224 protein-coding genes and 3 tRNA genes (2 of these 227 cut by a window edge) are annotated in these 227,426 nt (G+C 64.6%); 128 read left to right on the top strand and 99 right to left on the bottom strand.

Going from position 1 to position 227,426, the window contains the following annotated elements; genetic code table 11:
* The 4 genes in view from M0209_RS08085 to M0209_RS08070 are tightly spaced (at most 10 nt apart) and all read left to right on the top strand, a layout consistent with a single transcriptional unit that may run on beyond the window.
* Positions 1 to 164, top strand: the 3' portion of a protein-coding gene (locus tag M0209_RS08085) for a hypothetical protein (protein WP_258887775.1). 247 nt of this gene lie to the left of the window's left edge; only the last 164 of its 411 coding nucleotides appear in the window; its start codon lies off the left edge, out of view; it ends in the stop codon at positions 162 to 164.
* 10 nt (positions 165 to 174) lie between these two features.
* Positions 175 to 423 carry an HPr-rel-A system PqqD family peptide chaperone gene (locus tag M0209_RS08080; RefSeq protein ID WP_258887774.1) on the top strand — a complete coding sequence of 83 codons (249 nt, stop codon included), beginning with the start codon at positions 175 to 177 and terminating at the stop codon, positions 421 to 423.
* Positions 420 to 1,277 carry an HprK-related kinase A gene (locus M0209_RS08075; RefSeq protein WP_258887773.1) on the top strand — a complete coding sequence of 286 codons (858 nt, stop codon included), beginning with the start codon at positions 420 to 422 and terminating at the stop codon, positions 1,275 to 1,277. Before M0209_RS08080 ends, M0209_RS08075 begins: the two co-directional genes overlap by 4 nt.
* Complete coding sequence (locus M0209_RS08070) at positions 1,274 to 2,278, top strand: nucleotidyltransferase family protein (RefSeq protein ID WP_258887772.1); 1,005 nt, start codon at positions 1,274 to 1,276, stop codon at positions 2,276 to 2,278. The genes M0209_RS08075 and M0209_RS08070 overlap by 4 nt, the downstream gene beginning before the upstream one ends.
* Here M0209_RS08070 and M0209_RS08065 read toward each other — a convergent pair.
* A complete protein-coding gene (locus M0209_RS08065; protein ID WP_258887771.1) occupies positions 2,256 to 2,933 on the bottom strand; it encodes an HAD-IA family hydrolase in 678 nt (225 codons plus the stop codon). The two genes, M0209_RS08070 and M0209_RS08065, sit on opposite strands and share 23 nt — an antisense overlap.
* Before the next feature lie 80 nt (positions 2,934 to 3,013).
* Between M0209_RS08065 and glmU the strand changes: the two genes are divergently transcribed.
* Genes glmU through M0209_RS08030 form a run of 7 tightly spaced genes read left to right on the top strand, consistent with a single transcriptional unit; the run spans position 3,014 to position 9,902 of the window.
* The gene (glmU, locus tag M0209_RS08060) at positions 3,014 to 4,357 is read left to right on the top strand and encodes a bifunctional UDP-N-acetylglucosamine diphosphorylase/glucosamine-1-phosphate N-acetyltransferase GlmU (protein ID WP_258887770.1); all 1,344 of its coding nucleotides are present in this window, start codon (positions 3,014 to 3,016) and stop codon (positions 4,355 to 4,357) included.
* Positions 4,358 to 4,387: 30 nt separating this feature from the next.
* Positions 4,388 to 4,654: a ribbon-helix-helix domain-containing protein gene (locus tag M0209_RS08055; RefSeq protein WP_258887769.1), complete on the top strand. Its 267-nt coding sequence runs from the start codon at positions 4,388 to 4,390 to the stop codon at positions 4,652 to 4,654.
* Positions 4,651 to 5,019 carry a type II toxin-antitoxin system VapC family toxin gene (locus M0209_RS08050; RefSeq protein ID WP_258887768.1) on the top strand — a complete coding sequence of 123 codons (369 nt, stop codon included), beginning with the start codon at positions 4,651 to 4,653 and terminating at the stop codon, positions 5,017 to 5,019. Before M0209_RS08055 ends, M0209_RS08050 begins: the two co-directional genes overlap by 4 nt.
* Positions 5,020 to 5,037: 18 nt before the next feature.
* A complete protein-coding gene (gene glmS, locus M0209_RS08045) occupies positions 5,038 to 6,861 on the top strand; it encodes a glutamine--fructose-6-phosphate transaminase (isomerizing) (protein WP_258887767.1) in 1,824 nt (607 codons plus the stop codon).
* Positions 6,861 to 7,232: a tRNA-binding protein gene (locus M0209_RS08040; RefSeq protein ID WP_258887766.1), complete on the top strand. Its 372-nt coding sequence runs from the start codon at positions 6,861 to 6,863 to the stop codon at positions 7,230 to 7,232. The genes glmS and M0209_RS08040 overlap by 1 nt, the downstream gene beginning before the upstream one ends.
* A 57-nt stretch (positions 7,233 to 7,289) precedes the next feature.
* Entirely contained in the window at positions 7,290 to 8,885 is a 1,596-nt protein-coding gene (locus tag M0209_RS08035) for an MFS transporter (RefSeq protein WP_258887765.1), read from the top strand.
* 12 nt (positions 8,886 to 8,897) lie between these two features.
* On the top strand, positions 8,898 to 9,902 hold the full coding sequence (locus tag M0209_RS08030) for an alanine racemase (RefSeq protein WP_258887764.1): 1,005 nt from the start codon (positions 8,898 to 8,900) through the stop codon (positions 9,900 to 9,902).
* Positions 9,903 to 9,958: 56 nt separating this feature from the next.
* On the opposite strand, the gene M0209_RS08025 is transcribed toward M0209_RS08030, so the two are convergent.
* Together M0209_RS08025 and M0209_RS08020 are read right to left on the bottom strand one after the other, a co-directional pair.
* Complete coding sequence (locus M0209_RS08025; RefSeq protein ID WP_258887763.1) at positions 9,959 to 13,171, bottom strand: TonB-dependent receptor domain-containing protein; 3,213 nt, start codon at positions 13,169 to 13,171, stop codon at positions 9,959 to 9,961.
* A gap of 154 nt (positions 13,172 to 13,325) precedes the next feature.
* Positions 13,326 to 14,501 (bottom strand): acetyl-CoA C-acetyltransferase, encoded by a 1,176-nt coding sequence (locus M0209_RS08020; RefSeq protein WP_258887762.1) that lies wholly within the window; start codon positions 14,499 to 14,501, stop codon positions 13,326 to 13,328.
* Between the two features lie 141 nt (positions 14,502 to 14,642).
* Between M0209_RS08020 and phaR the strand changes: the two genes are divergently transcribed.
* A complete protein-coding gene (phaR, locus tag M0209_RS08015) occupies positions 14,643 to 15,188 on the top strand; it encodes a polyhydroxyalkanoate synthesis repressor PhaR (RefSeq protein WP_258887761.1) in 546 nt (181 codons plus the stop codon).
* Between the two features lie 11 nt (positions 15,189 to 15,199).
* On the opposite strand, the gene M0209_RS08010 is transcribed toward phaR, so the two are convergent.
* Together M0209_RS08010 and M0209_RS08005 are read right to left on the bottom strand one after the other, a co-directional pair.
* Entirely contained in the window at positions 15,200 to 16,030 is an 831-nt protein-coding gene (locus M0209_RS08010) for a class I SAM-dependent methyltransferase (protein WP_258887760.1), read from the bottom strand.
* A 76-nt stretch (positions 16,031 to 16,106) separates the two neighbouring features.
* Complete coding sequence (locus M0209_RS08005; RefSeq protein WP_258887759.1) at positions 16,107 to 17,642, bottom strand: CpaF family protein; 1,536 nt, start codon at positions 17,640 to 17,642, stop codon at positions 16,107 to 16,109.
* A 169-nt stretch (positions 17,643 to 17,811) separates the two neighbouring features.
* Between M0209_RS08005 and M0209_RS08000 the strand changes: the two genes are divergently transcribed.
* The gene (locus M0209_RS08000) at positions 17,812 to 18,255 is read left to right on the top strand and encodes a hemerythrin domain-containing protein (RefSeq protein ID WP_258887758.1); all 444 of its coding nucleotides are present in this window, start codon (positions 17,812 to 17,814) and stop codon (positions 18,253 to 18,255) included.
* On the opposite strand, the gene M0209_RS07995 is transcribed toward M0209_RS08000, so the two are convergent.
* From M0209_RS07995 to M0209_RS07970, 6 genes are read right to left on the bottom strand one after another with little or no spacing between them, the layout of a single operon-like run.
* Positions 18,252 to 18,512 carry an ATP synthase F1 subunit epsilon gene (locus tag M0209_RS07995; RefSeq protein WP_258887757.1) on the bottom strand — a complete coding sequence of 87 codons (261 nt, stop codon included), beginning with the start codon at positions 18,510 to 18,512 and terminating at the stop codon, positions 18,252 to 18,254. The genes M0209_RS08000 and M0209_RS07995 overlap by 4 nt on opposite strands.
* Positions 18,513 to 20,039, bottom strand: a complete 1,527-nt coding sequence (gene atpD, locus M0209_RS07990) for a F0F1 ATP synthase subunit beta (RefSeq protein WP_258887756.1) — start codon at positions 20,037 to 20,039, stop codon at positions 18,513 to 18,515. It lies immediately after the preceding gene.
* Positions 20,040 to 20,067: 28 nt separating this feature from the next.
* The gene (locus M0209_RS07985; protein ID WP_258887755.1) at positions 20,068 to 20,358 is read right to left on the bottom strand and encodes a hypothetical protein; all 291 of its coding nucleotides are present in this window, start codon (positions 20,356 to 20,358) and stop codon (positions 20,068 to 20,070) included.
* Positions 20,358 to 21,239 (bottom strand): F0F1 ATP synthase subunit gamma, encoded by an 882-nt coding sequence (locus M0209_RS07980; RefSeq protein WP_258887754.1) that lies wholly within the window; start codon positions 21,237 to 21,239, stop codon positions 20,358 to 20,360. The genes M0209_RS07985 and M0209_RS07980 overlap by 1 nt, the downstream gene beginning before the upstream one ends.
* Positions 21,240 to 21,243: 4 nt before the next feature.
* Entirely contained in the window at positions 21,244 to 22,773 is a 1,530-nt protein-coding gene (atpA, locus tag M0209_RS07975; RefSeq protein WP_258887753.1) for a F0F1 ATP synthase subunit alpha, read from the bottom strand.
* Positions 22,774 to 22,782: 9 nt separating this feature from the next.
* Positions 22,783 to 23,337 carry a F0F1 ATP synthase subunit delta gene (locus M0209_RS07970; protein WP_258887752.1) on the bottom strand — a complete coding sequence of 185 codons (555 nt, stop codon included), beginning with the start codon at positions 23,335 to 23,337 and terminating at the stop codon, positions 22,783 to 22,785.
* Between the two features lie 170 nt (positions 23,338 to 23,507).
* On the opposite strand from M0209_RS07970, the gene M0209_RS07965 reads away from it, so the two are divergent.
* Entirely contained in the window at positions 23,508 to 24,227 is a 720-nt protein-coding gene (locus tag M0209_RS07965; protein ID WP_258887751.1) for a dienelactone hydrolase family protein, read from the top strand.
* Positions 24,228 to 24,231: 4 nt separating this feature from the next.
* Positions 24,232 to 24,957, top strand: coding sequence for a type 1 glutamine amidotransferase domain-containing protein (locus tag M0209_RS07960; protein ID WP_258887750.1), 726 nt, complete (start codon positions 24,232 to 24,234; stop codon positions 24,955 to 24,957).
* Here the strand turns inward: M0209_RS07960 and M0209_RS07955 are convergent.
* Entirely contained in the window at positions 24,954 to 25,508 is a 555-nt protein-coding gene (locus M0209_RS07955; protein ID WP_258887749.1) for a cytochrome b, read from the bottom strand. The genes M0209_RS07960 and M0209_RS07955 overlap by 4 nt on opposite strands.
* Before the next feature lie 98 nt (positions 25,509 to 25,606).
* On the opposite strand from M0209_RS07955, the gene ada reads away from it, so the two are divergent.
* Positions 25,607 to 26,647: a bifunctional DNA-binding transcriptional regulator/O6-methylguanine-DNA methyltransferase Ada gene (ada, locus tag M0209_RS07950; RefSeq protein WP_258887748.1), complete on the top strand. Its 1,041-nt coding sequence runs from the start codon at positions 25,607 to 25,609 to the stop codon at positions 26,645 to 26,647.
* A 511-nt stretch (positions 26,648 to 27,158) separates the two neighbouring features.
* On the opposite strand, the gene M0209_RS07945 is transcribed toward ada, so the two are convergent.
* The 3 genes from M0209_RS07945 to M0209_RS07935 form a co-directional block, all read right to left on the bottom strand.
* Positions 27,159 to 29,558: a hypothetical protein gene (locus tag M0209_RS07945; protein ID WP_258887747.1), complete on the bottom strand. Its 2,400-nt coding sequence runs from the start codon at positions 29,556 to 29,558 to the stop codon at positions 27,159 to 27,161.
* 192 nt (positions 29,559 to 29,750) lie between these two features.
* On the bottom strand, positions 29,751 to 31,286 hold the full coding sequence (locus M0209_RS07940) for a S1C family serine protease (protein ID WP_258887746.1): 1,536 nt from the start codon (positions 31,284 to 31,286) through the stop codon (positions 29,751 to 29,753).
* A 148-nt stretch (positions 31,287 to 31,434) separates the two neighbouring features.
* A complete protein-coding gene (locus tag M0209_RS07935; RefSeq protein WP_258887745.1) occupies positions 31,435 to 33,732 on the bottom strand; it encodes a primosomal protein N' in 2,298 nt (765 codons plus the stop codon).
* Between the two features lie 50 nt (positions 33,733 to 33,782).
* Between M0209_RS07935 and M0209_RS07930 the strand changes: the two genes are divergently transcribed.
* Entirely contained in the window at positions 33,783 to 34,466 is a 684-nt protein-coding gene (locus M0209_RS07930; RefSeq protein WP_258887744.1) for a DUF4197 domain-containing protein, read from the top strand.
* A 7-nt stretch (positions 34,467 to 34,473) separates the two neighbouring features.
* On the opposite strand, the gene M0209_RS07925 is transcribed toward M0209_RS07930, so the two are convergent.
* Positions 34,474 to 34,803, bottom strand: coding sequence for a hypothetical protein (locus M0209_RS07925; RefSeq protein ID WP_258887743.1), 330 nt, complete (start codon positions 34,801 to 34,803; stop codon positions 34,474 to 34,476).
* 93 nt (positions 34,804 to 34,896) lie between these two features.
* On the opposite strand from M0209_RS07925, the gene fsa reads away from it, so the two are divergent.
* The 3 genes from fsa to M0209_RS07910 are packed head-to-tail and all read left to right on the top strand — an operon-like array spanning position 34,897 to position 37,054.
* Positions 34,897 to 35,550: a fructose-6-phosphate aldolase gene (gene fsa, locus M0209_RS07920; RefSeq protein ID WP_258887742.1), complete on the top strand. Its 654-nt coding sequence runs from the start codon at positions 34,897 to 34,899 to the stop codon at positions 35,548 to 35,550.
* Positions 35,543 to 36,604 carry a tyrosine recombinase XerC gene (locus tag M0209_RS07915; RefSeq protein ID WP_258887741.1) on the top strand — a complete coding sequence of 354 codons (1,062 nt, stop codon included), beginning with the start codon at positions 35,543 to 35,545 and terminating at the stop codon, positions 36,602 to 36,604. The genes fsa and M0209_RS07915 overlap by 8 nt, the downstream gene beginning before the upstream one ends.
* Positions 36,605 to 36,622: 18 nt before the next feature.
* Entirely contained in the window at positions 36,623 to 37,054 is a 432-nt protein-coding gene (locus M0209_RS07910; RefSeq protein WP_258887740.1) for a surface-adhesin E family protein, read from the top strand.
* Between the two features lie 2 nt (positions 37,055 to 37,056).
* Here M0209_RS07910 and gshB read toward each other — a convergent pair whose 3' ends face one another.
* The 3 genes from gshB to rsmI form a co-directional block, all read right to left on the bottom strand.
* Positions 37,057 to 38,010: a glutathione synthase gene (gene gshB, locus M0209_RS07905; RefSeq protein ID WP_258887739.1), complete on the bottom strand. Its 954-nt coding sequence runs from the start codon at positions 38,008 to 38,010 to the stop codon at positions 37,057 to 37,059.
* 186 nt (positions 38,011 to 38,196) lie between these two features.
* Entirely contained in the window at positions 38,197 to 38,547 is a 351-nt protein-coding gene (locus M0209_RS07900; RefSeq protein ID WP_258887738.1) for a YraN family protein, read from the bottom strand.
* Positions 38,544 to 39,377: a 16S rRNA (cytidine(1402)-2'-O)-methyltransferase gene (gene rsmI, locus M0209_RS07895; RefSeq protein WP_258887737.1), complete on the bottom strand. Its 834-nt coding sequence runs from the start codon at positions 39,375 to 39,377 to the stop codon at positions 38,544 to 38,546. Before rsmI ends, M0209_RS07900 begins: the two co-directional genes overlap by 4 nt.
* A gap of 15 nt (positions 39,378 to 39,392) precedes the next feature.
* On the opposite strand from rsmI, the gene M0209_RS07890 reads away from it, so the two are divergent.
* Entirely contained in the window at positions 39,393 to 40,568 is a 1,176-nt protein-coding gene (locus M0209_RS07890; protein WP_258887736.1) for a penicillin-binding protein activator, read from the top strand.
* A 135-nt stretch (positions 40,569 to 40,703) separates the two neighbouring features.
* Here the strand turns inward: M0209_RS07890 and hemW are convergent, their stop codons facing one another.
* Positions 40,704 to 41,879, bottom strand: a complete 1,176-nt coding sequence (gene hemW / locus M0209_RS07885) for a radical SAM family heme chaperone HemW (protein WP_258887735.1) — start codon at positions 41,877 to 41,879, stop codon at positions 40,704 to 40,706.
* Between hemW and M0209_RS07880 the strand changes: the two genes are divergently transcribed.
* Positions 41,878 to 42,462, top strand: coding sequence for a CAP domain-containing protein (locus M0209_RS07880; RefSeq protein WP_258887734.1), 585 nt, complete (start codon positions 41,878 to 41,880; stop codon positions 42,460 to 42,462). The genes hemW and M0209_RS07880 overlap by 2 nt on opposite strands.
* A gap of 89 nt (positions 42,463 to 42,551) precedes the next feature.
* Positions 42,552 to 42,977, top strand: a complete 426-nt coding sequence (locus tag M0209_RS07875; protein WP_258887733.1) for a hypothetical protein — start codon at positions 42,552 to 42,554, stop codon at positions 42,975 to 42,977.
* Between the two features lie 4 nt (positions 42,978 to 42,981).
* Here M0209_RS07875 and rdgB read toward each other — a convergent pair whose 3' ends face one another.
* Together rdgB and rph are read right to left on the bottom strand one after the other, a co-directional pair.
* Positions 42,982 to 43,602 carry an RdgB/HAM1 family non-canonical purine NTP pyrophosphatase gene (gene rdgB, locus M0209_RS07870; RefSeq protein ID WP_258887732.1) on the bottom strand — a complete coding sequence of 207 codons (621 nt, stop codon included), beginning with the start codon at positions 43,600 to 43,602 and terminating at the stop codon, positions 42,982 to 42,984.
* Positions 43,603 to 43,764: 162 nt separating this feature from the next.
* Complete coding sequence (gene rph / locus M0209_RS07865) at positions 43,765 to 44,481, bottom strand: ribonuclease PH (protein ID WP_258887731.1); 717 nt, start codon at positions 44,479 to 44,481, stop codon at positions 43,765 to 43,767.
* Between the two features lie 80 nt (positions 44,482 to 44,561).
* Between rph and M0209_RS07860 the strand changes: the two genes are divergently transcribed.
* From M0209_RS07860 to M0209_RS07845, 4 genes are read left to right on the top strand one after another with little or no spacing between them, the layout of a single operon-like run.
* On the top strand, positions 44,562 to 44,750 hold the full coding sequence (locus tag M0209_RS07860; RefSeq protein WP_258887730.1) for a hypothetical protein: 189 nt from the start codon (positions 44,562 to 44,564) through the stop codon (positions 44,748 to 44,750).
* Between the two features lie 19 nt (positions 44,751 to 44,769).
* Complete coding sequence (hrcA, locus tag M0209_RS07855; protein WP_258887729.1) at positions 44,770 to 45,816, top strand: heat-inducible transcriptional repressor HrcA; 1,047 nt, start codon at positions 44,770 to 44,772, stop codon at positions 45,814 to 45,816.
* Positions 45,817 to 45,821: 5 nt separating this feature from the next.
* Positions 45,822 to 46,367 carry a nucleotide exchange factor GrpE gene (grpE, locus tag M0209_RS07850; protein ID WP_258887728.1) on the top strand — a complete coding sequence of 182 codons (546 nt, stop codon included), beginning with the start codon at positions 45,822 to 45,824 and terminating at the stop codon, positions 46,365 to 46,367.
* A 45-nt stretch (positions 46,368 to 46,412) separates the two neighbouring features.
* Positions 46,413 to 47,144: a hypothetical protein gene (locus tag M0209_RS07845; RefSeq protein WP_258887727.1), complete on the top strand. Its 732-nt coding sequence runs from the start codon at positions 46,413 to 46,415 to the stop codon at positions 47,142 to 47,144.
* Between the two features lie 42 nt (positions 47,145 to 47,186).
* On the opposite strand, the gene M0209_RS07840 is transcribed toward M0209_RS07845, so the two are convergent.
* Positions 47,187 to 47,639 (bottom strand): PH domain-containing protein, encoded by a 453-nt coding sequence (locus M0209_RS07840; RefSeq protein ID WP_258887726.1) that lies wholly within the window; start codon positions 47,637 to 47,639, stop codon positions 47,187 to 47,189.
* Positions 47,640 to 47,813: 174 nt separating this feature from the next.
* Here M0209_RS07840 and M0209_RS07835 point away from each other — a divergent pair, with 174 nt between their 5' ends.
* A complete protein-coding gene (locus tag M0209_RS07835) occupies positions 47,814 to 49,049 on the top strand; it encodes a DUF2853 family protein (RefSeq protein WP_258887725.1) in 1,236 nt (411 codons plus the stop codon).
* Between the two features lie 85 nt (positions 49,050 to 49,134).
* Here the strand turns inward: M0209_RS07835 and M0209_RS07830 are convergent, their stop codons facing one another.
* Positions 49,135 to 49,593, bottom strand: a complete 459-nt coding sequence (locus M0209_RS07830) for a vgr related protein (protein ID WP_258887724.1) — start codon at positions 49,591 to 49,593, stop codon at positions 49,135 to 49,137.
* Between the two features lie 3 nt (positions 49,594 to 49,596).
* Positions 49,597 to 50,037, bottom strand: coding sequence for a copper chaperone PCu(A)C (locus M0209_RS07825; protein ID WP_258887723.1), 441 nt, complete (start codon positions 50,035 to 50,037; stop codon positions 49,597 to 49,599).
* Between the two features lie 146 nt (positions 50,038 to 50,183).
* On the opposite strand from M0209_RS07825, the gene dnaK reads away from it, so the two are divergent.
* From dnaK to M0209_RS07805, 4 genes are all read left to right on the top strand, one after another.
* Complete coding sequence (gene dnaK / locus M0209_RS07820) at positions 50,184 to 52,100, top strand: molecular chaperone DnaK (protein ID WP_258887722.1); 1,917 nt, start codon at positions 50,184 to 50,186, stop codon at positions 52,098 to 52,100.
* A gap of 74 nt (positions 52,101 to 52,174) precedes the next feature.
* Positions 52,175 to 53,296, top strand: a complete 1,122-nt coding sequence (gene dnaJ / locus M0209_RS07815) for a molecular chaperone DnaJ (RefSeq protein WP_258887721.1) — start codon at positions 52,175 to 52,177, stop codon at positions 53,294 to 53,296.
* A 347-nt stretch (positions 53,297 to 53,643) separates the two neighbouring features.
* On the top strand, positions 53,644 to 54,690 hold the full coding sequence (locus tag M0209_RS07810; protein WP_258887720.1) for a hypothetical protein: 1,047 nt from the start codon (positions 53,644 to 53,646) through the stop codon (positions 54,688 to 54,690).
* Positions 54,691 to 54,773: 83 nt separating this feature from the next.
* Entirely contained in the window at positions 54,774 to 55,646 is an 873-nt protein-coding gene (locus M0209_RS07805) for a tail fiber protein (protein WP_258887719.1), read from the top strand.
* Here M0209_RS07805 and purB read toward each other — a convergent pair.
* Positions 55,643 to 56,959, bottom strand: a complete 1,317-nt coding sequence (gene purB, locus M0209_RS07800; RefSeq protein ID WP_258887718.1) for an adenylosuccinate lyase — start codon at positions 56,957 to 56,959, stop codon at positions 55,643 to 55,645. The two genes, M0209_RS07805 and purB, sit on opposite strands and share 4 nt — an antisense overlap.
* Positions 56,960 to 57,093: 134 nt before the next feature.
* On the opposite strand from purB, the gene M0209_RS07795 reads away from it, so the two are divergent.
* On the top strand, positions 57,094 to 57,522 hold the full coding sequence (locus M0209_RS07795) for an EF-hand domain-containing protein (RefSeq protein ID WP_258887717.1): 429 nt from the start codon (positions 57,094 to 57,096) through the stop codon (positions 57,520 to 57,522).
* 53 nt (positions 57,523 to 57,575) lie between these two features.
* On the opposite strand, the gene radC is transcribed toward M0209_RS07795, so the two are convergent.
* Positions 57,576 to 58,265, bottom strand: a complete 690-nt coding sequence (gene radC, locus M0209_RS07790) for a RadC family protein (RefSeq protein WP_258887716.1) — start codon at positions 58,263 to 58,265, stop codon at positions 57,576 to 57,578.
* Between the two features lie 92 nt (positions 58,266 to 58,357).
* On the opposite strand from radC, the gene M0209_RS07785 reads away from it, so the two are divergent.
* The 11 genes from M0209_RS07785 (at position 58,358) to M0209_RS07735 (ending at position 68,094) form a co-directional block, all read left to right on the top strand.
* The gene (locus M0209_RS07785; protein ID WP_258887715.1) at positions 58,358 to 61,405 is read left to right on the top strand and encodes a YdbH domain-containing protein; all 3,048 of its coding nucleotides are present in this window, start codon (positions 58,358 to 58,360) and stop codon (positions 61,403 to 61,405) included.
* A 47-nt stretch (positions 61,406 to 61,452) separates the two neighbouring features.
* Positions 61,453 to 61,650 (top strand): YnbE family lipoprotein, encoded by a 198-nt coding sequence (locus M0209_RS07780; RefSeq protein ID WP_258887714.1) that lies wholly within the window; start codon positions 61,453 to 61,455, stop codon positions 61,648 to 61,650.
* Positions 61,647 to 62,018 carry a YdbL family protein gene (locus tag M0209_RS07775; RefSeq protein ID WP_258887713.1) on the top strand — a complete coding sequence of 124 codons (372 nt, stop codon included), beginning with the start codon at positions 61,647 to 61,649 and terminating at the stop codon, positions 62,016 to 62,018. Before M0209_RS07780 ends, M0209_RS07775 begins: the two co-directional genes overlap by 4 nt.
* A gap of 133 nt (positions 62,019 to 62,151) precedes the next feature.
* Positions 62,152 to 62,472 carry an AtpZ/AtpI family protein gene (locus M0209_RS07770; RefSeq protein WP_258887712.1) on the top strand — a complete coding sequence of 107 codons (321 nt, stop codon included), beginning with the start codon at positions 62,152 to 62,154 and terminating at the stop codon, positions 62,470 to 62,472.
* A 35-nt stretch (positions 62,473 to 62,507) separates the two neighbouring features.
* The gene (locus M0209_RS07765) at positions 62,508 to 63,293 is read left to right on the top strand and encodes a F0F1 ATP synthase subunit A (RefSeq protein WP_258887711.1); all 786 of its coding nucleotides are present in this window, start codon (positions 62,508 to 62,510) and stop codon (positions 63,291 to 63,293) included.
* 31 nt (positions 63,294 to 63,324) lie between these two features.
* On the top strand, positions 63,325 to 63,552 hold the full coding sequence (locus M0209_RS07760; RefSeq protein WP_258887710.1) for a F0F1 ATP synthase subunit C: 228 nt from the start codon (positions 63,325 to 63,327) through the stop codon (positions 63,550 to 63,552).
* 11 nt (positions 63,553 to 63,563) lie between these two features.
* Positions 63,564 to 64,058, top strand: a complete 495-nt coding sequence (locus M0209_RS07755; protein ID WP_258887709.1) for an ATPase — start codon at positions 63,564 to 63,566, stop codon at positions 64,056 to 64,058.
* Positions 64,051 to 64,596 (top strand): F0F1 ATP synthase subunit B, encoded by a 546-nt coding sequence (locus M0209_RS07750; RefSeq protein WP_258887708.1) that lies wholly within the window; start codon positions 64,051 to 64,053, stop codon positions 64,594 to 64,596. Before M0209_RS07755 ends, M0209_RS07750 begins: the two co-directional genes overlap by 8 nt.
* A 33-nt stretch (positions 64,597 to 64,629) precedes the next feature.
* Positions 64,630 to 64,941, top strand: coding sequence for a hypothetical protein (locus M0209_RS07745; protein ID WP_258887707.1), 312 nt, complete (start codon positions 64,630 to 64,632; stop codon positions 64,939 to 64,941).
* Between the two features lie 46 nt (positions 64,942 to 64,987).
* A complete protein-coding gene (gene uvrC, locus M0209_RS07740) occupies positions 64,988 to 66,919 on the top strand; it encodes an excinuclease ABC subunit UvrC (protein ID WP_258887706.1) in 1,932 nt (643 codons plus the stop codon).
* Positions 66,916 to 68,094, top strand: a complete 1,179-nt coding sequence (locus M0209_RS07735; protein ID WP_258887705.1) for an NAD(P)/FAD-dependent oxidoreductase — start codon at positions 66,916 to 66,918, stop codon at positions 68,092 to 68,094. Before uvrC ends, M0209_RS07735 begins: the two co-directional genes overlap by 4 nt.
* Here M0209_RS07735 and M0209_RS07730 read toward each other — a convergent pair.
* From M0209_RS07730 to M0209_RS07720, 3 genes are read right to left on the bottom strand one after another with little or no spacing between them, the layout of a single operon-like run.
* Positions 68,091 to 68,930 carry a cupin-like domain-containing protein gene (locus M0209_RS07730; RefSeq protein ID WP_258887704.1) on the bottom strand — a complete coding sequence of 280 codons (840 nt, stop codon included), beginning with the start codon at positions 68,928 to 68,930 and terminating at the stop codon, positions 68,091 to 68,093. The two genes, M0209_RS07735 and M0209_RS07730, sit on opposite strands and share 4 nt — an antisense overlap.
* Positions 68,927 to 70,072: a GNAT family N-acetyltransferase gene (locus M0209_RS07725; RefSeq protein ID WP_258887703.1), complete on the bottom strand. Its 1,146-nt coding sequence runs from the start codon at positions 70,070 to 70,072 to the stop codon at positions 68,927 to 68,929. Before M0209_RS07725 ends, M0209_RS07730 begins: the two co-directional genes overlap by 4 nt.
* A complete protein-coding gene (locus tag M0209_RS07720; protein ID WP_258887702.1) occupies positions 70,069 to 71,085 on the bottom strand; it encodes a WalW protein in 1,017 nt (338 codons plus the stop codon). The genes M0209_RS07725 and M0209_RS07720 overlap by 4 nt, the downstream gene beginning before the upstream one ends.
* A 76-nt stretch (positions 71,086 to 71,161) precedes the next feature.
* Here M0209_RS07720 and M0209_RS07715 point away from each other — a divergent pair, with 76 nt between their 5' ends.
* The 4 genes from M0209_RS07715 to M0209_RS07700 are packed head-to-tail and all read left to right on the top strand — an operon-like array spanning position 71,162 to position 74,124.
* Positions 71,162 to 71,752: a DNA repair protein RecO gene (locus tag M0209_RS07715; protein ID WP_258887701.1), complete on the top strand. Its 591-nt coding sequence runs from the start codon at positions 71,162 to 71,164 to the stop codon at positions 71,750 to 71,752.
* 16 nt (positions 71,753 to 71,768) lie between these two features.
* On the top strand, positions 71,769 to 72,977 hold the full coding sequence (locus tag M0209_RS07710; RefSeq protein WP_258887700.1) for a PLP-dependent aspartate aminotransferase family protein: 1,209 nt from the start codon (positions 71,769 to 71,771) through the stop codon (positions 72,975 to 72,977).
* On the top strand, positions 72,974 to 73,375 hold the full coding sequence (apaG, locus tag M0209_RS07705; protein WP_258887699.1) for a Co2+/Mg2+ efflux protein ApaG: 402 nt from the start codon (positions 72,974 to 72,976) through the stop codon (positions 73,373 to 73,375). Before M0209_RS07710 ends, apaG begins: the two co-directional genes overlap by 4 nt.
* 5 nt (positions 73,376 to 73,380) lie before the next feature.
* Positions 73,381 to 74,124: a LysR family transcriptional regulator gene (locus tag M0209_RS07700; protein ID WP_258887698.1), complete on the top strand. Its 744-nt coding sequence runs from the start codon at positions 73,381 to 73,383 to the stop codon at positions 74,122 to 74,124.
* On the opposite strand, the gene M0209_RS07695 is transcribed toward M0209_RS07700, so the two are convergent.
* Together M0209_RS07695 and M0209_RS07690 are read right to left on the bottom strand one after the other, a co-directional pair.
* Entirely contained in the window at positions 74,121 to 75,275 is a 1,155-nt protein-coding gene (locus tag M0209_RS07695) for a hypothetical protein (RefSeq protein WP_258887697.1), read from the bottom strand. The two genes, M0209_RS07700 and M0209_RS07695, sit on opposite strands and share 4 nt — an antisense overlap.
* Before the next feature lie 85 nt (positions 75,276 to 75,360).
* Complete coding sequence (locus M0209_RS07690) at positions 75,361 to 76,623, bottom strand: class A beta-lactamase-related serine hydrolase (RefSeq protein ID WP_258887696.1); 1,263 nt, start codon at positions 76,621 to 76,623, stop codon at positions 75,361 to 75,363.
* Positions 76,624 to 76,706: 83 nt separating this feature from the next.
* Between M0209_RS07690 and M0209_RS07685 the strand changes: the two genes are divergently transcribed.
* Together M0209_RS07685 and M0209_RS07680 are read left to right on the top strand one after the other, a co-directional pair.
* Entirely contained in the window at positions 76,707 to 77,540 is an 834-nt protein-coding gene (locus tag M0209_RS07685) for a TIGR00266 family protein (RefSeq protein WP_258887695.1), read from the top strand.
* 36 nt (positions 77,541 to 77,576) lie between these two features.
* Positions 77,577 to 78,224, top strand: a complete 648-nt coding sequence (locus M0209_RS07680) for a hypothetical protein (protein WP_258887694.1) — start codon at positions 77,577 to 77,579, stop codon at positions 78,222 to 78,224.
* Between the two features lie 11 nt (positions 78,225 to 78,235).
* Here M0209_RS07680 and M0209_RS07675 read toward each other — a convergent pair whose 3' ends face one another.
* Genes M0209_RS07675 through parE form a run of 3 tightly spaced genes read right to left on the bottom strand, consistent with a single transcriptional unit; the run spans position 78,236 to position 80,912 of the window.
* Positions 78,236 to 78,619 (bottom strand): PIN domain-containing protein, encoded by a 384-nt coding sequence (locus tag M0209_RS07675; protein WP_258887693.1) that lies wholly within the window; start codon positions 78,617 to 78,619, stop codon positions 78,236 to 78,238.
* A gap of 4 nt (positions 78,620 to 78,623) precedes the next feature.
* Positions 78,624 to 78,893: an AbrB/MazE/SpoVT family DNA-binding domain-containing protein gene (locus M0209_RS07670; protein ID WP_258887692.1), complete on the bottom strand. Its 270-nt coding sequence runs from the start codon at positions 78,891 to 78,893 to the stop codon at positions 78,624 to 78,626.
* 36 nt (positions 78,894 to 78,929) lie between these two features.
* Positions 78,930 to 80,912 carry a DNA topoisomerase IV subunit B gene (gene parE / locus M0209_RS07665; protein ID WP_258887691.1) on the bottom strand — a complete coding sequence of 661 codons (1,983 nt, stop codon included), beginning with the start codon at positions 80,910 to 80,912 and terminating at the stop codon, positions 78,930 to 78,932.
* A 173-nt stretch (positions 80,913 to 81,085) separates the two neighbouring features.
* Between parE and M0209_RS07660 the strand changes: the two genes are divergently transcribed.
* A complete protein-coding gene (locus tag M0209_RS07660; RefSeq protein ID WP_258887690.1) occupies positions 81,086 to 81,925 on the top strand; it encodes an outer membrane protein in 840 nt (279 codons plus the stop codon).
* A 90-nt stretch (positions 81,926 to 82,015) separates the two neighbouring features.
* Positions 82,016 to 83,731 (top strand): cyclic nucleotide-binding domain-containing thioredoxin-disulfide reductase, encoded by a 1,716-nt coding sequence (locus tag M0209_RS07655; RefSeq protein ID WP_258887689.1) that lies wholly within the window; start codon positions 82,016 to 82,018, stop codon positions 83,729 to 83,731.
* A gap of 140 nt (positions 83,732 to 83,871) precedes the next feature.
* On the opposite strand, the gene M0209_RS07650 is transcribed toward M0209_RS07655, so the two are convergent.
* The gene (locus tag M0209_RS07650) at positions 83,872 to 85,230 is read right to left on the bottom strand and encodes a HAMP domain-containing sensor histidine kinase (RefSeq protein ID WP_258887688.1); all 1,359 of its coding nucleotides are present in this window, start codon (positions 85,228 to 85,230) and stop codon (positions 83,872 to 83,874) included.
* Positions 85,227 to 85,892 carry a response regulator transcription factor gene (locus tag M0209_RS07645; protein WP_258887687.1) on the bottom strand — a complete coding sequence of 222 codons (666 nt, stop codon included), beginning with the start codon at positions 85,890 to 85,892 and terminating at the stop codon, positions 85,227 to 85,229. Before M0209_RS07645 ends, M0209_RS07650 begins: the two co-directional genes overlap by 4 nt.
* A gap of 126 nt (positions 85,893 to 86,018) precedes the next feature.
* On the opposite strand from M0209_RS07645, the gene M0209_RS07640 reads away from it, so the two are divergent.
* Positions 86,019 to 86,579 carry a hypothetical protein gene (locus M0209_RS07640; protein WP_258887686.1) on the top strand — a complete coding sequence of 187 codons (561 nt, stop codon included), beginning with the start codon at positions 86,019 to 86,021 and terminating at the stop codon, positions 86,577 to 86,579.
* 66 nt (positions 86,580 to 86,645) lie between these two features.
* Here M0209_RS07640 and M0209_RS07635 read toward each other — a convergent pair whose 3' ends face one another.
* Complete coding sequence (locus M0209_RS07635; protein ID WP_258887685.1) at positions 86,646 to 87,311, bottom strand: GcrA family cell cycle regulator; 666 nt, start codon at positions 87,309 to 87,311, stop codon at positions 86,646 to 86,648.
* A 65-nt stretch (positions 87,312 to 87,376) separates the two neighbouring features.
* Here M0209_RS07635 and M0209_RS07630 point away from each other — a divergent pair, with 65 nt between their 5' ends.
* The 9 genes from M0209_RS07630 (at position 87,377) to queE (ending at position 97,486) form a co-directional block, all read left to right on the top strand.
* Positions 87,377 to 88,228: an ABC transporter permease gene (locus M0209_RS07630; protein ID WP_258887684.1), complete on the top strand. Its 852-nt coding sequence runs from the start codon at positions 87,377 to 87,379 to the stop codon at positions 88,226 to 88,228.
* 42 nt (positions 88,229 to 88,270) lie between these two features.
* The gene (locus tag M0209_RS07625) at positions 88,271 to 89,320 is read left to right on the top strand and encodes an efflux RND transporter periplasmic adaptor subunit (RefSeq protein WP_258887683.1); all 1,050 of its coding nucleotides are present in this window, start codon (positions 88,271 to 88,273) and stop codon (positions 89,318 to 89,320) included.
* Positions 89,317 to 92,391: an efflux RND transporter permease subunit gene (locus M0209_RS07620; RefSeq protein ID WP_258887682.1), complete on the top strand. Its 3,075-nt coding sequence runs from the start codon at positions 89,317 to 89,319 to the stop codon at positions 92,389 to 92,391. Before M0209_RS07625 ends, M0209_RS07620 begins: the two co-directional genes overlap by 4 nt.
* A 65-nt stretch (positions 92,392 to 92,456) precedes the next feature.
* Complete coding sequence (locus M0209_RS07615; protein WP_258887681.1) at positions 92,457 to 93,650, top strand: aspartate aminotransferase family protein; 1,194 nt, start codon at positions 92,457 to 92,459, stop codon at positions 93,648 to 93,650.
* Entirely contained in the window at positions 93,650 to 94,567 is a 918-nt protein-coding gene (gene argF / locus M0209_RS07610) for an ornithine carbamoyltransferase (RefSeq protein ID WP_258887680.1), read from the top strand. The genes M0209_RS07615 and argF overlap by 1 nt, the downstream gene beginning before the upstream one ends.
* Positions 94,568 to 94,598: 31 nt before the next feature.
* Positions 94,599 to 95,504, top strand: a complete 906-nt coding sequence (locus M0209_RS07605) for an Hsp33 family molecular chaperone HslO (protein WP_258887679.1) — start codon at positions 94,599 to 94,601, stop codon at positions 95,502 to 95,504.
* A gap of 105 nt (positions 95,505 to 95,609) precedes the next feature.
* Positions 95,610 to 96,017 carry a DUF3617 domain-containing protein gene (locus M0209_RS07600; RefSeq protein ID WP_408988191.1) on the top strand — a complete coding sequence of 136 codons (408 nt, stop codon included), beginning with the start codon at positions 95,610 to 95,612 and terminating at the stop codon, positions 96,015 to 96,017.
* 150 nt (positions 96,018 to 96,167) lie between these two features.
* Complete coding sequence (gene queC, locus M0209_RS07595) at positions 96,168 to 96,857, top strand: 7-cyano-7-deazaguanine synthase QueC (protein WP_258887678.1); 690 nt, start codon at positions 96,168 to 96,170, stop codon at positions 96,855 to 96,857.
* Positions 96,854 to 97,486 carry a 7-carboxy-7-deazaguanine synthase gene (queE, locus tag M0209_RS07590; protein WP_258887677.1) on the top strand — a complete coding sequence of 211 codons (633 nt, stop codon included), beginning with the start codon at positions 96,854 to 96,856 and terminating at the stop codon, positions 97,484 to 97,486. Before queC ends, queE begins: the two co-directional genes overlap by 4 nt.
* On the opposite strand, the gene M0209_RS07585 is transcribed toward queE, so the two are convergent.
* The 3 genes from M0209_RS07585 to lipB all read right to left on the bottom strand — a co-directional run bounded on the left by M0209_RS07585 (position 97,483) and on the right by lipB (position 99,338).
* Complete coding sequence (locus tag M0209_RS07585) at positions 97,483 to 98,136, bottom strand: hypothetical protein (protein ID WP_258887676.1); 654 nt, start codon at positions 98,134 to 98,136, stop codon at positions 97,483 to 97,485. The two genes, queE and M0209_RS07585, sit on opposite strands and share 4 nt — an antisense overlap.
* 184 nt (positions 98,137 to 98,320) lie before the next feature.
* Positions 98,321 to 98,542: a circumsporozoite protein gene (locus M0209_RS07580; RefSeq protein WP_258887675.1), complete on the bottom strand. Its 222-nt coding sequence runs from the start codon at positions 98,540 to 98,542 to the stop codon at positions 98,321 to 98,323.
* A 127-nt stretch (positions 98,543 to 98,669) separates the two neighbouring features.
* Positions 98,670 to 99,338 (bottom strand): lipoyl(octanoyl) transferase LipB, encoded by a 669-nt coding sequence (gene lipB / locus M0209_RS07575; protein WP_408988190.1) that lies wholly within the window; start codon positions 99,336 to 99,338, stop codon positions 98,670 to 98,672.
* A gap of 59 nt (positions 99,339 to 99,397) precedes the next feature.
* Here lipB and M0209_RS07570 point away from each other — a divergent pair, with 59 nt between their 5' ends.
* Positions 99,398 to 100,156: a hypothetical protein gene (locus M0209_RS07570; protein ID WP_258887674.1), complete on the top strand. Its 759-nt coding sequence runs from the start codon at positions 99,398 to 99,400 to the stop codon at positions 100,154 to 100,156.
* On the opposite strand, the gene M0209_RS07565 is transcribed toward M0209_RS07570, so the two are convergent.
* From M0209_RS07565 to M0209_RS07555, 3 genes are read right to left on the bottom strand one after another with little or no spacing between them, the layout of a single operon-like run.
* Entirely contained in the window at positions 100,149 to 100,733 is a 585-nt protein-coding gene (locus tag M0209_RS07565) for a GNAT family N-acetyltransferase (RefSeq protein WP_258887673.1), read from the bottom strand. The genes M0209_RS07570 and M0209_RS07565 overlap by 8 nt on opposite strands.
* 1 nt (position 100,734) lies before the next feature.
* Positions 100,735 to 101,577 (bottom strand): oxygen-dependent coproporphyrinogen oxidase, encoded by an 843-nt coding sequence (hemF, locus tag M0209_RS07560; protein ID WP_258887672.1) that lies wholly within the window; start codon positions 101,575 to 101,577, stop codon positions 100,735 to 100,737.
* Positions 101,574 to 102,023 (bottom strand): tRNA (cytidine(34)-2'-O)-methyltransferase, encoded by a 450-nt coding sequence (locus M0209_RS07555; protein WP_258887671.1) that lies wholly within the window; start codon positions 102,021 to 102,023, stop codon positions 101,574 to 101,576. The genes hemF and M0209_RS07555 overlap by 4 nt, the downstream gene beginning before the upstream one ends.
* Before the next feature lie 148 nt (positions 102,024 to 102,171).
* On the opposite strand from M0209_RS07555, the gene petA reads away from it, so the two are divergent.
* From petA to M0209_RS07530, 5 genes are read left to right on the top strand one after another with little or no spacing between them, the layout of a single operon-like run.
* The gene (gene petA / locus M0209_RS07550; protein WP_258887670.1) at positions 102,172 to 102,750 is read left to right on the top strand and encodes a ubiquinol-cytochrome c reductase iron-sulfur subunit; all 579 of its coding nucleotides are present in this window, start codon (positions 102,172 to 102,174) and stop codon (positions 102,748 to 102,750) included.
* Positions 102,747 to 104,048, top strand: coding sequence for a cytochrome b N-terminal domain-containing protein (locus M0209_RS07545; protein ID WP_258887669.1), 1,302 nt, complete (start codon positions 102,747 to 102,749; stop codon positions 104,046 to 104,048). The genes petA and M0209_RS07545 overlap by 4 nt, the downstream gene beginning before the upstream one ends.
* 9 nt (positions 104,049 to 104,057) lie before the next feature.
* Positions 104,058 to 104,912: a cytochrome c1 gene (locus tag M0209_RS07540; RefSeq protein ID WP_408988189.1), complete on the top strand. Its 855-nt coding sequence runs from the start codon at positions 104,058 to 104,060 to the stop codon at positions 104,910 to 104,912.
* Positions 104,909 to 105,445 (top strand): adenine phosphoribosyltransferase, encoded by a 537-nt coding sequence (locus M0209_RS07535; RefSeq protein ID WP_258887668.1) that lies wholly within the window; start codon positions 104,909 to 104,911, stop codon positions 105,443 to 105,445. Before M0209_RS07540 ends, M0209_RS07535 begins: the two co-directional genes overlap by 4 nt.
* 38 nt (positions 105,446 to 105,483) lie before the next feature.
* Positions 105,484 to 105,720 carry a hypothetical protein gene (locus M0209_RS07530; RefSeq protein WP_258887667.1) on the top strand — a complete coding sequence of 79 codons (237 nt, stop codon included), beginning with the start codon at positions 105,484 to 105,486 and terminating at the stop codon, positions 105,718 to 105,720.
* Here M0209_RS07530 and M0209_RS07525 read toward each other — a convergent pair.
* From M0209_RS07525 to M0209_RS07515, 3 genes are read right to left on the bottom strand one after another with little or no spacing between them, the layout of a single operon-like run.
* The gene (locus tag M0209_RS07525; RefSeq protein WP_258887666.1) at positions 105,717 to 106,163 is read right to left on the bottom strand and encodes a MaoC family dehydratase; all 447 of its coding nucleotides are present in this window, start codon (positions 106,161 to 106,163) and stop codon (positions 105,717 to 105,719) included. The genes M0209_RS07530 and M0209_RS07525 overlap by 4 nt on opposite strands.
* Entirely contained in the window at positions 106,163 to 107,263 is a 1,101-nt protein-coding gene (gene ychF, locus M0209_RS07520; protein WP_258887665.1) for a redox-regulated ATPase YchF, read from the bottom strand. The genes M0209_RS07525 and ychF overlap by 1 nt, the downstream gene beginning before the upstream one ends.
* Positions 107,264 to 107,294: 31 nt before the next feature.
* Positions 107,295 to 107,804: an AAA family ATPase gene (locus M0209_RS07515; RefSeq protein WP_258887664.1), complete on the bottom strand. Its 510-nt coding sequence runs from the start codon at positions 107,802 to 107,804 to the stop codon at positions 107,295 to 107,297.
* On the opposite strand from M0209_RS07515, the gene M0209_RS07510 reads away from it, so the two are divergent.
* Together M0209_RS07510 and M0209_RS07505 are read left to right on the top strand one after the other, a co-directional pair.
* Complete coding sequence (locus M0209_RS07510) at positions 107,803 to 108,009, top strand: hypothetical protein (RefSeq protein WP_258887663.1); 207 nt, start codon at positions 107,803 to 107,805, stop codon at positions 108,007 to 108,009. The genes M0209_RS07515 and M0209_RS07510 overlap by 2 nt on opposite strands.
* 228 nt (positions 108,010 to 108,237) lie before the next feature.
* Positions 108,238 to 108,483, top strand: coding sequence for a transcriptional regulator (locus M0209_RS07505; protein ID WP_258887662.1), 246 nt, complete (start codon positions 108,238 to 108,240; stop codon positions 108,481 to 108,483).
* On the opposite strand, the gene pth is transcribed toward M0209_RS07505, so the two are convergent.
* The 8 genes from pth to M0209_RS07465 form a co-directional block, all read right to left on the bottom strand.
* The gene (gene pth, locus M0209_RS07500) at positions 108,480 to 109,046 is read right to left on the bottom strand and encodes an aminoacyl-tRNA hydrolase (protein ID WP_258887661.1); all 567 of its coding nucleotides are present in this window, start codon (positions 109,044 to 109,046) and stop codon (positions 108,480 to 108,482) included. The genes M0209_RS07505 and pth overlap by 4 nt on opposite strands.
* 284 nt (positions 109,047 to 109,330) lie before the next feature.
* Positions 109,331 to 109,951, bottom strand: a complete 621-nt coding sequence (locus M0209_RS07495; RefSeq protein WP_258887660.1) for a 50S ribosomal protein L25/general stress protein Ctc — start codon at positions 109,949 to 109,951, stop codon at positions 109,331 to 109,333.
* Positions 109,952 to 110,130: 179 nt separating this feature from the next.
* On the bottom strand, positions 110,131 to 111,018 hold the full coding sequence (locus M0209_RS07490; RefSeq protein ID WP_258887659.1) for a TraB/GumN family protein: 888 nt from the start codon (positions 111,016 to 111,018) through the stop codon (positions 110,131 to 110,133).
* A 24-nt stretch (positions 111,019 to 111,042) separates the two neighbouring features.
* Positions 111,043 to 111,927, bottom strand: coding sequence for a TraB/GumN family protein (locus tag M0209_RS07485; RefSeq protein ID WP_258887658.1), 885 nt, complete (start codon positions 111,925 to 111,927; stop codon positions 111,043 to 111,045).
* Positions 111,928 to 111,947: 20 nt separating this feature from the next.
* Positions 111,948 to 112,595: a hypothetical protein gene (locus tag M0209_RS07480; protein ID WP_258887657.1), complete on the bottom strand. Its 648-nt coding sequence runs from the start codon at positions 112,593 to 112,595 to the stop codon at positions 111,948 to 111,950.
* Positions 112,592 to 112,792, bottom strand: a complete 201-nt coding sequence (locus M0209_RS07475; protein WP_258889591.1) for a helix-turn-helix transcriptional regulator — start codon at positions 112,790 to 112,792, stop codon at positions 112,592 to 112,594. The genes M0209_RS07480 and M0209_RS07475 overlap by 4 nt, the downstream gene beginning before the upstream one ends.
* Complete coding sequence (locus M0209_RS07470; protein ID WP_258887656.1) at positions 112,789 to 113,259, bottom strand: hypothetical protein; 471 nt, start codon at positions 113,257 to 113,259, stop codon at positions 112,789 to 112,791. The genes M0209_RS07475 and M0209_RS07470 overlap by 4 nt, the downstream gene beginning before the upstream one ends.
* 91 nt (positions 113,260 to 113,350) lie before the next feature.
* Entirely contained in the window at positions 113,351 to 113,680 is a 330-nt protein-coding gene (locus tag M0209_RS07465; protein WP_258887655.1) for a UrcA family protein, read from the bottom strand.
* 222 nt (positions 113,681 to 113,902) lie between these two features.
* On the opposite strand from M0209_RS07465, the gene M0209_RS07460 reads away from it, so the two are divergent.
* The 6 genes from M0209_RS07460 (at position 113,903) to M0209_RS07435 (ending at position 125,677) form a co-directional block, all read left to right on the top strand.
* Entirely contained in the window at positions 113,903 to 114,769 is an 867-nt protein-coding gene (locus M0209_RS07460) for a glycine--tRNA ligase subunit alpha (protein ID WP_258887654.1), read from the top strand.
* Between the two features lie 178 nt (positions 114,770 to 114,947).
* Complete coding sequence (gene glyS, locus M0209_RS07455) at positions 114,948 to 117,383, top strand: glycine--tRNA ligase subunit beta (RefSeq protein WP_258887653.1); 2,436 nt, start codon at positions 114,948 to 114,950, stop codon at positions 117,381 to 117,383.
* The gene (ppdK, locus tag M0209_RS07450) at positions 117,384 to 120,035 is read left to right on the top strand and encodes a pyruvate, phosphate dikinase (RefSeq protein WP_258887652.1); all 2,652 of its coding nucleotides are present in this window, start codon (positions 117,384 to 117,386) and stop codon (positions 120,033 to 120,035) included.
* A gap of 46 nt (positions 120,036 to 120,081) precedes the next feature.
* A complete protein-coding gene (dnaE, locus tag M0209_RS07445; protein WP_258887651.1) occupies positions 120,082 to 123,549 on the top strand; it encodes a DNA polymerase III subunit alpha in 3,468 nt (1,155 codons plus the stop codon).
* A gap of 14 nt (positions 123,550 to 123,563) precedes the next feature.
* A complete protein-coding gene (locus M0209_RS07440) occupies positions 123,564 to 125,174 on the top strand; it encodes a long-chain fatty acid--CoA ligase (protein ID WP_258887650.1) in 1,611 nt (536 codons plus the stop codon).
* A 200-nt stretch (positions 125,175 to 125,374) separates the two neighbouring features.
* Positions 125,375 to 125,677 carry a hypothetical protein gene (locus M0209_RS07435; protein ID WP_258887649.1) on the top strand — a complete coding sequence of 101 codons (303 nt, stop codon included), beginning with the start codon at positions 125,375 to 125,377 and terminating at the stop codon, positions 125,675 to 125,677.
* Positions 125,678 to 125,686: 9 nt separating this feature from the next.
* Here M0209_RS07435 and M0209_RS07430 read toward each other — a convergent pair whose 3' ends face one another.
* Positions 125,687 to 126,760 (bottom strand): PA0069 family radical SAM protein, encoded by a 1,074-nt coding sequence (locus tag M0209_RS07430; RefSeq protein ID WP_258887648.1) that lies wholly within the window; start codon positions 126,758 to 126,760, stop codon positions 125,687 to 125,689.
* 131 nt (positions 126,761 to 126,891) lie between these two features.
* Between M0209_RS07430 and M0209_RS07425 the strand changes: the two genes are divergently transcribed.
* The gene (locus M0209_RS07425) at positions 126,892 to 127,404 is read left to right on the top strand and encodes an AHH domain-containing protein (protein WP_258887647.1); all 513 of its coding nucleotides are present in this window, start codon (positions 126,892 to 126,894) and stop codon (positions 127,402 to 127,404) included.
* A gap of 14 nt (positions 127,405 to 127,418) precedes the next feature.
* On the opposite strand, the gene M0209_RS07420 is transcribed toward M0209_RS07425, so the two are convergent.
* The 7 genes from M0209_RS07420 to M0209_RS07390 all read right to left on the bottom strand — a co-directional run bounded on the left by M0209_RS07420 (position 127,419) and on the right by M0209_RS07390 (position 134,196).
* Complete coding sequence (locus tag M0209_RS07420) at positions 127,419 to 128,156, bottom strand: phosphoadenylyl-sulfate reductase (protein WP_258887646.1); 738 nt, start codon at positions 128,154 to 128,156, stop codon at positions 127,419 to 127,421.
* Positions 128,149 to 128,577, bottom strand: a complete 429-nt coding sequence (locus M0209_RS07415; RefSeq protein ID WP_258887645.1) for a DUF934 domain-containing protein — start codon at positions 128,575 to 128,577, stop codon at positions 128,149 to 128,151. Before M0209_RS07415 ends, M0209_RS07420 begins: the two co-directional genes overlap by 8 nt.
* Positions 128,570 to 130,198: a nitrite/sulfite reductase gene (locus M0209_RS07410; RefSeq protein WP_258887644.1), complete on the bottom strand. Its 1,629-nt coding sequence runs from the start codon at positions 130,196 to 130,198 to the stop codon at positions 128,570 to 128,572. Before M0209_RS07410 ends, M0209_RS07415 begins: the two co-directional genes overlap by 8 nt.
* Positions 130,199 to 130,495, bottom strand: a complete 297-nt coding sequence (locus tag M0209_RS07405) for a DUF2849 domain-containing protein (RefSeq protein ID WP_258887643.1) — start codon at positions 130,493 to 130,495, stop codon at positions 130,199 to 130,201. It abuts the gene before it with no gap.
* On the bottom strand, positions 130,492 to 131,280 hold the full coding sequence (gene cobA / locus M0209_RS07400; RefSeq protein ID WP_258887642.1) for a uroporphyrinogen-III C-methyltransferase: 789 nt from the start codon (positions 131,278 to 131,280) through the stop codon (positions 130,492 to 130,494). Before cobA ends, M0209_RS07405 begins: the two co-directional genes overlap by 4 nt.
* A 74-nt stretch (positions 131,281 to 131,354) precedes the next feature.
* Positions 131,355 to 132,767, bottom strand: a complete 1,413-nt coding sequence (gene astD, locus M0209_RS07395; RefSeq protein ID WP_258887641.1) for a succinylglutamate-semialdehyde dehydrogenase — start codon at positions 132,765 to 132,767, stop codon at positions 131,355 to 131,357.
* A 13-nt stretch (positions 132,768 to 132,780) separates the two neighbouring features.
* Entirely contained in the window at positions 132,781 to 134,196 is a 1,416-nt protein-coding gene (locus M0209_RS07390; RefSeq protein ID WP_258887640.1) for a protein adenylyltransferase SelO family protein, read from the bottom strand.
* Between the two features lie 37 nt (positions 134,197 to 134,233).
* Here M0209_RS07390 and M0209_RS07385 point away from each other — a divergent pair, with 37 nt between their 5' ends.
* From M0209_RS07385 to M0209_RS07375, 3 genes are read left to right on the top strand one after another with little or no spacing between them, the layout of a single operon-like run.
* Positions 134,234 to 135,100: an alpha/beta fold hydrolase gene (locus M0209_RS07385; protein WP_408988188.1), complete on the top strand. Its 867-nt coding sequence runs from the start codon at positions 134,234 to 134,236 to the stop codon at positions 135,098 to 135,100.
* Positions 135,100 to 136,236: a glycosyltransferase family 4 protein gene (locus tag M0209_RS07380; protein ID WP_258887638.1), complete on the top strand. Its 1,137-nt coding sequence runs from the start codon at positions 135,100 to 135,102 to the stop codon at positions 136,234 to 136,236. The genes M0209_RS07385 and M0209_RS07380 overlap by 1 nt, the downstream gene beginning before the upstream one ends.
* A gap of 32 nt (positions 136,237 to 136,268) precedes the next feature.
* Positions 136,269 to 137,672: a nitronate monooxygenase family protein gene (locus M0209_RS07375; protein WP_258887637.1), complete on the top strand. Its 1,404-nt coding sequence runs from the start codon at positions 136,269 to 136,271 to the stop codon at positions 137,670 to 137,672.
* On the opposite strand, the gene M0209_RS07370 is transcribed toward M0209_RS07375, so the two are convergent.
* Positions 137,656 to 138,870, bottom strand: coding sequence for an ammonium transporter (locus M0209_RS07370; RefSeq protein ID WP_258887636.1), 1,215 nt, complete (start codon positions 138,868 to 138,870; stop codon positions 137,656 to 137,658). The two genes, M0209_RS07375 and M0209_RS07370, sit on opposite strands and share 17 nt — an antisense overlap.
* Before the next feature lie 136 nt (positions 138,871 to 139,006).
* Between M0209_RS07370 and M0209_RS07365 the strand changes: the two genes are divergently transcribed.
* Positions 139,007 to 139,498 (top strand): SH3 domain-containing protein, encoded by a 492-nt coding sequence (locus M0209_RS07365; RefSeq protein ID WP_258887635.1) that lies wholly within the window; start codon positions 139,007 to 139,009, stop codon positions 139,496 to 139,498.
* A gap of 10 nt (positions 139,499 to 139,508) precedes the next feature.
* On the top strand, positions 139,509 to 140,243 hold the full coding sequence (locus M0209_RS07360) for an A24 family peptidase (RefSeq protein WP_258887634.1): 735 nt from the start codon (positions 139,509 to 139,511) through the stop codon (positions 140,241 to 140,243).
* Here M0209_RS07360 and eda read toward each other — a convergent pair.
* Genes eda through zwf form a run of 4 tightly spaced genes read right to left on the bottom strand, consistent with a single transcriptional unit; the run spans position 140,233 to position 145,116 of the window.
* Entirely contained in the window at positions 140,233 to 140,844 is a 612-nt protein-coding gene (gene eda, locus M0209_RS07355) for a bifunctional 4-hydroxy-2-oxoglutarate aldolase/2-dehydro-3-deoxy-phosphogluconate aldolase (protein ID WP_258887633.1), read from the bottom strand. The two genes, M0209_RS07360 and eda, sit on opposite strands and share 11 nt — an antisense overlap.
* Positions 140,841 to 141,812 (bottom strand): glucokinase, encoded by a 972-nt coding sequence (gene glk / locus M0209_RS07350; protein ID WP_258887632.1) that lies wholly within the window; start codon positions 141,810 to 141,812, stop codon positions 140,841 to 140,843. Before glk ends, eda begins: the two co-directional genes overlap by 4 nt.
* A complete protein-coding gene (edd, locus tag M0209_RS07345; RefSeq protein ID WP_258887631.1) occupies positions 141,809 to 143,614 on the bottom strand; it encodes a phosphogluconate dehydratase in 1,806 nt (601 codons plus the stop codon). The genes glk and edd overlap by 4 nt, the downstream gene beginning before the upstream one ends.
* Entirely contained in the window at positions 143,614 to 145,116 is a 1,503-nt protein-coding gene (gene zwf, locus M0209_RS07340; RefSeq protein ID WP_258887630.1) for a glucose-6-phosphate dehydrogenase, read from the bottom strand. The genes edd and zwf overlap by 1 nt, the downstream gene beginning before the upstream one ends.
* A gap of 105 nt (positions 145,117 to 145,221) precedes the next feature.
* On the opposite strand from zwf, the gene M0209_RS07335 reads away from it, so the two are divergent.
* The 8 genes from M0209_RS07335 to M0209_RS07300 all read left to right on the top strand — a co-directional run bounded on the left by M0209_RS07335 (position 145,222) and on the right by M0209_RS07300 (position 156,042).
* A complete protein-coding gene (locus M0209_RS07335; RefSeq protein ID WP_258889590.1) occupies positions 145,222 to 146,673 on the top strand; it encodes a coniferyl aldehyde dehydrogenase in 1,452 nt (483 codons plus the stop codon).
* A 201-nt stretch (positions 146,674 to 146,874) separates the two neighbouring features.
* Positions 146,875 to 149,130, top strand: coding sequence for an EAL domain-containing protein (locus tag M0209_RS07330; protein WP_258887629.1), 2,256 nt, complete (start codon positions 146,875 to 146,877; stop codon positions 149,128 to 149,130).
* Between the two features lie 219 nt (positions 149,131 to 149,349).
* A complete protein-coding gene (locus M0209_RS07325) occupies positions 149,350 to 150,111 on the top strand; it encodes an alpha/beta fold hydrolase (RefSeq protein WP_258887628.1) in 762 nt (253 codons plus the stop codon).
* 56 nt (positions 150,112 to 150,167) lie between these two features.
* Positions 150,168 to 151,985 carry a M2 family metallopeptidase gene (locus M0209_RS07320; RefSeq protein WP_258887627.1) on the top strand — a complete coding sequence of 606 codons (1,818 nt, stop codon included), beginning with the start codon at positions 150,168 to 150,170 and terminating at the stop codon, positions 151,983 to 151,985.
* A 321-nt stretch (positions 151,986 to 152,306) separates the two neighbouring features.
* Entirely contained in the window at positions 152,307 to 152,882 is a 576-nt protein-coding gene (locus M0209_RS07315; RefSeq protein ID WP_258887626.1) for a 2OG-Fe(II) oxygenase, read from the top strand.
* Between the two features lie 142 nt (positions 152,883 to 153,024).
* Positions 153,025 to 155,421, top strand: coding sequence for an endopeptidase La (lon, locus tag M0209_RS07310; RefSeq protein ID WP_258887625.1), 2,397 nt, complete (start codon positions 153,025 to 153,027; stop codon positions 155,419 to 155,421).
* Between the two features lie 151 nt (positions 155,422 to 155,572).
* Positions 155,573 to 155,851 (top strand): HU family DNA-binding protein, encoded by a 279-nt coding sequence (locus M0209_RS07305; protein ID WP_258887624.1) that lies wholly within the window; start codon positions 155,573 to 155,575, stop codon positions 155,849 to 155,851.
* Positions 155,852 to 155,967: 116 nt separating this feature from the next.
* A tRNA-Val gene (locus M0209_RS07300) sits at positions 155,968 to 156,042 on the top strand.
* Between the two features lie 222 nt (positions 156,043 to 156,264).
* Here M0209_RS07300 and M0209_RS07295 read toward each other — a convergent pair.
* From M0209_RS07295 to M0209_RS07270, 6 genes are all read right to left on the bottom strand, one after another.
* Complete coding sequence (locus M0209_RS07295; protein WP_258887623.1) at positions 156,265 to 157,635, bottom strand: DUF1501 domain-containing protein; 1,371 nt, start codon at positions 157,633 to 157,635, stop codon at positions 156,265 to 156,267.
* A gap of 13 nt (positions 157,636 to 157,648) precedes the next feature.
* Positions 157,649 to 159,382 carry a DUF1800 family protein gene (locus M0209_RS07290; protein WP_258887622.1) on the bottom strand — a complete coding sequence of 578 codons (1,734 nt, stop codon included), beginning with the start codon at positions 159,380 to 159,382 and terminating at the stop codon, positions 157,649 to 157,651.
* A gap of 141 nt (positions 159,383 to 159,523) precedes the next feature.
* Positions 159,524 to 159,793 (bottom strand): hypothetical protein, encoded by a 270-nt coding sequence (locus tag M0209_RS07285; RefSeq protein ID WP_258887621.1) that lies wholly within the window; start codon positions 159,791 to 159,793, stop codon positions 159,524 to 159,526.
* Positions 159,794 to 159,804: 11 nt separating this feature from the next.
* Complete coding sequence (locus tag M0209_RS07280) at positions 159,805 to 160,869, bottom strand: LLM class flavin-dependent oxidoreductase (protein WP_258887620.1); 1,065 nt, start codon at positions 160,867 to 160,869, stop codon at positions 159,805 to 159,807.
* Positions 160,866 to 161,780, bottom strand: a complete 915-nt coding sequence (locus M0209_RS07275; protein ID WP_258887619.1) for an aldo/keto reductase family oxidoreductase — start codon at positions 161,778 to 161,780, stop codon at positions 160,866 to 160,868. The genes M0209_RS07280 and M0209_RS07275 overlap by 4 nt, the downstream gene beginning before the upstream one ends.
* Positions 161,781 to 161,839: 59 nt before the next feature.
* Positions 161,840 to 162,844 carry a LacI family DNA-binding transcriptional regulator gene (locus M0209_RS07270; protein ID WP_258887618.1) on the bottom strand — a complete coding sequence of 335 codons (1,005 nt, stop codon included), beginning with the start codon at positions 162,842 to 162,844 and terminating at the stop codon, positions 161,840 to 161,842.
* A gap of 142 nt (positions 162,845 to 162,986) precedes the next feature.
* On the opposite strand from M0209_RS07270, the gene M0209_RS07265 reads away from it, so the two are divergent.
* The 20 genes from M0209_RS07265 to M0209_RS07170 all read left to right on the top strand — a co-directional run bounded on the left by M0209_RS07265 (position 162,987) and on the right by M0209_RS07170 (position 185,640).
* The gene (locus M0209_RS07265) at positions 162,987 to 164,057 is read left to right on the top strand and encodes a Gfo/Idh/MocA family protein (RefSeq protein ID WP_258889589.1); all 1,071 of its coding nucleotides are present in this window, start codon (positions 162,987 to 162,989) and stop codon (positions 164,055 to 164,057) included.
* Between the two features lie 52 nt (positions 164,058 to 164,109).
* Positions 164,110 to 166,497: a TonB-dependent receptor gene (locus tag M0209_RS07260; RefSeq protein ID WP_258887617.1), complete on the top strand. Its 2,388-nt coding sequence runs from the start codon at positions 164,110 to 164,112 to the stop codon at positions 166,495 to 166,497.
* A 3-nt stretch (positions 166,498 to 166,500) separates the two neighbouring features.
* Positions 166,501 to 167,784 (top strand): MFS transporter, encoded by a 1,284-nt coding sequence (locus tag M0209_RS07255; RefSeq protein WP_258887616.1) that lies wholly within the window; start codon positions 166,501 to 166,503, stop codon positions 167,782 to 167,784.
* A gap of 7 nt (positions 167,785 to 167,791) precedes the next feature.
* Complete coding sequence (locus M0209_RS07250) at positions 167,792 to 168,841, top strand: YeiH family protein (RefSeq protein WP_258887615.1); 1,050 nt, start codon at positions 167,792 to 167,794, stop codon at positions 168,839 to 168,841.
* Positions 168,842 to 169,154: 313 nt separating this feature from the next.
* Positions 169,155 to 170,756: a hypothetical protein gene (locus tag M0209_RS07245; protein WP_258887614.1), complete on the top strand. Its 1,602-nt coding sequence runs from the start codon at positions 169,155 to 169,157 to the stop codon at positions 170,754 to 170,756.
* Between the two features lie 79 nt (positions 170,757 to 170,835).
* Positions 170,836 to 173,523, top strand: coding sequence for a TonB-dependent receptor domain-containing protein (locus tag M0209_RS07240; protein ID WP_258887613.1), 2,688 nt, complete (start codon positions 170,836 to 170,838; stop codon positions 173,521 to 173,523).
* Positions 173,524 to 173,615: 92 nt separating this feature from the next.
* Entirely contained in the window at positions 173,616 to 174,443 is an 828-nt protein-coding gene (locus M0209_RS07235) for a type II secretion system protein N (protein WP_258887612.1), read from the top strand.
* Entirely contained in the window at positions 174,440 to 176,599 is a 2,160-nt protein-coding gene (gene gspD / locus M0209_RS07230) for a type II secretion system secretin GspD (protein ID WP_258887611.1), read from the top strand. Before M0209_RS07235 ends, gspD begins: the two co-directional genes overlap by 4 nt.
* Positions 176,596 to 178,080: a GspE/PulE family protein gene (locus M0209_RS07225; protein WP_258887610.1), complete on the top strand. Its 1,485-nt coding sequence runs from the start codon at positions 176,596 to 176,598 to the stop codon at positions 178,078 to 178,080. The genes gspD and M0209_RS07225 overlap by 4 nt, the downstream gene beginning before the upstream one ends.
* A 6-nt stretch (positions 178,081 to 178,086) precedes the next feature.
* Entirely contained in the window at positions 178,087 to 179,319 is a 1,233-nt protein-coding gene (gene gspF, locus M0209_RS07220; protein ID WP_258887609.1) for a type II secretion system inner membrane protein GspF, read from the top strand.
* Positions 179,319 to 179,762: a type II secretion system major pseudopilin GspG gene (gspG, locus tag M0209_RS07215; RefSeq protein ID WP_258887608.1), complete on the top strand. Its 444-nt coding sequence runs from the start codon at positions 179,319 to 179,321 to the stop codon at positions 179,760 to 179,762. The genes gspF and gspG overlap by 1 nt, the downstream gene beginning before the upstream one ends.
* Positions 179,737 to 180,207 carry a GspH/FimT family pseudopilin gene (locus tag M0209_RS07210; protein WP_258887607.1) on the top strand — a complete coding sequence of 157 codons (471 nt, stop codon included), beginning with the start codon at positions 179,737 to 179,739 and terminating at the stop codon, positions 180,205 to 180,207. The genes gspG and M0209_RS07210 overlap by 26 nt, the downstream gene beginning before the upstream one ends.
* The gene (gene gspI / locus M0209_RS07205; protein ID WP_258887606.1) at positions 180,197 to 180,556 is read left to right on the top strand and encodes a type II secretion system minor pseudopilin GspI; all 360 of its coding nucleotides are present in this window, start codon (positions 180,197 to 180,199) and stop codon (positions 180,554 to 180,556) included. Before M0209_RS07210 ends, gspI begins: the two co-directional genes overlap by 11 nt.
* The gene (gene gspJ, locus M0209_RS07200) at positions 180,553 to 181,152 is read left to right on the top strand and encodes a type II secretion system minor pseudopilin GspJ (protein WP_258887605.1); all 600 of its coding nucleotides are present in this window, start codon (positions 180,553 to 180,555) and stop codon (positions 181,150 to 181,152) included. The genes gspI and gspJ overlap by 4 nt, the downstream gene beginning before the upstream one ends.
* Positions 181,149 to 182,129, top strand: a complete 981-nt coding sequence (gene gspK, locus M0209_RS07195) for a type II secretion system minor pseudopilin GspK (RefSeq protein ID WP_258887604.1) — start codon at positions 181,149 to 181,151, stop codon at positions 182,127 to 182,129. The genes gspJ and gspK overlap by 4 nt, the downstream gene beginning before the upstream one ends.
* Entirely contained in the window at positions 182,126 to 183,205 is a 1,080-nt protein-coding gene (gene gspL / locus M0209_RS07190) for a type II secretion system protein GspL (RefSeq protein ID WP_258887603.1), read from the top strand. Before gspK ends, gspL begins: the two co-directional genes overlap by 4 nt.
* Complete coding sequence (locus M0209_RS07185) at positions 183,202 to 183,681, top strand: type II secretion system protein M (protein WP_258887602.1); 480 nt, start codon at positions 183,202 to 183,204, stop codon at positions 183,679 to 183,681. Before gspL ends, M0209_RS07185 begins: the two co-directional genes overlap by 4 nt.
* The gene (gene gspN, locus M0209_RS07180; RefSeq protein ID WP_258887601.1) at positions 183,678 to 184,373 is read left to right on the top strand and encodes a type II secretion system protein N; all 696 of its coding nucleotides are present in this window, start codon (positions 183,678 to 183,680) and stop codon (positions 184,371 to 184,373) included. Before M0209_RS07185 ends, gspN begins: the two co-directional genes overlap by 4 nt.
* 80 nt (positions 184,374 to 184,453) lie before the next feature.
* Positions 184,454 to 184,530, top strand: a tRNA-His gene (locus M0209_RS07175).
* A gap of 75 nt (positions 184,531 to 184,605) precedes the next feature.
* Positions 184,606 to 185,640: a Glu/Leu/Phe/Val dehydrogenase dimerization domain-containing protein gene (locus M0209_RS07170; protein ID WP_258887600.1), complete on the top strand. Its 1,035-nt coding sequence runs from the start codon at positions 184,606 to 184,608 to the stop codon at positions 185,638 to 185,640.
* A 133-nt stretch (positions 185,641 to 185,773) separates the two neighbouring features.
* Here M0209_RS07170 and M0209_RS07165 read toward each other — a convergent pair.
* The 7 genes from M0209_RS07165 to M0209_RS07135 all read right to left on the bottom strand — a co-directional run bounded on the left by M0209_RS07165 (position 185,774) and on the right by M0209_RS07135 (position 192,475).
* Positions 185,774 to 185,849 (bottom strand) — tRNA-Lys (locus M0209_RS07165).
* Positions 185,850 to 185,925: 76 nt separating this feature from the next.
* Positions 185,926 to 186,876 carry an acetyl-CoA carboxylase carboxyltransferase subunit alpha gene (locus M0209_RS07160; protein ID WP_258887599.1) on the bottom strand — a complete coding sequence of 317 codons (951 nt, stop codon included), beginning with the start codon at positions 186,874 to 186,876 and terminating at the stop codon, positions 185,926 to 185,928.
* 40 nt (positions 186,877 to 186,916) lie between these two features.
* Positions 186,917 to 188,035, bottom strand: a complete 1,119-nt coding sequence (gene rodA, locus M0209_RS07155) for a rod shape-determining protein RodA (RefSeq protein ID WP_258887598.1) — start codon at positions 188,033 to 188,035, stop codon at positions 186,917 to 186,919.
* Positions 188,032 to 190,005 carry a penicillin-binding protein 2 gene (gene mrdA, locus M0209_RS07150; protein ID WP_258887597.1) on the bottom strand — a complete coding sequence of 658 codons (1,974 nt, stop codon included), beginning with the start codon at positions 190,003 to 190,005 and terminating at the stop codon, positions 188,032 to 188,034. Before mrdA ends, rodA begins: the two co-directional genes overlap by 4 nt.
* 10 nt (positions 190,006 to 190,015) lie before the next feature.
* Positions 190,016 to 190,534 carry a rod shape-determining protein MreD gene (gene mreD / locus M0209_RS07145; protein WP_258887596.1) on the bottom strand — a complete coding sequence of 173 codons (519 nt, stop codon included), beginning with the start codon at positions 190,532 to 190,534 and terminating at the stop codon, positions 190,016 to 190,018.
* A gap of 2 nt (positions 190,535 to 190,536) precedes the next feature.
* Positions 190,537 to 191,415, bottom strand: coding sequence for a rod shape-determining protein MreC (gene mreC, locus M0209_RS07140; RefSeq protein ID WP_258887595.1), 879 nt, complete (start codon positions 191,413 to 191,415; stop codon positions 190,537 to 190,539).
* Positions 191,416 to 191,425: 10 nt separating this feature from the next.
* Positions 191,426 to 192,475, bottom strand: a complete 1,050-nt coding sequence (locus tag M0209_RS07135; RefSeq protein WP_258887594.1) for a rod shape-determining protein — start codon at positions 192,473 to 192,475, stop codon at positions 191,426 to 191,428.
* A 106-nt stretch (positions 192,476 to 192,581) separates the two neighbouring features.
* On the opposite strand from M0209_RS07135, the gene mutL reads away from it, so the two are divergent.
* From mutL to M0209_RS07115, 4 genes are read left to right on the top strand one after another with little or no spacing between them, the layout of a single operon-like run.
* Complete coding sequence (gene mutL / locus M0209_RS07130; RefSeq protein WP_258887593.1) at positions 192,582 to 194,348, top strand: DNA mismatch repair endonuclease MutL; 1,767 nt, start codon at positions 192,582 to 192,584, stop codon at positions 194,346 to 194,348.
* Positions 194,348 to 194,812, top strand: a complete 465-nt coding sequence (locus M0209_RS07125) for a hypothetical protein (RefSeq protein ID WP_258887592.1) — start codon at positions 194,348 to 194,350, stop codon at positions 194,810 to 194,812. Before mutL ends, M0209_RS07125 begins: the two co-directional genes overlap by 1 nt.
* 38 nt (positions 194,813 to 194,850) lie before the next feature.
* A complete protein-coding gene (locus M0209_RS07120) occupies positions 194,851 to 195,051 on the top strand; it encodes a type II toxin-antitoxin system VapB family antitoxin (protein ID WP_258887591.1) in 201 nt (66 codons plus the stop codon).
* A complete protein-coding gene (locus tag M0209_RS07115) occupies positions 195,048 to 195,413 on the top strand; it encodes a type II toxin-antitoxin system VapC family toxin (RefSeq protein WP_258887590.1) in 366 nt (121 codons plus the stop codon). Before M0209_RS07120 ends, M0209_RS07115 begins: the two co-directional genes overlap by 4 nt.
* Here the strand turns inward: M0209_RS07115 and leuA are convergent.
* From leuA to miaA, 6 genes are all read right to left on the bottom strand, one after another.
* Complete coding sequence (gene leuA / locus M0209_RS07110; RefSeq protein ID WP_258887589.1) at positions 195,410 to 197,062, bottom strand: 2-isopropylmalate synthase; 1,653 nt, start codon at positions 197,060 to 197,062, stop codon at positions 195,410 to 195,412. The two genes, M0209_RS07115 and leuA, sit on opposite strands and share 4 nt — an antisense overlap.
* 173 nt (positions 197,063 to 197,235) lie before the next feature.
* Positions 197,236 to 198,255: a ketol-acid reductoisomerase gene (ilvC, locus tag M0209_RS07105; RefSeq protein WP_258887588.1), complete on the bottom strand. Its 1,020-nt coding sequence runs from the start codon at positions 198,253 to 198,255 to the stop codon at positions 197,236 to 197,238.
* Between the two features lie 43 nt (positions 198,256 to 198,298).
* Positions 198,299 to 198,745, bottom strand: coding sequence for a hypothetical protein (locus M0209_RS07100; protein ID WP_258887587.1), 447 nt, complete (start codon positions 198,743 to 198,745; stop codon positions 198,299 to 198,301).
* A gap of 32 nt (positions 198,746 to 198,777) precedes the next feature.
* Positions 198,778 to 199,293 (bottom strand): acetolactate synthase small subunit, encoded by a 516-nt coding sequence (gene ilvN / locus M0209_RS07095; RefSeq protein WP_258887586.1) that lies wholly within the window; start codon positions 199,291 to 199,293, stop codon positions 198,778 to 198,780.
* A gap of 187 nt (positions 199,294 to 199,480) precedes the next feature.
* Positions 199,481 to 201,229, bottom strand: coding sequence for an acetolactate synthase 3 large subunit (locus tag M0209_RS07090; protein ID WP_258887585.1), 1,749 nt, complete (start codon positions 201,227 to 201,229; stop codon positions 199,481 to 199,483).
* A gap of 46 nt (positions 201,230 to 201,275) precedes the next feature.
* Entirely contained in the window at positions 201,276 to 202,214 is a 939-nt protein-coding gene (gene miaA / locus M0209_RS07085; protein ID WP_258887584.1) for a tRNA (adenosine(37)-N6)-dimethylallyltransferase MiaA, read from the bottom strand.
* On the opposite strand from miaA, the gene serB reads away from it, so the two are divergent.
* Together serB and M0209_RS07075 are read left to right on the top strand one after the other, a co-directional pair.
* The gene (gene serB / locus M0209_RS07080) at positions 202,180 to 203,106 is read left to right on the top strand and encodes a phosphoserine phosphatase SerB (RefSeq protein WP_408988187.1); all 927 of its coding nucleotides are present in this window, start codon (positions 202,180 to 202,182) and stop codon (positions 203,104 to 203,106) included. The two genes, miaA and serB, sit on opposite strands and share 35 nt — an antisense overlap.
* A 25-nt stretch (positions 203,107 to 203,131) precedes the next feature.
* A complete protein-coding gene (locus tag M0209_RS07075; RefSeq protein ID WP_258887582.1) occupies positions 203,132 to 203,653 on the top strand; it encodes a DUF1993 family protein in 522 nt (173 codons plus the stop codon).
* Here the strand turns inward: M0209_RS07075 and M0209_RS07070 are convergent.
* Together M0209_RS07070 and M0209_RS07065 are read right to left on the bottom strand one after the other, a co-directional pair.
* Positions 203,643 to 204,101, bottom strand: coding sequence for a GreA/GreB family elongation factor (locus M0209_RS07070; protein WP_258887581.1), 459 nt, complete (start codon positions 204,099 to 204,101; stop codon positions 203,643 to 203,645). The two genes, M0209_RS07075 and M0209_RS07070, sit on opposite strands and share 11 nt — an antisense overlap.
* Before the next feature lie 4 nt (positions 204,102 to 204,105).
* The gene (locus tag M0209_RS07065) at positions 204,106 to 205,206 is read right to left on the bottom strand and encodes an SPOR domain-containing protein (protein WP_258887580.1); all 1,101 of its coding nucleotides are present in this window, start codon (positions 205,204 to 205,206) and stop codon (positions 204,106 to 204,108) included.
* A gap of 129 nt (positions 205,207 to 205,335) precedes the next feature.
* Here M0209_RS07065 and M0209_RS07060 point away from each other — a divergent pair, with 129 nt between their 5' ends.
* The 3 genes from M0209_RS07060 to M0209_RS07050 are packed head-to-tail and all read left to right on the top strand — an operon-like array spanning position 205,336 to position 208,006.
* Positions 205,336 to 206,058 carry a ParA family protein gene (locus M0209_RS07060; RefSeq protein WP_258887579.1) on the top strand — a complete coding sequence of 241 codons (723 nt, stop codon included), beginning with the start codon at positions 205,336 to 205,338 and terminating at the stop codon, positions 206,056 to 206,058.
* An 11-nt stretch (positions 206,059 to 206,069) separates the two neighbouring features.
* The gene (locus M0209_RS07055; RefSeq protein WP_258887578.1) at positions 206,070 to 206,597 is read left to right on the top strand and encodes a hypothetical protein; all 528 of its coding nucleotides are present in this window, start codon (positions 206,070 to 206,072) and stop codon (positions 206,595 to 206,597) included.
* A gap of 20 nt (positions 206,598 to 206,617) precedes the next feature.
* The gene (locus tag M0209_RS07050; protein ID WP_258887577.1) at positions 206,618 to 208,006 is read left to right on the top strand and encodes an SPOR domain-containing protein; all 1,389 of its coding nucleotides are present in this window, start codon (positions 206,618 to 206,620) and stop codon (positions 208,004 to 208,006) included.
* Positions 208,007 to 208,009: 3 nt separating this feature from the next.
* On the opposite strand, the gene M0209_RS07045 is transcribed toward M0209_RS07050, so the two are convergent.
* The 6 genes from M0209_RS07045 to M0209_RS07020 all read right to left on the bottom strand — a co-directional run bounded on the left by M0209_RS07045 (position 208,010) and on the right by M0209_RS07020 (position 213,657).
* Positions 208,010 to 209,215, bottom strand: coding sequence for a dihydroorotase (locus M0209_RS07045; RefSeq protein ID WP_408988229.1), 1,206 nt, complete (start codon positions 209,213 to 209,215; stop codon positions 208,010 to 208,012).
* A complete protein-coding gene (locus M0209_RS07040; protein ID WP_258889588.1) occupies positions 209,209 to 210,153 on the bottom strand; it encodes an aspartate carbamoyltransferase catalytic subunit in 945 nt (314 codons plus the stop codon). Before M0209_RS07040 ends, M0209_RS07045 begins: the two co-directional genes overlap by 7 nt.
* Before the next feature lie 42 nt (positions 210,154 to 210,195).
* Positions 210,196 to 210,492 (bottom strand): DUF1294 domain-containing protein, encoded by a 297-nt coding sequence (locus M0209_RS07035; protein WP_258887575.1) that lies wholly within the window; start codon positions 210,490 to 210,492, stop codon positions 210,196 to 210,198.
* Positions 210,493 to 210,521: 29 nt separating this feature from the next.
* Positions 210,522 to 211,046 carry a molybdenum cofactor biosynthesis protein B gene (moaB, locus tag M0209_RS07030; RefSeq protein ID WP_258887574.1) on the bottom strand — a complete coding sequence of 175 codons (525 nt, stop codon included), beginning with the start codon at positions 211,044 to 211,046 and terminating at the stop codon, positions 210,522 to 210,524.
* A gap of 128 nt (positions 211,047 to 211,174) precedes the next feature.
* A complete protein-coding gene (locus M0209_RS07025) occupies positions 211,175 to 212,887 on the bottom strand; it encodes a lytic transglycosylase domain-containing protein (protein ID WP_258887573.1) in 1,713 nt (570 codons plus the stop codon).
* The gene (locus M0209_RS07020) at positions 212,884 to 213,657 is read right to left on the bottom strand and encodes a uracil-DNA glycosylase family protein (RefSeq protein WP_258887572.1); all 774 of its coding nucleotides are present in this window, start codon (positions 213,655 to 213,657) and stop codon (positions 212,884 to 212,886) included. Before M0209_RS07020 ends, M0209_RS07025 begins: the two co-directional genes overlap by 4 nt.
* 106 nt (positions 213,658 to 213,763) lie before the next feature.
* Between M0209_RS07020 and M0209_RS07015 the strand changes: the two genes are divergently transcribed.
* Genes M0209_RS07015 through M0209_RS06980 form a run of 8 tightly spaced genes read left to right on the top strand, consistent with a single transcriptional unit; the run spans position 213,764 to position 223,030 of the window.
* Positions 213,764 to 215,416 carry an electron transfer flavoprotein-ubiquinone oxidoreductase gene (locus tag M0209_RS07015; protein WP_258887571.1) on the top strand — a complete coding sequence of 551 codons (1,653 nt, stop codon included), beginning with the start codon at positions 213,764 to 213,766 and terminating at the stop codon, positions 215,414 to 215,416.
* Between the two features lie 10 nt (positions 215,417 to 215,426).
* Positions 215,427 to 216,998 carry a tetratricopeptide repeat protein gene (locus tag M0209_RS07010; protein ID WP_258887570.1) on the top strand — a complete coding sequence of 524 codons (1,572 nt, stop codon included), beginning with the start codon at positions 215,427 to 215,429 and terminating at the stop codon, positions 216,996 to 216,998.
* Positions 216,995 to 217,780: a 4-(cytidine 5'-diphospho)-2-C-methyl-D-erythritol kinase gene (locus tag M0209_RS07005; protein WP_258887569.1), complete on the top strand. Its 786-nt coding sequence runs from the start codon at positions 216,995 to 216,997 to the stop codon at positions 217,778 to 217,780. The genes M0209_RS07010 and M0209_RS07005 overlap by 4 nt, the downstream gene beginning before the upstream one ends.
* Positions 217,777 to 218,469 (top strand): N-formylglutamate amidohydrolase, encoded by a 693-nt coding sequence (locus M0209_RS07000; protein ID WP_258887568.1) that lies wholly within the window; start codon positions 217,777 to 217,779, stop codon positions 218,467 to 218,469. Before M0209_RS07005 ends, M0209_RS07000 begins: the two co-directional genes overlap by 4 nt.
* Positions 218,466 to 220,187: a dihydroxy-acid dehydratase gene (gene ilvD, locus M0209_RS06995; protein WP_258887567.1), complete on the top strand. Its 1,722-nt coding sequence runs from the start codon at positions 218,466 to 218,468 to the stop codon at positions 220,185 to 220,187. Before M0209_RS07000 ends, ilvD begins: the two co-directional genes overlap by 4 nt.
* Positions 220,174 to 220,509, top strand: a complete 336-nt coding sequence (locus tag M0209_RS06990; RefSeq protein ID WP_258887566.1) for a hypothetical protein — start codon at positions 220,174 to 220,176, stop codon at positions 220,507 to 220,509. Before ilvD ends, M0209_RS06990 begins: the two co-directional genes overlap by 14 nt.
* Positions 220,506 to 221,861, top strand: coding sequence for an NAD(P)H-hydrate epimerase (locus tag M0209_RS06985; RefSeq protein ID WP_258887565.1), 1,356 nt, complete (start codon positions 220,506 to 220,508; stop codon positions 221,859 to 221,861). The genes M0209_RS06990 and M0209_RS06985 overlap by 4 nt, the downstream gene beginning before the upstream one ends.
* Complete coding sequence (locus tag M0209_RS06980; protein WP_258887564.1) at positions 221,858 to 223,030, top strand: class I SAM-dependent RNA methyltransferase; 1,173 nt, start codon at positions 221,858 to 221,860, stop codon at positions 223,028 to 223,030. Before M0209_RS06985 ends, M0209_RS06980 begins: the two co-directional genes overlap by 4 nt.
* Here M0209_RS06980 and M0209_RS06975 read toward each other — a convergent pair whose 3' ends face one another.
* The 4 genes from M0209_RS06975 to M0209_RS06960 all read right to left on the bottom strand — a co-directional run bounded on the left by M0209_RS06975 (position 223,031) and on the right by M0209_RS06960 (position 226,326).
* On the bottom strand, positions 223,031 to 223,468 hold the full coding sequence (locus tag M0209_RS06975) for an MAPEG family protein (protein ID WP_258887563.1): 438 nt from the start codon (positions 223,466 to 223,468) through the stop codon (positions 223,031 to 223,033). It abuts the gene before it with no gap.
* Between the two features lie 11 nt (positions 223,469 to 223,479).
* The gene (locus tag M0209_RS06970) at positions 223,480 to 223,917 is read right to left on the bottom strand and encodes an MAPEG family protein (protein WP_258887562.1); all 438 of its coding nucleotides are present in this window, start codon (positions 223,915 to 223,917) and stop codon (positions 223,480 to 223,482) included.
* 60 nt (positions 223,918 to 223,977) lie between these two features.
* Positions 223,978 to 225,030 (bottom strand): 1,9-bis(guanidino)-5-aza-nonane synthase, encoded by a 1,053-nt coding sequence (locus M0209_RS06965; RefSeq protein WP_258887561.1) that lies wholly within the window; start codon positions 225,028 to 225,030, stop codon positions 223,978 to 223,980.
* 111 nt (positions 225,031 to 225,141) lie between these two features.
* Entirely contained in the window at positions 225,142 to 226,326 is a 1,185-nt protein-coding gene (locus tag M0209_RS06960) for a type III PLP-dependent enzyme (protein WP_258887560.1), read from the bottom strand.
* A gap of 158 nt (positions 226,327 to 226,484) precedes the next feature.
* Between M0209_RS06960 and M0209_RS06955 the strand changes: the two genes are divergently transcribed.
* A protein-coding gene (locus M0209_RS06955; protein WP_258887559.1) for a threonine/serine dehydratase crosses the window boundary here: on the top strand, positions 226,485 to 227,426 show its 5' portion. Its footprint extends 18 nt past the window's final position; the window shows 942 of its 960 coding nt (coding positions 1–942); it begins with the start codon at positions 226,485 to 226,487; the stop codon falls past the right edge of the window.

Here is a 227,426-nt window from a genome sequence, read left to right as displayed (position 1 = left end):
CGCCGACGCCGCTGAAGGGCGAGGACGTGAAGGCGGCGCTGGGCGGGCGTTCCTTCCCCGGCACCGATCCGGCGAAGAGCCAGGCGTGGACGAACTACATCCGCCGCCTCCAGCGCGGGCAGAGCGGGTTCACCTGTTACGCTTCGCTCCAGATGCCGCGCTGAGCCGATTGCTGTGAAATTCCGCGCGCCCCCTGACGGCGTGCTCAGACTTGTCCGCCTCGACGCGATGACCGCGATTTTCGACCGGCGTTCGGGCGCGACGCATCTGGTGGCGGAAGCGGTACCGACGATCCTTGCGGCGCTCGCGAAGGGGGAGGCAGATGTCGCTGCTCTCGCGCACCGGCTCGGTACGGACGAACGGCTAGCGCTGTCCGCGAGGCTTAACGAACTCGCGACAACGGGTCTGGTCGAACGCGTATGAACTACCGCTTCGACGTGCAGGTCGGCCCTGTCGCCTTCCGCATCGGCTCGGCGTGGCGCGCGCCGATAGCGGCGCTCGAAACTCTATACCGCGACTTTCCGAAACCGCCGGGCGTCCCCGATTTTACCGTCCGCCTCGAACCGTCAAAGCCGTGGCGGCGCTGGTTGCGGCCTTCCGTCGCGATTGCAGGGGACTTCACGCTGCCTGAAGCTTTGCCGCTCCCGCTGCGGCTCGGCCTTCTCGCTGCCGAAATGGGCATGAACCTGCAACTGGCACTCGGCGAGCGCCGCTTCCTGCTGCTCCATGCCGCCAGCGTAGAGCGCGACGGCCGTGCGCTGATCTTGACCGGCGAAAGCGGCGCGGGGAAATCTACGCTGGCGACGTTGTTGGGCAGCGAGGGCTGGCGCTTCATGGGCGATGAGTTCGCGCTGATCGAACCGGCAACCGGCATGGCTCACCCGTTCCCACGCCCCTCCAGCTTGAAGAACGAGAGCATCGACGCCGCGCTGGCAACGCTCGATCCCGCGCGCTTCGGCCTCACGCTAACCGACACGCCCAAGGGTCGCATCCGCCATGTCATCCCGCCCGCCGATGCGCTGGCGGCCATGCACGTCCCCGCAGCGCCCGCGCTCGTCCTGTTTCCGCGTTTTGGCCTGCCCGAGGCCGCGCGATCTGTGCCGCCGAGCGAGGCGTTCGTGCGGCTGACGCAGGCCTCGACCAACTATGTCGCTCTGGGTGAGCGCGGGTTCGGTGCGCTGACCGACCTTGTCGAAGGGGTGCCCTCGGTCGCGCTCGATTACCCCGACATGCGCACCGCGCGCCGGATGATCGACGATTTGTGGGGTGCGCTATGAGTGCCGCAGGCGTCGCCGCGCTGCTGTCCCATCCGTCGCGCGCGGCCGGTCTCGACACCGAAACCTGGACCGGCATCCTCTGCGCCGCGCGCGCCGAACTCCTGCTGGCGAGCCTCGCACACCGGCTCGACGGTCTCGACTTGCCCGACGCCGTGCAGTCCATCCTCGACAGCGCCCGTACCGATGTCGAGGCCGGGCGGACCGAGGCGCTGTGGGAAGCCGAAATGGCGCGCCGCGCGCTTGGCGATCTGGGTGTGCCAGTCGTGCTGCTCAAGGGGACGGCATTCGTAGCGGCTGGCCTCGATGCGGGGCAGGGGCGCAATATCGGCGATCTCGACATCCTCGTGCCGCGCGACCGGCTGGGCGAGGTCGAGGCGGCGCTGATCGCGGCGGGGTGGGAATGGGTGAAGCCCGACCCCTATGACGACGATTATTATCGCCTCTGGATGCACGAACTACCCCCGCTGATCCACCGCGACCGCGACCGGATGATCGATGTCCACCACACGATCCTCCCGCCGACCGCGCGGCCCACCCCCGATGCGGCAGCGCTGATCGCGGCGAGCGTTCCGCTCGAAAATGGTCTGCGCGTGCTGTGTCCGGAGGACATGATCGTCCACGCCGCCGCACACCTGCTGGCCGATGGCGATCTGGCAGGCGGCTTGCGGAACCTGTGGGATATCGACCGGCTGCTGCGTGATTTCGACGAAGAGGGTTTCGCGGGTCGCCTTCGTGATCGCGCCGCGATCCACCGCCTGTCGCGCGAGGTCGCTCGCGCCTTGCGGCTCTCGAAAGCGCTGTTCGCCACGCCGGTCGCGCCAACGGGCAACCGGAAGGGCAACGACCATATGTTCCGCGCCCGCCTTCTCGCCCGCGACGGATGGGGCCGCCCGACGCGTCCGCTGCTTCGGCTGATGTTCTACATCCGCTCGCACTGGCTGCGAATGCCGCCGCTGCTGCTGGCACGGCATTTGTGGACTAAGTGGCGGAAAACGTCTTGAGCACCGGCACCAGTTCCGCATAGCTGTCGATTACCGCGTCCGCACCCAATTCGCCGACCGGCCGGTCGAGAAATCCGAACGACACCGCAACGCTCGGCACGCCTGCGTTGCGCGCCGCCAGCGTGTCATAGGTCGAATCGCCGACGAACGCCGCGCGTCCGCCGCCGAGTCGCGCAATCATTTCCAATATCGGATCGGCGGCGGGCTTGGCACGTCCCGGCCCTAGCGTGTCGCCACCGATCAAGGTCGCGAAACGGTCGATCAGGCCGAGTTCAGCCAACAGCTTCCGCGCGAAACTCTCGAACTTGTTGGTGACGACTGCCAGTCTCACGCCCAGCGCCTCAAGCTCGTCCAGCGCCGCGACCATGCCCGGGAAGGGTCGCGAGTGCACCGCAATATTCGCCCCGTAGAATTCGAGCATCAGCTTGTAGAGCCGCCGCGCTTCGTCCGCTTCGCACCCGCCGGTCGCATCGAGCCCGCGTTGCAGCATCGCCTTCGCCCCGCCGCCGATCATGGCCCTGACCGTTTCCGGTGCGAGTGCTTTTCGTCCCGCGAGAGCCAGCGTGTGATTCACCGCCGCTGTCAGATCGCCCGAAGTGTCAACGAGCGTGCCGTCAAGGTCGAATCCGACGATATCGAAAGGAAATGCTGCCATGGCCGCGCCCATCGGCGAAGACGCTGGCAGTGGCAAGCGGGCGGGTCTAAACGCGCGAACGGACAGGACGGAGACGGGATTTGCGGCAGGTAGCAGTAGTGGTGCTGGCGGCGGGGCAGGGCACGCGGATGAAATCGGACCTGCACAAGGTGCTTCACCCGATCGCGGGACGGCCGATGCTGCTGCATTTGCTCGCGAGCGCCGCCGAACTCGCGCCCGCGCGCACCGTTGTCGTCGCGGGCGCGCGGCGCGAACAGATCGAGGCGGTCGTCGACCCGATGGGGATCGACGTCGCGGTGCAGGAACCGCAGCAGGGGACCGGCCATGCGGTGCAGCAGTCCCAGGGCGCACTTGCCGGCTTCGATGGCGACGTGCTGATTCTTTATGGCGACGTGCCGCTGGTCCGCGCCGAGACAATGCGCGCCATGCTCGACCGGCTGCGCGCCGACGATGCGCCCGCTGTGGTCGTGCTGGGCTTCGAACCGCGCGACACGTTGCGCTACGGCCGGGTGGTTGCGCAGGGCGGGCTGATCGAAAAGATGGTCGAGCACAAGGACGCGACCGAAGCCGAGCGCGCAGTGCGCCTGTGCAATTCGGGCCTGATGGCGGTGCGCGCCGCCGATCTGTTCGCATTGCTCGCGCGCGTGGGCAACGCCAATGCGGCGAGCGAATATTACCTTGTCGACATCGTCAACATCGCCAACGCCGATGGCCGGAAATGTGCGGTGATCACTTGTGCCGAGGGCGAAGTCGCCGGCATCAACAGTCGCGCCGAACTGGCCGGGGTCGAGGCCGACTGGCAGGCCGCCCGCCGCGCCGAAGTTATGGCCGACGGCGCGACCCTGATCGCTCCTGAGACGGTCTGGTTCGCTTGGGACACGAGGGTCGGCCGCGATGTCCTTCTCGAACCGAACATCTTTTTCGGCCCTGGTGTCACGTTGGCCGATCACGCGACGATCCGGGCAAGCAGCCACCTTGAAGGCGCAACTGTAGGCGAGGGTGCCGAAGTCGGTCCCTTCGCTCGCCTGCGCCCCGGTGCGGTACTCGGGGAAAAATCGAAGGTCGGAAATTTCGTCGAGGTCAAGAAAACTACGATAGGGGCAGGTGCGAAGGCGAACCACCTGACCTATCTCGGCGATGCTGAAGTCGGCGCGGGCGCAAATGTCGGCGCGGGAACGATCACCTGCAACTACGACGGGTTCTTCAAATATAAGACCGAGATCGGTGCGGGCGCCTTCGTCGGTTCGAACAGCGCACTTGTCGCGCCCGTGACCATCGGCCCCGGCGCCATCGTCGCGGCGGGCAGCGTCATCACCGCCGATGTCGCCCCCGACGCGCTCGCCGTCGCGCGCGGCAAACAGGAGTCCAAGTCGGGCTGGGCCAAGGGGTTCCGCACGATGATGGCGGGGCGGAAGAAGAGTTGACATGATATCGCGATATGATATCGATATATCATGCGCTTCCTTGCCGATATTCCCGACGATGACCTGAAGTGGCTCGACGGCCTTGCGCGCGAACAGGGCAAGTCGCGCGCCGCCATCGTGCGCGATGCCGTGTCCGCCTTTCGCCATCGCGAGGACAAGGCGGGTATCGAGAAATATTTCGGCTTGTGGGAACGGCACGGCTCCAAAGTGGATGGCCTCGCTTATGAGCGGGCGTTGCGCGACGAATGGCCCGACGTTGGCGAAATGCCCGATGCAGCCGGGCGCGACATCGCGTGAGCGAGCGCTTCTTCGATACCAACATCGTCATCGACATGCTGCACAACCGGCCCATAGCCTGGTCGGAGTATCGCAGCGCGTCGCGCGCCTGGATCAGCCGTATCACCTGGATCGAAACCATGTCGGGTGTTGCCGACGAGGCCGCTGCCGAGACCGAGGAATTTCTGCGCTTCTTTTCGATGAGCGAGATCGACGAGGAGATCGCACGCAGGGCGGCCGCGATCCGCAACCAGCGCAAGTCGCTTAAATCTCCCGACGCGATCATCCTCGCGTCGGCGCAGGTGCGCGGACGCATCCTCGTGACACGCAACACCAAGGATTTTCCGGCGAACATGCCGGGTATCCGTGTCCCCTACCAACTCTAAGCGAAAGCCTGATCGACCATGTGCGGCATTATCGGAATTGTGGGCAAGGACAGCGTCGCCGACCGGCTCGTCGACGGGCTCAAGCGGATGGAATATCGCGGCTATGACTCGGCGGGCATCTGCACCGTCATCGACGGCCGGCTGGTCCGCCGCCGCGCCGAGGGCAAGCTGGCGAACCTCGCGCGCGTCCTTGCCGCCGATCCTGCGCCGGGCAATACCGGCATCGCGCACACCCGCTGGGCGACGCACGGCGTGCCCAACACGACCAACGCCCATCCGCACGCCACCGGCGAGGTCGCGCTTGTTCACAACGGCATCATCGAGAATTTCAAGTCTCTGCGCGAAGAGCTCGAAGCGCGCGGCCGCACCTTCGAAAGCCAGACCGATACCGAAGTCGTCGCACACCTCGTCAGCGAACAGGTCGAGGCGGGGAAATCGCCGCAGGACGCGGTCAGAGCGGTGCTCCCGCGACTGCGCGGGGCTTTCGCGCTTGCCATCGCTTTTCGCCAGCATCCCGACATGCTCATCGGTGCGCGGCTCGGCTCGCCGCTCGTGGTCGGCTACGGCGAGGGCGAGACCTACCTCGGCTCGGATGCACTGGCGCTCGCGCCGCTGACTCAACGCATCGCCTATCTGGAGGAGGGCGACTGGGTCGTCATCACACGTGGCGGCGCAGAGATATTCGACTGCGACAACAATCCCGTCACCCGCGAGATCACCTTGTCGGGCGTGTCGGCGGCACTGATGGAAAAGGGCAATTACCGCCACTTCATGCTCAAGGAGATTTACGAACAACCCACGGTCGTCGCGCAGACCTTGCGCTCCTATCTGCGCCCGCTTGAGGAGCAGGTCGGGTTGCCGCAAATGGATTTCGACCTCGCCAGCATTGAACGCGTGGTCATCGTCGCCTGCGGTACCGCCTCCTATGTCGGCATGATCGGCAAATACTGGATCGAACAGCTCGCGCGCATTCCCGTCGAGGTCGATGTGGCGTCGGAATATCGTTACCGTGACCCAGTCCTGCTGCCGAACATGCTCGGCGTCGTCGTGTCGCAGTCGGGCGAGACGGCGGACACGCTTGCGGCGCTGCGCCATATGAAGAGCGGCGGCCTGACCACGGCGGGCATTATTAATGTCCCGACGTCGAGCATGGCGCGCGAAGTCGATCTGCTGATGCCGACCCACGCCGGCCCCGAAATCGGCGTCGCCTCGACCAAGGCGTTCACCTGCCAGCTCGCAGTCATGGCGGCGCTCGCGGTCAATCTCGCCCGCGCCAAGGGCAAGCTGCCTGCCGCCGAGGAGCGCGAGATCGTCGAACATCTCACCGAAGTGCCTGCCGCGATCAACGCCGCGCTGGCGCACGATGCCGAGATCGAAGCCATGGCGCACACCATCGCGGGCGCGCGCGACGTGCTGTACCTCGGGCGCGGGCAGGACTATCCGCTCGCGCTGGAGGGCGCTCTGAAGCTCAAGGAAATCAGCTATATCCACGCCGAAGGCTATGCGTCGGGCGAAATGAAGCACGGCCCCATCGCGCTGATCGACGAGAATGTCCCGCTGATCGTCATCGCGCCTAGCGGACCGTTGTTCGAAAAGACCGTCAGCAACATGCACGAAGCCATGGCGCGCGGGGCAAAGGTCGTGCTGATCTCCGACGCCGAAGGAATCGCCGAGGCCGGGGGCGACGCGATGGCGACCATAGAAATGCCCAAGGTCCATCCGCTGATCGCGGCGCTTGTGTACGCCGTGCCGGTGCAGTTGCTGGCCTACCATGTCGCCGTCGCGAAAGGGACGGACGTCGACCAGCCGCGCAACCTGGCGAAGTCGGTGACGGTGGAATAGTGCACCTGATCCCCGATCCTGCCGCACCGCCCGCCGACCCCATCGCTTTCGACGATTTCCTCCGCGTCGATATCCGCGTCGGGACGATCGTCGCGGCAGAGGCCTTCCCCGAGGCGCGCAAGGCCGCGTTCAAGCTGACCATCGACTTCGGCCCCGCCATCGGCACCCGTCGGTCGAGCGCGCAGATCACCGAGCATTACGACCTCGATACTCTGGTCGGGCGGCAGGTCGCGGCGGTGGTCAATTTCCCGCCGCGCCAGATCGGCAAATTCATGTCGGAAGTGCTGACCCTCGGCTTTCCCGACACCGACGGGCATGTCGTGCTGTTCGCGCCGGATATGATCGTCCCCAATGGATCGCGCCTGTTCTGACAGCGCCCTTGCGGCGACCAGCCTTCGCACCCTAGTGTCGCGGGCAGGGGGAGTTGCATGACCGATACTGCCGTTACCGCACCCGATACGCTCGATCCGAAACGCGACCGGCTCGTTATCGTCGCCTCGTCGCTGGGCACGGTGTTCGAATGGTATGATTTCTTCGTGTACGGCATCCTTGCGCCGCTGCTCGGAAGCCTGTTTTTTCCTTCGACGAACGCAACCGCAGCAACGCTGGCCAGCCTTGCCGTCTTTGGTGCGGGCTTCGGCGTGCGACCGGTCGGTGCCCTTGTCTTTGGCTATTTCGGCGACCTGATCGGGCGCAAATATACGTTTCTGGTCACGATCACCCTGATGGGCGGCGCGACGGCTGCCATTGGTTTCCTGCCGACCTATGCGACCGCCGGGATCTGGGCGTCGGTGATGCTCGTGGGACTGCGCTTGCTGCAGGGCTTGGCACTGGGCGGCGAATATGGCGGCGCGGCAATCTATGTCGCGGAACACGCGCCCGCCAAGAAGCGAGGGCAATACACCAGCTGGATCCAGGTTTCGGTCGTCGGCGGCTTCCTGCTCAGCCTGATCGTCGTGCTGACCTGCCGTCACAACCTCAGCAAAGAGGCCTTCGAGACGTGGGGCTGGCGCATTCCCTTTCTTGCCTCGCTCGTGATGCTCGCGATCTCGCTCTACATCCGGATGAAGCTCAGCGAGAGTCCGGTATTCAAGGCGATGAAGGAAGCCGGCACCACGTCGCGCAACCCGATCATGGATTCGATCCGCGCGCCCGGCAATCTCGGGCGGGTGCTGGTCGCGCTGTTCGGCGTCGCGGCAGGGCTGACGGTGGTGTACTACACATCGCAGTTCGCGACGCTGGCGTTTTTGCGGGACACGACGCGCCTCGCCGAAGAGGATGCGCTGCTTTATATGGCGATCGGAGCTTGTCTCGCGGCGCCGCTTTATGTGCTGTTCGGCGCGCTTAGCGACCGCATTGGGCGCAAGAAAATCCTGCTGACCGGCTACGCCCTGTCGGCGCTGTTCGTCTTCCCGATTTTCCACATGATGGCCGATGCCGCCAATCCGGCACTCGCCCGCGCCAATGCGGCCTCCCCGGTGCGACTCGAACTGCCCGAATGCGACTTCAGCATCTTTGCCGCAAAACAGGAAACGCCCTGTGCGAAGGCGCTCGGCTATCTCGCCAAGCGCGGGATCGGGTATAGCAAGGTTGCGCCCTATGCCCCGGGCGAGGTGGCCTTCACTGTGGGCGAGCGCCGCATCGCAGGCTTCGATGAAAAGGCCTATACGGCGGCGCTGGTCGCGGCAGGCTATCCCGACAAGGCCGACCCCAAGGAAAAGCAACCTTGGAAAATCATCCTCGCCATTGCGTTGATGGTCGGGCTGTCGGCCATGACCTACGGCCAGGTCGCGGCGATCCTGGTCGAGATGTTCCCTGCCCGCATTCGTTACACGTCGATGTCGGTGCCCTATCACATCGGGTCGGGCTATTTCGGTGGCTTCCTGCCGTTTATTTCGCAGCTGATCGTCATCAAGAGCGGCGATCCCTATGCGGGGCTATGGTACACCGTCGTGGTCGTGGTGATGGCGTTTTTCGTGAGCCTGTTCTTCCTGAAGGAGCGGTCGGGCCAGCCGCTCGATTAGTCCGAAAACGCCATGCCTGCCCCCCTGCGCCTGCGCCTCGACGGCAATGCCCTGACCTCGAACTGGCGCTGGCTGGCGGGGAGAAGCGGCGGTGCGGCGTGCGGTGCGGCGGTCAAGGCCGACGGCTATGGCCTGGGTGCCCGTCAGGTCGTGGCGCACTTGGCGGCGGCGGGGTGCCGCGATTTTTTCGTGGCGACCTGGGCCGAGGCAGTGGCACTTGGGCCGCTACCCGACGGGCGCGCGCTGTCGGTGCTCCACGGCGTCCGGGCAGAGGATATGGGTGTCGCCGTGGCCTCGACCGCGCGGCCGGTGCTCAACACGGCCGAACAAGTGGCGCGCTGGCGGCCGACCGGGCGACCCTGCGACGTGATGATCGATACCGGCATGAACCGGCTCGGCCTGTCGTCCGCCGACGATCTGGCGGGGCTGGAGATCGACACGTTGATGAGCCATCTCGCCTGCGCCGATGAGGACAGCCCGATGAATGCGGCGCAGCGCGCGGCGTTCGCGGCACTCGACGTGCCTGCCAAGCGTCGCAGCCTCGCCAATTCGGCCGGAATTTGCTTAGGTGGCGAATATGCCTTCGACCTGACGCGTCCGGGCCTTGCGCTGTATGGCGGCCTCCCGCGGGCCGATGCGACGGGGCACATCGCCCAAGTGGTTTTCCCCGAAGCCCAGATCGTTCAGCGCCGCTGCGTTCCCGCGGGGCAGGGCGTCGGTTACGGTGCGACCTTCGTCGCTGCCCGCGACACCGACGTCGCCATTCTCAATATCGGCTATGCCGACGGCTATCTCCGCAGCTTCTCTTCGCGCGGTTCGGCAGGACAGAGGCGCTTTCCCGTACTCGGCCGCGTGTCGATGGACCTGACCGCCATCGACGTGACGGGCGCGGACATCGGGGAGGGCGACTGGGTCGTGCTGGATTACGACCTGCCGACCGCAAGTGCCGCATCCGGGCTGTCGCAATACGAGCTGCTCACCGGGCTGGCGTCCCGCTTCGAACGCATCTGGTCCTGACAAAAAAAGGGCCGCTTCGAGAAGGAAGCGGCCCTGATTCTTCGTCAGTCGGTTGACTACAGGTCGGCGCGGAACGCGGCGTAGAAGTAGCGACCGGTCGCATCGAAGATGCCGCTGCCGGCACCGGTACCGAGCAGCCCGAGCGGCGGTTTGCGGTCGAAGAGATTGTCGATGCCAACCGATAGCCGGAACTTCTTCGTCACGTCGAGGCTGAAGCGCACGTCTGCATACACCTGCGACGGGTAGTAGACCTCGGCAGTCTGGTCGGCATTCTGCGGTTGCAGCAGGACGATACTTCCGGCCGTGCAGGCACCCCGCAGGCCCTGGCCTGCGGTGACCCCTGCAGCAGCGTTCGTCGCTGTCGGACAGAGCCCGTAATAGGGATTCTGCGCCTCGTAGGTACCGATGGTTTGCGGCCCGATGTAGCGAACGGCCAGTCGCCCTTCGACCGGTCCGTGCTTGTACGACGTGCTGGCCGAGAACTCGAACTGAGGATCGCCAAGCTCGCTCAACTGGCGGTCCGGGATCAACGGATTGGTCGGATCGACGAAGTTGTCGATCGCTAGCTTCCATCCCGCGATCACGCGATAGGCGAAGCGATCACCGTTTTCAAATTTCTTGCTGTAGGCAAGATCGATGTCGATGCCCTTGGCCACCTGCCGCGCGAAATTGACCGGCCCCGACAGCACGGCACGCGGCCCGAAATTGCCGCCAGCGACACGATTGACCAGCGGGCAATACTGGTTGTTGAGCGTCGGAGAGTCATAGCACAGGTTGATGATCGTGTTGGCGCCCAGCGTCGCGATCAGGTTGCTGACCTTGATGTTGTAATAATCGACTGTGATCGACAGACCCGGCACGAACCGTGGTTCGAGGACGGCACCTAGCGTGTAGCTGTCCGACTTTTCAGCGGTCAGAAACGGGTTTCCGCCCTGAGAGAAGCTGAGTGTTGCCGCCCGCGCAGCCGTATTTACGAATCCAACAGGAATACCTGCCGCCGCGCAGTTGGCAGCACGCGTCGCCGAACCCGAGTTGATGAACAGAACATCGCAAGGGTCGGAAATCGATGCAAAGTTCTGGCCCACCGGCGCGAACAAGTTTGCTTGCGTGGGGGTTCGCACCGAACGGGCATAAGCGGCGCGGAACTTCAGGTCGGCGATCGGCGAATAGACCACAGATGCGTTATAAGCGTGTGTGCCGCCGGCATTCGTATTGTATTCCGAATAGCGGTAGGCGCCATTGAACTCGAGCAGCTGGAAGCCGGGCGTATCGCGGAGGATCGGGACGCGGACCTCGCCGTAAATGTCCTTCACAGTGAGCTTGGGATAGTTCACCCCTTGGAGCGCTGTAAGGAATGTCAGACCGAGACTCGTGTTGTCGTCGACGGCACGGCTCGCCCGCTCCTCGCGATACTCCCCGCCGATGGCGAAACCGATTGGACCGCCGGGTAGTTCGAACAGCTGTGACAAGTCGCCGCCGAGGTTGGCCGATATGACGAGCTCCGATGCCGTGTCACGGAACTGGCTGTTGACGTTCACATAGTTGCGAACTGCTTCCAGATTGGTCGACGCACCCGACCCGAAAGGATTGTACGGTACGCAGGCCGGGTCGGTAACCGTGACCGCATTGATGCGGCAAACGATCTGGCCCGCTGCATTGCGTGTGGCGTCGATGGCGTTCAGGAAACCGGCGTTGCTGCCATCGGGTTTGAACAGCAGCAGGTTATTGGTGGAGGTCGTGTTGCTGATCAGCTGGCCGTAGTTGACCGCGATTTCATAGCGCCAGTCGTCGTTGAACCGACCCTCGATCCCTGCAACAATGCGGAATGTGTCGCGGGTGTTGAACTCGCCGCGCGACCCGAGATCGACATTGTTGCGACCGGTCAGATTGAAAGTCGCTGCGTTGGTTGCGCCAAAGGCAACTCCGGTCGGGCAGCGTCCGATCGTGACCAGCTGGTTGAAGGCCTGCTGCGTCAGATAGGGGTTGTCGCAGCGCAGGTTGGCACCGCCGCCGAAGAAGCCAGGGATCGAACCTTGGAAGAAGCTCGGCGAAGTCTCCGAGATGACCTTCAGCCGATTGTACTTGGCCTCGACGAAGGGTTGGAACGCATCCGACACCTCAAAGCGAGCCAGCACGTTTACGGTAAATCGTTCGAGTTCAGGAAAAAGATCGCCGTAGTTCGACAGCGTCGAGCCAAGGCCTCCAACGGTGTTTGAAGTTGCATTCCCCGTTTCTACCCGAAGATCGCGAATCACCGGGTTCACGATCAACGTACCATCGGGCTGAAAAACGTACATCTGGGCGAGGGGCAGTGCTGTGGTAGCACCAACAGCGCAACGCGTTGAATTTGTTAGCAGCGTCGAATTGCATACGCCCGTGATCAAGCCGCCATCCGAGATGTTGCCGTTGCGGACACCGGTCAGATAGACTTGATCGGGAATGCCGTCGCCCGACTGGGGTTCACCTGCGGTCGGCTCGTTGGTGTTGAACTGATTACGGCCCGAAAATGCGCCGGTCAGATAATCGCGCCCAACAAACTTGATCGGATTTTGCTTCGAATATTCGGCTGAAACCGCAATATTGCCGCGTCCGTCGGCGAAATTGCGCCCGAACGTGCCGGCAACGAAATAGGAGCCGCGATCACCGCGCTGGGAAACGCCGCTCTGTCCCGAAATGCGGAAACCGTCAAAGTTGCGCTTAAGTACGAAGTTGACGACGCCGGCGATGGCGTCCGACCCGTAAATGGCGGAGTTGCCGCCGGTGACGACATCGACGCGCTCGAGCAGTTCGCCCGGGATGGTGTTGACATCGACGATATAGCTGCCCGGTGCGACGGTGACATGGCGGCGACCGTTCACAAGGACGAGCGTACGCGCGACGCCGAGGCCGCGAAGGTCAAGCTCGTTGAGACCGGCGGTGCCGATGAAGCGCGTCGAGTTCGACTGGCTGAAGGTCGAACGCAGCGACGGCAGGTCGTTGAGCGCGTCGCCGACATTGAGGTCGCCGCTCGACAGGATATCCTCCGCGCTCACGCTCGTTACCGGAACGGGCGACGAGAGCGTGGGGCGCGCAATGCGCGAACCGGTGACGACGATCGTGCTGCTGGTCGACTCCGAGCCATCGGCGTTGGTTGTCGGGCAATTTGCGAGCTGCGGATTGTCTTTGCACTGCTCGGCGGTCGGCGCCGTACCCTGTGCGAGGGCAAATCCGGGCAGCGCCAAAGCCGCGCCAGCGAGCGCGGTCGCGCTCAGGAAACGTACTACGTTCATATGACAAACCCCTGTCATGTATCTTTGTGCGCGGGATTCGCGCCATATGTACTTGAAAGGGGGAATCGGCGGGCGGCACAAGGCCGCCCGTTCATCTGCCGTTAAAAAACGCGGGCGGTGTCACCCAATTGCCACATAGGGAAACCGCACACCGTCAGCCGCGCTCGACCGCCAGTGCAATGCCCATGCCGCCGCCGATGCACAGCGTCGCCAGACCCTTTTTGGCATCGCGCCGGCCCATTTCGTGGAGCAGGGTGGTCAGCACCCGTGCGCCGCTTGCACCGATCGGGTGGCCGATCGCGATCGCCCCGCCGTTGACGTTGACCTTGTCGGGATCCCAGCCGAGTTCCTTGCCGACGGCCAGCGCCTGTGCCGCGAATGCCTCGTTCGCTTCGATCAGATCGAGGTCGGCGACAGTCCAGCCAGCCTTGGCGAGCGCAGCGCGGGTGGCGGGGACCGGGCCGATACCCATGATCGAGGGATCGACCCCCGACGTCGCCCAGCCCGCGACTCGTGCCAGCACCGGCGCGCCGCGACGCGCGGCTTCGTCGGCCGACATCAGCACCAGCACCGCGGCGCCGTCGTTGAGGCCGCTCGCGTTCGCCGCAGTCACCGTGCCGTCCTTCTTGAACGCGGGGCGAAGCCCGGCAAGCGACTCTGCCGTAACGCCGTCGCGGATGAACTCGTCGGTATCGACGACCGTATCGCCCTTGCGTCCCTTGACAGTAACAGGTGCGATTTCCGCCGCGAATACGCCGTTCGCACGTGCAGCAGAAGCAAGGTTCTGCGAACGCGCCGCGAAGGCATCCTGCATCTCGCGGGTGATCTGGTGCTGCTCGGCCAGATTTTCGGCAGTGATGCCCATGTGATAGCCGTTGAATACATCGGTCAGGCCGTCCTTGATCATCGTATCGATCAGCTCGAGACTGCCCATCTTGGTGCCCGGGCGCAGCGTCTGAGCGTGGGTGCTGAGCGACATGCTTTCCTGTCCGCCCGCCAAAACGATGGACGCATCGCCGGCCTTGATTGCCTGCGTCGCGAGGGCAACGGCCCGCAGACCCGAACCGCACACCTGGTTGATCCCGAATGCCGGAATTTCCTTGGGAATCCCTGCAGCCATCGATGCCTGACGCGCCGGGTTCTGGCCTTGCGCGGCCGTTAGCACTTGCCCGAGAATGACGTCGGAGACTTCCCCCGGGGCAACGCCGGCGCTTTCCAGCGCGGCGAGAATGGCTACCCGACCGAGCTCGTGAGCGGGTACGTTCGCAAAACTGCCCATAAAACTCCCGACCGGCGTGCGGCGTGCGGCAGTTATGACAACCTCAGTCATGCGAAAATCCCCTACGTAACGCGTTTGTCTTGCCTCCATATGGCAGAGAGTAGGCAATGTCACCGCCCGTTAGCGGCCCTTGTTGCTGTGCAGCATGATATGGTGATACAGAACGACTTTCCGTATCGGGACATACCTACAATGGCCAAAGCAGCACCTGAGGGCGAAGGCGGCGAACGCCCCGCCGTTATCGTCAAGAAATACGCGAACCGCCGTCTCTATAACACAGAGACATCGAGCTATATTACGCTCGAACACCTCGCCCAGCTGACCCGTGAAGGGCGCGATTTCAAGGTGCTGGATGCCAAGACCGACGAGGATATCACCCACAGCGTCCTGACCCAGATCATCATGGACGAGGAGAGCCGCGGCGAGACGTTGCTGCCGCCGACCTTCCTGCGCCAGCTGATCTCGATGTACGGCGACTCGATGCAGTCGATGGTCCCGCAATATCTCGAAGCGTCGATGGACGCGTTCCGGTTGAACCAGTCGAAGTTCAACGACGCGATGAAAACCGCATTTTCGGGCGGTCCGTTCGCGGAGATGGCCAAGCGTAACATGGCGATGTTCGAAGCGGCCGCCAGCGCGTTCGTGCCGGGGACGAAAGCCGAAAACGCGACCGAGATTAGCTCGCTGAAGGCACAGATTGCCGAGCTTCAGGCGAAGGTCGACAAGCTCGCCGACTAATGCACGTCTGTTCAGCGGCGCGGCTTGACGAACTTTAACGTCATGCGGTCGCTTTCACCGATGGCGGCGTATTTGGCGCGGTCGGTGTCGCCTTCGGCAAAACGCGGGGGCAGGGTCCACACACCTTTGGGATAATCATGGGTGTCGCGCGAGTTGGCGTTGACTTCGCTCGACCCGGCGAACTGAAATCCTGCGCTCTGGGCGAGCATCCTGATCGTCGACACCTTCATATAGCCGCTCGACCGTTCGCGGGCGGTGTCCATGTTTTCGGGCAGACGGTGATCCTCGATGCCGAGCACCCCGCCGGGTTTCAGCATCGCGTAGATTTCGCGAAAGGCGGCCTCGCTGTAATCTACGTCCTTATTGTACGCCCCCATCCGCCAGTTGTGGACGTTGCGGAACGTCATCACGACGTCGGCGCTGCCGGGGGCGACGCCTGTGCCGCCCAGCACAGACGGGAAATTTGCCCGTGCAACCTTGCCATAGGTCGCGGCATTTGCGTCCAGCTTCTTGGCGATGCTGTCGCTACCGCTTCCCGGCGGTGACACTACCGTCAGCTGCCCGTTGTCGCGCAGATAGGGCGCGAGGATTTCAGTGTACCAGCCGCCGCCCGGCCAGATTTCGACCACGTTGTCGGTCGGCTTCACGCCAAAAAACGCCAGAGTTTCGGCGGGCTTGCGGTATTTGTCGCGTGCGACGTTTGTCGCGGTGCGCGTCGGCGCGGCAACAGCGGCGGCGAGCGCCGTCCGCATCGACGGCGTGGTTTTGGCGGTTACCGCAACAGTCGTCGCGACGCTCCCTGCCCCGATCATCAATACAGCTGCAATCAGGGAAGGGCGCATCGTCGGGCTCCGCATACGAGGTCAATACACCTCTGAATGGGGCTGCGCCGCTATGTGTGCAAGGGGAGTCTGGCGGTTACAGGCAGGATTCGAGATACGGCTGGTCGAAGCCGTATTGCTTGGCCTTTTCAAGCGTATAGGGGCGCAAACCCATGGCGCGATACTCGCCGATGATCTTGCCGTCGGCGCTCTCGTCGAGATATTCGAACTTGAACAGCTGCTGCGTCACGATCACCGGCCCTTCCATCCCGACAATCTCGGTGATGTCGGTGACCCGGCGTGAGCCATCGCGCAGGCGCTTGACCTGCACGACCAGGTCGACCGAGTCGGCGATCTGGCGCGAAATGGCTTCCTTGGGCATCTTGATGTCGCCCATCATCACCATGTTCTCCATGCGCGCGATGGCCTCGCGCGGGGAGTTGCTGTGGAGCGTGCACATCGACCCGTCATGGCCGGTATTCATCGCCGCGAGCAGGTCGAAACATTCCTGACCGCGAATTTCGCCGAGGATGATGCGGTCGGGGCGCATACGCAGTGCGTTCTTGACGAGGTCGCGGATCGAGATTTCGCCCTGTCCCTCCAAGTTCGCCGGGCGCGTTTCGAGCGGCAGCCAGTGCGGCTGTTGCAGACGAAGTTCGGCGGCGTCCTCGATGGTCAGCACGCGCTCGCCCGGGTCGATCATTTTCGACAAGGCGTTGAGCATCGTCGTCTTACCTGAACCGGTACCGCCCGAGATGACGATGTTGAATCGACATGCGCCCGCGATTTTCAGCGCGGTCGCCATCTTTTCCGACATCGATCCGCCCTTGGCCATCATGTCGAGCGTGATCGGCTTGGCGGAGAATTTGCGGATCGAGATCGCGGTACCGCGCAAGCTGAGCGGCGGCACGATCACGTTGACGCGACTGCCGTCCTTCAAACGGGCGTCGGCGAGCGGGCTGGTCTGATCGACACGGCGACCGACCGAGTTGCAGATCCGCTGCGCGATCTGGAACAGATGTTCTTCGTCGCGGAACTGGATCGGCGCGATCGTAAGCTTGCCCTTTTGCTCGATGTAGGTCTGGTCGGGGCCGTTGACCATGATGTCGGTAATCGTCGGGTCGCTGAGCAATTCCTCGAGCGGCCCGAGGCCGAGCAGTTCGTCGACCAGCACTTTTTCGAGCGCGAACTGCTCGCGCCGGTTGAGCGTGAATTTCAGCTCGGCCAGCACTTCGCCGATGATCGGGCGAAACTCCTCGGCCAGCTCGTCCTTGTTCAGCGTGGCCGCTGCTTCGGGGTCGATGCGTTCGAGCAGGCGCGGCAGCACCTGTTCCTTGATCTTGTGAACGCTCGCCTCGAAGCCTTCGGCCTTGGGGGCTGCTTCCATTTCCGCCGACTGGCGGTCGTTGAGGCGCGACATTGCATCGGCCGACGAGTTGGGACGCCCTTGCGACGGTTCGGGTTCGGCACCGGGCAGCGGTACGGTTTCGAACGGGGGAAACTGGCTGCCGCCTTCGACGGGGCCGTTGACCGGCGTCGGGCCGCCCGGACCCTGCATCGGGCGTGCGACGCCGAAGGCGGGCCGGGGTGCACCCGTGCCGCTGATACCGCCTCGCTTGCCAAATGCACTCATCAGTCCGCCCCACAACAAAGGGATGCCACGTCAAAACTCTGTGGCCAGAGACGGTGAATAGGACGTAAACTTTGACGAAACGCTAATGCGTCGGTCGATTTCGCAGCACGCGCAACGGAACCCGATTTCGAACGTTCATTTCCGCGAACGCCCCCGAAGGAGATGGACCGTGGAAATTACCAAAGCGTTGAAAGAAGATCATAAAGAGCTGAAATCGATGCTCGACACGATCAATTCTAGCGAGGACGCCGTCGAAATTCGTACGACGTTCGAGGCATTTGCCGAGTTGCTCGGCAAGCATTCGAAGGCGGAAGAAAAAGTCGTCTATGATGCCCTGATCGGCACGGGTGACGATGAGACCGAGGTCGACGCGCACGAAGGCTACACCGAGCATATGCTCGCCGACACGCTACTCAAGAAGCTGAAAGCTGGTACCGATCCGTTGTCAGCGGAATGGCGCGCCGAAGCGCAGGTGATGCAGGAAATCCTCGAGCATCATATCAAGGAAGAGGAAGACACGATCTTCGACGATGTAAAAGACAATTTCGAAAGCAACGAGCGCGAAGAAATGGGCGCGGCATTCGAAAAGCTGAAGGAAGCGGTCGCGGTTTAGGCTACGACCGACGCGCGTTCGGCGAGGAGGGTCACGCCCTTCTCGCCGATTTCGGCAAAGCCGCCCTCGACCGCGATCCGCTGCGGCGTCGCGCCTGCGCTTGCATAAACGCGGACTTCGCCGTCGCGGATTGTCGTCATCACCGGCGCATGGCCCGCAAATACGCCCATATCGCCTTCGCTGCCGGGCAGCTCGACCAGATAGGCCGAAGTGCTCAGCACCGCGCGCTCGGGCGTGACGAGTTCGAAGGTCAGCACTTAGGCGTCCTCGGCCAGCTTCTGCGCCTTGGCAACGGCTTCTTCGATGCCGCCGACCATGTAGAACGCGGCTTCGGGCAGGTGATCGTACTCGCCGTCGACGACCGCCTTGAACGACTTCACCGTGTCCTCGACCTGCACGAACTTGCCGCTGATGCCAGTGAACACCTCGGCGACGTGGAACGGCTGCGACAGGAACTTCTGGATTTTGCGCGCGCGGCTGACGATCAGCTTATCTTCCTCGCTCAGCTCGTCCATGCCCAGAATGGCGATGATGTCCTGCAGCGACTTGTACTTCTGCAGCGTTTCCTGAACGCGGCGGGCGGTGTCGTAGTGCACCTGACCGACGACGGCGGGCGTGAGAACGCGGCTGGTCGAATCGAGCGGATCGACGGCGGGATAAATGCCGAGTTCCGAAATCGCGCGGTTGAGCGTGGTCGTCGCGTCCAAGTGGGCGAACGACGTGGCAGGCGCCGGATCGGTGAGATCGTCGGCAGGCACGTAGATCGCCTGCACCGAAGTGATCGAGCCCTTGTTGGTCGAGGTGATGCGTTCCTGCAGCGCACCCATGTCGGTCGACAGGGTCGGCTGATAGCCCACCGCCGACGGAATACGGCCGAGCAGTGCCGACACTTCCGAACCCGCCTGCGTGAAGCGGAAGATGTTGTCGACGAAGAACAGCACGTCCTGCCCCTCGGTGTCGCGGAAATATTCGGCGATGGTCAGGCCCGACAGCGCGACACGGGCACGCGCGCCCGGGGGCTCGTTCATCTGGCCGAACACCAGCGCGACCTTCGACCCTTCCGGCGTCGGATTGCCGTCGGCATCCTTGGCGATGACGCCCGCGTCGAGGAATTCGTGATAGAGATCGTTGCCTTCGCGCGTGCGCTCGCCGACGCCGGCGAACACCGACACGCCGCCGTGGCCCTTGGCGATGTTGTTGATCAGTTCCTGGATGAGCACGGTCTTGCCGACGCCCGCGCCGCCGAACAGGCCGATCTTGCCGCCGCGCGCATAGGGCGCGAGCAGATCGATGACCTTGATGCCGGTGACGAGGATCGCGCTCTCGGTCGACTGGTCGACGAACTCGGGGGCCTTGGCGTGGATCGGGGCGGTCTGCGTGGCACCGATGGGGCCGCGCTCGTCGATCGGCTCGCCGATGACGTTCATGATGCGCCCGAGCGTCATCGGGCCGACCGGCATGCGGATCTGCGAACCGGTGTCGGTGACGCGCTGGCCGCGGGTCAGACCCTCGGTCGCATCCATCGCGATCGTGCGAACCGTGTTCTCGCCGAGATGCTGCGCGACTTCGAGGATGATGCGGTTGCCGTTGTTGAAGGTCTCGAGCGCCGACAGAATTGCGGGCAGCTGGTCCTCGAAGGTCACATCGACGACCGCGCCGATAACCTGGCTGATTGCGCCGACGTTGTTCGACGTCTGGACGGGGGCGGATGCCGTTGCTGCAGCCTTGGGTGCGGCAGCCTTTTTGGCGGCGGGCTTCTTGGTGGTGGGGGCTGCGGTAGCCATGATCTCGGTCCTTATCGTCAGAAGTCGTTTATTCGTAGTCGGTTCGACACTTGCCGTTGGCCATATAGACCTCAACGGTCGAGCCAGATGTGCCGCCAGATTTACCTAAAGCGCAAATCGCTTTGCGTGTTTTCAACGGCCGCTTATTTGCTTCGATCACGATGCAATGATCGAACTTCTCTACCGGCAATTGCGCTATTGGCGCGGGCGCTGGTCCCTCTGCAGCTTTGACGCATTTGCTCTGCGCCTCGGCAACGGCTTTCGACATACCGGTCGATCCTGCCGCGAGCGCCGTTGCAAAGAAAAGCGCGAAAGACATCAAAGCGCCTCCGCCCCGGCGATGATCTCGATCAGTTCGGTCGTGATCGCGGCCTGACGGGTGCGGTTGTAGAGAACGGTCAGCTTGTTGATCATGTCGCCTGCGTTGCGCGTCGCATTGTCCATGGCGGTCATGCGGCTGCCCTGTTCGGAGGCGGCGTTTTCCAGCATCGCGCGGAAAATCTGGATCCCGACGTTGCGGGGGAGGAGGTCGGCGAGAATGGTTTCCTCGTCTGGTTCGTACTCGACCGCCGCCTGCGCGCCCACGGGGGCAACGGCAGGCGCGGGCGCGAGCGGCACGGGAATGATCTGGATGCCTGTCGGCTCCTGCACCAGCGCAGAGCGGAACTTCGCGAAGAACAGGTGGGCGACGTCGAACTCGCCCGCCTCGAACCGCGCGATCAGATCCTGCGCCACGATCTGCGCGTCGGTGAAAGCGACGTTCTTGATGTGGCCGACTTCCTGATCGTGCAGAATCTGCTTGGGGTAGAAACGGCGAAGAACGCGCCCCTTTTTGCCCGCGAGGTAGAACTTCACGGTCTTACCCGCGGCTTCCAGCTCGACCGCCTTGGCGCGTGCGGCGCGGACGATGTTGGTGTTGAACGCACCTGCCAGCCCGCGCTCTGAGGTCGCGACGACGATCAGGTGAACCTGATTCTTGCCGGTGCCCGCGAGCAGTTTTGGGCTGTTTTCGCTGACCGTCACCTTGGCGGCGAGGCTCGACATCACCGCTTCGAGACGCTCGGCATAGGGACGTCCGGCAACCGCCGCTTCCTGCGCGCGGCGCAGTTTCGCGGCGGCGACCATCTTCATCGCCTTGGTGATCTTCTGCGTCGACTTCACCGAGCCGATGCGGATCTTGAGGGCCTTCAGACTGGCCATTTACTTACGCAAACGTCTTCGCGAACGCATCCAGCGCCTTGACCAGCCCGGCCTTGGCATCGTCGCCCAGGTCCTTGCTGTCGCGGATCAGCTTGAGCACGCCGCCATGGTTCGCGCGCAGATCGGCGAGCATCGCTTCCTCGTAGCGGGTCACGTCGGTTGCCGGGATGCTGTCGAGATAACCGTTCACGCCCGCGAAGATCGACGCGGTCTGTTCCTCGAACGGCATCGGCGCGTACTGCTTCTGCTTGAGCAGTTCGGTGAGGCGCGAACCGCGGTTCAGGAGCTTCTGGGTCGAGGCGTCGAGGTCCGAGCCGAACTGCGCGAACGCCGCCATTTCGCGGTACTGCGCCAGCTCCAGCTTGATCGAACCGCTGACCTTCTTCATCGCCTTGGTCTGCGCGGCGGAGCCGACGCGCGACACGCTGAGGCCCACGTTGATGGCGGGACGGACGCCCTGATAGAACAGGTCGGTTTCGAGGAAGATCTGGCCGTCGGTGATCGAAATCACGTTGGTCGGGATGTACGCCGACACGTCGCCCGCCTGCGTCTCAATGATCGGCAACGCCGTCAGCGAGCCGTTGCCATTGTCGTCGTTCAGCTTCGCCGCACGTTCGAGCAGACGGCTGTGGAGATAGAACACGTCGCCGGGATAGGCTTCGCGGCCCGGCGGGCGGCGCAGCAGCAACGACATCTGGCGATAGGCGACGGCCTGCTTCGACAGATCGTCATAGACGATGACGGCGTGCATGCCGTTGTCGCGGAAATACTCGCCCATCGCGCAGCCGGTATAGGGCGCGAGGAACTGCAGCGGCGCAGGCTCCGACGCGGTTGCGGCGACGACGATGGTGTATTCCATCGCGCCGCTCTCTTCGAGCGCGCGGACGATCTGCGCGACGGTCGAACGCTTCTGGCCGATGGCGACATAGATGCAGTAGAGCTTGTTGTTCTCGTCGGTGCCCGCGTGGCCGGCCTTCTGGTTGATGAAGGTGTCGATGGCGACGGCGGTTTTACCCGTTTGACGGTCGCCGATGATCAGTTCGCGCTGGCCGCGACCGACGGGGACGAGCGCGTCGAGCGCCTTGAGGCCGGTTTGTACCGGCTCGTGCACCGATTTGCGCGGGATGATGCCGGGCGCCTTGACTTCGACGCGCGAGCGCTGGTCGCTGACGATCGGCCCCTTGCCGTCGATGGGGTTGCCAAGGCCGTCGACGACGCGCCCGAGCAGTCCCTTGCCGACGGGAACGTCCACAATCGTGCCGGTGCGCTTGACGACATCGCCTTCCTTGATTTCCGAGTCCGACCCGAAAATCACGACGCCGACGTTATCGGCTTCGAGGTTGAGCGCCATGCCCTGTACGCCATTGGCGAACGCGACCATTTCACCGGCCTGGACATTGTCGAGGCCGTGGATGCGCGCGATGCCGTCGCCGACCGACAGCACCTGTCCGGTTTCGGAAACTTCGGCTTCCGTGCCGAAGGACGCGATCTGGTCCTTGATGACGCGGGAGATTTCGGCGGCGCGGATATCCATCGTTCTAACTCAGCCTTTCATCGCATGCGCGAGGGTGTTCAATTTCGTGCGGATCGACCCGTCGATCATCTGGCTGCCGATCTTGACGATCAGCCCGCCGAGAATCCCGGGGTCGGTTTTCATGTCGACCGCGACATCGCGCCCGACACGGGTCTTGAGCTTGGCCTTCAGCGCCGTCACCTGATCGGCGCTCAGCGGATGCGCGGTCGTGACCTGCGCGGTCGTCTCGCCCCGGTGGTTCGCGGCCATTGCACGGAATGCGGCGATCACGGCAGGGGCCTGACGCAGGCGGCGGTTCTGGGCGAGCACGCCGAGGAAATTGGCGGTCAGCGTATCGAGCTTCAGCGTCGATCCGACCGCCTTGATCGCGGCGGCGGCGGCATCGCGACCGACCAGCGGGCTGGTGACGAGACGCTTCAGATCGGCCGACTGGTCGAGTGCCGATTCGAGCGTCTTGAGGCTCGTCTCGACCGCGTCGAGCGCCTTGTTCTCGCGCGCGAGATCGAACAGCGCGGCTGCGTACCGCCCTGCAAGGCTAGCCTGAATACCGCCGGAATTCTCCACGCGCGAACGTCCCCAAAGACTCGTTGAACCCGCGCGAAAGCGCTCGATAAAGCGCCTGTGCATCGGAATGGCGCGCGCCTAGCATCGGCCTTGCTGCGATGCAAGGTGGGGCTTGCGGATAGCCCCGACTTCCGGAAAGGAAGCGGGCGGGCGATGCATGAGAGAGCGATATGACCGGCACCTATATAGACTATTTCGACGGCGACACTGTCTGCGAAGCCTATGTCAGCCTGCCGGCGGGCCCGCTTGCCGCGCCGGTCCCCGCTGTGCTCGTCGTCCACCAATGGGCGGGGCAGGGCGATCAGGAGCGTGAGACCGCCGACCGGATGGCAGCACTGGGCTATGTCGGGATCGCGATCGATGTGTTCGGCAAGGGGGTGCGCGGCGACCCGGCGGGCGACAATAGCGCGCTGCTCGGGCCGTGGTTCGGCGACCGCGCCGGATTGCTCCGGCGGCTGACCGCGGCAGTCGACTTTGCGAAGGGCCATATGGCGACCGATCCGCAGCGGATCGGCATGATCGGCTATTGCTTCGGTGGGCTGTGCGTCCTGGATGTCGCGCGCGGCGGTGTGCCCGGTGTCGTCGGCGTCGTCAGCCTGCACGGCGTTTTCGCCAAGCCGAACCTCGGGCCGCAGGGGCCGATTTCGGCGAAACTACTCGTCGGCCACGGCTATGACGACCCGATGGCCGACCCGGCGGCGATGGTCGGCCTTGCCGACGAACTGACGGCTGCGGGCGCGGACTGGCAGATCCACGCCTATAGCGGAACGACACATGCCTTTACCCGCAAGTCCGCCAACGAGCCCGAACGCGGTATGAACTATAGCGCGACCGCCGACCGGCGGTCGTGGGCGGCGCTGACCGATTTCTTTGCCGAAGTGTTCGGATAAGCCGGTGGCCGACATCCTCGCCATCCTGCCGCAGCGCGACTTCGACCCGAGCGAAGTCGCGCTGCCGTGGCTGGTGTGGACAGAGGCGGGGCATCGCGTCCATTTCGCGACCGAAACCGGCGAAGCGGCGGATTGCGATCCGGTAACGCTGACGGGGGACGGGCTGCCCTCGGTGGCGCGGTCGTTGCGGGCGCGTCCGTTCGCGCGCGATGCCTATGCCCGGATGGTTGCGGACCCCGTTTACCGTAAGCCGCTGCGCTGGACCGACGCCCGTGCGATCGATTTCGGGGGACTGCTTTTTCCCGGCGGCCACGCGCCCGGGATGCGGTCCTATTGCGAGTCCGCCGAAGTCGCCCGACTGGCGCGCGAGGCATTTGCGGCCGCGATGCCGGTCGCGGCCATCTGCCACGGCGTGCTGCCACTGGCGCGTGCCGGCGTTTTGGCCGGGCGGCGCACGACGGCGCTGACCGCCATGATGGAAAACACCGCCGTCGTCCTTACCCGGCGCGCGCTGCCAGGTCATTACCGCACCTATCCGCAGACGGTGGAAAGCGAAGTCCGTGCCGCCGTTGGCCCGACCGGCGCGTTCGCGCGCGGACCGATCGTGCCGCGCTACGCCGACGCGGGCAATCCCGATGCCGGCTTCGTCGTCACCGACGGGGCGTATCTCTCTGCGCGCTGGCCGGGCGATGCCTGGACGCTGGCAGTGCGACTGGCCGCAATCCTCTAGCCGCGCCCCGGCAGCATCCGGGCGAACGTGCCGTCGCCGTCGAGGAAGACATGCTTCATCGCCGCGCCGATGTGGAGCAGCAGCAACGCGATCAGCAGGAACGACAGATTCTCGTGCGCGCCGCCCCCGCCCGCGGCCAGCATCTTGTCCTGTGCGACAGGCAGGAAGGGGATGTCGAACAGCCCGTACCAGCTCAGCCCGTATTTGCGCCCGCCCGCCGAGGTCATCAGCCAGCCGCTGAACGGGATTGCGATGATCAGGATATAGAAGGCCCAGTGCGTGATCTTGGCCGTCGTCTTTTCCCAGCCCGCCAGCGTCGCCTCATAGGGAGGCGGGCGATGGCCGAGCCGCCAGAACAGGCGGAACAGGCTGAGCGCGAGGATCGTAATGCCGGTGGCCTTGTGCAACCCCATCACCACACCCTGCATGTCCTTCGGCACCGATTCATGCGTCAACCCGCCCGCCAGATTGCCGATGACGGCAAGCCCGATCAGCCAGTGCAGGGCAATGGCGACGTTGGTGTAGCGGGTTCGGGTAGCGGCTTCGATCATGCGGGGCGTTCCTCGGTTGCGGAGAGAGAATGCCGCGCGCCCGCTTTGGCCGCAAGATGCGGGATGCGGGGCGCGATTCGGGTTGCTAGACAAAGGGCATGACGACCATCGACACCGCCGCCGCCTGGGCCGCCTTCACCGCCCGCAACCGTGCCTTCGACGGCATGTTCGTCGGTGCGGTCAAGACGACGGGCATCTACTGCAAGCCGTCGTGCCCCGCGCGCCACCCGCTGCCGCATAATGTCGAATACTTCGCCGATGGAGAGGGCGCACGGGCGGCGGGATACCGGGCCTGTCTGCGCTGCAAACCCGACGAGATCGGCCGCGACCGCGAGGCGGTGGCGAAAGCCATCCGCCTGATCGAGCGCGCCGCCAAAATCGATGGGGAACTGCCGCTGCTCGACGATCTCGCGGCGGCCGTCGGCTATGCCCCGCACCATTTCCACCGCCTGTTCAAGCGCGATGTCGGTGTCACCCCTGCCGCTTATGCCCGCGCGCTGCGTGCCAAAAGGACCGAGACCATGCTGAAGGATGCCGCCACAGTGACCGAAGCCATTTACGACGCCGGGTTCGAAAGCCCGAGCCGCTTTTACGCCGCCGCCCCCGACCGGCTGGGCATGACGCCCTCGGCGTGGCGTCGCGGCGGGGCGGGGGTGACGATCCGCTATGCCGTGGTCGATACCGTCCTCGGCAAGATGCTGCTCGCCGCGACCGAGAAGGGCATTTGCCGCCTGTCGTTCGACGAGGACGAAAGCGAACTCCGCCGCCGCTTCCCCAATGCCGCGATCGAGGCCGGCGGTGCCGCGATGGCCGATCTGGTCGAAGGCGCGGTCAAGGCATGTGCCGACCCCGCCAACATGCCCGACCTGCCGCTCGACGTGGCGGGCACCGCGTTCCAGCAGGCGGTGTGGGACGAACTCCGCCGCATCCCGCCCGGCGAAACGCGCAGCTATGCCGCGATTGCGGCAGCGGTCGGGAAACCGGCGGCGGTGCGTGCGGCAGGCTCTGCCAATGGCGCGAACAATGTTGCGGTGCTGATCCCCTGCCACCGCGTCATCCGGACGGACGGGACGCTGGGGGGCTATGCCTATGGGCTGGAGCGCAAGAGCGAGTTGCTCAAGCGCGAGCGGCAGAGCTAGCGCCGGGAGATCCCCTCGGGCAGCCGGAAAAATCGATTTGGCGGGATTTTTCATCATGCCCGTATTGTCCCGCATCGGCGGCGTGTAGGACAGGGCAGCGGTTTTCGGGTTCTATATCAAAGCGTTGCGGCTCCGATGCGCTATGGACAGTGGCGCACAATGGCTCGAAGCCCAGCGCCGGACCCGTAGCGCCAGTTGCGAACGGGTTTCGCAATAAGCGAAAAATGGCAGTTTTCCGCGCAGGCGACCCCTGCCGCCCTGCCGCGACGATGTGTGCCGCCAATGCAGGCATTTTTTGTTTCGCTATCAATAACTTGGCGGGAGGCAGCGTTGGCAGGAGAGCGTCGGACGGGTCTCCCCGCACAATTTGCGAATTAGCGTTCCGGATCAACCAGTTGGCGGCGGGGAGACCGTCAGGTGGGCCATGCCCCGGTTTTTCCGAGTCGATGGCGAAAATCTGCGGCGGGAGGGGGTTTTCGGGTTTCGCGCGGAGGCGCGGAGAGGCGGAGAGTTACGCGGGCAGGAAGCCGAGCTCATAGACCATCGGGCGCAGCTTGGCGGTCAGTGCGGCATAGGCGGCGTCGAAGGGGTCGAAATCGGTCACCACCTCATGCGCCTTCAACGACCGGCGGATCTGGTACCAGCCCGCATCGGGGCGACCGAGCTTGAACTCGTCGCGAATCCTGTGCGGGAATTGCGTGGCGTGGAAGCGCGTCCAGATGACACGTCCCGCGTCGAGCACCGCTTGCGCTTCGGGCGAGAACGCAATGCCCGCCATGTAACGAACCATGAAGTCGCTCTCGAACCGCCCCTGCACGCCGACTTCGCCTTCGGTGAACGGGATGAAGTGATTGACGAGGCTCCAGTCGCGGTCGTTCCAGCGCAGCCCGTCGGCCCCGGCGGTCAGGTTGCTGCCGTTGAACAGCATCCAGACGAGGCAGTCCGATTTGAAGTCGTCGGTCAGCGGTTCGCTTGGTTGCAGGAACTGGTCGCGGTCGTTGAGCCAGGTCGGCTTGATGAGACGTCGGACGCTGAAGACGATGGCGGCTTGCCCCAGGTTTTCGGCGTTGACGAAATACCCTCTGCCGCTGCCGAATCCCGACGATAACATCATGGTCAGCTTTGCCGCTTGCTGGAGGTCGTTTCCCGCACAATTGAACCAAGCGATTGCGTCATCCGACCACCGCGTTCCACGAACATCGCCTTTTGCAGTCGCGGGGTCGACAGCCCCCTTTAGTGGAAGGGCCGGTTGCCTGTTAGTGGCGGGCCGATGAACCCAAGTGGCGAGGAGGCGCTCATTCCCTATATTGGCGAACATTTTTTCGCCTACCAGTTCGCCATTCCGATCAAGGGCAACTGCCTCGATTTCACCAATCGGCTCATGGAGCGATGTGTCCCAAATGAGAAAACCTATCGGAAAATCACCTTTCAAGCCGTCAAAGGCACGACTGTGAACGACAAAACCGCCAAGGTATTTTGCCTGCCAGACTGACCGAAATTCCTCGAATGCTTGCGAGTTCACATACTTTAACGTGCTAAACGTCGCCACTGTCGCAGTAGGTAGCTCCTGGTGCGCCCGTGCTAGAAATTGCGTGAAGAGTTCGTTGCTAGCCTTTCCATACTGGTCCATTCCCGCTAGCGAAAATCGAGATCGCGCAACTCCCTTTTTGCTGCGGTCGTCGCCTTGGCTTACGGCATTGTCAGAGCTTGTCGCCTCCGCATAAGGCGGATTAATCAGCACCAGGATCGGCTTCGCGCCCGCGACGCCCATTTTCGCATCGGCAATTGCCCGCCGCAGGGCCATCGGCACCTTGTTCGACAGGCTGTAATCGATCTCGCCGAAATCGGTGACGTCGTCGTTGAGGTAATCGTACTGGAAAATCTCCGCCCCCGGAAACAAGCCGCGCGCGCGGATATTGTCGATATCGGGCTGGTCGAGCGTGGACATGTACAGGTTGCGCGGGTTGCTGTGCGCCAGTTCCAGATTGCCGACGCCGCAGCACATGTCCCAGATGATGCATTTTTCCTGCCACCCCTCGCCCAGCGTCGCGGTCAGCAGGTCATAGGCTTTGTCGACGATGTGCGGCGGGGTGTAATAGGCACCCTTGAACTTCTGCTCGTCGATCGGCAGCAGCATGTCGCGCCGTTCGAGCAGGTAATGCCGGTGCCGCGTCTCCGGCGGGCGGTGGTAGAGCCGCCAGAAGTCGCGATAGCCGCGCTGGCTGGCGAGGTCGTACAGCTTGCCCTTCAGGTGAAAGACGGGCTTGCCGCCGTCATAGACCAGCCGCGCCGACAGGTTGGTCATCGCCGCATTGTCGCCGTCGTGCATGATGTCGGCGAAGAACAGCTCGGCATAGTCGCCCACCGCAGGCACCGCGATTTCGCGCCCGATCATCTCCACCCATTTGTTGAACACCTGCCGCAGATTGTCGGGTGTGATAGGGGTGCGGACGATGCGGCCTTCGCTGATGGCAGCCTTGACCGCAGCGACGAACGCAGGCTCGTCGGTGGCGACAGTGTAGGGGTTAAAATGCCCTTCGATATGCGCTGCCACCTGCGCGATGCAGGCTTTGCTGACAGCAGACGCGGCGGCGGGCCACGCAATGTCGGGATCGTTCAGTACGGGTCGTGCAAGTTCGGTTTCGAGGATCGCCGCTTTCTCGCGGTCCACCACCGCGAGGAACGGCGGGATCGGCTGACCGACCGCATGCGCTTGCCGGACGTAGAACAGCAACTGCGCGAACATCGCCGTGACCGGTTTCGGATCGCATTTCGCCTCGAACCAAATGTCCTTGGTCTGGATGTCGACCTGTCCCTTGGTGACATCTTTCAGCCCAAGCGCGCGGACATAGGCGTCCTTCACGTCCTCTTCGGAGCGGGCGCGGGCGAGGCTGTCGGCGAGCTGGGTCAAGCGGCGACCTTGGCGGCTTTCGTGCGGGTGGGCAAGAATGGGTTCACGCGGCGCGGAGAAGCGGAGGGTCGCTGGGGGTGGAACTATAGCCCCTCTCCCCCTTCGCTCCGAGAGGGGGGCTTCGACAAGCTCAGCCAAGTCGGACAGAAAACTGCGTCCCCAAGCCGACTTGGCTGAGCTTGTCGAAGCCCTTTACTTCTCTGCTGCGATGGTACGGCATGAATAAACCAGCTTCTCGTTCGGCTGCGTCGGCAACACTGCGCGGATCGCGCTTTCCATGTCGGCGACCGACTGGCGCTGGGCGGGGTCGGGGGTGCAGGCGTTGTTCTTGTAGCGCGCGCGGATGGCGCGGGCCTTGTCCATCGCGTCGGCGCCCATCAGGAAGCGTTCGACGCTGTAGCGCGCCTTGGCCGGGTCGTAGCTCTGGATCGTCACCGTCGCCTCGCCATTGGGTACGAAGGTCCGGCTCCATGTCCCTGCATTCGCGCCGTACTGCGTCTTGCCGTTGACGCAGCCGTCGTCGCGCCAGTCGAGCGGCACATCGTCGGTCTTCGACAGCTTCACGATGCTGCGGTCCATATCGATGACGCAGAGCTTGTCGCCCTCGACCGCCTGGAGCGCGGCGCTGCCGCCCAGCACCGGCGCGGGTTCGGACGGATGCAGTTTTGCGTAACGGTCCTCGACCTCCGACATTTTGGGCCGCGCGAGGAAGGCTACGATGGCGCCGAGCATCAACGCGCCGCCCAGCGCGAGCGTTGCCCAGGCCGCGCCCTTCGACTTGCGCCGCCGGTCGCCGAGCAGGATCATCCCGCCGACGGCGCACAGTGCCCCGAGGACGAGCAATCCCGCCGCGAGCGCCATGCCGTTGTCGCGCTCGCTCGCGATATCGTCGCGGATTCCTTGTTTGGCGGCGGTGGCGCGCTCGGCCTCGACGGCAGCACGACGTGCCTCCTGTGCCTGCTGCGCGGCTTCGGCCTGCGACAGCGCCCCCGCCCGCGCCCCGATCTCGCCTTCGCTGAGGCAGGGTGAGGTGACGACCGTCGGCGCGACCTTTGCCTTGGCCAGGAACGCCGCCAGTTCCTTCACAGACAGCGCAAAGGCAAAGGGCGAATCGATGCCCTCGCTGACCGACAGGAAGGAGTTAATCCCGATCACGCGCCCGCACGCATCGACCAGCGGGCCGCCCGAATTACCGCGGCCGATATTGGCATCGTGCAGGACGGTATCGTAGCGCGCGTTGGTCCGCCGCCCGCCGACATGGCCTAGGGATTTGACCGGGGCCTGCGGCCGGATGAGCTCGTCGAGGCCCGACGCCATCGCGCGGTCGACGCCGTAAGGATAGCCGAGCGCCGCGACCGCCGCGCCGTCGGCCACCGGGCCGCCGTACAACGTCGCCGGCTCGATCCGCCCGCTGGTGATCGCGATGACGGCGAGGTCGAGATCGGGCGCATAAGCGACGACCTTGCCCTCGTATCGCTTGCGCCCTTCGCTCGGCACGACCCCGACGAACCCGCCGCTCTCGACCGCGCGCTCGACGACATGCGCGTTGGTCACGATGCGCGTCGGGCTGACCGCGACGCCCGATCCCATACCGAGATCGCCCTCGTTCGCGTCATCGGTGACGACGACCCGCACGACACTGCGCGCGGCGGCGTCCACATCCGCGTTCGACTGGGCGAGCGCGGGGAGGGGGAGGAGGAGAGCGAGAAGGGCGAGGAGGCGAATCATGCGAACTTTCCTACCCTCTCCCTGAAGGGGAGAGGGACAGCCTGCGGTTGCAACGCAGGCAGGGTGAGGGTGTGACGTTCACTCGTGCCCTCACCCTGAGCGGCTTGCAACGCCGCTCTGTCCCTCTCCCCTTCAGGGAGAGGGAAAATTAAACGAACGAATAGGGATCGACATCCACCGCGACGCGCACTTTCGCGCTCCACTCCACGCCGCCCAGCCATCCCCGGATCACGTCCTGCACGTCGAGCGCGCGGCGGGCGTGGATGAGGAGGCGGATGCGGTGGCGGCCGCGCAGCATCGCGAGCGGGGCGGGGGCGGGGCCGAAGACTTCCATGCCGTCGATCTGCGGTGCCGATTTGGCGATGCGCTGCGCGGTGTCGGCGGCTTCGCGCTGGTTTTCCGAGGAAATGATGATCGCCGCGAGCCGCCCGAACGGGGGTGCGCCCGCGTCGCGGCGGCTTTCGGTTTCGGCGGCGTAGAAACTGTCGGCGTCGCCCGAGACCAAAGCCTCGATGACCGGCGCGCCGGGTTCGTGCGTCTGGACGAAGACCTTGCCCGGCTTGACCCCGCGCCCCGCGCGTCCGGCGACCTGCATGATCTGCTGAAAGCTGCGCTCGGCCGCGCGCAGGTCGCCGCCCTGCAGGCCGAGGTCGGCATCGATGACGCCGACCAGCGTGAGGTTGGGGAAGTGATAGCCCTTGGTCACCAATTGCGTGCCGATGACGATGTCGATTTCGCCCGCTTCCATCTTGCCGACGAACTCGGCGGCCTTGGCGGGGGACCAGAGCGTGTCGGACGTGACGATGGCGCGGCGCGCCTCGGGGAAGAGCTCGGCCACCTCGTCGGCGATGCGTTCGACGCCGGGGCCGCAGGCGACCAGCGAGTCCTCTTCGCCGCATTCGGGGCACTTCTTCGGCGGCGACATGACATGGCCGCAATGGTGGCACTGGAGCCGCGCGAGCAGGCGGTGCTCGACCATCCACGCGGTGCAATTCGGACACTGAAAGCGGTGGCCGCAGTGGCGGCAGAGCGTCAGCGGCGCGTAGCCCCGGCGGTTGAGGAACAGCAGCGCCTGTTCCTGCCGTTCGAGCACGTCTTCCAATGCAGTGACGAGCGTGGGGGCGAGCCAGCGTCCGCGCGGCGGCACGTCCTGCGTCAGGTCGATGGCGGCAATGCTCGGCATCTGCGCCGCGCCGTAACGGCCGGGGAGTTTCAGTTCGTTGTAATTGCCCAGCGCGACCTGTTGCCGCGTTTCAATGGCGGGGGTCGCGCTGGCGAGGACGACGGGGCACCCCTCGAACCGCGCGCGCATCACTGCGACGTCGCGGGCGTGGTAATGGACGCCGTCCTCCTGCTTGAAACTGGTCTCGTGCGCCTCGTCGATGACGATCAGCGCAAGGTCGCGATAGGGGAGGAACAGGGCGGAGCGCGCACCGACGGTGACTTTCGCCTCGCCGCTGGCAATCGCGCGCCACGCACGGCGGCGCTGCGACTGGCGCAGGCCCGAATGCCAGGCGACCGGCTGATGCCCGAAACGCGCCTCGAAACGGCGCAGGAACGGCTCGGTCAGCGCGATTTCGGGGAGAAGGACGAGGGTCTGGCGGCCTTGGCGCAGTGCTTCGGCAATGGCTTCGAAATACACCTCGGTCTTGCCTGAGCCCGTGACGCCGTCGAGCAAGGTCGGGGCGAAGGCGCGGGCGGCGACATCGGCGACGAGCGCAGTGGCTGCGGCGGTTTGGGCATTCGACAATTGGGGTGGAGCGAAGCCGGGGTCGGGCAGGGGGTAGGGGTCGTCGACGGTCACCTCGACGGCCTCGATCAGTCCCGCCTTGACGAGGCCGCGGATAACGCCGTCGCTGACGTCCGCGATGGTGGCGAGTTCGCGGACGAGACCCTGCCGCTCGCCGATGCGTTCGAGGGCTTGGGCGCGTTGGGGGGTGAGGCGGAACTGCCTACCCTCTCCCTCCAGGGGAGAGGGTCGACTCGCGCGAAGCGCGGCGGGGTGAGGGGTTGAATCCTCACTCGCGCCCTCACCCTGCGCGGGTTGCAACCCCGCGCTGTCCCTCTCCCCTGCAGGGAGAGGGAGCTGTGCGACCCGATACTCCACCACATTCCGCCGGTCATCGAGCGCGCTCGCACTTGCCAGCGCCATCCGCAGCACCGCTGCCGGGGGGGCGAGGTAATAGTTTGCCGTCCATTCGATCAGCCGCCTGAGCGGCGCGGCTAGCGGCGGCAGGTCGTACACCGACAGCAGGTTGCGGAGCCGGTTGTCGCCGACCTCCGCGTCCGAGGGCATATGTTCTGCCTCCCACACCACCCCGGCCAGCTGGCGCGGTCCGAGCGGGGCAAGCACGATGCTGCCCGGCTCGACCTGCATGCCGTGCGGCACGCGGTAATCGAGCGGCCCCAATGCGGCGTTCAGGGTAAGGACGCGGGCGCGTGACATCGCCCTGCAACTAGGGTTTAATCACCCGCAAGCAACAGGGGGAGGTTGCCATGACTGACATCATCGGACGGCGGGCACTGCTCGCGACGGCAACACTGGCACCGCTGCTCGCGCTGCCGGGATGCGCGACCATGGGCGGCGGGTTCGACCTGACCGAGGCGATCCGGCGCTTGCTCGGTCTTTCGGCGCAGCGCGCCTTGTCATCGCTGATGGCCGAGAACGGGTTTTTCGACAGCCAGGTCGCGCGCATCGCGTTGCCGCCGCAACTGGGCGGCGGGCAGGCGACCTCGATCCTTGGCGCGATCCTGCAATCGACCGCGTTTCGCGACCGGCTGTCGCGTTCGCTCAATCGCGCAGCGGAAAAGGGCGCGGCGCTGGCGGCCCCGGTCGTGACCGATGTCATTCAGGGCATGCCGATCCGCGACGTGGTGTCGATCGTGCGCGGCGGGCCGACCGCGGCCACGACGCTGCTGCAGGGCGCATTGGGCCAGCGTCTGGTCGAAACAATGATTCCCGGCATCGGCGACGGCTTGCGGCTGTTCGATTCGGGGGTCGTGACGCAGGCGCTGCGTGCGGCGACCGGCATCGACATCACGGGGCTGCGCGCCGATGTCGCGCAAAAGGCCTCCGACGGGATCTATCGCGCGATCGGGCGCGAGGAAGCCGCGATCCGCGCCAACCCGTCATCGACCGGCGATCCGCTGATCGCCGCCGTGTTCGGGCTGGCGCGGTAGCTAGGGCTTAAAACGGCACGTCGTTCGGCCCCCGCACGCCGTTGCGCTTCGCCGTACTGATATGGAACTGGATCCGGTCGAGCCGGTCCTGAACGGCGCGCTTTTCGGGGCGCGTGAAGCGTCCGCCGCTGTTTTCGTAACGCTCGACGATGCGCTTCGTCGCCTTGATCTCGTTGGTCAGGCGAACACGTTCGCCGATGCTGAGCTTGCCCGAACGCTTGCCGGCATCGACCTGTCGTTGCAGATCGACGATCCGGATATCGATCCCGACATCGGCGAAGGCAGGGACGCTGACTGCCAGACTACCGAGCACGGCAATGAGGGTAAGTTTTCGCATCGTTTTTCTCCTTGGAACTGGATAGACGGGCACCGTAACGCACGGGCGCGGCATTAGTCGCATCCGCAACGACCGACAAAGGTGAGCACTCCCATGAAGTTTTTCGTCGATACCGCCGATACTGCCGACATTGCCGAGCTGGCGGCGACGGGATTGCTCGACGGGGTGACGACCAATCCCTCGCTGATCGCCAAATCGGGGCGGCAGTTTCTGGATGTCGTAAAGGAGATTTGCGCACTGACCGACGGGCCGGTGTCGGCCGAAGTCGTGGCGATCGATCATGCGGGCATGATGCGCGAGGCCGAAATCCTGCGGAAACTCGCCGACAATGTTTGCGTGAAAGTGCCGCTGACGCTGGACGGGCTGAAGACGTGCAAGGCGCTGACCGGCGAGGGGACGCAGGTCAATGTGACGTTGTGCTTTGCGCCTGCACAAGCGCTGCTCGCGGCCAAGGCTGGTGCGACCTTCATTTCGCCGTTCGTCGGGCGGCTCGACGATATCGGGCAGGACGGGATGGACCTGATCCGCGATATCCGGCTGATCTACGACAATTACGCGTTCGACACCGAAATTCTGGTCGCGAGCGTGCGGCACCCGATCCACATCCTTGAGAGCGCGCGCATCGGTGCCGACGTGATGACTGCGCCGCCGGCGGTGATCAAGGCGCTGTTCAACCACCCGCTGACCGACAAGGGGATCGCCGGGTTCATGGCTGATTGGGCGAAGACGGGGCAGACGATTGGGTAAAGGGCAGACTAGCCCCTCCCCCCTCGCGGGGGAGGGTGCCCGCTGGGCGGGAGAGGGGCCAGCCGCGTCTGCGGCTGAAAGACTCGTTCTGTCCGCAAACACCGCTGTCTTTACGGGCGCAGACGCGCCCGACCCCTCTCCCCGCCGCGCTTCGCGCGAGTCGCCCTCTCCCGCAAGGGGAGAGGGGCAGAGCGTTCTCGCCTTCGCCGCCCACCTCACCCGCGACCGCCGCCGGTCGCCGCACACCGTCCGCGCCTATGTTGCGACCGCTGAGCGGCTGGTCGAACATCTCGGTGGTACCACCGCGCCCGACGCCCGCCAGCTGCGCGATTACCTCGCCAGCCGCCGCGCCGATGGCCTGTGCAACGCCAGCGCCGCGCGTGAATTGTCGGCGGTGCGGGCGTTCATCCAGTTCACCGGCGGCGATGATGCGATGCCCCGGATGCGCGGGTCGAAGGTCAAGCGCGGCGTCCCGCGCCCGGTCTCGCCCGCCGAGGCGATGGCATTGGCCGAGGACGTGGCAGGGCAGGGCCGCGAGGAATGGATTGCGGCGCGCGACTGGGCGGTGCTGATGCTGCTCTATGGCGCGGGGCTGCGGATCGGCGAGGCGCTGGGGCTGACCGGCGCGGTGCTGCCGCTGGGCAAGGTCATGGCGGTGACCGGCAAGCGCGACAAGACGCGGATGGTGCCGCTGCTCCCGCAAGTCAGCGAGGCGATCGAAATCTATGTCGCGGCATGCCCGCACCCCTGCGACCGGACGACGCCGCTATTCCGCGGCGTGCGTGGCGGGCCGCTCGATCCGTCGACCGTGCGGCGCTCGGTGCGGATCGCGCGGACGCGCCTGGGGCTGGCGGAGCGAACCACACCGCACGCGCTGCGCCACAGCTTTGCGACGCACCTGCTGGCGCGGGGCGCGGATTTACGGTCGCTGCAGGAGCTGCTGGGCCATGCGAGTTTGACATCGACGCAGATCTACACGTCGGTTGATACGGCGCACTTGCTCGATGTGTATCGGAACGCGCATCCTCGGGCGATGAGTGACAATCTCAGTTAAGTGGCGCAATAGTCCCGAATGAAGCGAACTGTTCTTCTTGCTTGCCTGTTGGCATTGTGCGGCGCTCAAGCCCACGCTGCCAGCGATCCGAAGTATCCATTCTGGCCATGGGTTCAGGCTGGACGCTACGACCCACCCCACGCTCCGCACATGACGATGTGGATTAACATGGAAACGATACGTCGCGCTGGCGATGGCATGATTGATGTTTGGTTCAAATACGACAGTGACGTTCCCGATCAGAAGGGAGTGATACAATCGCTGGTGTATGAACGCCTCGACTGCCGCAGAAATTGGCATTCAACCGTTTTGTTGCTCAATTACAATTCCGCTCGGCAAGTGGTCTATCAATCCAAAGGTAAGCCGGAAGATTTGGAGCCAATCATACCGGATTCACTGCTTGCGGGCATGGTGCCATTCACATGTGCAGCCGGCTCGATGCCCCAGTAACATCAGCCCAAAGCCAACCGCCCCTCGACCGCTTCCCAAATCATCCCCGCCGTATCGGTCCCGTTGAACCGGTCGATCGCCACGATTCCCGTCGGCGAGGTCACGTTGATCTCGGTCAGCCACTCGCCGCCGATCACGTCGATGCCGACGAAGATCAGGCCGCGCTTCTTGAGTTCCGGCCCCATTGCCGCGCAGATTTCGGCTTCACGCGGGGTGAGCTCGGTCTTCGCCGCGGTGCCGCCGACCGCGAGGTTGCTGCGGATTTCGCCTTCGCCGGGGATGCGGTTGACTGCGCCCGCGACTTCGCCATCGACGAGCACGATGCGCTTGTCGCCTGCGGTCACGCTAGGCAGGAAAGCCTGCACCATGTGCGGCTCGACGTACGCGCCGTTGAACATTTCCATCAGCGACGACAGGTTCTCAGCCGAGCGGCCGATCTTGAAAATCGCCTTGCCGCCATTGCCGTGCAGCGGCTTGATGACGATCTCGCCGTGCGTTTCGAGGAACTTGCGCGTCGCGCCCAGCGACCGCGTGATCATCGTCGGCGGCATGAAGCGGGCGTAATCGAGCACGAACAGCTTTTCGGGCGCGTTGCGGACGCTGGCGGGGTCGTTGGCGACGAGCGTTTCGCCATGAATGCGTTCGAGCAAATGCGTCGCGGTGATGTAGCTCAGGTCGAACGGCGGATCCTGCCGCATCCACACGACATCGACGTCGCGGCCGAGGTCGAGGATTTGCGGTTCGCCGAGGGTGAAATGGTTGCCGACCTCGCGCCTTACCGCGACCGGCCACGCCATCGCGTAGAGCCGCCCGTCCTGCCACGTCAGGTCGTTCACGCCGTAATAGTAGAGCGTATAGCCGCGTGCCTGCGCCGATAGCATCAGCGCGAAGGTGGAGTCACCGGCGATATTGAGCCCCGGCAGGGGGTCCATTTGGAAAGCGATGCGGAGGGTCATGGGTACCTCCTATCGCCCGTCCGGCACTTCGTCACCCCGGCGAAACCGCTTTCATGCCGTGGCATCGTGCCGACTGTCACACGAAGCTCACGAAGGCACAAAGTAAGGCGTTCTTCCTCGTGTCTTCGTGAGCTTCGTGTGAACCCGCTCCTTTTCGGCAAGGCGAAATGCCTGCGGCGAAGGGCGCTACTCCTCCCACACGTTCGACAAATGCTTCGGCATCCGGCCCGGTGCGACGAGGATCACGTCGATGCGGATGTCGCCGCCCGGAAAGGCGTGCCGCGCCGCCAGCGCCGAGGCTGCCGCCGCGACGCGCCGCAAGCGGTGCTTGTCCACCGCATAATCGAGTTCGGCGAGCGTTCCGCGCGTCTTGACCTCGACGAACGCCGTCGTGCGAAAGCGCCGCGCGACGATATCGATCTCGCCCACGGGCGTGCGGACGCGGGTGCCGACGATGCGCCAGCCCTTCATCCGCAAATACCACGCCGCAATGCGTTCGGCGCGGCGACCGCGTTGTTCGGCAAGCGCGCGGCTCATGCCGCGCCCTTGAGTTCGAGCGCGCGGGCGTAAAGCGTCCGCCGGTCAAGGCCGGTCGCATCGGCAACTTCGCTCGCGGCGCGCCCGACGGACAGGCGGGTCAGCGCCTCACGCAGCGCTGCGTCGCTGTCGATGGCGACTTCGCGCACCGCTGGCGGACCGACGAGCACGACGATTTCGCCCTTGGGCGGGGCGTCGGTGTAGCGCGCGGCAAGGTCGGTCAGCGTTCCGGTCACGCACTCCTCATAGGCCTTGGTCAGCTCGCGCGCGACTGCGGCGTCGCGGTCGCCGAGCACGTTCAGCAAGGCGGCGAGTGTCGCCCCTAGCCGTGGTCCCGATTCATAGAACACCAAAGTCGCCGGAACATGCGCGAGCTCGGCAATCGCGTCGGCCTTTGCCTTGGCCTTGACCGGCAGGAACCCGCCGAACAGGAACCGGTCGGTCGGCAGCCCTGCCAAGGTCAATCCCGCAATCGCGGCACAGGCACCGGGGACCGTCACGACATTGTGCCCCGCCGCGCGGGCGTCGCGGACCAGTTTGTAGCCGGGGTCTGAAATCAACGGCGTCCCGGCATCGCTGACCAGCGCCACCGATTCGCTGCCCATCCGCGCGACCAGCCCGGGGCGCACCGCATCGGCGTTGTGATCGTGATAATTTGTCATAGACCGCTTCACACCGAGGTGATTGAGCAGTTTTCCCGTGACTCGGCTGTCCTCCACGCACAGCACATCGGCGTGGGAAAGCACCGACGCGGCGCGCGGGGTCAGGTCGCCAAGATTGCCGATAGGCGTGGCGACGATATAGAGGCCGGGCGAGAGCGGTGCGTTCATAAGGGAAAAAGGGTCATGACAGGAGCAGGGGCGCTGGCGCAATTCGGCCGCGCGGGCAAGTGGCTTGCGCTGCTGGGAGCGGCGGCACTCGCGGGCTGCCAGGTCGTGCCGAAGGGGCCGCCGCGTCCTATCGATGTCCCACCGCCGGTCGTCGTCGAGCCGGTCGGGCCGTCGCTGCCGAGCGATACCCAGCGCAACCGCGTCGCGTTGCTCGTCCCGCTGACCGGTCCGAATGCGGCGGTTGGCGAATCGATTTCGAACGCGGCGAACATGGCGGTGCTCGACACCGGCGGCAAAACCATCCGCGTGACGATGTACGACACGGCAACCGGAGCAGCAGCAGCGGCGCAAAAGGCGATTGCCGAGGGTAACAAACTGATCCTCGGCCCGCTGCTGGCCGAGGACGTGCGGGTCGTGGCCCCCATTGCCCGCGCGTCGCGGGTGCCGGTGGTGACCTTTTCCAACGATGTCGGCGTGGCCGGAAACGGCGTTTATGTGATGGGCTTTGCGCCCGCCCAGTCGATCGAGCGTGTCGTCGCCTATGCGAAGAGCAAGGGCGCGACAAAATTTGCCGGGCTCGTGCCGGCGGGCCTTTACGGTCAGCGCGCCTCGACCGCGTTCCTGCGGAGCGTCGAGGCAGCAGGCGGGCAGGTCGTCTCGCTCCAGACGTTCGACCGCACGGCGGGATCGATCACGGCGGCGATCACGCGCATGTCGAATACCTCGCCTTACGATGCTGTGCTGATTGCCGATTCGGCGCGGGTCGCGGTGCAAGCCGGGCCGGTCATCCGGGCGCACGGCGGGGCAGGGGCGCGGCTGCTCGGCACCGAACTGTGGAACGCCGAAGGGGCGCTCGCCGCCAATCCGGCCTTGCGCGGGGCGTGGTTCGCGAGCGTGTCCGACGGCGTCTATACGCAGCTGGCGGGTAAATACCGGACGCGCTTCGGCAAGGGGCCGTACCGGTTGGCGAGTCTGGGTTATGACGCGGTGCTGCTGGTGACGCGCATCGGCGGCGACTGGAAATTCGGCAGCGCATTTCCGGCGAACCGGTTGAGCGATGCGGGCGGATTTACCGGGATCGACGGCGCATTCCGCTTCGGTCGCGACGGCATCGCCGAACGCGCGCTCGAAGTGCAGCAGGCCGGGCCGAGCGGGTTCGTCGTGGTGGACGGGGCGCCGCGGGGGTTTTGATCTCCTTCCCTCTCCTTAAAGGGGAGAGGGGCAGGTCGGCGTTGCCCGCCGACCAGGGTGAGGGCACGAGTATTGCCTCAACCCCTCACCCTCCCGCGCTCCGCGCGAGGACCCTCTCCCCTGTAGGGAGAGGGGTTAAGCAACTACCTCCGCCAAAATCGCATCGAGAACCCCGAACCCTCGTTCGGTAACCGCCAATCGCGGCGGCGCGAATTCGATCAGCCCCAGCTTCACCAACCGTTCCACCGCCCCGAAATCCACCGGCTCCGCCACGCCGCTCCGCGCGGCAATCCGGGCTACATCGACCCCCTCGCCCAGCCGCAGCCCCATCAGCAGCGCCTCGACCGCCCGGTCGCGCGGGGGCAGGGCGTCCTCGCTGACCATGCCATGGCCGTTGCGGGCAACCGCCGACAGCCAGTTCTCGGGCTTTTTATGCCGCACCGTCGCTTGCCCCAAGCGTCGTCCGTGTGCGCCGGGGCCGATCCCCGCATAATCGCCGTAGCGCCAATAGGTCAGGTTGTGGCGGCTTTCCGCGCCGGGTTTTGCGTGGTTCGAGATTTCATAGGCGGGCAGCCCCGCCGCCGACAGCCGTGCGCGGGTGCTCTCGAACATGTCGGCGGCAGCGTCATTATCGAGCGGGGTCAATTTGCCCTGCTGGAACAGAGTCGCAAAGCGCGTGCCGGGCTCTATGGTCAGCTGGTAGAGCGACAGATGTTCGGTGCCGAACGACAGCGCGCGTTCGAGTTCGGCTGCCCACGCGTCGGGCGTCTGGTCCGGCCGCGCATAGATCAGGTCGAAACTCACCCGCGCAAATGCCGCCTGCGCTGTCTCCAGCGCGCCCAGTCCCTCGGTAACCGAATGCGCCCGCCCCAGAAACGCCAATGTCGCGTCGTCGAGCGCCTGAAGTCCCAGCGACACCCGGTTCACGCCTGCCGCTGCCAGATCGGCAAACCGCGCTGCTTCCACCGAGGATGGGTTGGCCTCCAGCGTGATCTCGACATCGTCCGCGACGCGCCAGTTCCCCGCCACGGCGTCGATGATCGCTGCGACAGTGGCGGGCGGCATCAGCGATGGCGTGCCCCCGCCGAAAAAGATCGACCCGAGCGTTCGCCCCGGCAGCATCGTCCCTTCATGCGCGAGGTCCGCCAGTAGCGCCGCCCGCCATGCGGCCTGATCGACGGTTTCGCGGACATGGCTGTTGAAATCGCAATAGGGGCATTTCGACACGCAAAACGGCCAGTGGACGTAGAGCGCAAAGGCCTCGTCCGGTTGTTTTGCGTTAAGCAGTGGCAAGGTATGGGCGGTCGCCATGATGATCCGCGCGCTCCTTACGTCGCTCGCCCTGCTGACGCCACTCGCGGTATCGGCCCAAGTGCAATCGTACACCCAGGAATGGGACGGAAAGGCTGCGCCGCGCAGCGATGCCGCGATGCGCGCGGCGATGCTGGTGTCGCACAACCGCGCGCGGGCCGCGTTCGGGTCGATGCCGCTGGTCTGGAACGATGCGCTCGCGGCGAACGCGCTTGCCTATGCGCGGGTGCTCGCCAGGGAAAACCGCTTCGGCCACGACCCGCAAAAGGGCGCGAAAGTGCGCCAGGGCGAAAATCTGTGGGTGGGAACGCGCGGCGCGTTCGATTATGCGGCGATGGCGGCGAGTTGGGTCGACGAGCGCAAGGATTTCAAACCCGGCCGCTTCCCCGATGTCAGCCGCACCGGCAATTGGGGCGTCGTCGGCCATTATACGCAGATCGTCTGGCCCGCGAGCGCCAGCGTCGGTTGCGGCCTTGCCAGCAACGCCGACGACGATTTCCTTGTCTGCCGTTACCTGTCGGCGGGCAATGTCTATGGCAGCGACTTGCGCCCGGTTGTGGTTGTCGTTCCGCGCAAACCGTAAACAGTTGTTACGTCGGATAACTTGTCGTTGATCGATCGTATCGCTTACGTCATGATTTGCATTCGATTGCATTTCGAGGCGGGCTGACCATGGATATGACGGCAATCTTCAAGCGTTTCAGCGGACTGCTGGCGATGCTGGGTGTGCTCTCGCTGGGGCTGGCACCGGTGCCGGTCATGGCCGATGCCTCCAACCCGCGTTATGTCCCGCGCCACGCCAAGGCGAAGGCAAAGCCGCACGCGGTTCGCCGGGCTGCGGCCAGACCTGCCGCTGCAGCCGCGCCGCAACAACCGGCGCCGGTCGAGGTCGCTCAACCTGCACCGGCCTCTGCGCCTGCTGCCGAAGCGCCGCCGCCCCCGGTCGTGGCGGAAGCACCGGCACCGCCCGCTCCGGCGGCCGCCAAACTCGCTGTCGCGAAAAAAGGCGGCAACGGCACGATCATCGCGCTGCTCGCCGCCGCAGGTGTGGCGACCGGCATCGCGATCGCCAGCAGCGGCCGGTCGGTCAGCCGCTAGTCACTTAGAAGGCTGCCGCGACGAGCTTTGCGAACGCGTCGGCGCGGTGGCTGATTGCGTGCTTTGCGTCCGGGTCCATTTCGCCGAAGGTTTCGGTGTGGCCGAGCGGCACGAACACCGGATCGTAGCCGAAGCCCTTGTCGCCGCGCGGCGGCCAGACCAGCGTCCCCTCGACGCGTCCCTCGCAGAACAAGTCGCTGCCGTCGGGCCAGACCAGCGCGAGCGTGCAGGTGAAATGCGCCGACCGCGAGACGTCGGGCCCCAGCGCCTGTAGCCGGTCCTCGACCTTTTGCATCGCGAGCATCCAGTCGCGGGTGATCGTTCCGTCTGCGGCCGCGGTTTCGGCCCAATTGGCGGTGTACACGCCCGGTTCGCCGTTCAGCGCCTCGACCACCAGCCCGCTGTCGTCCGCCAGCGCGGGCAGGCCGGAGAGGTCGGCGGCGGACTGTGCCTTAAGCATCGCATTCGCGACGAAAGTGGTACCGGTTTCCTCGGGCTCGGGCAGGTCGAGCGATTTTGCCGACACGGGTTCCATGCCGAACGGTGCGAGCAGTGCGCGGATTTCACGGACCTTGCCCTCGTTGTGCGACGCGATGACGAGGCGACCGGGGGTGAGTTTTTTCAAATTTTTTTCCTTCTTTCCCTCTCCCTCTGGGGAGAGGGCGACACGCGCCCCCTAGGCGCGGCGGGGTGAGGGATAACACTGCTCCAATTGAAGCACCGCACTTCCCTCACCCTCCCGCGCTGGAGCGCGAGGGCCCTCTCCCCAAAGGGAGAGGGAAAAAGTTCACCGCCCCGTGGCCGCCTTTTGCGCCGCGAAAATCTCCGCGCAGCCGATACGTGCCAGTCGCAGCAACCGTAACAGCGCTTCCTCGTCGTACGTCGCGCCTTCCGCCGTCGCCTGCACTTCGGCGATGTTGCCGTCGCCGATCAGCACGAAATTGGCGTCGGCATGAGCGTTCGAATCCTCGATATAATCGAGGTCGAGCACCGGCGTGCCTTCGTAAATGCCGCAGCTGATCGCGGCGACCTGCTGCTGGATCGGATCGACAGTCAGCTTGCCCTCGGCAATCAGCTTGTCGACCGCGAGGCGCAGCGCGACCCAGCCGCCCGAGATCGACGCGGTGCGGGTGCCGCCGTCGGCCTGGATGACGTCGCAGTCGATCGTAATCTGGCGTTCGCCGAGCAGCTTCATGTCGACCACCGCGCGCAAGGAACGCCCGATAAGCCGCTGGATTTCCTGCGTCCGCCCCGACTGCTTGCCCTTGGCCGCCTCACGCGATCCGCGCGTATGCGTCGCGCGCGGCAGCATGCCGTATTCCGCCGTGACCCAGCCCTCGCCCTTACCGCGCAGGAACGGCGGGACGCGTTCCTCGACGCTGGCGGTCACCAGCACGCGGGTGTCGCCGAAGCTGACGAGCACCGATCCCTCGGCGTGAATCGTGAAACCGGGTTCGATGGCAATCGTTCGCATCTGGTCGGGGGCGCGGCCGGATGGGCGCATAGGGGCTGTCCTTTGAAAATGAATGCGGGCATCTAGCGGGGCAACTGGCGAGATGCCAGCGGCGAACAGGGGACGTTGCCATGAAGATTGTGCTGAACATCGTCGGAGTACTCGCGGTGCTGATGGGCCTGCTCTGGATCGGGCAGGGGACCGGCCTCGTCATGTGGCCGCAGTCGAGCTTCATGCTCGACCAGCGCATCTGGGCGATGTGGGGCGTCCTGCTCGCGACCGTCGGCGTCGGCTGCCTGATCTTTGCACGGCGGCGATAGCGCCCCATATAGCGCGGCGATGTCCGCCCCCGTTCAGGAACTGACGACCCGCGCGCGCGACGTGTTTCGCGTTGTCGTCGAACAATATCTCGATTCGGGCGCGCCGGTCGGGTCGCGGACGATCTCGAAGCTGTCGGGGCTCAACCTGTCGCCCGCCTCGATTCGCAATGTCATGCAGGATCTGGAGGAAGCGGGGCTGCTCGACCATCCGCATACCTCGGCTGGGCGTATGCCGACGCAGACCGGGCTGCGGCTGTTCGTCGACGGCATGATGCAGGCCGCCGAACCGACGGTCGAGGAACGTGCGGTCATCGAGGGGCGGTTGGCTACGGCGGGTCCGGTCGAGGAGGCGCTGGCGGCGGCGACGGCGGCGCTGTCGGGCCTGTCGGCTTGCGCGGGTCTGGTGCTGGTGCCGACCCGCGAGGTGCGCGTGCGCCAGTTCGCGTTCGTGCCGCTGTCGCCGGGGCAGGCGCTGGCGGTGCTGGTCGGCGACGACGGCTCGGTCGAGAACCGCGTCATTGCGCTGCCCGACGGCCTGAGCGCGGATGCCCTGACCGAGGCGTGCAACTATATGTCGGCGCGGCTCGCGGGGCTGACACTCGTCGAAGCGCAGGCGCGGATCGCGGGCGAGTTGCGCCATGAGAAAGCGGCGCTCGACAGTGCATCGCGCGAACTGATCGAACGCGGGCTGGCAATCTGGTCGCAGGATGGCGCAGCGCGGCCAGTGCTGATCGTGCGCGGGGCCGCGAACCTGATCGACGACACTGCGATGGCCGACCTCGACCGCGTCCGGCAGTTGCTCGACGAGATCGAGGGCAAGGAAGCGATTGCGTCGTTGCTCGGCTCGGCCAGCAACGCTTCCGCCGCCAAAGTGTTTATCGGCGCGGAGAACAAGCTGTTTGCGCTGTCGGGCTCGTCGGTGATAGCGGCCCCCTATCACGGGCGCGATGGCCGCGTCGTCGGCGTTGTCGGCGTGATCGGCCCGACCCGCTTGAATTACGCCCGTGTCGTCCCGATGGTGGATTTCACGGCACAAACCCTATCACAGAGACTTTGGCGAGAATGACCCAGATGAACGAAAACGACGCGGCACAGGATTTAGCAGCCGAAGACGAAATGGTTGCCGAGGGCGCGCCGTCGGAACCCAATCCGGAGGCGCAGTACGCCGCGCTCGAGGCCGAACTGGCCGAGACCAAGCAGGCCGTGCTCTACGCACAGGCCGAGACGCAGAACGTCCGCCGCCGCATGGAAAAGGACGCGCAGGACGCCCGCGCCTATGCGGCCACGAATTTCGCGCGTGACGTGCTGTCGGTCGCCGACAACCTGTCGCGCGCGCTGGATGCTATTCCGCAGGAATTGCGCGACGACGACAAGTTCAAGGGGCTGGTCGTGGGCCTCGAAGCAACCGGGCGCGAACTCGACAAGGTGTTCGAGCGCAACGGCATCACGCGGATTTTGTCGGTCGGGGAGAAGCTCGACCCGAACAAGCACCAAGCGATGATCGAACTGCCGAGCGATGCGGAGCCCGGCACGATCGTGCAAGAGATGCAGGCAGGCTATATGATCCGCGACCGGTTGCTGCGTGCGGCGATGGTCGGGGTTGCAAAGACCACTTAATTGTAGGACGTTTCTTGAGATTAGGGTCGCCCGGGGGGGGGGTAAGTGACAAGTCTCTTAGTTGATAGTATTTTGGTCATCGGAGCGGCGTTAGCTGTCTTGTTCGTTTGCGTGGGTTGGTTGGGAAAGACGCCGCTTGGAAAAATTCTATGGATTTTAGTACCTATTGCGTTTGCTGTTACCGACGTGTTTCTAAGATCGACCACCGGTAGAGATTTGAAAGACACACTTATATGTTTAGCTCTACCTTTGTCGGTAGATTGTGATCCGGTCGAACCCGGTTCTGGTAAGCTATCGTTTTCAGTCGCTACCATCGAACCAGAACCTAAGCTCGACTGGCGGGATGGTGGATTTTTTCGACAACAAGGAATCTATAAGGTTCAAAACGCCAAAGAAACCTTATTTGAAGCTCGACAATTTGCACCATCGATTTACTCTGTTTCTCCCGATGGAAAAAAAATTGCGCTTGCTAGCTCAAAAGAAATTATTGTGCTTGGAATAGTTCCAAATATGAAAACGAAAATCGATTTTCATCAACCTTTTTCATATGTGAATATTGAAAAAATAGTTTGGACAAATACCAATCAATTTCATTTTTCGGTATCTACTGGATTGGATGCATACAATATAAACAATGCTTACATAATTTATATAAAAGGCAATGAGTCATTTATTTTTGGAAATATGAAGCGAATCCCAGTTACTGATATGAGCGTCCCGATTAGAATTGATTTAGGTGAATGGGGCGGCATAAAAAATGTATCTGCTCTCGAATAACTTTTGGTCAATAAATTTCGAGATTGCTGGAACTCTTGTTCGTTATTTTTCGCTAAACCCCTCGCCCCCGACATCCAGTTCACGCACCCGTCGCTTCACCCGCGCAGCTTCGACCAGCCGCCGCAATTTCTCGCGCCGCGTGTTCGCATTGTCGACATCGCGGATGACCAGTGGCGCGTCGCGGGTGGTTTCATCGCTCGATGATATCGTGATCGTGCCGATGTTCGCCCATTGGTTGATGAGGGTGAAATCCAGCCGCACGTCCTTCACCCGGTATAGTTCGACCTCGTCGATGCTTTTGACGAAAATGCCCTTGCGGAGGATCAGCCGGTCTTCGGAAATCTCGTAGGTCGTTGCCAGATTTTCGATCCATTTGATCAGGACGATGACCAGTCCGATCCCGACGAGGCACAGCGCCAGCGTTGCCCAGCCCGCGAGCGTCCCGCGCAGCCAGCCCCAGGTCGAGGAACGGAACGTGTCAAGCGGCTGGTCCAAGGCGATACTCCTTCGCCGCAACGATAGCGCCCGTTGCACTGGCGTCCAGCCACCGCACGGTGCCACCATTGTTTGCAATTCACGCCCGAAATGATTCCGGCTTACCTTTTGCAATCGATACGCTAGCAATGTGTCGGACTGCGCCGCGACGCGGCGGGCGACGGGGAGGAAGATATGGCCAAGGACTGGGCAAGCGACGTCAAGAAATATGCGCCGGACGCCGATGACGGCGTGATCGCGGGGATCGTGCGCTATTGCGGGATCGCCCTGCAAAAGGTCGATTCATCGCTGGTGGCGTTCAGCGACCCTGTCGAACTCGCGCGCGTCCGCAACAACTTCCTCAAGAAGAAATGCGGGCTGACCGATAGCGATGCGGTGCTCGATGCCGCGATTGCCGAGGTCGGCGAGCGGATGAAGGCCGACCGTACCAAGAACCGCGTGACCGTCTATTACCTGCTCTCGGACAAGTTCGGGATGCACGGCCTGTTCGTGAAAGCAGCCAAGGCGACGGCGGCGAAGGCCGCGCCGGTGGCGGCGGCTGCCGGACTGGCGGCGGCAGCGGGTGTCGCAGCGGCTGCGGCCAAAACGCCCAAGCCGAAGGCTGCTACCGCCAAGGCAGCGGCTACAAAGGCAGCAGCGCCCAAGGCCACCGCGCCCAAGGCAGCAGCGAAAACGGCCGCGCCTAAGGCAGCTGCCCCGCTCGCCGCACTTGCCGCCGCGCCGGTCGTTGCTGCGGCAGCCCCGGTTGTCGCCGCCAAGCCTGCCGCGCCGGTCGCAAACTCCGCCGTCGCAGCAACTGCCGCAGGCGCCGCCGCTGCAGGCGTTGCGGCCTCTGCAATCGGGAACTGGAAAGGCGATTCGAGTCCGCTCGGGCGCAGGCTGAGCCTGTTCAGCGACGGTGGCGGCGGCAAGGAAATCCGCATGTTCATGTGGCTGGCGCTTGGGCTGCTTGCACTCGCGCTGCTCTGGCTGTTGTTCATGCACAAGCCCGCTGCCGTTGCCACGGCAGCGCCCGAGACGGCACCTGTCGCGGCACCGGTGGTCGAAGCAGCGGTGCCGGAAGGTGCCGGGATCGTCGCCGAAGTGCGCGACGAAAAGCCCGTCGTGAAGGTGTATTTCGCGACCGGAAAGGCCGATGTCGCGCCCGAATTCGCGGCCGAGGCCGCGAAGGTGAAAGCCTATCTCGACGGCCATGCGGGCAGTTCGCTCGGCGTGTCGGGCTACAACGATCCGACCGGCAATGCGGCAGTAAATGCGGCGCTGTCGAAAAAGCGGGCGGAGGCGGTGAAGGCGGCGCTGGTCGCAGCGACCATCCCCGACACGGCCATCGAACTCATCAAGCCCGAAGCGGCGACCGATGCGACGGTGACGGCGGCGGAAGCGCGGCGGGTCGAGGTTTACGTCAAGTAACAGTGCTGGGGACTGTCCCCGCTTGGGGACTGTTTCCTGCCAAGGTGAAGAGGGACGGTCCTCAAGCAGGGACAGTCCCTTGGTCCTAGCTGCCGAGGAACGGCAGAACCGACCTGTACTGATCTAGCGGGGGCGCGCCGGGAACGGTGCGCCCTTCGCGAATCAAAAAGGCGTGACGCACGATTTCGGCTTGCTGCTCCAGCCCGTAGCGTCCGAACCGCTGGCCGGGTTTCAGCACATAGCCGTAGCGACAGAATGCGTGCCGTCGGAGGGGCAGGTAAATCCCCTGCTGCCGCTGCCAGACATGCGTCATCTCGTGCAGGAACAGCCCCTGCATATCCGGTGCACAACCGCAGAAATCCGCGCTGTACCGGCTGTCGGCGGGATGGAACCAGATATGCCCGTCGGGGGCCATCACGACATTGCGCGGCTGAAAAAACGCCCATTTGCGCCGGTGGACCCGCACCGGCACATAGTCGATCGCATCGCCGAACATCGACCGTGCCAGCGCTACTTCCGACGGCGTCAGCGGCCGTCCGTCCATGCGCTATTCCGCCGATCCGGCCGCGCGCAACGGGGCATAGGCCGATAATTGCAGGCCGCTGGCGAAGACGAAATCGAGCCGCATCGTCTGGCCGACCTTCATGCCCGGATTGATGTTGTAGAGCATGATGTGCTTGCCGCCGGGTTCGAATTTCACATCGCTGTTGGCGGGTACGACAACCCCGCCGTCGAGCGGCTTCATGCTGGCCATGTTGCCGCCGGTCATGCTCTCGTGCATCTCGACGCGGATGACGACGGGCGAGGTGACGGTCAGCAAGGTATCGTCCTTCGGTCCCCCTTTCAGGGTGAAGTAACCCGCAGACGGCGCCTTGGGATTGGCGGCCATGCGGACAATGGCATCGGCGACCGTCGGTTCGGTCGGCTTGGCGGCGCACCCGGCCAGCGCAATCGCCGAAACGGCTCCGATCAATCCTAAAGCACGCATTCAGAACCCTTTCGTCGCTGTTCGGCACGATAGCTAGGGTCCACCGCTTCTTGCGGCAAGGGAATCGGCACCTATATCGCCCCTGAACCTCTTCAACCGGGCTCGGCGTCTCGCCGTCCCACCAACATGCAGGGCAAGACACGGATATGGCAAAAGTTATCGGGATCGACCTCGGCACGACCAACTCGTGCGTGTCGGTCATGGAGGGCGGCAAACCCAAGGTGATCGAGAATGCCGAAGGCGCGCGCACCACGCCGTCGATTGTCGCCTTCGCCAAGGATGGCGAACGGCTGATCGGCCAGCCCGCCAAGCGTCAGGCCGTCACCAACCCCGACAACACGATTTTCGCGGTGAAGCGGCTGATCGGTCGCCGGTTCGACGACCCGATCACCAAGAAGGATACCGAGCTGGTTCCCTACACCATTGCCAAGGGGCCGAACGGCGACGCCTGGGTGAAGGCCGGTGGCGAGGATTATTCGCCCGCGCAGATCAGCGCGTTCATCCTGCAGAAGATGAAAGAGACCGCCGAAAGCTATCTCGGCGAGAACGTCACGCAGGCGGTTGTGACCGTTCCGGCGTACTTCAATGATGCCCAGCGTCAGGCGACCAAGGACGCAGGGAAAATCGCTGGCCTCGACGTGCTGCGCATCATCAACGAGCCGACCGCGGCCGCGCTGGCCTATGGCCTCGAGAAGCAGGACGGCAAGACGATTGCGGTTTACGATCTCGGCGGCGGCACGTTTGACATTTCCATCCTCGAAATCGGCGACGGCGTGTTCGAGGTGAAGTCGACCAACGGCGACACCTTCCTGGGCGGTGAGGATTTCGACAACAAGATCGTCGAATTTCTCGCAGATGCCTTCAAAAAGAAGGAAGGCCTCGATCTCAAGACCGACAAGCTCGCGCTGCAGCGGCTGAAGGAAGCGGGCGAAAAGGCCAAGATCGAGCTGTCGTCGTCGGCGACGACCGAGATCAACCTGCCGTTCATCACCGCGCGCATGGAGGGCGGCACGACGACGCCGCTGCATCTGGTGGAGACGCTGACCCGTGCCGACCTCGAAAAGCTGGTCGAAAGCCTTGTCACGCGCACGTTGGAGCCTTGCAAAAAGGCGCTGGCCGATGCGGGCCTGACGGCGGACAAAATCGACGAGGTCGTCCTCGTCGGCGGCATGACGCGCATGCCGCGTGTCCGCGAAGTCGTGAAGAACTTCTTCGGGAAGGAGCCGCACACCGGCGTCAATCCCGATGAAGTCGTCGCGATGGGCGCCGCGATTCAGGCGGGCGTGTTGCAGGGCGACGTCAAGGACGTGCTGCTGCTCGACGTGACGCCGCTGTCGCTCGGCATCGAGACCTTGGGCGGGGTGTTCACGCGGATGATCGACCGCAACACGACGATCCCGACCAAGAAGTCGCAGACCTATTCGACTGCCGACGACAATCAGGGCGCGGTGACGATCCGTGTGTTTCAGGGCGAGCGCGAAATGGCGGCGGACAACAAGATCCTTGGCCAGTTCGATCTCGTCGGCATTCCGCCTGCGCCGCGTGGCGTGCCGCAGATCGAAGTCACCTTCGACATCGACGCGAACGGGATCGTCAACGTCAGTGCCAAGGACAAGGGCACCGGCAAGGAACAGCAGATCAAGATTCAGGCATCGGGCGGCCTCAGCGACGCGGACATCGACCAGATGGTCAAGGACGCCGAGCAGTTCGCCGAGGAGGACAAGGTCCGTCGTGCTGCCGCCGAGGCGAAGAACAACGCCGAATCGCTGATCCATTCGACCGAGCGCCAGCTCGCCGACAATGGCGACAAGATCGACGCAGCGCTCAAGGCCGAGATCGAAGCGGCGGTGGCCGAGGCCAAGACGGCGGTCGAGGGCGGCGATGTCGAGGCGATGACCGAAAAGACCAATGCGCTGACGCAGGTTGCCATGAAAATGGGGCAGGCGATCTACGAGAAGGAACAGGCCGCAAGCGCGTCGCCGGGGGCCGAGACTGCCTCAGCCGAGAGCGAGGACGTGGTCGACGCCGAGTTTTCCGAGGTCGACGACGCGCCGAAGGCGTGATCGTTCAGGTGTGACTTTTGTGACCTTTGACTGCCCGGCCTGTGCCGGGCAGTCAAAGCGTGTGAGGGGCGGCAGTGGCTGACACCGACTATTACGAGCTGCTGGAGGTCGAACGGACCGCCGACGACGGGACGATCAAATCGTCCTATCGCAAGCTCGCGATGAAATTCCATCCGGACAAGAATCCCGGCTGTCATGAGTCCGAATCGAAGTTCAAGGCGATCTCTGAAGCGTACGACTGCCTGAAAGACCCGCAAAAGCGCGCCGCCTACGACCGGTTCGGCCATGCCGCGTTCCAGAATGGCGGCGGTGGCGGGCAGGGGCAGGGGTTCGAGGGCTTCTCGGACATTTTCGACAATATTTTCGGCGAGTTCATGGGCGGGGGACGCGGCGGTCGCCAGCGCGGACCGCAACGCGGGGCGGACCTGCGCTACGACCTCGAAATCACGCTCGAGGACGCGTTCCACGGCAAAGCCACCGAAGTCAGCGTCGAAGTTTCCACCCAGTGCGGGCCGTGTGGCGGTTCGGGAGCCAAGCCCGGCACCTCGGCAAAGCAATGCGGCACCTGCGGCGGGCACGGCAAAGTCCGCGCGCAACAGGGATTTTTCGTCGTCGAGCGGACGTGTCCCGCGTGTCACGGCGCGGGGCAGGTCATTGCCGACCCGTGCCCGTCCTGTCGCGGCGAGGGCCGCGTCGACAAGGCCAAGACGCTGTCGGTCAACATTCCGGCAGGCGTCGACGAGGGCACGCGCATCCGCCTGTCGGGCGAAGGCGAGGCGGGCGCGCGCGGCGCACCGGCGGGCGACCTTTACATTTTCCTGCATGTGAAGCGCCACGCGATCTTCGAACGCGAGGGGACGACCCTGTTCTGTCGCGCGCCGATCAGCTTCACGACGGCGGCGCTCGGCGGCAGCATCGAGATACCGGGGCTCGACCAGACCCGCCACGAGATCCGCATCCCGGCGGGCATCCAGTCGGGCAAGCAATTGCGTCAGCGCGGGGCAGGGATGCCGGTGCTCAACGCGCGCGGGCAGGGCGATCTCGTGGTCCAGATCGAGGTCGAAACCCCGACGCGGCTGACCGCGAAGCAGCGCGAGCTGCTCGAATCCTTCCGCGAAACCGAAACCGGCGAGGAATGCCCGAAGTCGACGGGCTTCTTCGACAAGTTGCGCGCGGTGTTCGACGATATCGTGTGAGGAGGAGCGAGCTGTCCGCCCACCCCGGGCGGTTACGCGCGGGGCGGGCGGTTCGCCCGGGTCTTACTTAAGCGACGATCGCCGTCGCGAGCAGGACCTGGGCGAGGATCGCAGCGACGGTGAAAACCGCCAATTCGAAATTCTGCACCTGCAGTCTCCTGTTATCCGGAAGAGGCCGGCCCCCAGTTGCAAACCTTATGCTGCAACGCGGCAATACCTAGTAATTCAGTGTTGTATTACAACCGCAACGATTTCAATCTCGAATGCAGTTTATGCAATCCATGCCCGTTCGATCTGGCAATGCCGCGTCGGCGTGATAGTCTCGCCGGGCAAGGAAAGGGGGCGTCATGGAGCGGGTTCGGCAGCATCGCCGCACGATCCTGAAAACCGGCGCGGCGGCTCTGCTGGGAGTCGCTACCGGATCGAGTGCCGCTGCCCAGGCGCGCGATCCCGTCTCGGCGCTGCTGCGCATGCTCGGCCTGCTGAAGACACCTGCGCCACCGCCGCCGCAACCGGGTAAACCGGTCGATGTCGCCGGTATCGTTGCCGCCATGACCGTGCTGGAAAATCAGGTATCGGCCCTCGGCCTGAAGCCGACACCGCTTTCGCTCGAACCTGCCGCCGATCCGACTGCGCCTACGCCGGTCAACGCCGACGACCTTTACGCTGCGGGTGTGCCGCGGCTGGTATCGATCATCGAGCGGACCGAGGCGAGCAACGTCGAACTCGGCGACCGCGCGGGCGAGTTGCTCGCGGACGTCAACGCCACGCAGCATGTCATTCCAGAGGCGTTCGACGAGAAGCGCGTCCCCAGCCGCGCCCGCGATTTCGCCGGGTTGAAGGACGAATATGCCGCGCTGTTCGCCTCGGCCGCCTTGCGGCCAGAACGCGGCGACCTTGCGCGCTGGCATGTCACGGCGCTGCGCCAGTTCCGGCGACGCTATGAAGCGGTGACGCGCGCTACCGACGTGCCGTGGTATTTCATCGGCCTGATCCACGGACTGGAGGCGAGCTATAATTTCCGCGCCCACCTCCACAATGGCGACGCCCCGCTTAGCCAGCGGACGCGGCAGGTTCCCGCTGGCCGACCCAAAGCCTGGACCGCGCCCTATGACTGGGAAGCGAGCGCCGTCGATGCGCTCAAGCTAATGGGCTTTGCCGGCGCGACCGACTGGTCGCTCGAACGCACGCTCTACCGGCTGGAGGCGTATAACGGCTTCGGCTACCGGCGGCTCGGCGTCCCGACTCCCTATCTGTGGAGCTTCTCGAACCATTATGAGGCGGGCAAATTCGTCGCGGATGGCAGCTTCAATGCCAGGGCGAGGTCGCAGCAATGCGGCGCGGCGACGACGCTCAAGCTGTTGACCGAGGCCGGTGAGGTTGTCTGGGCATAGTCCCGCCTCGAAAGGCTGATCGTCACGTTGCCGTTCCGAACCGCGACTGTTAGCGTGACATTTCCCCAAGCGGAGACACGCGCATGGCCACTGCTTCCACACTTGCCCTGACGTCGCTAATCGCCACCTGGGGCGATTATCCGCGGCGCGGCACCGGCAACACCACGCCCGTATTCACGCTCGGCATGATCCAGACAATGGCACCGGTGCTCGATGCGTTCGGCGCGCCCGATGCCCAGGGGCAACAATTTGCGATCGCCGCCCATACCGGGCTGTTCTCGGTGGTCGGTCCCGCTTTCGGCGGTGACGGGCAACAGCACTTCGACTTGCCGAACCTGACGAACCGGTCGGTGGTCGGCGGCACCAATCTCGGGGCGACGACCGCCGACACGCTCGAAATGACCTGGCTGATCGCTGCCGACAATCTCGTCGGCGCGCCGCCCGTCGGTGCGCTCGTGCCTTTCGTAGGAAATTTTGCGCCGGATGGCTGGATGGTGGCCGACGGCCGGACGCTGTCGATCGGCGCGCACGTCGATCTGTTCATGACGATCGGCACGCTGTTCGGCGGCGACGGTCAGGCCGATTTCATGCTTCCCGACATGAATGGCATGGCGGCCTATGGCGCGGGGCAGGCGGGTGGCGTGACAGTCGATGTCGGCGCGAAGGTCGCGGGCGCGGTCCCCGGCATCGCCCTCAACTACCTCATCGCGACAGCCGCACTGTACCCGATGAGCGGCGGTGACGGCGGTTTTCCCGACAATGAGCCGGTGCTGGGCCAGATCATCGCTTATGGCGGACTTCAGGCACCGAAGGGCTGGTCCTTCTGCGACGGATCGCTGCTGCCGATCGAGGATAACAGGGGTCTGTTCACCCTGATCGGCACGAGTTTCGGCGGCGATGGCAAAACCGACTTCGCGCTCCCCGATTTGCGCGGCAAGCGCGTCGTCGGGCGTTAGGCGTTCCCGAATACCCGTTCGAAAATCGTATCGACCTGCGCGAAGTGATAGCCGAGGTCGAACTTGTCCTCGAGTTCGGCCACAGAAAGATATGCGGCGACATCGGCGTCGGCCTTGAGCAATTCCATCAGCGACAGCGCGCCGTCGGATTCCCAGACCTGCATCGCGTTGCGCTGCACGGCTTTGTAGGCATCCTCGCGGCTCATCCCAGCCTGGGTCAGCGCGAGCAGGACACGCTGCGAATGGACGAGGCCGCCCATACGGTCGAGGTTCTTCTGCATCCGCACCGGATAGACGAGCAGCTTGTCGACGACGCCGGTCAGCCGCGCGAGCGCGAAGTCGAGCGTGATCGTCGCGTCGGGACCGATATAGCGTTCGACCGACGAATGGCTGATGTCGCGCTCGTGCCACAGCGCGACATTCTCCATCGCGGGCGTCACGGCACTGCGGACCATGCGGGCGAGGCCGGTGAGGTTTTCGGTCAGCACCGGGTTGCGCTTGTGCGGCATGGCCGACGAGCCCTTTTGCCCGGGCGCGAAATATTCCTCGGCTTCGAGCACTTCGGTGCGTTGCAGGTGGCGGATTTCGGTGGCGAGGCGTTCGATGCTGGAGGCGATCACCCCAAGCGTGGCAAAAAACATCGCATGGCGGTCGCGGGGAATAACCTGCGTCGAGACGGGCTCGATGCCTAGACCCATCTTGGCGGCAACATGCGCTTCGACACGCGGATCGATATTGGCGAACGTCCCAACCGCACCCGAGATCGCGCAGGTCGCAATATCGGCGCGCGCCGTGACGAGGCGGGCGCGGTTGCGGGCGAACTCGGCATGGGCCTGCGCCAGTTTCAGACCGAAGGTGACCGGCTCGGCGTGGATGCCGTGGCTGCGTCCGATTGTCGGGGTGAGCTTGTGCTCGAATGCGCGCCGCTTGAGCACCTCCAACAAGGTGTCGAGGTCGGCGATCAACAAGTCGGCGGCACGCGCCAGCTGCACCGAAAGACAGGTGTCGAGCACGTCGGACGAGGTCATCCCCTGATGCAGGAAGCGGGCCTCATCGCCGACGTGGTCGGCAACCCAGGTCAGAAATGCGATGACATCGTGCTTGGTCACCGCTTCGATGGCGTCGATAGCAGCAACGTCGATCATCGGGTTCGTCGCCCACCAGTCCCAGACGGCCTTTGCAGCCGATTGCGGCACCACGCCCAGGTCGGCCATCGCGTCGAGCGCATGCGCCTCGATCTCGAACCAGATTCGGTAACGGCTTTCGGCGCTCCAGAGCGCGGCCATGGCGGGGCGGGAATAGCGTGCGATCATGGGCGGCGCGCCTAGCAGGGACAAGGCGAGCCGACAACGCGGTCGGTCGAGCAACGGCTTTTATCCCGCATCGTTGACCCGGTGGAACGGCTGACTGCCGTGCCGAGTGTTTTGAAAAACAACGGAGAAGACCGATGAAAACCCTTCTGATCGCAGTGAGCGCGCTGGCGCTCGCCACCCCTGCGCTGGCCCAGATGGAACCCGCCACGCCGGGTGCCACCACGACCCAATCAACGACCACAACCACCCAGACTCCGGCCACGCCGCCGAGCGACCCGGCCACCACGACGACCGACACGACATCGACGACTGTCACGCCGTCGGATCCGAAGGCGCTAATCGCATCGGAATTCCCGGCTTATGACAAGGACAGCAACGGGACGCTCAACAAGAGCGAGTTCGCGACGTGGATCGGCGCGCTGAAAGAAAAGGCCGACGGCAAGCCGACGCCGCCCGCCGAACTGACCAAGTTCGCCGATGGCGCGTTTGCGACTGCCGACAAGGACAAGAGCAAATCGGTGACGCTCGCCGAGTTGCAGACCTACCTGACCGTCAAGGCGTAAGCCTGTCGGGTCGCAGGGACGGGCCGCATCGCAAGGTGCGGCCCGTTTTGCGTTTACATCAACCCTTGCGCGCGCAGGCTGGTATGGCCGTTCGCCCCGATGATGACATGGTCGTGCACGGCGATGTTCAGGCGCTTGCCGGCCTCGACAATCTCGCGCGTCAGCTGGATATCGGCCCGGCTCGGTTGCGGGTCGCCGCTGGGGTGGTTGTGAACGAGGATCAGGCCCGACGACCCGATTTCGAGGGCGCGCTTTATGATCTCCCTGACGTGGACATTTGCCTGGTCGACCGAGCCCTCGCTCACGATCTCGTCGCGCATCAGCGTGTTCTTGCTGTCGAGATGCAGCACGCGCACCCGCTCGTGCACCAGCCACGCCATATCGGCGCGCAGGTAATCGAGCAGCGCCTGCCAGCTTGCGAGCATCGGCGCGTCGTGAAGCGGTGCAGCGAGCAATGCTTGGGCAGTGGCGCGCGCGATGACGAGCGCTCCCGCCCCTCCTTCGCCCATTCCCTTAACGCGGGCCAGCTCGTCGGGTTTGGCGGTCAGTACGCGGCGGAGGTCGCCGAACTCCTTCAGCAATGCCTTGGCGAGCGGCTTGGTATCGACGCGCGGCAGGCCGAGCATCAGCAGATATTCGAGCAACTCATAATCGGCGAGCGCCGCGCCTTTGCTCTCCAGCAACCGCGCCCGCAGCCGCGCACGGTGTCCGGCGGTGTCGTTCGGGGGCGGTGCATCGGCCATTCAGGATGACTAGCCGATGCGGCTCCGGGGTCAAACCGCTTGCCGATGGCCGATAAAGCGCGAAAAGTAACCCGAGCGTCGAAGAGGTCAGTGTGGGTTTCGCGAAGGTCAGGATCGGGCGCGCCCTGCTGGTGGGAACGGCCATCGTTGCGGTGGCGCTCGCGCTCATCTGGTCGCAGCGCCGCCCGATTGCTGCCGGGGCCATCGACCGCGCGCTGGCGGCGCGGGGCGTGCAGGCGAGCTACGAGATCAGGGACATCGGCTTCCGGACCCAACGGATCGAGAAGCTGCGCCTCGGCGATCCCGCCAACCCCGACCTGACAGCGGACTGGGCGGAGGTGTCGCTCGCGCCGACATGGGGCGGCGTCACGGTCACGGCGCTGAATGCCAGCGGGGTACGCCTGCACGGTCGCGTGGTGGATGGGCGGGTCAGCTGGGGCGCGGTCGACAAATTGCTGCCCGCGCCGACGGGGAAGCCGCTGGCGCTGCCCGACATCGACGTCCGGCTGGCGGATACGCGGGTGACGCTGGCGACCGATATCGGGGCGTTCACGGCGGATGTGACGGGCGCGGGGCAACTGAGCAGCGGGTTCAATGGACAGGTGCGCGCTACGGCACCCTTTGCGGGGCGCGCGGTCTGTCGGCTGGAGTCTCCGATTGCTCTGACACAGGTGACAATTACGCGGCGACGTCCGCACCTTGTCGGCACGCTGGGCGCAAGCTCCTCGGGCTGCGATGGTATCGCCACCGGTCCGCTGCGGACACGGTTCGAGGTGACGCTGGGCGAGGCGTTCGACACGTGGAAGGGCACTGCGGATGTCGCCGCTGCGGGCCTCCGGCAGGACGCGCTGCAAGTCGCGCAGCCGATAGTCCGGCTGGCATTTTCGGGCACAGCGGCGGACACGAAGGGCAGCTTTACCATCGCCTCGCCTGCTGCCCGCTATGCCGGAACCCGATTGGCCGGGTTGACCGCGAACGGCACATTCGATGTCGGGAAGTCGATCACGGCCGATGGTCGGGCGAACGTCGCGCGCGCCCTTGCCGACCCGGTTCAGCTGGCCTCTCTGCGCCGCGCGTTTGCGGGAGCAGCCGGGACGCCGGTCGGCCCGCTGGCCGCTGCGCTGTCGCAAGCGATCGGTCGCGCGGGAGATGGGGCCGCCGTCGATGCCGTCTTCGCCTATCGCGATGCGACGGCGCGACTCTCCGATGTGCGGGTCGCTGCGCGGGGTGGCGGTATGTTGACGCTCCGCAACGGGGCTGTCGTGATCGGTCGGGGCGGGGTGGCCGCCGACGCCGATATTTCCCTGACGGGCGGCGGCTTTCCGGCGGTTCGCGGTCGGCTGAACCGCGCCGCCGATGGAACGACCCGGGGCTTGTTCGACGTGGCGGTCTATCGGGCGGGAAGCGCGCAATTGGCGCTGGCCCCGGTACGCTTTGCCGCCCGCCCTGACGGCACGATGCGGGTGGAGACCGTGGCACTGCTCGACGGCCCACTCGGCGACGGGCGCGCGGAGGGGATACGGATGCCGCTGGCCGTGCAGCGCGCTTCGTCGGGGGATATATTTGTCGCGCCGGGATGCACGCCCGTTGCCTGGCACCGGGTCGCAATGGCCGGGACGATGCTGGCACCGGGCAGCGTGACGCTGTGCCCGACACAGGGCGGCGCGTTGGTCCGCAGCACGCGCGGCGGGTTTGCCGGTGGCGCACGGACCGGGCCGCTGCGCCTGACGGGGCGGGTCGGCGATCAGCCACTGGCCTTGTCGGCGGCGCGGGCATCGTTCGACCTCGGCGGGCCGGTGTCGCTCGCGGACTTTGCGGCCCTGATCGGGACGGCGGATCGCCGGACGCAGCTCCGGATTGCGCGGCTCGACGGCGTGTCGCGCGCATCGGGCCTGTCGGGCCGCTATGCGGGTCTGTCGGGCAATATCGCGCGGGCGCCGTTCCTCGCCAGTGCCGGGCAGGGCAACTGGACCTTCGCGGGCGGGACGCTCGACGTCGGTGGAACTGTGATGTTGGCCGACCAGGCCGAAACCATACGGTTCAACCCGCTGTCGGCGCGAGGGGTGAAGCTGCGGCTCAAGGACGGACGGATCGCCGCGAGCGCAGTCCTGACCGAACCCGTTTCCGGTCGCGCCGTCACGACGGTTACCGTCGCGCACGACCTGTCGCGCGGCGTCGGCGAGGCGCGGCTGGCGGTGGAGGGGCTGACATTCGGCAAGTTGCTGCAACCCGAAGCGATTACGCCGCTGACCAAAGCGATTGTCCCGAGTGTCTATGGCACGATCGATGGCACCGGCCTCGTCCAGTGGCGCGGCGACAAGGTGACCAGTTCGGGCCGGTTCCGCACCGACGGCCTCGACCTCGAGGCGGGCTTCGGCACAGTTACCGGGGCGTCGGGCGAAATCGAGTTCGACGACCTGATCGCGCTGTCGACGCCGCCCGGCCAGACGGTCAAGCTGGCGCTGGTCAACCCGGGCACTGAAGTGAAGGACGGCGTGATTTCGTACCGTCTGCGGCCCAACCAGATCGTCGAGATCGAGCGTGGGCGCTGGCCATTTGCGGGCGGCGAGCTGCTGCTCGATCCGGCGTCGCTCGATTTCGGCAGCCCTCGTGAGCGCCGCCTGTCGTTCCGCGTCACGGGCCTCGATGCGGCGAAGTTTATCGAACAGCTGAAGCTCGAAAATATCGCGGCGACCGGCACTTTCGACGGCACCCTGCCGATCGTCTTCGGCACCAGCGTTGGCGGTATCGTCGAAGGGCGCATTGTCGGCGGGCAGATTATCGCGCGATCCGGCGGCGGGACGCTCGCCTATGTCGGCGATGTGTCGAATGCCCAGACCAATGCGATGACCCGGCTAGCCTTCGATGCGCTCAAATCGATCCGCTACAAGAATCTGATCATCGAACTCGATGGCTCGCTCGACGGCGAAATGGTGAGTCTCGTCCGCTTCGACGGGGTCAATCGGTCGCCGGTCGCCCCGAGCGGACTGGCGCGGTCGTTCACCGGGCTGCCGTTCCTGTTTAACATCCGCGTACGCGCGCCGTTTCGCGGGCTGGTGGGGACGGCGCGCGATTTCCAGGATCCGCGCGGTGCAATCGACAAAGCTGTTAAGGCTGAGGCAAGCGGCAAGCAGCCATAGGTGTAACAAGATTGACGAAGGGGACGGGCAATGCGAATCGGACAGGCATGAAAAATATCGCTTTGCTTATCGTTCCCGCGATACTGCTGGTGCCACTGTTCCTGGCAGGCTGCATCAGCGTGAAAGCGCCCGACAAACCCATCGAGATCAACCTTAACGTCACGATCAAACAGGAAATCATCGTCCGCCTGCAAAAAGATGCCCAGGACCTGATCACCTCGAATCCGGAGTTGTTCCCGAAATGAACGCCAAACCGATGATTGCTGCGCTGCTCCTCGCCACTGGCGGGGTTGCCTTGGCGCAGGGTTCCGAACTTGCTGCCGCCATCGACGCAGGCCAGGTCGGCGAACAGGCCGATGGTTTCCTCGGCGTGCGGGGCAGCGTGTCCGACAAAATCCGTGCGGAGATGGAAGCGATCAACATCAAGCGCCGCGCCGCCTATACCGACCTCGCGGGCCAGCGCGGCGTGACGGTGAAGGATGTCGCGGCGGCCGTCGGCTGCACCACACTCAAGACGCGCGTGGGGGCAGGCGAGGCCTATATGCTGCGCGACGGCGTGTGGCGGGTGCGGCAGGGCGCGGCCCCGATCCCGCTGCCCGATTATTGCAGCTGACCGGCGAAGCGTCGGTGCGCGATCTGCCGCACCGCACAAGAGTTGACTTGAACCTGTCACCTTCCTAGACGCGCGCCCAGCAAGGCGGGGTCGTTCGCGCCCGTGTCGCGTCGTCCGTAACTGGAGGATCGATATGGGTAACGATGATCCCGGGCAGGACGGCCTAGACCGCGAAGACCCGAGAATCACGTCGCTGAACAAGCGGCTGGACGCGGCGAAGCGCGACGAGGCGATCAAGTCCGGCAAGGTGGGCGAAGGTCAGGGGAAGGGATATTCCCAAGGCAATCGCGTCCTGTCGCAACTGATCGGCGGTCCTGTCGGCGGTGCGGTGATCGGCTGGTTGTTGGACCGGCTGTTCGGCACTTCCCCCGTTCTCCTGCTTGCCCTGATGGCCCTCGGGATCGTCGTGGCATTCAGGAACATCATCAGGATTTCAGGCGAGCGGCCGGAGTAGTCCGACCGCTCTCGACGTATAAGGGTTTGAACGACGTGGCGGCTGAAGGCGGCAAGATCGATCCGATGCACCAGTTCACGGTGGAACCGCTGGTTCCGCTGCACGTGGGCGGTTACGATCTGTCGTTCACCAATTCGGCGCTGTTCATGGTCGTCGTGCTCGGACTGATCTGGGTGTTCATGCTCGGCGGCATGAAGCGCGAGCTGGTCCCCGGCCGCTGGCAGGTCGCGGTGGAAAGCGTGACCGGGTTCATCTCGAACATGCTGGCACAGAACATCGGGCCGCAGGGCAAGGCCTATGTGCCGTACGTCTTTTCGCTGTTCATGTTCATCATCGTGGCCAACATGCTGGGCATGATGCCGCTGGGGATTATCCCCGGCGTCCATGCCTTTACCGTGACGAGCCATCTGACGGTGACCGGTGTGCTGGCCGTCATCAGCTTTTCGATCGTGCTGGTCGTCGGCTTCTGGAAGCACGGTTTCCACTTCTTCTCGCTGTTCGTACCGCATGGCACGCCGACGATCATGGTCCCGTTGCTGTTCGTGATCGAGCTGTTCTCGTTCCTGATCCGCCCGTTCTCGCTGGCACTGCGACTCTTTGTCGCGATGACGGCGGGACACATCCTGATGAAGGTGCTTGCGGGCTTCGTCATTAACGGGCTGAACGCCGAGGCGCTGTGGGTCGCGCCGGTCGTGGCGCTGCCCAGCTTCATCCTGATGATCGGAATCACCCTGCTCGAACTGCTGGTGTGTGCCATCCAGGCCTATGTTTTCGCCCTGCTCACGTCGTTGTACATCAACGACGCGGTCAATCTTCACTAGTTTCAACAAGATATACGAAGGAGTTACGATAATGGACGCAGAAGCAGCAAAGCTCGTCGGTGCAGGTCTCGCCGCCATCGGTGTCGGCATGGCCGCGCTCGGTGTGGGTAATGTGTTCGGCTCGTTCCTGGAAAGCGCGCTGCGCAATCCGGGTGCTGCCGACGGCCAGCAGGGTCGTTTGTTCATCGGCTTCGCGGCCGCCGAACTTCTCGGTCTGCTCGCGTTCGTCGTCGCGATGATCCTGATCTTCGTCGCCTAAGACTTTAGTCGATGCCCCAGATTGCCCAGATCGCGAGCACCTATGCAGGCCAGATTTTCTGGCTGCTGATCGTTTTCGGCCTCATCTACTTCGGGATCGGTCGCGCCATGCTGCCGAAGATCGAAGCGACGGTCGATATGCGTGCTCGCAAGGTTGCCGACGATCTGGCGGCGGCGGAGGCGGCGCGGGTCGCTGCCGACGCCACCGAAGAGGCATGGCGCACCAAAATGGCGGCGGCCAAGGCCGAGGCTCAGGCGGAAACCGCTGCAGCCAAGACCAAGGCTGCCCTCGCCGCTGAAAAGCGGGTGAAGGCTGCCGACGTCAAGGCAGCGGCCAAGGTTGCCGAAGCCGAAACATCGATCCGGTCGGCAACGGCCATAGCCCTGTCGAGCATCGAAAGTGCCGCAGCCGAAGCCGCGCAGGATATGGTCGCAAAGCTGTCGGGCGCGAAAGTGACCGCCGCTGCTGCTGCGTCTGCGGTGAAGGAAGCAATGGTCCATGGCTGAGGAAGCACACACCAAAGCCGGCACGGAAGCGCACGGCGCGGCACCGCACAGCGACCCCTCGGCGCTGGGTCTGGACGCGACGATGTGGGTCGCGCTGGCGATGCTCGTCGTCATCGGTCTGGCGATCTGGAAAAAAGTCCCGGCGATGGTTGCGGGGATGCTCGACAAGCGTATCGGCGAAATCCGCCATCAGCTCGACGAGGCAACCCAGTTGCGCGCCGAAGCCGAGGCGCTGAAAGCCGAATATGAGGGCAAGGCCGCTGCTGCCAGCGCCGATGCCGAAGCGATGCGCGCCCATGCCCATGCCGAGGCTGAAGCCATTGTTGCCAAAGCCGAATCGGATGCCACCGCGCTGATCGCGCGCCGCAAAGGCATGGCCGACGACAAGATTGCCGCCGCCGAGCGTGCCGCGATTGCCGAGGTCCGTGCCAAGGCTGCAGCCGCCGCCGCCGGTGCCGCTGCATCGCTGATTGCCGCGCATCACGATGCCGCGACCGACAAGTCGCTGGTTGACAGCGCCATCGCACGGATGAACTAAGCCGTTCGGAAATTTTTCCCGAAAGGCCGATCCATGCGCTTTCTTGTTGCTGTAGCTACTGCCCTGACCTTCGTTGCGCCGCTGGCCGCCCAGACGACGGCACCCGTGCCTGCGGCGGCTCCTGCCGCTGCAGCGAAATATTCCATCGACACGCCGATCGAGACGATTGCCGCCGATCCGGCCGGAAAGGCTGTGCTCGATACGGTGATGCCCGGCGTCACGACCCATGCGATGTACGAGCAGTTCAAGGCGATGTCGCTGAAGCAGCTCGCGCCGATGTCGGGCGGCAAGATCACCGATGAGGGGCTGGCCAAGGCCAATGAGGCGCTGGCTGCGGTGAAGTAGCCGCAAGCCGGTAGCATCCCGCGGGCGCGCGCCCTAGATCGCTGGAATGTCGCGCCCGCAGTCCCCTGATCGTTTCAACGAAGATGCCGCGACCTATACGGTCAAGGGCAGCGATGCGCCCGATCTCGATGCCGGGGTCGCGGCGATCCGCAATGTCCTGAAAACATTGCCATCGAAGCCCGGCGTCTATCGTATGACCGACGCGCGCGGCGATGTATTGTATGTCGGCAAGGCGCGCGTCCTGAAAAACCGCGTCGCCAATTATGTGCAGGTCGCGCGGCTCCCCAGGCGGCTCCAGCGGATGATCGCGCAGACGCGTGGCATGACCATCGTCACGACGAATAACGAGGCGGAAGCGCTGCTGCTCGAAGGGCAGCTGATCAAGCGCTATCGCCCCGCGTACAACGTGCTGTTGCGCGACGACAAAAGTTTCCCCTTCATTCTGCTTCGCGCCGATCATGCTTTCCCGCGCATCTCGAAGCATCGCGGCGCGCGGCGGGCAAAGGGGAATTATTATGGCCCGTTTGCGAGTGCCGGGTCGGTCAACACCACGCTGAACGCGTTGCAAAAGCTGTTCCTGCTACGGAGCTGTTCTGACGGCTTTTTCTCGCGCCGCGACCGGCCGTGCCTGCTCTACCAGATCAAGCGGTGTTCGGCGCCGTGCGTGGGTCGCATCAGCGAGTCGGACTATGCCGAGCTTGTCGCCGATGCGAAGGCGTTCCTGGGCGGCAAGAAGACGCAGGTTCAGGCCAAGCTTGGCGCGGCGATGCAGGACGCAGCCGAATCCATGGATTTCGAACGCGCGGCGATGCTGCGCGACCGGCTCAAGGCTTTGACCTTCATCCAGGGGTCGCAATCGATCAACGCCGATGGCGTGGGCGATGCCGATATCTGGGCGCTGGCGGCGAAGCGCGGTGTTACCTGTGTGCAGGCGTTTTTCATCCGTGGCGGGCAGAATTGGGGGCATCGGGCATTCTTCCCGCAACACACCGCCGACGTGCCCGAGGACGAAGCGCTGGCGAGTGTCATGCTGCAATTCTACGACGAAGTGCCGCCGCCCGCGACGATCCTGACCGACCAGCTTGTGTCCGAACAGGAATTGCTGTGCGAGGCACTGGGTGAGCGGGCAGGGCGCAAGGTAACAATCGCCCAGCCGCAGCGCGGAGACCGCGTCCGCCTCGTGGCGCAGGCCAAACGCAACGCCGAGGAAGCCCTCGACCGCCGCGCCGCCGAATCGACGACACAGGCGAAATTGCTGGGCGAGATTGCCGAGCTGTTCGACCTTGAAGGCCCGCCGCAACGGATCGAGGTGTACGACAACAGCCATATTATGGGCACCAACATGGTCGGGGCGATGATCGTGTCGGGGCCGGAGGGGTTCCAGAAGGGCCAGTACCGCAAGTTCAACATCAAGCGCCCGGAGACCATCGCAGGCGACGATTTCGGCATGATGCGCGAAGTGCTCGAACGCCGGTTCTCCCGCGCCATGGAGGAAGACCCCGACCGCGAGAACGGCACCTGGCCCGATCTCCTCCTGATCGACGGCGGCAAGGGGCAGGTGTCGGCAGTGAAGGGTGTGCTCGACGCGATGGGGGTCGAGGACGTGCCCATCGTCGGCGTCGCCAAGGGGCCGGACCGAAACGCCGGACGCGAAACGTTTCATTTGCCCGACGGGCGCGAGATTGCGTTGCCGATGAACGCCCCCGTGCTGTTCCACCTCCAGCGCCTGCGCGACGAGGCGCACCGCTTCGCCATCGGCGCGCACCGGACGAAGCGGGCCAAGGCGCTGGTGACGAGCACGCTCGACGATGTGCCGGGTATCGGTCCTGCACGGAAAAAGGCGCTGCTGATGCACTTCGGCACCGCGCGCGCTGTGAAGAACGCATCGCTGAAAGACTTGCAGATGGCACCAGGCGTGAGCGAGGCGGTCGCGCTACAGGTTTACGACTATTTCCACGCCTCGGCGCTGGCCGAGTGACGGACGTCAGCTACGACGCGATCGTCCTGGGTGCGGGCGGGGCAGGGCTGATGTGCGCCGCGACTGCCGGGAAGCACGGGCGGCGGGTGCTGGTCGTCGATCACAATGACGAACCGGGGCGCAAGATCCTGATCTCGGGCGGCGGGCGGTGCAATTTCACCAACCTCCACACCGCGCCTGACCGGTTTCTGTCGGCGAACCCGCATTTCGCCAAGTCGGCGCTGGGGCGGTACCGGCCGCAGGACTTTGTCGATCTGGTCGAGCGGCGCGGTATCGCATGGCACGAAAAGACACTGGGGCAGCTGTTCTGCGACGGGTCGGCGAAGCAGATTGTCGCGATGCTGATGGATGAATGCGTGCGCGGGTCCGTGGTTTTCGCGTTCGGGCAAGGGGTTGCGGAGGTTTCCCATGCCGACGGGCGGTTCGTCGTCCGTCATGACGGGCAAGTCTCTTCCGCGCCGTCGCTGGTCATCGCGACGGGCGGCCCATCGATCCCGAAGATCGGCGCGACGGGCTTTGCCTATGACCTCGCGCGGCAGTTCGGTCTGAAAGTGGTCGAGCCGCGACCGGCGCTCGTACCGCTGACGCTCGGCGGCGATGACGTGCTGTTTCGCGAACTGTCGGGCGTGGCGACCGAGGTCGTGGCGCGTGCCGGCAAGGCAGCGTTCCGCGAGGCAGCGCTGTTCACCCACCGCGGTCTGTCAGGGCCGTCGATGCTGCAAGTCTCGTCCTACTGGCGGCATGGCGAGGCGGTGACGGTGGATTTCCTGCCCGATGCGCCGCGCGATTGGTTGCGCGCAGCCAAACGTGCAACGCCGCGTGGTTCGGTCAAGGCGGCGCTCGGCACGGCGGTTCCCGCCCGTCTGGCCGACACTCTGGCGGACCGGATCGGTCTCGTCGGCGACCTTGTCAGCCACAAGGACGAAGCGCTGGAAGCGGCAGAGCGGCTTCTGGCCGCCTGGGCTTTCCATCCCAACGGGACCGAAGGGTTCGCCAAGGCAGAGGTCACCGTCGGCGGCATCTCGACAGCGGAACTGTCGTCTCAGACAATGGAGGCGCGCCGCGTGCCGGGACTTTACGTCGTCGGAGAGGCGGTCGATGTCACCGGCTGGCTGGGGGGCTACAACTTCCAATGGGCCTGGGCGAGCGGCGTTGCGGCGGGGCAGGCGGTTTAGCGACCGATCCCCATCCGCCGCATTGCCCGCCAAGCGAGAGCCTTGGCGCGGTTCTGTGCGGGGTAGCGCGCAGGTCGCGCGGGGCTAAGCCCGGTCCGCCGCAGTACCGCATTCAGCGCGTGCGCGTCCGCCACCGCATACGTCCAGTCCGAGCGCCAAGTCACCGAAAAGCTGATCGACACACCCGGCCCGTTCTGCACCCAGTGCGGGGCCATCACGGGCACGTACATGCCGTCACCGGGGCTGAGGTGGAACGCATGCCCGCGTGGCGCATAATCGTCGTGCCAGGGCAGGTTTCTGTGCGCCAGCCCCTGATAAAAGCGCTCGTGCGCGTCGCCGGGCGCGATCTCCTCGTCGGTTTGAGGGAATACCGTCATCGTCTTGGTGCCGCGCAATTGCATCAGGATATTGTGCTCAGGGTCGAAATGCAGCGGCGTCACCGAATTAGGACTTGAGACAAAGATGAACGCCTCAAGCTGGTGCATCGCCCCGGTGCGCGGCGTGACGACGGGCAGCAATTCGTCGAGCGTCGCCTTGAGCAACGCGCCATAGGCCGGGTCGCGCTCGACGAATTTCAGCACCATCCACGATCCGTTGGTCTCGATTCCGCGAATCGTCTCCGCGATCGACAGGCCGTTCTGCGGGATCGCGTCGGGATCGACGCCGGTGGGCAGGTCGCCGCGATTATACTCGACCGTTGCCGGGTCGAGCCGTGCGGCGAGTGCGGCCAGTTCGTCGAGGCCGAACATCGGATGATCGGCAAGACTGTGCGCCACGATGCCGGGCGTTTCCGGATAGAGTACGTCAAAGCGGTCGAGCTTGGGGAAGGCAGTCACAGCGCTTTCCTGACCAGCGCCGAAGCCGTCTCCAGAGCGCGACACGCGGCAAAGGTCGCGCGGCGGCGCTTGCCCTTCAAGGGCACGCTGATCCGCACGATCTCGCGGCGCTCGGCCCACAGGCTTTCGATCATCGGATGCCCCTCGACCGCGCAACTGTCCATCCAGCCGATCCCCGGCGTTTCGAGGATTTTGAGGTTTTCAAGCTGGATCAGAACGCCGGGCGAGAAGCGCGCATAGTCCTCGTCGAACGCGATCTTGAAACTGAAACTGCCGGGCGGCGTCAGGAAATTGACCAGCATTGCAATCGTGCGGCCATCGACGTCGAGACGGATCATTTCCAGCCGTCCCGCCGCAAACGCGCCGCGCAGCGCGTCGCGCACGAAATTCTCGGTATCGCGCGCGTTGGCAAGTGCCGCGCCGTCGCGGCCCTTCCACCCGCTGGCCTCCAGTGCGAGGAAGCTGTCGATCCAGCCGTCGAGGTCGCTCGCGACTGTAAGGCGGCTGAATCCGACATTACCCAGTTCGGCGAGCCGGTGCTGCAAACGACCGATTTCCTTGCGCTTCTTCTTGCGAACGGTCGCTTCGTAATAGTCGTTCGGCGAAAGGTCCGACTGAAGCAGCGCGCGCTTGCTCCGATGGACGACGGCTGTTCCGGTCCGTGCTCGGCGCAACGCCTGGGCAAGCGGCCCCTGTCCGTCGAGCGCGACCAGGTGCAGAAAAGACGGCGCATCGGGATCGGCGTCGAGCAATGCCAGCGCGCGGTGCCAGAAATAGGCCTCGAAACTGCGCCGGACGAGCGGCGCGCCGAGGAAGCTGTTGTAATGCAGCCAGTTTTCTACGTGCCGCACCGGCATCCGGCCGTATTTCGGCGCGACGATAATCGGCAGCATGCCGATCAGCTGTCCTTCCGCACGGACGACGAGCATCCGCGCGTCAGCAGGGACATCGAGATGGCGCACGCTTGCTTCGACAAACCAGCGCTCGGCAAAGGCATTCGGTTCGCTGGGCCGCGCCGCAATCGCGTCCCAGCTTTCGTCGGGATCGGCGAGATAGGCGCGCAACGGCACGATTTCCGAACGGCGTCGTACCGCTACCTGCGCGGGCGCGGGCAGCACCGGATGACGCAGCGGGGCGTTCATGCCGAAACGCCATCGGCGGCGCGGAACGCCGCGACGATCTCGTCCGAACCGACCGCCGTCACGCCGCGCGCCGCGAACCGGTCGAACACCCCGTCCCACCAGCGCCAGAAGGTCGCGAGATCGGCGGCATCGCGCACATAGGGCGTATGTCCCGGTACCAGCGAGGGCGTGTGGAACGACAAGCTGAACAGCCTGTGGCCCTCGCCAAGCAAAGCCTCGATGGCTTCGAGTGCATCGGCCAGCGGCACGCCCTCGGGCGTCAACGGAATGCGGGCGAGCAGGCCGGTTCGCGCCAGCGTCCCGCGAATCGATTCGGCGAGATACAGTCCCGGCCAGCGGTTGAAGTGTCCAGTATAGGCGGTGCTCAGCGGCAATTCGTAGAGGCCGTCACCGACCTTCCACGGCCATAGCGGGTGGCGAGAAAAATTCGGCCCGCCCTGGCTGCGATAGTCGAAGCACGACCGCACCGACACGTCGAGCGCATAGCCGAATTCGCGGAGCAGGCTGGCGGTATGACGCCCGACTCCGTAGCGACCGGCGCGATAGGCGGTCGGGCGCGCGCCCGTGACTTCTTCGATCCGGTCGGTCAGGCGACGCAGCTTTTCGCGCTGAAGGTCATAGGGCAGGTTGCAGGTATAGCTGTTGCGGCGCGTCACTTCCTCTTCGAACGGCGGCGACACCCAGGGGTGAAGCTGCGTCCCGACCGTACATTCGCCGCTGGCGACGAGTTCGCGCATGATCGTGCCGCTGTCGGGGTTGTCGACGACCGGCCAATCGACCATCCAGCACGGATCGAGCCCGGCTGCGCGAAACCGCGCGTTCGCTTCGGGCAAGGCGCGGATCGTTGCGGTCGATGTCGATTCGCGCCGGAACGGGCCGTTCCAGTCGAACTCCTCCTCGGCATCGCCGAACATCGCGAAGCGGGTACCGAAGCTGTCGGGCAGGTGCAGCCGCGCGTCCTCCGACGGCGGCACGTCCAGCCTCGCTTCGATGTCGATCTGTTCGGCCTGCACGCAAAACCCCTGACGAATGATGTCGCTATGCCATATGGGCTTTACAAAAGCGTCAACGACGGCGTTTGCTCGTTCGATGCGGATCGAGTGCGAGGCCATAATCGTCGGGGTGCGCGCACACGGCGAGCGCGGGGCGATAGTGCGGCTGCTGGCGGGCGAGCACGGGCTGCTCGCGGGCTATGTGCGCGGCGGGCGGTCGCGCCAGCTGCGCCCGGTGCTGTCGCCGGGAAATGTGGTCAAGGCCGAACTCCGCGCGCGGGTCGAAACGCAATTGCCCGCGCTGACGGTCGAGATGGTGAGGGCACGGACCGCCCTGCTCGGCGAACCGCTGGCTGCCGCCGCCATCGAATGGACGACGGCGCTGGCCGCAGCGGCCCTGCCCGAGGGGCAGCCCTATCCGCGCATTCATTCGGCGCTCGACGGGGTGCTGACAGCCATCGAATCGGCTCCCTCGGCAAGGACATGGGCAGCGGCGCTGATCGGCTATGAGGAGGTCGTACTCGCTGAACTGGGCTATGGTGCGGAGGCGGCAAAGCCTGTCGATGCGCTCGCTGCGCTGCGCCGCAACGGACAGCGTCTTGCCGACAATATCCTGACCGAACGCCGGGCGCGACCGCTCGATGCGCGTGGGCGGCTTGTCGAGCGGCTTGCGCGCGCCTTGGCGTGAAGGCAAAGCGGCGGCCATGAAGCGCAGAGACGGCCAGAACCCCGAGATCACCCGCCATTGGCGCCCCGCGACGCAAGCCGTGCGCGGCGGTACCGTAAGGACCGAATGGGGCGAAACCAGTGAGGCGCTGATCCTGTCGTCGGGCTATACTTACGACGACGCCGAAACGGTTGCAGCGCGGTTCGCAGGCGAGGCGGAGGGGATGACCTATTCGCGGCTGCAGAACCCGACCGTCGAGATGCTCGAACACCGGATCGCGCTGATGGAGGGAGCCGAGGCGTGCCGCGCCCAGGCGACCGGCATGGCGGCGATGACGGCGGCGCTGCTCTGCCAGCTCGATACCGGTAACCATGTCGTGGCGGCGAGGGCGGCATTCGGGTCGTGTCGCTGGCTGACCGACAGCTTGCTGCCGCGCTGGGGCATTACCACGACGACCATCGACAGCCGCGACAATGCGGCATGGGAAGCGGCGATTCAGCCGAACACCAAGGTCTTCTTTTTCGAGACGCCCGCGAATCCGACGATGGACATCGTCGACATGGGTTTCGTCTGCGGGCTGGCCAAGGCGCACGGCATCACCACGGTCGTAGACAACGCATTCGCGACTTCGGTGCTGCAACGCCCGCTCGATTTCGGCGCAGATGTCGTGGCCTATTCGGCGACCAAGATGATGGACGGGCAGGGTCGTGTGCTGGCCGGGGCGGTGGCCGGGTCGGCTGAGTTCATCAACGAGAAACTGCTGCCGTTCCAGCGCAATACCGGGCCGAACCTGTCGCCGTTCAATGCCTGGGTCGTGTTGAAGGGGCTCGAGACGCTCGACCTGCGCGCGATGCGTCAGTCGGAAAACTCGATGAAGGTCGGGAAATTTCTGGAGGGACGCGTGCCGGTGATGCTCCACCCGGGGCTGCCAAGCCATCCGCAGCACAATCTGGCAGCGGCGCAGATGAAGGCATGCGGGCCGATCTTCTCGTTCGTCCTCGACGGCGGACGGCGACAGGCGATGGACCTGCTCAACGCGCTGGAGCTCGTCGATATCTCGAACAACATCGGCGATTCGCGCAGCCTGGCGACGCACCCGGCCTCGACGACGCATCACAGCGTCGGTCCCGAAGCGCGCGACATCATGGGGGTCGGCGAAGGGATGATCCGCATCAACATCGGCCTCGAAGACCCGCTCGACGTCATCGACGACCTCGACCGTGCGCTGACGAAAGTGGGCCTGTGAAAGGCTTGTTCCCCTATTCCGAAACGACGCGGGGCGTGACGGTGCGCGTCTCGGTCAGTTTCCTGCCCGAACAGTCCGAGCCGGAAAAATCGCGGTGGTTCTGGGCCTATCATATTCGCATCGAGAATGACGGGCCGATGGCGGTACAGTTGATGACACGCAGCTGGACCATCGCCGACGGGCGTGGTGCGCGGCACCAGGTCGAGGGCGACGGCGTCGTCGGCGAGCAGCCGGTCATCGCGCCGGGCGCGTCGTACGACTATGTTTCGGGGTGTCCGCTGACAACACCGACCGGCTGGATGCAAGGGAGTTACCAGATGGTCGGCGAGGACGGATCGTCCTTTCCCGCCGCGATCCCGAAGTTCGCGCTGACGGCACCCGTGACGGCGCGGGGATAGGTCGGGTGAAGCGTACCCACCTGCCGCTCAACGGCCTGCGCGTCCTCGATGCGGCGGCGCGGCATCTGTCGTTCACGCGTGCTGCGGACGAACTGGCGGTGACGCCTGCTGCGGTCGGGCAGCAGATCCGCGCGCTCGAGGATACGCTCGGGACCGTCTTGTTTCGGCGCACACCCAAGGGGCTGGAACTGACGCCGGAAGGCGAGGCGGGGCTGGTCGAGTTGCGCCGCGGTTTCCTGAGCTTCGAGGAATCGGTGCGCGCGATGCAGGCGGGGCAGTCGTCGAAATCGCTGACCATTGCCGCCCCGCGCGACCTGACCGCCAAATGGTTGCTACCCCGGCTCGAAGCCTATCGAGCGACCGATCCAGAGCTTCGCTTTGCGCTGGTCGCCAGCGATCACGGCCTCGATTTCACCGAGGCCAATCTCGATCTCGCGATCTGCTTCGATGCATCGCCCGGCGGGCATGAAGGGGCCGAGATCGGTCCGCGCGGTTTTGCCGCCGTGGGGGAGGGAGAGGTCATCGGCTGGCCCGACAGTCCGGAACCGGCGACCGGCGGTCTAACCGTCGCCGATGCCGGGCTCGCGCTCGATGCTGCGCATGCGAGGCTGGGTCGGGCACTGGTCCCGGCGATGCTCGCCGCAACCGCGCCGACGCTCGAAGATCCGCGCGGTTACTGGCTCGTCGCACCGCTACCGCAATGGCGACAGAAGAAAGTCAGGGCGCTGGTCGCCGCGCTGATCGGCTAACCCGTCGTACCTGCCGACTTGGGTGTCTCGACGATCTGGTCGGGCGTCAGGTCCATGCGTTCGATGCGCGGAACCGGCGACCGCATGCGGATGCGGGTGCCGGTGTTGTCATCGACCCACAGCGACGTCATCGAGTAGCGCTCGACCGCATAGACGCCGGGGTCGCCGGGTTCGCGCTTCAGCGGCGCATAGACACGGCTCTGGATCGAGTCGATCACAGGCTTCACGAAAAGATTGTCGGCACCGCTTTTGCGGATGACTTCGATCTCCGACGTATGTCCGTCGGGCGTGATCCAGAAGCCGATGTCGAACCACTGCCCGTCGAAACTCTTGGTTGCCAGCTGTGTGGTCTGGGTGCGACCCTCGCCCGCGCCACCGCGAGGTGCCTCCGCTTGTTTGATCGGGGCGGCGAACAAAAGTGTGGGAGTCTGGGTGCCTCCGGCGGCGGCATATTCGGCGAGCAGCGCCTTGGTCGTGCTATCGTCGCGTCCAGCCTTCCGATCGCTTCGCGCAAGCAGGATTTTGGCTGCGATGCGGGTGCCGCGATAGGCCGGGTCGGTGCCCTGCGACAGGCGAACAAGGCGGTCGCGACCTTCCTTCTGATCGGTCGGCAGCTCGCTCGCCAGCTTCAGCATCGCCTGGCGGATTTCGGTCGCCGAGACGATCCAGGGCAGGTTTGCAGCGGCGGCGCGTTCGCCGACACCCTTATAGATTCGTTCCGCCTCATCGGGATAGCCGAGTTTGGCGCGCATGTCGCCGACCTCGATGTCGCCGACCAGCGCCTTGGCATCGTTCGCGCCGAAGCCCTTTCGCAGGATGTCGCGCGAGGCGATGGTCGAGGACTGGAAATTGCTGCCTTCTCCCAGATGGGCTGCGACACGGGCGTTGCCGCGCATCAAGTCCGATACGGGGATGGGATAGGCGTCGCCATGCTTGCGGTTGCGCGCGACCGATTTGAGCAGCGTCGTGCGCGCATTCTTGTAATCGCCTGCGACGAACTGGTTTTCGGCATGCGCCAGCGTCGCTTTCACATCCTGATCCGGCGGACAGTTGCGCGCGAGGCAGGCGGCGAGATCGGCTGCCGTTTGTTTCAGCGACTTTGCCGTGACAACAATTGTGTCGTCGGATGCGGCATAGGCCGGTGCAGCCAAAAGCAACGCCGCAAGGGCGACAGACGAACGAAAGCCAAGCATCGCAAACAACTCCGGGGGGTGTATTATCGAAATAGCACGGGGTTTATTTGCCGACAAGCGCAACCGTACGTGCCATCAGGGCGGAAAAGGCGGTTCCATCGACGGCATTGGCTGGATCGTTCCACGCACCTGCAACGGCATACCAGTCGCCCGATCTGGTTTTGAGCAGCCAGCTAATCGCAATCACCCCTGTTTCCGAGCCGCCCTTGTATCCCACCGCGTCGAAACGCGCCCGCTCGGTTGGCGAGAGCGAAGGATTGACGCCGAGGATGCCGAGCGCGGTTGCGTCGCTCGAACGGCGCAGGCGGTCGAGTACCCTCGCGATTTCGGTCATTGTTGCGGGCCATTCGACGGTGTCGATGTGCAGCGGCGGCCCCGCGAGCGCGGCGGCATCGATCTCGCCCGCGACCGGTTCCAGCTCGTTGAGCACCTGGCGTCGCTCGGACAACCCACCCGCGATCCAGCGTTTCCGCAAAGCGTCGCGGGCGGGCATTTTGAGCGCGAAGGCATCGAGTGTGGTCAGCAACGGCAGTGATCCCGGCGTGGTCCCAACGCTTGCACGCATCGCGTCGACTTTTGGCCGCCCCAGTGCGGCGACCAGGGTATCGGTGGCGGTGTTGTCGCTGATCGAGATCATTTGCGTTGCCAGCGTCGCGAGCGTGACGGGCAGTTCCTTCGGCCAGCTCTGGGTGACTCCCGACGGCAGCGACGGCGGTCCCAGCGGGACGACATCGGACCATTTGCGTTCCTTCACCTCGACCGCGCGGGCGACCTCGGCGAGCACGAACAGCTTGAACACCGATCCCGTTGCCAGCGGCGTGTCGGGGTTCAGTGCGGCGAACGGCACAGGCTTGTCCTCGCCCAGCTTGGCGACGATCAGCGCGGCCGTGCCGGGCAGTTTCTTGAGGTCGCCGATGACGGCGTCGAAACTGTCGCCGCGTCGCGCGACGCCGGTGATCAGCAACCCGATCAGCCGGTGCGGCTCGGGGGCTTCGATGGCGAGGCGCACGGTGACGGTCGCATTGGCATAGTCGATCGTCGCCACGCCTTGCAGCGCGCTTTCCGGATCGAGCCTGGTCAGGCCGATCACCGGACCGTTGGCGGTGCGGAGTTCCTTCGCGATGCCCTCGACCTGTGCGGCGGGCACCTGCGCGAGGAATGCGGGCGCGAATGCCGTTTCGTCGGCCTTGGCGTCGCGCAGCAGTGCGAGGACGCTCTGGGCGCGTGCCGCGAGCGCGGGAGAGGGGGTATCCGCATGGGCCATCCCTGCGACAACCAACAGCAGGAGCGCGAGGAAGCGGGCCATCGATGAAAATCCTTTGCATCGGCGGTTGCCGGATGCCGCTGCTATCGCCACTTTGCCGCAAGCACGCAACGACGGAGAGCAAGATGGCCAGCAATCCCTGGACGCACCACAAGGCAGCAGGCAGTGCCGACGATATCGACTTCGAGATCAAGGGGCAGGAACTCCAGTTCGTCGAGATCGAACTCGATCCCGGCGAAAGCGCGGTCGCCGAGGCCGGGGCAATGGTGTGGAAGGACGCGAGCGTCGCGATGAGCACCGTGTTCGGCGACGGCAGCGGCGATCAGGGCGGCGGGTTCATGGGCAAGCTGCTCGGCGCGGGCAAACGACTGGTGACGGGCGAGAGCCTGTTCACGACGGTCTTTACGCACGGCGGGCAGGGCAAGGCGCGCGTCGCGTTTGCGGCCCCCACGCCGGGGTCGATCCTGCCGCTTCGGCTGTCGGACTATGGTGGTACGCTGATCTGCCAGAAGGACGCGTTCCTCGCCGCGGCCAAAGGCGTGTCGATCGGCATCCAGTTCCAGCGCCGCGTGATGACCGGGCTGTTCGGCGGCGAAGGCTTCATCATGCAAAAACTCGACGGCGACGGCTGGGTGTTCGTCCAGATGGGCGGCACCGTGGTCGAACGCGAGCTGCGCGCGGGCGAGGAACTCCATGTCGATACCGGGTGTCTGGCCGCCTATACGCCGAGCGTCACCTTCGACCTGGTGCAGGCGGGCGGCATTAAATCGATGGTCTTCGGCGGCGAAGGCGCGTTCTTCGCGCGGCTGACCGGGCCGGGCCATGTGTGGATCCAGTCGCTCCCCTTCTCGCGGCTGGCGGGGCGGATCGCAGCGCAGATCGGACCGACGGGCGGGAGCAACGCGGGCGAGGGGAGTGTGCTTGGGGGACTGGGGGATTTGATCGGGGGGAATCGGTAGGGCCAACGGTCCGGCCTGAGTTAAGGCGGCAAATCGATGCAGTCGACCAAGGTTCAAGGCGGTTTTCGCGAAAAGTTCGGGCACCTCGTGCCGAGGACTATCGAAGCCCTGCCACGTCGTTCTCTGTTCCAAATCCAGGGCATCTGGCTGAAGCTCGTGCCATTTCTTGCAGGTCGACACGAGAACGAAACGTCGCCCTTGGCCGTCGCGTTACGAGATGCAATCTTGTCCGAGTGGGCCAGCCGGTCCCGATTGGCTTTGCTGGACCCCGATCGTTTTCCTTGGCCATCGACCGAAGTCACGGATGGTGGTGGCGGGAACGGCGTTGCGGGCGAGTTAGAACCTTTAGGAATGCTGGCATTCCTCGGCTATCATGTTGGCATCGCGCAGGGTCTAAGCCCACAGAATAGAAGAGCAATTCTGGATACGGCTTATGCAGAAAGCCTGCCGCCGCTGATTGGTCCTGCCTATATGCGGGGATGGGGCGATCCAGAAAGTGGCACGCGTTTGCGCAAACTGGCCGAATCTCTTGCCGCCTTTGCTCGCAGTGCAAAACGTCGCCGTACGGACACCCTTCAACAGGCCATTTCCGATTGGGAGGCTGACCTGAGGTATCTGAAGGTGACTTACTATGACGGTCGTTATGGCTTTGGCTGGCCGACACAACTGCCATTGCCTCGCTAGCGGACTCAGGCTCACCTGAACAAGTTCAGCGTCACACCTGCCGCACTTGCGATCTTGGCCATCGGATGGTCGCCGGTCAGAACCGGGATGCCGAGGCGTTTGGCCAATGCTACGCAGCAGCGATCGCCCAATGAAGAGTTGAGATCGACGGGCCTGAGCATTGCGACATCCAGTGCAAGTCCTTCGTCTAAGGGCACGATCCGCATTTCGAGGCGGTCGAGCATGGCGTGGATCGCATCGCGGTCGAGACCGAGGCGCGCGAAATAATCGGCCGACTCCGAATAGTTGACCGCCGAGATCGGATTTCCGGCGAACATCGCCGCGAATTCATCGGTTACCGGTTCCGGCTTGAGAAGTGCGACGACGGCCGATGCGTCGATGACGTGATCCGCCATGCGGCTAACGGTTTTCTGCTCGCTCGCGTTCGCGAATCCGCTGCTCGGCACGATCTTTCAGAAAATCGTCAAGCGGATCGCCTTGGTATCCGGCGAACGCTGCAGCCGCGATGGCCCGCGCCTCGGTCACTCTCTGGGTTCTGGATTGCAGGCTAAACTTGCTTCCGTCGTTATCGAGGATCAGCGTGCCGCCCTTCTCGACACCGAGTGCGCGCCGCACGTCGCGAGGAATGACAATCCGGCCATTTGCGGCAATTTTCAGTTCGATGCCCATATTCCAGAAAATGACATTTATATACTAAAATGTCAATCAAGCATCGATCGCCTCTTCATCCACCCTTGCCGCATTCTCCTGGATGAAGTTGAAGCGGTGCTCCGGATTCTTGCCCATCAGGCGGTCGACGAGGTCGCGGACGCTTGCGCGTTCCTCGTATTCCTGCGGGAGCGTCACGCGCAGCATCGTCCGTGTGCGCGGGTCCATCGTCGTTTCCTTGAGCTGCGACGGGTTCATTTCGCCGAGCCCCTTGAAGCGCGCGACCTCGACTTTTTTGCCCGCGAAGATCGACGCCTCGAGTTCGGCGCGGTGCGCGTCGTCGCGGGCGTAGGCGGACTTGGCACCGACGGTCAGGCGATAGAGCGGCGGCTGGGCAAGGTAGACATGCCCCTTGCGCACGATGTCGGGCATTTCCTGAAAGAACAATGTCATCAGCAGCGTCGCGATGTGCGCGCCGTCGACGTCGGCGTCGGTCATGATGACGACGCGCTCGTAGCGCAGGTTTGCTGCGTCGCATTTGTCGCGCACGCCGCACCCGAGCGCGAGGATCAGGTCGGCGATCTCGCTGTTCGCGCGGATTTTGTCGGCGGTTGCGCTCGCGACATTGAGGATTTTGCCGCGAATGGGGAGGATCGCCTGTGTTTTGCGGTCGCGCGCCTGTTTCGCGCTGCCGCCCGCGCTGTCGCCCTCGACGATGTAGAGTTCGGTGCCCTCGGGGCTGTCCGCCGAACAGTCGGTCAACTTGCCGGGAAGGCGCAGCTTTCGCGCTGAAGTCGCTGTCTTGCGTTTGATTTCGCGTTCGGCGCGCCGCGCCAGCCGCTCGTCCATGCGGTCGATAACATAGGTGAGGAGCGCGCGGCCACGCTCCATATTGTCGGTCAGGAAATGGTCGAAATGATCCTTGACCGCATTTTCAACGAGCCGCGCCGCCTCGGGCGAGGTCAGCCGGTCCTTGGTCTGCGACTGGAATTGCGGGTCGCGGATAAAGACGCTCAGCATGATTTCGGACGGCGCGATCGCGTCTTCGGGCTGGATGTCGGCGGCCTTCTTGACGCCGACCAGCGCGCCGAACGCGCGCAGCCCCTTGACCAGCGCCGCACGCAGCCCCGCTTCGTGCGTCCCGCCATCGGGTGTCGGGATGGTGTTGCAATACCAGCTGAAGCTGCCCTCGCTCCACAACGGCCAGGCGACGGCCCATTCGACGCGGCCCTGTTGCTCGCCCGGAAAATCCTGCCGTCCCGCGAAGAATTGTGCCGTCGCGCATTCGCGCTCGCCGACTTGTTCGCGCAGGTGATCGGCGAGGCCGCCGGGAAACTGGAACACCGCTTCGGCGGGCGTGTCGTCGGAAATCAGTTCAGGCGCGCATTTCCAGCGGATTTCGACGCCGGCAAACAGATACGCCTTCGAGCGCACCAGCTTCATCAGCCGCGCAGGTTTGAACCCCATTTCGGGGCCGAAAATCTCGGTATCGGGGACGAAGCTGACCGTCGTGCCGCGCCGGTTGGGCGTCGGTCCGAGCCTTTCGAGCGGTCCGAGCGTTGTCCCGCGCGAGAAGCTCTGGCGATAGAGTTGCTTGTTCAGCGCGACCTCGACCACCGTCTCGCTCGACAGCGCGTTGACGACGCTCACCCCCACGCCGTGCAGGCCGCCCGAGGTAGCATAGGCCTTGCCGTCGAACTTCCCGCCCGAATGAAGCGTCGACATGATGACCTCGAGCGCCGACTTGTCGGGGAATTTCGGGTGCGGATCGACGGGGATGCCACGCCCGTTGTCGGTGATCGTCACGCGGTTGCCGGTGTCGAGCATCACCTCGATCCGGGTCGCATGGCCCGCCACCGCCTCGTCCATCGCATTGTCGAGCACTTCGGCGGCGAGGTGGTGATAGGCGCGCTCATCGGTGCCGCCGATATACATCCCGGGGCGGCGACGGACGGGCTCCAATCCCTCCAGCACCTCGATCGACGAGGCGTCGTAATTGCCGGATTGCGGGACGGGCGCGGCTTCGAACAGGTCGGTCATCGCGCACAGCCATAGGGCCGCGCGAGTCCGTCGCGCAAGCGGTCCCGCGCGCTCGATATGCGGCGAACCGCCGTGACATTCGGGCCACATGAAAAAATATTGCACCGCAGCACGCATCCATCCGCGCCGCCGTTCGTATCTGCGGCTCCCCCAACACACGCAGAGGTATTGCGATGTTTAAGTATGCTTTGATTTCAACGGCCGCGCTGGCAACCGTTCTCGGTGCCGCTCCGGCCATGGCGCAGGACACCGACGACAAGGGTTTCAGCGGTTTCTACATTGGCGGCTCGGTGGGCGCAGCGGTCCAGCCCAATGACGGCGCGACCTCGTCGATCCTGTTCGACCGCGACCTTAACGGGTCGTTCGGCGACACGGTGACCACAGCGGCGGGTGCCAACGCGTTTTCGCCCGGCTTCTGCGGCGGCGCGGCGACATCGGCCCAGCCCACCGCCTGTACGAAGGACAAGGACGCCATCGAATATATGGGCCGCGTCGGGTTCGACATCCAGCGCGGACCGATCGTGTTCGGGCTCGTCGCCGAGGGCGGCCGTGCCGAAATCACCGACAGCGTGTCGGCATTCAGCACTACGCCCGCTTTCTACACGATGACGCGTGACTTGCGCTACAACGCCGGGCTGCGTGCCCGTGTCGGCTACACGCCGAACAACTCGACGCTGTTCTATGCGACCGGCGGCGGGGCCTATGGCAAGGTCCGCAACAGCTTTACCACGTCGAACACCGCGAACAGCTTCACGGTCAGCGGTAACAGCGACGCCTGGGGCTATGCTGGCGGCGGCGGCGTCGAGCAGAAGATCGGCAAGAACTTCTCGATCGGCCTCGAATATCTCTACACCGATTTGAAGGACAACAAGGGTCGCGTCCGCGTCGGCGCGGGCACGGCGCCCGCGACCAACCCGTTCCTGCTGGCGGGTGCCGGCGGCACCGATTTCCAGCGCAGCGACAACCGCTTCCGCTGGCACGCGATCCGCGCGGTCGCGACGTTCCGCTTCTAGGCGATGGTACAAGGGGGCGGGTATCGGCCCGCCCCCTTGCAAGTGCCGCGCCGTGCCCCCACCAACGGGTGAACGCGAAAGGCGAACCCGATGGACCTGCCGGACCCTGAAGACAGTTTCGTCGTTCTCGCTGACGCGCCGCTGGCCGACCGCGCGGAGCAGATGTTTCCGGCGCTCGACGCCGGACAGATCGACCGCATCGCCAAACTCGGTGAGCGCCTGAGTTTTGCTGACGGCGACCTGCTATTCGAGCGGGGCAAGGAAGGCCCGGGCTTCTTCGTCATGCTTTCGGGATGGGTGGTCATCACCAACCGCGACGCCGGGGGCCATGACGTCACCATCGTCGAGCAGGGGCCGGGCCAGTTCCTCGCCGAAACCGGTCAACTCGCCGGGCGTCCCGCACTGGTCGACGGGCGCGCACGCGGGCCGGTCGAGGTGCTGCTGCTGACGCCTGAGGCGCTCAGGCAATTGCTGATCGTCGATGCCGCCATCGGCGAAATGGTGATGCGCGCGCTCATTCTGCGCCGGGTATCGTTGATCCAGAGCGGGGCGGGCGGCCCGATCCTGATCGGTACGGCTGGAATGCCCGACCTTGTCCGGCTGGAGACGTTCTGCGAGCGCAACGGCACGCCCAAAACCGTGCTCGACCCCGCGACCGACGACGATGCCAAGGCGCTGATCGAACGCTTCGGCGTGTCCGACGACGACCTGCCGATTGCGGTCTGTCCCAATGGCGAAGTGCTACGCAACCCCACCGACCGCGCGCTCGCGCATTGTCTGGGGCTCGATACCATCGATACCGCGACGACGTTCGACGTCGCGATCGTGGGGGCTGGCCCTGCGGGGCTGGCGGCGGCGGTCTATGCCGCATCGGAAGGGTTGAGCGTCGTGGTGCTCGACGCGCGCGCCTACGGCGGACAGGCGGGGGCATCGGCGCGGATCGAGAATTATCTCGGTTTTCCGACCGGTATTTCGGGGCAGGCGCTCGCGGGCCGCGCGTTCGGACAGGCACAGAAATTCGGGGCGCAGATCGCGATTCCGGTGACCGTCGAAAAGCTCGATTGCAGCCGCAAGACGCCCAGCCTTGTGCTCGGCGACGGACGCCGGGTGCGGGCGCGCAGCATCGTTGTGGCCAGCGGTGCGGCCTACCGCCGCCCGTCGGTGCAGGGGCTGCAACGCTATGAAGGGCGCGGCGTATCGTACTGGGCGTCGCCCATCGAGGCGCGATTGGTGAAGGGCGAGGAAGTCGCGCTGGTCGGCGGCGGCAATTCGGCGGGGCAGGCAGTGGTGTTCCTCGCGGGCCATTGCAACAAGGTGAACCTCGTCGTCCGCCGTCCGCTGGCGGAGACGATGTCGAACTATCTGATCGAACGGATCGCCGCGCTGCCCAATGTCACCCTCCATGTCGGCAGCGAGATCAGCGAACTGCATGGCAACAAGGACGGGCTGACCGGGGTGACATGGCGCAACCGCGATACGGGCGAGGAGGCAAGCTGCGACAGCCGCTACCTGTTCCTGTTCATCGGGGCCGATCCCAATTCGGCGTGGCTGGGCGAATGCGACGCGGTGCGCGACCGCAAGGGGTTCGTGATGACCGGCGACGCGTTGGAGGGTGAGGCGCTGAAAGGGGCGGGGTGGCATCTGGACCGCAAGCCGATGCCGCTCGAAACCAGCATCCCCGGTGTATTCGCCATCGGCGACGTGCGCGCCGGTTCGGTTAAACGCGTTGCGGCGGGGGTGGGCGAGGGCGCGGCCGTCGTCGCGCAACTGCACGGTTATCTGGCCGATGTCGGGGGGACCGGCTGACGCGGGGCTGTTCTGTTGTCCTCTTCTTCGAGCGTTAGCGAGTAGTCCGGCCGAGCGTCAGCGAGGTCTCTCGTCGTAAGCGAAGTGTTCTCGCTAACGCTCGAACGAGCACCTCGCTGGCGCTCGGCGAAGAGGTAAGTTCACGCCGTCGTTTTCGGCAAAGTCAGCGTTACCGCCAGCCCGCCGCTGTCCGCTTCGCCAAGTGCCAGCGTGCCGCCATAAAGCTCGGCCAGTTCGCGGGTGATCGACAGGCCGAAGCCGTGCCCATCACCGCGCTCGTCGAGGCGGCGTCCGGCGACCAGCGCGGCGTCGCGCGCTTCCGCCGTCAGCCCGGGGCCATCGTCGGTTATCGTGATCGCCACGGTCGTGCCTGCCGGTGTCGCCGAGATGCGGATCGTCGTGCCGGCCCAGCGCCACGCATTATCGAGCAGATTGCCGAGCATCTCGTCCAGGTCCTGCGGGTCGCACGCGACGGCCAGATCGGACGCGACCGCAATTTCGACTGCCCGTTTGCGGTCGCCGTGGATGCGGGCCAACGTGTCGACCAGATCGGCAACATGCGGGTGCAGCGGCGTCGCCTGCCGCTCGGGTCGCCCGGGGGCTGCGGCACGCGCACGGGCGAGGTGGTGGCGGATGCTCGCATCCATCCGTTCGGCAAGTTCGCGCAAGGCACCGTCGGGGTCGTGTCCACCTTCATCGAGCTTGACCCTGAGCGCGGCGAGCGGCGTTTTCAGGCCGTGCGCCAGATTGGCAACATGGCGGCGCGCATTCTCCAGCCCCGCCTCGTTCTGGTCGATCAGCGCGTTGAGTTCGTCGACCAGGCCGCGCAGTTCGAGTGGCTGGTCGGGCGGCACGTGCCGCGCCTGCCCCTGTCGCACCGCCGCCAGCGACGCCTGTAGCCCGCGTAACGGGCGCAGGCCGAAGCGGAGTTGCAGGAAGATCGCGGCGATCAGCACGATGCCGAGAATCAGCAGCGACCAGGTCAGCGGTACCAGTGCCTGTCGCAAGGGCCGTTCGGCAATGGCGCGCGGACCCGCGGCGGTAATGACGACCGGCCCGCGCGGTGTCTCCAGCGTGAGAATGCGGAAATGCACCGCACCGCCGCTGCGGCTGATGCCGTCGACCGGTCGCGGCTCGTTGCCGCGCTCGCGCCAATGGCGTTCGCGCCGCGGTTGCAGCACCGGATCGGGCATCGCCGCCGTGCCGAGCGACTCCGAACGCAGCACCTGATCGGGCGCACGAATCTGCCACGCCCAGTCCGACCCGCGCCGGTCGAACGGCGGGGCATCGACCGCGAGCGCCGTATCGAGACTGCCATCGGGCCGCACCGCGCGCACCAGTAGCGAAATCTGCGCGTCGAGCCGCGCATCGAGCCCGCGCATCACGAAACGTTCGAGGACATTGCCGATCGACAGCCCCGCCGCGACCAGCGCGATGACGATGAACAGGCCCGCGCTGGCGAGCAGCCGTCCGTAAAGCGAGCGCGGCACCAGTCTCATTCGCGCTTCCCGGTCAGCTCGTACCCGCGCCCGCGCACTGTCTCGATCATTGCCGGGCCCAGCTTTTTCCGCAGCCGCCAGACGATGACGTCGAGCGTGTTCGAATCGACATCGGCATCGCCCTCGTACACCCGCTCGATCAGCTGGCTGCGCTCGACGACCGTGCCCGCGCGCAAGGCAAGGCACGACAGTACGCGCCATTCGAACGCCGTCAATTTCAGCGGCAGGCCGTCGAGTTCGAATACGCCGGTCTGCGACTCAAAGGTCAGCGGCCCGCTGACGATGCGCGTCGCCGCATGACCCGCGGCGCGCCGCACCGATGCGCGCAGCCGCATCACCAGTTCCTCGACGCGGAAGGGCTTGGTCATGAAATCGTCGGCCCCGGCCTTGAACCCCTCGACCTTTTCCGACCAGCCGTCGCGCGCGGTCAGGATCAGGACGGGCATCGTCCGGCCCTCTGCCCGCCATTCGCGCAGGATCGACCAGCCGTCGCGCTTGGGCAGGCCGAGGTCGAGCACCACCGCATCGTAGATTTCGGTCGAGCCGAGATGCCCGCCATCCTCGCCGTCGGGCGCAATATCGACGGCGAAGTTCTCGGCGCGCAGCGCACGGGCGATGGCCCCCGCCAAAGTCGCATCGTCTTCCACCAGCAAGATACGCAAACGACGGTCCTTTCGCGGGCGGCGGGATAGGCCGCCAACCTCAACCCAATCTGAACGGCGCGGTTCAGCGCAGGTGACCGTCGATACCCTAGAACGCCGCCATCAACGACGAAAAGGAGTCGCATTTTGGAAAATGAAACCGTCAAGCCGCGCTGGTCCGCGTCGCGTACCAAGCTGGCCTTGGCCGCCGTCGCCCTTGTCGGCGTGGGGGCCGTCGGTGCCTATACCGTCGGCGCAACCCGGCCGGGGATCGAGATGGCCCCGCTGACTCCGGTCGCGATCAAGTCGCTGGCGGACGGCAGCAATGTCATCACGGTGAAGGGACAGGTCGCCGAGGTTTACGGCAGCCGCTTCATCCTCGCCGACGCCAGCGGCAAGACATTGGTCGATACCGGCAAACCGCGCCGCGATTTCGGCGGGCTGATGTCGCCTGCGCCGCTGGTCACGACCGGCCAGCCCGTCACGGTGCAGGGCCGCTTCGGCAACGGGTCGCTGCATGCGAGCTTCCTGATCGGTCCCGACGGCAAGGTCGTGGCGCTGCGCGGGATGCACGGCGGGCATGATCGCGATGGCGGCGGCCGCCACGGAGAACGCGGCTGGCGCGGGGATGGCCCGCGTGGAGAGGCTCCGCCACCGGTTGCGCCTGCGACAACGCCCGAGACGCCACCGGTTGCCGCCAAGCAATGAAGAAAAGGGTGCTGCATCGACCGATGCAGCGCCCTTTTCGTATCTACCCTCCGGCACGAACGCCGTTCAGCGGACGCGCGGCCCCCCGAAGGGTAGCGGCGGCGGGGCGCGGCGGTCGCGGCGCGGCATTTGGGCCTGATACGCCTGCCCGCAATGCGCGACGCAATAGGGGAAGCCCGGGTTCACCGTGTCGCCGCAAAAATGGAAATCGGGCTCGCCGGGATGACCCAGCGGCCATTTGCAGATGCGGTCGTTAAGGTCGAGCAGGCTGGTCTTGTCGGCAATCTCGGGACTGGGCCGCGCGGGGACAAGGCGGCGCGGCGGTGCGGGAGTCGCCGGCGGGGCCTGATCGCCCGGACCCTGACGCAGGAAGCCGCCGGGGCCGATGGAGCGCAGCTGTGCGCCGGTCGGGCCGCTGGGGATCGCGGGCGGGAAGGGCGAGGGCGGCGGCGCGGGCTGGCGCGCCACGACCTCTGTCACGACGCGCGGTGCAGGCTTGGGCGCGGGCGGCGTTGGCGTAACCGGCGAAGGCGCGGGGGCCGGTGCCGCGGCCTTTGGCTCGGGTTCGTTCGCCTTGACCGGCGAAGGGCGCGCTTCCAGCGCCAGCCGGTGGGCCTTGCCGATCACCGCATTACGGCTGACCCCGCCAAGGGTTTCCGCGATCTGGCTCGCGGTCATGCCTTTTTCCCACATCGTCTTCAGCTGGTCGATGCGCTCGTCGGTCCATGCCATCTAAATCGGTCGTCCCAAAGCTTGCCCGTTGCAGGGTGAAAGCGGAGCCGATAGTCGCTCATGCCATGAACGACCAGCCCCAGAAAATCGCACCCGCCAGCGCCATCCGTGCCGAACCGGGGGTTCCGGTCATCACCAACGTCAACTGGGGCGGGTTGCAGACGCTCTATATCAAGGAGGTGCGCCGTTTTTTCAAGGTGCAGCTCCAGACGATCTGGGCACCGGCGATTACCACCCTGCTGTTCCTTGCCATCTTCACGGTGTCGACCGGCGGGCGCACGCCAGTGGGCATCGGTGGGGCGACCATTGCGTTCGCCGACTTCCTCGCGCCCGGCCTCATTGTCATGGGGATGATGCAGAACGCCTTCGCCAATTCCAGTTTCTCGCTGCTTGTCGGCAAGATGCAGGGGACGATCGTCGACTATCTGATGCCGCCGCTGTCGGTCGGCGAATTGCTGACCGCGCTGGTCGGCGGGGCCGTGACCCGCGCCATATTGGTTGGCGCGGCGATCTGGGTCGTCATGCTGTTCTGGCCGGGGGTGCATGTCGGTGTGACGCATTTCTGGGCGGTGATCTGGTTCGGGCTGATGGGTTCGGCGATGCTGTCGCTGATCGGGGTGCTGACGTCGATCTGGGCAGAGAAGTTCGATCATGCCGCGGTCGTCGGTAATTTTGTTGTGGCGCCGCTGTCGCTGCTGTCGGGGACATTCTACGCCATCGACAGGCTTGCGCCCGCTTTCCAGACATTCAGCCGGTTCAACCCGTTCCATTATGTGATTTCGGGGTTCCGCTACGGCTTCATCGGCGCGGCAGACTCGCCAGTAGCAGTGGGTGCGCTGGGCCTGCTCGGCCTCAACCTGGTGCTTACCGCGATCTGCTACGCCGTGCTCAAAAGCGGGTGGAAATTGCGGAGCTAGGATTCGGTTGCAAACTGCTACCGGCATGATACCACCAGCGTAATGACGGGGAGTAGCATGCGCGGTGCGATAACGGTGTTGGTGACATGCTTGCTCGCAGCGTGCGGGCAGCAGCCTGCCGTCCCGACGACTTCCGCGCCGCCGCAAGTTCGTATCGCGCAAGTCGGCGGTGCGACCGTCCCCGATGCGATCACGTCGACCGGGACGGTAGGCTGGCGGCGCGAAACAACGCTCGGCTTTACCAGCTCAGGCCGGATCGCGGCAATGCGCGTCGATGAAGGCGACGATGTCCGGTCCGGCCAGTTGCTGGCCGCGCTCGATTCGACAACGGTCGGCGCAGCGGTGTCCGCTGCGCGAGCCGAACGCGACCGTGCCGCCGCCGAGTATGTGCGCAGTGCCAAGCTGCTCGAACAAGGCTGGGTAACGCGGCCCCGGGTCGATAATGCCCGCGCGGCATTGATTGCAGCCGAGGCCAATGTCCGCAGCGCGGGGTTCCAGTCCCGCAACGCAGCCATTGTCGCGCCGGGCGCGGGTGTCGTACTCGCGCGGCTGACCGATACAGGACAAGTGGTCGCGGCAGGGACACCGGTGCTGGTCGTCGGCGAAGCAAGCGGGGGCCGCGTCATCCGTCTGCCACTGGCCGACCGCGATGCGGCGCGACTTCGCATCGGTGCGCCTGCCACCATCCGCCTTGCGGCTGTAGAAGGCGAATTTGCTGGATCGGTCGTCGAGATAGGCGGACGTGCACAGCAGGCAACGGGCACCTTCACGGTCGAGATCGCATTGCCCAATGATGCGCGGTTGCGCGCAGGGCAGATCGGCACAGTCTCGATTATCGCCAGTGGTGTTGGCAGCCTGAGCCTCGCCGTTCCGCCCGCCGCCGTTTTCGCCCCGCGCGCCGGACAAGCGTTCGTTTATGTCGTCGATTCCAAGGCCAAGCGGGTCAAACTACGCCGCGTCAGCATCGGCGAGGCTAGCGACAGCGCCATACGCGTCACCGGTGGACTTCAACCCGGAGAATGGGTGGCTACATCGCGCATAGACCGGCTGGCGGACAATATGGCGATCGAGCCGCTGCGGTCCACCAAATGAATCTGACTGCATTTGCGGTCCGGCGCTGGCAGGCGACGTTGGTCGTCTTCCTGCTGATCGCGGTGCTTGGCATTACGGCCTTCATCGGCATCCCACGCTCGGTCGATCCGCATTTCCCGTTCTCGCTTACGATCACGACGGTCGTCCTGCCCGGTGCCGACGCCGCCGAGGTCGAAGAGACGATTGCCAAGCCGCTCGAAGAGGCGCTGCAAAGTCTCGATCATGTCCGCGAGATCCGCTCGACGTCCAGCGAAGGAATTGCGCTCATCGCGGTCGAATTCGAACACGGCACCGACGCCGATCAGGCGCTCGACCGCACGGTGCGTGTCGTCCAGTCGGCGCGCGACCAACTACCGCAAGGTATTGCGCGCATCAATTTCCGTCGCCCGCGTCCGACCGAGGCAGCAGTGCTGCAACTGGCGTTGGTTAGTGACAGTGGATCGTGGCGGCGGATGGCGAAATACGCGCAGGATTTACGCGAACGGCTTTATGTCGTGCCGGGCGTGCGCCAGGTCGCAATCGACGGCGCGGCGAACCCCGAAGTGCGCGTAGCTATCGACGCGGGGCGACTGGCCGAGGCGCGCATCCCAGCGTCGACGGTTGCCAATGCCATCCGGCAGGGCGGTATCGATCTGCCCGCCGGAGCGGTCAGCGCAGAGGGTCGGCGGTTCAACATCGACGCGGGCGGCGCGTACCGCGATGTCGAGACGATCAGGCGCGTCCCGGTGCGCGCAGGCAGCGGTGCGCTTACGACGGTCGGCGACCTAGCGACCGTAGATTGGGCGGAGGCCGAACAGACCCACATCGCGCGCTTCAACGGCAAGCGCGCACTCTGGGTATCGATCCGGCAAAAAGACGGCGTCGATGCGGGCACCTTGCGGAATGCGCTGGTCAAGGCGGTCGGCGACTTCCGTGCTGATTTGCCGCCCGACATGAATATCGAAGTCGGGTTCGACCAGAGCCGCGATATCGCGCGGCGTCTTGGGGAACTTGCCCGCGATTTCGGCATTGCGCTCGCGCTGGTAATGATCACCATTCTGCCGCTCGGACCCCGGCCCTCACTGATCGTAATGATCTCGATCCCGCTGTCGCTCGCGATGGGTATATTGGTGCTTGCGCTGTGCGGCTTCACGCTCAACCAGATCAGCATTTCGGGGTTCATCATTTCGCTCGGCCTGCTCGTTGATGACTCCATCGTCGTCACCGAAAATATCGAGCGCCACATCCGCGATGGCGATCCTCCCGAAACGGCGGCAATCAGGGGCACGCGCGAGATTACTGCTGCTGTCATCGGGGCGACCGGCGTGCTGATTTTCGCCTTTCTGCCACTCGCCTTCCTGCCCGAAGGGTCGGGCGATTTCGTGCGCGGGCTGCCGCTGGCGGTGATCTTTACCGTCGCCAGTTCGATGATCGTTTCGCTGACGCTCATCCCCTTCGTCGCGAGCAAGCTGCTCAAGCCCCACGCACCCAAGGGCAACCGGTTGCTGCGCGGGCTAACCGGATTGATCGAACGCTTCTACGCGCCGCTGCTGCACCGCGCGCTCGACCAGCCGCGCCGCTGGTTTTGGGGGGCAATGACATTGTGCCTTGCGGCGTTCGCGCTTGTGCCAGTGTTGGGGTTCAGCCTGTTCCCCTCCGCCGACGTCCCCTATTTCCTCGTGCGCGTACAGGCCCCGGAAGGCAGTTCGATCGCGGCGACGGACAAGGCGGTGCGCGATGTCGCGCAAATCCTGAAGCGCGAGACTTCGGTTGCGGCGCTGATGGAAAATGCGGGGAGTGGCAACCCGCAGATTTATTACAACATCCTGCCGACCGAACAGCAGCCGCGCTACGGCGACATCTTCGTCAACATGAAGGAATGGGATGTCCGTGAAAGCCCGGCGATGATCCGGCGGCTGCGCGCGACGTTCGACACCTATCCCGACGCTCGGGTTAGCGTGGTCCGGTTCGAAAACGGGCCTCCCGTGGAAGCGCCGATCGCGGTCCGGATCAGCGGGCCAGACACAAATGTCTTGAAAGACCTCGCGGCAAAGGTTGCGACGGCGCTCGAGGGACTTGAGGGCGTTCGCGATGTCGACAACGCCGTGGGTTACGACCGCGTGGATATCGATCTGGGGTTCGACGAGGGCAAGGCCGCGCTGCTCGGCGTTGCCCCCGGCGAAGCGCGCCGCGCGCTACGGCTGGCGATTTCCGGCGAGCAAGCAAGCAGCCTGCGCGATGCCGAGGGCGACAGCTGGCCGGTTATCGTGCGTTTGCCTACGGTGGAGGGGCAGCGGGTCTCGGCGCTTTCCCAGGTCTACGTGCCGACCACGGCGGGTGGCAGCATACCCCTGACCGAAATCGCACAACCGACGCTGAAGAGCGCCATCCCCGTCATCAACCGGCTGAAACTGCAGCGCACCGTCACCGTCCGCGCCTATAACCGCGACGGCTATCTCGCGTCGTCGCTCACCCAAAAGGTCGAGGATAAATTGGCCACAATCCCCCTGCCGACCGGTTACCGGTTCGGCCTGGGCGGCGAGGCCGAACAGGCGACGCGCAGCTTTTCCGGGTTGGGTCCGGTCATTCTGCTGACAGTGTTCGGCATTTTCGGCGTGCTCGTGCTTGAATTCGGGCGCTTTCGCGAGACTATCGTTGTCGCGGGCGTCATCCCGCTCGGGACGTTCGGCGGGCTGATCGCGCTGTTGCTGACTGGCTATTCGATGTCGTTCCTCGCGATAATCGGGTTCGTTGCGCTGATCGGGATCGAGATCAAGAATTCGATCCTGCTGGTCGATTTCACCGCACAACTGCGGGAACGCGGGATGCCGTTGCGCGAGGCCATCGAAAAGGCAGGCGAGATCCGTTTCCTGCCCGTGCTGCTGACCTCGGTGACCGCTATCGGTGGTTTGCTGCCCCTCGCGATCGGCGGCAGCGCGCTATACTCGCCGCTGGCATGGGTCATAATCGGGGGGCTGGTGAGTTCCACGCTGCTCAGTCGCATCATTACGCCGGTCATGTATTTGCTCGCCGCTCGCGGCGAGGAGGCGCGGGCACGGGCGATTGACGGCGCAACCCCCGCTTCGGTATAGTCTGCCTTCGCAACGAGGCGGCCATTCGGGTCGCCTTTTTCATTTTTGCGCGAAAGGCCGTTCCGATGACGATCACCGCCCTCATGCCCGTCTATCCCCGCTGCGGGGTACGGCCGGTGCGCGGCGAGGGGGTGTATCTCTATGGCGAACGAGGCGAGAAATATCTCGATTTCGCAGCCGGGATCGCGGTCAACGCGCTCGGCCATGGCCATCCGCATCTGACCAAGGCGATTGCCGATCAGGCGGCGACGCTGATGCATGTGTCGAACCTTTACGGGTCGCCGCAGGGCGAGGCGCTGGCGCAGCGGATCGTCGACAACTCGTTCGCCGATACGGTGTTCTTCACCAATTCGGGCGTCGAGGCCATCGAGTGCGCGATCAAGACGGCGCGGCGCTATCATTTCGTCAACGGCGCGCCCGAACGGCACAAGCTCATCACGTTCAAGAATGCGTTCCACGGGCGCTCGCTCGGCGCGATCTCCGCGACGGACGGCAAGATGCGCGACGGGTTCGAGCCGCTGTTGCCGGGTTTCGCCTATGCGAAAATGAACGATCTGGAGGGCGCTCTCGCGCTCATCGACGACGAGACCGCCGCGTTCATGGTCGAAACGGTGCAGGGCGAAGGCGGGATGACGGCGGGAACGCCCGAATTCATCCGGGGCCTGCGCAAGGCATGCGACGACCATGGCCTGCTGCTCATCCTCGACGAAATCCAGTGCGGCTATGGACGCACCGGCAAGATGTGGGCGTATGAGCACTACGGCATCACGCCCGATATCATGACCGTGGCAAAAGGCATCGGCGGCGGCTTTCCGCTCGGCGCGTGCCTCGCAACCGAGGAAGCGGCCAAGGGCATGGTCGCGGGGACGCATGGCTCGACCTATGGCGGCAATCCGCTCGGCATGGCGGCGGGGATGGCGGTGCTCGATGTGATGCTCGAACCCGGTTTCCTCGAGCATGTCACCGCCATGGGCGAGCGACTGCGCGCGAGTTTCGAGCAGCTGTTGCCGAACCACGACCACCTGTTCGAGGAAATCCGGGGCAAGGGCCTGATGCTCGGTATCAAAATGAAGGAGCCGGCGGTCAGCCGCGATTTCGTGGCGCATTTGCGCGACAATCACGGCTTGTTGACGGTCGCGGCGGGCGAAAATGTGTTCCGCGTGCTGCCGCCGCTGGTGATCGAGGAAAGCCATATCGCCGAATGCATCGAGCGGCTGTCGGCAGGCGCGGCGAGCTACGCTCTCCCGCTAGCAGCCTGATGCGTCACTTCCTCGACCTGTCGTCGGCGGGGGCGGACGGGATCGCGGCTATGATCGCCGATGCGCTCGACCGGAAAGCAGCGCGGGCAGGGTGGCCGAAGGGCCGGACCGATGCCGACGCGCCGCTTGCGGGGCATGTGCTGGCGATGATCTTCGAGAAATCGTCGACGCGCACCCGCGTGTCGTTCGACATGGCGATGCGCCAGCTGGGCGGCACGACCATCGTCATGGACGCAGGCTCGATGCAGCTTGGGCGCGGCGAAACGGTAACGGACACCGCGCGCGTCCTGTCGCGCTATGTCGACGCGATCATGATCCGCACCGACGACCCGGCGAAGCTCGCCGAGATGGCGACGCACGCGACGGTGCCGGTCATCAACGGCCTGACCGACGCCTCGCACCCGTGCCAGATCGTCGCCGACCTCCAGACGATTGTCGAAAGCGGCTACAGCCTGCCGGGGCTGAAGGTCGCTTGGTTGGGCGACGGCAACAATGTGCTGGCGTCGCTGATGGAAGCGGCCGGTCTGATGCACTTCGATGTGGTCGCGGCTTGCCCGCAGGGATTTATGCCGTCCGAAGCGGACGTCGCGCTCGGCAAAGGACGCGCGCGCGTCGTCGGCACGCCGCAGGAAGCGGTCGAAGGGGCCGATATCGTCGTTACCGACACCTGGATCTCGATGGGTCAGGCGCAAGCCGAGACCAAGCTTGCGGCAATGATGCCGTTTCAGGTGACGAGCACCCTGATGGCGGGTGCGAAGCCGGGTGCGAAGTTCCTCCACTGTCTGCCCGCGCATCGCGGCGAGGAAGTGACGGCCGAGGTCATCGACGGCCCGCAGTCGGCGATCTGGGACGAGGCGGAAAACCGTTTGCACGCGCAGAAATCGGTGCTGTTATGGTGCTTCGGGCTGCTGGGTTGAGGGTGCGGCGACGCGTCCCCATGTTGCGCGCATGACCACCCACGACATCGACCGCACGCTCGGCTTCACGATCACGCACCGCCACGCGCGGGGGCGTGTGGCACGGCTGGGGCCGGTGCTCGACACCATCCTTGCCGCACACGCCTATCCGCCTGCGCTCGAACGCCTGCTGGCCGAGGCACTGGTGCTGACGGCGCTGCTCGGTGCGTTGCTCAAGAATAACGACGGACAAATGACCCTGCAGGCCCAGACCGAAGCCGGTATCGTCGATCTGCTGGTCTGCGACTATAAGGGGGGCGAACTGCGCGGCTATGTGCGCCATGACGGCGACCGCCTGGCCGAAGCGCCTGCCGACCCCTCGCTGTTCGCGCTGTTCGGCAAGGGCTATCTGGCGATCACGTTCGACCAGGCGGTGTCGGGCGAGCGTTATCAGGGTGTTGTTCCGCTCGAAGGGGGCTCGCTCGCGGATGCGGCGCAAAGCTATTTCGCGCAGTCCGAGCAAATTCCCAGTCTCGTCCGCATTGCGGTGGGGCGCGACGAGCACGGCTGCAAGGCGGGTGGGTTGCTGCTCCAGCATTTGCCCGAGGGCGAAGAAGGGCGCGAAAGGCTGCATACCCGGCTCGATCATCCCGAATGGGAGCATGTCGCGATATTGGGCAGTACGCTCGGTCCCGACGAGCTGCTCGACCGTGCCCTGCCGCTCGAAACCATCGTCTGGCGGCTGTTCAACGAGGAGGACGAAGTGCGGTTGCTCGGCGGTGCCGCGCTCGCCAAGGGGTGCCGCTGCGACGCCGCGCACATCCGCAGCGTCCTTGCCCAGTTTCCCGAGGACGAACGCATGGCCATGGCCGATGGCGACGGCAATATCGGGGTCGATTGCGCCTTTTGTTCGCGCGTCTTTCCCATCGCGGCACGGGAAATTGTAACGCCTGTGTAAACTCGCCCCTAACAATCTGTTTTCGAATCGCCTATATCGGCAACCGGTCGCAATACAGGGGCAGGAAGCGCGGGTGCGCTCGACCTGCTGTGCAGGGGTGCATAGGTGACCATGTCGATACGCTATTTCGTGTTGCCGCTCGTCGGCCTGCTTGCCACAGCGGCCGACGCGCCGCCCTTGACCGCGCTTGCCCAGTTGCAGCCGGGCAAATGGACGTTGACCTCGCGCGACGGCGATTTCGCGACCCGTTCGGTGTGCATCGGCGACCCCAGGGTGTTGATCCAGATCCGCCAGCCCCTGCCAACGTGCAACCGCTTCGTCGTCGCCAACGATCCCCGCCGCGCCATCGTCAGCTACAGCTGTGCGGGGGCGGGGAACGGCCTGACGACCATTCGCGTCGAAACGCCGCGTCTTGCCCAGATCGAGACACAGGGCGTCGCCGGGGGCGCGCCGTTCGATCTCGCTATCGAGGCGCGGCGCACGGGCGAATGTCCCGCGTTATCGATGCGTTAACCATTCCGGGATATACGAAAGACTGCGGATCGGGTTCGAGACGCATTTTCCTCCCTAGTGGGCCGAAAGGCCATGACTGGGCCGCCTTTCGGGGCGGCCTTCTTTTTTGAGCGCCTTGCGATGCGTGATTGAGCGGCCTAGCGGCGCGTGATGACGCTCTCCGCCGCACCCGAAAACGCCATTGCCGTTGCCCTTGTCTCGGGCGGACTCGATTCGATGGTTGCCGCCGGCATGGCGCGGGCGGCGGGATATCGGCTGTTCGCGCTGACCATCGACTATAACCAGCGACACCGGATCGAACTGGCCGCGGCGTCGCGCGTGGCTGCGATGCTAGGGGCGGAACGCCATGTCGTCCTTCCCCTCGATCTCACGCGTTTTGGCGGTTCCGCGCTGACCGACGCGACTATCGCTGTACCGGGAGGCGGGGTCGAGCCGGGCATTCCGGTCACTTATGTCCCGGCGCGTAATACGATTTTCTTGTCCGTCGCGCTCGGCTGGGCGGAGGCAGCAGGCGCGAACGACCTCGTCATCGGGATCAACGCCCTCGATTACTCGGGATACCCCGACTGCCGCCCCGAATTCATTACCGCGTTCGAGGCAATGGCGCGCACCGCAACCAAGGCCGGAGTCGAGGGGGCGACGCTCACCGTCCACGCGCCGCTCGCGGCGATGAGCAAGGCCGATATCGCCCGCGCGGCCGCCGATTTGGGGCTGGACGCAGGGGCAACCTGGTCGTGTTACGATCCGACGCCGGCGGGCAAGCCCTGCGGCATCTGCGACAGCTGCCGCCTGCGCGCCAAGGGCTTTACCGAAGCCGGACTGGTCGACACGTCGCTATGAGCTATGCGGTCAAGGAGATGTTCCTGACGCTGCAAGGGGAGGGGGTGCAGGCGGGGCGCCGCGCGGTTTTCGTCCGCTTTGCCGGATGCAATCTGTGGAGCGGGCGCGAGGAAGACCGGGCCACTGCTGTCTGCCAATTCTGCGACACCGACTTTGTCGGGACGGACGGGGCCGGTGGTGGGCGCTTTGCCGATGCCGGTGCGCTGGCCGATGCAGCACAGGCCTTTTGGGGCGAAGGCACCGTACTTCGCTACGCCGTGCTGACCGGGGGCGAGCCGATGCTTCAGATCGACGATGCGCTGATCGATGCGTTCCACGCGCGCGGCTTCGAGATCGGCGTCGAGAGCAATGGCACGATCGCGGCCCATCCCGGTATCGACTGGCTATGCATCAGTCCCAAGGCCGGAAGCCAGGTCGTCCAGCATAAAGGCGACGAGCTCAAGCTCGTCTGGCCGCAACCCGGCAGCGATGTGGCGGCGATGGAATCATGGGCCTTCGACCATTTTCTGATCCAGCCGATGGACTGCGCCGAGGCCGCCGCCGCGCGCGATGCGGCGATCGCGCTGGTGATGGGACGCCCGCAGTGGCGTCTGACGACACAGGCGCACAAAATGCTGGGCCTTCGTTAGTAGATATACCCGCAGCTGCTGATGTAACGGCCCCGCCGGTCCCAGCATTCGTTCGCCAGATTGACCGCCGGCAGGTTGATGCGCGTCGAACGGAAGAGCTGCTCTCCGCCGGGTACCATGCTGTTGCGGAATTCGCGCAGTCGTTCGACCGTGAAGATCGTAAAGCCGCCGCGCGGGGCAAAAAGGGCCTTTTTGCCGATGCGCGAGGCCGTCTGGCAGAACCCGTATTGGCTGCTGACGGTCGAAAAGCCGCTATAAGTTTTCGTCCCGTATTTATCGAGGGCACCCTGTGCGGCCTTGGGTGCCTTGTTCATCCGCACGAAGTATTTCCGCAGCGTGTCATAAGCGGCGGCGAGCTCGACCGCGTGGTTGATATAGACCCCGTCGTAGCTATCCGACGTCAGCAGCGTCGCATCGAACTTGCACTGCAGCTTGGCGACGTTCAGCCCGGCGCGCATCTGCCACGCCCAGTTCGCGCGTTCCTCGGCAACGGTTGCACCGGGCAGGGTAACCCCCATGGCGGGCTCGCCCGGCATCAGCGCAGGCCCTGTCACCGGCGGCGACTGCCAGAAAATCTGGGCGGCAGCAGGCACAGGCACCAGCATCGGTGCCGCCGCGATCAACAGGGGTGCCAGGATCGGCAAACGCATCGAAAATTCCCTCTCATCGGTCTTCGCGCCACTCTCTAGGCGGCATCGGCCAGTGACGAAACCCTTAGCGGGTACGCGCAATTGCCCTGCGATGAACGGCGCGACTTCTACGGCAGGCAAAAGAAAAGGCCGCCCGGTCGCCCGGACGGCCCTTTCCAAAAAACAATCGCTCAAAAGCGCGAAATTACATCGCGTTCGTGGCGTTCGTCGCGTTGGTCATCGCGTTCGCCGCGTTGTCCATCGAGTTGGCAGCGTTGTCCATCGCGCCGTCGGCGTTGGTCATCGTGTCGTTGACGGTGCCTTCCATGGCGTTGGCAGCGTTCATGTCGGTGGCGTTGTCGACGGTAACGTTGGTCGACTCGGTCTTGCTGCAGGCGGCGACGGCGAACGCGGCGGCGGCAATCATCGAAACAGTAGCAATCTTGCGCATTTTTGTGCTCCCTAGGAAATGGCGGACTTGGACGGCCTTTGCCCTAATACCCAAATCGCGGTGGGCTTTAGCTTTTCTTGTTTCGGTCCTCAAGCGAATTGTGTCAATTTTCCGGCAATCGCGTCACACTGTCCAGAAAATGGCTGAATTCTGCCATTAGCGCGGTGTCGAATTCCGCCATTTTTGCGGCGACACCGAGTTTTTCGAGGCTGGTGACCGCGAATTCGGGCAAGCCGCAGGGCACGATTCCGCCAAAATGCGACAGGTCGGGCGCGATGTTGACGGAAAAGCCGTGGAGCGACACCCAACGGCGCACACGGATGCCGATCGCGCCGATCTTTGCTTCCTGTCCGCCGTCGTCGGTCCAGATGCCGATTCGGCCGGGCGCGCGCCACGCGGCGACACCGACACGCGCCAGCGCGGCAATCACCCACCCCTCGACGGCATGCACGAAACAGCGCACGTCGCGGCCGCGTTTGCCGATGTCGAGGACGAGATAGCCGATCCGCTGACCCGGCCCGTGATAGGTGTAACGCCCGCCGCGCCCCGCCGCATAAACCGGAAAACGTGGATCGAGCAGTTCGGCAGGATCGGCGCTGGTCCCGGAGGTGTAGAGCGGCGGGTGCTCGACCAGCCAGACGGCCTCGCGCGCTTCGCCTGCGGCAACCGCCGTGGCGCGTGCCTCCATCCACGCCAGCGCTTGCGGATACGGCACCGGCGCTTCGGCAACGATCCACTCTATCGGCCAGTCGATGTCGGAAACGATGTTCACTTGTGCGTCATGCACCGATTGCCTAGCGCCGGTCAAAGCAGCGACGGAGCGCGACAAGCATGAATTTTACCTATGACCGCGTCTGGGCCGACCTTGTCGCGATGGTGCGGGCCAATGCCGCGCTGCTCGCGACATTGGCGGGAGCTTTCCTGTTTCTGCCGTCGTTCGCGCTCTGGCTGTTCGCGCCGATGCCAGAGCCGCCGACCGGGGGCGGCGGAGACGGTGGCGAGGGGCTTCGCTTCATCATGGACTATTACCGCGGCAACTGGCCGGGGCTGCTCCTGGTCAGCGTCGTGAGCACGTTCGGGCAGGCGGCTATCGTCTCGTTGCTGCTCGACAGGAATCGGCCGACAGTCGGCGAAGCGCTGGCCAAGGCAGGGCGGTTGTTTCCGATGTATTTCCTGCTCGGGATTATGACCAGCCTGGCGATGGGCTTCGGCTTTTTCCTGCTTTTCGTGCCGGGTATCTACCTGCTCGGACGGCTGACCGTCGCAGGCCCGGTGATGATCGGTGAAAATGTCGCGAACCCGATCGAGGCCATCCGACGGGGCTGGATCTACACAAAGGGTCTCGGTTGGCGGATCGCTGGGCTGATCCTGCTGATCGGGATCACCGGCTGGATCGGTTTTTCGGCGATATCTTCGGTTCTGGGCGTTGTCGCCGGTCTGGTCCTGCCCACCGAGGCAAGCGCCCTGGTAAAGGCGTTCGCCGATGCGCTCGGCGGCGCGGCGCTGGCGCTGCTCGTCGCGGTGCTGACTGCGGCAATCTACCGCCAGCTCAGAGGCGGCGATTCGGCGCTCCCCGATATCTTCAGCTAAGAATCGGCACTTGCGGCGCGGCGTTGCGGGGCAGGTGGCCGGTCAGGCGAGGGTCGGGGAAGGTCTCGATCTCGCGCTTGAACGCCACAAAGCCCTGCGCGCGATAGAAATTCAGCGCCGACGGATGGTCGAGCGAACAAGTGTGCACCCAGACGCGCGTCACGTCCTTGCGCCACGCGCGCGCCAGCGCCTCGCCCATCAGCCAGCGGCCGTGTCCGTTACCGTTGAGTTCGGGCACCAGTCCGAAATAACCGATCTCGCAATTTCCGGGCTCGCGAAAGTCGAGTTCGAGGATGCCGACCTCGATTCCGCGCGGGTCGGCGACCGCATAGACCTCGACCGCCGGATCGCCGATGATTGCCGCTACCGCCGCGCCCGGCATCACCGTGCGCGAGAACCACAGCCAGGGCGTGCCGACTCGGCTGAACAGCGTACGGTACTTCGCGAGATCAGGCTGCGGCCATGCGACCAGCCGCAACGGGTGCACCCGCAGCGGCTGAGGGCGCGGGCGTTCGGTCATCTCCAGATGCGTGACGATGGCGGCGCAATGGCCGGGCGGGACCGCCGTCAGCGCCATGTCAGCTCCACGTGGCGCGCGGCGGCAGGCTCATCAGAATCGCGTCGATATTGCCGCCGGTCTTGAGGCCGAACGACGTACCGCGATCGTAGACCAGGTTGAATTCGGCATAGCGGCCGCGCCATTCGAGCAGCGCCTGTTCCTCGGCTTCGGTGAAGGGCGTCGCCATCCGTCGCCGCACGATCATGGGATAGGAGTCGAGAAACGCTTCGCCCAGCGCGCGGGTCAGCGCGAAATTGGCGTCGAAATCGCCTTCCATATGGTCGTAGAAGATGCCGCCGACCCCGCGGTGGACCTTGCGGTGCGGCAGCCAGAAATAATCTTCGGCCCATTGCTTGAAGCGCGGATAGTCGCCGGTCGGGCTGGCGGCGCAGGCGCGCTCCATCGCCGCGTGGAAATCGGCGGTGTCCTCGTTCTTGGGCAGCGCAGGATTGAGGTCCGCACCCCCGCCAAACCAGCGCTTGGTCGTGACCAGAAAGCGGCAATTCATGTGCACTGCGGGGACGTGCGGATTGGACATATGCGCGACCAGGCTGATCCCGGTTGCAAAGAAATTGGGGTTCTCGCCCGCACCATGGATCGAGGGCGCGAATTCGGGCGCGAACGCACCGCCGACGGTCGAGACATTGACGCCGACCTTCTCGAATACCTTGCCCTTCATGACGCCGCGCACGCCGCCGCCGCTGTTGCCGCTGGCGTCGTCGTCGCGGAACCACTCCAGATAGTCGAACTTCGCCTCGCTCGCCGCTTCGCGCTCGATGCTTTCGAACGACGCGCAAATCCGGTCGCGTAAGCGTTCGAACCAGTCGCGCGCCTGTTGCTGTTCGGCGTCGAGTTCGATCATGCCGGCAATTCCCCCGTTTGTCTGAGCGCCTCGGTTAAGGCGATTGCGGCGGCGACCGCAAGGTTGAGCGAGCGCACGTCCCTCGAAATCGGGATGCGGACAGCCGCGTCGCAGGCGGCAGCGACGTCGGCGGGAACGCCCGAGCTCTCGCTGCCCATGACCAGTGTGTCGCCGGGCATGAACGCGAAATCGTGGAGGCGCTGTTGTGCCTTGGTTGTCAGCAGGATCAGGCGGGCAGGGCGGACCGCCCGGAAGGTTGCCCAGTCGGCGTGGCGCTCGACCGGCACCTGCGCGGCATAATCCATTCCGGCACGGCGCATCCTGGCATCGGACCAGACGAATCCGCACGGCTCGACCACATCGACCGGCACGCCGTAACAAGCGGCGAGGCGCAGCACCGCCCCCATGTTTCCGGCGATTTCGGGCTGATAACAGGCCAGACGCATGCGCGATGCCGTAGGGGCAGCGGCAAACCGTCACAAGCCTGCCATTTTCGCATTTGCAAGCCACGAGCGAGACGCTATCAGCGCGCCGACAAGCGCCGTCACGCGGGCCATCCTGCTTTCGCGTCGGCCAACTTGGGGACAAATCTTTATGGCCGGAACGGCTGTTACAGACGCCGACGCCGTTATCGCGGCAGAACCCGAACTGCGCCGCCGCGATGTTATCAACATTGCGGCTGTTGCCTTTGCCGGGGTCGGTGTCATTCCGATCGCCGCTGTCGCGATCAACCAGATGAGCCCGTCGGCCGACGTGCTCGCGCAGGCGACGACCGAAATCGACATCTCGAAGATCGCAGCCGGTCAGGCGATCAAGACGATCTGGCAGAAACAGCCGCTCTTCGTCCGCAACCTGACGCCGGTGGAAATCGCCGAAGCCAACAAGGTGCCGGTCGACAGCCTGCGCGATCCGCAGTCGCTCGCCGACCGCACGAAGCCAGGTAAAGAGAACTGGCTGATCACGCTGGGTGTCTGCACCCACCTTGGCTGCGTGCCGCTGGGCGCTGGCGAGGGCGAAGTGAAAGGCGAGTTCGGCGGGTATTTCTGCCCTTGCCACGGCTCGGTGTACGACACCGCCGCGCGCATCCGCAAAGGCCCGGCACCACAGAATCTGCATGTGCCCGACTATGTGTTCCGGTCGGACACCCTTGTCGAAGTGGGAGCAAAGGCATGAGCTTTCCCTGGGCCCAGCATTATGCGCCGAAGCATCCCTTCATGCGCTATCTCGACGAAAAGCTGCCGCTACCGCGCTTCGTCTATAATGCCATCGGTGGCGGTTATCCGGTGCCGCGCAACCTCAACTATTTCTGGAACTTCGGCGTCCTCGCCGGGCTGGCGCTGGTCGTACAGATCGTGTCGGGGGTCATCCTTGCGATGCACTACCGCGCCGACGGTGGGATTGCGTTCGACTCGGTCGAACACATCATGCGCGACGTGAACGGCGGCTGGTTCTTCCGTTACCTGCACGCCAACGGCGCATCGATGTTCCTTGCGGTCGTTTATGTCCACATGGCACGCGGGCTCTATTACGGTTCGTACAAGCCGCCGCGCGAAGTCGTCTGGCTGCTCGGCGTCGTCATCTTCCTGCTGATGATGGCCACCGCGTTCATGGGTTATGTGCTGCCGTGGGGCCAGATGAGCTTCTGGGGTGCACAGGTCATCACGGGGTTCTTCTCGGCGATTCCGCTTGTCGGCGATACGATCCGCGTGTGGCTGCTGGGCGGATTCGCGCCCGACAATGCCGCGCTCAACCGGTTCTTCTCGCTGCATTACCTGCTGCCATTCGTGATCGCCGGGGTCATTATCCTCCATATCTGGGCCCTGCACATTCCGGGCTCGTCGAACCCGACCGGTGTCGATGTGAAGGGCGAGGTCGATACCGTCCCGTTCCACCCGTATTACACGGCGAAGGACGGCTTCGGGGTTGGCGTGTTCCTGATCATCATGGCGCTGCTGGTGTTCTTTGCGCCGAACCTGCTCGGGCATCCCGATAACTATATCGCGGCGAACCCGCTCTCGACGCCGGCGCATATCGTCCCTGAATGGTATTTCCTGCCGTTCTACGCGATCCTCAAGAGCTTCACCTCGGACTTCCTGTTCATTCCGGCAAAGCTCTGGGGCGTGCTGGCGATGTTCGGGTCGATCCTGCTGCTGTTCTTCCTGCCGTGGCTCGACACCTCGCCGGTGCGGTCGGCGAATTACCGGCCGACCTACCGCAAGTTCCTGTTCGTGCTGCTCGCCGACGTCTTTGTCCTCGGCTATGTCGGCGGTGCGGAGCCGACGGCAGTCAACGTCATGCTGGGACAGGTCGCCACGACATATTACTTCCTGCACTTCCTGATCATCCTGCCGCTGGTTTCGATGATCGAACGGCCGCTGCCGCTGCCCAATTCGATCACCGAAAGCGTGCTTGCGAAATACGGCGTCACGGGCGGCGCGGGGGCATCGCCCACGCTCCAGCCCGCCGAATAGGGGTTACAAATGGTTCGTCCGATCGGAATGCTGGCCGGTGCCGGCTTCGTCCTCGCCCTGCTTTGGTCGCTGGCGTGGAACGTCGTCGCCTATGTGCAGGACCCGCCGGTCCCGACGGTGGAGCATGAGTTCCACTTGAAGCCCAAGGAGAACATCTCCTGGTCGTTCGAGGGCGTCGGCGGTAAATACGATAACCGCCAGCTGCAGCGCGGCTTCCAGGTTTACAAGGAAGTCTGCTCGGCCTGCCATTCGCTCAAGCAGGTGGCGTTCCGCGACCTCGAGGAAATCGGTTTCAACAAGGCCGAAGTGAAAGCGATTGCCAAGAACTGGGTCGTCGAAGTGCCGTCGATCAACCCGGAAACCGGCGAACCGGCCACGCGCAAGGCGATGCCGTTCGACAAATTCCCGTCGCCCTATGCGAACGAGACGATGGCGCGCGCGTCGAACAACAATGCGCTGCCGCCGGACCAGTCGCTGCTGGCCAAGGCGCGCGAGGGAGGGCCGCACTATCTCTATTCGCTGCTGACCGGGTATCAGGACCAGCCGGCGGAACTGCTCAAGAAGTTCCCCGACGCGAAAACGCCGGACGGGTTGCACTACAACCCGTATTTCCCGAACCTGAATCTCGCCATGGCGCCGCCGCTGGCCGATGGACAGGTGACCTATGCCGACGGGACGCCGAACACGCAGAAGCAGATGGCCAAGGACGTGTCCGCCTTCCTGATGTGGGCCGCCGAGCCGAACCTGCCGACGCGTCACGCGGTTGGCTGGGCAACGCTGGCCTATCTGCTGGTGCTGACGGGTCTGGCTTATCTCGCCTATCGGAGCATTTGGGCAGACAAGAAGCCCAAGAAGGCCAAGTGAACCGCGACCAGCTGAAGGCGCTGGTCCGGACGATCCGCGACTTTCCGAAGCCGGGGATCCAGTTCCGCGATATTTCGACCCTACTCGCCGATGGACCCGGGTTCGCGGCGGCAGTGGCTGCCATGACCGATATCGCGCGCCCGCTGGCTCCCGACCGCATCATCGCCATCGATGCGCGCGGTTTCCTGTTCGGCGCACCGGTTGCGGTGGCCCTGGGGGCAGGGGTCATACCTGCGCGCAAGCAAGGCAAGCTGCCCGGTGCCACCCTGGGCGTCGATTACGACCTCGAATACGGGACCGACCGGCTGGAATTGCACGTGGGCGCGGTGTTGCCCGGCCACCGCGCGCTCATCGTCGACGACCTGATCGCGACTGGCGGGACCGCCATGGCATGCGTGAAGCTGCTCCGCGAAGCCGGGGCCGAAGTCGTCGGCGCGGTGTTTGCTATCGACCTCCCCGATCTGGGCGGTGCCGACCGGCTGCGCGCCGAAGGCGTTCCGGTCGAGAGCCTGATGGCGTTCGGCGGACACTAAGCCACGGAACCGGCAACGCTTTTCGCCGTTTCCGCTTCATGTCCTTCACTCAGCTCAATCCGCCACTGCCGCTGACCGTCCTCGACATGGGCAAGGGCTACGCCATCGGCGTGATAGATTACGGGCAGGAGCATAATCTGATCTGGGTCACGGCGCTCGACGAGTCGGGCGAAATCTGGTGCGCGCCCAACCCGATGGTGCGGTTCCAGTCGAACTGGACAATGGGACGCGGACGCCAACCCGCCAACGACGCGAAATTCCCAAAGGCCTGTTAGGCGGGCCGCCGCCGGATCAACCCGATTGCCACAGTCGTCATCACCGGTTCGTCATGCTGGTTGAACACCGTGGCGCGCGACAGGAACGATCCGATGTCGGGCTTGCTGCGCGACGGCGTCTTTTCGAGGACTTCGGTTTCGACGCGCAGGACATCGCCGGGATAGACCGGTTTCAGCCAGCGTAGCTCGTTCTGCCCCGGCGATCCAAGACCGGCCTGCTGCACCGTCGACATATTCTCGACCAGCATCCGCATCATCATCGCACACGTATGCCAGCCGCTCGCGGCGATCCGCCCGAAATGCGTCTGCGCGGCGGCCTCGTCGGACAAATGAAAGGGTTGCGGGTCGTATTTCTGCGCGAATTCGAGCACTTCCTCGCGCGTCACTTCATAGCGACCGAAGGCGGCCTTGGTGCCGATGACCAAGTCTTCGAAATAGAGCATCAGACGTTGAACCTGAACAGCAGCACATCGCCGTCGTGGACGACATAGTCCTTGCCCTCCGACCGCAATTTCCCTGCCTCGCGCGCGCCGCTTTCGCCGCCGCAGGCGACATAGTCGTCATAGGCGATGGTTTCGGCGCGGATGAAGCCGCGTTCGAAATCGCTGTGGATCGCCCCTGCGGCATTGGGGGCGGTGGCACCCTTGTGCACCGTCCACGCCCGCGCTTCCTTCGGCCCGCAGGTAAAGAACGTGATCAGGTCGAGCAGCGCATAACCTGCGCGAATCACGCGGGCGAGACCGGTTTCGGTCAGCCCGAGATCGGACAGGAACTCGGCGCGGTCCTCCGGCGGCATAGTCGCGATTTCGGCTTCGATCGCCGCCGAGACGACAACGGCCTGCGCACCGACTGCCTTCGCCATGTCGAACACCTTGGCCGACAGGGCATTGCCCTCTGCCGCCGCACTTTCCTCGACGTTGCAGACGTAGAGCACCGGTTTCGACGTCAGCAGCTGCGCCTGGGCGAAATGCCGCGCCTCGTCGGCGTCGCCGATGGCGGTCAGTCTTGCAGGCTTCCCAGCCCGCAATAACTCAAGCGCCTTGCCGAGGACGCCCGCCGCCGCCTTGGCCTCCTTGTCGCCCTGCTGGCCCTTTTTGATCAGGTTCGGCACGCGCTTTTCGAGCGACTCGAGATCAGACAGCATCAATTCGGTCTCGACCGTCTCGGCGTCCGCTATCGGGTCGATCTTGCCCTCGACATGGGTAATGTCGCCGTCTTCGAAACAGCGCAGCACATGGACGATGGCATCGACCTCGCGGATATTGCCAAGGAACTGGTTGCCCAGCCCCTCGCCGGTCGATGCCCCGCGCACGAGGCCCGCAATGTCGACGAACGCCAGCTGCGTCTCGATCTTCTTCGCCGACTTGCCGATCTCGACCAGCTTGTCGAGGCGCGGATCGGGCACCGCGACATTGCCGACGTTCGGTTCGATCGTGCAAAACGGATAATTCGCCGCCTGCGCCGCCGCCGTCTGCGTCAACGCATTGAACAGGGTGGACTTGCCGACATTGGGGAGTCCCACGATCCCGCATTTGAAACCCATGATCTTCTCTCTTGAGGTAAATGCTGCGGCCTTAGGCGGGGTTGCCGAGCGTGGCTATCCAATGATTGAGGTCCGCAGGAGTCTTCAACCGGATGACCTTGTCCTCATGCCCCCGAAGCACCGCTTCTGTCCGCACACGCGGGCCGCTGTTCCACCGGACGAGATACCACAGGAACGCTAGGTCGAACCGCTCCGGGCAGCCCTCGGGCATGTCGGGGCGGCTGCGCCCGCGATAGGTCCAGATGCGTCGCAGCAGGCGCGCGACGCACAGGCCGACCGGGTAATCAAGATAGACGACCGTGTCGGCGCGTGCCAGCCGCTCGGCCAGCGTGCCGCCGTAATTGCCGTCGATCAGCCAGCGGTCGGTCGTGACGATATCGTTCAGCCGCGCGCGGATCTCGTCCTTGGTGCTTTCGACCCAACCGGGTCGCCAGTTGAGCTGGTCCATATGAAACACCGGCAGCCCGAGCTGCTCGCCGAGCGTGCGCGCCAGCGTCGATTTTCCCGCCCCGCACGGGCCGATGATGAGGACGCGCTGCATGGCCTCACGCGCCCATCCGTACGGCGACTTCATTTATGAAACGCATGTCGTCGCTGTCTGCGTCACCCGCGATGAATGGCGTAGACTTGCCAACATTTGGCAGCCCAACGATCTCGTATTTGAAACTCATTTCTTGCCTTATATCCAGCGTAAATCGAGTTTTCGCTTAGGCGTGACCGCAAGCTTTGCCACAAGGAAATCGTGATATTCCCTAAGCGTAATTGATCGGCGCCAAGGGCCGCGAACGCGTAGAATTTTTCTCAGTTTTTGGATAGATTTTGTAAGGGTCTTGCAGCTCCCTAGGTATGCATCGCTCACGCGCATTGGACTGTCTCCTGCCGACGTTGACGACATCATTTGAATGCCGTAACTTACGACATGACCGATTAAACTAAATGCATCAAGTGATATTTATGTTTAGAAACTGAGGTTCATGTCACCGAGAAAGATCATCCTGCGTGAGTTAAAGCGCCTTGAGGCAGATGCCGAATTGCTCGCTGTGCTGAGAGGCTACGCCAAGAACGAAACGGGGACGCGATTGAGCGCGTTTGGTCAGGCGGTCTTGCGCGCCGGTTTCGAGTCACGTGATGAAGTGACAGCTGCCGACATTGCAAAGCTCTTGGACATTACTCCCGGCGCGGTATCGCAGCATTATTCCAAATTTCGAGCCGGTGGCTAGGTGGTTCGCATTGCCACATCGCTCATAAATCGTACGTCGTCGCCCTCGGCCAGCCATTTCGTCTCTGCCGCAATCGCCCCGAGTAGGTGCGCGAGGTCGTCCATTTCTGTCTTGGCATAATTGCCCAGCACATGCCCCGTCACGCGGTCCTTATGGCCCGGATGGCCGATGCCGATCCGCACGCGGCGAAAATCCTCGCCGATATGCGCCATTGTCGAGCGGATGCCGTTATGGCCGGCCGCGCCGCCGCCGGTACGGACCTTCACCTTGAACGGGGCGAGGTCGAGTTCGTCGTAGAATACCGTCACCTGCGGCGCTTCGAGTTTGTAGAAGCGCATCGCCTCGCCGACGCTGCGGCCGCTGTCGTTCATGAAGGTGGCGGGCTTGAGCAGCAGGATTTTCTCGCTGCCGATACTGCCTTCGCAGATCGAGCCCTTGAACTTCGCCTTCCAAGGCGAAAAGCGCCATTCCTGCGTGATCGCGTCTGCGGCCATGAAGCCGACATTGTGCCGGTGCAGCGCATATTCCGCGCCCGGATTGCCGAGGCCGACCCAGAGTTGCACCTAAATCCTCCCCCAAGCGAAGACTTGGGGGAGGGGGAGTTTGAGGTCGAACTGCCCCCGGCAGTTCGAGGTCGTGCCGGGGGCACGACCGACCTCAAACTCGTAGCGGTGGTGGAGGGGCGTGCGCTGGTCGTACCTGCTCTGAAGCCCGGACATTGCTCGCCCCTCCACCATGCTTCGCATGAGTGGCAGGTCGAACATGCCCCGCATGTTCGAGGATCGTCCGGGGGACGATCCGACCTGTCACTCCCTCCCTTGCGTCTGCGCGCAGGGGAGGATCTCGATTACTCCGCTTCGGCTTCGCCCTCGGTCGCGGTATCGCCTTCGCTCGACTTGAGCGCCGACGGGGCGACCAGCGTCGCGATGGTGAAGTCGCGGTCGGTGATTGCCGAGGCCACGCCCTTGGGCAGGGTCACGGACGAGATATGGATCGAATCGCCCACATCGGTGCCGGTCAGGTCGATCTTGATCTCGTCGGGGATTTCCGCCGCATCGCAAACGAGCTCGAGTTCGTGGCGGACCACGTTGAGCACCGCTCCGCGCTTGATGCCGGGCGAGGCGAGTTCGTTGACGAAGTGCACCGGCACGCTGACCGTAACCTTGCTGTGCTCGCCGATCCGCAGGAAATCGACGTGCAGCGGGCGTTCGGTGACCGGGTGGAACGCAACGTCCTTGGGCAGGGTGCGAAGCTCGCTACCGCCGACCGTCAGCATCACGACCGAATTCATGAAATGCCCCGTGTGCAGCGCCTTCATCAGCGCCTTTTCCTCGAGGTGGATGCCCATCGGGGCTTCGCCTGCGCCATAGACGACGGCAGGAACGCGGGCCTCACGACGCAATGCCCGGCTGGCTCCCTTACCCGCCGTCTCGCGCGCTTCGGCCGACAAAGTCAGCTGATCGCTCATTTTATTTCTCCAAGTGTTGCACCCGCCGCGCCTCCAGGGATGTCAAAGCGACGGGGAAGCGCGCGCATAGCGGGGGAGGGGGCGATTTGCAACCGACCGTGCTCCTGCGAAAGCAGGAGCCTTGGAGACGGGAGGGATGCCAGGGTCAGCAGGGCTCCTGCTTTCGCAGGAGCACAGATTCACTGCACCCGCGTCACCCGGAACCCGCGCTTCGCAACCAGTTCTTCGACCGACCCCTTGCCCGCAAGGTGCCCCGCGCCGACCGCGACGAACACCGTGCCCGGCCGCTTCATCCGCTCGCTCACCCAGCCCGCCCAATTGTTGTTGCGGCGGTGGAGCAACACATCGGCGAGATCGGGCGACAGTTTCATCTCGTCGTCGAAGGTGACGGCGATCCGGCGCACGTCGCCTGCTTTCCACGCGCCGATCATCGCGGCGAATTCCTTGCCCGCGTCGGCGGTATCGTCGGCGATGCTGGTCAGGAACTGGCGCTGCGACGCTTCGGGCAAGGTATCGAAATAGCCGAGCTGCTGTTCAGCGGTTTCAAGGCCGCCGACCGGCTTGCCCATTTTCTCGAACGCATCGGTCAATTGCGTTTCGGCTCCGTCGGCATAGCTGAGGTTGAGTTTGGCGTTGGTCGCCGACGCAATGCCGAGCGCGGCTGCCCAGGTCTCGAGTCCGTCGAGATAGGGGAGCGACAGGCCGCTGCCGTCGATCACTGCCTTCAACGCCGCCCGCTTTTCCGGCGGCACGCGGTCGAGGATCGGGGGCAGTCCGGGCGATTTTGCCAGCTTGAGCATTACCGCACCGAGCTTGGCCGGATCCTTGTCGAGCGCGACCTCGAGCACCAGTCCCTGCGACGCGGCCATCGCCTTTGCCATTGTCGGCGTCGTCCACTTCAACCCTTTGGGCAGCAGGTGGATCGTGCCGAAGAGATAGATCGTCGTATCGGCGTCGGCGACTTTCCACAGCGCAGGGCGCGCGGCGGTCGCGGGGGCTTTCGCCTCGGTCCCCCCGCAGGCGGCGAGGGCGAGGGCGGCGGTTGCAAGCGTCGGAATGCGGATCATCGGCTTTGCATAGCGCCCCGGAAGCTACGAAGGAATGCGCTTCGCCTTAAGCCGGTACGCCTTCAACCGGTCCTGGACGCTGCCCTTGCCCGCGAGATGCCCCGCGCCGACCGCGATGAAAATCGTGCCTGGCTGTTTCATCCGCGCATCGATCCACTTCGCCCAGCGTTCGTTGCGCTTGACCAGCAGCACGTCGAGCAATTCGGGCGACTGGCCCATGGCCTCGTTGAGCATTCGCGCCAGCGCCTCGGGGTCGCCCTTTGCCCAGTTGGCGACCATGGCATCGAAGAACGTTTTCGTCTCAGGCATTTGCTCGATGGTCCCTTTCAACAGGGTGAGCTGCGCCGCCTCGGGCAGCGACGCGAAGAAGCCGAGCTGTTCGTCCATTGTTTCCAGCGCGCCCAATTTCTTGGCATCGCGTTTCGCCGCTTCGGTGATCTGGCGCTCGACGCCGCTTTCGGGGTTGTAGCCCGCCTTCCCGATGGCCGTCAGCGACAGGATGGTGCTGACGAACCAGGGTTCGAACTTCTCGAACGCGGGCGCGGGCAAGCCGAGATCGGTCGCGACCTTCTCGTATTTCGCGCGCAGTTCCGGCGACAGTTTCTGGCTGAGCGGCGGGCCGTCGGGGTCGATGGCGTATTTGCCGACCAGCGCCTGCGCGACCGCCGGTTCGGGCTGGATCAGCTCGAGCACGACTTCCGACGACGCATCATAGGCCTTCTTCACCCCGCCATCGAGCCACACCGTTCCGGGTTTCAGCACATGGACGGTGCCCATCAGGTAGATCGTCGTATCCTTGTCCTTGACCACCCACAACGCCGGGTCTGCCATGAGTTTGGGTGCAGGGGCAGGGGTTTGCGCGAACGCAGGGGCGGCGAGCAGGGCAAGGAGGATAGTCTTGATACGCATGTGAAACTCCATGGCGAAAATCAGAAATAGCGGCGGTAGAACCAGACGCCGGTCCAGACGAAACTCATGGCGACGACCAGCGCCATGACATCGGGTTCGGGCACCAGCCTCGCGCGGGCGAGCACCCACCAAGCGATACCGCCGAGCAACGTGAAATGTCCTGCGACGTTCGCGCCTTCGGTGTATGCCGCCTGTTCATGCTCGTCGATCTCGCGCCACCAGCGCCAGGTCAGCCATGGCGCGAGTGTCGCGAGCAGCACCGCACAGGCAATGGCAAGGGCGGGAGACAAGGTGCCGCGGGTGTCGGTCAGCCAGCCGGCATCGTCCGACACGACCGTGGCGACCCCGCCAACCAGACCGGCCCCTAATGCAATACCGAGCCAACGCAACGATGCCCGTTCGCGCCGAGGCAGTCCGGACACGCCGGTGAACAGGCGGCGGCCGTCACGGAAAATCTGGAATGCGGCTGCGGCGCTCGCCAGCGCGACAGCGGCAAGGATGGCGAGCGCGCGCAGGCTCATGTCGGGATCGCCCCGGTCGCGGTGCGCAGCCATGAAGCCGACGACAAAACCGGTTGCGGCAATGAGCAGGAAGGCCAGCAGCGTTATCCGAAGGACGCGGACCGTCGTCGAGGGTCCGGTCGGCGCGTAATCGGTCGAACTGGTCATCCTTCGGCTCCATCGTCGAATATGGTTTCAATGGGCATGTCGAACAGCCGCGAAATCCGGAATGCGAGCGGCAGCGAGGGGTCGTGCTTGCCCGTCTCGATGGCGTTCACCGCCTGACGCGACACATCGAGCCGGTCGGCCAGATCGGCCTGACTCCAGTCGCGTTCGGCGCGCAGCACTTTCAGGCGGTTCTTCAACGGCTCGCTCTCCAGCGGTGCCATTGAAAGGTAAAGGTGAACAACGCGGGGGTTAACAACCAAAGCACGACCATCGAACGGATAATGCCGTTTATCGCACCGGTCGTGCGCTCGCTGTCGGTCAGCAATGAACCTGGAGGGATGTGGATTGTCCCCGTCGCGAGGGCAAGACTGACAAAAAACGCTATCGGCACCGGCAGGATCACCAGACATTTGAGAACGCTGCCTGCGGTTTTTTGCCATAGTTGTTCGGAAAAATCGTCGCGCATGAAGCGACAGAAGATCAGGATTGCAGGAATCAAAATCGACAGAACGAATGCGGTCACGGCAACGCTCTTTGCCGCTCCGGACAGAAAAACGCGACCGGACACAATACGAACGAAAAACTGCGCCAAGCAGAAAAGTTGGACGACAAAACTGATGTCGATCAGCCGGTAATAGAGATCGTGCCGGTTGATCCGCGCCATCACGCTGTTCCTTTCAAAATTGCTGGCACCCGGCACGGCCCGGAGGCAGGCGGGGTTGCCCGCCTCCGGACCGGCCCGGGCACCGACCGGATCAACCGCCGCGCACCGGCGCGAGGGCGGCGATCTGCACGGCGGACGAGGCCTTGGCGACTGCAAGATCGACTTGCGGCGCGGCTTGTTTCATCGCCAGCGCGACGCAGCGCTTCTCGGCGTCCAGCGCGGCGATACCGCGTTCCGACAGGGCACACAGCTGGCGCGCGGCGCGACCGACGCGGGCTTCGAGCCGCGTGCGTCCGGCGGCGGTGCCCAGGTTCAGATCGTCGGTGCGGACTTCGCTGGTGACGGGCGTTTCGGCGGGCGACGCCCACGCCGGCGCGGCGGCGGCAAGCAGGATCGTCGAAGCGACGAGGAGCATTTTCATGACTGGTTCCCTTCCTGAGGCTATACGGTCAACCTGTCAAAATGTCAGGTTGTGCTGACTATATGTCGCGATTCGCTGACTATGTCAAGCATACCTTACTTTTGGTCATTTTTCCCTGACATCCGCCATTGTTCGCCTAGCTTGACCCCCCAAAGCCGGTTCGCCAAAGGGGCGGGCGATCCCGTGCTGCACGTGCACATACCGCGACTCGAAAGACCCCCCGTGGCCCAGCCGCTCAGTTTCCAGCGCCTGATCCTGACGCTCCACGATTACTGGAGCGCGCGCGGCTGCGTCATTTTGCAGCCGTACGACATGGAAATGGGGGCAGGGACGTTCCACCCCGCCACCACCCTGCGCGCGCTCGGCCCCGATCCGTGGAATGCGGCTTTCGTCCAGCCCTGCCGCCGCCCGACCGACGGGCGCTATGGCGAAAACCCCAACCGCCTCGGCCATTATTACCAATATCAGGTCATCCTGAAACCGAGCCCGCCCGACATGCAGGAGGCCTATCTCGGCAGCCTCGACGCCATCGGCATCGACCCGCGCCTGCACGATATCCGCTTTGTCGAGGACGACTGGGAATCGCCGACCTTGGGCGCATGGGGACTTGGCTGGGAAGTCTGGTGCGACGGGATGGAAGTCACGCAATACACCTATTTCCAGCAGATGGGCGGGTACGACTGCAAGCCGGTTGCGGGCGAACTGACCTACGGGCTCGAGCGCCTCGCCATGTATGTGCAGGGCGTCGACAGCGTCTATGATCTCGCGTTCAACGATACGGGCGTGACCTATGGTGACGTGTTCCTCGAAAACGAGCGCCAGATGTCGAAGTGGAACTTCGAGGTCGCGAACACGGAGTCGCTGTTCGACGGGTTTCGCAAGGCCGTCGCTGAATGCGAAAACAGCCTCGCCGCCGAACTGCCGATCCCGGCTTACGAACAGGCGATCAAGGCGAGCCACATTTTCAACACGCTGCAAGCGCGCGGGGTCATCTCGGTCGCCGAACGCCAAGCCTACATCGGCCGCGTCCGCGATCTGGCGAAGGGCGCGTGCGCGGGCTGGATGGCGAAGAACGGATGGGCGGCGTGAGCCGCCTCGCAAATCCTCTCCTGCGCGCAGACGCAGGGGAGGGGGACCGCCGCGAAGCGGTGGTGGAGGGGCGTGCTCGCTCACGAAATCGTGCCAAGTTCGAACAGTGCACGCCCCTCCACCACCCCGTCTTCGCGGGGCGGTCCCCCTCCCCCAGACAAGCTGGGGGAGGATTTCAATGACCGACTTCCTTCTCGAACTCCGCTCCGAGGAAATTCCCGCGCGGATGCAGGTCAAGGCCAAGGACGATCTCGCGCGGCTGTTCGCCGAGGAGATCGCCAAAGCCGGCCTAACCGCGACGGCCATCGAGACTTTTGCGACGCCCCGCCGCCTCGCGCTCATCGCGCGCGGGCTGCCCGACCAGACGGCAGCGGTCAGCGAAGAACGCAAAGGCCCCCGCAGCAACGCGCCCGAGCAGGCGCTCGCCGGATTCCTGCGCTCGACGGGCCTGACGCGCGAACAACTCGTCGAACGCGACGGCGTGTTCTTCGCGGTGATCGACAAACCTGGACGCGCGACCGCCGAAGTCCTCGCCGAAGCCATCCCCGCCGTCGTCCGCGCCTTTCCCTGGCCCAAATCGATGCGCTGGGGCGATGCGTCGTTCAGCACCGAAAGCCTGCGCTGGGTGCGCCCGTTGCAGGGCATCGTCGCGCTGTTCGGCGACGCGGTGGTCTCGTGCGAAGTCGACGGCATAACGAGCAGCGCGGCGACGATGGGGCACCGTTTCCACCACAGCGGACCCTTAATTATCCGCAACGCAGACAGCTATGTGGAACAGCTGCGCGATGCCCATGTCATCGTCCATTTGTCCGAACGTACGACCCTTATCCGCGACGGTGCGCGGACCGCTGCCGCTGCAGAAGGGCTGGTGCTCGTTGAGGACGAGGGGCTGGTGCTCGAAAACGCGGGCCTCACCGAATGGCCGGTGCCGCTGCTCGGGCGGTTCGATGCGGCGTTTCTCGACGTGCCGCGCGAAGTCATCCAGCTGACGATGCGGACCAACCAGAAATATTTCGCGTGCACGGATGCCGACGGCGCGCTGGCCAACGCCTTCGTCTGCACCGCGAATATCGACGCGAGCGACGGTGGGGCTGCGATCGTTGCGGGCAATCGCAAGGTGCTGGCGGCGCGGTTGAGCGATGCGAAGTTCTTCTGGGAAAACGACCTGAAAGTGCCGCTCGCGATGCAGGCGGAGAAGCTGTCGCAGATCGTTTTCCACGAAAAGCTAGGCACGGTGGCCGATAAGGTCGAGCGCGTCGCGAAGCTGGCCCGGTGGTTGTGCGAGGAGGGGATCGTCAAACCCTCTTCGCTTCGCGGAGAGGGCGATGCGAAGCATCGGGAGAGGCCCGAGTTGCACGTCACTTCCTCTCCCGGCTCCGCTGGCGCTGCGCCGCCCTCTCCACAAAGTGGAGAGGGTTTGGCATCCCTCGCCGAAACCGCCGCCCGCCTGTGCAAGGCCGACCTCGTCACCGGCATGGTCGGCGAATTCCCCGAGCTTCAGGGCATCATCGGCGGCCACCTCGCCCGCGCGCAGGGCTTGCCCGATGTGATCGCCGACGCGATCCGCGATCACTATAAGCCGGTCGGGCAGGGCGACGACGTCCCGACCGCGCCGGTGGCGGTGGCGGTGTCGCTGGCGGATAAGTTGGATACATTGGTTGGATTTTTCTTAGCTGAGGAAAAGCCTACTGGATCCAAGGACCCGTTCGCCCTGCGGCGCGCTGCTCTTGCGATCAATGCAATAAGCATTAGCCTGAATTTGCGGGTTGGCCTGCGAGACGCCTGTGCAGTTTCGGAAATCGAGCTCTTGTCTCAAGTGAGCGATGACGCTGATGACGTCATCGAGCAATCAGAAGCACATATGGACTTCCTAAAACAATGGGAAGCAACGCTAGACTTTGTCCGCGCAAGCGATTTTGACCTTGTGGAAAAGAAGGTCATGGGGCTGTTCGTCAGACGTAATCAGGTTGATCGTTTCGCTGGATTGAGAGCCTTGATTTCCGAACGCTCGGACGACGTAAATGCCTTTGACCCGGTGATGGAATTTCTTACCGACCGCCTCAAAGTCCAGCAGCGCGAGGCCGGTGTCCGCCACGACCTGATCGACGCGGTGTTCGCGCTCGGCGGCGAGGACGATCTCGTCCGCCTGCTCGCGCGGGTGAAGGCGTTGCAGGCATTTGTCGGCACGCCCGAGGGGGCGGATTTGCTCGCCGGATACAAGCGCGCGGCGAATATTTTGAAGAAGGACCAACCCTCTTCGCTTCGCGGAGAGGGCGATGCGAAGCATCGGGAGAGGAACGAGCCGCCGGTTCAGGCCTCTCCCGGCTCCGCTGGCGCTGCGCCGCCCTCTCCGCGAAGCGAAGAGGGTGAAGAAACCGCCCTCACCACCGCGCTCGACACCGCCGAACCGCTGGCCGCCGCCGCCATCGACGCGGAAAATTTCGAGGCCGCGATGTCCGCGCTCGCCACGCTTCGTACCCCCATCGACGCGTTCTTCGAAAACGTCACCGTCAACGATCCCGACCCCGCCAAGCGGGCGGCGCGGCTGGCGCTGCTGGCGCGTTTCCGCGATGCGGTCCACCGCGTCGCCGACTTCTCCAAAATCGAGGGCTGAATGACCCAATATGTCTATCGTTTCGGCGGCGGCGTTTCGGACGGCAAGGGGCTGTCGAAGGAACTGCTCGGCGGCAAGGGTGCGAACCTCGACGGGATGGCGTCGATCGGCCTGCCGGTGCCTCCCGGCTTCACGATCAGCACCCCGATGTGCACCCGCTATTACGAGGAAGGCGAGAAATTCCCGCCCGAACTGAACGCCGAAGTCGCCAGCGGGATCGCGCATATCGAGGGTGTCACGGGCAAGAAATTCGGCGACGCGAGCGACCCGCTGCTCGTCTCGGTCCGCAGCGGCGCGCGCGTCTCGATGCCCGGCATGATGGACACCGTGCTCAATCTCGGCCTCAACGACGCGACGGTCGTTGGCCTCGCCACGGTCAGCGGCGACGCGCGCTTTGCGTGGGACAGCTATCGCCGCTTTGTCCAGATGTACGCCGATGTCGTGCTTGGGCTCGATCATGGCGCGTTCGAGGAAGCGCTGGAAATCGCCAAAGAAGACAAGGGCTACTACCTCGATACCGAGATGGAGTCTGAGGACTGGCAGGCGCTCGTTGCCAAATATCTGGCGCTGGTCGAAGAGCTTTGGGGCAAGCCGTTCCCGCAGGACGTCCACGACCAACTGTGGGGCGCGGTCGGCGCGGTGTTCGGCTCGTGGCAATCCGAACGTGCCAAGGTGTATCGCCGGATCAACAGCATCCCGCACGACTGGGGCACAGCGGTCAATGTGCAGGCGATGGTGTTCGGCAATATGGGCGACACCTCGGCGACGGGCGTCGCTTTCACCCGCGACCCCGCGACCGGCGAGCGTGCCTATTACGGCGAATATCTGATCAACGCGCAGGGCGAGGACGTCGTCGCGGGCATCCGCACGCCGCAATATCTCACCACTGCTGCCCGCGAACGGGCGAAGGCCAAGCCGCTGTCGATGCAGGAATCGATGCCGGTGGTGTATGCCGAGCTGGCCAAGGTGTTCGACCTGCTCGAGGCGCATTACCGCGACATGCAGGACATCGAATTTACCGTCGAGCGCGGCAAATTGTGGATGCTGCAGACGCGGTCGGGCAAGCGCACCGCCAAGGCCGCGCTCAAGATCGCGGTCGATATGGCGGCGGAAGGGCTGATCACGAAGGACGAGGCGGTGATGCGCGTCGATCCGTCGGCGCTCGATCAGTTGCTGCACCCGACGCTCGACCCCAAGGCCAAGCGCGATGTGATCGTGAAGGGTCTGCCCGCGTCGCCCGGTGCCGCCTCGGGCATTGCCGTGTTCGACAGCGACACGGCGGAAAAGCGCGCCGACAAGGGCCAGTCGGTCATCCTCGTCCGCACCGAAACCAGCCCCGAGGACATACACGGCATGCACGCAGCCAAGGGCATCCTGACCGCGCGCGGTGGCATGACGTCACATGCGGCGGTCGTGGCGCGCGGCATGGGCCGTCCGTGCGTCTCGGGCGCAGGATCGCTCAGCATCGACGCGGCGGCCAAGGTTGCGCGCGTCGGCAGTCGGGAAATCCGCGAGGGCGACATGCTGACCCTCGACGGCTCGACCGGCGAAGTGATGGCGGGCGAAGTGGCGACGATCCAGCCCGAATTGTCGGGCGATTTCGGCACGTTGATGGTCTGGGCCGACGGGTCGCGCCGCATGAAAGTGCGCGCCAATGCCGAGACGCCCGCCGACGCCAAGGTCGCGCGCGACTTCGGCGCGGAGGGCATCGGGCTGTGCCGCACCGAGCACATGTTCTTCGACGCGGGCCGCATCACCGCGGTGCGCGAGATGATCCTGGCCGAGGACGAAAAGGGCCGCCGCGTGGCGCTGGCCAAGCTGTTGCCGGAGCAACGCGCGGATTTCGTGGGGCTGTTCGAGGTGATGGCGGGTCTGCCCGTGACGATCCGCCTGCTCGACCCGCCGCTGCACGAATTCATGCCGCATGCCGAGGCCGATTTCGAGGATGTGGCCAAGGCGACCGGGCTGACCGTCGACATGCTCAAGCGGCGTGCGGCGGAACTGCACGAGTTCAACCCCATGCTGGGGCATCGCGGGTGTCGTCTCGGCGTCACTTACCCCGAAATCTACGAGATGCAGGCGCGCGCGATCTTTGAGGCCGCGTGCGATCTCGCCGTCTCCCCCATCCCCGAAGTCATGGTCCCGCTGGTCGCAACCAAACGCGAGCTCGAGCTGATGAAGGCGGTGATCGACCGCACCGCCGAAGCGGTGTTCGCCGAACGCGGCAAGCGCATCGACTATCTGGTGGGCACGATGATCGAACTGCCCCGCGCCGCGCTCAAGGCCGGCGAAATCGCCGAGGTCGGTGCGTTTTTCTCGTTTGGAACCAATGACTTGACCCAAACTACGCTCGGCGTCAGTCGCGACGACGCGGCCCGCTTCCTCGGTGTCTATGTCGACCAGGGCATCTACGAACGCGACCCCTTCGTCAGCCTCGACATCGACGGTGTGGGTGAGCTTGTTCAAATTGCCGCCGACCGGGGCAGGGCGACGCGCCCCGACATCAAGCTCGGCATCTGCGGCGAACATGGCGGCGACCCGGCGAGCATCGCCTTCTGCGAGAAGGTCGGCCTCGATTACGTCAGCGCCTCGCCCTACCGCGTTCCCATCGCCCGGCTCGCAGCGGCACAGGCGGCACTGGCGACAGGATAGCGGGAAAGGCCTTGGCGAATCGGCGTTCCGTCGCCCAAGGTGGCCCATGGCCCACGCGCAGTTCGTTCCCCTTCGTATCTTCTCGTCGTACACGATGCTCGAAGGGGCGATCGATCCCAAGGATATTGCCGCCAAAGCCCGTGATATGGGCTTTCCGGCGGCGGCGATCTGCGACCGCAACGGGCTGTACGGTGTCATGCCGTTCAGCGAGGCGGCCGCGAAAAAGGGGGTGCAGCCGATCATCGGTGCGCTGCTGTGCGTGGCGCGGCCCGATGTGCCGCAGGGCGGCGCGCAAGCCTATGACTGGCTGGCCCTGCTCGCGCAGGACGCGACCGGGTACGACAATCTGTGCCAGCTGGTGTCGGCGGCGCATCTTGCGCGACCGGTCGAGGAACCGGCGCATGTCGATTTCGAGCGGCTGGCGCGTCACACCGACGGGCTGATCTGCCTGACTGCCGGGGGCGAGGGCGCGCTGGCGCGGCTGCTGGCGGATCGGCAACAGAGTGCTGCCGATGCTTATGCCGACCGGTTGATCGCGCTGTTCCCCGACCGGCTTTATGTCGAGATCGCCCGGCGCGGCGATGCGGTCGAGATGGCTGCGGAGCCGCACCTGATCGCCATGGCCGACGGGCGCGGGCTGCCGCTCGTGGCGACCAATCCGGCGTGCTATGCCGATGCCGATTTCCACTGCGCGCACGACATCATGCTCTGCATCGCGGCATCGACCTATGTCGAAAGCGACGACCGGACCAAGTCGAACCCCGACGCGTGGATCAAGCCCGCGCACGACATGCGCGGGCTGTTCGCCGACCTCCCTGACGCGCTGGAAAACACGCTGGTGGTGGCGCAGCGATGTGCCGTGGCGGCACCCTCGCGCAAACCCATCCTGCCGAGCTTGGCGGGGGATCGTGAGGCCGAGACCGAACAGCTGCGGCGCGACGCACGTGTAGGCCTGACCGCACGTCTCGAAAAGACGCCTGCGCCGAACCCGCAGGATTATTTCGACCGCCTCGAGTTCGAACTCGATGTGATCGCGGGCATGGGCTTCCCCGGTTATTTCCTGATCGTCGCCGATTTCATCAAATGGGCCAAGGCGAAGGGGATTCCGGTCGGACCCGGGCGCGGTTCGGGCGCGGGGTCGGTTGTTGCCTGGGCGCTGACGATCACCGATCTCGATCCGTTGAAACTGGGGCTGCTGTTCGAACGCTTCCTCAACCCGTCGCGTGTTTCGATGCCCGACTTCGACATCGATTTCTGCGAAACACGGCGCGGGGAGGTCATCCACTATGTGCAGTCGAAATACGGCCACGACCATGTCGCGCAGATCATTACCTTCGGGCGGCTGAAATCGCGGGCCGTGCTGAAGGATACCGGCCGCGTCCTCCAGATGAGTTACGGGCAGGTCGACCGGCTCGCCAAGCTGGTCCCGAACCACCCGACCGATCCCTGGGATCTGAAACGCGCACTCAATGGCGTGTCGGAACTGGCGTCGGAGTACAAGAACGATCCCGACGTGCGTCGGCTATTGGACCTGGCGATGAAGCTGGAGGGGCTGCCGCGCCACTCGTCGACGCATGCCGCGGGTGTTGTCATCGGCGACCGTCCGCTCGACCGCCTCGTGCCGCTCTACCGCGATCCGCGTTCCGACATGCCTGTCACGCAATTCGACATGAAATACGCCGAAGCGGCGGGGCTGGTGAAGTTCGACTTTCTGGGCCTCAAGACGCTCAGCGTCTTGCAACGCGCGCTCGACCTGATCGAGGCGCGCGAAGGGCACCGGCCCGATCTCGATACGCTCGGCTGGGACGACGAGGCGGTCTATACGCTATTGCAAAAGGGCGACACCGTCGGCGTGTTCCAGTTGGAATCGGACGGGATGCGGCGTGCATTGTCGTCGGTGCGACCGAGCAATTTCGGCGATATCATCGCGATCGGCGCGCTGTATCGGCCTGGCCCGATGGACAACATTCCGCTGTTCGCCGACCGCAAGAACGGGCGCGTGCCCATCGAATATCCGCACCCCTTGCTCGAGGAGGTGCTGGCTGAAACCTATGGCATCATCGTCTATCAGGAACAGGTGATGAAGGCCGCGCAGCTCCTCGCCGGCTATTCGCTCGGCGACGCCGATTTGCTGCGCCGCGCGATGGGCAAGAAAATCCAGAGCGAGATGGATGCCCAGCGAGCCGGGTTCGTCGATGGCTGCGGGCGTAACGGCATCGAGCGCAAAAAGGCGAACGAGCTGTTCGACCTGATCGACAAGTTTGCCAACTACGGGTTCAACAAGAGCCACGCGGCGGCCTATGCGGTGCTGACCTACCAGACGGCATGGGTGAAGACGCACTATCCGGAAGACTTCTTCGCAGCGTCGATGGCCTTCGACCTCGGCAACACCGACAAGCTGGCAATCTATGTCGATGACATGCGGCGCTCGGGCGTCACCTGCCTGCCGCCGTGCATCAATGCCAGCGGTTCCGACTTCACGGTCGAGCCGCACGGAGAGGGGCTGGCTGTCCGCTTTGCCTTGGGCGCGCTCAAGGGCGTCGGCGAGGGCGCGATGGAAATGCTGTGTGCCGGACGCGCGGAAAGCGGCGTGTTCGCCTCGCTCGACGAATTGGCCAACCGCATCAATCCGCGCCTGCTCAACAAGCGGCAGATCGAAAGCCTTGCCGGGTCGGGGGCATTGGACGGGTTGAACGACAACCGCGCCGGCTGTTTCGCCGTCGCCGAGACGCTGCTGGCCGTGGCATCGCAGGCCGAACACGGTCGTACCAGCGGGCAGGGCGGGCTGTTCGGGGAGGGGGAGGCCTCGGTCGTCGCCATACAACTGCCCGGCAGCGTGAAATGGTCGATGGCCGAGCGGATGTCGGCGGAGAAAGAGGCGTTCGGCTTCTATTTTTCGGCCCATCCGGTCGATCGGTACCGCCATGTCGCGGGCGCGCACGGTGCGCGCAGCTTCATGGCGTTATCGGGATCGGGTGGAGAGGGGCGGACCTCGGCGACGATGGCAGCCCTGGTCGAGGATGCGCGCTGGCGGACGTCGAAAAAGGGCAACCGTTTCCTGTCGGCAACGCTCAGCGACGAAAGCGGACAGTTCCAGGCGAACTGCTTCGACGACGACGCCTGTGTTGCGCTCGAGGAACTGGGGCGGAATGGCGGCTGTGCGCTGCTGCGGGTGGAACTGGAGCGCCAACCGGGCGAAGAGACGCCGCGGGTGACGGTGCGCGGGGCTCAACGGCTGGATGCGCTTGCCGGATCGGCGCGGCTGAATGCAGTGGTTTCGGTGGAAAATGTCGACGCGGTTGCGGGGCTTGCCGAATTGCTGGCAAATGCGCGCGGCGGGCGCTGCGAGTTGGTCCTTCAAACGGTGACAGCGGCGGGCCAGCATGCGGCAGTCCGGCTGGGCCGCGACTTCCTGATCGACGGCGAACTCGCCGCGATGATGGGGCGCGCGCCGGGCGTGATCGATGTCGAATTGAAAGCACAAGAAGCGCCACGACTGGCGCTCGTATCCTAGGGGAGGGTGGTCCGATGCTGTCAGGCAAGCTCGGCGGAATGCAGGACTGGTCGTTGCGGGTCACGCACCTGATCGATCATGCCGCGCGCGAATGCGGCACGCGCGAGATCGTGACGCGCTGGGCCGACGGCAGCATCGAGCGGACCAACTGGTCCGGGGTCGGGCGCGACGCGCGCAAGCTCGCGCAGGCCTTTGCCGCAATGGGCTTGCAACCCGGCGACCGTGTCGGGACGTTTGCGATGAACCACCATCGCCACCTGACGGCTTGGTATGGCGCTATCGGCTTTGGCGGCGTGATCCATACGATCAATATTCGCCTGTTCGACGAACAGCTGATCTACATCATCAACCACGCCGAGGACCGCGTGCTGATGTACGACGCGGTGTTCGCATCGATCATCGAGCGGTTGAAGCCGCATCTGACCAGCGTCGAGCATTTCATCTGTTTCGACACCGATTACCTGCCGCTGATGGCCGCGCATGACGGCAATTTCGAATGGGCGACGGGCGACGAACGCGACCCGTGCATGCTCTGCTATACAAGCGGCACGACCGGCAATCCGAAGGGCGTGTTGTACGAACATCGCTCGACCATGCTGCACGCGATGGCCGAAATCGCGCCGTCGGTGTTCGACCTCAGCCCGCAGGCGGCACTGCTCCCCATCGTGCCAATGTTCCACGCCGCCAGTTGGGGCTTGCCGTTTGCCGGGGCGGCAGCGGGCGTGAAGTTCGTGTTTTCGGTCACTAACGAAGCGCCGGTACTGTGCGACTTGTTCGTCAACGAGGGCATTACCCATTCGGCAGGCGTCCCGACCGTGTGGCTGGCGATGTTCCAGCACCTCGACACGTTGGCGGACAGCGGCCGCAGCGTCGATCTGAGCAAGTTGCGCGTTGTAACCATCGGCGGGTCGGCCTGTCCGCGTTCGATGATCGAGCGGCTGATGCGGATGGGGATTCGCGTCAACCACGCCTGGGGCATGACCGAGACCAGCCCGATCGGTACGATGGGCGCGCCGTCGGCAGACTGGGACGATCTGAGTTTCGACCAGCAGGTTGCCGTGACGGTGCGGCAGGGACGGGTACCCTTTGGGGTCGAACTGCGTATCGTCGGTGACGATGGGGAAGTCCTGCCGCGCGACGGCAAAGCATCGGGGCGGCTCGAAATCCGGGGACCATGGGTCGTCAAACGCTACTTCAAGATGAGCGAGGATGCGGTCATCGACGGTCAATGGTTCGACACCGGCGACGTCGCGATTCTGCACCCCGATGGCACGATGCAGATCACCGACCGGTCGAAGGACGTCATCAAATCGGGCGGTGAATGGATTTCGTCGGTGGAGCTGGAAAACGCCGCCGTCGGTTGCCCCGGCGTGCAAGAGGCAGCCGCTATCGGCATCGTCCATCCGAAATGGGACGAGCGCCCGATCCTGCTGGTGGTTCGCAAGGCGGGCGCTGATGTCAGCGCTGCCGATGTAACCGCTTATCTGTCGGACAAAGTCGCCAAATGGTGGCTGCCCGACGAAGTCCTGTTCGTCGACAGCCTGCCGCATACCGGCACGGGCAAAATCTTGAAAACGGCGTTGCGGGCGGAATACAAGGATTACCGGTTGGCGAGCGCAGCTTGAGAGGCGTATTTGCGGGATTGATGCTGGGATGCTTAGTCTCGTCTTGTGCTCCATCTGAGTCTGGCAGCGCTAATTGGCGGGTCGATCCGGGTTGGCGATACAAGTGGGACTCGTACCGTAATGTGGTCATTTATGGGCTAAACGATTCAAGCGGCGCGTGGTTCGTAGGCGTTTGTGACAGCTTGCCAGTTTTTACTCTGGTGAATGGTGATTACGGCTTAGGCGTCAAGAAGTTCACATTAACAATCGATAGTCGTCGGTGGATATTTCCAGCTTTTGACGGTCAACACGGCCGCAGTTTGATGGTCGATCCAAGCGATGAAATGGTCGATGCTTTTGTTGAAGCTAGTCAGCGAATCCGATTTGAAACTGATGATGGCTGGGCACGCGAATTCAAGCCATCTCCGCAACTTTCCCGTATGATCTATGAATGCCGATTAGTCCGCCAACGTGATCCAAATGCGGAAGGATATTATGCGTCGGTGGCTCGAGCATCTCGGTAGCTAAGCTGACTAAAACAGCCGCCCCTGCGCGCCCTGTGGCGGACGAAACAGGTCGCAGCGCAGTTCCACTCTCGGCCCTTCCAGCCCGTAGCGCCGCCGCGCGAGTTTGAAGCGGGTAAGCATCAGATCGTACCAAGGCCCCGATCCGCGCATCCGTTCGCCGAACAGGGGTTCGTTGTCGTGCTGGCCGCCCCGGATCGACTGGATGATCGACATGACCTTGCCCGCGCGGTCGGGGAAATGGGTGTCGAGCCATGCGCGGAACAAGGGCGCAACTTCATGGGGCAGGCGGACCGGAATGAACGAACAGCGCGTTGCGCCCGCCTCGGCGGCGGCCTGCAAAATCGCTTCGGTTTCATGGTCGGTGATCGCCGGGATCAGCGGCGAGACCGATACCTGAACCGGGACTCCCGCGTCGGCGAGCGCCCTGATCGCTGCTAGCCGCTTCCTAGGCGACGGCGCGCGCGGTTCCAGCGTCATGGCGATTTTCGGATCGAGCGTTGTCACCGATACCATCACCGACGTCAGCCCGTCTGCCGCCATCGGTGCGAGCAGGTCGATGTCGCGCACGACGCGGTCCGATTTGGTCGTGATCATCAACGGGTGGCGGCATTCGGCCAGCACCTCGATGCATTGCCGCGTTATCTGCCAATCCCGCTCGATGGGCTGATAGGGGTCGGTATTCGTCCCCATAGCAATGGGCGCGCATCGATAGGTGCGTTTCGACAATTCGGCGCGCAGCAAGTCGGCAGCATCCGGCTTGGCAAACAGCTTCGTTTCGAAATCGATTCCCGGCGACAGGTCGTGAAACGCATGCGTCGGCCGTGCGAAACAATAGATGCAGCCATGCTCGCACCCGCGATAGGCATTGATCGACTGGTCGAACGGCACGTCGGGCGATGAATTGCGGGCGAGGATCGTCTTCGGCCTTTCGACCGTGACAGTCGTGTGCGACGGGGTGGGCACACCGTCGATCTGCAGCGCGTCGTCGAGCCAGTCGCCATCGGCAATTCGCTCTGCCAGCCCGAACCGGGCGCTGGTCTGGTTGTGCGTGGCACCTCTGGCTGGCCGGACGGGTCGCATACTTCACGATAGACGATTGTGAGAAACAAACAAGGAACAAACCTCTCATCCGTTTCGGATGCGATTTGCAAAGACTATCACGCCACGCCCGTCATTATGCTGCCGTAACGGATCGAACCTCGGGGGCGGTCATGAGTCACGCAGACCGACGACGACACAGGCACGCGTTCAGGACGCCCACGCGTCCGGGGTGGCATCGCCACCACCTGCTGCCGAACCACCTTCGGCATTATCCCGATCTGCGCGACTATCTGGCCGGTTTCTCCGAGATGGGCTTTTCGATGGACGATTTCAGCACGAACGGCATGTTCCTGCCGGCCGACGAAGCTATCGCCTGTGCCACGAGGTTACCCCTCCATCGCGGTCCGCACCGGACGTACAACGCGATGGTCATCGATGCGCTCGACACGATCCGCTTCGATGCCCGAAGGGCCGGGCTGGACCGGTCGGCCCAGATGGCGGCGGTGCGGGGCTTGCAACATCGCCTTCGTCATCTGCTGCAACTGTCGGCTGTAGATGCCCATGTTGCACTGGCCAGCCGCAATCCATTCGGCGCGTCCGTGGCGCTGGCGAAGATAGACGCTCAGACCGATGCGCTGTTTGCGGCAGCCCTAAGCGGCGAACTGCCCCAGACCGTCGCTTGAGAACCCGGTCACGCTCAAAACACCGGATCGTGGATCCCGCATTCGGTCTTGTCCCACCCACGCCAGCGCCCTGCGCGCGGGTCTTCACCTGCCTGCACTTGCGATGTGCACGGCGCGCAGCCGATCGACGGATAGCCTTGCGCTTCGAGCGGGTGGCGGGGCAGTTTATGCTCTTCGAAATAGGCGTTGAGCCGTGCCTTGTCCCAGTCGGCGAGGGGATTGATCTTCAACCGTCCCTCGTCTTCCTCGAAGCGGGGCAGGGCATTGCGGGTCTTGCCCTGAAACCCCTTGCGGCCCGAAATCCAAGCATCGAACGGGGCGAGTGCGCGGCGCAAGGGCTCGACCTTGCGCAGGTCGCAGCAGCCGTCGGGGTCGTAGGACCAGCGCAGGCTCGTCGCGTCCTTCTGCGCGAGCAGATAGGGGTCGGGGCGATAGACGCGCATATCGGTGAAGCCTAGTCGCTCGGCGAGTTCGTCGCGATAGGCCAGAGTCTCGCCGAAAATCTTCTGCGTGTTGATGAAGATCAGTGGCACCGATTTGTCGATCTGCGACACCATGTGCAGCAGCACCGCACTTTCCGCGCCGAATGACGAGACCAAAGCGAGGTCGTCATAGGGCGGCTCGTCGAACAGACGGCGCAGCATTTCGGTCGTTTCGACGCCGTCGAACCGCGCGTTGATTTCGGCGGCGGACACGGGCGTGAATTTCGGCGCGATATCGATCAGATCGAGTTTGCGTAAGGGATTAGCCATGACGCAGCTTCCACACCGGGACGGCGTCATCGGCTGCGCGCTGATAGACATGGTCGTAACGCGCGATCACGGCTTCGGCGGCGGCGCGGTCGATGGCCTGCATCGGTGCGAAACTGTCGAATCCGCAGCGGCGCATCGGGGCGATCTGGTCGAGTAACACGTCGCCCTCGGCGCGGAGTTCGCCGGTATAGCCCGCCTCGCGCAGGACGCGGGCAGACGAGTAGCCGCGCCCGTCGCGGAACGACGGGAAAGCAACCTCAACCAGCGCGAGCTGCTCGAGATGTGGAATCAGCTCGCGCGCATCGTCACCAGTTTCGAGGCGCACCGCATTGGCATTCGACTGGCCCGCGAGGAAGGCGTCGAGCGTGACCGCGGGTTCGTCGTGTGCTTCGTCGTCGCGGAAGCGTAAGGGGTCACCCATAGATCGCCTCCTTGAAGGGTTCGAAGCCGACACGGCGGTAGGTGTCGAGGAAACGCTCGTCGCCTTCGCGCACGGTGAGGTATTTGCCGGTCACGCGTTCGACAGCATCGACGATGCCGTCTTCGTCGAAGCCGGGGCCGGTGATCTTGCCGATGCTGACGTCCTCCGCGCCCGAGCCGCCGAGCGAGAGCTGGTAATTCTCCACGCCTTTGCGGTCGACGCCGAGGATGCCGATGTGCCCGGCATGGTGATGGCCGCAGGCGTTGATGCAGCCACTGATCTTGAGCTTGAGCTCGCCCAGTTCACGCTGGCGACCGAGGTCGGCGAAGCGCGTCGCGATTTTTTGCGCGACCGGGATCGAGCGGGCGTTGGCGAGGCTGCAATAATCGAGGCCTGGGCAGGCGATGATGTCGCTGATCAGGTCGAGGTTGGCGTCGGCGAGTTCCGCTGCCGTCAGCGCCTGCCAAACCGCATAAAGGTCGCGCTTGGCGACATGCGGCAGGACGATGTTCTGGGCATGTGTCACACGCAGTTCGTCGAAGCTGTAGCGTTCCGCGAGGTCGGCCATCACGTCGATCTGGTCAGCGCTGGCATCGCCCGGAATGCCGCCGATGGGCTTCAGGCTAATGTTGACGATGGCATAGCCGGGCACCTTGTGCGCTTTCACATTCTGGTCGAGCCAGACGGCGAAGTCGGGGTCGCTGCGGTCGGGTTCGTCGCTCAGCGTCTCGAACGCGGGCGGCGCGAAGAACGCGCTGATGCGGTCGAACTCGGCCTTGGGTGGGTCGAGGTTCAGCGTCTTGACGTGAAGGAACTCCGCCTCGACCTGCCGGCGGTATTCGTCGGCACCGATTTCGTGGACGAGAATCTTGATCCGCGCCTTGTAGATATTGTCGCGCCGTCCGTAGCGGTTGTAGACGCGCAGGCACGCCTCGACATAGCTGAGCAGGTCGTCCGCAGTGACGAAGCTGCGGATTTCCGGCGCGATCATCGGGGTACGGCCCATGCCGCCGCCGACGAACACCCGGCCGCCGAGTTCGCCGTCTTTCTTCACCAGCTCGATGCCGATGTCGTGCAGGCGCATCGCGGCGCGGTCCTCGGCGCTGGCGATCACCGCAATCTTGAATTTGCGCGGCAGATAGCTGAATTCGGGATGGAAGGTGCTCCACTGGCGCAGCAGTTCGGCCCAGACGCGCGGGTCTGCAACCTCGTCGGCCGCGGCACCGGCATATTGGTCCGAACTGATGTTGCGGATGCAATTCCCCGAGGTCTGGATGGCGTGCATTTCGACGGTTGCCAGATCGGCGAGAATGTCGGGCGCGTCCTCCAGCTTGATCCAGTTGTACTGAATGTTCTGGCGCGTGGTGAAATGCCCGTAACCGCGGTCGTACTTGCGCGCGATGGTGCCCAGCATCCGCATCTGGCGGCTATCGAGCGTGCCATATGGGACCGCGACGCGCAGCATATACGCATGCAGCTGCAGGTAGAGGCCGTTCATAAGGCGCAGCGGCTTGAACTGGTCCTCGGTCAGGTCGCCCGCGATACGCCGCGCCACCTGGTCGCGGAATTCGGCGACGCGGGTGTCGACAATGGCCTGGTCGTAAGAGTCGTATTTATACATTCAGATCACCCATTCACCGGCGGCAGGGTCGGCAGGCTTCAGTGTCAGGTCGGGGCGCACAGTGGGGCCCAGGGCGCGAATGCGGTCCTTGATGTGGGCGGGGCGCGGCCCCTCGGGCGTGGCGACCGCCTCGATCAGGTACGAGGCGTTGACGCGGCGTGCGCCTTCCTCGGCGGACCGCACGGCCTCGCCATGGTCGCCGACGTCGGCGGCGTCTTCGACATGGCGCGACCAGCCATTGCCGGTCCACCAGGTGACATCGCCGGTTTTGAGGTCGTTGCCGGTGAGCAGTTTCATGAAAAAGCCTCCGCCTGCACAGCAAGCGTCTTCAAATGGTTCTCTGCGTCGGACAACAGCACGACTTCGCCGATCACGAGGATCGCCGGGCTGAGCACGTTCTCGCGTTCGACCAAATCGCCGAGGTCGGCGAGCAGGGTCCGCATTGCGCGGCTGCCGGGCAGCGTGCCGCGTTCGAGGACCGCGACCGCAATGCCGGGGTCGACGCCATCGGCCATCAGCTTGTCGGCAATCGCGCGCGCCGCCGTCACGCCCATATAGACGACCAGCGTCCGGCCATGGCCCGCAAGGCCCGCCCAATTCTGTTCGGCCAGGCCCTTGCAGGTCCCGGCAACAAAGCTGACCGCCGACGACCAGTCGCGGTGGGTGAGCGGCAGCATCGCCTCTGCCGCGCAACCGAGCGCTGCCGACACCCCAGGGATCACTTCGACGCGCAGACCCGCCGCGCGCACCGCCTCGACCTCTTCGCCGCCGCGCCCGAACACGAACGGGTCGCCGCCCTTCAACCGGACGACGATTGCACCGGTCTTCACATGCGCGACGATCAGCGCGTTGATCGCGTCCTGCGACAAGGTGTGGCGGTCGCGCTTTTTGGCGACCGAGATACGCTGGGCAGTGGCGGGCACATGCACGAACACGCGGTCGTCGACCAGCCCGTCATGGACGACGACATCGGCTGATTGCAGTGCTGCGACGGCCTTCAGGGTCAGCAGGTCGGGATCGCCCGGCCCTGCACCGACGAGGATGACGCGACCGCGTGCGTCGGGATCGAGGAGACTTGCCATGAGTTGCCCCTGCGCCCGAGTGTAACGCACCGCAACATAGCGATACTTGTTACGCGACCAGCGTCGCTTTCACCTCAGTCCTGCCGCAACCCGATGCCGATACTCGCCCGCGGGTTTTCCTCCTCGGTCGAAACCACCGGATAGGCGCAATAATCGGCGGCATAATAGGCCGAGGGGCGGTGGTTGCCCGACAGGCCGATCCCGCCGAAAGGCGCCGAAGACGAGGCACCGTTGGTCGGCTTGTTCCAGTTGACGATGCCGGCGCGGCTGTTGGCCCAGAACCGGTCGTACAGTTCGGGCGAGCCGCCGATCAGCGAGGCCGACAGGCCGAAGCGGGTGTTGTTCGCCTCGGCAAGCGCGGCATCGAAATCGGACACGCGGATCATCTGGAGCATCGGGCCGAACAGCTCGATATCGGGCCGGTCCCGGACGTCGGTCACATCGATGATCGAGGGCGACAGGAAGGGGCGGTTCTCGATGGGGCGTTCCATTTGCACCACCGGGCGGCCGCCCTTCATCAGCAGGGCGAGGAAACTTTCCTGCAGGCCGTCGGCGGCCTCGTTGTCGATCACCGGCCCCATGAACGGGGCGGGCGAGGAGTGCGGCTCGGCGACGATAAGCCGCGCGAGCAGCTTGCGGAGTTCCGCGATCAGCGGCTCGTGCGCGCCGTCCTTGACGATCAACCGCCGCGCCGCCGTGCAGCGCTGCCCCGCCGACAGGAATGCAGACTGTGCGACAAGAACCGCCGCAGTGTAGGCGTCGGGCGCATCCCAGACGATGATGGGATTGTTGCCGCCCATTTCCAGCGCGAGAATCTTGTTCGGCTTGTCGGCAAACTGGCGGTTGAGGATCAGTCCGGTGTTGGCGGAGCCTGTAAACAACAGGCCGTCGATGCCTTCGCTGGCGGCAAGCGCCTTGCCCTCGGCTGGGCCGCCGATGACGATCCGGACCAAAGCTCCGGGAATGCCCGCTGCGTGATAGCATTCGACCAGCTTGATCCCCGACAGCGGCGTTTTTTCGCTGGGTTTGAAGACGATAGCGTTTCCGGCAAGCAGGGCAGGCACGATATGGCCGTTCGCCAGATGCATGGGGAAATTATATGGCCCGAGGACCGCCAGCACCCCATGCGGTTTGTGACGAAGCGCCGTGCGCGTGCCCACCGCGCCGTCGATCCGGCGCTGGGCCGTCCGCTCGTTATAGGCAGAGATCGAGATATCGACCTTGGCGATGACCGACTCGATCTCGGCCTTGGCTTCCCACAACGGCTTTCCGGTTTCGCGCGAGATCGTGTCGGCAAGGTCTTCGGCGCGGCCGCGCACGACATTGACGAAACGGCGCAGCATTTCGACGCGGACCGCGAGCGGTCGTGCCGCCCATTCGGCCCATGCGCCGCGCGCCAACTCCACTTCGACTTCGACATCGCTCGCCGATCCGCGCCACAGGGTCGCGCCGGTTGCCGGTTCGGTCGAGATGATATCGGTGGCCATGAGATCGGTGGTCTTACCCGGCGTTCGTGGATTTATCGTTATCATGGCGTAAGCCATGTGCTGCGCCCATCCGGCGGATTTCGGTAACCTTAGTTTCGAGCGCGGTCCAGTCATCGCAATCGGCAATCTGCGCCCAGATGTCCTCGACTTCGTCGATGTGCATCGAGCAAGGCCCGGGTTGCGACCAATAGGGGTGGCCCGTGTCTGCAACCGGCGCAAAGGGTGCAACGGCCACCCGGAACGGTGCGAACTTATCACCCGCATAGGCGGGGCTTTCGCGCCGCAAATCGCCGCCGCGCCAGTCGAAGAAAAATTCGTCGAGCGGACATTGCGTGGCGACCAGCGCGGCTTCCATCGCCTGCACCAGCACGACGTTCGACCCATTGTCGATCGGCACGACGCCGAGCCGCCACAGCATCCGGTCGACAATGGCGTTGCGATAGGCGGGGCCGAACCTGTCGACGGCTTCCGCCAGCGCGTCGCTGTCGGCAATTTCGGCGAGCGCGATGGCGAGCTGTACCAAGTCCCAGTGGATCGCCTCGGCCTGTCGCCCGAAGGCATAGAGCCCGCTCGAATCGAAATAGGCAGCGGTAAACCCGGCATCGAAGGTCGGCGCAAACCGCCACGGGCCGTAGTCGAAACTCTCTCCGGTGATGTTGATATTGTCCGAATTGAGCACGCCATGGACAAAGCCTGCGGTCATGAAGGCGGCAGCCATGCGGGCGGTGCGTTCGGCGACCAAGCCGAGCAACCGGACGGGGCCGTCTCCGCCCATGTGTTCGTCGAAATAATGCTTCAGGCTATACGCGACGAGACGTTCGAGTTCGGCCCTTTGCCCCAGCGTCGCCAGCCGCTGGAAACTGCCGATGCGGATGTGGCCATGGTTGAGTCGGACGAGCACAGCGGAGCGTGTCGGCGAAGGTTCGTCGCCCCGGTGCAATTTCTCGCCGGTTTCGATCACCGAGAAAGTGCGCGAAGTGGGCACGCCCAGGGCTTCGAGCATTTCGGTGGCGAGGATTTCGCGCACCGCGCCTTTCAGGGTCAGCCGTCCGTCGCCGAACCGGCTATAGGGTGTGGTGCCTGACCCCTTGGTCCCGAAATCCATCAGTCGTCCGTTCAGGTCGCGACATTGCCCGAACAGGAAGCCGCGCCCGTCACCGATATCGGGATTGTAAACGCGGAACTGGTGACCATGGTAACGCAGCGCGAGCGGATGCGGCAGCGAACCGGGGAGGGGGACGAACCGCCCGAAATGCTCGATCCACGCCTCGTCGGTGAGGCCATCGAGTCCGACTTCCGTCGCCGCCCGGTCGTTGCGGAAGCGCAGCCGGGCTTCGGGGAAATCCGCCGCTTCGACAGGGTCGGCAATGAAGTCCGCAATCTCTTCGATCGCGCGGGCGGGTGTGAATGCTTGCGGTGTCGCGGCCATGCGGCGATATGGACGCAGGGGTCAGGAGCGGCAAGTCTTGGGTTTTACCGACGGTTACTGGTGGTCGAACGATGGCTTGCGCCTCCACTACCGCGATTATGCGGCAGGGCGGGGTGTCGATCCGGCGCGTCCTCCGATCCTGTGCCTGCCGGGGTTAACCCGCAACGCGCGCGATTTCGAGACCGTGGCGGCGCGGCTGTCGCACGACTGGCGGGTGATTGCCGTCGACCTGCGCGGGCGGGGCGAGAGCGCTTACGCCAAGGACGCGATGACCTATGTCCCGTTGACCTATGCCCAGGATGTCGAGCGGTTGCTGGCCGAACTGAAAATCGAGCGGTTCGTTTCGATCGGCACCTCGCTCGGCGGGATCGTGACAATGCTGCTGGCAGCAACGGGCAATGCGCGGATTGCGGGGGCGGTGCTGAACGATGTCGGGCCGGTGATCGAAGCGGCGGGGCTCGACCGGATCAGGGGCTATGTGGGGAAGGGCGGGGCCTATCCGACCTGGCTCCATGCGGCGCGCGGGATTGCCGAGACCAATGCGGGGGTGTTTCCGCGCTACGACCTGACCGACTGGCTGGCGATGGCCAAGCGCACGTCACGCCTGTCGGGCAACGGGCGGATCGTGCCCGATTACGACAAGAAGATTGCCGAGCCGTTCCGCCTGCCGGGCGGCGAGGCGGGGATCGACCTGTGGCCGGCGTTCGATGCGCTGGCCGATGTGCCGACGCTGATCGTGCGGGGCGCGCTGTCGGACCTGCTGGCCCCGGCAACGGTCGCACAGATGGTCGGGCGGCTGAAGGACGCGAAGACGGTCACTGTCGCCGATGTCGGCCATGCGCCGGTGCTCGACGAGACGGAGGCCGCTGCCGCCATCGACGCGCTGCTCGCCCGGATCGTCTGATGCCGGTCAATATATTGCACTGCCATTCGACGTTTTCGCTCGGCGGCAAGGAAGCTCGTGCAGTGGCGCTGATGAATGCGTTCGGCGATGCCGCACGGCATACCATCGTCAGTTCGGTGCCGGGTGCGCTCGATGCGCGCGCGTCGATTGCACCGGGAATCGACGCGCGCTTCCCCGACAATGTACCCTCGCTCACCGGACGGACTTCGGTCGCGCGCTATCGCGACATCGCCGAATATATGCGCGGGTTCGATCTGGTCCTGACCTATAACTGGGGCGCGATGGACGCGGTAATGGCGCGGCGGATGTTCGGCAAGGCGCTGCCCCCGCTGGTACATCACGAGGACGGGTTCAATGCCGACGAGGCCTTACGGCTGAAGCCCGAGCGTACCTTGATGCGGCGGCTGGCTTTTCCGGCGGCAAGCGCGGTGGCGGTGCCGTCGGGGACCCTGGAGGATATCGCGCTCAAGACGTGGAAACAGCCGCCGGCGCGCGTCCACCGTATCCCCAACGGCATCCGGACCGCGCGCTACGCAGTGAAGCCGAAACCCAATGCCATTCCGGGCCTTCGCAAAAAGGCGGGGGAGATCGTGATCGGCACCGTGGCGGGCCTGCGCCCGGTCAAGAACCTGCCGCGGCTGGTCGAGGCGGCACTGATGATCCCGGGGACCCGGCTGGTGATTGTCGGCGAGGGTCCGGAGAAGGACGCGATTGCCGCCAAGGCACGCGAGATGGGGGTGTTCCAGCGGCTGGTGATGCCCGGCTTCCTGCCTGAGCCTCATCGCTATATCGGCCTGTTCGATATTTTCGCGCTGTCGTCCGATAGCGAACAATTCCCGATTGCGCTGGTCGAGGCGATGGCGGCGGGGTTGCCGGTCGCGACCACGCATGTTGGCGATGTTGCGGTAATTCTGCCGCCCGAACAATTGCCGCTGGTCGCCGAATGCGACGAATATGCGCTGGCGGCGGCGCTGCGCCAGCTCGTCGCGGACAAGGCATTGCGCGCGCAACTTGGAGCAGCGAACCAGAAACTGGCGGCTTCCGCGTACGACGAGAAGGCCATGGTGGCGGCTTATGCCGCGCTTTACGACAACGCGCTCGGCAACGGCGTGCATTTTGCGTCCGGCACCCTATAACGCCCGTATCTTAGGGAATGGAGACTAGCGGCTTGTTTAAGGGTATATCGCCGATCGTGTATCGGGGCCGTGAAGTCTGGCCGCTGATCGAGGGCGGCAAAGGTGTAGCCGCCACCAATCACGCCAGCGCAGGTGCCTGGGCGGCGGCGGGCGGGATCGGCACGGTCAGCGCGGTCAACGCCGACAGCTATGACCCGACCGGCAAGATCATTCCGCAGGTCTATGCTGCACGAACCCGCACGGAACGACATCAGGAGCTGATCGCCTATGCCATCGAAGGCGCGGTCGAACAGGTGAAGCGCGCCTATGATATCGCCGGAGGCAAGGGCGCGATCAACATCAACGTGCTGTGGGAAATGGGCGGCGCGCAGACGATTTTGCACGGCGTGCTCGAACGGACGAAGGGGCTGGTCGCGGGCGTCACCTGCGGTGCCGGGATGCCCTACAAGCTGAGCGAGATCAGCGCGTCCTATGGTGTCAGCTATCTGCCGATCATCAGTTCGGCGCGCGCCTTTCGCGCGCTGTGGAAGCGGGCCTATTCGAAGGCGGCGGATTATCTGTCGGCGGTCGTGTACGAAGACCCGTGGCTCGCGGGCGGGCACAACGGCCTGTCCAATGCCGAAGACCCGCGCGTGCCCGAGCCGCCGTATCCGCGCGTAAAGGCGCTGCGCGAGACGATGCGCGAGGGCGGCATTCCCGATTCAACCCCGATCGTCATGGCCGGTGGCGTCTGGCATTTGCGCGACTGGGCGGACTGGATCGACAATCCGGAACTGGGAAGCATTGCGTTCCAGTTCGGCACGCGACCGCTGCTAACGCAGGAAAGCCCGATCCCGCAGGGGTGGAAGGACGCGCTGATGACGCTGGAGGATGGCGATATCCTCCTGCATAAATTCTCGCCGACCGGCTTTTATTCGTCGGCGATCCGCAACCCGTTCCTCCGCAATCTGGAAGCGCGCAGCGAACGCCAGATCGCGTTTTCGGGCGAACAGGCGGGCGACCATACCCACCAGCTCGACGTGGGCGTGAAGGGCAAGAATTTCTGGGTGACGCGCGGCGACCTGATGCGCGCGCGCGAATGGTACGGTTTGGGCTATACCGATGCGCTCAAGACGCCCGACAACACGCTGGTGTTCGTGACGCCGGCCGAGAAAGCGACGATCCGCAAGGATCAGGCCGACTGCATGGGCTGCCTGTCGCATTGCGGCTTTTCCGCGTGGAAGGACCATGACGACTGGTCGACCGGCTACCTCGCCGATCCGCGCAGCTTCTGTATTCAAAAGACCTTACAGGATGTCGTCCATGGCGGACCGCTCGACGAGAACTTGGTATTCGCCGGGCACGGCGCGTTCAATTTCAAACGCGACCCGTTCTACTCGAACGGATTCGTGCCGACGGTGAAGCAGCTGGTCGACCGGATCAGGACGGGCGACTGACTTTCGCGAGCCGGATGGGCGCGACCGTTGAGACCAGCAGCGCGGCGATCACGGTTGCGACGGCCGTCCACAGCATCACTGCCAGCACGGCGATCCCCTGTGCCGCGAGCTGGGCAACCAGCCCGCTGCCTTCGTCGAATCCGGGCCCGCCGAGGACCGGCAGGAGGAACACTGGCAACAGGACCGCCCCGACCAATGCCGGTGCACCGTGGATCGAGAAGGCAGCAGCGGTGCTGCCGAGCTTTGCCCGGCTGACCAGCATGCCCGCCAGCGTCGCTGCCACTGCGCCGAGCGCGCCCAGTGCCATCGCGCCCCCGGCACCGACCAGCCCCGCACCCGCCGTTACCGCCGCCAGACCCGTCACCGCATTATTGGCGACGCCGTAAACCGACACACGCCCATGCGTGAAGCGTTCGACCGCCATGCCGGTAACGACGGCAGCGCTGGCCGCGAGATGTCCGTTGATAATTGCGGTCGCGGCGTCATCGCTGCCGCCCAGCGCCGCCGCCCCCATCAGTGCCAGGAACCCCACCCACAGCAGCGCCGCGCCGGTCACCGCAAGGCGCGAATCGTGCTGGATTTCGGTCGACGACGGCGCGCGCATCAGGAATGCCACCGCCAGCGCGGCCACGCCTCCCGCAATCTGGACGGGTAGCGCGCCCGCATAGTCGATGACGCCAAGGTCGCCGAGCCACCCCGCCCACACCCAGCGGGCCACCGGCACATAAACGATCAGCATCCAGATGCCTGCAAAGGGTATCAGCCATGCCGGACGCGCATTCTCACCGAGCGACGCACACAATATGCCGACTGCGAACAGCGCAAGCATCGTTTCGAACACGACATAGACCGGTTCGGAGATTGTCAGCCCGTCGACCAGTTCGGACAAATTGCCGAGCATCGCATTGCCCGCGCCACCCAGATATGGGCTGCCGTCGCCGAAGGCGATGCTATAGCCGATGACGGCGAACAGCAGCGACGCAACCGCTACCCCGCCGAACAGGGCGAACCCCGTCGGCCCGGCGCGGCCCCGACCGTAAAACATCGCGAGACCCGGCAGAATGGCAATCAGACCGAGGATCGATGCCGCCAACACCCAGGCACTGTCGCCGCTGTCGGCAACAACGACCGGCTGTGCGAACGCCGGTGTGGTCACCAGCGCCGCAACCACCGCAGCAATCGAACCGGATATCCGCATCGTCCCCAACTCCCGTGGCTCTCCGGTGGTTGCTAGGCGGTTCGGGTTAAGGCTTCAACAAAACGGTGCCGCACTTGTCGTAGCGCTATGGATTTGGCAGGTCGCACGCATCGTGGATGGTGAGGAGAGAACCGCCGTGCGAACCCGATTGCTTGCCTTACTTGCTGCGACGGCGCTCGCGGCGAGCGCATCTCCGGCGCTTGCGGCGAAGAAAATGCCGTACTGGGCCTCGCTCAACGCTGGCGAAGTGATGATGCGGAAAGGGCCGGGGCGTAATTTTCCTGCCGATTGGCTTTACAAGCGCAAGGGGCTGCCCGTGAAGGTGGTCAAGGCGTACAAGGCCGAACATGCCGAATGGCGGCGCATCCAGGATCCCGATGGCGCTGAAGGGTGGGTGCAGGCCAATTTGCTGAGCGACAAGCGCAGCGCGCTGGTCGTCGGCGATGTCAGGCCGTTGCGTGAGAAGCCCTCTGCCGATGCCGCAATCGTCTGGCGTGCCGAGCCGGGCGTGGTCGGCGCGGTCAGCCAGTGCGGCAAGGGCTGGTGCCTGTTCGACGTCCACGGCCGCGCAGGCTATATCGAGATCGCGCAACTGTTCGGCGTGGCAGCGGACGAAAAGCTGCCGTGATCTGCCGGAAATGATTTGGCTGTGGCCCGCGCTTGGCGCAGGGGCGGGCCTGATTGCGGGAAGTTTTCTGGCGACGCTGGTCGTGCGCTGGCCGATGGGCGCGGGGCTTGGCGGACGGTCGATGTGCGATTCCTGCCATGTGCCGCTGGGTGCACGCGATCTGGTACCGCTGGTGTCGTTCGCGCTGGCCAAGGGGCGGTGCCGGACCTGTGGTGATCCAATCGATCCGGTACATCCGATTGTCGAGGGATTGTGCACAGCGGTCGGGTTCGTTGCCCTTGCCGTGTCGCCCGACGCGGCTGGAGCGACTGCGATGTTCATCGGCTGGCTGCTCGTCGCGCTCGCGGCGCTAGATGTTCGTGAATTCTGGCTCCCCGATGTGCTGACGGCGGCGCTCGGCATGGTGGCGGTGCTGTCCTCGTGGGTGGTCGATCCGCCGGGAATTACCGACCGCGTCATCGGCGGCGCGGTGGCATTCGTCAGCCTGTGGCTTATCGCGACGCTTTATCGTCGGCTGCGCGGTCGCGAAGGGCTTGGCGGTGGCGACCCGAAATTGTTCGGCGCCGTCGGGCTGTGGCTCGGCTGGCAGCCGCTGCCGTTCGTCCTCTTGGGTGCCAGTGCGATAGGGCTGATTGCCGTTCTCGCGATGATGCTGCGCGGAAGGGCAGTGAGTGCGACGACGCGCCTGCCGTTCGGGACGCTGCTGGCGGTGGCGGCGTTTCCGGTTTGGCTGATTATGCGCTGAGCGCCGCTGCTGCCGCCGCTCGCCGCCGGATTTCTGCCGTATCGGGTGCGCCCTTGGGTACGATCCAGCTCCCCCCGACGCACAACACGGCTTCCTCGGCCAGCCACTCGGGCGCGGTCGCTTCGGTAATTCCGCCCGTCGGGCAAAAACGCACATTGCCGAACGGTGCCGCGAGCGCCTTGAGCGCAGGCAGGCCGCCGCTTGCGGTCGCCGGAAAGAACTTGAACCGGTTCAGCCCCAGATCGAGACCTCGCATCAGGTCGCTGGCGTTGGCTGTGCCGGGCAGGAACGGAATGCCGCTGGCAATCGCCGCGCGGGCGAGCGGATCGGTCAGACCGGGGCTGACGATGAATTTCGCGCCCGCATTCAGCGACGCATCCAAATCGGCAGCGTTGAGAACTGTGCCCGCGCCGACGATAGCGCCGTCAACCTTGGCCATCTCCGCGATCACATCGAGCGCGACGGGGGTTCGCAGAGTCACTTCGAGTACCCGCAAGCCGCCTGCCACCAAGGCCTCGGCAATCGGCGCGGCGTGCGCGATGTCGTCGATCACCAGCACTGGAATGACCGGTGCGGTCCGCATGATCGCTTCGATATTCATGACGTGTGCTCCCGGGCAAAGGCGGCGGCGGCACCCAACAGGCCGGGCTGCGGATGGGTAATGAGTTTCACGGGCACCGAACGCATCAGCGTTTCGAACCGGCCCTTGGCGGCGAAGCGTTCGGCAAAGCCCGAACGCGGCAGATGGTCCTTCAGGCGCAGCCCGACACCTCCCGCGATGACGACCGCCGTCGGACCGTTGATGAGCGCGCAATCGCCCGCAACTGCGCCGAGGGTGAGGCAGAAACGGTCGAGCGCGGCGGCGGCGAGGCTCTCGCTGCCGTCGAGCGCGGCTTGCCAGAGTTGCTTGTCGTCGCGTTCGGGAATGGCGCGACCCTCGAGTCGGGCGAGCACCGCATGGATCGCGGCAAGCCCCGGCCCCGACACCACGCGCTCGACCGACACCCGCCTGAAGGTCTTGCGGAGATCGGCGAGCACCGCATCCTCGATGGCGTCGAGCGGCGCGAAATCGACATGCCCGCCTTCGCAGGCAATGACGTGATAGGCCGCGCCGTCACGGAACAACTGGCCGACGCCGAGCCCCGTCCCCGGCCCCACGATGCTGACGATCCCACGGTCGGGCAGGGCAACGTCGGGGCCGCAAATATGATGCAAATCGTCGGCGCCGACCTGTGCCACGGCATGGCCGACAGCTTCGAAATCGTTGACCAGCACATGCGCGTCGACGCCGAGCTTTTCGGGGATCAGCGAAGGGCGGATGATCCATGGGTTGTTGGTGAGTTGCAGCACCTCGCCCTTGATCGGGCAGGCGATGGCAATGGCAGCCGCGCGGGGCAGGGGAGCAGGCTGCCCCGCCGCGAAGGCTTCCCAGGCAGTTTGAAAACTGGCGTGCTCGGCGGTCTTGAGCGTGACGGGTTCACCGAGCGCCTGAACGCGACCGCCCGCGACTTCGGCGAGCGCAAAGCGGGCGTGCGTCCCGCCGATATCGACGGCGACAACCTGTGTCACAGCCCAGCACCCGCCAGCATGGCCGACGCGCCGCGCTCGGCATCGTCGGCACCGTGGCGCATGAAGGCGAACAACTCGCGGCCCGTGCCGTCGGCGGCGGGCGGGGTCGGCGCGGGCTGGCGTGACGACAGGTCTGCCGTCGTCGAGAGCGCGCCCGTCACCGCACAGACGCGCACCACATCGCCATCGACCAGCTTGGCGAGTGCACCGCCGAGCGCAGCCTCTTGGGTGACATGGATCGCGGCGGGCACCTTGCCGCTCGCGCCCGACATACGGCCGTCGGTGACGAGGGCGACGCGATACCCCTTGTCCTGAAGCACCCCCAACGCCGGCGTCAGCTTGTGCAGTTCGGGCATGCCGTTGGCGTGCGGCCCTTGGAAACGCACCACGACGACGACATCGCGGTCGAGTTCGCCCGCCTTGAACGCGCGCAGCACATCGTCCTGCCGGTCGAACACCGCACACGGTGCCTCGATGGTCCAGCGTTCGGGCTGGACCGCACTGGTCTTGATGACGGCGCGACCGAGATTGCCCTGCAACAGCCGCATCCCGCCATCGGGCAGGAAGGGATCGGCAACCGGCGACAACATCGCCGGATCGCGGGGCGATGCGGGGGCGGGCGTCCACATCAGCGCCTCGTCCACCAGCACCGGTTCGACCGCGTAATCGGCCAGCGAGCCGCGCGCGACCGTCATGACGTCATCGTGCAGCAGTCCCGCACCGATCAGCTCGCCGATAACATAACCCATGCCGCCCGCTTGGTGGAAATCGTTCACATCGCCCGACCCGTTCGGGTAAACGCGCGCGATCAGCGGCACGGCGGCGGACAATTCGTCGAAATCTTGCCAGTCGATCACGATCCCCGCCGCACGCGCCATCGCGGGCAGATGGATGGCGTGGTTGGTCGATCCGCCGGTGGCGAGCAGGCCGACGATGGCGTTGACGATGGCTTTCTCGTCGACGACCCGCCCGAGGGGGCGGTAATCATCGCTGTCCCAGCCGATATCGGCGACGCGGTGGGTCGCGGCGCGGGTGAGTTCGCTGCGGAGCTTCGTGCCCGGATTGACGAAGGCAGCAGCGGGCATGTGGAGGCCCATGACCTCCATCATCATCTGGTTCGAATTTGCGGTCCCATAGAAGGTGCAGGTGCCTGCGTCGTGGTAACTCGCACTTTCGGCTTCGAGCAGTTCGGCCGTGCCGATTTTCCCTTCCGCGAACAGCTGCCGGACGCGCACCTTTTCCTTGTTGGCGAGACCCGAGGGCATCGGGCCTGCAGGCACGAAGATCATCGGCAGATGGCCGAAGCGCAGCGCACCGATCAGCAGGCCGGGCACGATCTTGTCGCAAATGCCGAGAAGCAGTGCGCCTTCGAACATCGCATGGCTGAGCGCGACCGCCGTCGACAAAGCGATCACGTCGCGGCTGAACAGCGACAGGTCCATGCCCGCCTGTCCCTGCGTCACGCCGTCGCACATCGCGGGAACACCGCCTGCGACCTGCGCCGTCGCGCCGACTTCGCGGGCGTAGAGCTTGATCGCTTCCGGATAGCGCCCGTACGGCTGGTGCGCCGACAGCATGTCGTTGAACGCGGTGACGATGCCGATGTTCATCGCCTTGCCGCGCTTGATCGTGTCCTTGTCCTCGCCCGATGCGGCAAAGCCGTGGGCGAGATTGCCGCAAGCAAGGTTGTGGCGGTTGGTCCCGCTGTCGCGCTGCCGTTCGATCAGGTCGAGATAGGCGGCCCGCGTCTGTGCCGACCGCTCGACGATGCGCGCGGTGACCGCCTCAAGCACGGGATGCATCACTGCGCGCCCTCGTGCCAGCTTGCGCCGTCGCGTTCGATCATACCCATCGACGCCGACGGCCCCCAAGTGCCCGCCGTATAGGGCTTCACGATGACCCCCGCCGACGTCCACGCGTCATGGATCGAATCGACCCAGGTCCAAGCCGCCTCGATCTCGTCGGCACGCACGAACAGGGTGGTGTCGCCCTCCATCAGGTCGAGCAGCAGCCGTTCGTAGGCGATGCGTCGCCGCTGTCCGGCAAAAGCCGCGGTCAGCGACACGTCGAGCTCGACCTCGCGCAAGGCGACCCCGCCCCGGTCGAGGCCTGGCTCCTTGGTCATGATCGACAGGGACATGCCCTCGTTCGGCTGCAAACGGATCAGCAGGCAGTTCGCCTCCAGCCCCGGCCCGCGTCCGCTGAAGATCGAATGCGGGACGGGTTTGAACTGGATCAGGATTTCGGAATGCCGCATCGGCAGGCGCTTGCCGGTGCGGAGATAGAAGGGAACGCCTTTCCACCGCCAGTTGTCGAGATGCGCCTTGACCGCGACGAAGGTCTCGGTGTCCGACGCTTTGCCGAGTTCGTCGGCATAGCCCGCGACGGGCTTTCCATCGACTGCACCCGAGCGGTACTGACCCTTGACGCTGTGGGTGTTTGCAGTCGCCGCGTCGAGCGGTCGCAGCGACCGTAGGACCTTCACTTTTTCGTCACGGACGGCGGTGGCGGTATAGCTAGCAGGCGGCTCCATCGCCACCAGCGCCAGCAATTGCAGCATGTGATTCTGCACCATGTCGCTGAGCGAGCCAACGCCGTCGTAGTAAGAGACGCGGCCTTCGAGACCCACGGTTTCGGCAACCGTAATCTGGACGTGTTCGATACCCTGCGAATTCCACAGCGGCTCGAACAACATATTGCCGAAGCGCAGGACGAGCAGGTTCTGCACCGTCTCCTTGCCAAGATAATGATCGACGCGGAACACCTGATCTTCGTCGAACCCGTGCGCCACCGCCGCATTGACCTCGCGCGAGGAGGGCAGATCGTGGCCGATGGGCTTTTCCATGGCGACGCGGGTTGCAGGACCGGTCAGTCCGACGGCCTTCAAACCAGCAACGACCGGGGCGAACAGCGACGGCGGGGTGGAGAGGTAGAAGGCGACTCCGGCCCCTTTGGCAGGGCCGATTTTGGCGGCGAGACACTCGAAATCGGCGGGCGTATCGACATCGACCGTGCAATAGCCGAGCCGGTCGAGGAAGCGCGCTTTCACCGTGGCGTCGAGCTGCCCCTCAGGCAAATGGCTGTCGAGCGCTGCCGCCACCTGATCGCGGAATGCCGCGTCATCGAGCTTCGATCGTGCCGCGCCGTGGATACGCACTTCGGTACCCAGCAACCCGTCGGCGTCGAGATTGTACAGCGAGGGAAACAGCATCCGCTGCGCCAGATCGCCGGTTGCCCCGAAAATGACGATTGTCGCAAACGATTGCAGCAACTCAAAACTCCCGATTTCCCTTACAGTTCCCATAGCGCACGCGAACCGTTCCGCAAGGCGGCGGGAACCGGTTGCGAATTGCGACGAAAGAGCACATTCGTATTCATCGAATAATAGTAGGAGAGCGACGTGGCCGATATGGATACAGGCTTGTCGGGCGAGGCCGCGACGCTGGCGCGCCTCGCATCGGTGCGCGCGGCGCAGCGCGCAGCCTTCGATGCCGAATTGCCCGTCTCCGCCGATGTGCGCCGCGACCGGCTGAAACGCTGCATATCGATGATGCAGGCGCATGGCGACGATTTTGCTAGGGCGATGTCGGAGGACTTCGGCCACCGCAGCCACGACCAGTCGATGCTGACCGATATTGCCGCGTCGATCACGCCCGCGAAACAGGCACTGAAGAACCTTGATAAATGGATGCGCGCCGAACGCCGCAGCGTGCAGTTTCCGCTCGGCCTGCTCGGGGCGAGTGCGCGGGTCGAGTACCAGCCGAAGGGCGTGATCGGCGTCATCTCGCCGTGGAATTTTCCGGTACAGCTGACGATGGCCCCGCTCGCGGGCATTTTTGCGGCGGGCAACCGCGCGATGGTCAAGTCGTCTGAATTTACGCCGGTGACAGCGGCGCTGTTCGAGGAAGTCGGTGCGAAGTTTTTTGCCGAGAACGAGCTGGCGTTCTTCAGTGGCGGGCCGGACGTCGGGCAGGCCTTTGCGAAACTGCCCTTCGATCATCTGATCTTCACCGGGGCGACGGGCGTGGGGCGGCACATCCTCCACGCCGCTGCCGACAATCTGACGCCGGTGACGCTCGAACTCGGCGGCAAGTCGCCGGTCATTATCGGCAAATCGGCGGACATGAAGCAGGCGGCCGAACGCATCGCCATCGGCAAGATGATGAATGCGGGGCAGATCTGCCTTGCCCCCGATTATCTGCTGGTGCCGCAAGACCGCGAGGCGGAGCTCGTCGGCGAGCTGACCAAAGCCGTGTCGATGATGTACCCGACGTTGCTCGATAACGACGACTACACCTCGGTCGTGAACGCGCGCCACCGCGACCGGCTGCGCGGCTATCTCGACGATGCCCGCGCCAAGGGCGGCGAGGTGATCGAGGTCAATCCGGCGAACGAGGATTTCGCCGCGTCGAACGGCAACAAGATGCCGCTCTATCTGGTCCGCAACCCCACCGACGACATGAAAGTGATGCAGGAGGAAATCTTCGGGCCGGTGCTGCCGATCAAGGGTGTCGCCAGCACCGATGCGGCAGTCGCCTATGTCAACGCGCACGACCGCCCGCTCGGGCTCTATTATTTCGGGAAAGACAGCGGCGAAGAGGCCCGCGTGCTCGAACGCACGATTTCGGGCGGTGTCACCGTCAACGACGTGATCTTCCATGTCAGCATGGAAGACCTGCCGTTCGGCGGGGTCGGACCGTCGGGCATGGGCAGCTACCATGGGCATGACGGGTTCAAGACGTTCAGTCATGCCAAGAGCATCTACCGCCAGCCCAAAATCGACGTCGCAAAACTTGCCGGGCTCAAACCGCCCTATGGCAAGGCGACACGCAGGACCGTGGCGCGCGAGATGAATCCATAATTGGTCACCGGACCAAACAAAATCGACGTTTCGCTAACCATTTTTTCGCAACCTGCGGGTTAGTGCGCTCGGGCATAGGAAAGCCCGTCTGTCGATGACCCGACCCGATTGCCCGAAGCCGCCTGCGGCGACCGCGCGGTGAAGCGCTTTTCGCTCCGTGCCCTGTGGCGCCGGTTCAGGGCCGCGCCGCGCGCACGGATCATGACCTATGCACTGCTGGTGGCGGTGCTGTGTGGGGTGACGGGGTTTCTCGATCCGCTCGACGATTTCGCGCGGAACATTCGTTACGCTGCTCGTTACGTAAAGGCCGACGGGTCGATCGTAGTGATCTCAATTGATCAAAAGAGCGTCGGCGAGCTGGGGGGGAAATTTCCTTGGCCCCGCACCGTCGATGCAACAATGATCGAACGTCTCAAGGAAGCGGGTGCAAAGAAGATCGTCTTCGATCTGTCGTTTTCCGACACCGACACTTCTCGCAATGACGCCGAACTCATTCGCACACTCGACCGGTTTCGCGGCGATGTTTATTTTGGTTCGGGCATGTTGACCTTCGAAAAGGGTGCCACCACCTCTACCTTTCAACCTTCACCTACTTATGTGCCGCACGTCGAGATCGCGACGTTCGTCTTTCGAACCAATCCTATAGGCCAGCTGTCTCGCCTTTATACCGAAAGTCCGCTGTCCCCGGGTCGTTATCCGGGGATTTCCGTGGCCCTGTCCGGCAAGCGAAAGCCGGACGCACGGCTCTTTCGTCCCGATTTTGCCATTCGATACGAGACGTTTCCCGTCTATTCCTACTCAGATATCGTACGCGGCCGCGTCCCTGCGAGCCAATTGGCCGGACGTGACGTTCTTGTAGGGCTTGGCGAGCCATCTTTTCAGGATACACACTACCTCCCGGGTCAGGGCCGAGCGCAAGGTGTATTTGCACACGCTATCGGCGCGCAGACGCTCAAGACCGGCACGCCGATCGATCTTGGATGGCTCCCGGCGGCGATTATGGCTGTGTTGTGTTCCGTGGGCCTCCTATCGACTACACGCGTTGTTACGACAGGCATTACACTGGGTACGACGCTCGCGGGGTTTACCCTCGTGCCCTTAATTCTAGACGGGAGACTGGTTGCCGTCGACATCGCTCCCGGGTTGCTGCTGTTTGCAATCGTAGCTGTTCAACATGCTCGTCTGACGTTCGGTCGCCGCAAGAGCCGGACGCACGAGCCTTCCGGCCTCCCCAACCTGGTCGCTTTGAGGGAGGTCAAACTAAAGCGCCCTCAAGCGCTGATCGCCGCTCGCATCGACAATCATGCCGCAATCGTTGCGAGCTTTGCAAAGGATGTCGAGCCGCTGATCGCGGCAGAAATCGTCGGGCGTTTGAAAGTCGGCGATACGACAACTGAGGTCTTTCAGGGCGACGAAGGCGTCTACTACCTGTTGTCGCCGATCACGGATCGTGCGTTGCTGTCCGAACATCTCGACGGCCTGCATGCGCTGTTTTCCCAGCCGATCCGGATCGGTGAACGGCAAGTCGATATCTCGATTACTTTCGGCGTCGATGATCAGCCATCGCGAGCGATGTCTAGCCGCATCGGTGCCGCACTGATGAGTGCGGAATCTGCCCGGCAAAAGGGCTTGCGCTGGAAATTCTATGACGATGTGGGCAACGAGGATGCGGCCTGGCACCTTTCGATCGGCAGCGAGATCGACCGTGGCATTGACGGGGGAGAGTTCTGGCTTGCCTATCAGCCCAAGCTGGATCTGCGTACTGGGGACATTGTAGGAGCCGAGGCGCTGGTGCGCTGGTCGCATCCCGTGCGCGGCGCGATTCCGCCCATCGAGTTCATTCCGGCCGCCGAACGCGACCACCGCATCGAAACGATCACGCGCTTCGTCCTCGAACGGGCGGTGGCCGACCTGGCATCGCTGCCTGCGGAGTCGAAGCTCTCGGTCGCGGTCAATCTTTCGGTGCCTGTACTGCGCCAACCCGGCTTCGCGCAATATGTCAGGCAGCTACTCGAACGCGCGCGGCTCGATCCGTCGCGGTTCACCGTCGAAATCACCGAATCGGTCTTCCTTTCGGTGGACGAGCATATCGTGATGACCAACCTCAATGCCTTTGCCGAGGCGGGGTTCGGTATCTCGATCGACGATTTCGGAACGGGCTTCTCGACGCTCGAAACGCTGCAACGCATACCGGCGACCGAAGTCAAAATCGACCAGACGTTCGTCAAGTCGCTAGCCGTCCGTACAGCCGATTCGATCATTGTCGGCTCGATCATCAAGATGGCGAAGGGACTTGATCACCGCGTCGTTGCCGAGGGCATCGAGGATGCGGCGACGCTGCGCCAGCTTACCGCCATGGGATGCGACCAGGGGCAGGGATTTCACATCGGTCGACCGCAAACCTTTGCAGCTTTTTTGGCGCTCGCTGCAGAGGTTCGGTCGCGCCGCGCAGCATGAATTCCTTAACAACTTGATAAGCATTTAACTTTTTGGTAACCAAGCCCTGCGGACGCATGTGCGAGCCGTAAGACTAGGGGTCCAAAATGCGTAAGGTTAATCGCCCGGCGCGCGGGTTCTGGGACTGGCTCTTCGGAGACGGTAACGCTGGTGGCCGCAACTAACCGGGATTAAGGAAAAGGCCTCGGTAACCCGGGGCCTTTTCTGTATCTGGCGTCCATGACTGCGTCCGATTTCACACTCCGCCGATTCGCCGCGCCCGACGGGGCCGAGCTGGTTTTCCACGAAGCAGGGCAGGGGCGACCGGTCGTTCTGCTGCACGGCCTGTTCTCCGACGCGCAGACCAACTGGATCCGCTACGGCCAAGCCAAGCTGTTGGTAAACAACGGATTTAGGGTAATTCTGCCTGACCTGCGTGGGCATGGATCGAGCACGAAATCGCATGATCCTGCAGCCTATCCGGTCGATGTATTGACCGATGATGGCTTGGCGTTGGTCGCGCATCTTGGCCTCATCGACTATGACTTGGGCGGCTATTCGCTGGGCGGGCGAACGGTCGTGCGGATGGTGGTGCGGGGGGCTGCGCCGCGCCGTCTGGTGGTGTCCGGTATGGGCCTTTCGGGGCTCACCGACACCTCTCCGCGCACCGATCATTTCAAGCATATTCTCGATAACCGGGGCACGTTCGAGAAGTTCACACCCGAATGGAATGCCGATTCGTTCCTCAAGACGACTCGGGGTGATTCGGGTGCACTTCGGCTGCTGCTTGACACATTTGTTGACACTTCAGCGGAATCGATTGCAAAAATTTCGGTCCCGACCTTGGTCCTGTCGGGCGAGGATGACAGCGATAATGGGTCGGTCGAGGCTCTGGCTGCGCTGCTGACCGATACGACCGTCGTCCGTACGCCCGGCGGGCATATGAGCGCCGTCACCAAACCCGAACTGGGGCAGGCGATCGCCGATTTTCTGACCGCTTGATTCCGCTCCGGCGCGCGCCCAAGCTGCGCGCATAACAAGTTTGCCGGAGGACTTACGTGAAACCGATTTTCGTCTCCGCGTTGGCGCTGGCCATCGCGACGCCCGCCGTTGCGCAAAATGCGGCACCCGCCGCCACCCCGACCGTCGCCGAGGCAGATGCCTTCGTTGCCGCTGCCGAAAAGGAATATTTCGATTATAGCGTATTCGGCAGCCAGGTTGCTTGGGTCAACAACACCTATATCACCGACGATACCGACGCGCTGAACGCACGTGTCGGCGCGGAGGGCACCGAACTGGGTGTGAAATACGCCAAGGGTGCTGCGCGGTTCAACGCGGTGCAGGGGCTATCCTACGATACGAAGCGCAAGCTCGACATGCTCCGCAACGGCCTCGTCCTGCCCGCACCCTCGATTCCTGGCGCGGCAACCGAGCTCAACACCATCGCGACGCGGCTCAACTCGACTTACGGCAAGGGGAAGGGGACGCTGAGGGGCCAGCCCGTCAACGGGTCGGACATCGAAGCCGCAATGGGCACCGATCGCAACCCCGACGAACTCAAGGAAATGTGGGTCAGCTGGCACACCAATGTCGGGGCGCCGATGAAGAACGACTATGCCCGCATGGTCGAGATCGCCAATCAGGGGGCCAAGGAGCTCGGCTACGCCGACGTCGGCGCGATGTGGCGTTCCGGGTACGACATGACCCCCGAGCAATTCGCGACGCTGACCGACAAGCTATGGGCAGAGGTCAAGCCGCTCTACGACCAGCTCCATTGCTACACGCGCGCCAAGCTCAACGAGAAATACGGCGACCGCGTACAGGCGAAAACCGGGCCGATCCGCGCCGACCTGCTCGGCAATATGTGGGCGCAGGAATGGGGCAATATCTATGACGTCGTCGCGCCGAAGGGTGCGGGCGATCTCGGCTTCGATACCGGGGATCTGCTCGTCGCCAAGGGGTACGACCATCTCAAGATGGTCAGGACCGGGGAGGGTTTCTACTCGTCGCTCGGCTTCGCGCCGCTCCCCGCGACCTTCTGGGAACGCTCGCAGTTCGTGAAGCCCCGCGACCGCGAGGTCGTCTGCCACGCCAGCGCCTGGGACATCGACAGCAAGGACGACCTCCGCATCAAGATGTGCATCAAGGTCAATGGCGATGATTTTGTGACCATCCACCACGAACTCGGCCACAATTACTACCAGCGCGCCTATAACAAGCAGCCCTACCTGTATCTCAACGGGGCGAACGACGGATTCCACGAGGCAATCGGCGACACCATCGCGCTGTCGATCACCCCGCAATATCTCGTCCAGATCGGGCTGCTCGACGCCGCCAAGGTGCCCGCGCCCGACAAGGATATCGGGCTGCTGCTCAAACAGGCGATGGACAAGGTCGCGTTCCTGCCGTTCGGCTTGCTCGTCGACAAATGGCGCTGGGGTGTGTTCTCGGGCCAGATCGCGCCGGCCAGTTACAACAAGGCGTGGACCGATCTGCGCCGCCAATATCAGGGCATCGTACCACCGGTCGAGCGGACCGAGGCGAACTTCGACCCCGGGGCCAAATACCACATCCCAGGTAACACGCCTTACACCCGCTATTTCCTCGCCCGCTTGCTGCAGTTCCAGTTCTACGAGGCGGCGTGCAAGCAGGCCGGGTGGAAGGGACCGCTGCATCGCTGTTCGTTTTACGGCAACAAGGAAGTCGGCAAGCGGTTCAACGCGATGCTTGAAATGGGCGCATCGAAGCCGTGGCCCGACGCGCTGCAAGCCTTCACCGGCAGCCGCGAAATGAGCGGCAAGTCGATGATTGCGTACTTCAAGCCGCTGATGACCTGGCTGCAAACGCAGAACAAGGGACGCAATTGCAGCTGGTAGGCAGAGGCGGCCGTAAATAGCGGCGCTATTTACGGCCTCGCCCTGAGCTTACCGAAGGGCGAGGACCGGCGGCGCGGCTCTGCGGCGGCGAGATGCCACGGGCGGCTTGCGGCCCAATTGCGGACATGCCAATCATGTCCGGGTTGGGTCCGCACGTCAGTGTCTCTCGTCGCTCGTGAGGTTTGCAATCGGAGCGACGCGTGCTTTGGGCGGTGTCCAACAGGGAGGGGGCTCTCGTTTTGACTTCACGGCTTTTTGTTTTGCGCACGTCGTCCGGGCTGCTTGCAAGTCTGCCGAGCAACGCCCTCGCACGTGCCAGCTGTGGGTACTGAAATTTCGCCAACGCGGCACGCCCAGGTCGAAGGCCGCGACGTCTTCGTGTTCGACGGACTGATCGCGGACGCAGACCTCGGCAGCTACGCCGAAGCACTCGGACGCGCGTCGTTCACACGCACCGAGTTCGCGAAGCCCGAAACCGTCGACTACAAACATTGGGCCAGCGAGATGCCTCTCGCGAACGCGGTCCGGTTGCCGCTATGGCCCGCCACCGAGCGCGCGGTCGCTCATGCGCGGCCGGGCGAGGCTTACCGGCCGTATCGCGCCTATACGAACTACGCTGCGTACGGCGACATGCTCTATACGCATGTCGATTGCCCGCCCGATCGGCGCGGGCTCACCGCGCTCTGGTTTCTGTCGAACCACTGGGAGCCCGAATGGGGCGGCGAGACCATGTTCTTCGACGCCTCGGGCGACGCGATGTTCTGCGTGAGTCCCAGGCCCGGGCGGCTCGTTCTGTTCGACGGCGCGATTCCGCATGCCGGTCGCCCGCCTTCGCGCATCTGTTTTGCGCCGCGATACAGTTTCGCGATCAAGCTCGATCCAGCGACGGCCAACTGAACGCACACCTGAGCGCGGTGACAGCCTTGCGCTCAATTTTGGACATCGCCAGAGCGCGAAAACGTCTTGGATTCCAATCCCTCCCGACGACCACCTTACCCCCGCATTGCGCCCCTCGCATCGCTTCCCCATATACCGGCGCATGAGCGAAACCTTTCCCGTCCTCCCGCTGCGCGACATCGTCGTGTTCCCGCAGATGATCGTCCCTCTGTTCGTCGGTCGCGACAAGTCCGTCTCGGCGCTCGAAGCAGCGATGGCAGCCGACAAGGAGATTTTTCTTGTCGCTCAACTCGACCCGGCCGAGGACGATCCCGACCGCGACGATCTGTACGATCTGGGTGTGGTCGCGAGCGTTGTGCAGCTGCTGAAACTGCCCGACGGCACCGTGCGCGTGCTGGTCGAGGGTAAGCGGCGCGCGAAGCTGGTCGAACTGATGGGCACCGACGGGCATCTCAGCGCAACGATTGCCGAAGTTGCAGATCTCGACGCCGAAGGTGACGAGGTTACCGCGCTGATGCGCTCGGTCGTCGACCAGTTCGACAATTACGCCAAACTCAACAAGAAACTGCCGGCCGAAACCGCCGTGCAGCTTGCCGATTTCGAGGAACCCGGGCGGCTTGCCGATGCGGTCGCGGCGAATATCTCGGTCAAGGTTGCCGACAAGCAGGCGCTGCTTGCCGAGGCCGATCCCGCCAAGCGGCTCGAGATGGTGTTCGCCTTCATGGAAGGCGAGCTTGGCGTGCTTCAGGTCGAAAAGAAGATCCGTGGCCGCGTGAAGCGCCAGATGGAAAAGACTCAGCGCGAATACTACCTCAACGAGCAGTTGAAGGCGATCCAGCGCGAGCTGGGCAACGACGGCGAGGAAGGCGATGGCAACGAGATTGTCGAGCTGACGCAAAAGATTGCCAAGCTGAAACTGTCGAAGGAAGCGCGGATCAAGGCAACGGCCGAGCTCAAAAAGCTCAAGACGATGGCACCGATGTCGGCCGAAGCGACCGTTGTCCGCAATTATCTCGACGTGCTGCTGGGGCTGCCCTGGGGCAAGAAATCCAAGGTGAAAAAGGATCTGGTCGCGGCACAGGCGGTGCTCGATGACGACCATTATGCGCTCGACAAGGTCAAAGACCGCATCGTCGAATATCTCGCGGTGCAGGCGCGGACCAACAAGTTGAAGGGTCCGATCCTGTGCCTAGTCGGCCCGCCGGGTGTGGGCAAGACGTCGCTGGGCAAGAGCATCGCCAAGGCGACGGGGCGCGAGTTCATCCGCCAGTCGCTGGGCGGTGTGCGCGATGAAGCAGAAATTCGCGGGCATCGGCGCACCTATATCGGCTCGCTGCCGGGAAAGATCGTCACCAACCTGAAAAAGGCCGGGGCCAGCAATCCGCTTTTCCTGCTCGACGAGATCGACAAGCTGGGCCAGGATTTCCGGGGCGACCCGGCGTCGGCGCTGTTGGAAGTGCTCGACCCCGAACAGAACGGCAAGTTCAACGACCATTATCTCGAGATCGATATCGACCTGTCCGACGTGATGTTCGTGACGACCGCGAACACGCTTAACCTGCCGCAGCCGCTGCTCGACCGCATGGAGATTATCCGGCTCGAAGGATATACCGAGGACGAGAAGGTCGAGATTGCCAAGCGCCATCTGATCGAAAAGCAGATCGAGGCGCACGGGTTGAAGGGCAAGGAATTCGTTCTGACCGATGAAGGCCTGCGCTCGCTGATCCAGCACTACACCCGTGAAGCCGGCGTCCGCACGCTAGAGCGCGAGATCGCCAAGCTGGCGCGCAAGGTGCTGCGCCAGATACTCGAAAAGAAGGTGACGGGCGTCACGATAACGGCCGACAACCTTCACGAGTTCGCGGGCGTGCGGAAGTTTACGCACGGTCTTGGCGAAGAGGAAAACCAGATCGGCGCGGTCACTGGTCTCGCCTGGACCGAAGTCGGCGGCGAGTTGCTGACGATCGAAGCGGTGACGGTGCAAGGCAAGGGCGCGGTGCGTTCGACCGGCAAGCTCGGCGACGTCATGGGTGAATCGATCCAGACTGCGCTGAGCTATGTGAAGGCACGCGCGCCCTCCTATGGCATCAAGCCCAGCCTGTTTGCGCGCAAGGATTTGCACATCCATTTGCCCGAAGGGGCTGTGCCGAAGGATGGCCCGTCGGCGGGCGTCGGCATGGTCACCGCCATGGTTTCGACCCTGACCGGCACGCCGGTGCGCCGCGATGTTGCGATGACCGGCGAAGTGACGTTGCGGGGCAGGGTGCTCCCCATCGGGGGGCTGAAGGAAAAGCTGCTCGCGGCGTTGCGCGGGGGCATCACGACGGTGCTGATCCCGCAGGAGAACGAGAAGGATCTGGCCGAAATCCCCGCGAACATTCGCGACGGGCTGAAGATCGTGCCGGTGCGCCATGTCGACGAAGTACTGGCGCTGGCGCTCACCGAGCCGCTGATCGCGATCGAGTGGACAGAGGCCGACGAACTCGCCGCGCAGCCGCCGATTGCAGCTGTGGTCGGCGAGGAGGCGGTCCGCCACTGACCGCTGCAAAACACTGTCTGCGTTCGCTAACCGGTTATTCCATCCTTTGTGACGTTTTTGCTTTGACAGGTCGGCGCGAGTCGGCGTTATGTCGCGCCTTCGCGCCCGATTCCGTAGGGGTGCATTGACATAGAACAGGGGTTCACAGGGCATGAATAAACAGGAGCTGATCGGTCATGTTGCGGACGTCGCGGGCCTGTCGAAGGGCGATGCCGTCAAGGCCGTCGAGGCGGTGTTCGACACGATCACCGCAACGCTGAAAAAAGGCGGCGAAGTCCGTCTGGTCGGTTTCGGCACGTTTACGGTCTCCAAGCGCAAGGCGTCGACGGGCCGCAATCCACGCACCGGCGAGCCGATGGAAATCAAGGCGTCGGTCCAGCCGAAGTTCAAATCGGGCAAGGGCCTGAAGGACGCCTGTACCGGACGTTGAGGATGGCGTCGTGTCGGCCCGCCGGTCAGGCGGCACCCGCACATATTCCCATTGACCCGCCGACCGGCAACGCTATCAGCGCCGCTCGGCTCCGGGTCTCATGACCGGTCGGGACCGGGCGCGTAGCTCAGCGGTAGAGCACTCCCTTCACACGGGAGGGGTCACAGGTTCAATCCCTGTCGCGCCCACCACCGCGCCGCGCGGGCACAAATTAGCGGAGCTAATTTGCCCACGCGCAAGCGCGGCCAGCGAAACGAAGTTTCGACTGACGGCGCGGCTTGGCCGCGACGCCGCCTCTCGCCAAAAATTGCGTGCCGCGGCAAAGCCGCGTCGTCGGTCCTTCGGCTGCGCGAAGGCCGTCCGGGCTTGCAAGAGGGGCGATTAGCGCCGCTAATCTTGCCCCGCGCTACGCCTCAAACGAAGCCCAAATTCCACGTCGACGCGTTGTAATTCCCCATATTGGGCAACACCGTCGTCATGTCCGAATTCGCAACCCCGAACCAGCTGGCCAAGGTCGATGCATATTGATCGACCGAGGTGGTCGGCAGGAGCCTCCCCTGGCCGACGTCGCTCGGGGTATTGTTGCCGTATTCGGGGGCGGTGCCGTAGAGTTGCTTGCCCTTCACAGCGCCGCCCATGACGAAGTGCATCGATCCCCAACCGTGATCCGAGCCGTCGGTGTTGGCGAGCAAAGTCCGCCCGAAATCGGAGCCGGTGAACGCAGTGACCTTGTCCGAAATGCCGAGTTCCACCGTCGCATCGTAGAACGCGCGCGCGGCGGTCGCGACGCCGTTGAGCAGCCCGGGATGCAGGGCGACGAGATTGTCGTGCAGATCGAAGCCGCCGGTCGAGACGAAAAATACCTGCCGCCGCGCGCCGAGCTGGCTCGACATCGAGATCATGTTCGCCACCACCTTCAGCTGCTGACCCAGCGAACTCGTCGGGAATGCGGTCGTCAGTACGGGGGCTGCGGTAAGCGCTGTCGAGACCTGGGCATAGGCATCGAGCGACCGCTTGCTGACTTTGGCATGCTCGTTCGCCAGCAGGCCGGCATTTGTTCCGCCCATCAGATTCTGGAGTGCCGTACTGGCCGCCGTCGATCCGTAGAGCGTGGTGCGCGCGCTCAGCGCAATGGGCCCGCTGGTGCCGACGGAATATTGCACGGCCTGTCGTCCGGTCAGGAATACGGCATTGCCGCTCGCATTGATGCAGGTCAGCGTCGCATTGCCGTTCCCGGCCTGCATCAGGTCGCCGATGCGACCGCCCCAGCCCGAATTCGCGCCTTCGGGATTGCTCGCCTGCCAGAACGACTGCTGGTCGTTGTGCGAAAACAGTTTCGGCGGCAGCGGCACCGATTTCGCGGTGTACTGGGCCTTGGTCGTCGGCTGCATCAAGGTGCCGACGTTGAGCACCGGGGCCATTTTTCCCGCATCGAACACGGGCAGCAGAGGGGCGAGCGACGGCGACAGCGCGAATTGGCGTCCGCCGGGCAGCGCCGTCGTCGGATTGAGCAGGGTCGGCGCAAGGTCGGTGCGAAGGTAAGCGAGCGCGCTGCGCTGCGCCTGATAGGCGTTGTAGCTTGCCTGGTCATAGGGGGGCAGGGTGTTGGCCCAGTCGTTCCCGCCGAACAGGAATATGCACACCAGTGCCTTGTAGTCGGTATTGACCGAGGCTGCCGCCTCACCGATCGCCGCGAGATTCATCACGAACGGACTGGCGGCACCCACGATACCGAGCGAGCTGGAGCGTTGCAGGAAGGCGCGACGCGATTGATCTTCGAACATCTGTCCGTCCTCCTTATTTCTGCGCCAGATAGTCGGGCGATGCCATCGTCAGCAGGATGGCGGTGTATACTCGGTTATTGAGCAGCGCCGCCGTTGTCGTGCCGATGCTGGCGACGGCGGTCTGGATCGCCGATACCGTTGCCGACCCGAGCTGGCCGTTGGCGACGAGCAGGTTGACCTCATCGACCAGGGCGTTGGTATCGGTGGCCTTGGTCAGGATCGCGGTATAATCGGCGCGGACGTCGCCGGTGCCCGACTGGATCAGCGTCTGCATGTAATTGACATAGGCGATGACGCTGGGTTCGTTGGTGATCTGCATTTCCGGTGCGACCAGCCCGGCCGTTGCGATGGCCGTATTCGGCGGCGCATAACCGGGCCTGAAAAAGTTGAAGACGCTGGGACTGTGGCCCGGCGATTCTGCAAGGCGATTGAGCGAGGAGCTGGTGTTGCCGATCGCCCAGGCGTCCGACGCCGACGTCACCCCGAACGCGCGCGCCCAGTTCGTCAGGCGCATGACCGGCTCGCGCAGATGGCCGAAATTGGCATTGGTGAGGTTGGTGTCGCTGCGTGCCTCAGTGTCGGTCAGGATCGCCCGGATCACCGCTTTCATGTCGCCGCGCACGCCGCTGCCGTTGTTCGTAAACACCGCCGAAACGCGCCCGACATAGGCGGCGGACGGGTTGCTCGTGACAAAGCGCTGGATCAGCTGCTTCGACACGAACGGAGGAACATTGGTGTGCGCGAAAATCGCATCGAGCGCGAGGCGCAGGCTTTCGAAAGCTGTCGTTCCGGCCGGGATCGTCGCCCCGAGAAAAGCCTTGGCCCCGGTTTCGTAGTTAGCCGCTACATTGATGAGCGGACGCCGCAGCCGGTCGGGCGTCGTCGAATCTGTCGAGTCGAGCGTGAAGCCGGTGAAAACGCGGGCAAGCTGTTGCACGTCGTCCTGCGTATAGGTTTCGACCGGATTGCCGCCCGTCAGCTGCTGCGTCCCGTCGGCGTTCAGCTTGTACAGGCCGATGGTGAAAAGCTGCATTAGTTCGCGCGCGTAATTCTCGTCGGGCTGCGCACCGGTGGTCGTGTTGGCCTTGCGGTTGCCGATATAGGTCAGCCAGTACCCCATCGCCGCGTTCAGCGAAATCTTGTCCATGATGTCGCGGTAATTGCCGAAAGCATTGTCCCACAGGACATCCATGTAACCTGCCTGGGCGAACGCTTTCCAGTTGGTGTTCAACCCGTCGATGCCGACGACCAGCATGTTGAGCAGCGCCATCCCCGTACGTTGGCGCAGCTGGTCCTGCCCCGAGATCAGCTGTTTCCAGACTGCCGGATCGAAGCCGGCCTGTCCGTTGATATTCGCCGCCGCATTATAGCCGCCCGCCACCAGCCAGTCCCAGAAAGTCGTCGCGCGCGGCGTTGCGAACTGCTCGGCGATCCAGGCATCATAGCCTTGCGCGACGACCTTATCGACGTCGGCGCTCGCCACCCCCATCGTCGTCTGGCCGAGGAAGCGTGACGCCTGCGTCTTGGTCGGGGCGACCACCGTGGGGGTGGGCGTCGGGGTCGGGGTTACCGACGTTGGCGCGCTGCCGCCGTCACCGCCGCATGCCGCCAGCGCAAGCGCCGGAAGGGTCGCTGTGACGATCCCCGTCAGCGATTTCGGCACGGCGATTTCGTCCGGCGCGCCGTCGGGAAGGGCAGGCGCGAAGAGCGTATCGGTATCGGTCCGGAATTCGGCGTCGTCGTGCACGGCCACCCCCTGTTTTGGCGATCGAGTCCATAACGGCGGATCTCTGTCCGCTTGCATCACGACCGGCGGAACTCTGCCCGTCGTTCCTTAACAACTTGTTGCACCTGACAACGCACGGTTCGTGAAAACCCTTCGCTGCCGTCAATATAATCCTTCGTCGCGCATCCTTGCGCGGACGCATTCGTCGCGGTCGTAACCGTTGTCATAGTCGCGGCGGCATTCTTTGCGCGCCTTTTCTTCGGCTTTGCGGAGTTTGCGACCGCGATTGCGGTCGGCCTCGGACTGGCTGGTGGTTGCCCAGTCGACACCTTTTGCGGCGACGCGCACCGGTGCCGTGACCACCGACGCCACCGTCGAAACGCAGCCGCCCAGCAACAAAGCGGGCAGGGCGAGCGCGGCGGCGGGTCTCATGCGGCAATCGTTTACAGCATCAACGGGCCATGGTCGAGATGCGGCAGCACATGTCGGCTGAACAGGTCTGCTTCTGCGGCGTGTGGATAGCCTGACAGGATGAACGCTTCGATCCCCTCGGCCTGATAGGCGCGCAGTTTCGCCAACACCTGACCGGGATCGCCGACAATGGCGGCACCGCAACCCGAACGCGCACGACCGATGCCGGTCCACAGATTGTCCTCGACGAAACCCTCGTCGCCCGCCGATGCGCGCAATTCTGCCTGGCGTTGAACGCCGACGCTGGTCGAATCGAGCGATTTGGCGCGGATCGCGTCGCCGGTATCGGCATCGAGCTTCGACAGCAGCCGTGACGCATAGGCGCGCGCTTCGCTCTCGGTCTCGCGGACGATGACGTGGGCGCGGTAGCCGAATTTGAGCGTCCGGCCATGCCGCGCAGCACGGGCGCGCATGTCGCTGATAATCTCGCGGACGGCGGGCATGGTGTCGGGCCACATCAGATAGACGTCGCACCCCTGCGCGGCAGCTTCGCGCGCATCCTCCGACAGGCCGCCGAAATACAGCGGCGGGCATTTGCCGCCGACCGTCGTCATGCGGGGCGGATCGATCTCGATATCATAGTGTTCGCCGTGATGGACCAGGTGCTCGCCGTTGAGCAGCGCCTTCAGGATCTGCATGACCTCGAGCGTGCGGGCGTAACGCGGCGCGCTCGCCAGCTTTTCGCCGGGCAGGTCGGACGAGATGATATTGATCGTCATCCGCCCGCCCGTAATGCGGTCGAGCGTTGCGATCTGGCGTGCCAATTGCGGCGGCCAGCTCTCGCCGATGCGGACCGCCATCAGCAGGCGGATGCGGCTCGTCAGTGCAGCAATCGCTGCGGCGAACGCAGTCGTGTCGAGCCCGAGCTGGTAACCGCTCGGCAACAGGATGTTGTCGAACCCGCCTTTTTCGGCGGTCAACACGATATTGCGGCAATGCTCCCAGCTCGAAGCCAGCGCAGGGTCTGGTTGCCCCAGAAATTCGTAATCGTCGTCGCACAGTGCCGAGAACCAGCTGACTTCCACCGGTGACGTCATGGCAATTTCTCCCCGCGCGACGCGACCAGTACCTTGTACCAGTCCTCACGCGTCCAGGTGACCTTGTACGCGTCCGCTGCCTCGCGGATGCGGTCGACTTGCTGCGACCCGACAATGGGAATGGGGCGCGCAGGATGCGCCATGATCCAGCTATAGGTTGCTGCCGTGCGCGATACGCCGTGCGTCTGTGCGACGGCGTCGAGCGCAGCGGCAACGGCTGTCGCGCGGGCGTCGGTCGGACTCGCGATGCGCCCGCCGCCCAACGGCGACCAAGCCATCGGGGCGAGATTGTGCTGGAGCGCGAGGTCGAGTGTCCCATCGGTGATGGCATCGAGGCACAGCGGCGATAGTTCGGGCTGGATCGTCGACAGCGGCAAATCGCGCGGCATGAACGCCAGCAGCGCCGCGGTCTGCGCTACCGTCATGTTCGACACGCCGAACGCGCCGATCTTGCCGAGCGCATAGGCTTTCTCCGCAAACTTCGCGATCTCGTGCGGATGGGTCAGGATGTCGGGCCGGTGGATCTGGTAGAGGTCGACGCGGTGTACGCCCATACGCTTGAGCGAGGCGTCGAGCGCGGTGTCGAGATAGGCGGGCGAACTATCATAGGGCAGCGGCGGCATGATCCCGCCCTTGGTCGCCAGCACCATCCGGTCGCGCAGGGCAGGGGCCTCGGCGAACACTTGCCCGAGCAGCGCCTCGGCATTGCCGAACCCGCCCTTGCCGTCGAAGCCGTAGATGTCGGCGGTGTCGAGCAGTGTAATGCCGCTGTCGAGCGCCGCCTCGACCAGTGTCCGCGCCTCGGCAACGCTGCGCCCGGCAAAGCGCCACATGCCCCAGGCCATCGACGACACGACAATGCCGCTCTTGCCGAGCAGGCGTGTCGCGGGAACAGGGGGCAGGGTGGACATATTCTGTACGCGCTCCGGTATGACAGCGATGTCTTATAGGCGCGGAGAGGGGGGCGGGGTCAAGCCACCCGCGCAGTGCTCCCTCGCACAACCAGTTCGTGCTGCAACCGCCGGTGTTCGACCCCGTCGAGCTTTTCGAACAGCAATGAGGCTGCCGCGTGCGCCAGATCGCGGGTCGGTTGGCGGATTGTCGTCAGCGGGGGCCAGACGAGTTGTGCGAGGGGGGTGTCGTCGAAACCCGCCACCGACAGGTCGTCGGGCAGGGCCAATCCTTTGCTGTGCGCCACCGTCAGCACACCTGCCGCCATGTCGTCGTTCGAAGCGAAAATCGCGGTCGGGCGGCGGGGGTAGCTGAGCAGTGAATGTGCTGCGACCACGCCGCTCGCGAAGTCGAACTCGCCGGGGTGGACCAGCCCCGGCTCATAGGCGATGCCCGCGCGGTCGAGCGCGCGGCGGTAACCGAACAGGCGCTGCTCGCTCGCCATATGGTTGGGGTGGCCGACGATGAAACCGATGACGCGGTGACCGAGGTTGATCAGGTGCGTCGTCATGTCATCCGCCGCCTGCACATCGTCCATATACACCGAAGAGGTCAGCGCGTGGTTGGTGCCGGGCGAAATCCGGACGAACGGGATGCCGCGGCGTTCGAGTTCGTCGAGCACCTGCGGACAGTCGGTGACCGGCGACGACAGAATGATTCCGTCGACATGCGTTTCGTCGATCAGCCCGCCGACCTCCGCCGCGATCGTCGGCGAGGCGACATCGGCCGGCTGCGCGAGCATCCGCACCTCTGCCTCGCGGCACCGCGCCCACACGCCCTCCTGCACGGCATGGATGTAATAGGGCGAATGGTTGTCATAGATCAGCGCAATCTGGTGCGACCTTTTCCCCGCCAGCGACCGCGCGGCAAGGCTGGGTGAAAACGACAGTGCTGCCATCGCCGCCTCGACCTTGGCGCGCGTATCGGCGCGGACATAGCGTTCCTTGTTAAGGACACGGCTGACCGTCTTGATCGACACGCCCGCTGCTTTCGCGACGTCGTTGATCGTGTTGCGCGATGCCATCGGCTTCCCCTGTCGGCATTGTTGTAACCGCGCAACACCGCTCCATGCAACGAATCTCGGGCCTTGCAGAAGCGTATCCGTCCGTGCGAAGAGCGCTTTCAGACATCGCTGTCATAAATGGCGATCGGGAGAGACGATGACGTTGCGCTACGGCCTTGTGGGTACCGGCATGATGGGCGTCGAGCACATCAACAATGTCGCGATTACGCCGGGTGCGGAGATCGTCGCGCTCGCCGATCCAGTGGGGACGTCGCTCGGCTGGGCAAAAGGCGCGCTGGGGGCCGAGGCTAACCCGCAGGTCTTCGGCAGCAGCATGGAACTGGCGAAAGCAGAGCTCGACGCGGTCATCGTGGCCAGCCCGAATTACACCCACCGCGACGTGCTGGAGCCGTTGCTTGATGCGGGGTTGAACATCCTTTGCGAAAAGCCGGTCGCGACGACGCTCGAGGACGCGCGCTGGATCGTCGAGCGTGCCGCTCAATCGCCGGGCATCTTCTGGACCGCCATGGAGTATCGCTTCATGCCGCCCGCCGCCGAGTTCGTGCGGCAGGTGCATGACGGACGCACCGGCAGGTTGCAGATGCTGAGCATCCGCGAGCACCGTTTTCCCTTCCTGCCGAAGGTCGGCGACTGGAACCGCTTCAGCGCCAACACCGGCGGCACAATGGTCGAAAAATGCTGCCATTTCTTCGACCTGATGCGCTTGATCGTGGGTGCCGAGGCAGTGCGCGTCTATTGTTCGGGCGCGATGGATGTGAACCATCTCGACGAGCGCTACGACGGCCGCACGCCCGACATCATCGACAACAGCTACACGACCGTGGACTTCGCCAATGGCGTCCGCGCGATGCTCGACCTGTCGATGTTTGCGGAAGGGGCGGAGAACCAGGAAGAGATCACTGCGGTCGGCGACAAGGCGCGGCTCGACTGCCTGATTCCGACCGGCGACCTGGTGTTTTCCCCACGCACCGGTTTCCATCAGCCCAAGGCGGTGACGCGCGAACATGTCGCGGTCGAGGCCCATGCGCTGAATGCCGGGCACCACCATGGCGCGACCTTTTACCAGCATCAGAAATTCTGTGCAGCGGTGAAGGGTGAAACGCCGGTAGAAGTGACCGCGACCGACGGGATGATGGCGGTTGCCATCGGTACCGCCGCCGAAATCAGCGCGCGCGAACACCGCGTTGTCGAGATGAGTGAACTGGGTTTCTAACGACACAAAAGGCGACGGCCACAGGCCGCGCATCACGCAGGAAGGAAGACCGATGACCAAGACCCTGATGCTGGCAGGTACCGCCGGTTTCGCGATGATCGCCGCCAGCCCCGCGCTCGCGCAGACGCCTGCACCGGCTGCCGATGACGGCGCGCCCACCGAAATCGTCGTTACCGCGCAAAAGCGCACCGAGCGTCTGCAGGACGTGCCGGTCGCGGTGTCGGTCGTGAGCGGCAAGGATCTGCAACGCCTGTCGACAAACAACATCGAGGATTCGACGCGGCTCGTCCCCGCGCTGACCTTCGTCAAGGGGACGACGGGCCTCAACTCCGCGCTGTTCCTGCGCGGTCTGGGTACCACCAATTTCTCGATCGCGGCCGAGCCCAGCGTGTCGGCAGTGCTCGACGGCGTCGTGCTGGCGCGCGCGGGCGAGGCGTTCGGCGACCTTTACGACATCGAGCGCATCGAAGTGCTGCGCGGTCCGCAGGGCACGCTGTTCGGCAAGAACGCCTCGGCCGGTGTCGTCAGCATCGTCACGCGCGAACCCGGCGACACGCTGGGTGGCTATGTCGATGTCGGCTATTTCGACCGCAGCGAGTTCAAGGCCAAGGCGTCGATCGGCGGCCCGATCGGCGAAAACTGGAAGGCGGGGATCACCGGCTTCTACGGCAACTACGACGGTAATCTCTACAATGCGACGACGCGGCAATATGTGAACGGGTATCTGCACTACGGCGGCCGGTTGCAGCTCATCGGCCAGCTGACCGACGCACTGCGGATCAAGGTGCTGGCCGATTACCGCCGCGCCGATGACGATTGCTGTGCCTTTGTCGTGGGCGCGCTGAACCCGACCGCCGCGACGATTCCCGCGGTGACGGCGGTGCTCGCGCCGATCCAGGGTGCCGACACCCGTCGCATCGTCCAGAGCCGCAACACGCGCACGACCGAGGAAACCTGGGGCGCATCGCTGCAGGCCGACCTGTCGCTCGGCGAGCACACGCTGACCTCGATCACCTCGTATCGCAAGTGGAACAACACCGAGATCCGCGACGGCAGCTGGGTCGATCAGGTCTATACGACGATTCCGCTGATCTATGATGATGGCCCGCAGCGTTCGTCGACGTTCACGCAGGAACTGCGCCTGACCTCGCCGGTCAGCGACACCTTCGACTATGTCCTCGGGGCGTTCTATTATAAGGCGAAGGCACGGCGCATTTTTACGCGTACCGACACTTATTGCACCGCATCGACCGGCGTGGCGCTGCCCAGTGGGCTCATCCCGTGCCCGGCAGGCTCGACCATCGTCAATCCGCGCGGTACTGCCGATTTCGGATCGATCTTCGAAAACTACGCATTCTTCGGCCAGGGCACGCTGCACATTTCGCAGCAGCTGAAGCTGATCGCGGGTCTGCGCTACACGCACGATAATGTCAGCACCGACCATATCCGTACCACCAACTTCACCGGAACCACGTTCCCGGGCGTCGGTGCTCCGGCGGGGATCGGTGCAGCGTTCGACGCCGGTGTCAATGCGGCGCTCAACTCCACCGGTACCGGTGCCAACGGCGTGCCGTTTACCGCGTCAACCAGCGCCAATAACCTGTCGGGCAAGGTCGCGCTGAATTACAACATCAACCCCGACCACATGGTCTATGCCAGCTATGCACGCGGCTATAAGGGACCTGCGTTCAATACGTTCTTCAACATGCAGTTCTTCAACACCGCGCCGATCGCGCCAGAGCTGTCCGACTCGTTCGAAGTCGGTCTGAAGAACAGCATGTTCGGCGGTCGCGTGATCCTGAACCTCACCGGATTTTACGTGAAGGTGAAGAATTACCAGTCGAACTTCCCCACGACCGTCAACGGCGCGGTGACGACGACGATCATAAATGCGGGCGACGTGTCGAGCCGCGGGTTCGAGGCCGACTGGCTGGTGCGCCCGTCGCGCAACTTCACGATCAGCGGCGGCATCGCCTATGCCGAGGCGCGCGTCGATGCGTTCAACCCGCCACCCGCCGCCCAGGCTGGCAATGCGATCCTGCCGGGAACGCCGCTCGCCTTCGCGCCGAAGTTCAAAGGTTCGCTGGGTGTGACGTACACCATCGAACCGGCCTCGCTGCCCTTCGGCATCGAACTCGGCGCGCAGGCAACCTTCACCGACAAGCAACTGTCGCAGCTGCAGGCGCTGAACACGGTCGCGCAGATTCAGACGCAAAGCGCAGTTACGATCCCTGCCTATGAGCAGATCGACTTCACGCTGGCGGCGGTCGGTGCCGACGACAAATACCGGGTGTCGTTCATCGTAAAGAACGTGCTCGGCAATGCCTACCCGTCGACGATCGGGACAGGCGGACCGGGCGGCACGCTGCTCTATCAAATCCCGCGCGATGCCGACCGTTATTTCGGCGTGACAGCGCGCTTCAATTTCGGGAGCAAATAAGGCGTGGCCGGGGTCGGGAGCGGCGGGGCTCCTACGCTCCTGACCCCGGCACGTCGCTGGATCCTGTTCGTCATTCTCGCGCTTGCGGGGATTTCGAACGCAATGGATCGTCAGATCATTGCGTTGCTGAAGTTCGAGATGTCTGGCGATCTCGGCTGGACCGACCAAGACTACGCCAATCTCGCCGCCTATTTCCAATATGCATCGGCCGCCGCCTTCCTGTTCACTGGCTGGCTGGTCGACCGGCTGGGCGTGAAATGGGGCAACGTTGTGGGCGTCGGCGCCTGGAGCATTGCCGCCGCTGCGCATGGCTGGGCGTCGAGCATGTGGCAGTTCATCGCTTGCCGGATCGGGCTCGGTGCGACCGAGTCGATGGGCACGCCGCTGAATATCAAGACGATTTCGACCCTGTTCGAGCCGGACCGGCGGTCGTTCGCGGTCGGTTTGCTAACCCTGATCGCAGCGGTGGGGCTGGTATCGATGCCGTTCGTCATTCCCTGGCTCGAAAGCCTGGTCGGGTGGCGCGGGGCTTTCATTCTGGCCGGACTCAGCGGGATCGTCATCATCGTGCTGTGGCTGGGCGCGTTCGGAACGATCAAGGTCGACGACGGCCACGAAACGGTCGTTGCCGACGGCGGCACGACGGGCGACAGCTATGGCCCGATCCTCGCCAATCGCCAGACGTGGGGCATTGCGGTCGCGAAAGCGCTGTCGGACGCGACCTGGTGGCTGATGCTTTACTGGCTGCCCGATTTCTATCGAAAGACTTTCGGGCTGAAGGGTACCGATCTTGCCGTCGCGATGGCAATCGCCTTCATCGGTTCGGGCGTCGGCGCCTTCTTCTGGGGCTGGCTGTCGACCCGACTGCTCGATCGCGGTTGGAACCTCAACCGGGTCAGAAAGGGCGTGATGCTCGCCTCGGCGCTGGTCGTGCTCCCGGTTCCGTTCGTTCTGTATATCGGGCAATTCTGGCCGGTCGCGATCATGATGGCCTTTGTGCTCGCGGGGCATCAGGGTTTTTCGCTCAGCATCTTCTCGACGATCACCGACATCGCCCCGCGGGCGAAGGTCGCGCGGCTGACTGCATTCGGCGCGTTTGTCGGCAATGTCGGCGGCGGCCTGATCCAGCCCGTCACGGCCGCCGTGCTCGGGGCTGGGCTCGGCTATTTGCCGCTGTTCGTCTTTGCCGGTTTCTCCTATCTGTTGGCGCTCGGATGGCTTCAACTGTTCATTCCCGTAATCCGTCGCGCACCCGATGCAGGGTCGACGCCGGTCGCTGCGCACTGAGGGTTGCGTGAGCGATACGCGGCGCTTGCCGCTGGCCGCCGACCTGTACGGCGACGTGTTGGACACCGCGCCCGCCGAGCGGCAGGGCGTTCGCGCCTATCTGCCTGGCCTGCTGCTGACCGGGATTGCGTCGCTGGCGGCGGCGTATCTCTCCGAACATTATAGTGCGCCGATAATGCTGATGGGGCTGCTGATCGGCCTCGCGTTCAATTTCGCCAATGCCGATGCGCGGCTCCACGCGGGGCTGGGGTTCGCTTCGAAGACCCTGTTGCGCTGGGGCATTGTGCTCGTCGGGTTGCAAGTGACGTTCGGCCAGATTGCCGGTCTGGGCGTGCCCGCCTTTGCCGCGATTGCCACAATGGTTGCGCTGGTGACGTTGAGCGGCACCGTCATGTCGAAATGGATCGGGCGCGGCGCGGCGTTCGGCACTTTGGCGGGCGGCGCTGTCGCAATTTGCGGTGCGTCAGCTGCGCTGGCGCTGTCGAGCGTGCTCGGCGAGAAGCGCGCGTCGCAGGCCCAGCTGACACTTGTTCTGGTCGCAGTTTCAGCGGCGAGCGCGCTTGCGATGTCGCTCTATCCCGCGCTCGCGCACATGCTGCACCTCACCGACCGGCAGGCGGGGTTCCTGATGGGGGCGTCGATCCACGACGTCGCGCAGGCATTGGGGGCGGGCTACAGCTATTCGCCCGAGGCGGGCGCGACCGCGACAGTCGTGAAGCTCACCCGCGTGGCCCTGCTCGCGCCCGCGCTGGCGGTGGTCGCTTATGCCTATCGCGACGAAGACGGTGTGAAGCGCAGCGGCGTCGGCGTGCCGTGGTTCGTGTTGGGCTTCCTTGCGCTATGTGCGCTGCACTCGCTCGTCACGCTCCCGCAGCCGGTGCTCGACATCGCCAAACCGACCGCCACCGCGCTGCTCCTGCTCGCTGTCACCGCGACCGGCATCCGCTCGCCGATGAACCTGCTGCTCGAACAGGGCTGGCGCGCATCGATGCCGGTCATCGCCGCGACGATCGTGTCGTTCGTGCTGGCGCTCGGGGCGGCGTTGCTGCTCGTTTAGAGCATGTTTTCAGGTTCTTCTTCTTCGAGCGCCAGCGAGAAGCTCGTTCGAGCGGTAGCGAGAACTCTCTCAGGCTGAGAGCGTTATCTCGCTGACGCTCGAAGAAAAAATCAGCTTGGCGTGATCAAACTCTAAGCCATCCCCAGTGTCACATTGCCGTAACGCCAGAGTCTCCGATCTGTCGCCGTAACTGCGCCGTCCTGTCACACGTCCCGCCTAACCGACCGGCGGGGCGGAAAAGGGGGCCGGGTGAGTCGGCCATCTCCGCAACCTCGATATTCACTCGAAGCCGGTGCGCCGGAGCGGAGATACTATGGCCTCGTTCAAACGCCTTACTCAAGTCATGCTGTCGGGTGCCTCGTTTGCGGCGCTCGCCGCATGTGGTGCCAGCGATATCGCCTCGCCCGGCACCGGCGGCAATGTGACGATCAATAATGTAACGCCCGCACCGACCCCGACACCTACCCCGACTCCGACCACAGTCGCCGCCGCCTCGGGCTGCCCGACAATTCTCGATCCCCAGGGGCTCACCGACAGCGGCACGATTTCGGGTCCGACTGGCAGCTATCGTGTCTGCACGCTGCCGTCGGTCATCCGCACGTCGATCACGCTGCCGAAGATCACGGGTCTGGTCTATGCCATGAATGGCCGGGTCAACGTCGGTTGCGACGGCGGCTTCACCGCGCCGACGGCGGCGGCTCCGGTCACCTCGACGACGGTCGGCTGCACTACGCCTTTGACCGCCGACACCAATGTGACGCTGACGATCAATCCGGGTGTCATCCTGTTCGGTAACACCGGTCAGTCGTGGCTTGCCGTCAATCGCGGCAACAAAATCAGCGCTATCGGCACTGCTGCTGCGCCCATTGTCTTTACCAGCCGCGACAACATCCTCGGCCTCAACGACGATACATCGCAGGGGCAGTGGGGCGGCGTCGTGCTACTGGGTCGCGGCGTCACCACCGACTGCAACGTCGGTTCAGTCGCGTCGAACACCTGCGAGCGCGACACCGAAGGCGCGGCCGACCTCGCGCGCTTCGGCGGCACCAACAACGCCTATGACGCGGGCCGCATGAGCTATGTCCAGATCCGCTATTCGGGCTTTGTCCTCGGTGCGAACCGCGAATTGCAGGCGCTGACGACAGAAGCGATCGGGACTGGAACGACCCTCGACCATATCCAGTCGCACAACAGTTCGGATGACGGGGCCGAATTCTTCGGCGGCGGCGTCAACCTGAAATATTATATTGCGACGGGCGCGGACGACGACAGCCTCGACGTCGATACCGGCGCGCAGATGAACGTTCAGTATGCGCTGTTGCTGCCCCGCTCGGGCCGTGGCGATGCGCTGTTCGAAATCGACAGCAACGGGCTCGAAACCGATACGCCGCGCACGCGCCTCAACGTCGTCAACTGGACTGCGATCCAGCCGGTTGCGAGCGCCGATAACGAGGCGAACGACCTCGCGGCGGGCCTGTTCCGCGGCAATTCCGACACGACGCTTGCGAACGGCATCCTGCTGTCGCCGAACAACGAATGCATCCGCATGAACGGATCGGGGGCGACCCCGGCGACGCTCGCCGCGCGGTCGGTGGTGCTCCAGTGCAACGCGACCAAATATCTCGGTTCGGGCACCTTGACGGCGGCGCAGGTTGCGGCGGCTTTCGCGACGGGGACGAACTTCAATAGCGATGCCTTCACCCCCTCGCTGACCAGCGTGTTCATCAACGGCGCGAACGAGACAGCGGTGACCGGGTTCAACGCGACTGCGCTGTCGACCTTCTTCGATGCAACGACATGGATCGGTGCCGTCCGCAACAGCACCGACACCTGGTACGCGGGCTGGGCCTGCAACAGCGCAACGGTGAATTTCGGTACGGGCTCGACGTCGTGCACGTCGCTGCCGACCACCTGATCCCGAACGTCACGATACCGGCGGGAGCAGCCTGTTGCGGCTGTTCCCGCGCCTGCACCCATATCCGGGGGACCGAAGAATGTTGAAGCCGCTGCACCTCGCGCGGATCCTGCTGGCTTCGTCGGCGCTGGCGGCACCGTCGCTGGCGCTGGCCCAGGCGACGACCTCGCTCGGCACAACACCGCCTGCCGAAGCGCCCGCGACAGCACCCGAGCCGGCGGCGGAACTCCCGGCGCAGGAAGAAGTCGACATTTCGGCCCCCGGCGCGAACGAGATCGTCGTGACCGGTCGCCGCGACCGTAACATCGCCAAGACGTCGGACCAGGTCGTGTCGGTGCTCGGCACGGCGGAAATCGCGCGGACTGGCGAAGGCAATATCGCAGGCGCGCTGGGCCGCGTTACGGGCCTCAGCGTCGTCGGCAGCGGTTTCGTTTATGTGCGCGGTCTCGGTGACCGTTATTCGCTGGCGCTGCTCAACGGCTCGCCATTGCCCAGCCCCGAACCGCTGCGCCGCGTCGTCCCGCTCGACATCTTCCCCAGCGGCGTGATCGCGTCGTCGCTCGTCCAGAAAAGCTATTCGGCGAACTACCCGGGCGAATTCGGCGGCGGCGTGATCAACCTGACCACCCGCGCTGTGCCGCGTGAGCCGTTCTTCAATATCGGCATCGGCCTGTCGGGCGACAGCGAAACGACCGGGCATGTCGGCTATAGCTATTTCGGCGCGCGCTGGGACAATACCGGCTTCGACAATGGCGTGCGCGACATGCCTGCACCGCTCGCCGCCTTCATCCGCAGCGGCGCACGCACCAGCTCGGGCACCGTCAACACCTCGGCGATCGCCAATGGCCTGGTTACGGGGCAGAATGCCGTCGTCCAGCGTTGGCAGGTTGTGCCCAATTTCTCGGCCAACATCACCAGCGGCCGGTCGTTCGCGGTCGGTGCAGGCGATCTCGGCATCATCCTCGCGGCAGGCTACAGCAACAAATACACCACGCGCCAGTCGCTCAACCAGGCTTCGCTCAGCGCCGATGTCTCGACGCTCGAATCGAACTTCACCCAGGTGAACACCGACCAGCGCGTCGTCGTGAACGGCTTGCTCGGTCTCGGCTATGAGTGGGACTCCAACAAAATTCGCGTCACCAACCTGTATATCCGCGACACGATCAAGCAGGCACGCCTGTCGCTCGGCAACCGGCAGGGGACGGGCGTCGATTACATGCAGCAAAAGACTGCCTGGTACGAACGCCAGCTGATCAATTCGCAGTTCGTCGGCGAGTTCAAGCTGGCCGACGGCCTCAGTCTCGACCTGCGCGGCGCCTATGCCAATTCGCAGCGTGAGGCACCGGGCGAGTTGTTCCTCGAATATGTCCGCACCAACGCCGCCGTCGATCCCTATGGTGCTCTGTTCATCAACACGCTGAACAACGGCAACCGTGGCGATGCGCGCATCACCTATTCGGACCTCAACGAAGACCTTTATTCGGCGAGCGGCGATCTCAGCTACCGGTTCAACGACCGGCTGAGCGCGACCGTCGGCGGGGCGTGGTCGGACACCAAGCGCACCAGCTCGCGTCGCGATTTCCAGTTTCAGGCACCGAGCAATTTTCCGGTCGGCGTCGGCCTGTTGCGGCCCGACCTGCTGCTCGGCGCGAACGTGATCAACGCTTTCCGGATCGCGCTGATCGAAACCGACGAAGGCAATCCGGCGTTTTTCGCGCGCCTGCGAAACTACGCTGGCTACGCGAAGGTCAACGCCAAGTTCACCGACACGCTAAGCCTCGATGCCGGTGTCCGCTACGAGAGTGCGACACAGACGGTCACGCCGATCCAGGTGTTCACCACACCCGGCGCATCGACGGCGGGAACCAGCCTCAAGCGCAACTACTGGCTGCCCGCCGCAACGCTGACCTGGGAAGTCGCCAACGGCATGCAGGTGCGCGTGAGCGCGTCCAAGACCATTGCCCGTCCGCAATTCCGCGAACTGATCAACCAGCCGTATTTCGACCCCGATTCGAACCGGCAGTACCGCGGCAATCCGCTGCTGGTGGACAGCCAGCTCTATAATGCGGAAGGGCGCTTCGAATGGTATTTCGCGCCCGAACAGCGCCTGTCGGTTTCGGCGTTCTACAAGAAAATCGACAAACCGATCGAGGCGTTCATCACCGGCGGCGACCTTGTCACGTCGTTCGCTAATGCGCCCACGGCGACACTGTACGGGGCCGAGTTCGAGTTGCAGAAGAACTTCAACCTCGACGGGCTGTTCAAATCGGGCAGCCTTGCCGAGCGCCGCATCGTGCTGACCGCGAACTACACCTACACCAAATCGAAGATCAAAGTGGCGGCGGGCGACACGACCACGGTGTTCGGGGCGTTCTCCTCTAGGGCGTCCGACTATTTCCGCGACGGGGGGCCGCTGACCGGCCAGTCGGACCATGTCGCCAACCTCCAGATCGGCCTCGAACATCCCGACCGTCTGTCGCAACAGACGATTCTGCTGAGCTATGCCAGCAACCGTGTCGTCAGCCGCGGCCTCAACGGTTCGGTGCCGCAGCCCGATGTGATCGAACGCCCCGGCTTCCGCCTCGATTTTGTCGCACGCGAGGGGATCGAAGTGCTCGGCAAGGAAATCGAACTGAAGTTCGAGGCGCGCAACATCACCGGCCAGCGCCACGAGGAATTCCAGCGTTCGGGCAACAACCGCATCGACATCAACACTTATTCGGTGGGCACGACGCTCGCGCTGTCGGCGACGGTCAAGTTCCAGTAACGGACAGCGCACGATCACAATCTTGTCGCATGTCACCGGCGGTTCCGGCATAGAGCGACGCTGATCGAAGGGCGGAAGGGCATCGGCGCGACATGCAGTTCAACCGCGGTGCGTGGCCGCTTCCCGCCCTGCGCGGCACGACGAGGTTCTCGGCGACGACGTTCGCCGAACTCCTGCTGATCCTCGGCATTGCTGGCGCTGCGGTCGCGCTTTTCTGGGCGCTCTTCCGTCCGCTCGGGCCGGTCGGGCCCTGGCACGCGCCTGGTGGATCGGTGGTGGTCACCGACCCGACGCTGTTGACCCGCTTCGATCCATTTTTCCGCAACGCCGGAGGCGGCGGTCCCTCTGCCGTCACCTCGCTGCCCCTGAAGCTCTACGGGATCCGGCTCGACCAGGCGATGGGGCGTGGTTCGGCGATCATTGCGACGCCTGCCGGGGTGCAGAGCAGCTATGCGGTCGGTGAAGAGATCGTCGGCGGCGTGAAGCTGAAGTCGGTGGCCTTCGACCATGTCGTTCTCGAACGCGGTGGCGTCGACGAGCAATTGTTCCTCGACCAGTCGGTAGCTGCCCCTGTTGCGGGAGCGCCCGGAACGCCTCCTCCGCCTCCGGGCCTGCCCGGTGCGCCGGTACCTTCGGCGCAAATCTCGCCGCAGGCCCTTGCCGAGGGCATCGCCTTTGCGCCACGAAGCGAGAAGGGTGCTGCCCCCGGCTTCGTTGTCGCACCAAAGGGGAGCGGCACGTTGTTCGCACAGACCGGGCTGGTGCAGGGAGATGTCGTGACGCAAATCAATGGACAGCCGGTGCGCTCGGTCGACGATATCGCCAATGCCGTGGTGCGGGTGCCGCCCGGAGGTCGCCTGACGTTCATGATCGAACGCAACGGGACGACGATGAACGTGTCGGCGGGAGGGGCCAAGTGAAGCGTCTGGGCCTGATCGCCGCGATTGCGCTCGCAGGAGCCGCACCCACGGTGTCTCTCGCGCAGCAGGTACTCAACCTGCGCGACGCCGATATCCGCGCGTTCATCCAAGACGCGGCTCGGGTGACCGGTCGCACGTTCATCATCGACGCGCGCGTGGCGGGGAAAGTGTCGGTCGTGACCGATCGCGCCTTGAGTCGTTCCGAATATTTCGAGGTGTTCCTTTCGACCTTGCGCGCCAACGGCTTGGTCGCGGTACCGACCGGCAATGGCGCCTACCGCATCCAGCCGGTGGACGGCGCCGCCGCCCAGCCGGGCCGGGTCGGATCGCAGGGTGCCGCGCGCAACAGCTTCGTCACCGAAGTGTTCCGGCTGCGCTCGATCGACGCCGCACAAGCCGTGGAGACCGTGCGCCCGCTGGTCAGCCGCGAGGGATCGGTGACCGCCAATGCGGCGGGCAACAGCCTGGTCGTCGCCGATTACGCCGACAATATCCGCCGCATCCGCAGCGTCATCGCGCGGATCGACAGCGATTCCGCCGAGACGCGCATCGTGCCGCTCCGCAATGCGGGAGCCCGCGAAATCGCGACCGCGCTGCAGGCGCTGACCAGCGTCGGCGGCCCGCGCGGGACGGTGGCGGTGTCACCGGTCGATAGTTCGAATGCCATTGCCTTGCGCGGCGATGCGCGGGCGGTGGCGCGTTTTGCCGAGATCATTGCCGATCTCGACCGGCGCGCGGCGGCAGGGTCCGAAATCCGGGTCGTGTTCCTGCAACATGCGGATGCCGAAAAACTGCTGCCGGTGCTGCAAACCCTCGTCGGCCAGACGCCGAGCATCACGCCTCAAGTCGTATCGAACGCGCAGACGCGCAGCCTGCCTGGAACGACCGCGGCTCCTGCCGCCACGCCCGCCGCGACCTCAAGTGCCGGAGTCTCAGGTACCAGCCGCTCGCCTGCAATCATCGCGCGGTACGAGGGCACCAATGCGATCATCATCTCGGCATCGGCCGATGTGCAGCGGACACTTGGCGAAGTCATCCGCCAGCTCGACACCCGTCGCGAGCAGGTGCTGGTCGAGGCGATCATCGTCGAGATTTCGGACACGGCGGCCAAGAAACTCGGCATCCAGCTCGCGTTCGGCGGTCCGAACGGCGGTGCGTTCACGACCTATTCGAACGTCACGCCGAGCATCGTCCCGATCGCAGGCGGGCTGCTCCAGAACCAGCTGAGCGGCGGGACGACGACCACCACGACGGTCAACGGGACGACGACGACCACGACGACGGGCAACAGCAACGGCAGCACATTGCTTCAGGGTGCCCTGAGCGCCGTCAACAGCGCGACCGGTGGTACGGCAGGGGCAGCGTTCGGTCTCGGCAACAACCTGTATCTCGGCGCGATCATCAATGCGGTATCGCAGGATAACCAGTCGAACCTGCTCTCGACGCCTTCGGTGGTCACGCTCGACAATCAGGAGGCGAAAATCCTGGTCGGGCAGGAAATCCCGGTGACCACCGGCGAGGCATTGTCCGGTAATTTCGACAATGCGTTCCGTACCGTGCAGCGCCAGAATGTCGGTATCCAGCTGGAAGTGAAGCCCCAGATAGGCGAGGGCGGGGCGATCAAACTGTTCCTGCGGCAGGAAGTCAGTTCAATTGCCGGGGCCGTCACCAATAACTCGTCCGACCTGATCCTCAACAAGCGCGAAATCCAGACGACGATGACGGTCGACGACGGGCAGATCATGGCCATCGGTGGGCTGCTCGATGACAATGAGCGGCGCACGCTGGAGAAGACCCCGGTGCTCGGGGACATTCCACTTTTGGGCGAGCTATTCCGGTCGCGCAGCCGCTCGCGCGGCAAGACCAATCTGATGGTCTTCATCCGCCCGACGATTCTGCGGACGGCTGAGGACGCCAAGGCGTTTGCCGAGCGCCGCTATGGCTATGTCCGCTCGCAGCAATTGCTAGGTAATCCCGATCAGGAACCGAGCATCGACGAACTGATGCGCGATTATATGGGTGTGCAGCCGCCGGGTCCGGTCGTGCCACAACAGGCCGCGCCGGGCGAAGCGCCGCCGCCCCCGCCGCCGCAGATCGTTCCGTCGACGACCTCGCGACAGGTCATCCGCCCCGCACCCGTGCCGAAGGACAAATGAGCGAAGCCGACGCCCCGACGCTGCCGTCCATTCCCTATGCCTTTGCGCGCCGGTTCGGCGTGGTGATGCAACCGGGGACCGGGAATCGTCCGTCGGTAGCGTTGCGCGAAGGGGCGGACCCGCAGGTGTTGCTCGAAGTGCGGCGGCATCTGGCGCAGAGTTTCGATGTCGTGCCGGTCGGTGCCCCGACTTTCGACCGATTGCTATCCGACCACTACATGACCGACGGCGAGGCGGCAGCGGTGGCAATGGGCGCCGAGGAGATCGACGCGCTGGCGAGCGGCATCCCGAGCGCCGAGGATTTGCTCGACACCGCTGACGATGCCCCGGCGATCCGCCTGATCAACGGCATCATTGCCGAAGCTGTGCGGCAGGGCGTGTCGGACATTCATATCGAGCCGTATGAGAGCGGCCTCATCGTGAGGATGAGGATCGACGGGGTGCTGCGCGAAACCTTGCGGATGCCGCCGCATGTGGCCCCTGTCATCGTCAGCCGCGTCAAGGTGATGGCGCGGCTCGATATTGCCGAACGCCGCATTCCGCAGGACGGGCGGATCGGCCTGACGCTCGGTGGCAAGCTGCTCGACGTACGCGTCTCCACGCTGCCCAGCCGCGCGGGAGAGCGTGTCGTGCTGCGTATCCTCGACAAGGAGAACGCCGGGATCGATCTCGACGTGCTCGGCATGACACCGGGGACGCTGGCGCTGCTGCGCGATGCGCTTGCCGAACCGAACGGGATCATCCTTGTTACCGGGCCGACCGGCAGCGGCAAGACGACCACGCTTTACGCCGGGTTACGCCTGCTCAACGATGGCACGCGCAACATCCTGACCGTCGAAGACCCGGTCGAATATGCCATCGACGGCGTCGGGCAGACCCAGGTGAATGCCAAGGTCGGGCTGACCTTTGCGGCAGGGCTGCGTGCCATTCTGCGGCAAGACCCCGATGTCGTGATGATCGGCGAAATCCGCGACCGTGAAACGGCGGAAATCGCCGTGCAGGCGTCGCTGACCGGGCATCTGGTGCTGTCCACCGTCCACACCAACGATGCGGCGGGCGCGATCACGCGTATGCGCGACATGAAGGTCGAGCCGTTTCTGCTGGCGTCCACGCTCCGCGCGGTCATCGCGCAGCGGCTGGTGCGGCGGCTGTGCCCCGAGTGCCGTCGCGCGCTGCCTGCGGATTCCGCGGTCGCCGCGCTGCTCGGCGTCAAGGAACGGACAGTCATCTACGAACCCGGTGGCTGCGCGTCATGCGGCAACACCGGGTTCAAGGGCCGTGTCGGCGTGTTCGAGGCAATTCGTATCGATGACACCGTCCGCCGCCTGATCAACGATGGTGCCGATGAGGACGCGATTGCGAAATACGCCTTTGCGAAATCGCCAAACCTCGGTGCTGCGGCCCGCGCGCTGGTCCGCGAAGGGCTGACTACCCCCGAGGAAGCAGTACGGATTTCGCGGCGCGGCAGCGACGACGGCTGATGGGCGATGGCTGAATTCGACTATCACGTCATCGACACCGCCGGGCGCGAGCGGCGCGGCTCGCTGGCGGCGGCCAGTCTCGACGATGCCCGGGTCAAGCTTGGCGCGCGGCGCTTCTACATCGTGCGGCTCGACACCGCCTCGGGCGATAAACCGCGCACCGCTTCGCCGCTGGCCTCGTTCAACACCCTCATCGGCCCGCGCCGCTTGAGTGCAAAGGCGCTGACCCTTTTCACCCGCCAGCTCGCGACGCTGTCGCTGGTCACGCCGCTCGAGGAAGCGCTGCGGACTATTGCCCGCCAGACCGAAGGCGATCATGTCCGCACGATCCTCGACCGCGTCCATGCGGGCGTCGTCGAGGGGCGCCGCCTGTCCGACGCGATGGGGCGCGAGCCGCGCAGCTTTCCGCCGTTGTACCGCGCGATGGTCCAGGCGGGCGAGGGCGCGGGGACGTTGCCGACGATCCTCGAACGGCTTGCTGCCTTGCTCGAGCGCCAGGCGCAGATGCGCGCGAAAATCACAACCGCCATTGCCTATCCGGTCATCCTTGCCATCGTTGCGACCTTCGTCGTGATGGCGCTGATGATCTTCGTCGTCCCCAAGGTCGTCGAGCAGTTCGATACAGTGGGGCAGCAACTGCCGCTGCTCACCCGTATTGTCATCGGCATTTCGTGGTTCCTCGCCAGTTACTGGTGGGCGCTGCTGATCGCGCTCGGTCTGCTGGCTGTCGGTGCGAGTTTTGCGTTGAAAGACGAGGCGATCCGCCTGCGTGTCGACCGCGCGCTTCTGCGCTTCCCGCTGATCGGCCGCCTGACCCGCGATCTGCATGCCGCGCGGATGGCACGCACACTCTCGACGATGGTTGGCAGCCGCCTGCCGCTGCTCGAAGGGCTGACCCTGACTGCGGCGACCGTACACAACCGTGCGTTGCGGGCAGCATCGGACGAAATCGCGGAATCGGTCCGCACCGGTGGCAGCCTGTCGGCGGCGCTCAAGCGGTCGGACATCTTCCCGCCGCTGCTCGTCCATATGTCGGCATCGGGCGAGGCGTCGGGCCAGCTCGACACGATGCTGGAACGCGCGGCGGACTATCTCGAGCGCGAATTCGACACATTTACGGCAAGTGCGCTGTCGCTGCTCGAACCCGCGATCATCGTCGTCATGGGCGGCGTGGTGGCGGCAATCGTGCTATCGATCCTGCTCCCGATCCTCCAACTCGAAACACTGGCTGGTACATGATGAAAAAGTCGCTTCCCGCCCGCGCCACCAGCGAAGAGGGCTTTACCCTCGTCGAACTGATGGTCGTCATCGTCATCATCGGCCTGCTTGCGACGCTGGTCGCGCTGACCGTGCTGCCGCAGCTCGGCAAGGCGAACGACCAGAAGGCGAAGGCCGATATCGCGACCCTCGACCAGGCGCTCGAACTCTACCGGCTCAACAACCTGACCTATCCCGCAACCGCCGAAGGACTGGGCGCGCTCAAGGCACCGCCGCCGTCGCTGAGCGATCCGTCGCGCTACCAGGCGGGCGGCTATATCAAGAAGCTGCCCAAAGACCCCTGGGGCCGCGACTATAAATATGAAAATCCCGGCAAGCACGGGCCGTACGACATCTACACGCTGGGCGCGGACGGTGCGGAAGGGGGCACAGGCGAAAATGCCGATATCGGCAACTGGCAATAAGCGAAGCCTTCGCGACGCGGGCTTCACGCTGATCGAGCTGATGGTCGTGCTCGTCATCCTCGGTCTTGCGTCGGCAGCGGTCGTGCTGGCGATGCCCGATCCCGGCGGACGGGTGCGCGACGAGGGCGAACGGCTCGCCGCGCGCGCTCTGGCGGTGCGCGACGATGCGATATTGGAGGGGCGCAGCACGCGGATCGTGGTCGAATCCGGGGGCTATACCGCCGAGCGGCGATTGCGCGGGCGCTGGCAGCCCTATGGCGGCAAGGGATTCGGTACTGTCGCCTTCCCCGCCGGAGTCGCGGCAGCAACGGGCGAAACGGGCCGGGTTGTAGTGACCTTCGACGCCACCGGTGCGGTCGCGGAACCGGCGGCCATCGATCTGTCGAAGGACGCCGTGCGGGTGCGGATCGACATTCCCGCGAACGGAGCTGTCCGTGTCACGTAAAAACGGTTTTACGCTTATCGAAATGCTGGTCGCGCTCGCGATCTTCAGCCTCGCTGCACTCGCATTGCTGCGGCTTGAAGGTGCAACATTGTTCAGCACGCAGCGGCTGGCCGACACGACGGTCGCGCAGATCGTGGCGCGCAATCTGGCGGTGAACCTGCTCACCGATCCGCGCCCACCCGCGTTCGGGACCGATGCCGGCGAGGTGACGAATGCGGGCGTGACATGGCGCTGGACCCGCGAGACCAAGCGTACCGACGACGTCCGCATCGTGCGGATCGATCTCGCGGTGACCGATGCAGCGGGCCGCCCGATGACGCGACTCTCGCTGGCGAGGGCCGTGCAGTGAAGCGGGGCGACGCGGGCTTCACCCTGATCGAACTGATGGTCGCGCTGTTCATCTTTGCGATGCTCGCAACTGCGGGCGTTTCGCTGCTCAGCTTCGGCGTCCGCGCGCAGGCGGCGGCGACGCAGCGGCTCGAGGATACGGCCGACTTGCGGCGCTTCTCGACCTTGATGGCGAACGACCTTGCCCAAGCGCTGCCCCGCATTGCCCGTGCGCCTGATGGACAACCGGTGCGCGCCTTCACCGGCAATGACGGGCGCAGCAACCCCCTTGTCCTCGGCTATGTCAGGGGCGGCTGGACCAATCCCGACGGTGCGGCGCGCGCGGGCATCCAGCGCGTCGACGTGACGCTGAACGAGGGCCGCCTGACCCGCACCGCCTATCCGATGGTCGACGGCAGCGCAGCACCTGCCGGGATCGTCCTTGCCGACCGGGTCGAGCAACTGACGATGCGCTACCGCGACCGGCGCGGCGAATGGCGGCCGCGCTGGGACGATCCACTGCTCGATACGCTGCCTGCTGCTGTCGAAATGACGGTGAAGCGCACCGGCGAGCCGCCGCTCGTTTTGGCTTTCGTGACCGGACCCGCTTACCCGTGAGACGCCCCCCCGATCATGAAGAGGGCGCGGCACTCCTCACCGTCCTGCTGATCGTGGCGGTCATGGCCGTGCTTGCTGCTGCCGCACTCGAACGGCTGAAGATTGGCACGCGGCTGACCGCCAATGGCGGGGGCATCGAACAGGCGCGCGCCTATGCGATGGCGGCGGAAACCGTCGCGCGTTACCGCATCGGCGATCTGATCCAGCGCGACGCGGCAAAGACCACGCTTGCCGGGAACTGGGCCGGCCAGCCGACCAATTTCCCCATCGACGGCGGCACCGCCCTCGCGCGGATCGATGACGGCGGCAATTGCTTCAACCTCAATTCGCTGGTCGACAAGGCGCAGGACGGGGTACTGACCGTGCGGCCCTTTGCCGTCACCCAGTTCGCCCGACTGATGACTCTGCTCGACGTGCCCGGCCGCGATGCCGACAGCCTTGCCGATGCGACCGCCGACTGGATCGACAGCGACGCCATACCACTGGCGGGCGGGGCCGAGGACGCGGCCTATGCCAATGCGCGTGTCGCCTATCTCCCGGCCAACACTCTGATGGCCGATACCAGCGAGTGGCGCGCGGTTGCCGGGGTCACGCCCGCGCTCTATGCGCGGCTTCGTCCCTATGTCTGTGCCCTGCCGGTGACCGATCTGACCACCATCAACGTCAATACGCTTCGCCGCGAACAGGCACCGTTGCTGGCGGCAGTGGTGCCGACGCTCGACACCGCGCGCGCCGCCGCCGTGGTCGAGGCGCGGCCCGAAGCGGGGTGGGACTCGCTCGCGACGTTCTGGAGCCTGCCGCAACTCGCCGCCAGCGCAGCTGATGGCGGGCGGGGCCAGGTGAAGCTCGCGACACGCTGGTTCGATCTTACCCTGATGGTCGAGCTGGAGGGTGCAGACCTCGAGGAACATGCGCTGATCGATGCGGCGCTCAAGCCTGCCAAAATCGCGCGGCGCAGCTATGGCGAACCGTCATGAGCACGCTGGTCGTCTTTGCCGACGGACGCTGGCTGCGGATCGTCGCGGGCGATATTCTGGCGCGCGGCGAGATGCTGGCCGACGCCCTGCCGCAAACCGACGCCGAACGCAGCGTCGCTATCGTCCCCGCCGCCGACGTCATCGTCCGCACTGTCGATCTGCCCGATCTCGCCGACCTTCAAGCGCAAGGCGCGGCCCGGATCGCGCTCGCCGATGTCAGCATGTTGCCGCCCGAGGCGCTGCATGTCGCGGTCGGTGCGGCGGATACCGAGGGGCATCGACTTGCGGTCGGTGTGCCTGCGGCCCACCTGAAAGCCTATCTGGCGGCGCTTGCCGAAGCGGGCTTCGATCCCGAACACCTGATTGCCGCGCCCCTGCTGCTGGCGCGCCCCGAAACCGGTTTCGTGCGCGGCGATCTAGGCACCGAAGCGGTCGTGCGCGGCACCGACACGGCCTTTGCCGACGATCCGGTGTTGACACCCTTGCTCACCGGCGATGATCCGCTTGAAACGCTCGATCGTCCCGCGCTCGAAGCAGGTCTCGTCGCTGCTGTCGAATTTCCCGAGGCCGATCTGCGGCATGGCCTGTTCGCCAAACGCCGCCGCTGGCCGGTCGATATGGCACGTCTGCGCCGCTATGCCCTGATGGCGCTCATCATCGGCGTGCTGGTGCTCACAACGCAGCTCGTAACCATCGTCCGCCTCAATGCGCGCGCCTCGGCGCTTGAAGCCGAAACGCTGGCGCAGGCCACCGCCGTGCTGCCCCCCGGCACGACCGTCACCGATGCTGTGCTCCAGTCCGAGGCGCGGCTGGCCGCGATGCAGGGGGCCGGTGGCGGGTTCGAGTCGCTGGCCGCTGCCGTCGGCGCGGCAGTCAACGCTACGCCCGGTGTCGAGCTGGGCTCGATGGTTTTCGACGGAGAGGGTGGCTTGCGTGCCACGGTGCGCGCAACCAGCGCGACCGACCTTGGCGCGGTCGAAGCCCGGCTGGCGGCGAGCGGACTCCAGGTCGTCCCCGGCCCGGTCGTCGGCAACCAGGGGCGTCCCTACCGCGACATCACGGTGCGTGCGCGATGATCGCACAGGCCCTCCTCTGGTGGTCGGGACGCAGCGAGCGCGAGCGGATGCTGCTCGCCGTCATGGGGACCCTGATCGCGCTCCTGCTGTTCTGGTTGATCGTCATTCGTCCCATCGACAATGCGCGCGCGCAGGCCGAGGCACGGCTCGAAGCGGCCACGCTGGCGGCAGGCAGGGTTGCCGCTGTCGCCGACCGTGTCCGCCTGTCGCGCCTGACCCCGGCACCGGCATTGTCGTCGCCGCTGCCGCTTGCGGTCGGCACGACGGCAGAGGCGGCCGGCTTTACCCTGTCGCGGCTCGATCCGGTCGCACCCGACCGGGTGAACATCGGCATTTCGACCGCGCGGGGACCGGCATTGTTCGGGTGGCTGGCCCAGCTCGCGCGTCAGGGGGTCATCGTCGAGCGGATCACGCTGCGGACGAACAGCGATGCCACGCTCGCCGTCGAAGGGACGCTCAGGGTGCGGGCGCGGTGACTAAACGGCAACGCTGGATCGTGGGCGGTGCGGCCGCAGCGCTGATCGCGCTGGTCTCGCTGCCGCTCGCGGTCGTGCTGCCGCTGGCCTTGCCCGACGAAAGCGGCATCGCCGCAAAACGCGCCGAGGGCAGCGTGTGGCGCGGGATGCTGCGCGAAGTCGACGTCGCCGGACTGCCGCTGGGCGACATGCATGTGGCCCTCCGCGTCCTGCCGCTGCTGGTCGGCGAGGCACGGCTGGGTTTTTCGGCATCCGGATTGCGTGGCACTTTGGTGGCGTCGTCGGGCAGTGTCGGCATCGCCGAGGCAAGGGGTGTCCTCGATCTCGCCGGACGCCTGCGCCCGTTGCCGCTGGCACGCCTCAATCTCGACGGGGTGACAACTTCTTTCCGCGACGGGCGTTGTGCCCTGGCGCGCGGACGCATCCGGGCCGAAATCGCAGGCGATGTCGGCGGACTCGCGCTGCCCGGCGGGATGAGCGGGGCGGTGCGGTGCGACGGGGCGATGCTGCTGCTGCCGCTTGTCGGTCAGTCGGGCATGGAGCGGATCGACCTGCGTATCGCCGAAAAGGGGGCATGGCGCGCCGATCTGTCGATCCGGACGACCGACCCGGTGCTGATGGCCAAGCTTTTGTCGTCGGGTTTCGTCGCAGGACCGGGCGGCTATACCGTTCGCGTCTCGGGGGCGCTATGACCGGTCGCCTCGCGACTTGACGTTTCAAGGGCACCGCGCGTAGGGGCGTCGCGCGCTCTACCGCAATCGATGCGGATATGGCGGTCGTAGCTCAATTGGTTAGAGCGCCGGTTTGTGGTACCGGAGGTTGCGGGTTCAATCCCCGTCGATCGCCCCAGCGCCCCCGCTTTTTCCGTGACTCGGCAGACGTAATTTTCTAACGATGTTGCGTAACTTTCTGTCGAGACCTGCCATGCCCGCCGCCTACGACCTCCCCGATTTCGACGCGCATGAGGGCGTCCATCTGTTCCACGACCGCCCGACCGGCATGACCGCGATCATTGCCGTTCATTCGACCGCGTTGGGTCCGGCAGCGGGCGGCACGCGGTTCTGGCACTATGCCGACAGCAATGACGCCGTCACCGACGCGCTGCGCCTGTCGCGCGGGATGAGCTACAAGAACGCGATGGCGGGCCTGCCCGCGGGCGGTGGCAAGGCGGTGATCCTCGCCGATGCCGACCGCACCAAGACGCCCGACCTGCTCGCCGCCTTTGCGCGCGCGGTCGACAGTCTTGGCGGGCGCTACATCACTGCGCAGGATGTCGGGATGAGCGAGGCCGATATGGTCGCGCTCTCGCAGGTGACCCGCCATGTCGCGGGCCTGCCGGGCCTGGGCGGCGATCCCGGCCCCTCGACCGCGAAGGGCGTCTATCTCGGCGTCTGTGCCGCCGTACGGCGTGCGCTCGGTCGCGACAGCGTGCGCGGCGTCCATATCGCCGTGCAGGGTGTCGGCAGCGTCGGCGGGGGCCTGGTGCGTCTGCTCGCGGCGGATGGTGCGCGGTTGACGCTTGCCGATGTCGATGGCGCGCGCGCCGCGGCACTGGCGGGCGAACTCGGGGCAGCGGTTGCTCCCGTCGATGCAATCATGTCGCTCGACGCCGATGTGCTGAGCCCGTGCGCGCTGGGCGCAATCCTGACGCCGGACAGCATTGCCGCGCTGCGCGTGGCCGCTGTGGCGGGCGGTGCGAACAACCAGCTGGCGACCGAGGCGCAAGGGGCACAGCTTGCCGCGCGTGGCATCCTGTACGCGCCCGATTACGTCATCAATGCCGGCGGCATCATCAACGTGCTACGCCATATGGGGCAGGGCGGCGATGCCGAGGTCGAGGCGCGCATCGCGGGCATCCCCGACCGGCTGGAGGCAGTATGGGCAGAGAGCGCCACAACCGGCGAAACACCTGCTCAGGTGGCGGACCGGATGGCGCAAGGGCTGATCGGGCGGGGTTAGGCGGGCTGCGTCGCGGCGCTACGGAAAAAAAGGTGCGTCGCGGCAAAGCCGCGCGTCGGTCCTTGGCTTCGCAAGGCCGTCCGCGCTTGGTCGTCTGAGGTTTTGCTTTGCAAAACCACCGCGACCTGCGCGGTGGTGGACGCACTAGGGCTCGAACCTAGGACCCGCTGATTAAGAGTCAGCTGCTCTACCAACTGAGCTATGCGTCCGTATCGCCGCGCGCCGCATGGGCGTTCCTGCGAAGAGGCGCGCCGTTAGCATTGCCCTTTTGCGCGCGCAAGGTGTTTAGAGCGCACCCATCGACAGGAATTTGCGGCGACGGGCGGCTTGCAGCGCGGCGGGCGTTTCCTTCGACAGCTCGGCCAGTTCTTCGCCGATGGCCGCCTTCAGCGCCGATGCCGCCGCCTCGGGCGCGCGGTGTGCGCCGCCGGTCGGCTCGGCAACGATACGGTCGATGACGCCGAGGCGCAGCAGATCCTGCGCCGTCACTTTCATCGCTTCGGCGGCAAGCGCGGCTTGGTTGGTGGTCGACCCGTCGGCGCGCCACAAAATACTCGCGCAGCCTTCGGGACTGATCACCGAATAGATCGCGTTCTCGAACATCAGGATGCGGTTCGCGGCAGCCAGTGCCACCGCGCCGCCGCTGCCGCCCTCGCCGACGATGGCGGCAATCATCGGGACGGGCAGGGCGAGGCACGCCTCGGTCGCGCGCGCAATCGCCTCGGCTTGCCCGCGCGCTTCGGCGTCGATGCCGGGAAAGGCGCCGGCGGTGTCGACCAATGTGACCACAGGCAGGCCGAATTTGCCTGCCAGTTCCATCAGCCGGATCGCCTTGCGATATCCCTCGGGGCGACCCATGCCGAAATTATGGGTCAGGCGGCTGGTGGTGTCATGGCCCTTTTCATGGCCGATCAGCACGACCCGCCGGCCGCCGATTGAGGCAAAACCGCCGACGATTGCGGGATCGTCGGCAAAGGCGCGGTCGCCCGACAGCGGCATCCAGTCGTCGGCGATGGCGTTGCGGTACGCCGAGAAGCGTGGGCGCTGCGGATGGCGGGCGACCTGGGTGCGCTGCCACGGCGTCAGCTTGGCATAAAGGTCCGCGATCATCTTGGCCGCGCGGGTGTCGAGCCGTGCGGCCTCGGCGGCGGCTTCGGGGGTGTCGGTGGCGCGAAGTTCCTCGGCGCTGCGGGCGAGCGCCGCGACGGGCTTCTCGAACTCGAGATAGTCGATCATCCGGTGCACCTAGTCGGCGCAGCCATGCGAGGCAACGCCCTCAGTCGAACCCGCTGCGTCGCAAGCGTCCCTCGCGCTCGATGCTCATGAGGATACCGATGCACAGCATCACGGTCAGCATCGCGGTGCCGCCATGGCTGACCAGCGGCAGCGGGATACCGACGACCGGGGCAAGGCCCATCACCATCGACAGGTTGATCGCGACGTAAAAGAATATCGTCGCGGTCAGCCCGGCGGCGCTCAACTGGCCGAAGCGTGACGGTGCACGGTTCGACACCCGCATGCCCCAGCGGAACAGCATCAGGAACGCGCCGATGATGAACAGCCCGCCGAGCAAGCCCCATTCCTCCGCCATGGTGGCGAAGACGAAATCGGTTTGCGGTTCGGGCAAATAGCTGAGGTGCGATTGCGATCCTTGCAGGAACCCTTTGCCGAAAATGCCGCCCGATCCGATTGCGATCTTCGACTGGGTGATGTGATAGCCGGTGCCGAGCGGGTCGCTTTCCGGATTGAGGAAGATCAGCACCCGGTTGCGCTGGTAGTCGTGCATGCCGATCCAGACGACCGGAAGGGCAGCGGCGAGGGCGGCACCCGCGCCGACGAACAGCCTTATCGGGACGCCTGCGAGAAACACGATGACGACGCCGCCCAGCGCGATCATCAGGCCGGTGCCGAGGTCGGGCTGGAGCAGGACCAGCGCGAAGGGCACGACAATCGCGACGCCCGACGGCCACAGCGCGTTCCACCCCCTGATCTCGCCTGCGGGCAGCTGGTCGTAGAATTTGGCGAGCGCCAGCACGATCATCAGCTTCATCAATTCGGAGGGTTGCAACCTGATAAACCCGAGGTCGAGCCAGCGCTGGCTGCCCCCGCCGACGAAGCCGAACAGCTCGACGACGACCAGCAGCCCGAGGATGATGACATAGCCCGGCCAGGCAATGTCTTTCCAGAAATCGACGCGCATGCGCGACATCACCAGCGCCATGACAAGATACGCAGCGAACTTGGTGCCGTTGCTGAATGCCCAGGGCCGGACATGCCCCGCCGCCGCCGAATAAAGCACGACCAGCCCGAAGCCGGTGATCGCGAGGATCAGCAACAGCACGCGCCACGGCAGCGACCGCAGCGGGGCAGGAACGATGCCGGGTTGCGCGCTCAATCGGGAAGCTCCCCGGTGACATTGGCGTCTGCCGGCATCGGCAGAGGCTCCGGCGCGTTTGCGGTCGCGGCGTCCGCTGCCATGCGCGTCGCGATATCGCCGCCCCAGCTCGCCTCGACATCGTTCAGATTCTTCATCGCCAGATCGGGGTCGAACAAATAGGTCATGATGTCGCGGCCGGTCAGCGGTGTGTCGAGGTTGCGGACGGTGTGGCCGCCGTGTTCGAGCACGATGGCAGCGGCATAGCGCGGCGCTTCGACCGGCGCGAAGCACACGAACAGCGCATGATCGCGCAGTTTGAAGGGCAGCGACGAATTGCCGAGCACGCCTGTTCCGCGCTCGGCCATGGTGATGCGCCGGACCTGCGCGGTACCCGTTTTTGCCCCGAGCGAGATGCCGGGGATCTGCAGCCGTGCGGCACCCCCTGTGCCGCCGCCGTTGACGACACCCCACATCGCCTTGTGAATATGCGCGAGATGCTCGGCAGAAACCGGCAAGGCAGCCGCGTTTCCTTTATTCTGTCCTTTGAGCAGGTGCGGCACGAGCGCTTTGCCCGAGGCAATCCGCGCTGCCATCACCGCGAGTTGCAGCGGGTTGGCCAGCACGTATCCCTGCCCGATCGACGCGTTGAGCGAATCGGCAACGAGCCAGGGTTGCTTGTACTTGCGTTCTTTCCACACGCTGTCGGGGACGGTGCCGTAACGCTGCGTCGAAAACGGCAATTCATATTTTTCGCCAAGGCCGACCATGCGCGCGATCGGCGCAACGCGGTCATAGCCAAGGCGGCGGACCATCTCGTAGAAATAGATATCGCAGCTGTATTTGATCGCCTGTTCGAGGTCGAGCGGCCCGTGCCCGCGTCGCTTGTGGCAGTGGAAAATGCCCGAACCGACGCGCAGCGATCCCGAACAGCTGATCCGGTCGGTCGGACTGATTCCGGCCTCGAGCAGCGCGAGGCCGTTCATCGGCTTGACCGTCGAGCCTGGCGGATAGAGTCCCTGCAGTGTCTTGTTCATCAGCGGGATATGGTCGTTGTCGACCAACGCCTTATATTCGCGCCGCCCGATGCCATCGGAGAATGCATTGGGGTCGTAGGACGGGACCGACACCATCGCGAGCATTTCGCCGGTCAGGCAGTCGATCACCACCGCCGAGCCCGAATTGGTGCCAAGCCGCCGCGCGGCATAGGCCTGAAGGCCCTTGTCGATCGTCAGTTGCAGCGGCTTGCCCGGCACATCGGCGCGCGTCGTGAGATCGCGGACCAGCTTGCCGCGTGCGGTCACCTCGCTGCGACGCGCTCCCGGAATGCCCCGCAGCAAGGGTTCGAAAGTCTTTTCGATGCCGTCCTTGCCGACCTTGTACCCCGGCGTCAGCATCAGCTGATCCTTGGTCTTTTCATAGTCGGCGGCACTTGCCGATCCGACATAGCCGAGCAGATGACCGACAGCGGCACCGTCCGGGTAATAACGCGCAAAGCCCTGCGCCGGAATGACGCCCGTCAGCTCGGTCGCGCGCACCGACAACGCGGCGTAATGTTCCCAGCTAAGATTCTCGGCAACCTGCACCGGCTGGAACCCCGATCCTTCCTTGATGTCGTCCGAAATGCGCTGGCGCTCGTCGGCATCGAAGCCGAGAATCTGCTGAAGTTCGTCGAGCGTCGCCTCGCGGTCGATCATGCGGTCGGGAATGATATCGACCCGAAAAATCGTGCGGTTGAGCGCCAGCGGCTTGCCGTTGCGGTCGATGATCCAGCCCCGGCGCGGCGGGATCAGCGACAGATTAACCCGGTTGCTCTCCGCCAGCAGCTTGTATTTCTCGTTTTCGACGACCGAAATCCACGCCATCCTGCCCGCGAGCACGCCGCACAGCCCGACTTGCGCCGCCCCCAGCACGAACCCGCGCCGCGTAAAGCTCATCTGCACTTGCGCTTCGGAAAGGCTGCGCTTGCCGAGCAAGCGGTCGAGTTTCATGGACGCCCTTCTAGCGCGGACTCCGCCAGCGGTCGAGCGCCGCGCACAACCGTGCAACCAGCGGAAACAACAGGGCGGAGAGCAGGACTTGCGGCACGATGGCCAGCGGCGACGTATTCCCCCCGGTGATCCGCGCGATGACTAGCGCGAACAGCAGATATCCCCCCATCAACAACCCCGCGAGCACCCAGTCCTGCCGGTGGTCGCGAAAGGGTGTGCGCCGGTCGAGATTGTCGAGCACCAGCATGATCGCGGTCCAGCCGCACATGGCGGTGCCGATCGGCTGCCCGCTGAACAGATCGTCCCACAGCCCCAGCGGCAACCCCATCCACAATGGCCAGATGTTGCCGCGCAACAGCCGCCAGCCGAGGAAGACCATCAGCCCGAACGGCGGCATCAGCGGTTCGGTGGCGATCGTCGGCGCGAGAACTGCAAGCGACCCGGCCATGGTTGAGATGACCGGCACGAGTTGCGCTTCGAGTGCCGTCGGCGGCGGCGTGAACTGGGTGCGACGCTTGAGCGGCAGCATCGTCAGGGGGTTCCCTCGACCGGCGGGGTCTGCACGACCGGCGGGACATAGGGGGGCAGGGCAATCGCGAAATCGAGCCGGTTCGGATCGGCGAAGGGCCGCGCGATCGCGAGATCGCGGTTCGATACGCGCGCCACCGCGACCGGCACATCGGGCGGATAGACGCCGCCCGCGCCCGAGGTCACGAACACGTCGCCGACCTTGAACGGATTCGATCCCGCCTCGAGCGCGCGGATGTCGAGCGCCCCGTCGCCGCGCCCGGTGGCAAGCGCGGGCATGCCGTCGCCGACGCGCTTTACCGGCACTACATTGCCGCCATCGGTAATGAGCAGCACCCGCGCGGTGATCTGCGACGCCATCACGACACGCCCCACCAGCCCTTCGGGCGAGCGCACCGGCTGTCCGGTGGCAACGCCCTGCACCGATCCGGCCGACAATGTGGCAAAGCGGCGGGTGCTTGTCCCTGTCGAAGCGATCAGGCGCGCGGTCGCGACGATGTCGGTCGTGGACTCATGCAAGCTTACCAGCCGCTTCAGCCGGGCATTCTCGCGGGCCAGTGCTTGTGCCTCGATCAATTTCGTGCGGCTGGCACGGAGTTCCGCTTCCATCGCGTTATTTTTCGAGCCCGCCTCGATATAGGCCGACACCCCGTCGACGCCCGCCGATACGCCGCCAACCGCACTGCGCGCCGCACCCGAAATCGGCGCGGTGATGTCGGCGAATACGCCCTGGATCGCGGCATGCCCCGCCGGGTCGAAGCGCGCGGTGATCGCCAGCAGCAGCCCGACGAACAGCCCCGCAATTGCGATAACATAGCTCGCGAACAAGCCGTATTGCGCGCGTCGCGAAAACCCGCCGCGCCGGTTGGTGGGCGGCACCATCGCGCAGGCCTTAGGCCGTCTGCAGCACGCCGCGGAACATCGGATCCTCCAGCGCGCGCCCGGTGCCGAGCGCGACACAGGTCAGGGGGTCGTCGGCGATGGTCACGGGCAGGCCGGTCTCGTCGCGCAGCACCTCGTCGAGGCCCTGCAACAGCGCGCCGCCGCCGGTGAGCACGATGCCCTGATCGACGATGTCGGCCGCAAGTTCGGGCGCGGTATTTTCCAGCGCGATCCGGACGCCCTCGACGATCTGGCCGACCGGTTCGGACAGCGCCTCGGCAATCTGGCCCTGGTTGATCTGGATTTCCTTCGGCACACCGTTGACCAGATCGCGACCCTTGATGTGGATGGTCAGACCGATGCCGTCGGCGGGCGGCTTGGCGATGCCGACTTCCTGCTTGATGCGTTCGGCGGTCGCTTCGCCAATCAGCAGATTGTGGTTGCGGCGGACATAGCTGACAATGGCTTCATCCATCTTGTCGCCGCCGACGCGGACCGAGGTCGAATAGGCGACACCGCGCAAGCTGAGCACCGCGACTTCGGTCGTTCCGCCGCCGATATCGACGACCATCGAACCGATCGGCTCGGTCACCGGCATATCGGCACCGATAGCAGCCGCCATTGGTTCCTCGATCAGGAAAACCTGGCTGGCCCCGGCATTCGACGCGGCATCGCGGATCGCGCGGCGCTCGACGCTGGTCGAGCCCGACGGCACGCAGATCACGATCTCGGGAAAGCGCCACGCGCGCGCCTTGCCGCCGTGCACCTTGCGGATGAAATGCTTGATCATTTCCTCGGCGACATCGATGTCGGCGATGACGCCATCGCGCAACGGACGGATCGCTTCGATACTGCCCGGCGTCTTGCCCATCATCATCTTGGCGTCGTCGCCGACTGCCTTAACCTTTTTGACGCCGTTGATCGTCTCGATGGCGACGACCGAGGGTTCGTTGAGCACGATTCCGCGCCCGCGCACATAAACGACGGTGTTGGCGGTGCCGAGGTCGATAGCCATGTCGTGCGACATGAATTTGAAGAAACGCGAAAAGGGAAATGCCATAGTATTGCGATCTCGTAGCCGGTTAGGCCCGTCTGCGAATGTTTGACGTAAATTCCGCTCCGGGCCGGGGTCGCGGGATGGCTGCGCTTGGTCTAGGGGTCGGTTAATGTCAATACGCCGACTGCCCCCGCACCTGGTCAATCGTATCGCGGCGGGCGAGGTCGTCGAGCGGCCCGCATCCGCGCTGAAGGAACTTGTCGAAAACGCCATCGACGCGGGGGCGACCCGCATTTCGGTCGCACTGGCGGGGGGCGGGATCGACGGGATCGAGGTTGTCGACGACGGCTGCGGCATGGGCCGCGACGATATCGCTTTGGCCCTCGAACGCCACGCCACGTCGAAATTGCCCGATGAGGCTATCGAGAATGTTTCCACGATGGGATTTCGGGGCGAAGCGCTCCCCTCGATTGCGAGCGTCGCACGGCTGACTATCGAGAGCCGGGTTGCAGGCGGGGAAGGGTGGTCGCGGACCGTCGATAACGGTGACGTGGTTGCCGATGGCCCCGCCGCGCTACCCGCGGGGACACGGGTCAGGGTCGAGGGACTGTTCGCCCGCGTTCCCGCCCGCGCCAAATTCCTCCGCAGCCCCCGCAGCGAATATGCCGCTTGCGTCGATGTGCTCAAACGCCTCGCGATGGCGCGGCCCGATATTGCATTCACGCTCGACCATGATGGGCGGCGGACCTTGTCGGTGGCGAGCGAGGAACAGGCGGCACGGGTGGCGGCGCTGACCGACCGGTTGCTCGTGGACAACAGCGTCGCGATCGATGCGGTGCGCGAAGGTGTGCGGCTCGGCGGGGTCGCAGGTCTGCCGACGTTCAATCGCGGTGTTGCGGATCACCAATATCTCTTCGTCAATGGACGTCCGGTAAAGGACCGGCTGCTGATCGGCGCGGTGCGCGGTGCCTATGCCGACATGCTCGCGCGCGACCGCCATGCGGTGGTCGCGCTTTTCCTCTACGTGCCGTTCGATCAAGTCGATGTGAACGTGCATCCGGCCAAGACCGAAGTCCGTTTCCGCGATCCGGCGATGGTGCGCGGGCTGATCGTTGGCGGATTGCGTGCGGCGCTTGACGGAGCCGGGCACCGAAGCCAGCCGCGACCGAGTGCGGCAAGTTTGGGAATGTGGACGACAAGTCATGTCGCCCCGGCAGAGGCCGAGGCCGCTCGCGATTATGGCGCACTCTGGCCGCAGGCGGCCCCGGCCTCCGCCGGGGCGACGCATTTTGCCGACGCACCTTACGACTACCGCCCCGCCGCCCGCGCAGAACCCGCCACTGCTCCCGTCCCCAGCTTCCCCATGGGTGTCGCGCGCGGACAGGTCGCCGCGACCTATATCGTCGCCGAGGCCGAGGACGGCCTCGTCATCGTCGATCAGCACGCCGCGCACGAACGCCTCGTCCTCGAACGGATGCGGTGCGCTACAGCCGATGGCGCGGTCGCCTCACAACCGCTGCTCCTCCCCGAAGTCGTCGAACTTGACGAAACCGCGTGCGACCGCCTCGAAACCCGTATCCCTGAGCTCGCCGACCTTGGCCTCGACCTCGAACGCTTCGGTCCCGCCGCGATGCTCGTGCGCGCTATGCCCGCAATGCTGGGCCAAAGCGATGTACGCGGCCTTGTCACCGACCTCGCCGACGAGCTCGCGGCGTTCGGTGAGGCGCTCTCGCTCAAGGAACGCCTCGACCATGTCGCCGCGACCATGGCGTGCCACGGGTCGGTCCGCGCGGGGCGCATCTTGTCGGTCGCCGAAATGAATGCGCTACTCCGCGAAATGGAAGTCACGCCGCACTCTGGACAATGCAACCACGGTCGCCCAACATGGATAAAACTCGCACACGGCGATATTGAAAAACTCTTCGGGAGGAAGTGATGCGGACTATAGCTGTACTTGCGCTGTTGGTAGCGACTCCGGCGTTCGCGCAAACCTGTCCCTCGCCTGCCGGATGGGCCAAGCCCGTCCGGCACCTCGCGGCGCGCGCGCCCGACATGAAATTCGCGCTGACGACCGGCACCTCGAACGAGATCGGCCTGCTCCCCGCAAACGCCGTCAAACTCGCTGTAAAGGGCGAGCGCCCGCCAAAACCCGGCAGCACCGCCGGCCTCGCCGCGCTCGACGTGGCAAAAGCGGGCAAGCTCGACGTGATCCTGTCGAACGCCACCTATGTCGATCTGATCCGCGACGGCCGCACACTGAAATCGACCGGCCACACCGACCTCAAAACCTGTCCGGGCCTCCGCAAATCGGTGAGCTTCGACGTCGTCCCGGGCCGCTACATCGTCCAGCTTACCGGCGCGCCGGAGAAGTCGGTCAAGATGGCGACGGTGTTGAAATAGCGCATCAATGATGTTATTTATGATGATCGGAGGTTGTCATGCGGACTACGATCACGGTTGATGACGAGCTTTGGGAAAATGCCAAGGAGTATCTTGGTGCCAACGAAAGTTCCGAGGTGGTGCGTCGTGCGCTGAAGAGTGCGGTTGCGACCGAAGCGACGCGACGCCTGATTGCGCTCGGGGGAACCATGCCCGAATTCAGCGTCCCGGGCCACAATCCCGAAGATTGGGATCGTTGATCCTCGTCGATACATCGGTTTGGGTCGATCATTTCAGGTCGCCGAAGCGTGAAATGGAACAGGCCGCGCGAGATGGGTTGGTCCTGCATCCCTACTGCTTCGTCGAGGTTTGTCTTGGCTCCATGCACGACAGGCGGCAAACAATGGCTTTGCTCCGCGCACTTCCGTGGCTTATGCCGCTTCGCCAGAGCGAGATCGTCCACATGCTCGAACAGGACAGCCTATTTTCGACGGGGCTAAATTTCGTCGATCTCCACCAACTCGCATCGGCCAGAGTGACGGCGGACTGCAAGATTTGGACTCGAGACAAGCGCCTTCGTGCCGTGGCTGAGCGCTTCGGCGTGGCGGCCGAACTTAATTAGTCAGCGTTAGCCGCCCCCAGCACCGCGCGCACGCTCGCAGTCGCCACGTCCGCGTCGATGCCGACACCCCAGACGGTCTTGCCGCTCGCTGTCCGGCACTCGACATAGGCCGCCGCCTGTGCGTCGCTGCCGAGGCCGAGGGTGTGTTCGGTGTAGTCGATCACGTCCAATGCCACGCCTTGGTCGGCGACGGCGGCGATGACCGAGGAGATCAGACCGTTTCCGCGTCCGCTGACGCTGCGTTCAACCCCGTCCACCACCAATTTGCCGGCAAAGATGCGGTCGCCGTTCGCCGCGCGCGTTTCCTCATAATCGCCAAGGTCGAAGCGTCCGCCACTGAGATACGCGCCCTCGAACGCGCCCCAGATGTCGGCGGCGTTCAGCTCGCGGCTGGTTTCGTCGGCAAGGCGCTGGACGTGGCGGCTGAAATCGGCCTGCATCCGCTTCGGCAGTTTCAGCCCCTTGTCCTGTTCGAGCACCCAGGCGACGCCGCCCTTGCCCGACTGCGAGTTCACGCGGATCACGGCCTCGTAATCGCGGCCCAGATCCTTGGGATCGATGGGAAGATAGGGAACTTCCCACAGCTCGTCGTTGCGCGCTTCCTGCGACGCAAACCCCTTTTTGATCGCGTCCTGATGCGACCCGCTGAACGCAGTGAAGACGAGGTCGCCCGCATAGGGCGAACGCGGGTGCGTCGCGATGTTGGTGCAGTACTCGACCGTCTTGATGACGCTGTCGATATCGCTGAAATCGAGGCCGGGATCGATCCCCTGCGTGTACATGTTGAGCGCGACCGTCACGAGGTCGACGTTGCCGGTGCGCTCGCCATTGCCGAGCAGACAGCCCTCGACCCGGTCCGCGCCCGCCAGCAGGCCCAGCTCGGTCGCCGCCACGCCGGTGCCGCGATCGTTGTGCGTATGAAGCGAGATCACCACCGCCTCGCGGTTCGGGATGTTGCGCCCGAACCATTCGATCTGGTCGGCATAAATATTGGGCGTCGCGCATTCGACTGTCGCGGGCAGGTTGAAGATAATCGGTCTGTCCGCCGTCGGTTGCAGCACGTCCATCACCGCCGCGCAGACTTCGGTCGAAAACTCGATCTCGGCGGTCGAAAACGTCTCGGGCGAATATTCGAAATGCCAGTCGGTCTCGGGACGCTTGACGGCCTCGTCGCGCAGCATCATCGCGGCGTCGACGGCAATCTGCTTGATCGCCGCCTTGTCCATCCCGAACACGATCTTGCGCCACGCCGGACTGACCGCGTTATAGACATGAACAATGGCGCGCGGTGCGCCGTCGAGGCTGGCAAAGGTCGTCTCGATCAGGTCGCGCCGCGCTTGTGTCAGCACCTGCACGGTGACGTCGTCCGGGATGCGGCCGTTCTTCACCAGCCCCGAGATGAAGTCGAATTCGGTCGTACCCGCGCTTGGGAAACCGACTTCGATTTCCTTGATGCCGATGCGGCAGAGCAGGTCGAAAAACCGCTGCTTCTTCTCGCTGTCCATCGGGTCGATCAGCGCCTGATTTCCGTCGCGCATATCGGTCGACAGCCAGCGCGGGGCGCAAGTGATCGTCCGCGACGGCCATTGCCGGTCGGGCAAATCGATGGGCGGGAAGGGGCGGTATTTGGCGGAAGGGTCGCGTAACATGGATGCACTCGCTGGCTTCGAGGATTGTCGGTGATGTCCCTTAGGCAGCGTGTGCGCGAACCGCGCACGACGAAGGTCGCGCCTAAGGGCGCGTAAGTCGAAGCAGCAGGGCGCGGATGCGCATCATCCGGGGACGGCTACACCAGCCGCCCCCGGCAGGTCAATTCTTCGCCTCAGTTCTTGGCTTTATCGACCAGCTTGTTCGCGCCGATCCACGGCATCATGGCGCGGAGCTCGGCACCGGTCTTCTCGATCGGATGCGCTTCGGCCGCTTTGCGTGACGCCTTCAGCTCGGGCTGCCCCGCACGGTTGTCGAGGACGAAATCCTTGACGAAGCGCCCCGACTGGATGTCGGCCAGCACGCGCTTCATCTCGGCCTTGGTCTCGGCGGTGATTATGCGTGGGCCGGTCTTGATGTCGCCGTATTCCGCCGTGTTGCTGATCGAATAGCGCATGTTGGCAATGCCGCCTTCGTAGAGCAGATCGACGATCAGTTTGGTTTCGTGGAGGCACTCGAAATATGCCATTTCCGGCGCGTATCCCGCCTCGGTCAGCGTTTCGAACCCGGCCTGGATCAGGTGCGTGATGCCGCCGCACAGCACGGCCTGTTCGCCGAACAGGTCGGTTTCGCATTCCTCGCGGAAATTGGTTTCGATGATGCCGCTGCGCCCGCCGCCGACGGCGCTCGCATAGGCCAGCGCCAAGTCGTGCGCGTTGCCGCTGGCGTCCTGATGCACCGCGATCAGGCAGGGTACGCCACCGCCGCGGACATATTCGCTGCGGACGGTGTGGCCCGGACCCTTGGGTGCGATCATCACGACGTCGAGATCGGCGCGGGGTTCGATCAGCCCGAAATGGACGTTGAGGCCATGCGCGAACGCCAAGGTCGCGCCCTGTTTCAGGTTCGCGTGCAGGTCGTCGGCATAGATCGCGGCCTGATGCTCGTCTGGCGCGAGGATCATGACGACATCGGCCCAGGCGGCGGCGGCGGCATTGGCCATCACCTTGAAACCCGCGTTGATCGCCTTTGCCGCCGTTGGCGAACCGTCGCGCAGTGCGACCGCGACTTCGGCGACGCCCGAGTCCTTGAGGTTCTGGGCATGGGCATGGCCCTGCGACCCGTAACCGAGGATCGCCACTTTCTTGCCCTTGATGATGCCGATGTCGGCGTCCCGGTCGTAGTAAACGCGCATTCCGTATTGCCCTTTTTGATTTTGTAAAATGGATGAATTTCAGCTACTTGGGTGGCCAGACGCCGTCCGAGATGTAGGACAGTTCGTACTTGCCCTCGATCGTATCGGCGCTGCATTCGACCCTGACCGGTCCCTTGTTTGGGTTGGTGTACGTGCAGCTGCCCGTTGCCTTTAGCTCGGTCGCGGGCGCGAAACTCTTGCCGGTCAGCAGGATCGTGTTGACCGCGATCCGGGCGACATTGCCTTTCGCGGCGGAGTCGCGGCCCCGGAACGCTATGCTGCCCTTCTTCTTCATGGTCGCGATGAAGCTCGAATTGCCGCTTGCGAACGCCATGTTGATCAGTTCTTTGTCGCAAGCAGTTGTCTCGTCGCCTTTCGGCGTCGCCAGCCTCTTGCAAGTGCCGGACAGTTTGAACGTGTTAGGCATGACGCGCTTGAGCATGGCGTCGAGTTCGGGCTGCGACGACTGGGCGTGCGCGGCACTGCTCATGAAAAGGAGCGCGGTCGCAAATTCTCGCGCGATCATACCGCCGTCTTCCCCCGCGCCATCGCGACGATACCGGTGCGCGCGACCTCGACCAGCCCGATTTCGCCCATCAGCTCGACGAACCGGTCGATCTTCGACGACGCGCCCGTCACTTCGAACACGAAGCTCGAAATCGTTGTGTCCACCACGTTCGCACGGAACACTTCGGCGAGGCGTAACGCCTCGATGCGGTGCTCGCCGACGCCAGCAACCTTCACCAGCGCCAGTTCGCGTTCGACATGTTCGCCCAACACGGTCAGGTCGGTGACCTTGTGCACCGGCACCAGCCGGTCGAGCTGCGCCACCACCTGTTCGATCACGGCAGGAGTACCCGTCGTCACGATGGTAATCCGCGATACCGCGTCGTCGGCGCTGATGTCGGCGACGGTCAGGCTCTCGATATTATAGCCGCGCGCCGAGAACATGCCCGCGATGCGCGCGAGCACGCCGGACTCGTTGTCCACGGTCACGGAGAGCGTGTGACGCTCGATAGGGCCGGTCTTGATGTGCATCAGCTTACCCGAATTGGGAGGTCGATTTTGACCGCGTGTGTCTGGATGGGTGTTAGGAACACTATAAGCGCGCTAGCCACACCTGCCGCTGCCCACCAATAGCGACGCTGACGAAAATCAACGACAGCACGCGCAATGCAAAACCCTGCAACCCAGAGCAGCGGTATCGTAACAAACAACAAGCTTGTCACACCAGCGCCTTCGCTTCGTCGTCCATCGTGCCGGTCACGCTGCCGGGATCGAGGATCATGTCGTTGTGCGCGTTGCCGCTGGGGATCATCGGGAAGCAGTTCGCCATTTTCGCGACCCTGCAGTCGAAAATCACCGGCCCGTCATGCGCCAGCATCTCGGCAATCGCGCCGTCGAGATCGGTGGGGTCCGAACAGCGCATCCCCTTCCACCCGTAGGCCTCGCCGAGCTTCACGAAATCGGGCAGGGCGTCCGAATAGCTTTCCGAATAGCGGCTTTCATAGGTCAGCTCCTGCCACTGGCGGACCATGCCCATAAATTCGTTGTTGAGGATGAAAATCTTGATCGGCAGGCGGTATTGCGTCGCGGTCGCCAGCTCCTGAATGTTCATCTGGATCGACGCTTCGCCCGCAATGTCGATGACCAGCGCATTCGGATTGCCGAGCTGCGCGCCGATCGCCGCGGGCAGGCCGTAACCCATCGTGCCGAGCCCGCCCGAGGTAAGCCATTTGTTCGGCCCTTCGAAACCGAAATGCTGCGCCGCCCACATTTGGTGCTGGCCGACTTCGGTGGTGATGATCGGATTGCGCTTGTGCGTCGCTTCCCACAGCGCGCGGACGGCGTGTTGCGGCATGATCTCGGTCTTGGACTTGGCGAAACCGAGCGATTTCTTGGCGCGCCACTTGTCGATCTGCGCCCACCACGCGGCCAGGTCGGGCTTGGGATGCTGGCGCGCCTTCCACAGCTTGACCGCATCCTCCAGCACCCGCCCGACATCGCCGACCACGCCCAAATCGGCGCGGACGATCTTGTTGATCGAGCTGCGGTCGATATCGACATGAATTTTTTTCGAGCGCGGGCTGAAAGCGTCGAGGCGGCCAGTCACGCGGTCGTCGAACCGCGCGCCGAGGCACACGATCAAGTCCGCGCCGTGCATCGCCATGTTCGCTTCATAGGTGCCGTGCATGCCGAGCATACCGAGCCATTGCTCGCCGCTCGCCGGATAGGCACCGAGGCCCATCAGCGTCGACGTCACCGGCGCACCCGAAATCCTAGCCAGCTCGCGCAGCATCTGGCTCGCACCCGGCCCCGAATTGATGATCCCGCCGCCGGTGTAGAGCACCGGGCGTTCGGCTGCCGCGAGCATTTCGACGAGCGTTTCGACCGATTTCGGCTCAGGCTTGAGGGCAGGGCGATAGGTCTTGTGCTGGATCTTGCCCGGATTTGTGTAGCGCGCGGTCGCGACCTGCACGTCTTTGGGGATGTCGACGACGACCGGCCCGGGACGGCCCGATGTGGCGATATGGAAAGCCTCATGGATGATGCCGCCGAGCTTGGCGGGGTCTTTCACCAGATAATTATGCTTGGTGCAGTGGCGCGTGATGCCGACGGTATCGGCCTCCTGGAATGCGTCGGTGCCGATCAGGGCTGTCGGCACCTGGCCGGTGATGACGACCATCGGGATCGAATCCATCAGCGCGTCGGTGATGCCGGTGATCGCATTGGTCGCACCGGGGCCGCTGGTGACGAGCACGACGCCGGGCCTGCCGGTCGCGCGCGCATAGCCCTCCGCCGCATGCGTTGCCGCCTGTTCGTGGCGGACGAGGATGTGCTTGATCCGCTTCTGCTTGAACAGCGCGTCATAGATTGGGAGCACCGCGCCGCCGGGATAGCCGAACACGATTTCGACGCCGAGATCGACAAGCGCCTCGACGAGGATTTCGGCTCCGGGTTTCTCGGCAGGCATTCGACGCGTCCTTATGTTGCAGTGCGGGGCCGTTAGTGATACGAAACTATGCTGTCAACGCCTTATCGCGTAATATTATTACTAAATTATGGATATTTTCGGAATCTAGTGACGTGACGACGCGTTTCCATTCCGTCGGGGCCTGATTGACGAACCATGTATACTGCCTTTTGGCATATTGGCGGGTGGCAAGCGCACCTGCTGTTTTGCAATCACCTTTACTAACCTTTCGCGCCAGCAGCGCTGCAATCTCTGCCACGCCGATGGCGCGCATAACCGGCAGCGCGGGATCGAGATCACGTTCGATGAGCGCCGCCACCTCGTCCTCTCCCGCCTCGATCATCGCTTCGAACCGCGCATCGCACCGGTCAAACAGCCAGTCGCGCGGCGGGAGCAGCGCCAGCGGTACCAGTCGGACCGCCTCGCCGATGCCGCCGACCTTTTGCGCCTGCCAGTCCTTGAGTGTCCGCCCCGTCGAACGCACAACCTCCAGCGCCCGCGCGACCCGCGTCGTGTCGGCGGGGGCAAGCCGCGTTGCGGCCTCGGCGTCCTCACGGGTCAGCGCGTCGAACGCCTCGGCCACCGGGAGCGCCCGCACTTCGGCACGGACGCCCGGATTGATTTCAGGCACCGGCGCAATGCCGTCGAGCAGGGTGCGGATATAGAGGCCGGTCCCGCCAACAACGATTGGCAAGCGGCCCTCGCCATGCGCTTCGGCAATCGCGCCCCTCGCGTCCGTCGCCCAGCGCGCGGCCGAACACGCCTCCGCGCCGTCGATATAGCCGAACAGCCGGTGGGGATGCCGCGCCTCGTCCGCCTCGCTCGGTCGCGCCGTTACCACGCGCAGATCGCGATAGACCTGCATCGAATCCGCGTTGACGATCACCGACGGCGTCAGATCGGCGAGCGCCATCGCGAGCGCGGACTTGCCGCTGGCGGTCGGCCCTGCAATGAGCGCCACCGTTGGGAGACCTGAAGTGTTCATTGCCACCCTCGTAGCAAAAGATCGGCTGGACGCGGGCGATATTTCGGCGGCGTGCGATGCGGTGCGGGGGACGGCGGGGGCGGTCGTCGACGGGGTGGCGTGCGACGTGCGATTTCTGTGCTCCGGCGAAGGCCGGAGCCCTGACGACGCGACCGATGTTCACGGCTCCAAGGCTCCTGCTTCCGCAGGAGCACGGGCAGCGCTCGAAGCGGCACTTCCGCACCTCGACATCATTATCCAGCGCGAACCCGACCGCCACCGCAAGCTCCTCATCGCCGACATGGATTCGACGATGATCACCGTCGAATGCATCGACGAACTCGCCGACTATGTCGGCTTGAAAGCCCAGGTTTCCGACGTCACCGAACGCGCCATGCGCGGCGAGCTCGACTTTGCCGAAGCGCTCGGCAGCCGTGTCGCGCTGCTCGCGGGCCTCTCCGAAGCGACTGTGGCAGAATGCCTGCGCGAACGGGTGAAGTTGATGGGCGGCGCGGTCGACCTGATTACGGCGTTCAAGGCCGCTGGCGGCAGGGCGGTACTCGTCTCCGGCGGCTTCACCCATTTCACCGACAGCGTGGCGCAACAGATCGGCTTCGACCGCGCCATCGCCAACCATTTGGTGGTGCAGGACGGCAAACTGACCGGCGAGGTCGAATTCCCCATCGTGGACGCGCAGACCAAGCGCGAAACTCTGCTGGCCGAGGCCACCGCGCTCGGCATTCCGATTAATGCCACACTCGCCATCGGCGACGGCGCGAACGATATCCCAATGATCGAGGCGGCGGGGCTCGGCATCGCGTATCATGCGAAACCGAAGACCGAAGCAGCGGCTGATGCCAGCGTACGATTTGGCGACCTCAACGTGGTGCGCTACGCGCTGGGACTAGATTGATTCCCCCTAAGCAGGAGACCGACCCATGTCCTTTTCGCTTTATGACGCCACCGTCCCTTCGTTCCTCCAGATCGTCGGCAGCGTCGCGGCGCTGGTGACCAAGGCAGAAGCGTTCGCCGCCGAAAATGGCCTTGATCCGGCGACGCTGCTCGGCGCGAAGCTTGCCGACGACATGTTGCCGCTGGGCTATCAGGTGAAGGCGGTTTCGGTCCATTCGATCAAGGCCATCGAGGGCGTGCGTGCGAGGGTTTTCAGCCCCGACCGGTCACCTTGGCCCGCCGATTTCGCGGGGCTCGCCGCGCAACTCGCTGAGACACATGCCGCGCTCGAAGCCGTTAACCCGGACGAGGTGAACGGCTTCGTCGGCAATGACATGGCTTTTGCGATGGGCGAACGGCGGATGGAATTCACCGCCGAGAACTTCCTGATGTCGTTCTCGATGCCGAACTTCTATTTCCACGCGACGACGGCTTATGCGATCCTGCGCGCGCAGGGGATGCCGATCGGCAAGATGGACTATATGGGCCGCCCGCGCATCAAGGGGTGATCGACAGGATTTCCAGCGCGTCTTCGACACCGCCGAAATCGAGGAGGTCGCCGACTTCGGCACCGATCATGGATTTCGCAAGCGGCGCGGCAAAAGCGAGATGCCCGGCGGCGGGGTCTGCCTCGTCATGGCCGACGATCTCGATAGCGCGCGACGTGCCGTTGAGGCGGAAGGCGATGCGCGAGCCGATCCCTGCGACACCGGGTGTCGGTGCGTCGGCAACGCGTGCCGTCGACAGCCGGGTGTTCCAATAAGCGAGATCGCGCTTCGCTTTCTTGCGTGCCTCATCGTCTTCCGCAGCGGCAACGCTGGCGTTCCATTCGGCCACCTTGGCTTCGATCAACGCCAGCCCGCGCGCGGTGACGATGTTCAGCCCGGGCGGCAGCGGGATTTCGAATTTGGGTTCGAGGTGTTCCTCGTCGCTCTCGCGGCGGAAGGCGACGCTCATGACGTTATGGCGCGACGGGGATGCAGCTCGTGCCCGATGCGGCGCAAGCGCGCTGGGCGGCGGCCTTGTCGCGCAAAGGCCCGGCTTGCAGGCGGATGATATTGCCCGCGCGGACATAGCTCGGTCGCAGACCGCTCAGGCGGCCTGCGACCGCACCCCAAGCGCGCTGGGCGTTGGCGTCGCTGCTGAACGCGCCGAGCTGTATACGCCAGCCGCCTGCCGAAGCGACCGGCTGGGGGGCAGGAGCGGGCTTCGGAGCAGGTGCGGGCACCGGCTTGGGCGCGGGCGGCGGCGGCGCGACGGCAACTTTGACCGGCGGGGTCTTCACCACCGGCGGTTTCGGGGTCTTGACCGGCTTCGGCGTCGGCGGGGGTGGCGCACCGACATCGGACGGGGGCAAATCCTCGGTGGCGACGGCGGGACGCGGTGGCGGGCCATCGCCGACCATCCCGGCCGCCAGTTGCGGGTTCGACGCCGACGTCTCGTACGAGCGCGCGAGGGTCAGCCCGCGCTGGCGCTGGTCGAGCGGGATATATTTGTCCATCTGGGCAAGGCTGCTCGATGCCGCCGAAATCCCGGCTGCGGATGCGCGGGTCATCAGCGCATAGGCGCGCACCCAGTCCTTCTTCATCGTGTCGCCGTTGAACAGGGCTGTCCCGAGCACATATTGCGCGCGCGGTTCGCCGCGGTTCGCCGATTCCTCGATATAGGGCATGGCCGACGTGCGGTCGCCGTTCTGGAACAGCAACAGCCCGTAATTGTCGCGGCTCGGCACATGGCCCTGTTGCGCGGCCTTGCCATACCAGCTTTCGGCCATCTTCATGTCGACGGGCAGCCCGCGACCGAGCTGATAGGCCTTGGCGAGGTTATACTGTGCGACCGGGTCGCCCGCGATGGCCAGCGGGCGCCATTCGGCCACGGCCCCATAGAAATCGCCGCGATTCCACTTGTCGAAACCGGCCTTGGTATCGGCGCAGGCGGGCGATGCGACCGCGAACAGCATCGCGGCACCCGCCGCCAGCAAACCACAACGCAACATCGTCTTCCCCTTGCTCGACCCGTCCTGCTGCTTTTGCCACAGCGAAGATGAACAGCGCTTTAGCATGAAGCGGCAATCGAATGCGACTGTTTGAACCTGTCTTCGCCATTTCACATTCTGGGCGCTGATTAACCTTATCTTAGGCAGCAGCATGACATTCCCCTCGGCAGACCTGACAACACCCAAGGACTGTCGATGCGCGTACTGGCAATGGCCTCCCAAAAAGGCGGATCGGGGAAAACCACCCTGTCCGGCCATATTGCCGTCCAGGCCCAGCGCGCAGGCGCCGGACCGGTCGTCCTGATCGACATCGATCCGCAGGGGTCGCTGGCCGACTGGTGGAACGAGCGCGAGGCGGAATATCCTGCCTTTGCCCAGACGACCGTCGCACGCCTACAGGCCGATCTTGAAATGCTGCGTCAGCAGGGCTTTCGTCTGGCGGTCATCGATACCCCGCCCGCGATCACCATGGCGATCCAGAGCGTTATCGCCGTTGCCGAACTCATCATCATCCCGACGCGCCCGTCGCCGCACGATCTGCGCGCCGTCGGCGCGACCGTCGACCTGTGCGACCGCGCGGGCAAGCCGCTGCTGTTCGTCGTCAACGGTGCAACGCCCAAGGCGAAGATTACTTACGAAGCCGCTGTCGCCCTGTCGCAGCACGGTACCGTCGCGCCGGTCACGCTTCATCACCGCACCGATTTCGCCGCATCGATGATCGACGGGCGCACGGTCATGGAATGCGATCCGCGCAGCCGCTCCGCCGCCGAAGTTACCGAGCTGTGGGATTATGTGTCCGACCGGCTCGAAAAGAACTTCCGCCGCACCGTGTTCTCGGCCCCCGGCATCGCCGCAGCGGCCCCTGTCATGCATCGTCCTGCCGGCGGAGGCTTCGGCCGCCGCGTGGTCGGTCAGTGAGGGAGGGCGTCATGGGCGAACCCAAACCTCTCGCATCGCTGTCGTCATCGCTGCTCGCCCGCAAGGGGCAGGCCAAGCCTGCCATGCGTCCGCAGGGCTTTGCCAGCTTCGGCTTCGGCGGCGGCAATAGCCACCAGCATCACGAAGACCTGGGCTGGAACGACATGGGCCATGAGCCCGAGTCGGTCGCCGCGCCGGTCAGCGCCGAAGTCGTACCGATCCTGCCGGTCGCAGCTGTCGAGGTGCCTGATGAACTGCCCGCCGTGGTGCGCCAGCAGGAAGAACTGAAGCGCGAACTCGAACCGCTGTCGGACTCCTTTGCCGAGCGGGCCAAGCGTGCGGCACCCGGATCGAAGGGCAAGGCGGCGTTCACGCTGCGCCTCGACCCGGATCGCCACCTGCAACTGCGGCTTGCCTGTGCGGTCGCGCACAAGTCGGCCCAGCTTCTCGTTGTACAGGCGCTCGACGCCTTTCTCGCAACCCAGCCCGGTGTCGGCGAACTGGCTAAGGCGGCCGGTTCGGGCAGCGCGGGCAAATGACCGTTTTGAGGGGGAAGACCATGAACGCGACATCACTGCTGCGGCTCACGACATCGACACTGGTGGTTGGGTCCGCCCTCATGCTCGGCAGCGTCAGCGGCCAGGCGCAGGGGTCGTCGCCGGTTTCCGCCGAACAGGCGGCGCGTCAGGCAGTCGGCTTTGCCCAGCGTGCCAGCAAGGCGCTGGTCAAGAGGAACGCCGTCAAGGCAGTGTCCTTCGCCGAAGCTGCCGTGGCGTTGCAAGGCCGCAATGCGGATTATCGCATGCTGCTGGGGCAGGCTTATCTCGCCGCCGGACGTTTCCAGTCAGCCGAACAGACGTTCGCCGACACGCTGACACTCGATCCCGAGAGAGAGCGTGCTGCGCTCAACCTCGCGCTCGCACAGATCGCGCTGGGCAAGGGCGATGCGGCGCAGGCGACGCTCGCCGATTATCGCGACAAGCTGCCCGCCGCCGATTTCGGGCTGGCGCTAGCCCTGGCGGGTAATCCGACTGAGGCCGTCCGCATCCTCGAATTTGCAACGCGTGCGCCCGATGCCAATGCAAAGACGCGCCAGAATCTCGCACTCGCCTACGCTCTCGCGGGCAAATGGACCAACGCCAAGGTGATGGCGGTTCAGGATCTGACGCCCGATGAGGCGGATGCCCGTCTCGCGACCTGGGCGACCTTTGCCCGTCCGGGCGCTGGATCGATGCAAGTCGCGTCGCTTCTCGGGGTGAAGCCGGTCGCGGACGCCGGTCAGCCGACGCGCCTAGCGCTGGCAGTACCTGCCGCGCCGGTGGCGGTTGCCGCCGCCGAACCGGTTGCACCGGTCGCCGAACCTGTGGCCCCCGCGCCCGAGCCGGTGGCAGTTGCCGCTGTCGATCAGCCCGCCTTTGAAACGCCGGTCGCGCCGGTTGCGCCCGTCGTCCAGCCCGTGGTTGCCGTCGCGCCCACGCCCGAGCCGGTCCTGATCCGCGCCGAGCCGCGCCCTGTCCGTACCGCCGTCGTCCCGCCGTCGCGTCCCGTCGCTGCGAAGCCCGCGCCGGTCGCCAAGCCGGTTGTCGTGGCAAAGCCTGTCGTCCCGTCCGCCCGCCTGATGAAGGCAGCGGCGTTCCGTCCGGCCAAGGGCGGCCAATTTGTCGTCCAGATCGGCGCTTTCCAGAGCGCCTCGGCGGCTGAACGCGCGTGGAACCGCGTTTCGGGTCGGGTCGACCTTGCCAACTATGAGGCGATCAACGGTGCAGCGAAGGTTCGCAACGCCAATCTCGTCCGCGTATCGGTCGGCAGCTTTGCCAACCGCGCGGACGCCGACAAGATGTGCGCGCGAATCAAGCAGACCGGCAATGTCTGCTTTGTCCGCGTCCAATCGGGCGATGCGCCGGCACGCTGGGTGCAGAAGCACACGTTCAAGGTTGCCTCGCGCTAAACCCTAAAGTTCGAAGATCGTCCGTCCGCCCTTGATCGTGCGGACGGCCTTGCCCTGTACCGGCAGACCGTCGAACGGCGTGTTTCCGGCTGATGAGGCAAAGCGCGCGCCGTCGATCCGCCATGGCTTGTCGGGATCGACGATGACGAGATCGGCGGGTGCCCCCGTTTCGAGCCGTCCGCAGTCCACGCCCAATAACTTCGCCGGGTTCGCGCTGGTGAGGGCGGCAAGGCGCGGCAGGTCGATCACGCCGTCGCGGACCAGTCCCAGTGCGAGCGTCAGCAACGTTTCCGCACCGGATGCGCCCGGTTCGGCATCGGCAAAGGGCAGGCGCTTTGCCTCGGGCCCGCGCGGATCGTGCGCCGAACACAGCACGTCGATGGTCCCGTCGCGCAACGCCTCGATAGCGGCGCGGCGGTCGTCGTCGCTCCTTAGCGGCGGGGAGAGGCGCGCGAAGGTGCGGTAATCGCCGACCGCGATATCGTTAAGCAGCAGATGCGTCGGGGCGATGCCGCAGGTCACGGGCAATCCGCGCGCCTTGGCCGCACGGACAAGATCGAAGGCGCGCGACGTCGTCACCTGGCGGAAGTGCAGCCGTGCGCCCGTCTCCTCGACCAGTGCCAGATCGCGCGCAACGGCCATCGCTTCGGCCATCGCAGGTGCAGCGGGAAGTCCGTAGAGTGTTGCTGTTTCGCCTTCAGTTGCGACGGCGGTCCCGGCCAGCCCGCCGTCCTCGGCATGTGCGACAACCGTCAGGCCGAGCGATCCCGCATAGGCGAGCACGCGCCGCATCACGCCCGAATCGGCAATCCAGCTGCGCCCGGTCGCCACGGCCTTCGCGCCGGCGCGCGTCATCAGCGCATATTCGGCGAGTTCTTCCCCGCGCAGCCCCTTTGTCGCGGCGGCCAGCGGGTGAACCCACAAGGCGGGCTTGGCGGCCAGCGCGGCGCGCTGGACGAGGCCCGGATCGTCGAGCACCGGCGATTGGTCGGGCATCAGCGCGACGCGCGTGATCCCGCCTGCCGCCGACGCGCCGCGTTCGACGGCGAATACCCCCAGATCGACAATGCCCGGTAGGACGATCTTGCCGGTGGCGTCGATGGTCTTGGTCGAGCCGGTAGCCGCCGCAATCTTGTCGCCATCGATGACGAGGTCGCCGTGACGCTCGCCCGCAATATCGACCAGCTTGCCGCCCCGGATGATCACGATCGCCGCCCGCCCTTGGTTCTTTGGCCTGTCAGCACGTCGAGACAGGCCATCCGCACCGCGACACCCATTTCGACCTGCTCGGCAATCGTCGAACGTACCGGATCGTCGGCAACCGAAGATGCAATCTCGACGCCCCGGTTCATCGGGCCCGGATGCATGACAATCGCATCTGGTGCGCGTTCCAGCCGTTCGGGCGTCAGTCCGTAAAGCGCGTGGAATTCGCGTAAGGAGGGCACAAACCCGCCCGACATCCGTTCGGATTGCAGGCGGAGCATCATTACCGCGTCCGCGCCCTCGATTCCCGCATCCATGTCAGTGAACGGCACCACGCCGAACCGCTCGATCCCGGCCGGCATCAGCGTCGGCGGCGCTACCACGCGCACTTCGGCCATCAGCGCGGTCAGCAACAGGATATTCGAGCGCGCGACGCGGCTGTGCAGTACGTCGCCGCAGATTGCGATGCGCTTGCCCGCAATTGCGCCAAGCCGCCGCCGGATCGTTAGCGCGTCGAGCAGGGCCTGCGTCGGGTGCTCGTGCGTCCCGTCGCCCGCATTGAGTACCGGGCAGTCGACCTTGTCAGCGATCAGCGCCACCGCGCCGCTGCTGCCATGGCGGATCACGATCACGTCGGCGCGCATCGCGTTGAGCGTGATCGCTGTGTCGATCAGCGTCTCGCCCTTTTTCACGCTCGACTGCGCCGCGTGCATGTTGACGACATCGGCCCCCAGCCGCTTGCCGGCGATCTCGAAGCTGAGCAGCGTCCGCGTCGAATTCTCGAAGAACGCGTTGATCTGGGTGAGGCCATCCAGCCGATGGTCCGATGCGCTGTGGCTGCGGTTATGCTCGACCCACCCGTCGGCCTCGTCGAGCAGGAAGACGATCTCGTGCGGCTGCAGGCCCGCAATCCCGGTCAGGTGCCGGTGGGGAAAGGGGAGCAGCGATGTCACTAAGATTTTTGCGTAGCACCGGGAAGGCTGCGGTCAAGCCGCTGTGACAATCCGGGTGGCGATAGCAGACACGCCCGTCACGTTCAGTATAGTGGCTCCGAACAGACGATTGCCGAACGGCTGCTTGCGTGTTTTGTGCCGGAAGTGCGAGCGACCGAGATAGGCGCCGACGCAACCACCGAGCATTCCAGTCATTAACAGCGAACCTTCGGGCGTCCGCCGTAAGCCTAATTCGGCGCGCCGTTTGTCCCATCCGAACTGGACGAATGACAGCACGTTCAGGCCAAGTGCGACGATCCATGCCAAGAATATCGACTGCGCCATATCCATGGCCTGCCACCAGATCGTTGAAATTCGGTTCAGACTTCGCGCAACCTCGGCATCAGTTCGACAAAATTGCAGGGTTTGTGGCGCGAATCGAGCTGCGTGCTCAGAATCCCGTTCCATCCGTCGGCTACCGCGCCGGTCGAACCGGGCAAGGCGAAGATATAGGTGCCGCGCACCACGGCGGCACAGGCGCGCGACTGGATCGTCGAGGTGCCGATATTCGCGTAGCTGAGCCAGCGGAACAGTTCGCCGAAGCCAGGAATCGATTTGCCGTCGAGCCGGTCTATGGCCTCTGGTGTCACGTCGCGGCCGGTCACGCCGGTGCCGCCGGTCGAGATGATGCAATCGACGGCTTCGTCCTCGATCCACGCCTCGAATTGCCCGACCAGCGCCTCGACATCGTCGCGGACGATCATGCGGCGGACGAGTTGGTGGCCCGCCGCCTCGATCAGGCCCGCGAGCCGGTCGCCCGACTTGTCGGTCGAGGCGTCGCGCGTGTCAGATACGGTGAGGAGCGCGATGTTGACGGGGATGAAGGGAAGGGAGTCGTCGATCATGCACACAGTTCCGTCGTTGCGAGCGCAGCGAAGCAATCCAGCGGACTGCACAGGCGGCGATGTGGATTGCTTCGCTTCGCTCGCAATGACGGTTCTGGTCAAGGGCGGATCGAGCAGCCTTTGCCAGATTAGCGAGCGGCGCTCGCCACTGTCGGGAATTTCGGCCAGATGCCCTGAACCAGCGCGCTGCGGCTGACGGTCTTCTGACCGGCCTGTTGCTGGTACATCCAGTAATTGCGAAGGACGATCGTTACATAGCCGCGGGTCTCCCAATAAGGGATGCTCTCGATGTAGAGCAGCGGGTCTTTCGCGGCGGCGGTGTTGGAGTTCCAGCGGTCGAGCGGGGCGGGACCGGCGTTGTATGCGGCGATTACCTTGGGCAGCAGCCCGCCAGTCTGCGCCATATCGCGTAATTGTTCGATATAGCTTTGCCCGTATTCCATGTTGGTGGCAGGCGACGATAGGGATCCGGCGAACACGATGCCCTTTTTGCGCGCGATATCGCTCGCCGTGCCGGGGCGAACCTGCATCAGACCGCGCGCGCCCGCTGCGCTAACTGCGTTGGTACGAAAGTTCGATTCCTGAAGGGTGTGCGCGAATACGAGTGCGCGGTCGACGCGCCAGCCGCCTTCGGGCGACCAGTTGCCGGGCATCGGGTAACGACCCTCGATCGAGGTCTTTGCACCCGCCGGACCATTGTGTGCCAGCCACAGCTGAGTCGATGGCAGGTCGAGCTTGCCCGCAATTGCGGTAAGCGTCGCATGTTCGGCGGGGCTGCCGATGCGCGCCTGCCAGCGCACCAGCGCATCGGCACGGTCGTTTTCGCCGATTTCGGCGAGTGCGAGTGCGGCGCGGACATTGGGATGACCGGTCAGTTGACGGATTGCGCCGCTGCCATCGTCGTCCTTCCGGGCGGCCAGCCCCATCGCGCCGCTGGCGAGCATCCCGTAAAATGTTTCCTCGAGCCGTGCGGCTGCGCGGAGGCGCGGCTGAATCAGGTCGGGCTGGTGACGCACCATATCAGCGCGTGCGGCCCAATAATGCCCCGCCGCGATCATTTCGGGATCATACGAACGTCGGGCCAGCGAGGCGAAAGCGTTCGACGCGGTGGTCCAATCCTTCTGCCGCCATGCCGCAAGACCTACCACCCAGTCGGCCTGTGCTGCCCAAGGGCCGGTGCCTGCCTGCGCCACCGTGGCCAAACGACGGGCATTAGTGTCGTCGTCCTCGATATAGTAGGACCAGGCAACGCGCTGGCGCCATTCGGCCAGCCCCGCGGGCGTCAGGCTCGGTTCATTCGAGACCAGCAGCGCTTCGGCTTCGGTAGGACTGTCGTCTTTGATGAATTGCAGGATCCGCTGGCCCATCACCGAAGCGACGGCATCGCCCTCGGTCGTAGCCGTGCGACCGCGACGTGGTGAGGTGCCGAGCCAGCCGATCGCATGCGGTTCGGGCAGCGCGGGCAGGGCATCGACGCCGCGAGACTGCGCCAGGCGGACAAGTGTAGGTGCCTCGGGAAGTTGCGGGGCGGCGGTTGCCAGCGCGGCAAGTTGTGTCCCGTCCACCTTCGGCGAACCCTTGGCCGTAAAAATTGCCGCGCGTGCAACGAAGTGCAGCGGCCCTTCGGGCATGAAATCAAGCTTGGCCGCTGCGTCGGTCCAGCGCCCCGCGTCGATATCGTCGAAAATCGCCCGATACTGGCTGCGGGCGTTGGGACCGAGCTGGACAGGAAGGGCGAGGGCGGCAGATTTGGCCGCGATGATCGCTTCGGCGGCAATGACAGGCGTGGCGACAGTCGCACCCGACAAGGCAACACCAGTCAGCAAAACCGATACTCTCATGCCGTTCCGTCCCCGATCAGTCTCTGCATGTCTTCCCACACCCGCCCTTTGGATTTGGGCTCGCGGAGCAGCACACGCGGATGAAGCGTTGCGATTGCCTCCACAGTGACCCCATCATAGTTAATGAAATGTAACCGTCCCGTTGCTTCGGCTACATTCATCCCGAGCACCGCACGGCTTGCCGCTTCGCCCATCAGCCACAGTTTTTTCGGGGCCGCTATACGGATGTGATGCACGATCAACGGGCCGAGCAGGTCGAGCGCCTGTGCGTCGATGCGCCCGCTGGCCGGACGCGCGGGTGCGAGCGCAGTAAGATAGATGCGCCCACGGTTGATTTTCCATGCCGCGATCATCCGGTCGAACAGCGCGCCGATCTCGCCCGATAGCAAATGTCCTGCCTCGGCGTCGCCGCGTTCGGGTACATCGGTGACGATCATCGGCGCGTTGGCAGAGTGCCCTTCAGGGGCGAGGCGCTGACGGATGGGATAATTGGCGAGCGTCGAAGTGTCGGTAGCGAGCCACGCGATGAATTCGGCGAGCGCCTGCGGCAGCACGGTTGGCAATTCCGGTTGTGACTGTGCCGCTGGTGGCTGCGGTGCATTGTCCGAGGTTGGGGGGTGTGCCTTCGCTGGCACCGTCCGCGCCACATTCCCTTCTGCGAACCAGTCGCGCGGTTGCTCGTCAATCAGCGTATCGACGCCGGCGTCGCGCCACCACCCGATCAGGCTTTCGGCCTCGTCGCGCAGATCATGAATTTCGCAATTGAGCATCGCTGTCAGTTAAAGCAATCGGTTGACGTCGCGGTCAATGATGCGGAATGCGGTTCGTGACAAAACGACGAGGAAAGACGGCCAAGCGCCGTAACAGGGCACCGATATGACGACACGCGAATCCATGCCGTACGACGTTGTGATTGTGGGAGGCGGACCTGCGGGGTTGAGCGCCGCGATCCGGCTGAAACAGCTGAACGCCGATCTGGGCGTCTGCGTGCTTGAAAAGGGCTCCGAAATCGGCGCGCATATCCTGTCGGGCGCAGTCGTAGATCCCAAGGCGCTCGACGAGTTGCTGCCCGATTGGCGCACGAGCGGGTGCCCGTTTGCCGAAACACCGGTCACCGACAATCAGCATTGGGTGCTGACGAAGACGAGCAAGTTGGCCGTCCCACATTTCCTTGCACCGCCGTTCCTCAACAACAAGGGCACCTATACCGGCTCGCTCGGCAATTTGTGCCGCTGGCTGGCAGAGCAGGCCGAAGGGTTGGGGGTGGAGATTTTTCCCGGCTTTGCCGCCGCCGAAATTCTCTACAACGAGGATGGGTCGGTAAAGGGCGTCGCGACCGGCGACATGGGCGTTGCCCGTGACGGGACGCACAAGCCCGACTACCAGCCGGGGCTGGAACTCCACGCCAAATACACGCTGTTCGCCGAGGGCGCGCGCGGGCACCTTACCAAGCAGCTGAAGACTAAATTCGATCTCGACAAGGATGCCGAGCCGCAGGTTTATGGCATCGGCATCAAAGAGTTGTGGGACATTCCTGCCGAACAACATGCGCAAGGGCGTGTGATCCATACCCAGGGCTGGCCGATTGCCGACAAGGACGGGTTCGGTGGCGGATTCCTGTATCATCAGGCGGGCGGGCAGGTGTCGCTCGGTTATGTCGTTTGGCTTGGCTACACGAACCCCTATCTGTCCCCGTTCGATGAAATGCAGCGTTGGAAGACGCACCCCGAGATCGCCGCGATCCTGAAAAACGGGAAGCGGGTGTCGTACGGCGCGCGGGCGATCTGCGACGGCGGTTGGCAGTCGGTGCCAAAGGTGGTCTTCCCCGGGGGTGCGCTGATCGGCTGCACGGCAGGTTTCCTCAACGTGCCGCGCATCAAGGGCAGCCATACCGCGATGAAGTCCGGGATGATGGCTGCCGAAGCCGCCGTTGCCGCGATTTCGGCCGAACGGTCGGGCGACGAACTCAATGCTTATACCGACGCCTACAAGTCGAGCTGGGTCGAGAAGGAACTGCGGATGGTCCGCAATTTCGAGCCGATCATCTCGAAATTCGGCGGCACGCTGGGCACGCTTATCGCGGGCATCGTTATGTGGCTCGAATATCTCGGTATCCGCCTGCCGTTCACGATGAAGCATCATGCAAACAACAAGAGCCTGTGGCGCAGGGACATGGTAAAGCCCATCAGCTATCCCAAGCCCGACGGGGTGCTGAGTTTCGACAAGCTGTCCTCGGTATTCCTGTCGAACACCAATCACGAGGAGGACCAGCCGGTCCACCTGACGCTCAAGGACGCCAGTGTCCCGACGACCGTCAACCTGCCGCTTTATGCGGGGCCCGAGCAGCGTTACTGCCCGGCGGGCGTCTATGAATTCGTCGAGGATGCCAGCAATCCGACCGGCGAGCGGCTGCAGATCAACGCCCAGAACTGTGTCCACTGCAAGACCTGCGACATCAAGGATCCGACCCAGAACATCGTCTGGGTCGTACCGGAGGGCGGCGGTGGGCCGAACTATCCGAACATGTAGCCTCGCTGTCTTGGCGGCTGCTCTGGTCGCGACCGGCGCGGCGGCAAAGCGGATCGAGCCGTCGGCATTGGGAGCCTATGTCCGCGCCCGCGTTGCCGACAAGGCGAGCGACAGCGCGACGGCGGTCGCCAGCTACACCGCCGCGCTCACCATGTCGTCGGATGCCGCAATGGTCGCGTTCCGCGCCTATCGCGCCGGTGTCGACGGCGGCGACTATGCACTGGCGCTCAGGGCAGCTCAGACGCTCGAGCGCACCGGCATCGTGCCCTCCGATGCGCGGGTGCTACTCTACATCGCTGCCGTTCGCGAGCGTGACTGGCGCGCGGCAGCCAACCGACTCGACCAGATCGAGGACCAGGACGGGTTCGATTTCCTCGCGCCGCTGTTTCGCGGCTGGATTTCGCAGGCAACCGGCGAAAAGGCGCCGCCGTCGAAGACCACTGCGACCGCCTATGTGGCGGAAAACGACATATTGCTCGCCATCGCCCGAGGGGAACCCGGCGACAGCATCGATGCCGTCAGCAGCCTGTGGTCTACAGACCGTTACCGGGCGAGCACCTTGCGGCTGGCAGCGGCGGCGTCGCTGGCTGCGCACAAGCAAAGGTCAGCTGCAATCGGGCTTCTGGCGGGTGACGACCCGACGGTGGTGGCGGCACGGGCGGCCCTGTCGAGCGGCAAGCGGCTGGCAGGCGCGGTCGACAATCCCGCACGCGGGGCAGCCTTCATTCTCGCGCGCATGGCGGGCGACTTGATGAACGAGAGTTCGGCACGCTCGGCGATCACGCTCGCGCGTTTTGCGACATTTGCCGATCCGGCGAGTCCGAACGCGAGGCTCGTGGCGGCAACGGCGCTGGGCCTAGCCAGGCGCAACACCGAATCGCTCGCGTTGATCGACAGCGTCGCCCGCGATCCGGTCTATGCCGATCTCGGCCGGTCGATGCGGATCGACCGGCTCGAGGCGCTCGGGCGTACCGACGAGGCCTATGCCGAGGCTGCGAGCCGCGCGGCACGGACCACCAACGACTTGACCCGTCTCGGCGATATCGAGGCGCGGCGCGGGCGTTTTGCAGAGGCTGCGGGGCACTACCGGCGGGCGACCGAGGAGATCGGGATCGACAAGGTCGGTGCGCCGCTGTGGCTGGCGCTCGGCAATGCGCTCGATCAGGGCGGCGACTGGCGCGGCGCGCGATCCGCGTTCGAGCGTGCGCTTGCCTTGTCCCCTGACGATCCGCGTCTGCTCAACCAGCTCGGCTATGGCATGGCGACGCGGGGTGAGGAGATCGACCGCGCGCTGGCGCTGCTGCGTCGCGCCGATGCCGCCCAGCCCGAAAATGCCGCGATCACCGACTCGATCGGTTGGGCTGAATATAAGGGCGGGCGGATTGCCCGCGCGGTCGAAATCCTCGAGCGTGCCCGCATCCTCGATCCGGTCGAACCCGAAATCGCCGAGCATCTCGGCGATGTCTATTGGGCGGCGGGACGACGCGTCGAAGCGCGCTATGCTTGGGCGGCGGCGCGCGAGACTGCGGCCGAGGCGTCGCACGACCGTATCGATGGCAAGCTCGACCGGGGCTTGCCGTGATCCTCACTGAGGCGGCGTACGCCAAGGTCAATCTCGCGCTCCATGTCCGGCGGCGGCGAGACGACGGCTATCACGAGCTGGAAACGGTGTTTGCCTTTTGCGAACACGGCGATGTGCTGACGGCGGAACTGGCCGGGGCGACATCGCTGACCATCGACGGACCGTTCGCAGACGGGCTGTCGACGACCGACAATCTGGTTGTACGTGCGGCGGATGTGATTGGGGTGACTGCCCGGCTGCATCTCACGAAGAACTTGCCCGTTGCGAGCGGGATCGGTGGTGGTTCGGCGGATGCTGCGGCGGCGCTGCGGCTGCTCGCGCGGCTGTCGGGGCGCGGCCTGCCGTCGGCCGACGTCCAGCGCGCACTGGGGGCCGATGTCCCGGCCTGCGTCGGCTCGCAGACGATGCGCGGCGAAGGAGTCGGGGAAGCGTTGTCGCCGGTTTCGGACGTGACAGGCACCCCGATCCTGCTTGTGAATCCGTGCATCCCCCTGTCGACGGCGGCAGTGTTCCAGGCGTGGGACGGGATCGACCGGGGTCCGCTCGCCGACTGGCGTGAGGGACGGAACGATCTTGAGGCCCCCGCTTGGAGGCTGGTCCCCGAAATTGCCGATCTCGTCGCGTGGCTCGCCCGCCGCCATGACGTCACTTTGGCAAGGATGTCGGGCTCGGGCGCAACCTGCTTCGCATTGTTTGCCAGCGAAGCGGCGCGGGCACGGGCGGTGCACGAAACGACCGAGACCTATCCCGGCTATTGGGCAATGGAATCGGTCCTGCGATGAGCGGCATCCTGAGCATCGTCGATCATGCGTCGAACCATGTGCCGCCCGACATCGAACTCGGCATCGATCCGGCGCTGCTGGACGAGCATATCGCCTGGGACCTCGGGGCAGGGGCGCTTGCCGACGCGCTCGGCTATCCGGCGCACAAGGCGACCGTGTCGCGCCTCGTTATCGACCTCAACCGCGAAGAGGACGCAGCGGGGCTGGTGCCGCTCGCCAGCGATGGGCGTTCGATCCCGGGCAATCCGGGCGATTTCGCCGACCGGCTCGTGCGCTTCTACCATCCCTATCACGGCATCTTGGCTGCTCGCATTGCTGCCGAACACCCGGACCTGTTGTTGTCGGTGCACAGCTTCACGCCGTACCTGCGTGAACGTCCAGATGAGCAGCGTCCCTGGGAAATCGGCGTTATCTACAACACCGACGACCGCGCCGCCCGCATCGCAATTCCGCTGCTCGAAGCGGCAGGCATCGTAACCGGCGACCAGCTTCCCTATTCGGGCAAGCTGCTCAACGCGACGATGAACCGGCATGGGGAGGCGAATGGCATTCCCTATCTGGGTCTGGAGGTCCGGCAGGATTTGATCGGCGACGCTGCAGGCGTGGCGCGCTGGGCCATGCACTTGCGCCCCATTGTCGACGCTTGTCTTGACCAATTGGTGTCGAGCGGCAAAGCGGGCCGCCTATGACCAACCGCTTCGACAAATCGAAACTGCCTAGCCGCCATGTCTCGGTCGGGCCGGAACGCGCGCCGCACCGCAGCTATTATTACGCGATGGGCCTGACCGAGGCCGAAATTGCGCGCCCCTTCGTCGGCATTGCGAGCGCGGGCAACGACAGCGCCCCCTGCAACACGCTTCTCGACCAGCAGGCCGACGTGGCGCGCGGCGGGGTCGAGGAGGGCGGCGGGATGCCGCGCCGGTTCAACACGATCACCGTTACCGATGGCATTGCGATGGGCCATCAGGGGATGAAATCCTCGCTGGTGTCGCGCGAAGTCATTGCCGATTCGGTCGAGCTCAGCGTCCGCGGGCATTGCTATGACGCGCTGCTGGGGTTTGCGGGCTGCGACAAGAGCCTGCCGGGCATGATGATGGCGATGCTGCGCCTCAATGTGCCGAGCATCTTCGTCTATGGCGGGTCGATCCTGCCGGGTCGCTACAAGGACCGCGACGTGACCGTCGTCGATGTGTTCGAGGTTGTCGGTAAATATGCGGCAGGCGCGTGTCCGCTCGAGGAAGTCACCGAACTGGAGAAAGCAGCCTGTCCGGGGCATGGCGCGTGCGGCGGGCAGTACACCGCCAACACCATGGCGTGCGTGGCGGAAGCCATCGGCCTGTCGCTCCCGAACTCGAACATGGCGCCCGCGCCCTACAGCACCCGCGATCAGGTCGCCCATGCGGCGGGGGTACAGGTCATGGAATTGCTCGCGCGCAACATCCGGCCGCGCGACATCTGCACGCGCGAGGCGTTTGAAAATGCTGCACGGATTGTGGCGGCGACCGGCGGGTCGACCAACGGCGCGCTGCATCTGCCCGCGATGGCGCATGAGGCGGGGATCGACATAACCCTGTTCGACGTCGCAGAGTTTTTCAAAACAACGCCTTACATGGCAGATTTGAAACCCGGCGGGAATTATGTCGCCAAGGACATGTACGAGGCTGGCGGCGTTTACATGCTGATGAAATCGATGCTCGGCGAAGGATTACTGCATGGCAATTGCCTGACCGTGACCGGCAAAACGCTGGGCGAGAACATCGACGAGATCACCTGGAATCCCGACCAGAAGGTTATCTATCCCGCGACCGCGCCGATCTCGCCGACCGGCGGTGTCGTCGGTTTGCGCGGGTCGCTCGCGCCCGACGGCGCGATCGTGAAGGTCGCAGGCATGGCGCGGCTGCAATTCACCGGGCCCGCGCAGGTGTTCGATTGCGAGGAAGACGCCTTTGCCGCCGTCGAGGCTCGGGCGATCCGCGAGGGATCGGTCGTCGTCATCCGCTACGAGGGGCCGAAGGGCGGCCCCGGCATGCGCGAGATGCTGTCGACGACGGCGGCGCTCTACGGGCAGGGGATGGGCGAGAAGGTCGCGCTGATCACCGACGGGCGCTTTTCGGGCGCGACGCGCGGATTTTGCATCGGCCATGTTGGTCCGGAGGCGGCGGATTGCGGTCCCATTGCGCTGGTCGAGGAAGGCGACGAGATCAGTATCGACGCGAGCGTCGGCACCATCGACCTGAATGTCCCCGCCGACGTGCTAGCCGCGCGCAAGGCGAATTGGCAGCCGCGCCAGACCGATTATCAGTCGGGCGCGCTGTGGCGGTACGCGCAGAACGTCGGTCCTGCCTGGCAGGGAGCCGTCACCCATCCCGGCGCGAAAGCCGAAACACATGTCTTTGCGGACATTTAGCCTCGGCATCGCGCTTGCAATTGCGCTGGCCGCGTGCAGCGCTGCGCCCGAGGACAAGGTTGCGACCGCCGCACCCGATGACCGCATCGAATGCGCGACTGGCGGGGCAACAGACTTTACCAGAGCCTGCGCGGTCGAAAAGGGTGAGGGGACCGCGCTGATCCTGCGCCACGTCGACGGCGGGTTCCGGAGAATCGACCTCGCCCCAGACGGCACGATCACGGCGAGTGACGGCAGCGATGAGCCGGTCGGCAAGGCGCTACCCGACGGCCGTTTCGAACTGACGCTGGGTAGCGACCGTTACCGCCTGCCGCAGAAATGAGACCGCTCGGCGGTCCGGTGCTGACCGCCGCCGAAATGCGCGCGGCGGAACTCGGCTGCGGCGTTCCTCTCGATGAATTGATGGAGCGTGCGGGGCGCGCACTTGCAGAAGCAGCATTGCGTTTTGGCGGCGGTGCGCCGGTGCTCGTGTTGTGCGGCCCCGGCAACAATGGCGGCGACGGCTATGTTGCGGCACGAGTCTTGGCAGAGCGGGGCATTACCGTGCGGGTGGCGGCACTGGCTCCGCCGAAGACCGACCTCGCCAGCGGTGCACGTGCAGCATGGTCGGGCGATATCGAGGTGCTCGATCTGGCGCATCCGGCACCGATCGTCGTGGATGCCCTGTTCGGTACAGGACTAACCCGCCCGCTCGACGCGATGTGGCGCGAACCCCTGGTGCGTTTCCGTGGTGCAGCCCGATTCGTTATCGCCGCAGACCTGCCCAGCGGTGTGGGTGCCGACGACGGAACCGACTTCGGAGCCGTCTCTGCCGACCTGACGCTGGCATTCGGTACTGCCAAGCCTGCCCATTTGCTCCAGCCGACTGCAACCCTGTGCGGACGTGTGATCATCACGGATATCGGTGTGCTCGCGCCGAGCCGTACCAAGGTTCTTCGGAAGCCCTTTCTTTCTGCGCCATCGGCTAGCGATCACAAATACACGCGCGGCATGGTTGCAGTCGTAGCGAGCGATATGGCGGGCGCGGCGACACTCGGCGCGACGGCGGCGGCGCATCTCGCGGGCTATACCGTGCTGTGTGGCAAGGGAGAGGCTCCTGCTTCGGTGGTGCGGCGCGGTTTCGAGGCCACCTTGGCCGACCCAAAGCTCGGTGCGATGCTCATCGGCCCCGGCCTGTCCGATACGCCCGCCAACCGGATCAAGCTCGACGCCGCGCTCGCTTCGCAAGTGCCGCTGGTGATCGATGCAGGTGCGCTCGGCCTCGTCACGCCCGGGCAGCTCCAGCGCCAAGCCCCGACGATCCTGACCCCGCACGAGGGCGAGGTCGTGCGGCTGTTCGGTCGGCTCGACGGCAGCAAGATCGACCGCGCGCGGATTGCCGCCGAAAGGTCGGGCGCGACCGTGATCTATAAGGGCAGCGACACCGTTATCGCCTCGCCCGACGGCCGCGTCACACTCGCGCCCCCGGCGTCGCCGTGGCTGGCCACCGCAGGCACGGGCGATGTGCTTGCAGGGATCGCAACGGCAATGCTGGGACGCGGTTTGCTCCCGCACGAGGCGGCGAGCGCGGCGGTCTGGCTGCATGGCGACGCGGCAAGCCGGGCGGGCGCAGGTTTCATTGCCGACGACCTATGCCGCCACATTCCCGCTGCGCTGTCGGCGGCAACGCGGTGAGCGAAACCATCGTCAGGTTGGCGGCGCGCGGCGACGGAGTGACCGAATCAGGTCGGTTCGTTGCGGGCACGGCGCCGGGCGACAGGGTTGAGGCCGACGGGACGATCACCCCCGGCCCGCATCGCGCCATTCCGCCCTGCCGTCATTTCGGCATATGCGGCGGCTGCCAACTCCAGCATGTCGACGATGCGAGCTACGCCCAGTTCGTGATCGACCGTATTACCGGCGCACTGGCCGAACAGCGGATCGATGCGCCGCCTTTTGCGTCGGTGCATTTGTCGCCGCCGAACACGCGCCGCCGCGCCAGCCTGCGGGCTGAGCGACGCGGCAAACAGGTGCTGCTCGGTTTCAACGAGGGGGCGAGCCACCGCATCGTCGATCTGCGCGAATGCCATGTGCTGCTGCCCGAACTCGTCGCGCTGATCGCGCCGCTACGGCGGTTGCTGGCAATGGCGATGCCGGACCGGGGCAGGGCGACGGTCACGTTGACCCGTGCCGATCAGGGCGTCGATGTCCTACTTGCCGGGTTCGTAGTCGAGGGGCTGGCGGCAATCGAGATGCTGAACGATTTTGCCGAAACGCACCGGCTTGCGCGCCTGTCGCTGGACGAAGGCTATGGTCCGTCGGCGCGCTGGTGCCCGGTGCCACCGACGATCACTCTGGGCGGTACGCCCGTCGCTTTGCCCGAGGGCGCCTTCCTGCAAGCGACGGCGGATGGCGAAGCCGCACTCGTTGCTGCCGTGCGCGAAACCGTCGGGAATGCCGCCACCATCATCGACCTGTTCGCGGGCCTTGGCACATTCGCGTTGTCACTGGGCGGCCAGGTTCGCGCGGTCGAAGGCAGCCGCGATGCCGCACTCGCCTTGCTCGCGACACGGCGGGTGCCGGTCGAACACCGCGATCTCTTCCGCCGCCCGCTGAGTGTTGTCGAGCTGGCGAATACCGGGGCCGTCGTCCTCGATCCGCCGCGCGCGGGCGCGCGCGAGCAGGTCGCCGAACTGGCGAAATCGGACGTGCCCCGCATTGCTTATGTCAGCTGCAACCCTGCGACATTCGCCCGCGATGCCCGTACCTTGATCGACGGAGGCTACACGCTCGCACGCGTGGCCCCTGTCGGCCAGTTCCGCTGGTCGACGCACGTCGAACTTGCCGCGGCTTTTACCCGCTGATCAGCTCCGGTCGAACGCGGCAACGACCGCATTCACGGTCAGCAGCAGCAATGGCAGCGTGCCGATCAGGTGCAGCGCGAACCGCACGACCACCCGGTTGACCAGCGCCTGGACCAAGCTGTGGACGACCCGGAAAGCCACATAAATCCACGCCAACATCGCATTGAATCCGTCGCCTGCGCCCATCAGCGCCAGCGCCAGTCCGACGGCGTAGAACACGGTCGGCTGTTCCATCAGATGGTTGTAATTGTCCGCCTTCCACTGGACGCGCGGCGGCAGGAAATTCCGCAAGTCGGCCCCGACCGAACCGACCGAGGTCTTGGCATCATAGTCGGGACTGCGCAGCAGCGCGGGGATGCGGGTGAGGTACATCCACACCCACATCGCCATCGACCACAGGGCAAGCAGCGTCAGCGGCTGCAGGATTTCGCTATGCATCTCCGCCTCCCTCAGCCGTGCACGCGGAACACCGCCATTAGCGCATGCAGCGACAGCGACATCAGGCACAGCGTCGAAAGCGCGAACAACAGAAAGCGGTAGCGGATGATGTTGACCGTCGCCTGCAACAGGCTGTGCGCGATCCGCAGGATGACATAGCCCCATGCCGCCATCGCGTTGAAGCCGTCGCCCGTGCCGGTCAGCGCAATAACGATCGCCGCCGCATAGAAAATCGTCGGCTGTTCCATCAGGTGGATATAGTTATGCGCGGGCCATTGCGCCTTGGGATCGACAATGCTGTCGAGCATCCCGGGCTTGCTGCCAACGACCTTGTTGATATCGATGCCGGCCTTTTTCATCGCGGGCAGGCGGACGACGACCATCCACACTAGCATGACCAGCGACCATGCGATCAGCACGGCAACAGGTTTCAGGATTTCACTCGTCATTTTTTCAGCCTCCCCAGACGTGATCCGGGGAAGCTGCCCGACTATGTTGCGGAGTGCAACCTAATCGAAGATTGCACCCCAGCGGCGCTTGGCGCGCGTTTTCCACGCGCCGCGATGGTATGCATCGCTGGCAAGCAGCGGCATCACCGACCCTGCCTCGGCGAACACCATCTGCTCGATACCGGTGTTGACCTTGCCCCAGCTAGCCGCCTCTTGCAGCGTAGAGGAAGAACACGCGCCGTCGCGCACGTCGGCGACGGTGATCTGTACGGCGTATTTGTGCACCTGCACATCGTCATGCCCCAGGATTTCGGCGCAGACGACGGTGTCCTGAATGAAGTTCTTGGGCACACCGCCGCCGATCATCAACAGGCCGGTGGTGCCAGCCTTGATCTTGATATCGGTCAGTTCGCGGAAGTCGGCGATGGCGTCGAGCACCATATAGGGCTTGCCTTCCTTCGCACGATCGACCTGGTGCTTGACCAGCCCGAATCCAGCCGATGAATCGACGAATGCTGGGCAGAAGATCGGCACGTCATGCTCGTACGCCAGCTTGACGAGGCTGTTGTCCTTCTTGCCATGCTCGACGAGGTATTTGCCCATCTCGCGAATGAACGCGCGGCTCGAATAGGGGCGTGGTTCGAGCGAATTGGCGATCTCGTAGATCGTGTGGTCGCAGTCCTGAAGCTGCTCCTCGTCGATATAGGTATCGTAGATGCGGTCGATCAGCAGCGAGCGCAGCGTGTCGTCGTCGGGTACTTCCAGCGCCTGATAATGCTTGTGACCCAGCCCCTCGAAGAAATCCATGTCGACGATGCTGGCACCGGTCGCGACAATGCCGTCGATCATGTTCGATTCGAGCAGCTTGGCATACAAATCCATGCACCCGCCCGCGCTGGTCGAACCCGCAATGACGAGGAAGATCGAGCAGTCGGGATCTTCGAGCATCTGGTTGTAGATGCCGGTCGCGCGCGCAAGGTCGCGGCTGGTGAAGCTCATCTTGCCCATCTGGTCGATGATCGGCCGCGCGTCGAAGCTGGTGATATCGATATGCTCGACGGTGGTCGAGAGCAGCTCGGCCTTGCGCTGGGCGTTGGCTTGGGGGGTGGTCATTTCAATCTCCAATTTCGTCGCCCCGGCGGAGGCCGGGGGCCGCTTGCGGAAAGAGTGCGCTCTCACCGATAGCGGCCCCGGCCTCCGCCGGGGCGACGTGAATATATTACGTTACAGCTTGACGACGTTCGACGCGACCTGACGGTCATCCTCGACATACAACGACACCATCGGCTCGTCGGTGACCTCGATCGTCTCGACCGACCCGAAGCCGTTAAACCCAGTCCGCATCGCGCAGCCATAGGCGCCAAGCATCCCGATCTCGATATAATCGCCTGCCTCAACATCGGCCGGCAGCATGAACGGCCCCGCCATATGGTCGAGGTCGTCGCACGTCGGTCCGTAGAAGCTGAACCCGTGATCGCGGGTGTGCGACGGGTCCTCGCGGAGCAGTTCGACCGGGAACCGCCAGCCGATATGCGCCGCATCGAACAGCGCGCCATAGGCACCGTCGTTGATGTACAGTTCGTCGCCGCGCCGCTTTTCGACGCGCACGATCAGGCTGCTGTACTCGGCGCACAGCGCGCGACCGGGCTCGCACCAAAGTTCGGAGGAATAGCTGACCGGCAGACTCTCGAACGCGCGGTGTATGACGTCGAAGAACACTTCGAGCGGCGGCGGCTCCATGCCCGGATAAGACGAAGGGAAGCCCCCGCCGACATCGACGACATCGACGGTGACACCTGCCGCGACGATCGCCGCGCGGACGCGTTCCATCGCTTCGGAATAGGCCGCCGGGGTCATCGCCTGAGAACCGACATGGAAGCAGATGCCGAGCGCGTCGGCAGTCTGGCGCGCCGCAATCAGCAGTTCCTTCACTTCGGAAGGATCGGCGCCGAATTTCGAGGCGAGGCTCAGCTTCGAATGCTCCGATGACACGCGCAGCCGCACGCACAAGGTCAGATCGGTGGCGTTACCGGTGGCCCGCTCGATCTTTTCGAGTTCCTCGAGCGTATCGAGCGAGAACGTCCGGACGCCGTGCATGTGATAGGCCTCGCGGATCGCTTCCTCGGCCTTGACCGGGTGCATGAAGCACAAGGTCGCGTCGGGCAGCAATCCCGCGACCAGCCGCACCTCGGCAATCGACGCCACGTCGTAATGCGTGATGCCGCTCTCCCACAGCAGCGAGATCAGGTCGGGAGAGGGGTTCGCCTTCACAGCATAGATCGAGCGGCCCGGAAACTTCTCGACGAAGAATCGGGCTGCGCGCTGTGCCGCGTGCGGACGAATGAGCGTAACCGGCTGGACCGGCTTCAGGGCAGACGCTAGCCCCAGCGCGCTATGATGCTTGACCAACTCAAGAGACCTCCAATTGCCTTGCGGCAGTGTCGTAAAAAGCTGCCTTGCGGTGGAAGTCCCATGGAGCAGCGAAGCGCGCATATATGGAGCGCACCCCCCCATGTAAAGAACCGGCAAGTTGCAGCATTCGTAATGAGCATCAGGAGCGTCAAAGCGTGAGAAATCCGAGCCTTTCCGGGGTCCGCGATGCCGCAGATGCGGTGGCGCGAATTGCCCTGCCAACACCGTTGTTAACTTTTGAGGTCGGCGGCACGATCGTTTTCGCCAAGGCCGAATCGCTGCAACCGATGGGCGCGTTCAAGTTGCGCGGGGCATGGTGGCGGCTGGTTTCGTTATCGCCGAAGGAACGTGCGCGGGGAGTCGTCGCCTTCTCGTCGGGCAATCACGCACAGGGTATCGCCTGGGCCGCCAAGCGGCTCGGCATTGCGGCCACCATTGCAATGCCGTCGGATGCTCCCGCAGCAAAACTAGCGGGAACCCGGGTGCTCGGGGCCGACATCGTCCTGTTCGACCGCGCGACCGAAAGCCGTGAAGAAATCGCCGCCGCATTGGCGGCAGAGCGCGGCGCAACCCTCGTTCCCAGCTTCGACGATCCCTGGGTAGTCGAGGGGCAGGGCAGTGCCGGCATAGAGGCGGCGACGCAAATGGCGGCGCTCGGATGCGCGCCGCCCGATCTGGTTGTCGCCTGTTGCGGCGGCGGGGGACTTGCCTCGGGGATGGCCCTTGCCTGTCCGGACGCGCGGATGATTGTCGTCGAACCCGAGGGTTGGGACGACATGACCCGGTCGCTGGCAGCGGGCGTGATTGTGCCGGTTGGGCCCAATCCCCCGCCGACCGCCTGCGATGCCCTGATGACCAAGCGAGTCGCCGAGTTGACGTTCGGTATTCTTCGGGCGCGCGGCGCGACCGGTGTGGCCGTGTCCGAAACCGAGATCGAGGATGCGATCCGCTTTGCGTTCCGGACCTTCCGGCTGGTCATCGAACCCGGTGGTGCGGTCGCGCTGGCGGCGATTTTGTCGGGGAAAGTCGTGCCAGGCGAGCGGACACTGGTTACCCTGTCAGGCGGCAATATCGATCCGGATCAATTCGCCGCGATA

The organism is Sphingomonas sp. SUN039, from assembly GCF_024758725.1.
Taxonomy (GTDB): domain Bacteria; phylum Pseudomonadota; class Alphaproteobacteria; order Sphingomonadales; family Sphingomonadaceae; genus Sphingomonas_O.
The sequence above is the reverse complement of the archived record's forward strand: the minus strand, read 5'-3'. Positions and strand labels throughout refer to the sequence as shown.

Coding starts and splice junctions, on each gene's coding strand:
- M0209_RS07120 (WP_258887591.1), top strand. CDS start 194,851: ATGCGGACTACGATCACGGTTGATGACGAGCTTTGGGAAAATGCCAAG.
- M0209_RS07980 (WP_258887754.1), bottom strand. CDS start 21,239: ATGGCCAGTCTGAAGGCCCTCAAGATCCGCATCGGCTCGGTGAAGTCG.
- M0209_RS07000 (WP_258887568.1), top strand. CDS start 217,777: ATGAGCGGCATCCTGAGCATCGTCGATCATGCGTCGAACCATGTGCCG.
- M0209_RS07240 (WP_258887613.1), top strand. CDS start 170,836: ATGTTGAAGCCGCTGCACCTCGCGCGGATCCTGCTGGCTTCGTCGGCG.
- M0209_RS07380 (WP_258887638.1), top strand. CDS start 135,100: ATGCCGGTCAATATATTGCACTGCCATTCGACGTTTTCGCTCGGCGGC.
- M0209_RS07470 (WP_258887656.1), bottom strand. CDS start 113,259: ATGGCGCGGATCAACCGGCACGATCTCTATTACCGGCTGATCGACATC.
- M0209_RS07260 (WP_258887617.1), top strand. CDS start 164,110: ATGACCAAGACCCTGATGCTGGCAGGTACCGCCGGTTTCGCGATGATC.
- M0209_RS07440 (WP_258887650.1), top strand. CDS start 123,564: ATGCTGTCAGGCAAGCTCGGCGGAATGCAGGACTGGTCGTTGCGGGTC.
- M0209_RS07605 (WP_258887679.1), top strand. CDS start 94,599: ATGACCACCCACGACATCGACCGCACGCTCGGCTTCACGATCACGCAC.
- M0209_RS07965 (WP_258887751.1), top strand. CDS start 23,508: ATGACCGGCACCTATATAGACTATTTCGACGGCGACACTGTCTGCGAA.
- M0209_RS07630 (WP_258887684.1), top strand. CDS start 87,377: ATGAACGACCAGCCCCAGAAAATCGCACCCGCCAGCGCCATCCGTGCC.
- M0209_RS07525 (WP_258887666.1), bottom strand. CDS start 106,163: ATGCTCTATTTCGAAGACTTGGTCATCGGCACCAAGGCCGCCTTCGGT.
- M0209_RS07035 (WP_258887575.1), bottom strand. CDS start 210,492: ATGGATATGGCGCAGTCGATATTCTTGGCATGGATCGTCGCACTTGGC.
- M0209_RS07295 (WP_258887623.1), bottom strand. CDS start 157,635: ATGTTCGAAGATCAATCGCGTCGCGCCTTCCTGCAACGCTCCAGCTCG.
- M0209_RS07285 (WP_258887621.1), bottom strand. CDS start 159,793: ATGAGACCCGCCGCCGCGCTCGCCCTGCCCGCTTTGTTGCTGGGCGGC.
- M0209_RS07185 (WP_258887602.1), top strand. CDS start 183,202: ATGATCGCACAGGCCCTCCTCTGGTGGTCGGGACGCAGCGAGCGCGAG.
- M0209_RS06970 (WP_258887562.1), bottom strand. CDS start 223,917: ATGACGAGTGAAATCCTGAAACCTGTTGCCGTGCTGATCGCATGGTCG.
- M0209_RS07415 (WP_258887645.1), bottom strand. CDS start 128,577: ATGGGTGACCCCTTACGCTTCCGCGACGACGAAGCACACGACGAACCC.
- M0209_RS07930 (WP_258887744.1), top strand. CDS start 33,783: ATGACTGACATCATCGGACGGCGGGCACTGCTCGCGACGGCAACACTG.
- ychF (WP_258887665.1), bottom strand. CDS start 107,263: ATGGGTTTCAAATGCGGGATCGTGGGACTCCCCAATGTCGGCAAGTCC.
- M0209_RS07070 (WP_258887581.1), bottom strand. CDS start 204,101: ATGAGCGTCGCCTTCCGCCGCGAGAGCGACGAGGAACACCTCGAACCC.
- atpD (WP_258887756.1), bottom strand. CDS start 20,039: ATGGCTACCGCAGCCCCCACCACCAAGAAGCCCGCCGCCAAAAAGGCT.
- M0209_RS07465 (WP_258887655.1), bottom strand. CDS start 113,680: ATGAAAATGCTCCTCGTCGCTTCGACGATCCTGCTTGCCGCCGCCGCG.
- M0209_RS07530 (WP_258887667.1), top strand. CDS start 105,484: ATGTCCTTCACTCAGCTCAATCCGCCACTGCCGCTGACCGTCCTCGAC.
- M0209_RS08010 (WP_258887760.1), bottom strand. CDS start 16,030: ATGCGCCCTTCCCTGATTGCAGCTGTATTGATGATCGGGGCAGGGAGC.
- M0209_RS07725 (WP_258887703.1), bottom strand. CDS start 70,072: ATGAACGCCCCGCTGCGTCATCCGGTGCTGCCCGCGCCCGCGCAGGTA.
- leuA (WP_258887589.1), bottom strand. CDS start 197,062: ATGTTACGCGACCCTTCCGCCAAATACCGCCCCTTCCCGCCCATCGAT.
- M0209_RS07495 (WP_258887660.1), bottom strand. CDS start 109,951: ATGAGCGATCAGCTGACTTTGTCGGCCGAAGCGCGCGAGACGGCGGGT.
- M0209_RS07680 (WP_258887694.1), top strand. CDS start 77,577: ATGCAGTCGACCAAGGTTCAAGGCGGTTTTCGCGAAAAGTTCGGGCAC.
- M0209_RS07580 (WP_258887675.1), bottom strand. CDS start 98,542: ATGATTGCCGCCGCCGCGTTCGCCGTCGCCGCCTGCAGCAAGACCGAG.
- M0209_RS07750 (WP_258887708.1), top strand. CDS start 64,051: ATGGCTGAGGAAGCACACACCAAAGCCGGCACGGAAGCGCACGGCGCG.
- M0209_RS07910 (WP_258887740.1), top strand. CDS start 36,623: ATGAAGCGAACTGTTCTTCTTGCTTGCCTGTTGGCATTGTGCGGCGCT.
- purB (WP_258887718.1), bottom strand. CDS start 56,959: ATGATCGCACGCTATTCCCGCCCCGCCATGGCCGCGCTCTGGAGCGCC.
- glmS (WP_258887767.1), top strand. CDS start 5,038: ATGTGCGGCATTATCGGAATTGTGGGCAAGGACAGCGTCGCCGACCGG.
- ada (WP_258887748.1), top strand. CDS start 25,607: ATGACGACCATCGACACCGCCGCCGCCTGGGCCGCCTTCACCGCCCGC.
- mreD (WP_258887596.1), bottom strand. CDS start 190,534: ATGCTGCCGCTCAAGCGTCGCACCCAGTTCACGCCGCCGCCGACGGCA.
- M0209_RS07745 (WP_258887707.1), top strand. CDS start 64,630: ATGCGCTTTCTTGTTGCTGTAGCTACTGCCCTGACCTTCGTTGCGCCG.
- M0209_RS07780 (WP_258887714.1), top strand. CDS start 61,453: ATGAAAAATATCGCTTTGCTTATCGTTCCCGCGATACTGCTGGTGCCA.
- parE (WP_258887691.1), bottom strand. CDS start 80,912: ATGACCGACCTGTTCGAAGCCGCGCCCGTCCCGCAATCCGGCAATTAC.
- M0209_RS07025 (WP_258887573.1), bottom strand. CDS start 212,887: ATGAGAGTATCGGTTTTGCTGACTGGTGTTGCCTTGTCGGGTGCGACT.
- fsa (WP_258887742.1), top strand. CDS start 34,897: ATGAAGTTTTTCGTCGATACCGCCGATACTGCCGACATTGCCGAGCTG.
- M0209_RS07275 (WP_258887619.1), bottom strand. CDS start 161,780: ATGTCCACCCTGCCCCCTGTTCCCGCGACACGCCTGCTCGGCAAGAGC.
- M0209_RS07515 (WP_258887664.1), bottom strand. CDS start 107,804: ATGCAGCGCGTCCTCATCATCGGCCCGTGCGGGGCGGGAAAATCGACG.
- M0209_RS08005 (WP_258887759.1), bottom strand. CDS start 17,642: ATGAGTGCATTTGGCAAGCGAGGCGGTATCAGCGGCACGGGTGCACCC.
- M0209_RS08035 (WP_258887765.1), top strand. CDS start 7,290: ATGACCGATACTGCCGTTACCGCACCCGATACGCTCGATCCGAAACGC.
- M0209_RS07585 (WP_258887676.1), bottom strand. CDS start 98,136: ATGCGTTTGCCGATCCTGGCACCCCTGTTGATCGCGGCGGCACCGATG.
- M0209_RS07810 (WP_258887720.1), top strand. CDS start 53,644: ATGGAGCGGGTTCGGCAGCATCGCCGCACGATCCTGAAAACCGGCGCG.
- M0209_RS07060 (WP_258887579.1), top strand. CDS start 205,336: ATGCGCGTACTGGCAATGGCCTCCCAAAAAGGCGGATCGGGGAAAACC.
- edd (WP_258887631.1), bottom strand. CDS start 143,614: ATGCATCCCGTGCTTGAGGCGGTCACCGCGCGCATCGTCGAGCGGTCG.
- dnaE (WP_258887651.1), top strand. CDS start 120,082: ATGGCCCACGCGCAGTTCGTTCCCCTTCGTATCTTCTCGTCGTACACG.
- M0209_RS07650 (WP_258887688.1), bottom strand. CDS start 85,230: ATGAGACTGGTGCCGCGCTCGCTTTACGGACGGCTGCTCGCCAGCGCG.
- grpE (WP_258887728.1), top strand. CDS start 45,822: ATGAACGAAAACGACGCGGCACAGGATTTAGCAGCCGAAGACGAAATG.
- hemF (WP_258887672.1), bottom strand. CDS start 101,577: ATGATCGAACTCGACGCCGAACAGCAACAGGCGCGCGACTGGTTCGAA.
- M0209_RS07900 (WP_258887738.1), bottom strand. CDS start 38,547: ATGAGCCGCGCGCTTGCCGAACAACGCGGTCGCCGCGCCGAACGCATT.
- M0209_RS07055 (WP_258887578.1), top strand. CDS start 206,070: ATGGGCGAACCCAAACCTCTCGCATCGCTGTCGTCATCGCTGCTCGCC.
- M0209_RS07685 (WP_258887695.1), top strand. CDS start 76,707: ATGGCCAGCAATCCCTGGACGCACCACAAGGCAGCAGGCAGTGCCGAC.
- mreC (WP_258887595.1), bottom strand. CDS start 191,415: ATGGTGCCGCCCACCAACCGGCGCGGCGGGTTTTCGCGACGCGCGCAA.
- M0209_RS07875 (WP_258887733.1), top strand. CDS start 42,552: ATGGATATGACGGCAATCTTCAAGCGTTTCAGCGGACTGCTGGCGATG.
- M0209_RS07570 (WP_258887674.1), top strand. CDS start 99,398: ATGAATTTTACCTATGACCGCGTCTGGGCCGACCTTGTCGCGATGGTG.
- eda (WP_258887633.1), bottom strand. CDS start 140,844: ATGAATATCGAAGCGATCATGCGGACCGCACCGGTCATTCCAGTGCTG.
- M0209_RS07410 (WP_258887644.1), bottom strand. CDS start 130,198: ATGTATAAATACGACTCTTACGACCAGGCCATTGTCGACACCCGCGTC.
- ilvN (WP_258887586.1), bottom strand. CDS start 199,293: ATGCACATCAAGACCGGCCCTATCGAGCGTCACACGCTCTCCGTGACC.
- petA (WP_258887670.1), top strand. CDS start 102,172: ATGGCCGGAACGGCTGTTACAGACGCCGACGCCGTTATCGCGGCAGAA.
- queE (WP_258887677.1), top strand. CDS start 96,854: ATGAGCTATGCGGTCAAGGAGATGTTCCTGACGCTGCAAGGGGAGGGG.
- M0209_RS07020 (WP_258887572.1), bottom strand. CDS start 213,657: ATGCTCAATTGCGAAATTCATGATCTGCGCGACGAGGCCGAAAGCCTG.
- hemW (WP_258887735.1), bottom strand. CDS start 41,879: ATGGCGACCGCCCATACCTTGCCACTGCTTAACGCAAAACAACCGGAC.
- M0209_RS07860 (WP_258887730.1), top strand. CDS start 44,562: ATGAAGATTGTGCTGAACATCGTCGGAGTACTCGCGGTGCTGATGGGC.
- M0209_RS07325 (WP_258887628.1), top strand. CDS start 149,350: ATGACTGCGTCCGATTTCACACTCCGCCGATTCGCCGCGCCCGACGGG.
- M0209_RS07835 (WP_258887725.1), top strand. CDS start 47,814: ATGGCCAAGGACTGGGCAAGCGACGTCAAGAAATATGCGCCGGACGCC.
- uvrC (WP_258887706.1), top strand. CDS start 64,988: ATGTCGCGCCCGCAGTCCCCTGATCGTTTCAACGAAGATGCCGCGACC.
- M0209_RS07710 (WP_258887700.1), top strand. CDS start 71,769: ATGAAGCGCAGAGACGGCCAGAACCCCGAGATCACCCGCCATTGGCGC.
- ilvD (WP_258887567.1), top strand. CDS start 218,466: ATGACCAACCGCTTCGACAAATCGAAACTGCCTAGCCGCCATGTCTCG.
- ilvC (WP_258887588.1), bottom strand. CDS start 198,255: ATGCGCGTTTACTACGACCGGGACGCCGACATCGGCATCATCAAGGGC.
- gspF (WP_258887609.1), top strand. CDS start 178,087: ATGGCTGAATTCGACTATCACGTCATCGACACCGCCGGGCGCGAGCGG.
- M0209_RS07100 (WP_258887587.1), bottom strand. CDS start 198,745: ATGAGCAGTGCCGCGCACGCCCAGTCGTCGCAGCCCGAACTCGACGCC.
- zwf (WP_258887630.1), bottom strand. CDS start 145,116: ATGGGAACTGTAAGGGAAATCGGGAGTTTTGAGTTGCTGCAATCGTTT.
- M0209_RS07770 (WP_258887712.1), top strand. CDS start 62,152: ATGGGTAACGATGATCCCGGGCAGGACGGCCTAGACCGCGAAGACCCG.
- M0209_RS07160 (WP_258887599.1), bottom strand. CDS start 186,876: ATGATCGACTATCTCGAGTTCGAGAAGCCCGTCGCGGCGCTCGCCCGC.
- M0209_RS07715 (WP_258887701.1), top strand. CDS start 71,162: ATGCGGATCGAGTGCGAGGCCATAATCGTCGGGGTGCGCGCACACGGC.
- M0209_RS07510 (WP_258887663.1), top strand. CDS start 107,803: ATGGCCTCACGCGCCCATCCGTACGGCGACTTCATTTATGAAACGCAT.
- M0209_RS07305 (WP_258887624.1), top strand. CDS start 155,573: ATGAATAAACAGGAGCTGATCGGTCATGTTGCGGACGTCGCGGGCCTG.
- M0209_RS06965 (WP_258887561.1), bottom strand. CDS start 225,030: ATGACCACCCCCCAAGCCAACGCCCAGCGCAAGGCCGAGCTGCTCTCG.
- M0209_RS07615 (WP_258887681.1), top strand. CDS start 92,457: ATGACGATCACCGCCCTCATGCCCGTCTATCCCCGCTGCGGGGTACGG.
- M0209_RS07405 (WP_258887643.1), bottom strand. CDS start 130,495: ATGAAACTGCTCACCGGCAACGACCTCAAAACCGGCGATGTCACCTGG.
- dnaK (WP_258887722.1), top strand. CDS start 50,184: ATGGCAAAAGTTATCGGGATCGACCTCGGCACGACCAACTCGTGCGTG.
- hrcA (WP_258887729.1), top strand. CDS start 44,770: ATGTCCGCCCCCGTTCAGGAACTGACGACCCGCGCGCGCGACGTGTTT.
- gspL (WP_258887603.1), top strand. CDS start 182,126: ATGAGCACGCTGGTCGTCTTTGCCGACGGACGCTGGCTGCGGATCGTC.
- M0209_RS08075 (WP_258887773.1), top strand. CDS start 420: ATGAACTACCGCTTCGACGTGCAGGTCGGCCCTGTCGCCTTCCGCATC.
- M0209_RS07245 (WP_258887614.1), top strand. CDS start 169,155: ATGGCCTCGTTCAAACGCCTTACTCAAGTCATGCTGTCGGGTGCCTCG.
- M0209_RS07545 (WP_258887669.1), top strand. CDS start 102,747: ATGAGCTTTCCCTGGGCCCAGCATTATGCGCCGAAGCATCCCTTCATG.
- M0209_RS07775 (WP_258887713.1), top strand. CDS start 61,647: ATGAACGCCAAACCGATGATTGCTGCGCTGCTCCTCGCCACTGGCGGG.
- M0209_RS07830 (WP_258887724.1), bottom strand. CDS start 49,593: ATGGACGGACGGCCGCTGACGCCGTCGGAAGTAGCGCTGGCACGGTCG.
- M0209_RS07655 (WP_258887689.1), top strand. CDS start 82,016: ATGGACCTGCCGGACCCTGAAGACAGTTTCGTCGTTCTCGCTGACGCG.
- M0209_RS07335 (WP_258889590.1), top strand. CDS start 145,222: ATGGATACAGGCTTGTCGGGCGAGGCCGCGACGCTGGCGCGCCTCGCA.
- M0209_RS07370 (WP_258887636.1), bottom strand. CDS start 138,870: ATGCGGATATCCGGTTCGATTGCTGCGGTGGTTGCGGCGCTGGTGACC.
- M0209_RS06975 (WP_258887563.1), bottom strand. CDS start 223,468: ATGCATAGCGAAATCCTGCAGCCGCTGACGCTGCTTGCCCTGTGGTCG.
- M0209_RS08020 (WP_258887762.1), bottom strand. CDS start 14,501: ATGACTGAGGTTGTCATAACTGCCGCACGCCGCACGCCGGTCGGGAGT.
- M0209_RS07015 (WP_258887571.1), top strand. CDS start 213,764: ATGACGACACGCGAATCCATGCCGTACGACGTTGTGATTGTGGGAGGC.
- M0209_RS07925 (WP_258887743.1), bottom strand. CDS start 34,803: ATGCGAAAACTTACCCTCATTGCCGTGCTCGGTAGTCTGGCAGTCAGC.
- glyS (WP_258887653.1), top strand. CDS start 114,948: ATGACCGACTTCCTTCTCGAACTCCGCTCCGAGGAAATTCCCGCGCGG.
- M0209_RS07505 (WP_258887662.1), top strand. CDS start 108,238: ATGTCACCGAGAAAGATCATCCTGCGTGAGTTAAAGCGCCTTGAGGCA.
- M0209_RS08070 (WP_258887772.1), top strand. CDS start 1,274: ATGAGTGCCGCAGGCGTCGCCGCGCTGCTGTCCCATCCGTCGCGCGCG.
- M0209_RS06985 (WP_258887565.1), top strand. CDS start 220,506: ATGAGACCGCTCGGCGGTCCGGTGCTGACCGCCGCCGAAATGCGCGCG.
- M0209_RS07430 (WP_258887648.1), bottom strand. CDS start 126,760: ATGCGACCCGTCCGGCCAGCCAGAGGTGCCACGCACAACCAGACCAGC.
- atpA (WP_258887753.1), bottom strand. CDS start 22,773: ATGGATATCCGCGCCGCCGAAATCTCCCGCGTCATCAAGGACCAGATC.
- M0209_RS08055 (WP_258887769.1), top strand. CDS start 4,388: ATGCGCTTCCTTGCCGATATTCCCGACGATGACCTGAAGTGGCTCGAC.
- rsmI (WP_258887737.1), bottom strand. CDS start 39,377: ATGAACGCACCGCTCTCGCCCGGCCTCTATATCGTCGCCACGCCTATC.
- M0209_RS07760 (WP_258887710.1), top strand. CDS start 63,325: ATGGACGCAGAAGCAGCAAAGCTCGTCGGTGCAGGTCTCGCCGCCATC.
- M0209_RS07675 (WP_258887693.1), bottom strand. CDS start 78,619: ATGGCGGATCACGTCATCGACGCATCGGCCGTCGTCGCACTTCTCAAG.
- M0209_RS07210 (WP_258887607.1), top strand. CDS start 179,737: ATGCCGATATCGGCAACTGGCAATAAGCGAAGCCTTCGCGACGCGGGC.
- M0209_RS07170 (WP_258887600.1), top strand. CDS start 184,606: ATGCCCGCCGCCTACGACCTCCCCGATTTCGACGCGCATGAGGGCGTC.
- moaB (WP_258887574.1), bottom strand. CDS start 211,046: ATGATCGACGACTCCCTTCCCTTCATCCCCGTCAACATCGCGCTCCTC.
- M0209_RS07360 (WP_258887634.1), top strand. CDS start 139,509: ATGATTTGGCTGTGGCCCGCGCTTGGCGCAGGGGCGGGCCTGATTGCG.
- M0209_RS07280 (WP_258887620.1), bottom strand. CDS start 160,869: ATGACGTCACCGGTGGAAGTCAGCTGGTTCTCGGCACTGTGCGACGAC.
- M0209_RS07890 (WP_258887736.1), top strand. CDS start 39,393: ATGACAGGAGCAGGGGCGCTGGCGCAATTCGGCCGCGCGGGCAAGTGG.
- gspG (WP_258887608.1), top strand. CDS start 179,319: ATGAAAAAGTCGCTTCCCGCCCGCGCCACCAGCGAAGAGGGCTTTACC.
- M0209_RS07935 (WP_258887745.1), bottom strand. CDS start 33,732: ATGTCACGCGCCCGCGTCCTTACCCTGAACGCCGCATTGGGGCCGCTC.
- M0209_RS07755 (WP_258887709.1), top strand. CDS start 63,564: ATGCCCCAGATTGCCCAGATCGCGAGCACCTATGCAGGCCAGATTTTC.
- serB (WP_408988187.1), top strand. CDS start 202,180: ATGAGCGCCACCGTTGGGAGACCTGAAGTGTTCATTGCCACCCTCGTA.
- M0209_RS07330 (WP_258887629.1), top strand. CDS start 146,875: ATGACCTATGCACTGCTGGTGGCGGTGCTGTGTGGGGTGACGGGGTTT.
- M0209_RS07090 (WP_258887585.1), bottom strand. CDS start 201,229: ATGCCTGCCGAGAAACCCGGAGCCGAAATCCTCGTCGAGGCGCTTGTC.
- M0209_RS07955 (WP_258887749.1), bottom strand. CDS start 25,508: ATGATCGAAGCCGCTACCCGAACCCGCTACACCAACGTCGCCATTGCC.
- M0209_RS07620 (WP_258887682.1), top strand. CDS start 89,317: ATGAATCTGACTGCATTTGCGGTCCGGCGCTGGCAGGCGACGTTGGTC.
- M0209_RS07490 (WP_258887659.1), bottom strand. CDS start 111,018: ATGATCCGCATTCCGACGCTTGCAACCGCCGCCCTCGCCCTCGCCGCC.
- mutL (WP_258887593.1), top strand. CDS start 192,582: ATGTCAATACGCCGACTGCCCCCGCACCTGGTCAATCGTATCGCGGCG.
- M0209_RS07540 (WP_408988189.1), top strand. CDS start 104,058: ATGGTTCGTCCGATCGGAATGCTGGCCGGTGCCGGCTTCGTCCTCGCC.
- astD (WP_258887641.1), bottom strand. CDS start 132,767: ATGGCCACCGATATCATCTCGACCGAACCGGCAACCGGCGCGACCCTG.
- phaR (WP_258887761.1), top strand. CDS start 14,643: ATGGCCAAAGCAGCACCTGAGGGCGAAGGCGGCGAACGCCCCGCCGTT.
- M0209_RS07690 (WP_258887696.1), bottom strand. CDS start 76,623: ATGGCCCGCTTCCTCGCGCTCCTGCTGTTGGTTGTCGCAGGGATGGCC.
- cobA (WP_258887642.1), bottom strand. CDS start 131,280: ATGGCAAGTCTCCTCGATCCCGACGCACGCGGTCGCGTCATCCTCGTC.
- M0209_RS07075 (WP_258887582.1), top strand. CDS start 203,132: ATGTCCTTTTCGCTTTATGACGCCACCGTCCCTTCGTTCCTCCAGATC.
- M0209_RS07050 (WP_258887577.1), top strand. CDS start 206,618: ATGAACGCGACATCACTGCTGCGGCTCACGACATCGACACTGGTGGTT.
- lon (WP_258887625.1), top strand. CDS start 153,025: ATGAGCGAAACCTTTCCCGTCCTCCCGCTGCGCGACATCGTCGTGTTC.
- M0209_RS07880 (WP_258887734.1), top strand. CDS start 41,878: ATGATGATCCGCGCGCTCCTTACGTCGCTCGCCCTGCTGACGCCACTC.
- M0209_RS07555 (WP_258887671.1), bottom strand. CDS start 102,023: ATGCGTCTGGCCTGTTATCAGCCCGAAATCGCCGGAAACATGGGGGCG.
- argF (WP_258887680.1), top strand. CDS start 93,650: ATGCGTCACTTCCTCGACCTGTCGTCGGCGGGGGCGGACGGGATCGCG.
- M0209_RS07565 (WP_258887673.1), bottom strand. CDS start 100,733: ATGGCGCTGACGGCGGTCCCGCCCGGCCATTGCGCCGCCATCGTCACG.
- M0209_RS08030 (WP_258887764.1), top strand. CDS start 8,898: ATGCCTGCCCCCCTGCGCCTGCGCCTCGACGGCAATGCCCTGACCTCG.
- M0209_RS07135 (WP_258887594.1), bottom strand. CDS start 192,475: ATGGCATTTCCCTTTTCGCGTTTCTTCAAATTCATGTCGCACGACATG.
- M0209_RS07270 (WP_258887618.1), bottom strand. CDS start 162,844: ATGGCATCGCGCAACACGATCAACGACGTCGCGAAAGCAGCGGGCGTG.
- M0209_RS07635 (WP_258887685.1), bottom strand. CDS start 87,311: ATGGCATGGACCGACGAGCGCATCGACCAGCTGAAGACGATGTGGGAA.
- rph (WP_258887731.1), bottom strand. CDS start 44,481: ATGCGCCCATCCGGCCGCGCCCCCGACCAGATGCGAACGATTGCCATC.
- gshB (WP_258887739.1), bottom strand. CDS start 38,010: ATGACCCTCCGCATCGCTTTCCAAATGGACCCCCTGCCGGGGCTCAAT.
- M0209_RS07235 (WP_258887612.1), top strand. CDS start 173,616: ATGCAGTTCAACCGCGGTGCGTGGCCGCTTCCCGCCCTGCGCGGCACG.
- M0209_RS07805 (WP_258887719.1), top strand. CDS start 54,774: ATGGCCACTGCTTCCACACTTGCCCTGACGTCGCTAATCGCCACCTGG.
- M0209_RS07420 (WP_258887646.1), bottom strand. CDS start 128,156: ATGGCTAATCCCTTACGCAAACTCGATCTGATCGATATCGCGCCGAAA.
- mrdA (WP_258887597.1), bottom strand. CDS start 190,005: ATGAAACTCGACCGCTTGCTCGGCAAGCGCAGCCTTTCCGAAGCGCAA.
- M0209_RS07660 (WP_258887690.1), top strand. CDS start 81,086: ATGTTTAAGTATGCTTTGATTTCAACGGCCGCGCTGGCAACCGTTCTC.
- M0209_RS07225 (WP_258887610.1), top strand. CDS start 176,596: ATGAGCGAAGCCGACGCCCCGACGCTGCCGTCCATTCCCTATGCCTTT.
- miaA (WP_258887584.1), bottom strand. CDS start 202,214: ATGAACACTTCAGGTCTCCCAACGGTGGCGCTCATTGCAGGGCCGACC.
- M0209_RS07670 (WP_258887692.1), bottom strand. CDS start 78,893: ATGGGCATCGAACTGAAAATTGCCGCAAATGGCCGGATTGTCATTCCT.
- M0209_RS07985 (WP_258887755.1), bottom strand. CDS start 20,358: ATGTCTTTCGCGCTTTTCTTTGCAACGGCGCTCGCGGCAGGATCGACC.
- M0209_RS07125 (WP_258887592.1), top strand. CDS start 194,348: ATGCGGACTATAGCTGTACTTGCGCTGTTGGTAGCGACTCCGGCGTTC.
- M0209_RS07825 (WP_258887723.1), bottom strand. CDS start 50,037: ATGCGTGCTTTAGGATTGATCGGAGCCGTTTCGGCGATTGCGCTGGCC.
- M0209_RS07390 (WP_258887640.1), bottom strand. CDS start 134,196: ATGGCCGCGACACCGCAAGCATTCACACCCGCCCGCGCGATCGAAGAG.
- M0209_RS07625 (WP_258887683.1), top strand. CDS start 88,271: ATGACGGGGAGTAGCATGCGCGGTGCGATAACGGTGTTGGTGACATGC.
- M0209_RS07425 (WP_258887647.1), top strand. CDS start 126,892: ATGAGTCACGCAGACCGACGACGACACAGGCACGCGTTCAGGACGCCC.
- M0209_RS07940 (WP_258887746.1), bottom strand. CDS start 31,286: ATGATTCGCCTCCTCGCCCTTCTCGCTCTCCTCCTCCCCCTCCCCGCG.
- queC (WP_258887678.1), top strand. CDS start 96,168: ATGACGCTCTCCGCCGCACCCGAAAACGCCATTGCCGTTGCCCTTGTC.
- M0209_RS07480 (WP_258887657.1), bottom strand. CDS start 112,595: ATGACCAGTTCGACCGATTACGCGCCGACCGGACCCTCGACGACGGTC.
- M0209_RS07065 (WP_258887580.1), bottom strand. CDS start 205,206: ATGCTAAAGCGCTGTTCATCTTCGCTGTGGCAAAAGCAGCAGGACGGG.
- M0209_RS08025 (WP_258887763.1), bottom strand. CDS start 13,171: ATGAACGTAGTACGTTTCCTGAGCGCGACCGCGCTCGCTGGCGCGGCT.
- M0209_RS07485 (WP_258887658.1), bottom strand. CDS start 111,927: ATGCGTATCAAGACTATCCTCCTTGCCCTGCTCGCCGCCCCTGCGTTC.
- M0209_RS07795 (WP_258887717.1), top strand. CDS start 57,094: ATGAAAACCCTTCTGATCGCAGTGAGCGCGCTGGCGCTCGCCACCCCT.
- ppdK (WP_258887652.1), top strand. CDS start 117,384: ATGACCCAATATGTCTATCGTTTCGGCGGCGGCGTTTCGGACGGCAAG.
- M0209_RS08065 (WP_258887771.1), bottom strand. CDS start 2,933: ATGGCAGCATTTCCTTTCGATATCGTCGGATTCGACCTTGACGGCACG.
- radC (WP_258887716.1), bottom strand. CDS start 58,265: ATGGCCGATGCACCGCCCCCGAACGACACCGCCGGACACCGTGCGCGG.